Origin of the sequence: Mesorhizobium sophorae (genome assembly GCF_002270415.1) — a bacterium.
Lineage (GTDB): Bacteria > Pseudomonadota > Alphaproteobacteria > Rhizobiales > Rhizobiaceae > Mesorhizobium > Mesorhizobium sophorae.
Map to the genome: position 1 here is coordinate 398160 of NZ_NNRI01000021.1, position 189465 is coordinate 587624.

Annotated in this window: 137 protein-coding genes and 40 pseudogenes (1 of these 177 cut by a window edge); 78 read left to right on the top strand and 99 right to left on the bottom strand. The window is 60.0% G+C overall.

Annotation, left to right across the window (positions count from 1 at the left end):
* Positions 1-440, bottom strand: partial view of a tyrosine-type recombinase/integrase gene (locus tag CGZ66_RS30155; protein WP_095090404.1) — the 5' portion only. 430 nt of this gene lie to the left of the window's left edge; the window shows 440 of its 870 coding nt (coding positions 1-440); it begins with the start codon at positions 438-440; the stop codon falls past the left edge of the window.
* Positions 441-672: 232 nt separating this feature from the next.
* Between CGZ66_RS30155 and CGZ66_RS30160 the strand changes: the two are divergent.
* The 3 genes and pseudogenes from CGZ66_RS30160 to CGZ66_RS30170 all read left to right on the top strand — a co-directional run.
* Positions 673-926: pseudogene (locus CGZ66_RS30160) on the top strand (transposase); the annotation flags it as partial.
* 236 nt (positions 927-1162) lie between these two features.
* Positions 1163-2530 (top strand): IS110 family RNA-guided transposase, encoded by a 1368-nt coding sequence (locus tag CGZ66_RS30165; protein ID WP_095090405.1) that lies wholly within the window; start codon positions 1163-1165, stop codon positions 2528-2530.
* Positions 2531-3151: pseudogene (locus CGZ66_RS30170) on the top strand (IS3 family transposase); the annotation flags it as partial.
* A gap of 7 nt (positions 3152-3158) precedes the next feature.
* Here the strand turns inward: CGZ66_RS30170 and CGZ66_RS30175 are convergent.
* The gene (locus CGZ66_RS30175) at positions 3159-4565 is read right to left on the bottom strand and encodes an IS30 family transposase (protein WP_167392302.1); all 1407 of its coding nucleotides are present in this window, start codon (positions 4563-4565) and stop codon (positions 3159-3161) included.
* 77 nt (positions 4566-4642) lie between these two features.
* Between CGZ66_RS30175 and CGZ66_RS30180 the strand changes: the two are divergent.
* Positions 4643-4786 (top strand): annotated as a pseudogene (locus CGZ66_RS30180) (IS3 family transposase); the annotation flags it as partial.
* A gap of 515 nt (positions 4787-5301) precedes the next feature.
* Here CGZ66_RS30180 and CGZ66_RS30185 read toward each other — a convergent pair.
* The 3 genes from CGZ66_RS30185 to CGZ66_RS30195 all read right to left on the bottom strand — a co-directional run bounded on the left by CGZ66_RS30185 (position 5302) and on the right by CGZ66_RS30195 (position 9501).
* Positions 5302-6489 (bottom strand): ATP-grasp domain-containing protein, encoded by a 1188-nt coding sequence (locus tag CGZ66_RS30185; RefSeq protein ID WP_342586886.1) that lies wholly within the window; start codon positions 6487-6489, stop codon positions 5302-5304.
* 752 nt (positions 6490-7241) lie between these two features.
* Complete coding sequence (locus tag CGZ66_RS30190) at positions 7242-9314, bottom strand: recombinase family protein (RefSeq protein WP_095090407.1); 2073 nt, start codon at positions 9312-9314, stop codon at positions 7242-7244.
* Positions 9304-9501, bottom strand: coding sequence for a hypothetical protein (locus CGZ66_RS30195; protein WP_095090542.1), 198 nt, complete (start codon positions 9499-9501; stop codon positions 9304-9306). The genes CGZ66_RS30190 and CGZ66_RS30195 overlap by 11 nt, the downstream gene beginning before the upstream one ends.
* Before the next feature lie 537 nt (positions 9502-10038).
* Here CGZ66_RS30195 and CGZ66_RS30200 point away from each other — a divergent pair.
* Positions 10039-10370, top strand: a pseudogene (locus tag CGZ66_RS30200) (DDE-type integrase/transposase/recombinase); the annotation flags it as partial.
* Positions 10371-10925: 555 nt separating this feature from the next.
* Here the strand turns inward: CGZ66_RS30200 and CGZ66_RS30205 are convergent.
* From CGZ66_RS30205 to CGZ66_RS30235, 4 genes and pseudogenes are all read right to left on the bottom strand, one after another.
* On the bottom strand, positions 10926-11978 hold the full coding sequence (locus CGZ66_RS30205) for a KamA family radical SAM protein (RefSeq protein ID WP_206073808.1): 1053 nt from the start codon (positions 11976-11978) through the stop codon (positions 10926-10928).
* Positions 11979-12232: 254 nt separating this feature from the next.
* Complete coding sequence (locus tag CGZ66_RS30215; RefSeq protein ID WP_095090410.1) at positions 12233-13405, bottom strand: condensation domain-containing protein; 1173 nt, start codon at positions 13403-13405, stop codon at positions 12233-12235.
* A 764-nt stretch (positions 13406-14169) separates the two neighbouring features.
* Positions 14170-15629: pseudogene (locus CGZ66_RS41085) on the bottom strand (ISL3 family transposase); the annotation flags it as partial.
* A gap of 28 nt (positions 15630-15657) precedes the next feature.
* Positions 15658-16580, bottom strand: a protein-coding gene (locus CGZ66_RS30235) for an IS630 family transposase (protein WP_245331317.1) whose coding sequence is annotated in 2 segments (ribosomal slippage) — positions 15658-16244 and positions 16244-16580 — 924 coding nt in all. Because the reading frame shifts where the segments join, the coding sequence is not laid out codon by codon here.
* A 133-nt stretch (positions 16581-16713) separates the two neighbouring features.
* On the opposite strand from CGZ66_RS30235, the gene CGZ66_RS30240 reads away from it, so the two are divergent.
* On the top strand, positions 16714-17739 hold the full coding sequence (locus CGZ66_RS30240; protein ID WP_095090413.1) for an IS110 family RNA-guided transposase: 1026 nt from the start codon (positions 16714-16716) through the stop codon (positions 17737-17739).
* Positions 17740-18227: 488 nt separating this feature from the next.
* On the top strand, positions 18228-19391 hold the full coding sequence (locus CGZ66_RS30245; protein ID WP_095090393.1) for an IS110 family RNA-guided transposase: 1164 nt from the start codon (positions 18228-18230) through the stop codon (positions 19389-19391).
* A gap of 708 nt (positions 19392-20099) precedes the next feature.
* Here CGZ66_RS30245 and CGZ66_RS30250 read toward each other — a convergent pair.
* Positions 20100-21288, bottom strand: a pseudogene (locus CGZ66_RS30250) (IS91 family transposase).
* 11 nt (positions 21289-21299) lie between these two features.
* Complete coding sequence (locus CGZ66_RS30255; RefSeq protein ID WP_095090392.1) at positions 21300-22160, bottom strand: tyrosine-type recombinase/integrase; 861 nt, start codon at positions 22158-22160, stop codon at positions 21300-21302.
* A gap of 721 nt (positions 22161-22881) precedes the next feature.
* Between CGZ66_RS30255 and ltrA (CGZ66_RS30260) the strand changes: the two genes are divergently transcribed.
* Positions 22882-24120, top strand: coding sequence for a group II intron reverse transcriptase/maturase (gene ltrA, locus CGZ66_RS30260; protein WP_095090414.1), 1239 nt, complete (start codon positions 22882-22884; stop codon positions 24118-24120).
* 618 nt (positions 24121-24738) lie between these two features.
* Here ltrA (CGZ66_RS30260) and CGZ66_RS30265 read toward each other — a convergent pair.
* Positions 24739-25808: pseudogene (locus CGZ66_RS30265) on the bottom strand (IS110 family RNA-guided transposase); the annotation flags it as partial.
* A gap of 423 nt (positions 25809-26231) precedes the next feature.
* Between CGZ66_RS30265 and CGZ66_RS30270 the strand changes: the two are divergent.
* Positions 26232-27560, top strand: coding sequence for an ATP-grasp domain-containing protein (locus CGZ66_RS30270; protein ID WP_095090415.1), 1329 nt, complete (start codon positions 26232-26234; stop codon positions 27558-27560).
* A 215-nt stretch (positions 27561-27775) separates the two neighbouring features.
* Here the strand turns inward: CGZ66_RS30270 and CGZ66_RS30275 are convergent.
* Positions 27776-28003, bottom strand: a pseudogene (locus CGZ66_RS30275) (IS256 family transposase); the annotation flags it as partial.
* 264 nt (positions 28004-28267) lie between these two features.
* Between CGZ66_RS30275 and CGZ66_RS30285 the strand changes: the two are divergent.
* Positions 28268-29485 (top strand): IS110 family RNA-guided transposase, encoded by a 1218-nt coding sequence (locus CGZ66_RS30285; RefSeq protein WP_167392324.1) that lies wholly within the window; start codon positions 28268-28270, stop codon positions 29483-29485.
* A 385-nt stretch (positions 29486-29870) separates the two neighbouring features.
* Here the strand turns inward: CGZ66_RS30285 and CGZ66_RS30290 are convergent.
* Both CGZ66_RS30290 and CGZ66_RS41405 read right to left on the bottom strand, forming a co-directional pair.
* A pseudogene (locus CGZ66_RS30290) lies at positions 29871-30169 on the bottom strand (IS256 family transposase); the annotation flags it as partial.
* Between the two features lie 826 nt (positions 30170-30995).
* Positions 30996-31724: pseudogene (locus CGZ66_RS41405) on the bottom strand (recombinase family protein); the annotation flags it as partial.
* 39 nt (positions 31725-31763) lie between these two features.
* Between CGZ66_RS41405 and CGZ66_RS30300 the strand changes: the two are divergent.
* A pseudogene (locus tag CGZ66_RS30300) lies at positions 31764-32773 on the top strand (IS3 family transposase); the annotation flags it as partial.
* A gap of 51 nt (positions 32774-32824) precedes the next feature.
* Here CGZ66_RS30300 and CGZ66_RS30305 read toward each other — a convergent pair.
* From CGZ66_RS30305 to CGZ66_RS30315, 3 genes are all read right to left on the bottom strand, one after another.
* Positions 32825-34456, bottom strand: a complete 1632-nt coding sequence (locus CGZ66_RS30305) for an IS66 family transposase (RefSeq protein ID WP_167392304.1) — start codon at positions 34454-34456, stop codon at positions 32825-32827.
* Positions 34457-34536: 80 nt separating this feature from the next.
* Entirely contained in the window at positions 34537-36609 is a 2073-nt protein-coding gene (locus CGZ66_RS30310) for a recombinase family protein (protein ID WP_095090407.1), read from the bottom strand.
* The gene (locus tag CGZ66_RS30315; protein WP_095090542.1) at positions 36599-36796 is read right to left on the bottom strand and encodes a hypothetical protein; all 198 of its coding nucleotides are present in this window, start codon (positions 36794-36796) and stop codon (positions 36599-36601) included. Before CGZ66_RS30315 ends, CGZ66_RS30310 begins: the two co-directional genes overlap by 11 nt.
* Positions 36797-37144: 348 nt before the next feature.
* Between CGZ66_RS30315 and CGZ66_RS41095 the strand changes: the two are divergent.
* A pseudogene (locus CGZ66_RS41095) lies at positions 37145-37321 on the top strand (IS3 family transposase); the annotation flags it as partial.
* Between the two features lie 420 nt (positions 37322-37741).
* On the top strand, positions 37742-38569 hold the full coding sequence (locus CGZ66_RS30320) for a helix-turn-helix transcriptional regulator (RefSeq protein WP_095090419.1): 828 nt from the start codon (positions 37742-37744) through the stop codon (positions 38567-38569).
* Positions 38570-38812: 243 nt separating this feature from the next.
* Here CGZ66_RS30320 and CGZ66_RS30325 read toward each other — a convergent pair.
* Positions 38813-39540 (bottom strand): annotated as a pseudogene (locus CGZ66_RS30325) (IS6 family transposase).
* Positions 39541-39747: 207 nt separating this feature from the next.
* Here CGZ66_RS30325 and CGZ66_RS30330 point away from each other — a divergent pair.
* The 10 genes and pseudogenes from CGZ66_RS30330 to CGZ66_RS30385 all read left to right on the top strand — a co-directional run bounded on the left by CGZ66_RS30330 (position 39748) and on the right by CGZ66_RS30385 (position 50417).
* On the top strand, positions 39748-41091 hold the full coding sequence (locus CGZ66_RS30330; protein ID WP_095090420.1) for an IS1380 family transposase: 1344 nt from the start codon (positions 39748-39750) through the stop codon (positions 41089-41091).
* 432 nt (positions 41092-41523) lie between these two features.
* Positions 41524-42222, top strand: a pseudogene (locus CGZ66_RS30335) (IS5 family transposase); the annotation flags it as partial.
* A 380-nt stretch (positions 42223-42602) separates the two neighbouring features.
* Positions 42603-44087 carry a recombinase family protein gene (locus CGZ66_RS30350; RefSeq protein WP_245331301.1) on the top strand — a complete coding sequence of 495 codons (1485 nt, stop codon included), beginning with the start codon at positions 42603-42605 and terminating at the stop codon, positions 44085-44087.
* A 51-nt stretch (positions 44088-44138) separates the two neighbouring features.
* On the top strand, positions 44139-44525 hold the full coding sequence (locus CGZ66_RS30355) for a transposase (protein WP_095090381.1): 387 nt from the start codon (positions 44139-44141) through the stop codon (positions 44523-44525).
* Positions 44522-44866, top strand: a complete 345-nt coding sequence (gene tnpB / locus CGZ66_RS30360) for an IS66 family insertion sequence element accessory protein TnpB (protein ID WP_023693549.1) — start codon at positions 44522-44524, stop codon at positions 44864-44866. The genes CGZ66_RS30355 and tnpB overlap by 4 nt, the downstream gene beginning before the upstream one ends.
* A 76-nt stretch (positions 44867-44942) precedes the next feature.
* Positions 44943-46583 carry an IS66 family transposase gene (gene tnpC, locus CGZ66_RS30365; RefSeq protein ID WP_095090422.1) on the top strand — a complete coding sequence of 547 codons (1641 nt, stop codon included), beginning with the start codon at positions 44943-44945 and terminating at the stop codon, positions 46581-46583.
* Between the two features lie 214 nt (positions 46584-46797).
* Positions 46798-46935: pseudogene (locus CGZ66_RS41865) on the top strand (IS5/IS1182 family transposase); the annotation flags it as partial.
* A gap of 498 nt (positions 46936-47433) precedes the next feature.
* Positions 47434-48762: an aspartate aminotransferase family protein gene (locus tag CGZ66_RS30375; protein WP_167392305.1), complete on the top strand. Its 1329-nt coding sequence runs from the start codon at positions 47434-47436 to the stop codon at positions 48760-48762.
* 14 nt (positions 48763-48776) lie between these two features.
* The gene (locus CGZ66_RS30380; protein WP_095090423.1) at positions 48777-49835 is read left to right on the top strand and encodes a phosphotransferase; all 1059 of its coding nucleotides are present in this window, start codon (positions 48777-48779) and stop codon (positions 49833-49835) included.
* A 156-nt stretch (positions 49836-49991) separates the two neighbouring features.
* A complete protein-coding gene (locus CGZ66_RS30385) occupies positions 49992-50417 on the top strand; it encodes a transposase (protein WP_095090424.1) in 426 nt (141 codons plus the stop codon).
* A 112-nt stretch (positions 50418-50529) separates the two neighbouring features.
* Here CGZ66_RS30385 and CGZ66_RS30390 read toward each other — a convergent pair.
* A pseudogene (locus tag CGZ66_RS30390) lies at positions 50530-50715 on the bottom strand (phage integrase N-terminal SAM-like domain-containing protein); the annotation flags it as partial.
* Positions 50716-51979: 1264 nt separating this feature from the next.
* On the opposite strand from CGZ66_RS30390, the gene istA (CGZ66_RS30400) reads away from it, so the two are divergent.
* From istA (CGZ66_RS30400) to CGZ66_RS41870, 8 genes and pseudogenes are all read left to right on the top strand, one after another.
* Positions 51980-53479 carry an IS21 family transposase gene (istA, locus tag CGZ66_RS30400; RefSeq protein ID WP_095090534.1) on the top strand — a complete coding sequence of 500 codons (1500 nt, stop codon included), beginning with the start codon at positions 51980-51982 and terminating at the stop codon, positions 53477-53479.
* Positions 53472-54245 (top strand): IS21-like element helper ATPase IstB, encoded by a 774-nt coding sequence (gene istB / locus CGZ66_RS30405; RefSeq protein ID WP_095090368.1) that lies wholly within the window; start codon positions 53472-53474, stop codon positions 54243-54245. Before istA (CGZ66_RS30400) ends, istB (CGZ66_RS30405) begins: the two co-directional genes overlap by 8 nt.
* Entirely contained in the window at positions 54242-54490 is a 249-nt protein-coding gene (locus CGZ66_RS30410) for a hypothetical protein (protein WP_095090367.1), read from the top strand. The genes istB (CGZ66_RS30405) and CGZ66_RS30410 overlap by 4 nt, the downstream gene beginning before the upstream one ends.
* A 262-nt stretch (positions 54491-54752) precedes the next feature.
* Positions 54753-54851 (top strand): annotated as a pseudogene (locus CGZ66_RS30415) (ATP-binding protein); the annotation flags it as partial.
* Positions 54852-54985: 134 nt separating this feature from the next.
* Positions 54986-55720, top strand: a complete 735-nt coding sequence (locus CGZ66_RS30420; protein ID WP_245331302.1) for a site-specific integrase — start codon at positions 54986-54988, stop codon at positions 55718-55720.
* On the top strand, positions 55717-56649 hold the full coding sequence (locus CGZ66_RS30425) for a tyrosine-type recombinase/integrase (protein ID WP_095090425.1): 933 nt from the start codon (positions 55717-55719) through the stop codon (positions 56647-56649). Before CGZ66_RS30420 ends, CGZ66_RS30425 begins: the two co-directional genes overlap by 4 nt.
* Positions 56646-57734 (top strand): tyrosine-type recombinase/integrase, encoded by a 1089-nt coding sequence (locus CGZ66_RS30430; protein WP_095090426.1) that lies wholly within the window; start codon positions 56646-56648, stop codon positions 57732-57734. The genes CGZ66_RS30425 and CGZ66_RS30430 overlap by 4 nt, the downstream gene beginning before the upstream one ends.
* A 325-nt stretch (positions 57735-58059) precedes the next feature.
* The gene (locus tag CGZ66_RS41870; RefSeq protein ID WP_143748906.1) at positions 58060-58311 is read left to right on the top strand and encodes a hypothetical protein; all 252 of its coding nucleotides are present in this window, start codon (positions 58060-58062) and stop codon (positions 58309-58311) included.
* Between the two features lie 113 nt (positions 58312-58424).
* Here the strand turns inward: CGZ66_RS41870 and CGZ66_RS40105 are convergent, their stop codons facing one another.
* The 10 genes from CGZ66_RS40105 to CGZ66_RS30485 all read right to left on the bottom strand — a co-directional run bounded on the left by CGZ66_RS40105 (position 58425) and on the right by CGZ66_RS30485 (position 70342).
* Complete coding sequence (locus CGZ66_RS40105; RefSeq protein ID WP_167392307.1) at positions 58425-59138, bottom strand: aspartate/glutamate racemase family protein; 714 nt, start codon at positions 59136-59138, stop codon at positions 58425-58427.
* A gap of 16 nt (positions 59139-59154) precedes the next feature.
* Positions 59155-60342: a M24 family metallopeptidase gene (locus CGZ66_RS30445; RefSeq protein WP_245331303.1), complete on the bottom strand. Its 1188-nt coding sequence runs from the start codon at positions 60340-60342 to the stop codon at positions 59155-59157.
* A gap of 54 nt (positions 60343-60396) precedes the next feature.
* On the bottom strand, positions 60397-61821 hold the full coding sequence (locus CGZ66_RS30450; RefSeq protein WP_095090427.1) for a dipeptidase: 1425 nt from the start codon (positions 61819-61821) through the stop codon (positions 60397-60399).
* A gap of 115 nt (positions 61822-61936) precedes the next feature.
* Positions 61937-62677 carry an amino acid ABC transporter ATP-binding protein gene (locus CGZ66_RS30455; RefSeq protein WP_095090428.1) on the bottom strand — a complete coding sequence of 247 codons (741 nt, stop codon included), beginning with the start codon at positions 62675-62677 and terminating at the stop codon, positions 61937-61939.
* Between the two features lie 125 nt (positions 62678-62802).
* Positions 62803-63777, bottom strand: coding sequence for an amino acid ABC transporter permease (locus CGZ66_RS30460; protein WP_095090429.1), 975 nt, complete (start codon positions 63775-63777; stop codon positions 62803-62805).
* A 63-nt stretch (positions 63778-63840) separates the two neighbouring features.
* Positions 63841-64671, bottom strand: coding sequence for a transporter substrate-binding domain-containing protein (locus CGZ66_RS30465; protein ID WP_095090430.1), 831 nt, complete (start codon positions 64669-64671; stop codon positions 63841-63843).
* 357 nt (positions 64672-65028) lie between these two features.
* Positions 65029-66372 (bottom strand): aspartate aminotransferase family protein, encoded by a 1344-nt coding sequence (locus CGZ66_RS30470; protein ID WP_095090431.1) that lies wholly within the window; start codon positions 66370-66372, stop codon positions 65029-65031.
* A 184-nt stretch (positions 66373-66556) separates the two neighbouring features.
* Complete coding sequence (locus CGZ66_RS30475) at positions 66557-67372, bottom strand: enoyl-CoA hydratase-related protein (protein WP_095090432.1); 816 nt, start codon at positions 67370-67372, stop codon at positions 66557-66559.
* A complete protein-coding gene (locus CGZ66_RS30480; RefSeq protein WP_095090433.1) occupies positions 67369-69561 on the bottom strand; it encodes an acetate--CoA ligase family protein in 2193 nt (730 codons plus the stop codon). Before CGZ66_RS30480 ends, CGZ66_RS30475 begins: the two co-directional genes overlap by 4 nt.
* Before the next feature lies 1 nt (position 69562).
* Positions 69563-70342, bottom strand: a complete 780-nt coding sequence (locus CGZ66_RS30485) for an enoyl-CoA hydratase/isomerase family protein (protein ID WP_206073809.1) — start codon at positions 70340-70342, stop codon at positions 69563-69565.
* Between the two features lie 203 nt (positions 70343-70545).
* Between CGZ66_RS30485 and CGZ66_RS30490 the strand changes: the two genes are divergently transcribed.
* From CGZ66_RS30490 to CGZ66_RS40110, 3 genes are all read left to right on the top strand, one after another.
* Positions 70546-71376 (top strand): beta-keto acid cleavage family enzyme, encoded by an 831-nt coding sequence (locus CGZ66_RS30490; RefSeq protein ID WP_095090435.1) that lies wholly within the window; start codon positions 70546-70548, stop codon positions 71374-71376.
* Between the two features lie 163 nt (positions 71377-71539).
* Complete coding sequence (locus CGZ66_RS30495; protein ID WP_095090436.1) at positions 71540-72499, top strand: SIS domain-containing protein; 960 nt, start codon at positions 71540-71542, stop codon at positions 72497-72499.
* 344 nt (positions 72500-72843) lie between these two features.
* On the top strand, positions 72844-72990 hold the full coding sequence (locus CGZ66_RS40110; RefSeq protein ID WP_167392308.1) for a hypothetical protein: 147 nt from the start codon (positions 72844-72846) through the stop codon (positions 72988-72990).
* A gap of 79 nt (positions 72991-73069) precedes the next feature.
* On the opposite strand, the gene CGZ66_RS30500 is transcribed toward CGZ66_RS40110, so the two are convergent.
* From CGZ66_RS30500 to istA (CGZ66_RS30510), 3 genes are read right to left on the bottom strand one after another with little or no spacing between them, the layout of a single operon-like run.
* Positions 73070-73291: a hypothetical protein gene (locus CGZ66_RS30500; protein ID WP_095085189.1), complete on the bottom strand. Its 222-nt coding sequence runs from the start codon at positions 73289-73291 to the stop codon at positions 73070-73072.
* Positions 73288-74064: an IS21-like element helper ATPase IstB gene (istB, locus tag CGZ66_RS30505; RefSeq protein WP_206073656.1), complete on the bottom strand. Its 777-nt coding sequence runs from the start codon at positions 74062-74064 to the stop codon at positions 73288-73290. The genes CGZ66_RS30500 and istB (CGZ66_RS30505) overlap by 4 nt, the downstream gene beginning before the upstream one ends.
* Entirely contained in the window at positions 74054-75553 is a 1500-nt protein-coding gene (gene istA / locus CGZ66_RS30510) for an IS21 family transposase (RefSeq protein WP_095085188.1), read from the bottom strand. The genes istB (CGZ66_RS30505) and istA (CGZ66_RS30510) overlap by 11 nt, the downstream gene beginning before the upstream one ends.
* A 978-nt stretch (positions 75554-76531) precedes the next feature.
* On the opposite strand from istA (CGZ66_RS30510), the pseudogene CGZ66_RS30515 reads away from it, so the two are divergent.
* The 7 genes and pseudogenes from CGZ66_RS30515 to CGZ66_RS30540 form a co-directional block, all read left to right on the top strand.
* Positions 76532-76771: pseudogene (locus CGZ66_RS30515) on the top strand (IS6 family transposase); the annotation flags it as partial.
* Positions 76772-76836: 65 nt separating this feature from the next.
* Positions 76837-77277, top strand: a pseudogene (locus CGZ66_RS41105) (IS110 family transposase); the annotation flags it as partial.
* A gap of 51 nt (positions 77278-77328) precedes the next feature.
* Positions 77329-77505 (top strand): annotated as a pseudogene (locus CGZ66_RS41110) (IS6 family transposase); the annotation flags it as partial.
* 75 nt (positions 77506-77580) lie between these two features.
* Positions 77581-77850 carry an ABC transporter permease gene (locus CGZ66_RS30525; RefSeq protein WP_206073810.1) on the top strand — a complete coding sequence of 90 codons (270 nt, stop codon included), beginning with the start codon at positions 77581-77583 and terminating at the stop codon, positions 77848-77850.
* A gap of 30 nt (positions 77851-77880) precedes the next feature.
* On the top strand, positions 77881-79314 hold the full coding sequence (locus CGZ66_RS30530; RefSeq protein ID WP_378976512.1) for an IS701 family transposase: 1434 nt from the start codon (positions 77881-77883) through the stop codon (positions 79312-79314).
* Between the two features lie 81 nt (positions 79315-79395).
* Positions 79396-80514: an IS5 family transposase gene (locus CGZ66_RS30535; protein ID WP_095090438.1), complete on the top strand. Its 1119-nt coding sequence runs from the start codon at positions 79396-79398 to the stop codon at positions 80512-80514.
* Entirely contained in the window at positions 80511-80855 is a 345-nt protein-coding gene (locus CGZ66_RS30540; RefSeq protein ID WP_095090439.1) for a hypothetical protein, read from the top strand. Before CGZ66_RS30535 ends, CGZ66_RS30540 begins: the two co-directional genes overlap by 4 nt.
* Positions 80856-80857: 2 nt before the next feature.
* Here CGZ66_RS30540 and CGZ66_RS30545 read toward each other — a convergent pair whose 3' ends face one another.
* The 4 genes from CGZ66_RS30545 to CGZ66_RS30565 all read right to left on the bottom strand — a co-directional run bounded on the left by CGZ66_RS30545 (position 80858) and on the right by CGZ66_RS30565 (position 86404).
* Positions 80858-82291 carry an IS701 family transposase gene (locus CGZ66_RS30545; RefSeq protein WP_378976512.1) on the bottom strand — a complete coding sequence of 478 codons (1434 nt, stop codon included), beginning with the start codon at positions 82289-82291 and terminating at the stop codon, positions 80858-80860.
* Positions 82292-82678: 387 nt separating this feature from the next.
* Positions 82679-83155: an Lrp/AsnC family transcriptional regulator gene (locus tag CGZ66_RS30555; protein WP_095090441.1), complete on the bottom strand. Its 477-nt coding sequence runs from the start codon at positions 83153-83155 to the stop codon at positions 82679-82681.
* A gap of 173 nt (positions 83156-83328) precedes the next feature.
* Positions 83329-84666, bottom strand: a complete 1338-nt coding sequence (locus tag CGZ66_RS30560) for an IS1380 family transposase (protein WP_095085205.1) — start codon at positions 84664-84666, stop codon at positions 83329-83331.
* A gap of 394 nt (positions 84667-85060) precedes the next feature.
* Positions 85061-86404 (bottom strand): IS1380 family transposase, encoded by a 1344-nt coding sequence (locus CGZ66_RS30565; protein WP_095090420.1) that lies wholly within the window; start codon positions 86402-86404, stop codon positions 85061-85063.
* A gap of 313 nt (positions 86405-86717) precedes the next feature.
* Here CGZ66_RS30565 and CGZ66_RS30570 point away from each other — a divergent pair, with 313 nt between their 5' ends.
* Complete coding sequence (locus CGZ66_RS30570; protein ID WP_095090442.1) at positions 86718-89213, top strand: GcvT family protein; 2496 nt, start codon at positions 86718-86720, stop codon at positions 89211-89213.
* 63 nt (positions 89214-89276) lie between these two features.
* The gene (locus CGZ66_RS30575) at positions 89277-89663 is read left to right on the top strand and encodes an ACT domain-containing protein (RefSeq protein ID WP_095090443.1); all 387 of its coding nucleotides are present in this window, start codon (positions 89277-89279) and stop codon (positions 89661-89663) included.
* Here the strand turns inward: CGZ66_RS30575 and CGZ66_RS30580 are convergent.
* Positions 89647-89772: pseudogene (locus CGZ66_RS30580) on the bottom strand (S1 domain-containing protein); the annotation flags it as partial. The gene CGZ66_RS30575 and the pseudogene CGZ66_RS30580 overlap by 17 nt on opposite strands.
* 896 nt (positions 89773-90668) lie before the next feature.
* Here CGZ66_RS30580 and CGZ66_RS30590 point away from each other — a divergent pair.
* The 7 genes and pseudogenes from CGZ66_RS30590 to CGZ66_RS30625 form a co-directional block, all read left to right on the top strand.
* A pseudogene (locus CGZ66_RS30590) lies at positions 90669-91354 on the top strand (IS1380 family transposase); the annotation flags it as partial.
* A gap of 154 nt (positions 91355-91508) precedes the next feature.
* On the top strand, positions 91509-92615 hold the full coding sequence (locus CGZ66_RS30595; RefSeq protein ID WP_206073811.1) for a fatty acid desaturase: 1107 nt from the start codon (positions 91509-91511) through the stop codon (positions 92613-92615).
* Positions 92616-92632: 17 nt separating this feature from the next.
* Positions 92633-92953: a MocE family 2Fe-2S type ferredoxin gene (locus tag CGZ66_RS30600; RefSeq protein ID WP_095090444.1), complete on the top strand. Its 321-nt coding sequence runs from the start codon at positions 92633-92635 to the stop codon at positions 92951-92953.
* 285 nt (positions 92954-93238) lie between these two features.
* Positions 93239-93502, top strand: a complete 264-nt coding sequence (locus CGZ66_RS41875) for a Rieske 2Fe-2S domain-containing protein (protein WP_425352329.1) — start codon at positions 93239-93241, stop codon at positions 93500-93502.
* Positions 93503-93697: 195 nt separating this feature from the next.
* A pseudogene (locus CGZ66_RS30615) lies at positions 93698-94366 on the top strand (IS1380 family transposase); the annotation flags it as partial.
* The gene (locus CGZ66_RS30620) at positions 94359-95534 is read left to right on the top strand and encodes an NAD(P)/FAD-dependent oxidoreductase (RefSeq protein WP_095090447.1); all 1176 of its coding nucleotides are present in this window, start codon (positions 94359-94361) and stop codon (positions 95532-95534) included. The pseudogene CGZ66_RS30615 and the gene CGZ66_RS30620, both read left to right, overlap by 8 nt.
* 224 nt (positions 95535-95758) lie before the next feature.
* Positions 95759-96580, top strand: coding sequence for a helix-turn-helix transcriptional regulator (locus CGZ66_RS30625; protein WP_095090448.1), 822 nt, complete (start codon positions 95759-95761; stop codon positions 96578-96580).
* Positions 96581-96650: 70 nt separating this feature from the next.
* Here the strand turns inward: CGZ66_RS30625 and CGZ66_RS41880 are convergent, their stop codons facing one another.
* The 9 genes from CGZ66_RS41880 to CGZ66_RS30675 form a co-directional block, all read right to left on the bottom strand.
* On the bottom strand, positions 96651-97064 hold the full coding sequence (locus CGZ66_RS41880; protein ID WP_425352330.1) for a hypothetical protein: 414 nt from the start codon (positions 97062-97064) through the stop codon (positions 96651-96653).
* A 318-nt stretch (positions 97065-97382) separates the two neighbouring features.
* A complete protein-coding gene (locus CGZ66_RS30640) occupies positions 97383-98444 on the bottom strand; it encodes an ABC transporter ATP-binding protein (RefSeq protein ID WP_095090450.1) in 1062 nt (353 codons plus the stop codon).
* Positions 98441-99430, bottom strand: coding sequence for an ABC transporter ATP-binding protein (locus CGZ66_RS30645; protein ID WP_245331305.1), 990 nt, complete (start codon positions 99428-99430; stop codon positions 98441-98443). The genes CGZ66_RS30640 and CGZ66_RS30645 overlap by 4 nt, the downstream gene beginning before the upstream one ends.
* Before the next feature lie 23 nt (positions 99431-99453).
* A complete protein-coding gene (locus CGZ66_RS30650) occupies positions 99454-100347 on the bottom strand; it encodes an ABC transporter permease (RefSeq protein WP_095090452.1) in 894 nt (297 codons plus the stop codon).
* A gap of 2 nt (positions 100348-100349) precedes the next feature.
* Positions 100350-101288 (bottom strand): ABC transporter permease, encoded by a 939-nt coding sequence (locus CGZ66_RS30655; protein ID WP_095090453.1) that lies wholly within the window; start codon positions 101286-101288, stop codon positions 100350-100352.
* A 21-nt stretch (positions 101289-101309) separates the two neighbouring features.
* On the bottom strand, positions 101310-102893 hold the full coding sequence (locus CGZ66_RS30660) for an ABC transporter substrate-binding protein (protein WP_095090454.1): 1584 nt from the start codon (positions 102891-102893) through the stop codon (positions 101310-101312).
* A 233-nt stretch (positions 102894-103126) separates the two neighbouring features.
* On the bottom strand, positions 103127-104278 hold the full coding sequence (locus CGZ66_RS30665) for a serine hydrolase domain-containing protein (protein ID WP_095090455.1): 1152 nt from the start codon (positions 104276-104278) through the stop codon (positions 103127-103129).
* Between the two features lie 195 nt (positions 104279-104473).
* Positions 104474-105646 carry a M24 family metallopeptidase gene (locus tag CGZ66_RS30670; protein ID WP_167392310.1) on the bottom strand — a complete coding sequence of 391 codons (1173 nt, stop codon included), beginning with the start codon at positions 105644-105646 and terminating at the stop codon, positions 104474-104476.
* Between the two features lie 459 nt (positions 105647-106105).
* Positions 106106-106657, bottom strand: coding sequence for an NAD(P)/FAD-dependent oxidoreductase (locus CGZ66_RS30675; RefSeq protein WP_095090457.1), 552 nt, complete (start codon positions 106655-106657; stop codon positions 106106-106108).
* 70 nt (positions 106658-106727) lie between these two features.
* On the opposite strand from CGZ66_RS30675, the pseudogene CGZ66_RS30680 reads away from it, so the two are divergent.
* From CGZ66_RS30680 to CGZ66_RS30690, 5 genes and pseudogenes are all read left to right on the top strand, one after another.
* Positions 106728-108167 (top strand): annotated as a pseudogene (locus CGZ66_RS30680) (ISKra4 family transposase).
* 23 nt (positions 108168-108190) lie between these two features.
* Positions 108191-108489, top strand: a pseudogene (locus CGZ66_RS30685) (ATP-binding protein); the annotation flags it as partial.
* Between the two features lie 22 nt (positions 108490-108511).
* Positions 108512-108685: pseudogene (locus CGZ66_RS41885) on the top strand (DUF5372 family protein); the annotation flags it as partial.
* A gap of 109 nt (positions 108686-108794) precedes the next feature.
* Positions 108795-109004, top strand: coding sequence for a hypothetical protein (locus tag CGZ66_RS40430; protein WP_095083306.1), 210 nt, complete (start codon positions 108795-108797; stop codon positions 109002-109004).
* 13 nt (positions 109005-109017) lie between these two features.
* The gene (locus CGZ66_RS30690) at positions 109018-111090 is read left to right on the top strand and encodes a recombinase family protein (protein ID WP_245331040.1); all 2073 of its coding nucleotides are present in this window, start codon (positions 109018-109020) and stop codon (positions 111088-111090) included.
* A gap of 174 nt (positions 111091-111264) precedes the next feature.
* On the opposite strand, the gene CGZ66_RS30695 is transcribed toward CGZ66_RS30690, so the two are convergent.
* The 10 genes and pseudogenes from CGZ66_RS30695 to CGZ66_RS30735 all read right to left on the bottom strand — a co-directional run.
* Complete coding sequence (locus CGZ66_RS30695) at positions 111265-112023, bottom strand: amino acid ABC transporter ATP-binding protein (RefSeq protein ID WP_095090458.1); 759 nt, start codon at positions 112021-112023, stop codon at positions 111265-111267.
* Positions 112010-113122: an amino acid ABC transporter permease gene (locus CGZ66_RS30700; protein WP_095090459.1), complete on the bottom strand. Its 1113-nt coding sequence runs from the start codon at positions 113120-113122 to the stop codon at positions 112010-112012. Before CGZ66_RS30700 ends, CGZ66_RS30695 begins: the two co-directional genes overlap by 14 nt.
* Positions 113119-114291, bottom strand: coding sequence for an ABC transporter permease subunit (locus tag CGZ66_RS30705; RefSeq protein ID WP_143748902.1), 1173 nt, complete (start codon positions 114289-114291; stop codon positions 113119-113121). Before CGZ66_RS30705 ends, CGZ66_RS30700 begins: the two co-directional genes overlap by 4 nt.
* 67 nt (positions 114292-114358) lie before the next feature.
* Positions 114359-115306: a transporter substrate-binding domain-containing protein gene (locus tag CGZ66_RS30710; protein WP_167392311.1), complete on the bottom strand. Its 948-nt coding sequence runs from the start codon at positions 115304-115306 to the stop codon at positions 114359-114361.
* 322 nt (positions 115307-115628) lie between these two features.
* Positions 115629-116963 carry a D-serine ammonia-lyase gene (locus tag CGZ66_RS30715; protein WP_095090462.1) on the bottom strand — a complete coding sequence of 445 codons (1335 nt, stop codon included), beginning with the start codon at positions 116961-116963 and terminating at the stop codon, positions 115629-115631.
* Positions 116964-117066: 103 nt separating this feature from the next.
* Positions 117067-118545 (bottom strand): aldehyde dehydrogenase, encoded by a 1479-nt coding sequence (locus CGZ66_RS30720; protein WP_095090463.1) that lies wholly within the window; start codon positions 118543-118545, stop codon positions 117067-117069.
* Positions 118546-118569: 24 nt separating this feature from the next.
* The gene (locus CGZ66_RS30725) at positions 118570-119526 is read right to left on the bottom strand and encodes a dihydrodipicolinate synthase family protein (RefSeq protein ID WP_206073812.1); all 957 of its coding nucleotides are present in this window, start codon (positions 119524-119526) and stop codon (positions 118570-118572) included.
* Between the two features lie 160 nt (positions 119527-119686).
* Positions 119687-120025, bottom strand: coding sequence for a hypothetical protein (locus tag CGZ66_RS39540; RefSeq protein WP_143748903.1), 339 nt, complete (start codon positions 120023-120025; stop codon positions 119687-119689).
* A 332-nt stretch (positions 120026-120357) separates the two neighbouring features.
* On the bottom strand, positions 120358-121392 hold the full coding sequence (locus CGZ66_RS30730) for a proline racemase family protein (RefSeq protein WP_095090549.1): 1035 nt from the start codon (positions 121390-121392) through the stop codon (positions 120358-120360).
* Positions 121393-121823: 431 nt separating this feature from the next.
* Positions 121824-122601: pseudogene (locus tag CGZ66_RS30735) on the bottom strand (IS1380 family transposase); the annotation flags it as partial.
* A gap of 83 nt (positions 122602-122684) precedes the next feature.
* Here CGZ66_RS30735 and CGZ66_RS41115 point away from each other — a divergent pair.
* From CGZ66_RS41115 to CGZ66_RS30750, 3 genes and pseudogenes are all read left to right on the top strand, one after another.
* Positions 122685-122941, top strand: a pseudogene (locus CGZ66_RS41115) (IS110 family transposase); the annotation flags it as partial.
* A 192-nt stretch (positions 122942-123133) separates the two neighbouring features.
* On the top strand, positions 123134-124015 hold the full coding sequence (locus CGZ66_RS30745) for a tyrosine-type recombinase/integrase (RefSeq protein WP_095090465.1): 882 nt from the start codon (positions 123134-123136) through the stop codon (positions 124013-124015).
* A 10-nt stretch (positions 124016-124025) separates the two neighbouring features.
* Positions 124026-125225, top strand: a complete 1200-nt coding sequence (locus CGZ66_RS30750) for an IS91 family transposase (protein WP_095090387.1) — start codon at positions 124026-124028, stop codon at positions 125223-125225.
* Between the two features lie 453 nt (positions 125226-125678).
* Here the strand turns inward: CGZ66_RS30750 and CGZ66_RS30755 are convergent, their stop codons facing one another.
* Genes CGZ66_RS30755 through CGZ66_RS30765 form a run of 3 tightly spaced genes read right to left on the bottom strand, consistent with a single transcriptional unit; the run spans position 125679 to position 129126 of the window.
* A complete protein-coding gene (locus CGZ66_RS30755; RefSeq protein WP_095090466.1) occupies positions 125679-126683 on the bottom strand; it encodes a site-specific integrase in 1005 nt (334 codons plus the stop codon).
* Positions 126680-128047: a tyrosine-type recombinase/integrase gene (locus CGZ66_RS30760; RefSeq protein ID WP_095090467.1), complete on the bottom strand. Its 1368-nt coding sequence runs from the start codon at positions 128045-128047 to the stop codon at positions 126680-126682. Before CGZ66_RS30760 ends, CGZ66_RS30755 begins: the two co-directional genes overlap by 4 nt.
* Positions 128044-129126, bottom strand: a complete 1083-nt coding sequence (locus tag CGZ66_RS30765; protein WP_280952837.1) for a site-specific integrase — start codon at positions 129124-129126, stop codon at positions 128044-128046. Before CGZ66_RS30765 ends, CGZ66_RS30760 begins: the two co-directional genes overlap by 4 nt.
* 349 nt (positions 129127-129475) lie before the next feature.
* Here CGZ66_RS30765 and CGZ66_RS30770 point away from each other — a divergent pair.
* Both CGZ66_RS30770 and CGZ66_RS30775 read left to right on the top strand, forming a co-directional pair.
* A pseudogene (locus CGZ66_RS30770) lies at positions 129476-130146 on the top strand (IS110 family RNA-guided transposase).
* 286 nt (positions 130147-130432) lie between these two features.
* Positions 130433-131160 (top strand): annotated as a pseudogene (locus tag CGZ66_RS30775) (IS110 family RNA-guided transposase); the annotation flags it as partial.
* Positions 131161-131441: 281 nt separating this feature from the next.
* On the opposite strand, the pseudogene CGZ66_RS30780 reads toward CGZ66_RS30775, so the two are convergent.
* The 5 genes and pseudogenes from CGZ66_RS30780 to CGZ66_RS30800 all read right to left on the bottom strand — a co-directional run.
* Positions 131442-131934, bottom strand: a pseudogene (locus CGZ66_RS30780) (transposase); the annotation flags it as partial.
* A 207-nt stretch (positions 131935-132141) separates the two neighbouring features.
* Positions 132142-133347: a group II intron reverse transcriptase/maturase gene (ltrA, locus tag CGZ66_RS30785; protein ID WP_245331306.1), complete on the bottom strand. Its 1206-nt coding sequence runs from the start codon at positions 133345-133347 to the stop codon at positions 132142-132144.
* A gap of 767 nt (positions 133348-134114) precedes the next feature.
* Entirely contained in the window at positions 134115-135377 is a 1263-nt protein-coding gene (locus tag CGZ66_RS30790) for an NAD(P)/FAD-dependent oxidoreductase (protein WP_095090470.1), read from the bottom strand.
* A 107-nt stretch (positions 135378-135484) separates the two neighbouring features.
* Positions 135485-136222, bottom strand: a complete 738-nt coding sequence (locus CGZ66_RS30795; RefSeq protein WP_095090471.1) for a GntR family transcriptional regulator — start codon at positions 136220-136222, stop codon at positions 135485-135487.
* 286 nt (positions 136223-136508) lie between these two features.
* Positions 136509-137236: pseudogene (locus CGZ66_RS30800) on the bottom strand (IS6 family transposase).
* A 188-nt stretch (positions 137237-137424) separates the two neighbouring features.
* On the opposite strand from CGZ66_RS30800, the gene CGZ66_RS39545 reads away from it, so the two are divergent.
* Both CGZ66_RS39545 and CGZ66_RS30810 read left to right on the top strand, forming a co-directional pair.
* Positions 137425-137721: a hypothetical protein gene (locus CGZ66_RS39545; RefSeq protein ID WP_143748904.1), complete on the top strand. Its 297-nt coding sequence runs from the start codon at positions 137425-137427 to the stop codon at positions 137719-137721.
* Between the two features lie 135 nt (positions 137722-137856).
* Complete coding sequence (locus CGZ66_RS30810; protein ID WP_206073814.1) at positions 137857-139101, top strand: ATP-grasp domain-containing protein; 1245 nt, start codon at positions 137857-137859, stop codon at positions 139099-139101.
* Positions 139102-139274: 173 nt separating this feature from the next.
* On the opposite strand, the pseudogene CGZ66_RS30815 reads toward CGZ66_RS30810, so the two are convergent.
* Positions 139275-140615: pseudogene (locus CGZ66_RS30815) on the bottom strand (IS1380 family transposase).
* 207 nt (positions 140616-140822) lie between these two features.
* A complete protein-coding gene (gene ltrA / locus CGZ66_RS30820; protein WP_245331306.1) occupies positions 140823-142028 on the bottom strand; it encodes a group II intron reverse transcriptase/maturase in 1206 nt (401 codons plus the stop codon).
* An 893-nt stretch (positions 142029-142921) separates the two neighbouring features.
* On the opposite strand from ltrA (CGZ66_RS30820), the gene CGZ66_RS30825 reads away from it, so the two are divergent.
* The 7 genes and pseudogenes from CGZ66_RS30825 to CGZ66_RS30850 all read left to right on the top strand — a co-directional run.
* On the top strand, positions 142922-143698 hold the full coding sequence (locus tag CGZ66_RS30825) for an SDR family oxidoreductase (RefSeq protein ID WP_245331307.1): 777 nt from the start codon (positions 142922-142924) through the stop codon (positions 143696-143698).
* 27 nt (positions 143699-143725) lie between these two features.
* The gene (locus CGZ66_RS39550) at positions 143726-144097 is read left to right on the top strand and encodes a hypothetical protein (protein WP_143748905.1); all 372 of its coding nucleotides are present in this window, start codon (positions 143726-143728) and stop codon (positions 144095-144097) included.
* Between the two features lie 35 nt (positions 144098-144132).
* Positions 144133-144939, top strand: a complete 807-nt coding sequence (locus CGZ66_RS30830; protein ID WP_167392312.1) for an SDR family NAD(P)-dependent oxidoreductase — start codon at positions 144133-144135, stop codon at positions 144937-144939.
* 46 nt (positions 144940-144985) lie between these two features.
* Positions 144986-146008, top strand: coding sequence for a beta/alpha barrel domain-containing protein (locus CGZ66_RS30835; protein ID WP_095090473.1), 1023 nt, complete (start codon positions 144986-144988; stop codon positions 146006-146008).
* A 225-nt stretch (positions 146009-146233) separates the two neighbouring features.
* Positions 146234-148291, top strand: a complete 2058-nt coding sequence (locus CGZ66_RS40435) for an HAD-IA family hydrolase (RefSeq protein WP_206073815.1) — start codon at positions 146234-146236, stop codon at positions 148289-148291.
* 598 nt (positions 148292-148889) lie between these two features.
* Positions 148890-149636 (top strand): GntR family transcriptional regulator, encoded by a 747-nt coding sequence (locus CGZ66_RS30845; RefSeq protein ID WP_245331308.1) that lies wholly within the window; start codon positions 148890-148892, stop codon positions 149634-149636.
* Positions 149637-149712: 76 nt separating this feature from the next.
* Positions 149713-149997, top strand: a pseudogene (locus CGZ66_RS30850) (IS6 family transposase); the annotation flags it as partial.
* A 328-nt stretch (positions 149998-150325) separates the two neighbouring features.
* On the opposite strand, the gene istB (CGZ66_RS30860) reads toward CGZ66_RS30850, so the two are convergent.
* Both istB (CGZ66_RS30860) and istA (CGZ66_RS30865) read right to left on the bottom strand, forming a co-directional pair.
* Complete coding sequence (gene istB, locus CGZ66_RS30860; protein ID WP_095090368.1) at positions 150326-151099, bottom strand: IS21-like element helper ATPase IstB; 774 nt, start codon at positions 151097-151099, stop codon at positions 150326-150328.
* A complete protein-coding gene (gene istA / locus CGZ66_RS30865; RefSeq protein WP_095090534.1) occupies positions 151092-152591 on the bottom strand; it encodes an IS21 family transposase in 1500 nt (499 codons plus the stop codon). Before istA (CGZ66_RS30865) ends, istB (CGZ66_RS30860) begins: the two co-directional genes overlap by 8 nt.
* 825 nt (positions 152592-153416) lie before the next feature.
* Here istA (CGZ66_RS30865) and CGZ66_RS30875 point away from each other — a divergent pair.
* Positions 153417-153871, top strand: a pseudogene (locus tag CGZ66_RS30875) (IS6 family transposase); the annotation flags it as partial.
* A gap of 284 nt (positions 153872-154155) precedes the next feature.
* On the opposite strand, the gene CGZ66_RS30880 reads toward CGZ66_RS30875, so the two are convergent.
* Both CGZ66_RS30880 and ectB read right to left on the bottom strand, forming a co-directional pair.
* On the bottom strand, positions 154156-154998 hold the full coding sequence (locus CGZ66_RS30880) for a 2OG-Fe(II)-dependent halogenase WelO5 family protein (protein ID WP_095090474.1): 843 nt from the start codon (positions 154996-154998) through the stop codon (positions 154156-154158).
* Positions 154988-156247: a diaminobutyrate--2-oxoglutarate transaminase gene (gene ectB / locus CGZ66_RS30885; protein WP_095090475.1), complete on the bottom strand. Its 1260-nt coding sequence runs from the start codon at positions 156245-156247 to the stop codon at positions 154988-154990. The genes CGZ66_RS30880 and ectB overlap by 11 nt, the downstream gene beginning before the upstream one ends.
* Positions 156248-156698: 451 nt before the next feature.
* Here ectB and CGZ66_RS30890 point away from each other — a divergent pair.
* Positions 156699-157010, top strand: a pseudogene (locus CGZ66_RS30890) (transposase); the annotation flags it as partial.
* A 267-nt stretch (positions 157011-157277) separates the two neighbouring features.
* On the opposite strand, the gene CGZ66_RS30895 reads toward CGZ66_RS30890, so the two are convergent.
* From CGZ66_RS30895 to nifH, 14 genes and pseudogenes are all read right to left on the bottom strand, one after another.
* Positions 157278-158288, bottom strand: coding sequence for a 1-aminocyclopropane-1-carboxylate deaminase (locus CGZ66_RS30895; protein WP_095090476.1), 1011 nt, complete (start codon positions 158286-158288; stop codon positions 157278-157280).
* A 458-nt stretch (positions 158289-158746) separates the two neighbouring features.
* Positions 158747-159010 carry an exopolysaccharide production repressor protein gene (locus CGZ66_RS40440; RefSeq protein WP_095090477.1) on the bottom strand — a complete coding sequence of 88 codons (264 nt, stop codon included), beginning with the start codon at positions 159008-159010 and terminating at the stop codon, positions 158747-158749.
* Positions 158982-159298 (bottom strand): annotated as a pseudogene (fdxB, locus tag CGZ66_RS30905) (ferredoxin III, nif-specific). Before fdxB ends, CGZ66_RS40440 begins: the two are co-directional and overlap by 29 nt.
* Complete coding sequence (locus tag CGZ66_RS30910) at positions 159295-159498, bottom strand: CCE_0567 family metalloprotein (protein ID WP_095090478.1); 204 nt, start codon at positions 159496-159498, stop codon at positions 159295-159297. Before CGZ66_RS30910 ends, fdxB begins: the two are co-directional and overlap by 4 nt.
* A 276-nt stretch (positions 159499-159774) precedes the next feature.
* Positions 159775-160380, bottom strand: coding sequence for a phasin family protein (locus tag CGZ66_RS30915; protein ID WP_167392313.1), 606 nt, complete (start codon positions 160378-160380; stop codon positions 159775-159777).
* Positions 160381-160931: 551 nt separating this feature from the next.
* Positions 160932-161819: a universal stress protein gene (locus CGZ66_RS30925; RefSeq protein WP_095090481.1), complete on the bottom strand. Its 888-nt coding sequence runs from the start codon at positions 161817-161819 to the stop codon at positions 160932-160934.
* 104 nt (positions 161820-161923) lie between these two features.
* Entirely contained in the window at positions 161924-162709 is a 786-nt protein-coding gene (locus tag CGZ66_RS30930) for a response regulator transcription factor (protein WP_095090482.1), read from the bottom strand.
* Positions 162710-162736: 27 nt separating this feature from the next.
* Positions 162737-163216, bottom strand: coding sequence for a NifX-associated nitrogen fixation protein (locus CGZ66_RS30935; RefSeq protein ID WP_095090483.1), 480 nt, complete (start codon positions 163214-163216; stop codon positions 162737-162739).
* Between the two features lie 16 nt (positions 163217-163232).
* The gene (gene nifX / locus CGZ66_RS30940; protein WP_095090484.1) at positions 163233-163730 is read right to left on the bottom strand and encodes a nitrogen fixation protein NifX; all 498 of its coding nucleotides are present in this window, start codon (positions 163728-163730) and stop codon (positions 163233-163235) included.
* Positions 163696-165078, bottom strand: coding sequence for a nitrogenase iron-molybdenum cofactor biosynthesis protein NifN (gene nifN / locus CGZ66_RS30945; RefSeq protein ID WP_095090485.1), 1383 nt, complete (start codon positions 165076-165078; stop codon positions 163696-163698). Before nifN ends, nifX begins: the two co-directional genes overlap by 35 nt.
* A gap of 9 nt (positions 165079-165087) precedes the next feature.
* Positions 165088-166578, bottom strand: coding sequence for a nitrogenase iron-molybdenum cofactor biosynthesis protein NifE (gene nifE, locus CGZ66_RS30950; RefSeq protein ID WP_095090554.1), 1491 nt, complete (start codon positions 166576-166578; stop codon positions 165088-165090).
* 63 nt (positions 166579-166641) lie between these two features.
* Positions 166642-168183 carry a nitrogenase molybdenum-iron protein subunit beta gene (gene nifK / locus CGZ66_RS30955; RefSeq protein ID WP_095090486.1) on the bottom strand — a complete coding sequence of 514 codons (1542 nt, stop codon included), beginning with the start codon at positions 168181-168183 and terminating at the stop codon, positions 166642-166644.
* Between the two features lie 132 nt (positions 168184-168315).
* Positions 168316-169818, bottom strand: a complete 1503-nt coding sequence (gene nifD, locus CGZ66_RS30960) for a nitrogenase molybdenum-iron protein alpha chain (protein WP_095090487.1) — start codon at positions 169816-169818, stop codon at positions 168316-168318.
* A gap of 101 nt (positions 169819-169919) precedes the next feature.
* The gene (gene nifH, locus CGZ66_RS30965; RefSeq protein ID WP_095090555.1) at positions 169920-170813 is read right to left on the bottom strand and encodes a nitrogenase iron protein; all 894 of its coding nucleotides are present in this window, start codon (positions 170811-170813) and stop codon (positions 169920-169922) included.
* Between the two features lie 1047 nt (positions 170814-171860).
* Between nifH and CGZ66_RS41890 the strand changes: the two genes are divergently transcribed.
* Positions 171861-172076 (top strand): DUF6538 domain-containing protein, encoded by a 216-nt coding sequence (locus tag CGZ66_RS41890; RefSeq protein ID WP_425352332.1) that lies wholly within the window; start codon positions 171861-171863, stop codon positions 172074-172076.
* Positions 172077-172097: 21 nt separating this feature from the next.
* Here the strand turns inward: CGZ66_RS41890 and CGZ66_RS41895 are convergent.
* The 3 genes and pseudogenes from CGZ66_RS41895 to CGZ66_RS30995 all read right to left on the bottom strand — a co-directional run.
* Positions 172098-172235 (bottom strand): annotated as a pseudogene (locus CGZ66_RS41895) (IS5/IS1182 family transposase); the annotation flags it as partial.
* On the bottom strand, positions 172228-173892 hold the full coding sequence (locus tag CGZ66_RS30980) for a recombinase family protein (RefSeq protein ID WP_245331310.1): 1665 nt from the start codon (positions 173890-173892) through the stop codon (positions 172228-172230). The pseudogene CGZ66_RS41895 and the gene CGZ66_RS30980, both read right to left, overlap by 8 nt.
* Before the next feature lie 380 nt (positions 173893-174272).
* A pseudogene (locus CGZ66_RS30995) lies at positions 174273-174971 on the bottom strand (IS5 family transposase); the annotation flags it as partial.
* 125 nt (positions 174972-175096) lie between these two features.
* On the opposite strand from CGZ66_RS30995, the gene CGZ66_RS40445 reads away from it, so the two are divergent.
* The 6 genes from CGZ66_RS40445 to CGZ66_RS31015 all read left to right on the top strand — a co-directional run bounded on the left by CGZ66_RS40445 (position 175097) and on the right by CGZ66_RS31015 (position 179724).
* Complete coding sequence (locus CGZ66_RS40445) at positions 175097-175480, top strand: hypothetical protein (RefSeq protein WP_206073817.1); 384 nt, start codon at positions 175097-175099, stop codon at positions 175478-175480.
* A 48-nt stretch (positions 175481-175528) separates the two neighbouring features.
* Entirely contained in the window at positions 175529-175927 is a 399-nt protein-coding gene (locus CGZ66_RS31000) for a hypothetical protein (RefSeq protein ID WP_095090489.1), read from the top strand.
* Positions 175928-176039: 112 nt separating this feature from the next.
* Entirely contained in the window at positions 176040-177077 is a 1038-nt protein-coding gene (locus CGZ66_RS31005; RefSeq protein ID WP_095090490.1) for an SIR2 family protein, read from the top strand.
* Positions 177074-178822, top strand: a complete 1749-nt coding sequence (locus tag CGZ66_RS31010) for an ATP-binding protein (protein ID WP_095090491.1) — start codon at positions 177074-177076, stop codon at positions 178820-178822. The genes CGZ66_RS31005 and CGZ66_RS31010 overlap by 4 nt, the downstream gene beginning before the upstream one ends.
* A gap of 291 nt (positions 178823-179113) precedes the next feature.
* A complete protein-coding gene (locus CGZ66_RS40130; protein WP_167392314.1) occupies positions 179114-179275 on the top strand; it encodes a hypothetical protein in 162 nt (53 codons plus the stop codon).
* Between the two features lie 158 nt (positions 179276-179433).
* A complete protein-coding gene (locus CGZ66_RS31015) occupies positions 179434-179724 on the top strand; it encodes a hypothetical protein (RefSeq protein WP_095090492.1) in 291 nt (96 codons plus the stop codon).
* 265 nt (positions 179725-179989) lie between these two features.
* On the opposite strand, the gene ubiM is transcribed toward CGZ66_RS31015, so the two are convergent.
* From ubiM to queC, 11 genes and pseudogenes are all read right to left on the bottom strand, one after another.
* Positions 179990-181171, bottom strand: a complete 1182-nt coding sequence (ubiM, locus tag CGZ66_RS31020; protein ID WP_206073820.1) for a 5-demethoxyubiquinol-8 5-hydroxylase UbiM — start codon at positions 181169-181171, stop codon at positions 179990-179992.
* A gap of 106 nt (positions 181172-181277) precedes the next feature.
* The gene (locus tag CGZ66_RS31025; RefSeq protein WP_095090494.1) at positions 181278-181988 is read right to left on the bottom strand and encodes a DsbA family protein; all 711 of its coding nucleotides are present in this window, start codon (positions 181986-181988) and stop codon (positions 181278-181280) included.
* A 267-nt stretch (positions 181989-182255) separates the two neighbouring features.
* Positions 182256-182483, bottom strand: a pseudogene (locus CGZ66_RS41130) (cation:dicarboxylate symporter family transporter); the annotation flags it as partial.
* Between the two features lie 626 nt (positions 182484-183109).
* Positions 183110-183250, bottom strand: a complete 141-nt coding sequence (locus CGZ66_RS40135; RefSeq protein ID WP_167392315.1) for a hypothetical protein — start codon at positions 183248-183250, stop codon at positions 183110-183112.
* Positions 183251-183294: 44 nt separating this feature from the next.
* A complete protein-coding gene (locus CGZ66_RS31030; RefSeq protein WP_095090495.1) occupies positions 183295-184428 on the bottom strand; it encodes a M24 family metallopeptidase in 1134 nt (377 codons plus the stop codon).
* 195 nt (positions 184429-184623) lie between these two features.
* Positions 184624-184791 carry a hypothetical protein gene (locus CGZ66_RS40140; RefSeq protein WP_167392316.1) on the bottom strand — a complete coding sequence of 56 codons (168 nt, stop codon included), beginning with the start codon at positions 184789-184791 and terminating at the stop codon, positions 184624-184626.
* 267 nt (positions 184792-185058) lie between these two features.
* Positions 185059-186552, bottom strand: a complete 1494-nt coding sequence (locus tag CGZ66_RS31040) for an efflux transporter outer membrane subunit (protein WP_095090497.1) — start codon at positions 186550-186552, stop codon at positions 185059-185061.
* A gap of 510 nt (positions 186553-187062) precedes the next feature.
* Complete coding sequence (locus CGZ66_RS41410) at positions 187063-187185, bottom strand: hypothetical protein (protein WP_280952838.1); 123 nt, start codon at positions 187183-187185, stop codon at positions 187063-187065.
* Positions 187186-187667: 482 nt separating this feature from the next.
* On the bottom strand, positions 187668-188405 hold the full coding sequence (queE, locus tag CGZ66_RS31045) for a 7-carboxy-7-deazaguanine synthase QueE (RefSeq protein ID WP_245331311.1): 738 nt from the start codon (positions 188403-188405) through the stop codon (positions 187668-187670).
* Positions 188393-188749 (bottom strand): 6-carboxytetrahydropterin synthase QueD, encoded by a 357-nt coding sequence (gene queD, locus CGZ66_RS31050; RefSeq protein WP_095090498.1) that lies wholly within the window; start codon positions 188747-188749, stop codon positions 188393-188395. The genes queE and queD overlap by 13 nt, the downstream gene beginning before the upstream one ends.
* Complete coding sequence (queC, locus tag CGZ66_RS31055) at positions 188749-189447, bottom strand: 7-cyano-7-deazaguanine synthase QueC (RefSeq protein ID WP_095090499.1); 699 nt, start codon at positions 189445-189447, stop codon at positions 188749-188751. Before queC ends, queD begins: the two co-directional genes overlap by 1 nt.
* Positions 189448-189465: the final 18 nt, after the last annotated feature.

The window sequence follows — 189465 nt, forward strand, 5'->3', positions numbered from 1 at the left end:
TTGAGGCTCACCGCCTCCGAGGCGCGCAACCCCGCGGCATAGGCGGTGGTCAGTGCAGTGCGCGCCTTCAACGATGGCACTGCTTCCAGAAAGCGCACCACCTCGTCGGCGCTCAGGATCGCCGGCAACTTGCGCGGCGTGCGCGCATAGACGATGCGCTCCGGGATCTCCGCCCGGTCCAGCGTCACGCCGTAGAAGAAACGCAACGCACAGACCGTCTGGTTCAGCGCCGGCCAGGAAATGCCCTGCGACACCAGATAAACCTGGAACGCACGGACGTCCTCCAGCCCCAACCGATCCGGCGACCGGCCGAAATAACGGCTGAACTTCGCCACCGCATGCAGATAGGATCGTTGCGTCGCGGGCGACAGGTTGCGCAAGCTCATGTCGTCGATCATACGACGGCGCAGCGGGCTTACCGCTGCCGTGGCTTCAGCCATGGGATGGTCTCCTGGTCAGGGGTTGGTCTCAGCAACCAAACCTTCCCATCAGGAGGCCATTCCAGCCAATGCACACGCCAATCCCGCGTCAGCGGGTTCGTTCAATCCTGAATCTCAACAAGCCTTAGGTACGCGTCAGTACGCGGCCTTTAGCGTATGCGTACTCTTGATTGGCCTGCTGCCGGTTTCGTGGACACCGAGATAAGGTGTTTAACGGAACTGGAGAGTTGGAATGCAAAGAAGGAAGTTCAGCCGCGAGTTCAAGCTTGAGGCGGTGAGATTGATCAAGGATCGGGGCGTTGCGGTGGCCCAGGCTGCCCGCGACCTCGATCTCCACGAGAATGTGCTGCGCAAATGGGTGCGCGAGCTGTCGACCGATCCGCAGCATGCGTTTCCCGGTCATGGGCAGATGAAGCCGGAGCAGCAGGAGATTGACCGGCGCGCAAGGAAGTGGCGAAGCTGAAGGCGGAGCGCGACATCCTAAAAAACTGTCACGGGCCATGGCCCGCCTGTGCGCGGTAGAAACAGCCCATGCTATTCTCGGACCTCGGAGGGTAGCGGCCGTCAGCTTATTGGAGGCACAGTCCCCGTTAAAAAACGTGGTCCATGGGTGCATGCGAACTTGAGATTGGTGACGCCGTTCCTGCGGTGATCCCGATTAGGAAGATGAAGATTTAGCATAGCCCAGACCCTCCTGCCGACAATCGTATGGAGGATTTGCTATGCCCAAAAGGAAGACCGGTGACCGCCCGGAATTGAAGCCGGTCAATGTTGGTGCCGCTGGCATCGACATCGGATCAAAAATGCACATGGCAGCGGTCGACCCGGGCTGCACTGATACGCCAGTGCGAGCGTTTGGCACATTCACGCAAGACCTGCATGATCTGGCGGACTGGTTCAAAGCGTGCGGCGTGACCAGTGTCGCGATGGAACCCACCGGGGTCTATTGGATCCCGGCCGATGAGATTCTTGAGCAGCACGGGTTCGAGGTCATTCTGGTCAATGCGCGTTACGCCAAGAATGTGCCTGGGCGCAAAACAGATGTCAGCGATGCCGCGTGGCTCCGCCAGCTTCATTCCTACGGATTGTTACGCGGGAGTTTCCGTCCTGATGCCGAGATCGCAACTCTGCGCGCCTATCTGCGTCAGCGGGAGCGGCTAGTGGAATACGCAGCCGCCCATATCCAGCACATGCAGAAGGCCCTGATGGAGATGAATCTGCAACTTCACCACGTTGTCTCCGACATCACCGGCGCGACCGGTATGCGGATCATCCGGGCGATTGTGGCGGGCGAGCCCAATCCCGATGTATTGGCGACCTACCGCGATGTGCGCTGCCATTCCTCTATCGAGACGATCCGCGCTGCACTGGTGGGCAACGACCGGGACGAACATGTCTTCGCCCTGACCCAGTCGCTGGAGCTCTACGACACCTACCAGGCCAAGATGCTCGACTGCGACCGGAAGCTGGAATCCTTGATAGCGGCGCTGAGTGACAAAGGGGCAAAGCCGATCGGCAAGCTGTTAAGGCCACGGGTGAAGACCAAGCAGGTCAACACACCGTCGTTCGATGTTAGGGCCGCGCTATATCGCGTCCTCGGTGTCGATCTGACCGAGATCCATGGGTTGGGTCCGTCACTTGCGTTGAAGCTCATCGGCGAGTGCGGCACGGATCTGAGGGCATGGCCGAGCGCCAAGCACTTCACCTCCTGGCTGTGTCTCGCGCCGGGTAACAAAATCTCCGGCGGCAAGGTGCTCTCTTCGCGCACGCGGAGATCGTCAAGCCGGGCAGCAGCGCTATTGCGGTTGGCGGCCACAACTATCGGGCGGAGCGATACGGCGCTCGGAGCATTCTATCGTCGGCTGTCCTCTCGTGCAGGCAAGGCGAAGGCCGTGACGGCGACCGCCCGCAAAATTGCGGTCCTGTTCTACAACACCCTCAGCCACGGCATGACCTACAGGGATCCGGGTGCCGACCACTATGAGGAACAATATCGCAGCCGTGTCCTCGCCAATCTGAAGCGGCGCGCAAAATCGCTGGGCTTCGTTTTGCAGACCGTTCCCTGCGACATCGAGGTTGCTGTTTCTTAGGAAGGCCGCAGCCTACTTCGCGAGGGAAGTGACATGAGGTTCGCTTTCATCGCGAGGCACCGGAATATCTGGCCGGTGGCATGGCTGTGCAGCGCGCTGGATGTGTCCCGCTCAGGCTTCCATGCCTGGCTCAACCGCAGCCCCAGCGCTCGCTCCCGGCACGACGAGATCCTCGTTTCCAGGATCGACCGCAGCTTCAAGAGCAGCGACCGCACCTATGGTTCTCGTCGCGTATGGCATGACGTGCTGGCCGAGGGGCTTTCCTGCGGTCTGCATCGCATCGAGCGGCTCATGCGGGAGAACGGTTTGCGGGCCCGGCCTCGATGCCGCGGACTGCCGAAGGATGTGGGCGAGCGAGCCGCTGTGTCGGACAACCTCCTTGACCGCGCCTTCGAGGCATCGGCACCGAACCAGAAATGGATCGCCGACTTCACCTACATCTGGACCGCAGAAGGTTGGCTCTACGTTGCAGCCGTGGTCGACCTCTTCTCCCGGCGGGTCGTCAGCTGGGCGATGAAGGCCGAGATGACAGCCCAACTCGTCACCGATGCGCTCATCATGGCGATCTGGCGCCGGGGCAAGCCCGACAGCCTGCTGCATCATTCCGACCAGGGATCGCAAGGCGGATTCAATCGGTCGTCGCAACAGTCTCGATCTTACCATTTGCCAGGACTTGGTCGAGCGCTTCTGCGGGAGTTTTCCATCCGAGCGTCTTGCGGGGTCTGGTGTTGAGCGCATGCGCGACCGCATCGAGTTCGTCGGCACCGTGCTGGCTGAGATCGGTGCCCTTAGGGAAGTACTGTCCCAGCAAGCCGTTCGTGTTCTCATTCGTGCCGCGCTGCCAAGGGCTTTGAGGATTACAGAAATAGATCTGCAGGCCCGTTTCGATCTTTAGCCGGGCATGCTGGGCCATTTCCGCGCCCTGATCCCATGTGAGCGACTGGCGCAGATAGTCGGGAAGACTGGTAATCGATCGTGTGATGGCGTCCCGCACCGCTTCTGCTCCGTGGCCTGCCAAGGCCGGGCCGTTCCTTATGGTCTTACCCTGTCCATGGCCTTTCATTCGCGGCAGGTACAGCAACAGAGTGAAGCGCGTCGTACGTTCGACAAGCGTGCCGATCGCGGAACTGCCGAGGCCGAGGATTAGATCGCCCTCCCAGTGCCCCGGCACGGCGCGGTCGCTGATCTCCGGCGGCCGCTCGCTGATCATGATCGCCTCGTCTAGGAAGGCCTTGCCACGACGTCGGGCCCGCTCTCGTGGCATCCGCAGCGCCCGGCCTGATCGCAGACAGGCGGTGAGTTCCCGTCGCAGGGCTCCACGCCCCTGGATATAGAGTGCCTGATAGATCGCCTCGTGACTGATGCGCATGGTCAGGTCCTCGGGGAAGTCGAGCCGAAGCCGGTTCGCGATCTGCTCCGGGCTCCAGGAGGTCGCCCAGCGCCGGCTTTGGCGATGAATGGCGCGGCGTCCCTTCCATAGCACATCCGGACCGCTGAAGCCGACACCGTCAGCTGTGCTGATCTTGCCGACGAGCCGCTCCTGGACGTAGTCGCGCAGCACCGGGTTGTTAACGAGCTTGCCCCGCCTCGGTCGCTTGGCCGCCCGATCGGCATGCCACTGCGCGGTGCTGGCACGGTAGTCCAGGTTGCCGCTCCGCGTCGCCGCGTTACGTCGCAGTTCACGGGAGATGGTCGACGCGGATCGGCCAAGTCGGCGTCCGATCTCGCGTCTCGAAAGGCCCTGAACGCGCAGAAGTGCGATCTCCTCGCGTTCGGCAAATGAGAGGTACCGCTCTGATGGCGGCTTGGTTGAAGATCTGAACATCACTGGTGCCATGCCGCCCGCCTGTCGGAACAATCTGGTTCCGACAGGCTGCGACATACCAGCCGCCAATGCAGCATCCTCGCGGGTCATTCCCTGCGCGACCCCCAACCAGAACCGGTGGAGCTCAGACCGCCCCGCTAATGGCGGCCGCCCCGGTGACGGCAACGGTGCTCGTCCAGAAAGGTGTGATCGTCGCTTTTGAATGCCCATCGCAACCTCCTTTGTACAGGTGTTGCGACGACCGATTGAATCCGCCCAATACACGAGCGAGCAGTTCCAGCGCCTCAGCCCGCAAGGTCTACAGGACGAGAGATGCAGCCAGGGCAGATGTGTTCGACTACATTGGGCGCTTCTACAACCCTCGGCGGAGGCACTCGACACTGGGCTATCTGAGCCCCGTGGAGTTCGAGGAACAAGCCATGCTAGCTTAACCTCGTGTCCGAAAAACCGGCAGCAGGCCAGATGTACTAACCCTTAGCAATAAGCGGGATGCGCCGAAACGCAGCCTCCCAGGCCTTGGAGCCAGGAACGCATCCCACGTTGTCGAGGTCGAACCGGCGGCTTACCCTGTGGATTCCTCCTTCGCGTTAGCCGCACACAATAGGCGTGGCGGCCGGTACCGTATCCGCGATCAGATGGGCCCCTCCCAGTCGCGGCCAGAAAAACAGCTTGCGGCCTCGACGGGCTCACCCCAGTCCACAAAGGGAATTACAATGTGAACCGAACAGGACGCGGACAAAGCGGGGAGCACGCCAGAACCGCCTTCTAATCCGGATTTGGATTGAGAAAGCATCAGGCGGATGCGCTCGACGAAAATGTCTCGGCGGCCGGTCTTGGACCTTCTTTAGGCTGATGAAGTGCGCAGGCGCCCGTGCACGGCCGCGGCCAACTCCCTATTGATCTCAGCATCGTCAGATAAGCCTGGAATCATACTTGCCAGTCACTTTCAACTATCGCCTCTCAATGGTATGATCGACCAACCGATCAAGTCGACGGCACGCTGAAGTATCGCCTCGGCGCGAGGAAGACTGGATGAAGCCGCGACGACATGTCCCAAACAGTCTCGATAATCGCCTTTTCTGACAATCGGCGTTTTGGGTTGAACGTAAAATTTGACCTCGGCGACACCTGATACAGCAGCCGCCTCGCTGTCCCCACCGATCCAATCGAGCAACCCATCGCGATCAGCAACCAGGAATCGCGCGACCGCTGTCTGCGCATGCCTTTTGCGCAAATCCGATTCTTCGCCGATGACAAGCTGGATATGCGCGGTGATAAGATCAACACCGTGCGCCAACTGAACCATTTGGGGGGTTGGTGAGCCATGAAGGCGCGGATTGACCTCAATAACAACAGGGCCACGCTTGGTCCACCGAAATTCAATGCCCGTTGGCCCCCAGCCAAGGCCGAGGGCGCGCAAACAGCTCAGCGAAATATCGACGATACGCTCATACTCGTCATCAATCAGTGCTGCCGGGAAAGTCGACCCACGATAGACGAAATGTGGTGGAGGGCCGAAGTCACCGATGCCAACCGCAACGACCTCTTTGCCCATTATGTTAGCTCCATAAGCCGGGCCTTCTGCGAATTCTTCAACCAGTATCCTCGGCGCAGACCGCCATATGTGCTTAGCACCCAAAAGATAGTTCGTATGTTCGGCTAGCTCGTCGGCAGTGCGGCACAATCGGACACCGACGCTGCCGCTGCCCACCGCAGGCTTAACTATCACCGGCAGCCCGATCTCTGCGGCCGAATTCTCTACGTCCGCTGCATTGGCCGCCAAGCGATAAGCAGGTATCGGAACGCCTGAGGCCGCGAGAAGTTGACGCTGAGTGTACTTATCGCAGCATTGTTCAAGAGCGTCCGGGTCCGGTCCCGGAAGATCGAAATGACGGCAGAGCTTGCCAACTGTCGCATACACTGAGTCCCGCGCAGCCGTAATGCCAGCGATTTCATAGGCCTCTCGGAGCCGAGAACATTCGGGGATCAGCGCATCCAGATCGTCTGTATCAACACGGATTGTCTCAACGTCTTTCGCTCCAAAATTGTCATAGCGACTTGGATCGTCCGAAAGGGTAATTGGCTGGAGGCCAAGACGCTGAGCAGCCTGGACGTAGAGCAGGCCAGAGCCCATTACCGTGCCCCCAACTAGGATTAGCGCTCTTGCCATTTGCTGTGCTCCCTTCTGCGCGCGCCGTGCGGCGGTCTGAAGGATTGGCGGCATCTATTCAGCCGCGCGTGACCTCAGACCTAGCCCCAAGGCTACCGTCGTCAACGATTTTTCGGTGTTAAGTGTCTGCTAATTTTATTTCGAGTTTTGTTGCAACGGCTGCCGAGCGTTTTAAATTAAGGCTTGTTGAGAGTCATCGCGAGTTGATGACGGTGGCGGCGAGATGAATGATGGCGGCGAAGCTCTGGTCGGTTTTGTCGGCGCGCATGGCGAGACCGGTAATTTCTTCTGTGGTTGCCGCCTGTGATGCAAGAAGTTTCTGATCCTATGGGTGGTGATCGAGTGCGGTCTTCTGTCAGGCCTTTAAATGCGGCGCTTTCAGAAGCCGCTGGCCGGTATGGTGATCTGCGGATCAGGTCCAAATCTTTCAAACGAGCTCAGATGCTCAAGAGACTGCACTGGTTTTCCTGATCCAGATCTGTTCGATCATTTTGCCCATTCGGGACGTCGCCTTCTTGTCTCCCCGTTGCCGGCGTCAGCCTTGCGCAGCCTGTTGATCAAGCTACTGTGGCTGCTGCCGGAACCCGGTAATCCTCCTGCTTTGTCAGCATGGCCCAAATTGTCCGGGCCATCTTGTTAGCAAGCGCGATCGACGCGGCCGAAAAGTTGGAGGATTGGCGCAGATACTAGAATCCTGTTTCATAACACCCATCTGTCTATGTCGTTGAAGGGAATAGGTTTTGCTGATCGGGGTGCGATCCCGCGGGGTACTTCGGGTTCTGTCGCGCACGATGAACAATCTGCTGGGCTCGCGGCTTTCCGAGTTCTGATCGGCTGAAGATCCACGGCCCATCCGGTAGAGGATGAATGCCTTCGATCTCGCCTGCTTCGGCGGCGAGTCTGAGGGTCTTCGGTGCAACGCCGAGGAGGCGCGCCGCCTTGTTCAGGTTGAGCCATGGCTCGGCCCCATCCGGTGCCGGCCGGAAGACCGGGATCTTGTGATGCGATCTGTGTGCGGTGACCCGCTCCCGTGTCCAGCGATTGCCATGCCCGGTCACCAGGCCGTTGCGGTTGAGAATGCCGGCGATCAGATCATCGCTGGCGATCAGCACCAGTTGCCGGATGGCTGCGATGATATCACCAGAGGTGCTGTTGCGCTGTCCACGCCGGCGCTTCGGCAGGCGCAGCTCGGTATGGGCGCCGCCAATCCAGTGGATCAGCAGCACGATCTCGGAGGCTTTATCGTCGATATCGGCGACCACCTCCTGAATGACGGTGCGCACGATGCGCTTCTTGAGCCTGGCGTCCGTCGTTGGCGCCGACCAGACAGCCTGAAGGTCTGTGGCCAGCGCCGTGATGCCCGTTGCCAACACAGGTGATGGCCTCGGCGTCGCGGCATCATGCGCGGCGATCTTGCTCTCGATCTCACCGACACGGATGAGTGCCTGGTTCCAACGCGCTTCCAGTTCCGCCGCGACCAGCCGGTTCTCGGGATCGGCCGCGTCGTATTGCCGGAAGGCCCGGTCGGCAGCGTAGCGGGCAGCCTCAAGATCCCGACTGAGGGCGTCCCGGACCTGGTCACGACGATTGGCAGCTTGCGCCTCAGCTTCGGCAGCGGCAGCAATCGCTCCCGGCTCCACGACTCGCAGGAGCGCTTCCTCAATCGCATCATCGACGCGCAGTCCGCCAAAAGCGATGCATCGCGGCTCGCCATTGTCGAGCAGACCCCGCCAGCAGGAATAGCGCGGAATGTTGTGCTTGATGCCCGTGTACCGCACCGTGAGCTTGCGGCCGCAGCGCCGGCAGCGGACAAGCCCGGCGAGCAGAGCGTCGCCATGCTTGGGCGCCCCGTGATGCCGGCTCGTGGGCACGTTGTCGCTCACCATCTTGCGGATCGCCTCTGCCCTTTCCCAACTGACATAGCCCTCATGGCTGTCCGGGATCAGCGCCAGCCATTCCTCGCGCGTCCTGCGTCGGATACCTGCTCGAACGGCGGATCGCCCAAATCCCGGCGCGACACGAGTCTTACCATAGGCGTAGGCGCCGCCGTAGATCGGGTTCTCGATCATCCGGTGGATGGTCGCATAGCTCGGCCTGCGCCAGACCACTTCGCCATTGTTGCGCTTGGCGGGCAAATCCAGCCCATGTTCGAGGAACCACATCAAGGCCTGACGGGCGCTGCCGAGCTCAGCAACCTTGTCGAACACCAGGGTAATGGATTCCTGCACACGCCGATCAGGTTCCTTCTCAAGCCGATCGCCGACCTTCACGAAGCCGACAGGGGCTGCGACGACGAGTTCGCCGCGGCGGGCCTTCTCGTAGCGGGCCGACAGCGAACGCTGGCGCAGAAGATCGAGTTCATACTCGTTGAGACTGCCCTTCAATCCCAGCAGCAGCCGATCATTGCCCTGACGCGGCGCATAGACCGTCTCCTGGTCGATCAGCACGGTATCGACGACACGACACATCTCGATAAGCTGCTGCCAGTCGCGGCTGTTGCGGGCAAACCGCGACACCTCCCGTGCCGCAACCGCCCCGACCTTGCCGAGACAGACCTCAGCGACCATCCGATCGAAGCCGGCGCGTACGACGCCGCCGGCGGCGGAACGGCCGAGATCGTCATCGATCGTCTCTACGCGAGACCAGCCAAGGGCCGTCAGGCGGTCGCGCATCGCATATTGAAGCATGCTGCTCTCACGATTGTGCAGGACCTGATGGGCTGACGACTGCCGCACATACAGGATCGCTTTGCGCTCCAGATGATGCGGCCCAATCTTCTCATGCATCATGATCCGCGCCCTCCCGTTTTGCGGCACCCTCGCCGTCGACGTGCCCGAGGATCAGGCTGACCATCAGCTTCGTCACTGATCGGCGCGCCTCGGCCGGCAGCGCCTGCCATTGCGGCGTCTGCACCGTGTCGGCGTCGTTCGGCTTCGAGAACAGATCGAACTGGTATGTCGTGGGCTGGCGCGGCATGGACATCTCCCCGATTCGCGTGACAGCCCAATGCTGCGCCCATCTCCGGCGATTGCGATGGGGCGCCCGTGTCGTGGAGCAGTTTCGCCAGGGTGCCCAGCGCGGCAAGGTAGACGTGCGGAGCAGTCGTTATGCGCCAGCTCGCGCTGAGACTCCGATCGAACATCCACCCAGGAACCTCCAGCCAGCGATCCGATACCCGGCCAGAAAGACTGCAGCGGAAAACCTCTGCTTCGTTCTTGTCGATCACTTCATGAATATGGACCTGGCGACCCGCCCAAGGATGCCATGGATAGAGAAACTCGCGCTCCGGGCCGGTCCCGTGGGTGTTCCGTCGCCGAGTTGTACAACGAGGTGCGCCCACATGGCGCAATCGGGCACAAGGTTCCGATCTCGTTGATCAATCCCGATGGCGCCGTCGGCCCGCCATCGTGAAACAGCCGGAAAACTCCACCTTCCGGCGGTCCAAAGAATGGTATCGGATCAAAAACGGTCGAGGCTCTAATCGCAGCTGGATGACAGTTCAGTGGCAGGTCAAAAGGGCAAGGCATCACGCCGCGCGTCATGATCCCCGACAAGCTCAGATCCTACGATGCGGCCAAAGGGAAATCATGCCAGGTGTCGAGCATCGATCGCATAAGGGGCTGAATAACCGAGCGGAGAATTCTCATCTGGCAGTTCGGCGGCGAGAACGAGGTATGATCCGGTTCAAGTCGGCACGACAATGCCAGCGCTTCGTTTCCATCCATGGCCCGATCGCCAACCTCTTCAATCTTCACCGGAAACATCTGATAGCCGCCGATCACCGCGACATTCGAGCCGCCGCTATGGCGGTCTGGAGGCAAATCGCTTTGTCGACAGCCGCGTGAAGAGGCCACATCGGGGCATCCCGTGCCCAACCCAAGTTAAGGCGACGCCACCGTCGGTATGGCGATGGTGCAATGGATAGCTTTCTTCCGCAAACGCGGATAGCAGGCGCCATCGCGCCATAGCGCTTTTGCGGCTGAGCATGCCGTATTTCCTGAGCGCGCGGCCAGCGTCGCGGAAGTCGGTGGAATCCTGAGGGCGCGACGCACGCGCCGCTGCTCACGGCTTTGGTTGTGTCGAGCGAAGCGACTGCGGGCGGACGGGAATGTCCATAGACGCGCTGCGCTCGATTATCTGCGATACGGCCGAGCCCCGATGCACTAACCCCGCACACGCAAAGAGTCCGAGCCGCAGTCACAGCCGCGTTAATCGCATTCCCGCCGGCACGCAAGTTGTGCAGCTTGGCTCCGGTGCCGAGCGAGAAGCGGTGCCGAGCGAGAAGCGGTGCCGAGCGAGAAGCCCTCACCACCCCCTTGTGGTGCTGCCGTATAGAAGCGAGGGGAGCTTTGTGCTTCAATCCCTCTGTGCCGGCAATCTGCATTGCGCGCTTTTCTGCCTCATCCTTCGGGTAGATCGTCCAACCAGCAGGCGCCCTCGAGGTGCGGCCGGGAAAAAATTCTTCCAATCTTTTCTGGAACCTTATTTTGATGATATCGCATATACACGCGGCCATCAGCTCCGAGGTCAAGGATTTCGATCTTTCCTGTATAATGGGACATGATGTATTTGAATGTCTTTTGGATGCCGCTGAGACGTTGGTTAATGCCATGCGCAATCTCTAGTCCGCGGCGCAGTGAAACCTGAAAATGCGATGCGCCTTTCACCGGCCTGGCCTGAAAGAGATAATAGGGGCGGACACCCATTTGGTGACACTTGGCGAAGGTTGCAGCCAAGATCTCGGGGTCATCGTTGACTTTCGCGAGAAGCACGGACTGGTTGAAAAACTGCACGCCCTGTGTACGCAAGGAGAGAATGTTGCGCTCCGCATCTCCCGAGATTTCGCCAATGTGGTCGAAATGTGTGACGATAACTGCGGCTTTGCCCGCCTCATGGACCCGTTGGAAAAGGGCCGGTAGAGCGGGATCTTCGAACCGCTTAGGCTCAAAGGCGAGTGCTTTTGTGCCGAATCGAATTGACGCCAAATGTGGAATCGGCAGCAGATAGTCAAGAATTTTGTCGAGCTTGGCGGTGCTGAGCACGAAGGGGTCGCCTCCCGACAGCAACACGTTTGAGATCTCAGGATGGTTGACAATATATCGCGCAATCTGGCCGAAATCAAGTGCAATTTCATCGGAGGCCCTGCCAACAAAGCGTTTGCGAAAGCAAAAACGGCAATATGAAACGCAGGAGTCCGTTGCCAGCAACAATCCTGTCTGGGCGTACTTGTGCTGAAGTCCAAGCACGACAGTGTTGTCGTGCTCACCGCTCGTATCCAGATTGCCTGGACTCTCGAATTCCCCGAATGATGGCTCCACAATATACTTAAGCTGGTCGTAGTAACCACTGTTTTTGATCTGATCATGGTAAAATTTTGTGGCATGATAGCGCGTAATGCTGTTTGTTTGAAGCTCACTCTCGGCAACCACGCGCGTACCCTCAATGAATTTCATGGCCACTAGTCCGTTTTCATGGGCGATGATTGAGGCGAGAACCCCGAGGCGCCGCCGAGGTCGCCTTTAGTTCAGGCGCGGGCTCTGGCCCTCGCAGACGGCCGCGATCCCCTCCGGATCCCGCTCTGCCTGCGCCCCAATCGGCTCGTGAATGCAGCGAAGACGGTGGCGTTCCTCAGCCAACAGAAGTGGCGTCGACCAAGCGCGCTGCCCGAGGTGAGCCGCCATCTGGCTCGGCGTCTTCTGTAGATAGCTCACAACCGCTCCACCGTACTTCGCTCAAATAGCGACGTCGCATAGATCAGCCTTCCTTGAACCGCCTCGCCGACCTCAGCAAGCTCACGCACAAGATCACGTTGCGCAACACGTTCGCCAATGCCGACGTACTCAAGGTTCAGCCCAGGTAGCTCTGCCGGCGCCGCAACATTGTTTTGCCACGCAACTATAACTTGGAAGATAGGGGTATGTGCCAGCTTGCAGAGCGGATTGGCGCGTTCCACCACCTTCTCAAATGGCAGCTTCGGGTACGTCTGTGCCCCAAGTGCGGCGGCATTCACCCGCTCCAGCAATGTCTCCAGTGTCGGATTGTCCGACAGATCGATCCGTAGCGCCAGGGTGTTGACGAAGTGCCCGATCAGCCCCGCGCTCTCGGAGCGCCTTCGGTTGGCAGTCGGCGTGCCGATGACCGGTTCGTCCTGACCCGACAACCGCGCCAGCACGAGCGCCCAGCCGGCCAGCAGTGTCACGAACAGCGTCGTCCCATTACATCGGCTTAGCGCCTTGAGCTGCGCGGTCAGCGGCTGGTGCAACACGAACTCGACGAAATTGCCGCTGAAGTCCTGCTGCGCCGGACGCGGCCGGTCGGTCGGCAGTTTCAGCACCGTTGGCGCGCTCGCCAGCATCCGGAACCAGTATTCCGAGTAACGCTCCAACATCTTGCCAACCAGCCAACGGTGCTGGCAAGCCGCGTCGTCCGCATACTGAATCGGCAACGGCGTCAGCCGATCTGCGCGGCCCTCCCGGGCCGCGGTGTAGAGCTCGCTGAGCTCGCGTGTGAAGATCTTCCGCGACCGGTCGTCCCAGACCATTTGGTGCATTGTGATTAGCAGCACATGATCGACCCTCGCCAGGCGCACCAGCCGTCCACGGATCAGCCGCCCGGCTTCCAGCTCGAACGCCGCGTGCGCTTCGTGGCTCATTAGCTCCGCGAGCGTCGCCTCCACATCCGCTGCTGTAGACAGATCGTCTCGCTTAAGCGGAAGAGTGACGTTCGCCAGCCCGACCCGCTGAAACGGCTCGTCGTCCTCGACCCCGAGGGCGGTGCGCAGCACCTCATGACGCGCCACCAGACCATCCGACGCCGGCGGGACCGCACTCAACAATGCAGCGTCTATCGCATTGAGTTGGATCGTTCCAGCAAGTTTCATGTAGACCCCCCTCGGCTGGAGACTGCGAGACCGATATGGTCGTGACCGATGCTTCACCCTGTCCCAAGCAATCGGCGTGCCACCGAAAAAGGTTGTGCGGACAAGAGGCGTAAAACCATGCGTTTCGCGGCCTCAACGGCGGAATACTTGGCCTCAGTGTGTCAGGTTCCGAACACAGACGTTTTCAACCGGACACGGCTGAACAATGGCAACACGGACCTCGAATGACGACCGTCGCCTGTTGAAGAGATGGCGAACGCAGGCCCCCGATGGTTGGGCTCCCCGCGCAGGCCGGTCGAGTAGGCGAGCCGGAGAAAGATGGCGATCATGGTACTTTAGGCGGGCGGAGCGCTCATGGATGGAAACGAACAGCGCGCTGTTCAAGCTTCCGAGCCGGCGGCGTGCCACCAAATAGCGGTCTAAGCGTTCCATGTCGTGGCGTGGAGCCGCAGCAAGCGGCTCTTGTGGAACTTCGTTTGCCGGATGATCGGACGGTCGGCGGTCAGGTCAGGAAGCTTAAGAACGAGGGCCTCGCAAATGCGCATGCCGGTCGGCCAACACGGTTATGTTGCGAAAGTTTGTAGCAGAACCTCGATGAGGCAACCTCTCCGACGATGTCGCAGCAAAGATCTCCGATCGGCCGTCAATCTCGCCCAGCGTCGTTTTCGAGCTTGAAGGAGCGCTGCAGCCGATTGAGCGCTTCGGCTTGGCGCTGGTCCTTGGGGTCAGTTATCGGGTCTGACGCACTCTCGATGAATTTTGGGTCATGCCGCCCCGATCAATCTGGCTTGCAGGAGGTCGATCTTTCCCCGTCCATACATTTGGCGCTTGACGAGCTTGAGCTTGGTGATCTGACCCTCTGTCTGGCCGTTTGACCATGGCTCTATAATGGCCGCACGGACAGCGGCGTGGTCACGAACGATGCCGTTGGCGAAAGATGCGACGAGACTTCTGCTGGCGGCCGCGATCCAGGTCTCGAGATCATCGGCAAGCTTCTTGCGGATCATGGAATGGAAACAGGCAACGAGGTTACGTGCCTCCACCAGCATGGGCCCGCCCGCCTCGACGGCGGCTATCATCACAGTGTCGGCTTTACTCAGATGATCATGTGCAGTGGTCATCAACCGTGCGATCGTTCTGGCTGACGGCACCTTATGGAGCTGCTGATCGGATGCCTGCTCGGAGCGTCTTCGTCGCCTGCCCACTCGCTGACGACGCCCGGCCGTCCCTTGAAGCCCTTAGTCTTCAGCCGCCGCCAGAGCTCGCTTGCATTGCGGCAGCCCGAGACCCATTGCCCGTCCAAGAAGGGGAGCCAGGCTTCGAGGTAAACTCTGCCGGACGCGGAAGATATCGGTCCGCTGGCCACGGATTACTTGGCGAACCAGTTTGCGACTATGACCGGTGCGGCGCACGATTTCTTTGATGGGAATGCCTTCGCCAGCAAGTTTCATGATTGCCGCGTTCGTTTCCTCGCGCCGTAGATAGCCTTCGTATTGCAGCTTTTCGACATAGGTGAGTAAGTCTGGGTTGATCGTCGTGGAGCCGATGGCTGCTCGGATAGTCCGCATCGATTTGCGAACGGCGTCGAGGAATGCCGCGCTGGCATTTTCCATAACGTGCCATCTGTCAGAGACCTGAACCGCGTTTGGCAAGGCCCTTGCCGTCGCCTCTCCATATCCGCCGCCACGGTCGCGCGAGACGATTTCGATCTGTGGATGATCAGCCAACCACGCCTCGACAGTCGCAATCTCCCGATCTGGCAATAGTGTCACGACTCGCTGCCGCTCAAGGTCGCAGACGATGGTGCCGTAGCGATGGTTCCTGCGCCAAGCCCAATCGTCAACACCGACAATTTTGAGAAGGTCCGTTCGTAAACAAGCCCGGCGCCGAACAACTCGCAGCAATGTGTCATTGCTGACCGGGACCATCAGCCGCTTTGTAAAACTGGCCGCCGGCCTGCCGCCAAGCGACAGCCCAAGGTGATGGACGATGCATTCCAATCGGGACGTGCGTCTCGACCGCTCAGCGACAACCCCATCTTCGAACCGTTCAGCGAAAATACGCCGTCGGCAGAACGGCGCGCCACGAGCTGAAGCTCTACCCTCGTCCCGGTACAAGGAAGATCCGACACTCGTCGAACATAGCGGCTGTGGACCCGGCGCGACACTCTACGGCAGAGAGGGCAAGGTCGCGCTGGCGCCCCTGCGCGGACGGTCACAACGATCACTCCTTCGCTCTAGAGCACGTCCGGTTTAATCTGGGTCATAACCTGCGGCCTTGAAGTAGTTCTGGCATTCGGCTGGGGTGAAGAGGTCGACGAGCGATCCGACGGCGGTCCACAGGGCTGTGATTGTCCTCTCGGCTTTGGCGCGCATAAGAGCCTTGAGTTTTGAGAAGGCGTTTTCGATCGGCGGCAGGAACATGAGCCTCGCGCCGGTCGTCTCGATTGCATCGCGAACGCCGGCGGCCTTGTGGGCGGGAAGGTTGTCCATCACGACGATGTCGCCCTCCGACAGGGTCGGGCCCAGCACCTGCTCGACATAGGCCAGGAATACGTTGCCGTTCATGGCGCCGTCATAGACGAACGGGGCGGTCATGCACGTCAGCCGCAGTGCGCCGGTGAAGGTGGTGGTTTTCCAATGGCCGTGCGGCACGCCCGCCCGGCAACGCTCACCGCATGGCGCACGGCCCCGCAGCCGGGCCATCTTGGTCGATAGTCCAGTTTCATCGATGAACACCAGCTTTGCCGGATCGAGGTCGAGTTGGCCGTCGAACCACGCACGACGGCGCTTCAGGATGTCGGGACGATCCTGCTCCAGTGCATGTGCGGACTTTTTTTGAACGTCCAGCCGTGCCGGCCAAGCCAGGCGCTTAAGGCGCTGCGACTGATCCGAGCCGATCGCTCGACCGCCAGCCGCTCTACCATCTCGTTCAGCGTGATGTCCTTGCGCTCATCGATCAACCCCACGATGAAGGCTTTATGCGCATCGAGGCTGGACGCGCGTCGACGGCCTTGCGGCCGCGGCGTCCGCTCGCCGATCTTCGCCCGTGCGATCCACCGGATTGCACTCGATATGCCGACGCCGAACCGCGCCGCCGCCTGCCGGGCAGACATGCCCGCGTCCGAAGCCTTCAAGACCCGCGATCGAAGATCGTCGCTCAGTGCTCTTCCCATCATCCACATGGGGTGATCGCCGGAGCGGCGGCCCTGAGAACCAAATCATGTTCCTGAAGGGTGGCTGTTCCCCGATAATATGAAATACGGGCTCACGACTAGACGCCAGGCCCAGCATCAACGGAGAACAGCCATGACAGAATATATCGGTCTCGACGTGTCGATGAAAGAGACGGCAGTATCGATCCGCCGTGGAGGCGAACGGATCTGGCGCGGAAAGTGCGCATCTGATCCCAACATCATTGCCGAGCTTGTCCGCAAGCGGGCGCCGGCCGCAAAGCGCGTCGTGTTCGAAACCGGCCCGCTGTCGGTGTGGTTCTATCATGCGCTGCGCGCCGAGGGATTGCCAGCCATCTGCATCGATGCGCGCCATGCCAAAGCCGCTCTCGATATGGCGGCGAACAAGACGGATGCGAATGACGCCGATGGTTTGGCGCATCTTGCTGAAGCAGGGTTCTTTCGCGAGGTGCGCGTGAAAGGCTTCGACAGTATGTTGACCCGCACGCTCGTGGCAGCACGCACGCGACTGGTCAGGATCACCGTCGAGCTTTCCAACCAGATCCGCGGGATCATGAAAACGTTCGGCCTCGTCGTCCCAGCAGGCAAGGGAACCACATTCGAAAAGAATGTCCGGAGTCTTCTCATCGATCAGAACGAGCTTGTTCCTATCGTGATACCAATGTTGGAGGCCTGGCGCAGCATTCGCATTCGCGCGGCCGAGCTCGGGCGCCAACTGGTTGCGGATGCTCGTCAAAGCCAAGCCTGCCGCACCCTCATGTCGATCCCCGGCATCGGCGTGATCACCGCGACCTCTTTCGTCAGCGCCATTGAGGATCCAAACAACTTCAAGAAGTCCCCCTCTGTCGCCGCTTGGATCGGCCTGACAACCCGCCGCTACCAATCGGGAGAAGTCGATTATGACGGCCATATATCCCGACGCGGTGATCGACATCTGCGGGGACTTCTCTACGAAGCTGCGGCGGTCATCCTGACACGCTGTTCGACCGAGAGCAGCCTACGTACATGGGGTCTTAAGCTCCGGGAGAGGATCGGCTTCAAACGAGCCGCCGTGGCCGTGGCGCGCAAATTGGCGGTGATCATGCACACGATGCTCAAGACTGGCGAGCTCTTCAATCCGAGCGCAGGAGCCATAGCGTAAATCCAGATAGCGTTCAGAATCCGAGCGCCTGAGGCGTCCCTGCCGGGACGTGAGCCGAGCCATTCCGCTGATGGGGTTGCACCGCTGTCTCACCGAAGTGCGTCGTCCACATTGAAGGCTCGTCCCGCGAAGCTCCATCATGCGGCGACCGATGTCGACCGCGAAGACAACCATGCACCCGGCAGCGCCATATCAACGCGATAGATGCTTGACGCTCCGCGAAGCCCGACGTCACATCACAATCGATTCATTGATCGCGGGACGTGCTCTAGGCAATGGTCTCGACCACCAATCCCGCCGGGATCAAGGACGAAAATCGCAAATTCTCACCATGGTGCTGATTCCCCCGGAAAACAGCCCCAAGCCAGCATCCAAAATCATCGAATGTGAGTCAGGCCCCCGTTTGGACGAAAAATCTGGAGAAGCTATGGAGTGAGCGGCGACGGCATGGCACCATCGTCGTTTGATAGAAGCGATAGAGGTGTCCCATGACCCAGGTTGACGATCTGAGCCGTTCGCTCGTCCCGTTTGATCAAAATAGCAGCGTAATCGTCGTTGTTGAAATGAGTGAATCGAGTTGGTTGGCGGCGGGACAGGTTCCCGGCATTGAACGCTTGCCTCTGAAAAAGTTGGAGCCTGATCCTATTGCTTTGCTGCGGCTGGTGGAGCGGTGGCGTGACGAGGCGGTCAAGGTGGGCAATGCAATCGAACGGATTGCGCTGGCCTTCGAGGCCGGGCGCGATGGGTTCTGGCTGGCGCGGTGGCTGGAGAGGCGCGGCATCGAGGTGCACGTCGTCCATTCGACTAGCGTCGCGGTGTCGCGCGAGCATCGTCGGGCGAAGACCGATCGGTTGGACACGGCGATGCTGATGCGCGTCTTCCTGGGCTGGCTACGCGGCGAGCGTGGGCATTGCGGGATGGTCGCAGTTCCGACGCTCGAGGAAGAGGATGCCAGGCGTCCAAGCCGTGAGCGGGAAAGTCTGGTCAGCGAGCGCACACGGATCATCAACCGCATGAAGGCGATCCTGGCGTGGCTCGGGATCCGCAGCTTCAATCCCAAATTGCGAAAGGCAGTACAGCGCCTTGACGGGCTGCGGACACCGGACGGTCTGCCACTGCTACCCAATACGATCGATGAGCTCCGGCGCGACATGGCCCGGCTCGCCATGGTCTGCGAGCAAATCAAAGCGATCGAGAAGGCCCGCCTTGCGCGTCTCGAACAGGAGCCGGCGGCGGGGCCGCACGCGATGGTGCGTCTCATCGCCAGCATTATCGGCATCGGCATCGAGACAGCAGACATGCTGGCTCAGGAGGTGCTCTCCCGCAATCTTCGCGACCGGCGGGCTGTGGCGCGCTATGCCGGCCTGACCGGCGCGCCCGACGAAAGTGGCTCTAAGCGGCGCCAGAAGGGACTGGCGAAGGCAGGTAACGCCCGCGTCCGTCGCGGCCTGATCCAGCTTGCTTGGCGCTTTCTGCGGTTCCAGAAGGATAGCGCTCTGGCCCAATGGTACCGGGCGCGAACGGAAGGTCCGACCGCCGCACGCAAAACGAAGATGATCGTAGCGCTCGCCCGCAAGTTGCTCATAGCCTTGTGGCGTCTGAGCACGGTGGGTGAGATACCGGATGGGGTCATGCTTCGGCAGCCAGCGTGAACAGGACTGCGAGAAAACCGAACAAGCAACTCGGCGTCCGGTCGGATTTTGCTGACAGGCCGTCGATGATCCGAGGTGGTGGTGACCCGAACAGAAACCTGGCTCCGATGGCCGTCTGGAGAATGGGCCCGCCGCCTCGGAGCCTTGCCGCCGAAGCGAATGACTGCTTCATGGTCCGGATCCAGTATGGATCCAACCGAATACAAGGTCGCGGCGCATGTGTTGCGCGCGAGGCGGGTTCCCCTCGGATCATCTCAACTATGCGGCCCTACAACAGGCCGCCTCAATCAACTGGTTGAAACGGAAGAAATAACGAAATGGGCAGTCGCGATGGCTTGACAAACAAATCCCCATACAAGGCTTCTGTGAGGTCCGTGGGCACAGGCGAGGCCTGCGGGCTCGAGTCGGACCTCACTGTAAGCCGGATTGAACGAAGCCGCGGGCAGGACTGGCGCTATGGGGATTGTGGCCTGTAGAGGCGGTCGCGATTGTCTTCGCCAGGCTGATGAAGGGGGTTTGCGGTTCGACCCCAGCGAAGAATGGTACGGTGGAAGGCGGAGCTTGATGGCGATTGCCGCGAAAGGTGGCTGCGGCGCTCCCCATCGCCGACTTGGACGCTCGCGACCTTGTGCGGCAGATCAAAGGTCGACGTGCCGGCGCGCATGGCGACGGATGTCGAACCGGGTGATTTGGACGTGCTCGGCATGATCATGAGGTGTCTCTCCAGAAGGGGCTCGGCGGCGCTTGTCCGCACCGCCAGATGGCGAGCGTGACCATTGGCCCTCCGCAGCATGGGCAGCGATGCGTTGCCGCAAGGCGCTCGGCGGCGACAGCGGCGCTTTCGGCCTCCGGTTCGAGATCGTCCTGCCGCGGGCTGGCCAGCAGCCTGCGGCACAGGTCGAGCCTGGCGGCGCGATGGCCGTTGGCGAGGAAGCCGTAGTGGCGGATGCGATGGAAGCCGTCCGGCAGCGTATGCAGAAGGAAGCGGCGGATGAACTCGTCGTGCGCGTGGAGCGTCATGACCTTCGTCTTGCCGCGGTGACGATAATCCCTCCAGTGGAACGCGACCTGATCGTCGGTCATGCTGATCAGCCGAGAATTGGCGATGGCGACGGGTGTAGCGGCCGAGATAGGCCAACACCTGCTCTGGCCCGCCGAACGGCGGCTTGGCGTAGACCACCCAGTCGAGGCGGCGCACCCTGGCCAACAAGCGGGTGAAAGCGGCTGGCTCGGCCAAGCCGGCGAGATCGCCGAAGAACTTGAGGATGCCCGCGTCGAAGGCCGCCCGCAACTCCTGCAGAAAGAGGCGGCGGAACAGACGCGACAGCACGCGCACGGGCAGAAAGAAGCCGGTCCGGCAGGCGACCCAGTGCGTTCCATCGAGAGAGATGCCGCCGCCCGGCACGATGCAATGGAGGTGGGGATGATAGTGCAGGTTCTGACCCCAGCTATGCAGCACCGCGATGAGGCCGATCTCGGCGCCGAGGTGTTTGGGATCGGCAGCGATCGTGCGCAGCGTCTCGGCCGCCGCCTTGAACAGGATCGTGTAGGCCGCCGCCTTGTTCTGGAAGGCGATGGCGGCGAGCTCCGCCGGCAGCGTGAAGACGACATGGAAGTAGGGAACCGGCAGAAGCTCGTCCTGCCGGGCGGCAAGCCAGTCCCGGCAGGCTTGCCCCTGGCATTTGGGGCAATGCCGGTTGCGGCAGGAATTGTAGGCCACGCGGATCGCCCCGCAGGACGAACAACCTTCGACATGGCCGCCCAGTTCGGCGGTCCGGCACAGTCCGATCGCGCTCATCGTGCGACGCTCGACGCGCCCGAGATGGCCGTCATGGACCCGCCGATACACCTCGCCATGGCGGCGGAAGATATCCGCCACCTCCAGTCTCGCCGACATGGGCGGACCGGTCAGCCCGTCGGCACGACCTCGATGTTCAGCCGGTCGAGCGGGCTCGTCGTGCGCCGGATGAGACCGTTCGAGACCCTGGTGTAGCGCGCCGTGCTCGACAGATTGTTGTGGCCGAGCAGAACCTGGATGATGCGAATGTCGGTGCCGTTCTCCAGGAGATGGGTGGCGAAGCTGTGCCGGAGCGTGTGCACCGTCACGCGCTTGTCGATGCCGGCGGCGGCACGCGCCGAGCGGCAGGCCGAATACAGCACCTGCACGTCAATGGGACGATTTGCGTCCCGGCCGGGAAACAGCCAGACCTGCGGCTTCGCCAGCCGCCAGTAGACCCGCAGGATGCGCAGGAGCTGCGTCGACAGCATCACGGTGCGGTCCTTGCCACCCTTGCCGTGCTCGACCCGGATGACGCCGCGTTCGCTGTCAATGTCGCCGACCTTCAGCCCGACGGTCTCCGAGGCACGAAGGCCAGCAGCGTAGGCTGTCGTCAGCGCCGTGCGCGTCTTCAGGCTCGGCACCGCCTCAAGGAAGCGGACAACCTCGTCGGCGCTGAGAACCACCGGCAGCGTGCGTGGCGAGCGGGCATACGTGATCCGCTCCGGGATCTCGGCATGGCCCAACATCACGCCGTAGAAGAACCGCAGCGCACACACCGTCTGGTTCAACGCCGGCCACGAAATCCCGCTCGCCACCAGATGCACCTGGAAGGCGCGAACATCCTCCAGGCCAAGCCGGTCGGGGGAGCGGCCAAAGTAGCGCGAAAACTTCGCTACCGCATGCACGTAGGATCGTTGCGTGGCCTGCGACAGATTGCGGATCGTCATGTCCTCGATCATGCGCCGGCGAAGAGGGCTCAGTTCGGCCATCTCTCATCTCCTGTTCTCAAGATTGCGCTTCAACAGCCGCAATCCTTCAAAACAGAAGCCTCATCCGCAAACCGAACCACCAAATGCCGCGCCAGCGGCTTCGTTGTGTGCCCAGCATGTTCGACCGCCTGAGGGTGAAAGTCCCTTAGCCAACCTGATGGAGGTGAAGGCTTAGTGAAGCGCAAGGGCATCATCGCGAGGTGGTGTCTGAAGGAAGCGTGGAGCAAACCGCGACCTGACGAACAGAAACCGGATATGAGGCATCCCTGGCCGGACGAGCGGGCAACGAGCCGCGAAGTCCATATCCATCAAGGGACAGGGCTGTAGATCCGGCAGGGGTGCGGGGAAGGCGATCGAGCTTACCTGGGGAGGCCTGCGTCATGTTCCGATCTCGGAACTGAGGGAATCGCAAGATGACCTGACCGTGACGCAGGAGTCAGCAGAGGGCGTATTAGGTGATGCTGTCGGCAAGGCTAGTGAGGCACTCCAAAGCCGAAAGGCGGAGCAACGGATAGGCCGAGCCGGGAACGATGACCGAAGGCCCGAACGATTGGAAGTGGCAAGTAGGACCGGCAACTCATGAGTGGAAAGCGGCAGAAGACCCAGTACGTACTGGCCCTGGAACCGATGGGCAGGGTGAACCTCCTGTCAGCGGCTACGCAGGGCCGAACCATCCGTGGCGAAGTCGGCACCCGAAAGCCCGGCCTGGACAGAACAACTAATGGAGAAGGTGTGTAACCGGGAGAATCTGGAAACAGCGTGGAAACGCGTTCGAAGGAACAAGGGCGGTCCTGGCGTGGATGGGATGACCATCGACGATGCCCAGGACTACCTGCGTAAGCATTGGCCAAACATCCGGTCCCAATTGCTCAAGGGAACCTACCAGCCGCAGCCGGTCAAGCGGGTCGAAATCCCCAAGCCGGAGGGCGGGGTCAGAAAACTCGGCGTGCCTTGCGTCGTCGACAGACTGATCCAGCAAGCTCTGCTGCAGGTTCTCCAAGAGCAATGGGACCCGACGTTCTCCGAGCACAGCTACGGCTTCCGCCCGGGACGCTCCGCCCATCAGGCGGTAGCCCAAGCGCAATGCTACATTGCCGAGGGTTACAGCTACGTGGTTGACATCGATCTCGAAAAGTTTTTCGACCGAGTCAATCACGACAGCCTGATGGCGCGCGTCGCCGTGAGGGTGTCCGATAAGCGCGTGCTCAAACTCATCCGAGCATTCCTCAATGCCGGGGTGATGGAGGACGTCTTGGTCCGTTCGGTGGACGAGGGGACCCCGCAAGGTGGCCCGCTCTCGCCCCTCCTAAGCAATCTCCTGCTCGACGACCTCGACAAGGAACTGACCCGAAGGGGTCTCCGCTTCTGCCGATACGCGGACGACTGCAACATCTATGTTCGCAGCCGACGCGCCGGCGAACGGGTCATGGCCTCCGTCAGCCGGTTCCTGACCAAGAAGCTGCTGCTGAAGGTCAACGAGGCGAAGAGCGCGGTGGCGCGACCGGAGGAGCGGAAGTTCCTTGGATTCAGCATCTCGAATGACGGGGGCGAGCGGCGCATTGCGCCGAAAGCCCTCGACAAGTTCAAGGCGCTGATCCGGGACATGACACGCCGGACACGGGGAATCAGTCTGGCGCAGCTGATCAAAGAGCTGAAGCCATACCTCATGGGATGGCGCGGCTACTTCGGCTTCTGCCAGACCCCACGGGTGCTTACGAACTTGGAGGCGTGGATTCGCCGAAGATTACGCTTGTATCTTTGGCGGCAATGGGGGAACGGGCACAACCGCTACAAGGAACTGCGCCGTCGTGGCGTACCAAAGCTCCGTGCCGCGGTTGCCGCCGGTTCGCCGACGGGATTCTGGCGCATGTCAGGACACCCGGCGGTCCAACAGGCCCTGCGCAACCACCACTTCGAGTCGCTCGGTCTCCCCCGTCTCTATGTCTCTGCCCAAGCTTAATCCGGTCGAACCGCCGTGGTACGTGACCCGTATGCCCGGTGGTGTGGGAGGGGCGGCGCCGTGAGGCGTCCCCCTATCCCGATCAATCACCCCTCAAACAGGGTCCTCATTCCATGAAAAATCACAATAAAGCCCTAGCAGCATGCGATTCGCGGTGACGACAAAAGTCGTGAAGCGATGGGTGGAGCGGTGTATCATCACGCATGCACCAAACTCGCACGCCACACTGCAAAAGGGAATCCCAAAAGCGGACTCTTTAGATCCGGTCAATCCACTCTCATGATTGCTGACAATAGCCTTTGGCATAGGTTGCAGTCCGCCGAATCCGATCGGCGGCCGAGGTACTTGTACGGCGGATATGAGGTGCAAGAGGCGGGACTTGAACGTCGGTCAACAATCTCTCATCCGCGGGTCGGGCCGCATGACCTTGTTTCGTTTGGGGCTGCCTCTGTCTAGGTGGCGAGCGTCAAGGCTCATAGTGGAGACGAGGGCTCCCCGGCATTGTCCCGCCTCCAGCACCGTATATCGCGCCGAGGCTGATCTTGGGTTTTGCGATCTCCTCTCCTGGCTGCCTGTCAAGTTGATGTCATGCCGCCTTTGGATTGATTGAACCGTGCAAGCGATCGACCAGATGAAGCCCACCATCTCGCGTGCGATGGCGACATTGACGACGTTGGCGTTCTTGCCGCGCGCGCTGAGCCGACGATATCGGGTGCACAGTCGAACCTGCGCTTTCCATCCGATGTCGCGAACGACTTTTGGCAGCGCCTCGATTCGATCGACCTTGTGACGGCCGATGCGCGGCCTCATCCGGTAAGCCCAGGCGCCTTCGACCAGCGCGCGCCGGGCATGGGTGTTGCCGGTCTTGGCGATGCCGCCGCGCCAGACGCTCTCGCCACTCGATAGCTCACCAGGCACCAGGCCGAAATAGGCCATGAGCTGACGTGGGTTTGAGAAGCGTGTGAAGTCACCGACCTCCGCCACCAGCACCACCGCATTAATGAGCGCGATCCCGCGCATCGCCTGCAAGGCGTCAACGACCGGGCGCTGGTCCCATTCCGGGAGAAGGCTGAGCATCTGTTCCTCGACCTGCCGCAGGCGCCGTTCCGCATCCATGACGGCATCGACGTAGTCCTGAAATGCGATCTGCTGAGCGGGATGTTCGAAAGCCAAAGTCGAAAGCCATCGCCGGAAAGCCATTCGCCAGGCCGTCCCACGCTCATGCTTGCGCCCGTGTCGCAACAGAAATCCTTGAAGATGTTGGCGCGCTCGCGTCACGACTTGTCGAACCACGCTGCGCAGCCGGATCATGTCGCGCATGGCTTCATGATCGGCATCGGGCACCCAGACTGGCGTCAGCTCTCCGGCCCGGTGGAGGCGGGCGAGCATGGTCGCATCGCGACGGTTCGTCTTCACGCGATCACCGGGCTTCTTCGGAATCAGTGACGGCGCCACTACGTCGCACCGGTGGCCAAGGCGATAAACGCCATAGCCGCACGGTCCGGCCTCATAGCAAAACACCAGGGTTTACCGGACTTCACGAGACGATCGCACAGCTTGCTGATGGCATCAGGGTCATTCGCAATCTCGCCAAGATACTCCACCGCGCCGGAGCGCCCGTTCTCCGCCACCGCGATTGAAATCCGTTCTTTGTGAATATCCAAACCGACAAATCGGGTATGTTCCATGTGGCCCGTCTCCTATGCATGAGGCTCTGTGCCGGCCCAGCCGGCGTAACCCTCGTACCGTTGCATATCGGATGACGGGCCGCCCTCAGGCCCAGCAATCATAGGGACTAATGCGAGAGCGCTTCTTCACGTTCCAGCTTCGCTTTGCCTATGATGCCGTGTAAGAGTCAGTTTAAGTTTACAGATCAGACCAGCATCCCCTGAAAACCGAAATTTCGAGGAACTGTTCCAAGAGTTCTGCGCCACAAGGCGGGATAGCCAAAAGATTGCAACAGATCGTTCAAAAAACTTAACAAAATCTTTGCAACCACAGATCGCTGACATTGATATCTTCACCGCAGGGTCTGAGGTTAGGCACGAAGAAAAAGCCGACGCGTGTCTAGGCTCAGGCCGCCCCACAGCATACAACGGAGGCCGACGCCAATGGCAAGAAGAGCGCTCATCTTGGTTGAAGGCCACAGGAGTATCGGGCTGCTATACGTGAAAGCGGCTCAGCGTCTTGGCCTGCATCCAATTACCCTGTCGACTGATCCAGTTCAGTACGACTACCTTGCAGCGGAAAGCCTAGCGGCCATCCGTGTCGATACAGATGATTTCGATGCGCTGATCCGCGAATGTGCGCGGCTACGTGCAACCTATCACATTGCTGGCATTACTGGCTTTTCGGGCCTCGATGAGTCGATCTATGCGACAGTTGGCAAGCTCTGCCGGCATTTTGATCTGCCAGGACCGGACCCGGTATCCATCGAACGATGCTGCGACAAATTCACTCAACGTCAATTCCTCGCGGCGGCCGGCATTCCCATGCCTGCTTATCGCCTGGCAGAGGACGCGACGGAAGTGGATAGCTCTGCAATGGAGATCGGCCTACCGGTGATTGTTAAGCCAGCCGTCGGTAGCGGCAGTTGCGGTGTCCGATTGTGTCGCAACGTCGACGAGTTGGCCGAACATACGGCGTATCTGTTGGCCGGGGAGCGGACACGGGAGTCTTCGCCGAGGATACTTGTCGAAGAATTCGCACAGGGCCCTCAGTATAGTGCTGACACTATGGGAAATGAGGTCATCGCAGTAGGTGCCGCTGACTTCGACTGCCCACCCAATTTCGTTGTTCGAGGCAGCATCTTTCCAGCCCTGCTGACTGATTGCGAACATAAACGTATAGCCGCTGTCTCGCTGAGTTGTTTGAGCGCTCTCGGCCTTGGCTGGGGACCAGCGAACATTGAATTCCGGTGGACGGAGCGTGGCCCAGTAGTCATTGAAGTCAATCCGCGTCTTCCGGGTTGGACCACTCCCCGACTGATTCAGCTGGCTTACGGCATTGATCCCATTGGCGAGCACCTCAAGCTGGTAATTGGCGAGGAATGGGATTTGCGCAGAAGGCATTGGCAGACTGCGGCCGCGCGGTTCCTCGTTCCTGAGGGCGACGGCGTCCTCGACTGGATCGATGGCGACACTCGCGCGGCTACCATACCAGGTGTCGCCGAAGTCAAGTTGTATGTTGAACCCAAGACGCGGATCGTTAGGAAAGGCGATTTCCGGGACACCATGGGACATGTCATCGCCGCCTCACCCAGCCGTGCTGAGACCGAGGCGATACTGCAGCGCGCTGTCGACTTAATCGGTTGGTCGATCACACCTTTCCACCCCTTGGCGAACAGAAGCAATCTCCGGTTCCCTCACCTGCTGGCCACCAGAGCAGGGTGGCAGCTAACGGGCAATCGAGGCGCTGGCGATCAATCGACGGAACGGTGAGCGATATACCTGTGAGCATGCGCCAGACCCGCATGCTCACGCGCGAAAGGGAATCCCAAGCCAGACTCTTATGTGGCGACACCCAATAGGAATTTGGGCCGATGAGGCTGACGACCGAACGTCTGATATTGCGTCCCTGGCAGGATAAAGACCGGAACCCAATGGCAGCATTTACGGTGATGCGAGCTATGACGGAATTTGGGTGACTGGGTTGATCAAGCGGCGCTTTGCGGCTTCGTTTCGATGACCTCGATGCCGTCCTGGAACCTGGCACCTGCGAGCAGTTTGGGCAACTGATTTTGTCCCTTCAATCTTCGCCAGGATTTGGCTGCGGCCATGACCAGCTTGAAGACCATCAGCCTGGCGGTTTTCGAGGACAGCGAGCCCTTGGTACGCACCGTGCGGTGGCGAACGGTCGCAAAGACGCTTTCGATGGGATTGGTAACCGGTATGAAGATGGCGGTGCCGATGTCCGGCTGCGGTTTTCGTGATCGCGGCGTATGGTGCGACCATCCGGGACAGAGGCACCGGGAGCACGAAGGTGCGGGCAGGCCGATCTTGTACGTTGAGCTGCGAGCTCGTGTTAGTAGATGGCCGCCTCTGCGACTCGCCCGGTTGCGCTGAGAGCGCGGATCCGTAGTTGTCGTGTCGCCCGCCGCTCCCCTCTGACTGATCGAGAGGAGGTAGGAATGCGACGTGTAATTGGAATCGACACCCACCGCACCTTTGGCGAGGTGGTGATCTGGGAAGATGGTCGACTGCGGCATGTGGGCCGGGTCGATATGACGCGAACCGCGCTGGAAGGCTTCGGCAAGAGCCTTTTGGCGACGGACGAGGTGGTGATCGAGGCGACCGGCAACTGCATGGCGGTCTCTCGGGTGCTGTCGCCATTCGTGAAGCGGGTGGTGATCGCCAACCCGCTGCAGGTCAAAGCGATCGCGCACGCTCACGTGAAGACCGACAAGATCGACGCCGGCACGGCCAGCTTGTACGCAGCCGGCTACCTGCCGGAGATCTGGACACCGGATGCCGCCACCGAGCGGATGCGCAGGCTGGTCGCGCGGCGCTACCAGGTCGTGCGGCATCGGACCCGGATCAAGAACGAGGTGCATTCGATCCTCTACGCCCATCTGATTCCGCGGTGCCCCCATGCCGACCTGTTCGGGCGCCTCGGTCGTGCCTGGCTCACCCGTCAGCCGGTGCCAGATGACGAGCGCGCCGCAATCGAGCGCCATATCCGGGAACTGGACAGGCTGGGTGACGATCTCCGCGTACTTGACCGGGAGATTGCCGAGAGCGCGCTCGATGATGCGGTGATCAAACGGCTGCTCACAATCACTGGCGTCAATCTCGCAGTGGCCGGCGGGCTAGTGGCGGCTGTCGGTGACATCGGCCGTTTTTCCAGCCCGCAAAAACTGGTGAGCTATTTCGGCCTGAACCCACGCGTGCGCCAGTCGGGGCTCGGTGCTGCCCATCACGGGCGGATCAGCAAGGTCGGACGCAGCCATGCCCGCGCGATGCTGGTGGAAGCCGCCTGGGCGGCCGCCAAGACGCCGGGGCCGCTCCATGCGTTCTTTGTCCGCATCCGGGCCCGGCGCGGCCATCAGGTTGCCGCCGTCGCCGTGGCGCGCAAGCTGACGGTGCTCGTCTGGCATATGTTGACGAAGGAGGCGGACTACCTCTGGGCGCGACCCAGTCTGGTTGCACACAAGATGCGCAGCATGGAACTGCAGGCCGGCAAGCCGCAGAAGAAGGGCAACAGCCGCGGTCCGACCTATGCCTACAATGTCAAGGAGCTGCGGAACCAGGAGATGCGCGTCGCCGAGCAGGCCCAGAAAGGATACGAACACTTCGTTGAGGCTTGGCGCCCGCGCCTGCCAAAGGAAAAGGCGCGCGGGCGCCTCAGTCCGGCAAGGCTCGAATAAGGCGGCCCGGCGGCGCTTTCAGCCGGTGCACCACGCTTCGCCACGAGGTCGCCCGCGCTGGACGACAATAGCTGACTGCGGCGGGTATTTCCAGTTGCGCTAGCCCTCGGGGGCGCCTTGCACCCCGATCCGATCGGGAGCATGCCGCCGTGCTCGGGTCGATCAAGGCCCAAGCCTTGCGGTGGCCGCGTAAAACGCGGCCAGCCTTGACTGCCCCTGCGCGCGGCGGCTGTGAAATGGGGCGGTCGGGACGGAAGAACACCAGCGATGCGGTCGAACCAAAGAACATACTCGGGGAGGTTCCAGGGCTCGTCACAAAATAGCGCTTGTCGATCTCATCCGACGTACGCAGATGATCCCAGTGTTCGGCGGGGAAGTCGTAGAACGCCAGGTTCGGCGCGTCCTTGCCCACAAGCGCGCTCAGCGCTTCCTGAAAACCGTCGAAACACCGCGCAGGTAGAGAACAGGAAGCAGCGCATCCAGACTTTGCGTCCGACGCGCCCATTTCGGCAGGATCGATGAGGAGAACCGGACCCGATCAACCTCGCCATTCGCGCCGCGATCCCGGATCTTTACCCGGCTGACTGGCACTGGCCCGATCGCCGTCTGGATGCTCCGCTCCGAGCCGTGACCATGCCGCACAATCCTGGCACGGCCGTCGGCGAGCTTGAGATCCCGCATCTCGGCAAGCCCGCTTGATGCACGGCGATCGGCTTTCGGCGGCCAGCATCGGCGATCTGGCCGCCCTCGGAGTGCATTTGACAAGCCTCGTCGGGCGCCGGCGATGATCCGTCGTGATGGAAGGCGAGCCTTTCGTGAGCTGACGCCCCGTGACCCATCCGCGGGCGAGATAGTCGAAGATAACCTGCGGTGTGATGCCCAAGGCGGCTGCTGCCCCTTGAACGGAGTAGGTTCCATCCGGCCACCGAGCTGGATTGGCGCCAATCCCGTTGATCTTGACGGTGGGAATGCTCCAGCGTGTCCGCAGAAGCCAGACATTCTCACCTTTGAACGCGCAGCCGCGTGCTGCGACAAAGCCTTCCGCGTTCAGCGTCGCCGCAATCTCCTTGTCCATCTTGCCGTCGGCATTCAGCTCCGTCACGCGCTCGCGCAATCTCTCGATATCGATGTAGTTGGCGTAGGTGTGGACACGCCTTTGAAGAGAATGCTCGCTTGTTGCCCCGGTCTGCCACAGGATCTTGAACCAGACCTGGCCCCGCAACCGCCACCGTTCGTAATCCTGCTCGACGGCTTCGGCGGCGCGCAGCTTCTCTTCCCAGCCGCGCTCCAGAGAACGCGCCACCAGACGGTTCTCGGGCTCCACCGCGTCGTATTGGCGCCGTGCCCGTTCCGTCTCATAGCGGGCCCGCTCGCGCCTCAGAGCCCACTGTCGCTCGAGCTGACGTGTCTCTTCTTCAATCTGGCCCAGCGCGGCAATGGCGATGGCAATCCTGTCCGGCTTCAAAGCGTCGAGCAGGATGCTTTCAACATGTGCGTCGACGGGCAGCGCGCGCCCTTCCTGGCATAGCGGTCCGCCGTCCTGATCGCGGTCGGCACGACACGTGTAGACGGGATAGTTACCTGCAGGACCGCTATAGCGTAGGCTGATCCGGCGACCGCACCGGCCACAAACGGCAATACCCTGCAACAGTGCCGCTCCCTTGCGCGGCACGCCGGAATGGCCAGCCTTATAGCGGTTGATGTTGTTTGCCAGTAGTCTCTGATTCTCCATAAATTCCTCCCAGTCGATGTATCCGGAATGGGCAGACTGAAGACAAACCTCCCAGTCCGCGATGGGGACCTTCACCGTCTTCGGGCGATAGACATCATGGCGAACCCGCCCGCCCTCCGCCCGGCATCGTCCATAAACATACGCCCCGGCATAGGCAGGATTTTGGAGAATGCTGAGGACCCGTGAACTGTCGGCCTCGCGCCACATGATATCGTGCGGAGCGGGACCCATAAGTGGACGCACAGGCAGTGGCAGATCGTTCTTTCGCAAGTATCGCATCACGGCCCGTGCACTGTGAAGCTCGCGGAATTTGGCGAAGACAAGGATGAGCCTTGCCTGCACCTGCTCATCGGGATTGAGAACAATCCCGCCTGCGCGATCATGGGCCAGTCCGGCGGGAACGGGAAGCCGCAGCTCGCCACGCGCCGCCTTCTGACGTTCGCCCTGATGGAGGCGCTGCCTGATCTGGTGAAGCTCCGCTGACCTGCCACTGAGAATTTCCTCCATCTGAGCTTAGAGTCCGGGCCTTGATTGAAGGACGGACTGATGAAGAGAAAGCGTTTTACGGAAGAGCAGATCATCGCGGTTCTGCGCGAGCATGAGGCGGGTGCGAAGGCGGGCGATCTGGCCCGCAAGCACGGGGTCTCGGAGGCGACGCTGTATAACTGGAAGGCCAAGTATGGCGGGATGGACGTCTCTGACGCCAAGCGCCTGAAGGCTCTGGAAGACGAGAACGCCAAGCTGAAGAAGCTGCTCGCCGACCAGATGCTCGAAGCCTCGGCGCTGCGTGAGCTTCTGTCAAAAAAATGGTAGGGCCCGCCGCCAAGCGCGAAGCCGTCGCGCATTTGCAGGCCGTCATGGGCCTGTCGGAGCGTCGGGCCTGTTCCTTCGTCTGCGCCGATCGCAAGATGATCCGCTACCAGTCTCGCCGACCGCCAGAGACGGAGCTGCGTGGTCGGCTGCGTGACCTCGCGAACGAGCGCCGACGCTTCGGCTACCGGCGGCTGTTCATCCTGCTCAGGCGCGAGGGCGAGGCATCTGGGGTCAACCGTATCTACCGTCTCTATCGCGAGGAAGGTCTGACGGTGCGCAAGCGCCGGGCAAGACGGCGAGCAGTCGGCACGCGGGCGCCGATCCTGGTCGAGGCAAAGCCGAATGCGCGCTGGTCGCTGGATTTCGTCCATGACCAGTTCGCCTGCGGCCGGCGCTTCCGTGTGCTCAACATCGTCGACGACGTGACACGCGAATGTCTGGCCGCGATTCCGGACACCTCGATCTCCGGCCGTCGGGTTGCTCGCGAGCTGACGGAACTGATCGCCCAGCGCGGCAAGCCAGGCATGATCGTCTCCGACCACGGCACGGAGTTCACGTCGAACGCCATCCTTGCATGGTCGAAGGATCACGGGATCGGATGGCACTACATCGCGCCGGGCAAGCCGATGCAGAACGGTTATGTCGAATCCTTCAACGGTCGCATGCGCGATGAGCTTTTGAACGAGAGCCTGTTCTTCGGCCTCGACCACGCCCGCAGCGCCATCGCCGAATGGCGGGAGGACTAGAATCCTGTTTCATAACACCCATCGTAACCGGGGCAGATTTCCGGGCGATCAGGCTGGAGCGGCTTGGCTGACGAGATCGGGAAGCGGCAGAACGGCGGTTTGTGTGGGGATACCAAGGCGGTCGCCGAGGTAGGCGAAGAAGGAGACGCCGAGCTTGGTGCAGGTCTTCATCAGGCCGAGCAGGACATCGCGGGCATCTCTGCCTGCGTCACTGACGGTTCCGCCGGAGATCTTGCGTTTGATAACGACGGCGCGAATGTCGTTTTCCGAACCGTTGGTGTGGAGTGGGATCTCGGGGCGATCGAGAACGCGCAGGAGTTCATGCTTGCGGCGGTGAAGCCGGGTGAGCAGCCTGTCGAGCATGACGTAGCCGGTTCGTCGTTTGAACAGGCGGTCGAAGCGGGCACGCAAGGCCGCCGCGCGGCGCGGACAAGGTGACCGCTGATAGCTCTTCAGGTCGTGATAGAACCACCAGATCAACTGGCGCATGACGTCAACGGCCTGGCGCTGGTCTGGCGTCATCGGCACCAATTTGTGGACGAGCCGCTCGGCGTGGACCCAACACAGAGCATGGTCGGCGATGCGGAACTGGCCGGCGTCATCGGAGACGATAACGGCGTCGGCAAGAAAGCCATGATGGCGGATCGCCCCCCACATCGCCCCCTCGGTGGCAATCTTGACCGGGTTCGGCTCAACCGCAAGCTGGTCGAGGCCCAGCGCTGCCAGATGCGCCTGCCAGGCGGCGCTGTCGGCAAACACCTTTTGCGGGAAAGCCGCCAGCCGGTCGATCACCGGACCAGCGAGGTTGCGGCCGCGCATATAGGCCAACGCCTCGTCATTGATGACGTAATCGCCGTGCCCGGCGCGCAGCGTTGCCAGGAACGCCCCCCGTGACTTCGATCGCCCGGTGCGGAACGCGGTGAAGCGGTCATCGCCGATCTGAGCGGTGTAGCCGTCCTGGTTGGCGTGGCGCGCCGACCTATCATCGACCGTGATCCAGCGCGCCGTGGCAAGTCCGGTGCGCAACACGTCACGATCCTCTGCAACGAAGACCTCGAGGCCCTCCGAAATCAGCCGCACCACCTGACGCTTCGAGATGTCGACGCCAATGCCCGTCAAGAGTGCGGTTAATCGCTCCGTCGTCACTTGGCCCTGAATATGGCAGGCCAGGATGAAGCGGCGCAGGTTCGCGCCCCAGCCGCCGACAATCCCCGACGGCAGTGGCGCCACGATCGTCTCGCCGCTCGGGGTCACCCAGCGTTCGCGCCGGTAGCGCACCACCTCGGCCGACAACACCAGATCGCGCACCAGGATCGTCTCATACCCCTTGAAGCGGGAGCCCGCAGGGGAGCTCACCGCAACCGTCACCTCGCGGCTCACACGAGCGCTGTCGCGCTTGGCGCCGCGCCGCCGACGCTTGCCCTTGGCCGCTTTCGCCCCCGTCGCCTTCTCCATCCCCGACGGTTTGGACGGCTTGATTGGCGGCCGCGGAGGCAGGTCCTTCAGACGCTTAATCTCGTCCTTCAGGCTCTGGTTGTCGGCGCGCAGCGCCTGGTTCTCCATCTGCAGGCTCTCGACCTGTCCGTGAAGACCCCGCACTTCGCCGAGCAGCGTCCCAACCAGCCCGCGGAGTTCCGCCAGCGACAGGCCTTCAAGCGAATCATTCGGCGGCAGAGTCACGCAAAGGGTGAATCACAAACCCGCCCCCCTGCAAACCCCACCTCCGCCCGGAAATCTGCCCCGGTTACACACCCATCTGTCTATGTCGTTGAAGGGAATAGGTTTTGCTGATCGGGGTGCGATCCCGCGGGGTACTTCGGGTTCTGTCGCGCACGATGAACAATCTGCTGGGCTCGCGGCTTTCCGAGTTCTGATCGGCTGAAGATCCACGGCCCATCCGGTAGAGGATGAATGCCTTCGATCTCGCCTGCTTCGGCGGCGAGTCTGAGGGTCTTCGGTGCAACGCCGAGGAGGCGCGCCGCCTTGTTCAGGTTGAGCCATGGCTCGGCCCCATCCGGTGCCGGCCGGAAGACCGGGATCTTGTGATGCGATCTGTGTGCGGTGACCCGCTCCCGTGTCCAGCGATTGCCATGCCCGGTCACCAGGCCGTTGCGGTTGAGAATGCCGGCGATCAGATCATCGCTGGCGATCAGCACCAGTTGCCGGATGGCTGCGATGATATCACCAGAGGTGCTGTTGCGCTGTCCACGCCGGCGCTTCGGCAGGCGCAGCTCGGTATGGGCGCCGCCAATCCAGTGGATCAGCAGCACGATCTCGGAGGCTTTATCGTCGATATCGGCGACCACCTCCTGAATGACGGTGCGCACGATGCGCTTCTTGAGCCTGGCGTCCGTCGTTGGCGCCGACCAGACAGCCTGAAGGTCTGTGGCCAGCGCCGTGATGCCCGTTGCCAACACAGGTGATGGCCTCGGCGTCGCGGCATCATGCGCGGCGATCTTGCTCTCGATCTCACCGACACGGATGAGTGCCTGGTTCCAACGCGCTTCCAGTTCCGCCGCGACCAGCCGGTTCTCGGGATCGGCCGCGTCGTATTGCCGGAAGGCCCGGTCGGCAGCGTAGCGGGCAGCCTCAAGATCCCGACTGAGGGCGTCCCGGACCTGGTCACGACGATTGGCAGCTTGCGCCTCAGCTTCGGCAGCGGCAGCAATCGCTCCCGGCTCCACGACTCGCAGGAGCGCTTCCTCAATCGCATCATCGACGCGCAGTCCGCCAAAAGCGATGCATCGCGGCTCGCCATTGTCGAGCAGACCCCGCCAGCAGGAATAGCGCGGAATGTTGTGCTTGATGCCCGTGTACCGCACCGTGAGCTTGCGGCCGCAGCGCCGGCAGCGGACAAGCCCGGCGAGCAGAGCGTCGCCATGCTTGGGCGCCCCGTGATGCCGGCTCGTGGGCACGTTGTCGCTCACCATCTTGCGGATCGCCTCTGCCCTTTCCCAACTGACATAGCCCTCATGGCTGTCCGGGATCAGCGCCAGCCATTCCTCGCGCGTCCTGCGTCGGATACCTGCTCGAACGGCGGATCGCCCAAATCCCGGCGCGACACGAGTCTTACCATAGGCGTAGGCGCCGCCGTAGATCGGGTTCTCGATCATCCGGTGGATGGTCGCATAGCTCGGCCTGCGCCAGACCACTTCGCCATTGTTGCGCTTGGCGGGCAAATCCAGCCCATGTTCGAGGAACCACATCAAGGCCTGACGGGCGCTGCCGAGCTCAGCAACCTTGTCGAACACCAGGGTAATGGATTCCTGCACACGCCGATCAGGTTCCTTCTCAAGCCGATCGCCGACCTTCACGAAGCCGACAGGGGCTGCGACGACGAGTTCGCCGCGGCGGGCCTTCTCGTAGCGGGCCGACAGCGAACGCTGGCGCAGAAGATCGAGTTCATACTCGTTGAGACTGCCCTTCAATCCCAGCAGCAGCCGATCATTGCCCTGACGCGGCGCATAGACCGTCTCCTGGTCGATCAGCACGGTATCGACGACACGACACATCTCGATAAGCTGCTGCCAGTCGCGGCTGTTGCGGGCAAACCGCGACACCTCCCGTGCCGCAACCGCCCCGACCTTGCCGAGACAGACCTCAGCGACCATCCGATCGAAGCCGGCGCGTACGACGCCGCCGGCGGCGGAACGGCCGAGATCGTCATCGATCGTCTCTACGCGAGACCAGCCAAGGGCCGTCAGGCGGTCGCGCATCGCATATTGAAGCATGCTGCTCTCACGATTGTGCAGGACCTGATGGGCTGACGACTGCCGCACATACAGGATCGCTTTGCGCTCCAGATGATGCGGCCCAATCTTCTCATGCATCATGATCCGCGCCCTCCCGTTTTGCGGCACCCTCGCCGTCGACGTGCCCGAGGATCAGGCTGACCATCAGCTTCGTCACTGATCGGCGCGCCTCGGCCGGCAGCGCCTGCCATTGCGGCGTCTGCACCGTGTCGGCGTCGTTCGGCTTCGAGAACAGATCGAACTGGTATGTCGTGGGCTGGCGCGGCATGGACATCTCCCCGATTCGCGTGACAGCCCAATGCTGCGCCCATCTCCGGCGATTGCGATGGGGCGCCCGTGTCGTGGAGCAGTTTCGCCAGGGTGCCCAGCGCGGCAAGGTAGACGTGCGGAGCAGTCGTTATGCGCCAGCTCGCGCTGAGACTCCGATCGAACATCCACCCAGGAACCTCCAGCCAGCGATCCGATACCCGGCCAGAAAGACTGCAGCGGAAAACCTCTGCTTCGTTCTTGTCGATCACTTCATGAATATGGACCTGGCGACCCGCCCAAGGATGCCATGGATAGAGAAACTCGCGCTCCGGGCCGGTCCCGTGGGTGTTCCGTCGCCGAGTTGTTCAACACCGCGAGGCCTCATTCCTCGCTCGGCTACCAGACCCCGGCGGCATACGCCGAGGACATCACCGCAACCGGCTCCGACGCTGTGCTGATGGAAGGCTCTGCGCCTCCGCCGGTTGCTCAACCCGCGCCAAGAGGCGTAACAGAAACGGCCAAGGCTCTAATCGCCGCTGGATGAATGTTCAGTGGCAGGTCAGACGGGCTAGTGGCCCGTTACCCCATCTAGCCCGTCGGACATTCAAGGGCGTCGCCGTTCCGCTCGCCTACAAGATCGCGAAGATCATCTAGGCCCGGCTGACAAGGGCTGGACCTATTGGAACCTCGGTGTAATAGAGGCTAAGGAAATCGCCTGAACCAAGAGATCGTCTGCGCAGATCTGTTCTTCGACTTTACATTTTGAAATCAACTTTTAGCAAAGTTAAACATTATACAACGGTGCACATACAACTTTTAACATATAATAATTTTACGAGTTGCCGGAATTTGATATAGATTTGACGATGTCGACCACGCCGCAAAGAGCTTGGCATCAGACTGCTTTGGGCATTGTTGGTGCCTGTGACAACATCCAGCGTAAAATTGCTGTGGAGAAGAGACTATGGAACGCCCGCGGACGACTACAGTCTCTCAATTTCGAGGGCGATCAACCAAAGCCCGACCAACTTTGCATTTTCCTCAGGCTACCGAGGAGAAGTTTGCCGTCGAGTTCGGCCGATTTCTGGACCGCACCAACGGTGTTGCTCAATCCGAGCAGTTGTTTGATTTGTTGTCTGCTTTTGCTCTGAATTTTGATTGCCGATGGGTCGCCTATGGCTCAATTACATCCAACCAAAAAGGTTTAAAGCCGGTCCGATGCGATCCGGCCGTCTTGCTGAACTTTCCTGAGGAATGGCAGGAGCGCTCTTTCGAAATGGGTTACGACCGGATAGACCCCATCGTCAAGACATGTCGAACGCGACCAGACGCCTTTCGATGGAGCGAGGTTTACAATGATGTAAGCACGACGGAAGACGAACGGCGAGTTTTCGACGAGGCTGCGACGTTCGGCTTAAGGTCAGGCATTAGCGTCCCGTTGCACGGCCCCGACCGCAGTTTTTCGATCATGAGCTTCGCTCAAGTCTGGAATGGAGAGCTCCACAATAGAACAATCACTTACTTGCAACTTGCGGCGTTACATTTCCATCTCAAAGTCACTGAGTCCGCCATTTCGAGCGACACGGAAAGCGAACCCGACCTCTCTCCGAGAGAAAAGGAGTGTATCTTATGGATAGCCAGAGGAAAATCCTCCTGGGAAATAGGGCGGATTGTAGGAATATCGATTGACACAGTGAATTTCCACGTCAAAAATGTATTGCGAAAAATGGATACCCCGAATAGGACGGCGGCGGCTATAAAGGCCATAAACTTAGGAATTATAGACTTTTAAGACACAATACACGACTCATAGGTTTTTGAAGGGTTTTGGGAAATACCTCAGATTGACCGTATAGCCCCGAACCAGGCCGACGATCAGAACCCCCAACGTCTATAGTCGCGAATTGCGCCGCACGAAATGACGCTTTAGGATTTCGATTTGGGGGGTGTGAATCGGCGTGGCTGGATCCTTTTGGCGAAGACGGTGGCGTCGCCTTAACTTGGGTTGGGCACGGGATGCCCCGATGTGGCCTCTTCACGCGGCTGTCGACAAAGCGATTTGCCTCCAGACCGCCATAGCGGCGGCTCGAATGTCGCGGTGATCGGCGGCTATCAGATGTTTCCGGTGAAGATTGAAGAGGTTGGCGATCGGGCCATGGATGGAAACGAAGCGCTGGCATTGTCGTGCCGACTTGAACCGGATCATACCTCGTTCTCGCCGCCGAACTGCCAGATGAGAATTCTCCGCTCGGTTATTCAGCCCCTTATGCGATCGATGCTCGACACCTGGCATGATTTCCCTTTGGCCGCATCGTAGGATCTGAGCTTGTCGGGGATCATGACGCGCGGCGTGATGCCTTGCCCTTTCAGCAGCTTTCGCATCAGCTTCAAGGCCGCCTTCTTATTCCGGCGGCTCTGGATCAAGGCATCGAGAACATAGCTATCGGCATCGACGACCCGCCACAGCCAGAATTTCTTGCCCTTGATAGCAACGACCATTTCGTCGAGATGCCACTTGTCGGCAAAACTGCCCCTGGACCGCCGCCGGATGGAGCGGGCATATCCGCGGCCGAACTTGGCAGCCCATTCCGCGACAGTCTGGAACGAGACTTCGATGCCGCGCTCGGCCAGAATATCTTCCACATGACGCAGGCTCAGTGGAAATCGGAAGTCGAGCCACGCCGCATGCGCTATGATCTCGGCAGGAAAACGATGACGCTTGTATCGGAGCGTCATAATATCGGTGGGCGGGTGCGGGCTCATGCCCGTAAAGTCCGCCGAAAATGTTAAGGCGACGCTACCCCATACTCTCCGTTTGACCTTCTCACACTTTGGCAGCCCGCTCTAGCCCGTCTTATGCACGACGACCCGTCTGAGGGGCTGGCGGATGTAGCTTAAGCGATTGATGTGGCGTAGGATTTTGGTGCTGAAGCCATTCCTGTCGCCCACATCTTGCGAGCCACACCCGCCATGACCGACGATACGTTGCTGCCGTTCTCGTTTCCAGCCGTTGGACGCAAGAAGATCACAGCTGCGTTTGACGGCGGACGCATCACCTCGGATGGCGGCGTGATGCTGCTGGCCGCGGCCGAGCGGCGGCTGCACCTGGCTGACAGGCTTGCCGCTGCGATCCAGGATCCGCGCGATCCAGCGCGCGTGACGCACGCCATGGCTGACATCCTGCGCGCCCGCATCTTCGCCATCGCCTGCGGTTATGAGGACGCCAACGATCTCGATCGGCTGCGCACCGATCCGGCCTTCAAGCTCGCCTGTGGTCAGCTGCCCGACAGTGGGAATGACCTGTGCTCGCAGCCGACGTGTTCGCGGCTGGAGAACCTGCCGGACCTGCGCACTGTCATCCGGCTGGGCCGGGTACTGGTGGATCTGTGGCTGTCGAGCTATGTCGCGCCGCCCAAAAGCGTGACGCTCGACATCGATGACACGCTCGATGCCGTTCACGGCCATCAGCAGCTGTCGCTCTTCAATGCTCATTACGACGAGCGCTGCTTCTTGCCGATCCACATTTACGACGCCGCGACAGGGCGGCCGGTCGCCATGATCCTGCGTCCGGGAAAGACGCCGACGGGCAAAGAGATCCGCGGTCATCTGCGCCGGCTTGTCCGGATGATCCGCGCCCGCTGGCCGAGAACCCGCATTCTGATCCGCGGTGACAGCCCCTATGGGCGGGCGCAGGTCATGGCCTGGTGCGAGGATAATGCGGTCGACTACGTCTTCGGTCTGCCCGGCAACAAGGTTCTCCAGCGTCTCGTCGATGAAGTCGCCGATGATATCCGTACCCGCCGAGCGCTCGAGCACAAGCCGGCGCTGCGCGGCTACACCGAGACCCGATACAAAGCGAAATCCTGGAAGATGCATCGCCGCGCCTGCGCCCGCATCGAGGCGACCAAGCTCGGCCTCGACATCCGCTTCGTCGTCACCAACCTCGCCAACGGCTCGGCCCAGCACATCTACGACGTGGTCTATTGCCCCCGCGGCCAGGCCGAGAATCTGATCAAGATGCACAAGAGCCAGCTTGCCTCGGACCGCACCTCCTGCCGCTCACCAATTGCCAATCAGGTGCGCCTCGTCCTGCACACTGCCGCATACTGGCTGATGCTCACGCTGCGTGACGCGGTGCCCAAAACCCACCAGCTCAGCAAAGCCGAGTTCGCCACTTTGCGGCTCAGGCTCCTTAAGCTCGGCGCCCGCGTCACCGAAACCGTCTCGCGCATCCGCCTGGCCTTCGCCGCAGCCTGTCCCGAAGACAGCTTGTTCCGCGCGATCGCCATCACGCTGCAGCCGGCAGCACCATGAGCGCCGGGGCATATCGAATGCCCCCGCCGAACCCCACATCTCTACCCTCCAGCGCGTTCAACAAGTCCAGCCCAAGCCGCGGTGAAAAAGACGCCTCAACCATCCGCGCCGGCTCGCTGGCGGCAAACGCGCAATCGCGCTCATGAATAAGACGGGCTAGCGACGCGAGGTACCAATCACTATGCGGCCTTAATCGTACGGATCCGTAGTGTCAGTGGCCCCGAGTACATCATCCGCCGAAGCGGTCGAAACCTGGTAGCCGGAATTCGATGCCCAGGAGGGCGGTCAGCGTCGCGTCATTGAAGGTCTTGAACGACCGCCAGAAGCAGAGGTCGGAGCCGCACTGAAGTCTAAGTGTCCGTTCCAAAAAGAGGTGAGTGATTTCAGCGGGTTGTGATTCTGTCGGATTGCTGAGATACGACGGAGATCACGATGCCCTGGACCGAAACCACTCGCCCTCACTATGAACGGCGCTGCCCGCGCTACGCAAGCGACCTGACGGACGCGGAGTGGGCGCTGATCGAGCCGCTGATGCCGGCGCCGAACCGGATCGGCCGGCCCCGCAAGACGGACCTGCGCGAGGTTGTGAACGCGCTGCTTTACATGGCGTCGTCGGGCGGAGCATGGCGGCTTCTGCCCAAGGACTTCCCCCCGTTCTCGACGGTGCAGAAATACTTCTGGCACTGGCGCGACGAAGGATTGCTGCGCGCCATCAACAACGAACTCGTCATGGCGGCGCGCGAACGGGAAGGCCGGGAGGCGAGCCCGTCCGCCGGCGTCATCGACAGTCAGAGCGTGAAAACCACCGAAAGCGGCGGCGTTCGTGGCTTCGACGCCGGCAAGAAGATCATGGGCCGCAAGCGGCACATCGTCGTCGACACGCTGGGCCTGCTGGTCGGCGTCGTCGTTCACGCCGCCGACATCCAGGACCGCGACGGCGCCCCGGCCGTCCTGAAATCCATCCTCAAGCGCTGGCCGTGGCTGCGCCATGTCTTTGCCGATGGCGGCTATGCGGGGCCGAAACTGCGCGGCGCCCTGCAAAAGATCGGCACGTTCACGATGGAGATCGTCAAGCGGTCGGACAGCGCCAAAGGCTTCGAGGTCCTGCCGCGCCGATGGGTCGTAGTCCGCTGTACAATGTTGCCAAGTTTGGTTTCGAGTGGTCGGTGCGCATTGAGCGTCCACGCCGTATGCGGTCGCTTGTTGAGGTTCGCCGCGGTTGGGATGCGAGTCGATTTGTCGCGGCCGAATCAGAGCCAACTGCGGATTTAATGCGCCATCGACGGCCGAGCTACGAGCCGGCCGATGGAGGCGCACATGGTCCGGCGCATGGATCGCCCTGTGCTGCGCATACACGTGTCGTTCGAAGCGACAAGAACCGGCCCCCAACATCTGCTCGAGGCCTACGCCCATCTTGTGCCGACGGTACGGCGCACGAAGCAACGGCAGAAGCGTCGAGCGGACCCCTCATCGAAGGTGACGAAAGCGATGACGAGATCGGGAGGTGAGCAATGACCGAGACGCAATGTGCGCTCTATGCGCGGGTGTCGAGCGAGGCGCAGGCGCGCGATAACACGATTGCAAGTCAGGTGATTGCGTTGCAGGAACGCATTGCCACCGACGGCTTCATGCTTGAGCCAGGTTACAGCTACGTGGATGACGGCTACAGTGGTTCGACATTGCTTCGACCGGCGCTGGAACGGCTGAGGGATGCGGTTGCCGGTGGCCAAGTCGACCGTCTCTATGTCCACGCCCCCGATCGGCTCGCCCGCCGCTATGCCCATCAGGCGCTGCTGATCGACGAGTTTCGTCGTGCCGGTGTGGAGATCGTGTTCCTCAACCGCCCCATTGGTGGCACGGCCGAGGATGATCTATTGCTTCAGGTTCAGGGTGTGATCGCCGAATATGAACGGGCCAAAATCCTCGAGCGGAGCCGGCGTGGTCGCCGTCACGCGGCACGCTCCGGCTCCGTCAGCGCGCTGACGGGTGCTCCCTTCGGCTACCGTTATGTGAGCCGCGACCAGAGTGGCGGCCTGGCACGCTTTGAGGTCGTGGAGGAGGAGGCACACATTGTTCGTCTGATCTTCGCATGGGTCGGCCTGGATCGCATGAGCTTGCGAGGGGTATGCCGCCGGCTCGAGCGGATCGGCTGCCGGACGCGGACAGGAACGACGCATTGGTACGCCTCCACGATCCGCGGCATGCTCGCCAATCCCGCCTATATCGGACGGGCCGCTTTCGGGCGAGCCCGCTACGTGCCGACACGACCGCGGTTGCGGCCGATCCGCGGCCACTCACAACCCTCGCCGCACGCCACTTCGCGCGTTCCCGTACCGCCTGAAGAGTGGATCGAAATTCCTGTTCCCCCGCTCGTCGATCCGACCGAATTCGAGGCGGTCCATGCTCAGCTTGAGGAGAACCGGAAGCGCAAGCGCCAACGCACGCCGAGCTCGGACTGGCTGCTGCAGGGCCTCGCGGTGTGCCGGCGTTGCGGCTACGCCTATTATGGCAAGCGCGCACCTCGCGCCCGTAAGTACGACCCGACGGACACGCTGCGCTACTATCGCTGTATCGGCACGGACGGTTATCGCTTCAGCGGCCACCCCGTTTGCGACAACCCGCAGGTGCGCGGCGATCACCTGGAAGAAGCGGTGTGGGATCAAGTCAAAGGTCTCCTGGAGGACCCGCGCCGCATGGCCGAGGAATACCGTCGCCGCCTCCTTGCGGCCCGTGACGCAGTCCGTGAGCCGGAGGAGATCGCCCGCCTCGAACTACAAATGGCCACCTTGCGTCGTGGCATCGGTCGGCTGATCGACAGCTATGCCGAGGGCATCATCGACAAGGCGGAATTCGAACCGCGGATCGCGGGTCTGAAACAACGCCTTTCTCAGCTTCAGGTGCGGCACCAGGCAGCGGTCGACGTGGCCGAGAACGAACACGAGCTCTCACTCCTGATCAACCGTCTGGAAGGTAAGCGCGTAGGCATCCCCACGTAGCGTGCAGGCGGTTGATCGCTCATTTTCAGCATGAATCATGCGGAGAATCCTGTGAGCGACAGTATGAGCCATCATCGAACATTCGAGATTTTGACGGCGGAGCCTGTGCCGTCCCGACGCAAGCCGCGCCATCGGTCGGAAGACGAGAAGGCACGGCTTGTCGCCGAAGCGTTCTCGCCAGGGGGCAATGTGTCGGCGGTTGCGCGTTCCGAGGGGCTGGATCCCTCGCAGCTCTATGCGTGGCGCCGCAAGGCGCTTTCGTCGGGCATGGTTGCGCCACTGACGGAGGCAGCGAGCAAGCCGGCGAAGTTCACGCGCTTTGAAGCGGTGGGCAGCGGCACGGTGGAAATCGTCATTGGCGATGCCGTGGTGCGCGCCGGCGGCGATGTTGATCCCGATCGCCTGGCGAGGATCATCCGCGCGGTTCGCAAGGCATGATCGCTTCCGGTGTGGTGGTTTACGTGTCGTGCCAGCCGGTCGACTTCCGCAAGGGCGCGGCATCTTTGATGGCGCTGGTCAGGGACGGCGGCCTGGACCCGTTCTCGGGGGCGCTTCACGTATTCCGTTCGAAGCGTGCGGACCGGGTTCGCATCGTGTGGTGGGACGGCAGCGGGGTGTGTCTTTATTCGAAGACTCTGGAAGATCACAGCTTCTGCTGGTCTGCGATATCGGCCGCGCGCATGCGTCTCGACCACGCCCAGTTGATGGCGCTTCTGGCCGGGCTAGACTGGAAAAAGATCCGTCCGGCCAGGGTCAGGCGGCCGTTATCGACGGGCTGAAACCGGCCTGCGGCAAGATGAATCATGGGGCTGTAACGGTTGGGAAAGCGGCTGTTTTTGTGCTCTGTTGCTTGCCATGGTTCTACCGGATCTTGCCCTTCCCGACGACGTTGATGCGCTGAAGGCGATGATCCTTTCCATGGCTCGCGAGCAGGCTGCGAGCGAGGCCCGGATCGCAGTCGCCGAAGCTCGGATCGCAGCATCTGAGGCGGAGGTCGCCCGGCTGAAAGCCGTCGAGAAAAGCGCCAACGAGCGTATTGCCAACCTCACGTCGATCCTGAAAGTTTTGCAGCGCACGCAACATGGCACGCGTTCCGAGCGGCTACGCCTGGCCATCGACGACGAGCAGGCCTCCTTTGTCTTCGAGGAGGTCGAGACCGGCCTTTCGGCGATCCGGAGCGAACTTGCTCACGCGGCCGGGGAAAAGCCGAAGCGTGCCCCGCGCCCGCGCAAGGGTTTTGCCGCCCACCTCGAACGCATCGAGGAAGTTATCGAGCCGGAAATCCCGGCCGACTGCGAGGAGTTGGAAAAGGTTCTGATCGGCGAGGATCGATCCGAGCGGCTGGACGTCGTGCCGCCGAAGTTCCGAGTCATCGTGACGCGCCGTCCCAAATACGCTTTCCGGGGCCGTGACGGCGTGGTCCAGGCTCTGGCGCCGGCGCACATCGTTGAAAGCGGCCTGCCGACGGAGCGGTTGCTCGCCTATATCGCTGTCTCGAAATACGCCGACGGCCTTCCGCTTTACCGGCAGGAGGCAATCTATCTGCGCGACGGTGTCGAGATCAGCCGGTCGCTGATGGCGCAGTGGATGGGACATCTGGGCTTTGAATTGCAGATGCTCGCCGATTATATCCTGGAGCGTGTGAAGGAGGGCGAAAGGGTCTTCGCCGACGAGACGACCTTGCCCACCCTTGCCCCTGGGTCCGGGAAAACCACGAAAGCCTGGTTGTGGGCCTACGCGCGTGATGATCGACCGTTCGGCGGGACCAGCCCACCGATGGTTGCTTATCGCTTTGAAGATAGCAGAGGCGCCGATTGCGTGGCGCGTCACCTCGCTGGATTCGGGGGCATCCTGCAAGTGGACGGCTACTCGGCCTATACTAACCTGGTCAAGGCACGGGCCAAGGCCGGCGGCAATGAAACAATCCGGCTCGCAGGGTGCTGGGCGCATCTGCGGCGCAAGTTTTACGATCTGCACATCAGCGGGATCTCACAGGCCGCGACGGTAACGATCACCGCCATGACCGAATTGTGGAAGGTCGAGGACGAGGTTCGCGGCAAGGATGCTGGGAGCCGCGCCGCGCTGCGTCAGGAAAAGTCCGCGGCCATTGTCGCGAGCCTCTTCGACCTGTGGGAAAAAGAACTGCACAAGGTCTCCGGAAAATCCAAGACTGCCGAGGCGATCCGCTACGCGCTCACCCGGCGGGAGGCGCTGGAACGCTTTCTGATGGACGGTCGTATCGAGATCGACTCCAATATCGTCGAGCGTGCAATCAGGCCCCAGACAATTACGAGAAAAAATAGTCTCTTCGCTGGAAGCGAGGGCGGTGGACGCACCTGGGCGACCGTCGCGACACTTCTGCAAACCTGTAAAATGAATGGCGTCGACCCACTCGCCTGGCTCTCCCAGACCTTGACCCGCATCGCTCAGCGCTGGCCCGCAGCCAAAATCGAACTGCTCATGCCCTGGAACTTCAAACCAGACGCCGTCAGCTAACCGCTTACTCTGGAAGATTTCTCAGCCAAGGTGAAAGTAGGGCTCGCCGGCCTTGACAGGATCGGCACGCAGCAGATCATCCGTACCGTGGTCCGCCGGGTCGAAATCGACAACACGCAGGTAGAGATCGTCTTTAGGGTTCCGCCACTCGATGGCCCAGCCGGCCAGAAACCGCCAAGCCGGACAACCAGTTCCACGCAACATTGTACAGCGGATCGTCGAGCGAACCTTCGCATGGCTGGGCAGATGCCGAAGGCTGGCAAAGGACTTCGAGCGGTCCATCGAATCCGCACAGGCGTGGGTCTTCATCGCAAACATCCGCATGCTCCCCCGAAGGCTCGCAAGGGCATGAAAACACGACGGTCATTCTGATTCAGACACTAAGGATTCGCCTGTCTTGTGATGGTGTGCTTGAAACCGCAACTAAACCTCGCGCCGCCTTGCGCTGGCGTGATAGATCCGATCGTCGGATATGACAGCATCGAGCTGGCGAACAACGGGCGCATCGCGGCTTACTCGCGCTGCGCCCGACGGCAGCGCGCGCGGCTCCGACCGCCGCCTCGCATGTTGTCATCTCGTCGCGAGAAGACAACAATCTGCAAACTGAATTGGACAGCCGCGACCGCCGGCTGTCTATTGTTGATCAAAGCCATGGCTTTGATAGCAGCCGCTAGGGCACTCCTAATGAACGAATGCTTTTTTTTTGTAGCAGTGAGCGTAACGATTGCAACATGTCGCGCCCAGATTAAACCTGCAATTCTTATGCAGAGCGTTGCTCCTATTCGCCAGAAACAAGGTGGCCCGACGGAACGTCCGGTGGGGTTCTTTGATCGCTTACTGGCAGGCTGAGATGACCGCGCGCCACCCCAGCCTGATCGACGCGAGTGGTATAAGCCACCTGCCTGACCGCCTTCAGGACATCATCCGACGCCGGAGCGCGGTGCTCGGTCCCGGCTACCAGTTTTCCGAAACGATTCCGGTGGAGTTTGTCTCAAGTTTTGGTGCCCACCTAATAGACGCCGACGGCAATGACTATCTCGACGCGTATAACAACGTTCCGGGCGTTGGTCATGCCCACAGGCATGTTGCGGACGCCGTTTCTCGCCAGATTGCCTCAGTGAATAACGATACACGTTACCCCCAGGAGCCATTGGTTGCCTATGCAGAGCGGCTACTTGCGACATTCCCGGCTGATCTGTCGAAGTTAAGCTTGCCCTGCACCGGATCCGAAGCAAATGATCTGGCAATTCGGGTCGCCAGGTTCCATACCGGCGGTGAGGGTATTATAGCTACTCGTTGGGCGTTTCACGGTCGCACTCGTGAAGTCGCGAGTTTTTCCCCAATGCTAGGCGTTGGATCCCCGCTGGGACCGAACGTCCGACTCATTGGCGCTCCGGACCGACGGCTTTGCGAAGCTGGAGGATCTCTTGAGGGTTATATGCGGGATCAAGTGCGTTCCGCAATTATTGATCTCGAACGGCATGGATACAGGCTGGCAGCCTTGATTGCCGATTCCGCCTTTACCTCCGACGGCATTTTTACTCACCCAGTGGGCTTTATGCAGGCAATGGTGGACGAGGTTCACGCCGCTGGTGGCCTCTACATTGCAGACGAGGTTCAATCGGGGTTCGCTCAGTTCGGAGATTCGATGTGGGGATTCAGTCGCCACGCGGTCATTCCTGATATCGTCACGATGGGTAAAGCGATGGGCAACGGTTTCCCCATCTCTGGCGTCGTCTTTCGCCCGGAGGTATCTGACGAATTTGGGCAGCAGGTCAGTTACTTCAACACACTGGGTGGCCGATCAATCTCTGTGGCTGCGGCGTCAGCAGTGCTCGATGTGTTCGAGCAAGAGAACGTGCGTGAACGCGTTGTCATGAATGGCGCGACCTTGCTGGCAGGACTTGAAACGCTGACAAAGGATTCTCCATATGTTGCGGAAATCCGAGGCGGTGGCCTGTATCTTGGGATCGAGATTGTAGAGGACAGAGTGACGCTCGAGCCCGATCCCTTTCGTTGCGAAAGCATCATCAAACAGCTCCGCGACCGTCGAGTTCTGATCAGCCGGACGGGCCCTGCGGGCAACGTGTTGAAAGTTCGACCTCCAGTAGCTTTCACCGCTGCCGATGTGTCTCGATTCCTTGGGACCTTTGCCATCGTAGCGAAGCAGCTTCTTTAGAAGGCTCTAATAACATGAACAAATCACCTGGCGTGGTTTTGCAGCGGCTCCTAGAGGAGAGCTGCCTGCTCTCATCTAGCGAATCTATCGATGCCTTGCTGTTGAAAAACATACTTGAGAGCAATTATGGGCTCAGCGGAAACTTTGAGCGATGGGGCAGCGAAAAAGGCCATACGTTCAGCCTTAAGGCCGATGCGAATGAATACCTTGTAAAGGTGTCACCTTCTGACGAGCCCCAACCAGTTACGGCCCTGCAGATTGCTGCTATGCGTTATCTTGATGATACCGCTCACGCCTTGCCGATCCAGCGGATCACGTCTACCCTTGACCATAGGGATAGCGTTCCAATCGACTTAGGAGATGGCACCTGTCGAACACTCAGCGTCTTCTGGTTTGTCGAAGGCCTGCTATGGGAGCAATTGGATGCCAACGTTGAGCAGTTGACAAAGGCGGGAGATGTGCTCGGGCGAGTAAACGTTGCGCTGCGATCATTTAGGCATCCAGCTGCCGGGCGCAGCTTAGTTTACGACATTAGGCACTTTCTCGATTGGGCGGGACTTGTTGAGTACGCGCCAGACCCTAAGCACCGACTGCTGGCTCAGCGGGTCTTCAATCTCTTCGAAGAAGTCGTGCTACCGAGGCTGCCCAGCCTCGAAATGCAAGTGATACACGGTGACTACGCTCCCAACAATGTCGTGGTAGATCCGCACAGCGATGGCTTCGTGAAGACCATCCTTGACTTTGGTGACACTGTCCATAGCGCGGTGATCTTTGACCCTGCCAACACGGTCGCGCACCTGATCGGCCGCTCGCAGGATCACCCTTGGCAGGATGCCGTTGCCTTTGTCGCCGGGTACGAGCAGAGCCGGCCGATAAATAATTCAGAACTTCCACTTTTGCCAGTTTCGGCTCTCGCCCGGCTTACCATGCTCGCGCTGATCAGATACTGGAAGGCGGAGTGCACGCCTGCCCAGAGCGAGGAGCTACTCGCTAGTGCCGAGTATTACTGGGGCAACCTAGAGCGGGCCATGGCAGTACCGGTGGATAGCGTCATTGCACGTTTCCGTTGCTGAGCCAATGATCTTGGTACATGAGAGTGCATCGACCGGCAGTGGTGGGGCCTGCCAACACCGTTCGAGATAATCGAAGGCAGGCCAGCAAAACGGGTTGCAGCTGTGGAGCGAAATCCAGCGTCGCTGCTTTGCAGGCAGTAAGGCGACGGTCTACAGGTGGATCGCCGCCCGCAAGGAGCGGTCATCGACCGCTCCACCAAACTCGCAGTGGCGGCCGCCATCGCGCCGCAACTGTGCATGGCTGCTGAGCGAAGACCCGACAGGACGGTTCTTGCGCCATCTCTACGAAACCGCGCCGAGCTTTCGATCGCGGGCGACCTCGCCCGACGCTTCGCCGCACTGATCCGTGGCGACGATGATACCGGCCTCGATCAATGGATCGAAGATGCCACGGACAGCGAACGGGCTTCGCTTGCTGCAGGCATCGGCCGCGACATCGAGGCCGTCCGCGCGGCGATCACCCAGCCCTGGAGCACGAGCCCGGTCGAAGGACAGATCAACCGGCTCAAGACGATCAAGCGCCAGATGTATGGGCGCTCCGGCTATCCACTGCTGAGAAACAGGCTGTTGGCAGCCGCCTGAACCACCCCCGGCAAAGGGCCAGACGAGAAGTTCTCCGCCCTTGCACCAAATGTGCGGAAGAACCCAATCTGGATGAGAAGCCGTCCCCAGGTTTTATCGACGCGCCGTAGCCGGCCACCAGATGCACCTGAAAGGCCCGGACGTCCCGTCCTCCAGACCCAAGCCGCTCCAGGGAGCGGCCGAAATACCGGGAAAACTTCGCCACCGCGTGGATGTAGGATCGCTGCGTTGCCGGCGACAGATTGCGGATCGTCATGTCCTCGATCATGCGCCGGCGAAGAGGGCTTAATTCGGCCATCTCTCATCTCCTGTTCTCAAGATTGCGCTTCAACAGCCGCAATCCTTCAAAACAGAAGCCTCATCCGCAAACCACAGCACCAAAGCCGCGTCAGCGGCTTCGTTGTGTGCCCAGCATGTTCGACCGCCTGAGGGTGAAAGTCCCTTAGCCAACCTGATGGAGGTGAAGGCTTAGTGAAGCGCAAGGGCATCATCGCGAGGTGGTGTCTGAAGGAAGCGTGGAGCAAACCGCGACCTGACGAACAGAAACCGGATATGAGGCATCCCTGGCCGGACGAGCGGACAACGAGCCGCGAAGTCCATATCCATCAAGGGACAGGGCTGTAGATCCGGCAGGGGTGCGGGGAAGGCGATCGAGCTTACCTGGGGAGGCCTGCGTCATGTTCCGATCTCGGAACTGAGGGAATCGCAAGATGACCTGACCGTGACGCAGGTGTCGATGGCGGTTGAGAACCGCGTATAGATGGCGCCGAGAGGGAATTGATGCGGAATTCGGCTCGGAGTGGTGCTGAATGACGCTGATGATCTGATTTGGTTGGGGATGAGAGCGCGGGATGCGCCGACAGGAGCCCGGAGGGCGACTGAGGCGCATCCCGCGCTGCGTCCGCGCATGCTACATGTGCGGAGCGCCGCAATCAGACATCGACCCACTACCACGTAAACTCGATGTCCTATCCCAACGGCCCGTGTGAGGGGACTTGCAGGTCCCCGGGCACTGATGCCGACTGGTTCACGGTATGCGCCAGCATAATGGCATTGGCGCATTCCGTCGAGCTTTTCCCCGCAATCCCGACGGCGTTCCGAGAGGTTCGCCGCCGCAATGCAAACCGGTCGTTTCTTTCTCTGCGCACGGTGCCGCTCACAGGTCTTGCTTTGCCGGCATTGCGATCGGGGTCAGCGCTTCTGTGGTTCTGACTGCGCCCATGAAGCCCGCCGTGACAGTCTGCGTGCGGCGGGGCTGCGCTACCAGAACACCCGCCGGGGCCGCTTTGCCCACGCCGACCGCTCCCGCCGATATCGCCAGCGCTGCAAAAACAACGTGACGCATCAGTCTGCACCTTGTCTGCCGGATGGTTCACGACTGAACGCGCCCCTGATCGACGGCACCGTCGCACTGGACGACGTCACCGCTGAAGCGGTGCCATCGATCCCTCCGGCTCCGTGCTGCCGGCGCTGCAGTTGTCGGCTGCCGCCGTTCTTTCGCGGCGGCTTCGTGCGTCGCCGAGGGGCCTATGTCCGTCAACACGACTATGGAGACCCAACCGATGACCATATCCGCCGAGAAGGAAGCGATGATCCTGCGCCTGTACCACGTTGAGAGGTGGCGCTGTGGAACGATCGCAACGCAATTGCATTGCCACCATACGACGGTCTTCCGGGTTCTGAAGGAGGCCGGTCTGCCCCGCCACAGGCCGGTGATACGTCCCGCCGAGGTCGACCAGTATCTGCCGTTCGTCCAGCGGACGCTTGAGACATATCCAGACCTGACCGCCAGCCGCCTGTACGGGATGGTGCAGGAGCGCGGCTACAAGGGCTCGTCCTCCCACTTCCGGCATATGATCGCGCTCCACCGTCCGCGCAAGGCTGCGGAAGCGTTCCTGCGTCTGCGCACCCTGCCGGGCGAGCAAGGCCAGGTCGACTGGGCGCATTTTGGTCACATCGAAATCGGCAAGGCTCGCCGCCCGCTGATGGCCTTCGTCATGGTGTTGTCCTACTCGCGCGACATCTATCTGCGCTTCTTTCTTGATGCCCGCATGGAAAACTTCCTGCGCGGCCACGCCGGTGCGTTCAACGCCTGGAATGGTTTGCCCAGGGTGCTGCTCTATGACAACCTTAAGAGCGCTGTGCTTGAGCGTCACGGCGATGCCATCCGGTTCCATCCGACACTTCTGGCCTTCGCGGGCCATTATCGCTTCGAGCCCCGTCCCGTCGCCGTGGCGCGGGGCAACGAAAAGGGCCGCGTCGAGCGCGCCATTCGCCACATCCGGGAAGCCTTCTTCATCGCCCGCAAGTTCAAGGACCTCGACGATCTGAATGCCCAGGCCGAACAATGGTGCCGCAACCAGGCCGCCGACCGGCCATGCCCCGAGGACCGGACGATGACGGTTCGTCAGGTGTTTGCGCAGGAGCAGCCCATGCTTCTGCCATTGCCCACCAACCCGTACCCCATCGAGGAGCAGATCGCCGCGAAGGTCGGAAAGACACCCTATGTCCGCTTCGACCTGAACGATTACTCGGTTCCCCATACTCATGTCCGGCGCACGCTCACCGTGCGCGCCGATCTCGCCCAGGTCCGGATATTCGATGCCGCCACGATGATCGCCAGCCACCGCCGCAGCTACGACCGGGGCCAGCAGATCGAAGACCCCCGGCACCTCAAGGCGCTCGTCGCCGTCAAGCGCGAAGCGCGCCAGCATCGGGGCCTCAACAGTTTGACGCGCGCCGTGCCGGCCTGCCAGAAACTGATGATCCACGCCGCCGAGCGCGGCGCCAATATCGGCGCGATCACCAATGCCATGCTCAAACTGCTCGACCTCTACGGCGCCACCGAACTCCAGGCCGCCGTCGAAGATGCCTTGCAGGCCGGGGCCTCTCATTCGAGATCGGTTCACGTCGCGCTCGAACGCCGCCGGATCGCGCGTGGCGCTCCACCGCCGGTCGAAACAAGGCTGCCGGAGCATGTCCGCAAAAAGGATACGGTCGTACAGCCCCACAAGCTCGACCGTTACGATCAACTCACTTCCGCAGGCAACGACGATGAATAATCCCGGCATCCTGTTCAACCGCGCCAGGGCGCTGCGCCTCAATGGCCTGATCGCCCACTGGGACGAAATCGCCGACGCGCCGTGGCTGGCCGCCGTGCTTCAATGGGAGGAAGAAGAGCGCTCCGACCGCTCATTGCGGCGACGCATGCGCGCCGCCAGGCTTGGCCACTTCAGGCAACTGGCCGATTACGACTGGAAATGGCCGCGTCGTATCGATCGCGCCGCCATCGAGGAACTGATGACGCTGTCCTTCGTCAAGGAGGCCGCCAACATCGTCCTTATCGGCCCTAACGGCGTCGGCAAGTCCACGCTCGCTCTTAACGTCGCCTACCAGGCGCTGGTCGCCGGCCATTCGGTCCTCTTCCGCACCGCCAGCGAAATGCTCGGCGAGCTCGCCGCCATCGACAGCGATTCCATGCTCCGCCGAAAGCTGCAGTACTATGCGGCGCCCGATATCCTGGTCATCGACGAGGTCGGATATCTCTCCTATTCCAACCGTCATGCCGATCTGCTGTTCGATCTCATCAGCCGCCGATACGAGAAACGCTCGACCATCGTCACCACCAACAAGCCCTTCGCGCAATGGTCGGAGGTCTTCCCCAATGCCGCCTGCGTCGTCAGTCTGGTCGATCGCCTTTTGCACCATTGTGAGGTCATTCCCATCGAAGGCGATTCTTACCGCTTCAAGGAAGCCTCCGAGCGCTCGAAGGCGCAGCGTCAACAACGCACCAGCCACGCCGCTGACGAAAAGGAGCCTGCAGCATGACCGGAAATCCTCATCAGCCGTCCGGTCTCGGGCGTGGAATCCAGTTCATCGTCAATGCCGAATGGACACCCGAGCAAGCAGCCGCCGTCTTCGAACTCCTCGACGATCTGCGAGACTGCATCTGGAGCCGTTACGCTCCCCACATCCAGCAGTTTGTCCGTCACCAACAAGCCCCTGACCATCAGCACCCTTCCAGCGACGAGCAGACAGGGCAAAAGCCCCATCCTCTCGATCCCTCCTGGTAAAAAATACAAAGCGGCCCCATCGGGCCGCTTTCTCCTCCACAATCCTCGGCACCATTTGTCCGCGCTTTCTCGCAGCCGTTAACACGCAGGAGTCAGCAGAGGGCGTATTAGCCCGCTTGATGCACGGCGATCGGCTTAGGGCGGCCTGCATCGGCGATCTGGCCGCCCTCGGAGTGCATTTTGACAAGCCTCGTCGGCCGCCTTTGCTCTTCCAGCGCTTCAGATCTTGTCGTCGTTTATCAGCGGGTTTCGACCGTCTTCGACATATGCCGACGCAATCCTGGACCGCCTCATTCATAACGCCCACCGCATCGATCTGACGGGCGAAAGCCTGCGTCGCAAACAAGCGCAAAAAGCTTGACACACGGCACGTACGAAATGACAACAATCACAGCCAGCAAGCCCTAGCCCCAGGGGGCGAGATCATCTCAGAATCCGGGGGCGCAATCATGTCGGAACAAAGGGGCGGCTTCGTCGGAATCGGCACTCGGCCTCGTGCAACACCTCCTGTCGCTGTCGGCTAACGATTACACCCGGTCCTCGACAACCTCATATGCCCGTACATTTCTGCGCTTCCTGCGATGGGCCGGCCTCAACGACCGGGATCTTGCCCGGTTCGTTCCTCGAACCCCTTGCTGGCGGCTGGCGCACCTGCCACCGCGGCTTCCATGGGAAGACATTCAGCGCACCATCGACGCGATCGACGTGACGATGCCTTCAGGCGTGCGGGACCGCGCGCTTCTGCTCGTTCTCGCCACAACCGGTCTGCGCAACAAAGAGATACGGATGCTCGAACTCCAGGATATCCGCTGGCGCACCGCCGAAGTACTTGTGCGGCGGACCAAGGGGAAGCGCGATCGGGTCGTGCCGCTCCTGCATGAAGCAGGCGCGGCGCTCGCCGATTATGTGCTGCATGCCAGGCCGAAGATCGACAGTCAGCGGGTTTTTCTGTCCTACGTTCCGCCAGTAAGGCCGTTCAAGTACCCCGCCTCTATTTCGAGGATCGTCCGTTCCCGATTGGAACGAAGCGGGATTGAGCTCTCCGGCGCCGCCGGCGCCCATCTGTTGCGCCATAGCCTGGCGACGCAGCTCGTCAGGCAACGGCGCCCGATCAACGAGGTCGCCGACCTGCTGGGCCATCGCAGCATCGACACAACCGCCATCTACGTGAAGGTGGCACTGCCGCAGCTATCTGACGTTGCACTGCCATTTCCGGGAGGCGCGCTATGAGCGCCTTCTTCAAGATGCTGGCCGAGAAGGTCGAGAGCTACATCGAGCTTCGTCGCTCGCTCGGCTACTCGTTCAAGAAGCAAGCCGCCACATTGCGTGCTTTGGCGCGGTTTGTGGAGACGGAGCATCTGGACGGCCCGCTCACCCAAAGCATGGCGCTTAACTTCGTCCTATCGATTGAGGGCGCAGCCAACGGCCGGGCCATTCGTCATGGAGTGCTCCGCCGCTTTTGCGAGTATCTCGCCGTCTACGACGCGAGAACTGAAGCGCTCGATCCTCGCGCGTTTCCCAGATCCCGCGCCATTCCGCCACCGCGTATCTTGAGTGATGAGGAACTTGCATCGCTCATGTTGGCGTGCAGGCGTATTTCGCCGCAGTATCCCGAGCGGAGCGTGATGTTGACAATGCTGGTCGGATTGCTGGCGAGCACGGGCTTACGTTCCGGCGAAGGGCTCCGCCTCGATCGCGCCGACGTCGACCTCGTCAGCGGAGTTCTTCACATCAGGAGGACCAAGTTTCGCAAGGATCGCCTGGTCCCGGTTCATGCCACAACACTGGCGGCACTGCGCCAGTACGCACGGCTTCGTGATATGGCATTTCCGACGCCAAAGGATTCCGCGTTTTTTCTCAGCTCGCGCGGCAACCGGCTGTCGAAGACAGGGCTCGCTCTGGCTTTCGGCGCAGCCTGCAAGCTGGCCGGTCTCACCTGTGACAAGGCCTTAAGACCGCATGATCTGCGGCATCGTTTCGCCGTCACACGGCTCGCCGCATGGCATCGAGAGAACGCCGACGTGCAGGCGCTGCTGCCCTTGTTGGCGACCTATCTTGGCCACGCCCACTACACCGATACTGCCTACTATGTGACGGGCACGGCGGATTTGCTTGGCATGGCGGCCGACCGCGCGTTGGCCTATGGAGGCGCCTCATGAGCGTACATCTCTCGCTCGCGTCGCTGCTGGAGTCGTTCTTCCGCAACCGGCTGACCAAGCAAAGGAACGCAAGTCCCTCAACCATCGCCAGCTACCGCGACGCCTTGCGTATGTTGGTGCTCTTTGCCGCCGAACGCACCGGGCGCAAGCCGTACGCATTGGCCGTCGAGGATTTCGATCGAGACCTTATTCTCGCTTTTCTGGATGAGCTTGAAGAGAAGCGGAAGAACACGATCCAGACACGCAATGCGCGCCTGACAGCGATCCGGTCGTTCTTCCATCATGTGGCGGCGAACGACCCCGCATCATTGGGCATCGCCCAACGCATCCTCGCTATCCCGGTTAAGAGATCGCACATTGAGGTGATGCATCACCTCTCGCGACGAGAAGTCGATGCTCTTATCGATGCGCCGGATCAGCAAACGCCGCGCGGCCGGCGCGACCGGGCGCTGTTGCTTTTCCTGGCGCGCACCGGCGCTCGCGTTTCGGAGGCACTCGGCGCCAATGCCTGCGATCTTCAACTGGATCGCCCGCGACCACAGGTGCTCCTGCGCGGCAAGGGCCGCAAGGAACGGGTCGTGCCGATCCCGGACGACCTCGTCAAAGCATTGAGGGCGTTGATGACCGAGCGTGGAGTCAATCGCCAGGAAGCGCGTCCGCTCTTCGTCGGTACCCATGAGAATCTGGAAACAGCGTGGAAACGCGTTCGAAGGAACAAGGGCGGTCCTGGCGTGGATGGGATGACCATCGACGATGCCCAGGACTACCTGCGTAAGCATTGGCCAAACATCCGGTCCCAATTGCTCAAGGGAACCTACCAGCCGCAGCCGGTCAAGCGGGTCGAAATCCCCAAGCCGGAGGGCGGGGTCAGAAAACTCGGCGTACCTTGCGTCGTCGACAGACTGATCCAGCAAGCTCTGCTGCAGGTTCTCCAAGAGCAATGGGACCCGACGTTCTCCGAGCACAGCTACGGCTTCCGCCCGGGACGCTCCGCCCATCAGGCGGTAGCCCAATCGCAATGCTACATTGCCGAGGGTTACAGCTACGTAAGCGGTGCACCAAGGCACCTTGCAATAGGCCGATGAACATGGAGTTTTCGCGCCATGACATTGGAACATGCAGGGGGCGATCTGGTCGCCGAGCTCAGCGGCGCCGCGCCGGCCGAAGACCGTGCAACAGTGATTGGACGCGCGCGGCAACGAAGGCTGTGGAGCTGCACCGAGAAGCTGCTGCTGAAGGTCAACGAGGCGAAGAGCGCGGTGGCGCGACCGGAGGAGCGGAAATTCCTTGGGTTCAGCATCTCAAATGACGGGAGCGAACGGCGCATCGCGTCAAAGGCCCTCGACAAATTCAAGGCGCTGATCCGGGACATGACCCGCCGGACACTTTGGCTTCTGCCAGACCCCACGGGTGCTTACGAACTTGGAAGCGTGGACCCGCCGAAGACTACGCTCGTATCTTTGGCGGCAATGGGGGAACGGGCACAACCGCTACAAGGAACTGCGCCGTCGTGGCGTACCAAAGCTCCGTGCCGCGGTTGCCGCCGGTTCGCCGACGGGATTCTGGCGCATGTCAGGACGCCCTGCGGTCCAACAGGCCCTGCGAAACCACTACTTCGAGTCGCTCGGTCTCCCCCGTCTCTATGTCTCTGCCCAAGCTTAATCCGGTCGAACCGCCGTGGTACGTGACCCGTATGCCCGGTGGTGTGGGAGGGCGGCGCCGTGAGGCGTCCCCCTATCCCGATCAATCCCGAATCCCTTAAAACGCGACACGCTTTAGTTGCAGGCAACCGACCCTAGCGTCAGCTTGCATAGGTCTGTAATGTCGTAAATGGGTAACTGTGTACTACTGCGCAGGGCATTTGCAACGACTGGAAGCCCCGTGCATTCGAATAGCAGCATCCCGATCTCGGGATGCGTAGCGCGAAGTTGCGCGATGCATTCGGCAACTTCTCGCTCGATCGTGTCAATGCTGGTTCGTACTAACGGACGTGCGACCGCGTTGCGTACGTATTCGCCGCATTCGATCCCCCCGACGACTACCCTCGCTCGATTTGCAGGATCCTCGATACCGAACATGTCTTCAGTGCAATATACTGAGTTAGCCGTTATGACCGCGAGCTTTTGAGCAGGCGCTAGCTGACGCAGCAATGCCGGAATAAGGAGCAGGCTAGACATCGCCACGGGTATATTGACTGCCGCGGACACCGCCGCCTGATGCCTGATCAAGAAACCACAGTCCCCCACAATCACGCCAGCGCCGCGTTCGACCAATCGCCGGGCTGCTCGAATACAAGCGTCCTGTAGCGATGGGTCACCGGCGATCACCGTTTCAGCGAATGCACCTTCCACTATCTCGGTAACAATTGGTCGGTCGAAGGTGGCCGGGTTCAGGAGGGAATGGTCCCTAGGAGCACGTAAGCTCTCCCCTAGTTCATGCCCTTCGTCAAGCTCTAGAATTCCAATAGCGGCGCGTGTTTGCAACATCATCACTTAATCTCCCTAACTATTTGACGACTAGCTTGCGGGGCGTCGTCGTTAAAGGCTCAAACCCACGATCAGTAACAGCGAAGCTTTGGGTGATCGTGATTCCGGCATTGTCGAGCCAGAGGCCAGGCATCATGTGAAATACCATACCTGGTTGAAGAACGGTTCTGTCGTCCTTTCGGATACTAGCCGTGCGCTCGCCGCCCGCTGGCGGAAATCCAATGCCTGTAGGATAACCGATCCTGGCTTCTTTTTCGATTCCATGACGAGCGAGCGCTTCATGAAATGCGATGAACACCTCTGAACAGGTTCGCCCGGGACGGACACTTTCAAGGCAGACGTTCAGACCTTCGACGGCGATCTCTGACAGGTCCAGAAAAGCGGCGGAGGGCGCACCAAGAACAATCGTGCGGGCGAGGAAGACATGGTAGCGATGTCGGCATCCAGAGAGTTCAAGATTAATCACGGTTGAATTCTGCACCGGTTCATCTGTCCAGACGGCATGTGGAGCAACAGAGCGCTCACCTATACACAGATTTGGGGGGTAACATGGGTAACTACCTCCGAACTCAACCGTGCCAGATATTTGTTGCTGATAGACAGCGGCAGCGATATCGCACTCGCGCACACCCACCTCAACCATATCATTCACACGCTGCATTGCCGCATCGGCAATCTGGCCAGCTTGACGCATGATCGCCAGTTCAGCCGGGCTCTTTACGAGCCTGATCCACCCAACGAGCAGATCGGCATCCACAAACTCGGCGAGCGGAAGCGCCCGGACAAGATCTGCGTGTGCGCGAGCGGAGTAGTAGTATCCGCCCATCTCTACGCCGATGCGGGCCTTTTCCCCGCCAATTTCCTTAACAATGTCGGCCATAATGTCGTACGCCGAAAGTACGGGAGAATGCACATGCGACTCGGGATAGGCTCTAATGTTGTCATCACCAAGGTAGGTAGTCATTACCGCCGAGATTCGGTCCATTAATCGACCCACCCAAATAGGTTCCTTGCGGTCGAGCGCCACAATCACCATTTGCGGAGTATAGTATGAATCCGAATTGTAACCGGTGAGGTAATTCTGGTTCGGAGGTTCAGATAAAAGTAGGACATCGATCCCCCGTTTTGCCATTTCCTGTTTGACTTCCGCCAGACGAGCCTGGAACTCAGGAACCGAAAAATGTAGTTCTTTCATCACGTCGATCATCCATTCAATGTTGGTAGCAAAGCAGCGCAATTTACTTTCGCTACGCCAACTGCACTAAGGGCGCGCTTTGTTGTCCTTTGTGGCTATCAATCGAAACCCATCGGCGCTGAGCTCACCGACCTTCTCTAGCAACCTTGGCCATGCAGAAAGGCCTTCCGCCAACGAGGCCAAACGGAAGAATTCGTTGGGCGCATGGATATCCTCGTCCGGGAGGGCAAAGCCGAACATCAGCGTTTGAACCCCGAGCAACTCTTGAAAGATTACGGTGATGGGGATGGTCGCGCCCAGTCGCACGAGTACTGGCTCTTGTCCGGTCGCCTCAAACAAGACTTTCTTAGCGGCAAGCACGAGGGGGTGCCCAGTGGGCAGGTCGAAGGCGCGACACCCAGTTCCCGGGTCGTCGATCGAGAGTTCAACATCCGGGGGGCAAACAGCACGCAGATGAGCCTCAAGCGCGTTTAACACTTCATCGGGGTCTTGTCCCGGCACGGTTCTCAACGACAGTTTGGCGTGGGCCGTACTTGGGATCACTGTTTTGTAACCGACCCCGGTGTGACCTCCCCACATTCCATTTACGTCCAAGGCCGGTCGAAGCGTTAGCTGCTCACGCATCGAAAAGCCATGTTCGCCGTGGGCGTGCGCCCCGACGTCCTTGACGAAAGCGACCGCGTCGAAGAGAAATCTGGCCGTCTCAGCTCGGGCGTTCAAAGAGACGGGAGGGAGGGCCGCCAGCAATCCGGGGATAGCGATCGCGCCATCCTCGTCATGCAACGAAGCGATGATCCTCGCCATCTCATGTACGGCGTTCCGGACCGCGCCGCCGTATCGACCAGAATGAACGTCCTTTTCGGCCGTCCGAAGCGATATCTCAAACTCTACAATTCCGCGCGAGCCGACATTAATCGTCGGAATTTCGGGATGCGCTCGGGCGCCGTCAGCGGATATCATTCCATCGGCCTGCAGCAAGTCGCCGTACTGTTCCACAATCGCCCGCAAACTAGGACTGTTGGTTTCCTCCTCTCCCTCCAAAAAAACTTTGACGTTCACGGGGCAGGCGCCCCGGACTTTCAGAAAGGCAGCGATGGTTTCTAGCGCAATTACAGTCGAGCCCTTGACGTCAGATGCACCGCGCGCGTAGAGCCGTCCGTCGCGAACGGTTGGTTCGAAGGGTGGAGTTACCCAAGCTTCTAGAGGGTCTGGGGGCTGAACATCATAATGTCCATAGATGAGCAAGGTAGGTTTTCCGGGCGCACCGTTCCAAGCTCCGTAAATGGCTGGGTGACCGCCGCCATCGAGAAGCTGGACATCGCTCAAGCCCATGCGCTCGAGCCAGTTCACTAGAAACGTTTGCGCGTCGCGCATCCCTCCTATGAACGCCGGGTCCGTGCTTACACTTGGTATCCGTAAGAAGTCGCAAAGGTTATCCACAATCTCGTCCTGCCTGCGGAGCAGATTGTGAACGATTGTATCTACGTGCATGGTATTCTCCACGTATTTTCGCGCAGCAAACACTAACTACTGCGACAATGTGAATTACTAACGCTTCCCGTTAAAGCGCAGATCCTAAACTACTCGTCACCGAGCGACAAAACCGTCAGTGCTTCAAGATCTGGCTGAGGAATAGCGTTGTTCTTGGGTGCTGAGGATTGGTGAAGAAGTCGTTTGGGGCGCCCTCTTCGACGATCAGGCCGGCGTCCATGAAGATGACGCGGTCGGCAACGGATCGTGCGAAGCCCATCTCGTGGGTGACGCAAACCATTGTCATGCCGTCGCGCGCGAGACTGGTCATGGTTTCGAGCACTTCCGACACCATTTCCGGATCGAGCGAAGAGGTGGGTTCATCGAAGAGCATGACGGCAGGCTCCATGCAGAGGGAGCGGGCAATTGCGACGCGCTGCTGCTGTCCTCCGGAGAGCTGACCCGGATATTTGTTCGCCTGCTCCGGTATGCGCACGCGCTCGAGGAATTTGAGCGCGAGCCTCTTTGCCTCGGTCTCTGGCACGCCCTTGATCCACATCGGAGCGGCCATGCAGTTCATCAGCACTGTCATGTGCGGGAAAAGATTGAAATGCTGGAACACCATGCCGACATTCTTGCGAACTGCAGCCAGGTCGCGCATCTTGCCGTGCAACCTGATCCCGTTGACGGTGATCTCGCCCTCCTGGTGTGCCTCAAGCCGGTTGAAACAGCGGATCAGCGTCGACTTTCCCGATCCGGAGGGGCCGCAGATAACGACGCGTTCACCCTTTCGGACTGTGAGGCTGACGTCCGTCAATGCCCTGAAGGCGCCATACCATTTTGAGACGTTTCTGGCTTCGATGACTGTGTCGTTCAATTCGCCCTGCCTCCGGCTCGATGATTTTCCATCAGGACTTGACCCTGGAAGCGGCCTCTCGAGGGGCACTTTTAGAGAGTTTTGCCAGTTCTGGCCGCGCTTTACTTGATGTATGCTGTCGACGGTCATCGTACTTTGCTCCTGGCAAAATAGCGCTCGATCCTGGATTGGATCAGCTCAAGGCAGACCGACAGTATCCAATAGATAATTGCAGCAGCTATCAGCATCTCCATGTGATGGAAGGTTGCCTGGCCAAGTGTGCGAGCAAGGAACGTCAGCTCCCACACGCCGAGAACCGAGACTAGCGAGCTATCCTTCAGCATCCCGATGAAAGTGTTTCCCATGGGCGGGATGATCACAGGAAGCGCCTGGGGCATGATGATCTTGCGCATCGTAAGCGCAAAGCCAAACCCTAATGATCGCGATGCCTCCCATTGGCCGCGGTCGATGCTTTGGATGCCGGCGCGGAAGATTTCCGTCATGTATGCGCCAACGCACAGCGAAAGCGCTAAAATGCCTGAGGGCACAGCATTTAGTATAATCCCCAACTGCGGTAGCCCGAGATAGATTAGATAAATCTGCATCAGAAGAGGCAGGCCTCGAAAAAACGAAGTGTAAAAGGTAGCGATCCCGTAGGCAAAGCCATTGCTTGACAGTTTCGCTATGGCAGCCATTATTCCAATGGCCGACGCAAAGACGAGCGAAATGGCTGAAATATAGAGAGTTGTCACCACACCTTGTGTGATAAGGAATGGAAGATTCTGCCAAATGAAAGGCAGACTCAATTTGAAAACCGCGAAGAAGGCAAGGAACAGAAGCAGAAGCTCTAACCACACGATGGCGATTTGCGCTTTCAGATGAGCAAAGCCGATCAGTGCAATGTTCAGACAGAAAATTATCGCGATCACAAACGCGACTGCGAAACGGCCGTAAAGGCCGCTGTCCAGCGGATCGCCGATGACTGGCCGCATAAGCTCGCCTATGGTGGTGCCAGTGAGATTGACCATAAAACAAATCGAAAGCACAAGTACAAACACCGTGGCGATGAACAACGGCTTGTGGACGAGTACCTCTGATTCAACTGTATCCGCATAGAGCATCGGCAACCCTTTCTAAAAGAAAGCGGTCCGGGCCAAGCCCGAACCGCTCCAGCTAAGCGGCCTTTACTTGGCGGAGCGATCCACCCCGAACCACTTGATTGACAGCTTGGAGAGCGAGCCATCGCCCTTCATGCTCTGGATGATGGCCGCAATCTTGTCGCTAAATTCCTTGTCGCCCGGTGCAATTGCAATAGCTGCCGGCGTGTCGAATGCGACGCCGACCTCCTTAAGTGGGTAACCAGCCTTGATCGCATCCTGCACAAGCGAACCGTCACCAAGGACTGCATCAAGACGAACACCATCCCCAAGCCGAAGATCATCGAACGCTACATTGCTGCTCGCGTAGGTCTTCACCTGACCCGGCGTGAACTGGTATTCAATTGGCTTAGCGCCAATCCAATCCGGAGCTAGTTTGTGATTGGCATATGACTCCGCCGCCGTGCCTGAAGCAACGCCGACCACCTTGCCTTCCAGTTCGGAAAGCTTGGTTACCTTGCTGTCCTTGTGAACGGCAGCGAGTACCTCGTCGTTAATGTAAACGGCCGGGAAGTTCATTTTTTCAGTCCGGGCCTGGGTCGGCGTCATCCACGTGGTCATGTCCCAGCGACCCTCCCACTTGCCTGCTGCAATGACGTCCCAACTCGGCGTCACGAATTTTGCTTGCACACCCAAGCCCTTGGCAATGCTCTTCACCACCTCGATGTCATATCCATCGAGCTCATGCTTGTCGTTCAAGAACGACATCTTCCCCCAGTCAGTCCCGACCGCCGCGGTCAGCGTCTTGGTTTGGAGTACTTTATCGAGTACGGCCCCAGCATTGGCCGTAGCCGGAAGAGCCACGGAGGCAACTGCGAGCGAGGCGGTCGCCGCTAAAATCGTTATCAGCTTGTTCATTTGACGTTCCCCTGCGTTGTTGGGCCTGGCTGGCGCGAGCCCATTCCCGCACCCGAAATGTGGATAGAATGACCAGTCTGATCCATAGCAAAGTGTACCTCACTTTGACCTGATATGCAACAGATGTTTTCCAACTGACATATGTGACGCAAATGGATCATTGCAATATGTCTTGACGGATGCATGGTCTCGGGGTGCTGCCCGAGGGGCAAGGCATTATGCGGCAAAAAGATTCGTTTCAAATAGGAAGTAGTAACGCTCTACCCGTTGAATCGAGCGAGACGACGCGTTGAACAACGAGTTGCGTCATCTCAAGGTCTGTCGCAGGGCTTCTGGCCTTCGCTTGGTTCGCGCAGCCTATCTCGATCCATCAACGCTATAGTCAAGTGCAGCATCCAGGGCATCGCCGAGACGCTCCACAATCGTATGAATCTGGCCCGCATTCACGATGAATGGGGGCGCCAGAAGGATATGGTCACCTTGCGCGCCGTCAATCGTACCGCCCATCGGATACACCATCAATCCACGGGCCATGGCCTCTCGTTTCACGGCTGCGTGCACTTTACGGGAAGGGTCTAACGGCGATTTGTCCCCACGATCAGCAACGATTTCTATGCCACGGAAAAGGCCGCGCCCGCGGATGTCGCCGACATGTTGATGATTGTGGAAGCGCTCTCGAAGCTGACGGTTGAGCAATTCCCCCATCTGAACAACATTGTCGAGAAGTTGATGCTCCCGGATCACGTCCTGCACGGCGAGCGCGGCCGCCGCGGCCATGGGGTGCCCCATATAGGTGTGGCCATGCTGGAATAAGCCTGATCCCGTAGCGAAAGCGTCATAGACATGACGTCCGAAGAGCACGGCACCGATCGGCTGATAGCCACCGCCCAGGCCCTTCGCAATTGCGACAATGTCCGGCACTATGCCTTCGTGCTCAAAGGCATGAAGAAATCCGGTCCGACCCATGCCGCACATGACCTCGTCTAGGATCAACAGAACGCCGTAGCGGTCACAAATTTCGCGGATCTTTTTGAAATAACCCTCTACCGGCGGGACTGCGCCGGCCGTCGCGCCAACGATTGTCTCCGCGACAAATGCGATCACTTGATCTGGTCCGAGCTCGAGAATTTTTGCCTCGAGTTCGCCGGCGACGCGCTCTCCGTACTCAAATTCGCTTTCAGCCGCCAAGCGACCACGATAGGCATAGCACGGTGCAATGTGGTGGGTTTCGATAAGCAGCGGTCTAAACTGGCCCCTGCGCCGTTCATTGCCACCGGCCGCCAGTGCACCCAGAGTGTTGCCATGATAGCTTTGGCGGCGCGCGATGATGTGCCTTCGCCGACCTTCCCCTCTCTCTACGAAGTACTGGCGCGCCATTTTCAGTGCCGCCTCCATAGCTTCAGATCCCCCGCTGACAAGATAGACGAAGTCGATGCCATCTGGCGAATCGGCGATGAGGCGATCCGCCAGCCGTTCGGCGATTTCAGAGGTGAAAAAACCCGTGTGAGCGTAGGTGAGCTTGTCGAGTTGGGCGTGCAACGCCGCTAGCACCCCTGGATGGCTATGACCCAAGCATGACACTGCAGCGCCACCGGACGCGTCGATGTATGCCTTGCCATCGGAGTCGAACAACTCGATTCCACGCCCGCCGATAGCCACCGGCAGGTCTGCATCAATCGAGCGGTGCAAAATTCTGCTCATAGGTTTCTCGTTTCTAAGAGGATAGTGGGAACTCAGGGGGGCCTGCAAAAACCGGTTAAGAACCTAGCCCAACGCTGTCGGTGACAATAGCAAAATCTGGGCATTTTGCAACGTATGTTTCATTTGCAATTCATATGATCCGGGCAGATTCGAGTTGACACATGACGCTTTTGGACGACGGAAGTCACCGCCCTTGAAATTGAGCGGGGCGCTTTTCAAGGAAGGCTTCGACTGCATCGAGATGATCCGAAGTGTTGTGGCAAATTCCTTGAAATACCGCGCAGAGATCGAGGAAATCTGGCAAGTCCAGCCGCCGCGTCGCCTTTAGCAACCGTTTTGCGAGCCGAAGTGCCTGAGGGGGTTTCTCGGCAATGCTTCCCGCAAGCTGAAGCGTCTGTGCCTGTAATTCGGGCGCTGCCGCGATTTCGAGCACGAGTCCCAGACGTAAAGCCTCTTCGGCGCGTACGAGGCGTCCGGTGAAAATCAACTCAGCCGCCCTCTGTGGGCCGAGCAAGTCCTGCAAGAACCAGGCACCGCCATCTCCCGGAACGATGCCGAGATTGATGAATGTCGAGCCGAATACCGCGTTGTCAGCCGCAATCCGGAGATCGCACATTGCCGCAAGATCGAAACCAGCACCGATCGCAGCACCGTTCACGGCCGCAATGGCGGGGACCTCCAGACGGTGCATGGCTAAGGCGATCCGTTGGATTCCACGGCGATAACGATCCTGTACTTCATACACATTGCCAGCAAAGCTTCCCTTACGGTCGCGCATGTCCTTGACGTTGCCGCCGGCGGAAAACGCCTTGCCAGCCCCGGTGATGACCAAAACCGAGATGGCCGCCCCACCATTGATCCAGTCAACCGTTTGCACGATGTCGTCGATCAGTGCCGTCCCGGTCAGTTCGTTGCGGACGTCATCCCGGTCAAGCACGAGCAAGGCGACGCGGTCGCTGACTTCGAGTTTCGAGTCGATCAGCTTCGGCAGATCCGTCATGCTTCGATCCTTTGTTTCTCTACCGACCGCGCTGGGGAAGACGCGGTGAGAAGAATGCGCACATCGAGCACGGTCAAACCGTTGGGATATGCAAGGATGGGATTGAGGTCGAGTTCGTCGATCTCCGGGCAGACTTCAACGAAATCCGAAATACTAACCATAAAATCTGCGAGCGCGTCTCGATCAACCGGCGCTCCCCCGCGCACGCCATCCAGAACCGCTTGCGCCTTGATTTCGCCCAACATCGCAAAGGCATCATTGCGTGAGATCGGAAGCGCGCGGAACACCACATCCCCAAGAACTTCGACGAGTACTCCGCCCAGTCCGAACATCATGATGGGACCGTATGAGGCATCGCGCACGACGCCGACGATGATCTCGACGCCCTCCTTTGCTGCCATCGGAGCGACGAGGACGCCTGCAATTTTCGGATTGGTTACCGCAGCATTAGCATTGGCGACGATCTCAAGGAAGCCGCTGCGCACCGATGCGACGTCTACGACATTGAGTTTGACGCCGCCCGCCTCCGTCTTGTGCAGGATATCGCGAGATACGATTTTCATTGCCACCGGCTGTGCGCCCAGACGGAGAAAAGCCTCTTCGGCTTCTTTTTCATCGAGAGCCAACAAAGCCGGGGCGAGATCCAGGCCGAAGTCGCGCAGGCTGGCTCGCCCTTCGTGTTCCAAAACTACGCGCCTGCCCTCGGCTCTGCATCTCGCAAGAACCTGCTCAAAGATTCCGCCGTGTTGCGCTCGCTTTGGCGGCGACAATGCAAAGGTGCGGTCCACCTCACCGCGCTCCGCCAAAGCCTGCATACATCGCACGGCCGTTTCCAGGGAGCTGTGCACCGGGATGCCTGCGCGGTGCATCTCGAGGAGTGGCAACGGCCGCTGATCTGCCTGAAGTGCACCGTACAGGCTATGAACGACTACGGGCTTGCCGAACCGGCGTGGCATTGCGCCGATGAGGTTCGTGGCATCGATTTCTCCTGCGAGCAGGTCTTGTGAGAAACGGACCGCGTAACCGCCGTAGAGACCTGATATTAGAAGTCCGTCCACCATCGGATCCTGCAAGAGAATCTCGGCGCAAGCGGCGAACACCGACGGATCCGTGTCCGTGCCCCCAGCCACGTCGACAGGATTGATGACCGACGCGGCCGGAGGAAGTTCCGCGCTAAGCCGCCGCCGCGTGTCTTCGCTCAGAGCAGCGAGCGCCAGTCCGCGTTCAGATAAGGCGTCGGCGGCAATTGTCGCGTGGCCTCCGCCGTCCGCAAGGATGGCGAGGCGGCGCGAACGCAGGGGAGGTAGTAACGATAGCGCCTCCGCCATCGGCAGGATCTCGTCGGACCGATGTGCAAGGATTGCGCCGGCTTGCCTCAGCACGCCTTCGCTGACGGCATATTCGCCAGCCAAAGCGCCGGTATGAGACTTCGCGGAAATTCGTCCGGCACTTGTCCGACCCGATTTGTAAATGACAACTGGTTTCTCCAGCGAGATCCGCCTCAAGGCGTTTAAAAAGCGGCGGCCGTCTTTCAGTCCTTCAACGTAGGCGATCACCACGTTGGTTTTGGGATCGGCCGCAAAGTAGTCGAGGTACTCGTCGAAGCGAATATCGGCCTCGTTACCTACACCCACATAAGTGCTCAAGCCTACCTGCCCGTTGGCTTGAGCTTCCGTGACGAGCGACAGAGCCATGTTGCCCGACTGGGACAAAAGGCCAATGCTACCCTTCCGCAAGTCCGAAAAGCCGACGAGATTGCAGGCCTTGTGAGTATTGAACATGCCCGAGGTGTTTGGCCCGATGATCCTCACCCCGCCAGCGCGCGCAGCGGCTAGCACTGCATGCTGGAGCCGCTTGCCGCCGTCTCCAGCCTCTCCAAAGCCACCAGCCAGAACCACGGCACCCCGCACTCCTTTTGCGGCGCATTCTGTGATGACTGAAGCAACCGTCGCCGCGGGAGTGCAGACCAGCGCAAGGTCGACGGGCCCGGGCAGGCTGCTCAGATCGGGCAGACACCTAATGCCGCAGATTTCACTCTCATTTGGATTAATCGGGTAGATCGCCCCTGCATAGCCATCATCCAGGAGTTTTCTTAGCGACCGATATCCCCTCTTTGCCGGGTTCTTTGATGCGCCGATGATCGCAATGGAGTCGGGGGACAGAATGTTGAGGAGGTCATTCGACGCCATGTTATTCCCCCCGAAAGATCGGCGAACGCTTTTCCGCGAAGGCGTCGACGCCCTCCTGCCAATCGCGCGTCGTCGAACAAAACATCATGCCTTCGAGCTCAGCAGTAAGAGCAGAGTCAAACGTCCCAGGAGCAGCTGACGCCAACTGTTCTTTGGCAAGCTGCATCGAGAATGGGGCCTTCTTTGACAGTTCACTTGCCAAAGTGCGGATGCTCGCTGCGAATTCCTTGTCAGGGATACAGCGTAAGGCCAGTCCGATCCTGACTGCTTCCGCTCCGTCAATCTGCCGACCGAGGAAGATCAGCTCACGCGCTTTTGCGAGACCTACAAGCCGTGGAAGGATGTTTGTAACCCCACCCCCGAGGAATGCGCCAAGGCCAATTTCGGGAAATCCGATCCGCGCCGACGCGGCCATGACCATAAAATCGCAAGCGAGAGCCATCTCGGCACCGGCGCCAAGCGCAAAGCCGTTCACGCCCGCAATGATCGGTTTTGGATGTGAGACCAGACGTCTACACACCTTTTGTTCGCTCATCAGATATTGTCGCCTATCGAAGGCCGTGCGACCCGCCTTGTGCTCCTTGAAATCGGCGCCGACACAAAACGCCCGTCCTTCTCCCGTCAGGACAATGACGAGCACGGTCTTGTCGCGTTCCGCCTCATCAAGAGCCGCCAGGACATCATCGTATAATTTCTGCACCACTGCGTTGAGGCGGTGTGGGCGGTTCAGACGAATTTCGGCGACGCCATCCTGGATTTCGTAGGCAACCGTTTCAAACATCATGTCCTTCCTGTAACCCTCTGGACGGGGTGGTCATGGTTGCGGGCACGATAACAGAGGCGATTTGATTTGCAACACATGTTTCAAAGTTGCATAAGTGAGTGGCATGGATCATATTGGATTACAGAGGGGTGGGGACCGGCGGGGAGCGTCTTTGGCGCCAACTCGGGCGAAGAGCCACAATTGGCTCGGACGGGTGAAGAATGATCGAAATTGAACGGCCGACCGCAATCTGCGTTGCGCCCAATGGCGGCCGACTAACCAAGGTTGACCATCCTACGCTGCCGCTTGGACCGGCCGATCTGGCGCGGACGGCCCAAGAGTGCCTTGATGCGGGAGCATCCCTTATTCATGTCCATGTGCGCGATCAAGACGGCCGTCATGTCCTCGATGCGTCTGCATATCGAGATGTCATTGACGCCATCGGCCGGGCGGTTGGCGATAAAATGATCGTTCAGGTTACGAGCGAATCGCTTGGTCGCTACGCGCCGCAGGAACAGATTGCGGTCATAAAGGAAACTCGGCCGGAGGCCGTTTCTCTGGCGCTGCGCGAACTAGTGCCAACGGAAGCTCATGAGACCGAGTTCGCGTCGTTCTTGTCTTGGCTCCAGGCCGAATCGATTGTCCCGCAGATAATCCTCTATGAGGCAGACGAGACATTGCGCCTGGACGAGTATCACCGCCGTGGCCTTGTTCCATGGAACCAGGTTCCGGTTCTTTTTGTGCTCGGACGTTACACCCCTGGCCAGAAATCGTCTCCCACCGATCTGTTGCCGTTCATCGACGCGGGCAAGCCCCGTTTCGCTCATTGGAGCGTTTGCGCCTTTGGCGCGCGCGAAGCCGCCTGCGTGACCGCGGGTGCTCTTCTCGGCGGGCATGTTCGCGTCGGTTTTGAGAACAATCGCCAGCTCGCCGACGGGGCAATGGCCAAGTCCAACGCCGAGTTGGTGCAAGGAGTATCGAAGAACCTCCTGGGACTCGGCCTCCGCAGAGCTAACGCAACCGAGTTGCGTCGAGCTTGGCAGGAATTGTGATCTTCTCGTCTCCTAATTTTCGCCGGCCGATTGTCTTTTTATCGTCGTCCGGGAGCGGATTACCAGAAGCCAACGGAGGAAAGCGGCACTCACGTGCTTCGAGAAAGATGTGAGGTAATGCAACATATGTTGCGCGTGCTGAAACGCTGCGCTACGTAGGGTTATGGCTGACGGACCTCTATCAGAGCGATTGATCACCGGCTTCGACGCAATGTCGGAGCAGTTCCAATTGGCGGCGGGCTATATCATCGACCAACCACATGACGTCGCGCTGCTGTCCATGCGTGATCAGGCGCGTCTTGCCGGAGTCCAGCCTGCCACCATGACGCGACTCGCCAAGTATCTTGGCCTCGACGGTTATGATGAGCTTCGTCAGATTTACGCCGAGGCCGTTCGCAGTGGCGATGTAGGGTTCGCCGGGAAGGCTGACGCGCAAGCGGTTGCTCAGAAGCGCAAAGGCGACCATGGCTTTGCTCGCGAAATTCTTCGAGCGCAAGCGGCCCAGATTGTCCAACTTGCCGATTCGCCTCAACTCGATGCAATCGTATCAACCGCCCGCCGCCTTGCATCTGCCAAGCGTGTCTTTTGCATCGGGTTGAGGTCCAGCCACGCGATTGCTTGGCATCTGCACTACATCCTGTCGATGATCACAGACAAGTCGGTCATGCTCGACGCGATCGGCGGGGCCGGTTCGGACGCGTTGGCCCATGCCACTCACAACGATGTGCTTTTCGCGACAAGTGTGCTTCCGTACACACGTGTCACCGTTGAGATCGCGGAATATGCGCAACAGCATCTCATTCCGATAGTCGCCATCACCGACAGCGAGGTCGCGCCGCTCGCCCGAGTTGCCGACGATGTCGTTCTCGTCCAGACGAAAAGTTCCTCGTTCTTTCACACGATGACACCGGCCTTCGCGGTCGCTGAAGTGCTTGGGGCGTTGATCGCCGGACAGAGGGGGGATGCCGCGCGCGAGGCTCTACTCCGGTTCGATGGTCATCTTGCGGACTTCAACACACACTTGAAACAGAGAGCTTGGACGCAAAAAATCCGCTCATTGCCGTCAGCCTCTTCTAAAATAAAGAAAATAGCCGACGGCGGGCGCAGTCCGAATCAGGATTGATGTCCAAACCACCTGACGATTGGTAACTCGACTACAGCGGGCGCGTATGCTGCGATCCCCCTCTCCTGCTTGGTTTGTTCGAATGGCATCCTCCTCGCCGAGTTTGCCGCGCCGGCCACTGAAAACCATTTCTTTTTTGGTGACGCCGCAGTGGCGGCCTTTTGCCTGTTAGGGTGACGGCGCCTGGCTGAGGCAGGCTGATGGCTGCGAGAGCCTCTGCTCGGTCGCTAGGAAACGACCTTGCGCGGACTTGCCCGCAAGCGGCTGCGCAAGTTCGCATCACGCCCCGGTCTCGATTTCGCCATCGCCATCGCCATCGGCGGATCGGCGAGGCCATCGGAACGATGGCACAGACGCTCAACCAACTCATCTTTGCCGGCTTCACGCAAGATCCGGCCGAGCAACTGGCATCCGTGCTCACCGATATGCAATTCGACTCACGGCTCGATGATCGGCAGGTCGTGTTGATGGCTTTTCAAAAGCGCGTCTAAACGACGACAAGCGTTTGGTGCTTGTGGACGGAACAAAAAGGCGGCCTTTGCAGGCCGCCGAGTGTGGAGGATGTGTGCTTTAGAGCGAGGACGGGGCTTTTTCGATATCGCTGTGATCGGTCGGTGTTCGTTGCTGCTCCTGGATAAGTTCCTGGAGTTGGACGCCGTAGTGAGACCAGATGCTATCGGCGAGATCGTTGAGGAGCTCGAAGACAGCGAGCGCCTGTTCGGGTGTCCATTCGGGATTGATGAGGAAGTGGATACCACGACTGAGGCCGGACGGTTGAGGATCTGGTTTCATGCTGCGGGCACCTTTTCGCCGGAGGAGCGGCTGGTGCGTTTTTCGCGCTGTGCCTTTGATCGCTCGGCCGCTTCCTTGAAGCGGTAGGAATCGCCTTCGATGGAGATCACCTCGGATCGGTGCATGAGGCGGTCGACGAGGCTGACGACGCAGGCGGCATTGGGAAAGACCTCCGACCAATCAGCGAAGGGTCTGTTGGTGGTGATGATGGTTGAGCGTTTTTCGTAGCGCCGGCTGATGAGTTCGAACAGCAGGTCCGCATGACGGTTCGAGTAGGACAGATACCCGACCTCGTCGATCGCAAGAACGTCGGCGGCGGCGTAGTGGTGAAGGCGTCGGCGCAAGGCTGCGTCGCTGTCGAGGGCGGCGAGTTCGCCGAGCATCTCGCTGGCGGTTCGGAAGACGACGGTGTGACCGCAGATGAGCGCCTGGTGAGCGACATTGCGAGCAAGTGTCGATTTCCCGACGCCGTTGGGGCCGATAAAGACGATGTTGGCGGCATCGTTCATGAAGGACAGGGTCATCAGATCCTCGACGGCGGCGCGGTCGATGCGGCGAGGCCAGTGCCAGTCATAATCGGACAGTTGCTTGAAGTGGCCGAGCCTGGCGGCACGCGTGCGTCGCCGCATCGAACGGTCGGAGCGCTCCTCTTCTTCCCATTGAAGGACGGCGGCCAGCCAGTCCGCGTCAGCGATTTCGTCCCAATGGGTGATCAGGCCATTGAGGCGCAACGCCTTGGCCCGGTTGAGCAGGATGTCGGGATTATTCATCATCTTTGCCTCCAAGGGTCAGTTGGTCGTAGCTGTCGAGGCGATGCGGCCGTACCGTCGTATCCTTGCGCCGCACGTGTTCGGGCAGGCTCGTTTCGACCGGCGGCGGAGCACCGCGGGCGACCCGGCGGCGTTCCAGTACGTCGCGAACCGACCTCGAATGGGAGGCGCCGGCATGCAAAGCTTCCTCGACGGCGGCCTGCAGTTCCTGCGCGCCGTACAGGTCAAGCAGTTTCAGCAACGCGTTTGTGATCGCACCGATATTGGAGCCACGCTCGGCGGCCCGGATCATCAGGGTCTGGCAGGCCGGCACGGCGCGGGTCAGGCTGTTGAGGCCGCGATGCTGGCGCGCCTCGCGCTTGATTGCGACGAGTGCCTTGAGGTGCTGAGGGTCCTCGATCTGCTGGTCGCGATCATAGCTGCGACGGTGACTGGCGATCATCTTTGCGCCGTCGAAGACGCGGACCAGGCCGAGATCGGCGCGCACGCTGAGCGTGCGCCGGACATGAGCATGCGGTACCGAGTAATCGTTGAGGTCGAAGCGCACATAGGGCGTTTTGCCAACCTTGGCGGCGACCTGCTCCTCGACGGGGTATGGGTTGGCGGGCAGCGGCAGAAGCAGTGGCTGCTCTTGCGCAAACGCCTGGCGGACCGTCATCGTCCGGTCCTCGGGGCATGGCCGGTCGGCTGCCTGGTTGCGGCACCACTGTTCGGCCTGGGCGTTCAGATCGTCGAGATCGGTGAACTTGCGGGCGATGAAGAATGCTTCCCTTATATGCCGTATGGCGCGCTCGACGCGGCCTTTTTCGTTGCCCCGGGCAACCGCGACAGGACGTGGCTCGAACCGATAGAAGCCGGCGAAGGCAAGCAGCGTCGGATGGAAGCGGATCGCATCGCCCTGGCGCTCGAGCACCGCACTCTTGAGATTGTCGTAGAGCAGGACCCTGGGCAGCCCGCACCATGTGTTGAACGCGCCGACGTGACCGCGCAGGAAGTTTTCCATGCGCGCGTCGAGGAAGAAGCGCAGGTAGATGTCGCGTGAGTAAGAAAGCACCATCACGAACGCCATGAGCGGCCGGCGGGCGTTGCCGATCTCGATGTGACCGAAGTGGGCCCAGTCGACCTGTCCCTGCTCGCCCGGCAATGTGCGCAGCCGCAGGAACGCCTCGGCCGGCTTGCGGGGACGGTGCAGGGCGACCAGGTGCCGAAAGTGCGTCGGCAAGCCCCGGTAGCCGCGCTCGCGCACCATCGCATAAAGGCGGCTGGCGGTCAGCGAGGGGAACTTTTCCAGCGTCTGCTCAATGAATGGAAGATACGGGTCAATGATTGAGGCTCTCTGCAGCGGCTTGTGCCGGGGCAATCCCGCCTGGGCCAGAACGCGATGCACCGTCGTGTGATGGACATGCAATTGCCTGGCGATGGTGCCGCAGCGCCACTTCTCGGCGTGATACAGGCGCAGGATCTGCGCTTCCAGTTCGGGGCTGATGGTCATGATACGGGCTCTCCGTCTGCGTAGTCAGCTTCACGGGCATAACGAGGCCCCCGGCGACGCACGAAGCCGGTGCGAACGAACGGCGACAGTCGACAGTCGCAGCGCCGACAGCACGGCGTGGGCATGACCGATGTCGTCGCCCGCCCGGCGACGTCAGCAAAAGCAGCGACGACATCGTTCGAGGGACTGACCAGTAGTGAACCGGCAGGAGATGCAGGTGGAGAATGATGCGTCACTTTATTGTGCCGAGCCCGATATCGTCGGGCCCGGACCGCATGAGCCAGGCGTCCCCGGCGGCTGCGCTGATAACGTCGCCCCGCCTCGCGCACACTCTCGCGGCGGGCAGCACGGGCGCAGTCCTGGCCGCAGTAGCGCTGTCCCCGGTCGCAGCTGCGGCAGATCGTTACCTGCGAACGGCAGCGGCCGCACAGAAAGAAGCGGCCCGTGAGCATCCGCGACGATCCTTTCGGAGCGCCGCTGGGAGTTCGGGGAAAAGGTCGACGGAATGCGCTGACAATGCGATAATGCAGTCGCGCACCGTCAGTGGAGCGTGACACCGAGCCCGGACTTGCCAGTTGAGATCGGTGTTACGCCGGATTGTTTCTGCGGCGCTGATTACCCGCAGATCTACCACAAGGCACGCGCATGGCGGGGTACGTCGAAAGCCGCCTCAGGGCGGCTGGAGACGTGCCCCGCGTCTATCCCTTCAACCTCCCATGATCAGCACCGCGCCGCAAAGGCGGCCGCCCGCTACAGCGCTAGTTGAAGAGCGCGCGGGCGGCCGCCTTTGCTCTTCCAGCGCTTCAGATCTTGTCGTCGTTTATCAGCGGGTTTCGACCGTCTTCGACACACGTTCGCCCGAAGAAGGCGTTGGGTACTCCACCAGGAAAGTAGAGGTCCTCATACGGATCGTAGTCAGCAAGGATCTGTTGCACAGCGCTGTGGCAAGGAGCCTTCGATCATTTTCGGAGGGTTGCAATGTTTAAAGGCCGTCAGTTCGACCAGTCCGTGATCCTGCTTTGCGTGCGCTGGTACCTGGCCTACAACTGGCCTACAATTTGAGCCTGCGTGAATCTTGAGGAGATGATGGCTGAGCGCGGCATCAGGGTCGATCACACGACCATCCACCGCTGGACCGTTCGTTTCTCGCCCTTGTTACTCGAGCGCTTCAACCAGCGCAAGCGTAGCGTGGCCGGCAAATGGTATGTCGACGAGACTCTGAGTAATTGATCGTCAGCGCTCTCTGGCGGCTACTATGGCCGCGTTGAAAAAAGGAGAGGGGAATGGAACAGCTTTTTGTTGGTCTGGACGTGTCAAAGGACGAGACGGCGATTTGTGTTCGAACGCAATGCGGGATCATCAAGGCAGCGTTCAAGAAGCCGACCGACCCTGACGTCATTTATCGTGCCTTGATTTGTGAACGGCAGTATATCCGCTGCGTCGTTCTGGAGACCGGCCGGATGGCGAACTGGCTTTACAACGAGCTCAGCCAGCGCGGCTTACCGGTGGTCTGCATCGATGCACGTCAGGCGCATGCCGTGCTCAGCCAGATGCACAATAAAACCGATGAGAATGATGCCGCCATGCTGGCGGAACTTGCTCGCACAGGATTCTACAAACGCATCGAAGTCAAAGGCCGTGTTGCCCAGGAACGCAGAGCCTTGCTGCGGGCGCGCGAGGTTGCGATCAAGTCCCGGATGAATTTGGAGAACACGATCCGAGGCCTGCTGGCCAGCTTCGGCATCCGTCTTCCCAAACACCTGAAGACGGCGCTCGACGATCGGCGCATCAAGCGCCGAGTCCGGCCGATGCTCGGCTTCAAATCGACGGCCACCGCCTCCGCCATCCTTTCCGGCATCGAAATGATTCATATGATGCGCAAGCGACCGGCGAGGTATGCCTTCAATCCGAATCCGTCCCTAGCCGAGCAATTCGAAATCCTCGCCGCCTGATTGACACCGCATCAGGCCTCTCTGCACCCTCTATTCACCCGTTGCAACAAAACCCTCGCGCCCGCTATGCCCGGAATGGGCACCTATCTTGTTGGCATCCTGAAGGACACACCAATGCTCTCGGTCATAGGTGTTGCAGAACTAATGCATGCGGCGAGCGCAATGGGCTCCGAAAACTACCACTACCTCGAGCCATTCACGCTTGTGGGACTGATCTTCCTGTTGATCTCGCTTCCGACGGCCGGACTGCTCCGGCTGTTCGAACGCCGGCTGCGGCTGGCACTAGTCTTACTGAGTCAGAAAGTCGCGGATGCGGGGGATTCGCGCTGGTCGCGGATTTGTTAGCGTGCTGATTCGTGATCAGGGAAGCGCGCCATGCCCGACTGGACAGCCGAGAGTGAAGCCGAATTTGACGCCTATGTCGATGCTTTGATCGGGGTGATCGGCCACGCCGACCGGGCTGAGCCGCTGAAGGATTATTGCCTCGGACTTCTGATGCCGATGGAACGCAAGAGCGTGGAGCCGTTGGCGGCCGTCACGGCGCCGTCGCGGGTGGCGGCCAAGCATCAGTCTCTGCTGCATTTCGTGGGACAGGCGCCGTGGTCGGACGCGGCCTTGCTGGCACGGGTTCGCGACTGGGTTCTTCCACAGATCGAGCAGCGCGGACCGATCCGGGCGTGGATCGTCGACGACACGGGCTTTCCCAAGAAGGGCAAGCACTCGGTGGGCGTAGCGCGCCAGTATTGCGGCCAGTTGGGCAAGCAGGACAATTGTCAGATTGCGGTTAGCCTATCGATCGCCAATGATGCAGCCTCGCTTCCGATCGCCTACCAATTATATCTCCCGCACATCTGGGCGGAGAATCCGGAACAACGCAAGAAGGCCAAGATTCCGGCAGAGATCACGTTCCAGACCAAGCCGCAGATCGCGCTCGAGCAGATCAAGACGGCCAAGGCCGATGGCGTCGCGCCCGGCGTGGTTCTGGCCGACGCCGGATATGGCGCCGACGGCGGTTTCCGCGCCGGCCTGTCCGAGCTCGATCTGACCTATGTGGTGGGCGTTCAGCCCACGCTCAGCGTCTGGCGTCCAGGCGAGAGCCCCCTGCCGCCCAAGCCTTGGAGCGGAAGAGGCCGGCCGCCGTCCCGGGTCGGCCGAACCGACAATCACAAGCCGGTCTCGGCCAAGGCCCTGGCCGAGGAGTTCGACGCCGAGGCTTGGCGCACGATCGCCTGGCGTGAAGGAACCAACACCGAGCTCAAGTCCCGCTTCGCCGCCGTGCGCTTGCGGCCGGCATCCAGGGACTACAATCGGCCCGAGGCTCACGCCGAAGAGTGGCTCCTGATCGAGTGGCCTGAAGGCGAGGTCGAGCCGAGCAAATATTGGCTCTCCACCTTGCCGGCCGGCGCTACAATCACCCAGCTGGTCGACGCCGCCAAGCTGCGTTGGCGGATCGAGCGAGACTATCAGGAGCTCAAGCAGGAGCTGGGACTGGGCCACTACGAAGGCCGAGGTTGGCGGGGCTTCCACCACCACGCCAGTCTCTGTATCGCCGCCTATGGCTTCCTGATCTCTCTGAGGGAGACGATTCCCCCCTCAGCTCCGGCTCGCGCCCAGAGCCGCCAAACATCTGGTCTTCCCGACGGTTATCGACCCCGCGGATCCTCCGATCCGACCAGAGCGGCACGTCCCGACCTCGATCCCCACCATCCGGCGACGCCTGACCGTGGCCCTGGCCAACCGCCTGCAACGATGTCCATGCTGCACAAGGGCCATGGAAAGTCCGCGTCAGGCCAATTTATGACGCAGTAAGACTAGCAGGCTGTTGAAAAAGGGCTCGCGACGGTCCCAGGTTCGTGATTCACTCTGACCACGACGAGGTGGGAGTGAATCGTGCGGGGCGACGACGGACAGACGGGCGAACTGTTCAGCTACGTGGACCTTGAAGCGCGGGTTCGGCGCAATCATCCGTTGCGGGCGATCCGGACGATCGTGAATGAAGCCCTGTCGGCTCTGGAGCGGGACTTCGCGGCGCTGTACTCGCCGATCGGGAGGCCGTCGATCCCGCCTGAGAAGCTGCTTCGCGCGATGCTGCTGCAGGCGTTCTACTCGATCCGCTCGGAGCGGCTGTTGATGGAACGGCTGGAATACGACCTTCTGTTCCGCTGGTTCGTCGGGATTGGCGTCGATGACGCGGCCTGGGATCATTCTGTGTTCTCCAAGAACCGCGACCGGTTGCTGGAGGGTGACATCGCCGCAAAGTTCCTGAGCGCGGTGCTGGCGCAGCCCAAGGTGAAGAAGCTGCTGTCCACGGATCACTTCTCGGTCGACGGCACGCTGGTCGAGGCCTGGGCGTCGATGAAGAGCGTCAAGCCGAAGAACCCGTCGTCGGACGCCGACCCGGGGAACGGCTCGGGCGAGCCGCCGGCAGAGGGCGGCGGGCGCAACGCGGAAGCGGACTTCCACGGCCAGAAGCGGTCGAATGATACGCATGCCTCGACCACCGATCCGGACGCCAGGCTCTACCGCAAGGGTAAAGGCAAGGAGACGAAGCTGTGCTTCATGGGACATGGGCTGATGGAGAACCGCCACGGCCTGCTGGTTGACGCCTGCCTGACGCTGGCCGACGGACATGCCGAGCGGGTGGCGGCATTGCACATGATCGAGCTCCGCGCCGACCGGCCGCAAGCAATCACGCTCGGCGCCGACAAGGCCTACGACGCAGAAGACTTCATCAATGAGCTGCGCACGATGACGGTGACACCGCACGTGGCGCAGAACACCAACGGCCGCCGTTCGGCGATCGACGGGCGCACGACCCGGCATGGCGGCTATGCCGTCAGCCAGCGCATTCGCAAGCGCATTGAGGAGGCGTTCGGATGGATCAAGATGGTCGCCGGACAGGCGAAGACGAAGTTGCGTGGCCGCGACCGCGTCGGATGGGCCTTCACCCTCAGCGCTGCCGCTTACAATCTGGTGCGGCTGCCGAAGCTGCTGGCGGTGCCGGCATGACCGAGCCCGCGGGCTGCCAACTGATCGGCCGCTGGCGGATCGTCGAAGCCGATCTGTGGGATCGTGGCTATCTCAACCTCGGCGGGCCCGCCATGATCTCCATCGGCGCCGACAACCACGGCCAGATAGCTTTTGGCGCCCTGCAAGCCGGCCTCGACCTCGGTTATAGCCCTTCGATGGTCTTCTTCACATGGGCCGGATTCGATGAGATGGACGAAGTCACTGGCGATGGCTCCGCCGAACTACTCGACGACGGCTCGATAGAGATCACATTCGCCTATCACAACGGCGACGAAGCCATTCTCAAGGCCAAGCGTGATCCTTCTTCAACAGCCTGCTAGTCTTACTGCGTCATAAATTGGCCTGACGCGGACTTTCCATGGCCCTTGTGCAGCATGGACATCGTTGCAGGCGGTTGGCCAGGGCCACGGTCAGGCGTCGCCGGATGGTGGGGATCGAGGTCGGGACGTGCCGCTCTGGTCGGATCGGAGGATCCGCGGGGTCGATAACCGTCGGGAAGACCAGATGTTTGGCGGCTCTGGGCGCGAGCCGGAGCTGAGGGGGGAATCGTCTCCCTCAGAGAGATCAGGAAGCCATAGGCGGCGATACAGAGACTGGCGTGGTGGTGGAAGCCCCGCCAACCTCGGCCTTCGTAGTGGCCCAGTCCCAGCTCCTGCTTGAGCTCCTGATAGTCTCGCTCGATCCGCCAACGCAGCTTGGCGGCGTCGACCAGCTGGGTGATTGTAGCGCCGGCCGGCAAGGTGGAGAGCCAATATTTGCTCGGCTCGACCTCGCCTTCAGGCCACTCGATCAGGAGCCACTCTTCGGCGTGAGCCTCGGGCCGATTGTAGTCCCTGGATGCCGGCCGCAAGCGCACGGCGGCGAAGCGGGACTTGAGCTCGGTGTTGGTTCCTTCACGCCAGGCGATCGTGCGCCAAGCCTCGGCGTCGAACTCCTCGGCCAGGGCCTTGGCCGAGACCGGCTTGTGATTGTCGGTTCGGCCGACCCGGGACGGCGGCCGGCCTCTTCCGCTCCAAGGCTTGGGCGGCAGGGGGCTCTCGCCTGGACGCCAGACGCTGAGCGTGGGCTGAACGCCCACCACATAGGTCAGATCGAGCTCGGACAGGCCGGCGCGGAAACCGCCGTCGGCGCCATATCCGGCGTCGGCCAGAACCACGCCGGGCGCGACGCCATCGGCCTTGGCCGTCTTGATCTGCTCGAGCGCGATCTGCGGCTTGGTCTGGAACGTGATCTCTGCCGGAATCTTGGCCTTCTTGCGTTGTTCCGGATTCTCCGCCCAGATGTGCGGGAGATATAATTGGTAGGCGATCGGAAGCGAGGCTGCATCATTGGCGATCGATAGGCTAACCGCAATCTGACAATTGTCCTGCTTGCCCAACTGGCCGCAATACTGGCGCGCTACGCCCACCGAGTGCTTGCCCTTCTTGGGAAAGCCCGTGTCGTCGACGATCCACGCCCGGATCGGTCCGCGCTGCTCGATCTGTGGAAGAACCCAGTCGCGAACCCGTGCCAGCAAGGCCGCGTCCGACCACGGCGCCTGTCCCACGAAATGCAGCAGAGACTGATGCTTGGCCGCCACCCGCGACGGCGCCGTGACGGCCGCCAACGGCTCCACGCTCTTGCGTTCCATCGGCATCAGAAGTCCGAGGCAATAATCCTTCAGCGGCTCAGCCCGGTCGGCGTGGCCGATCACCCCGATCAAAGCATCGACATAGGCGTCAAATTCGGCTTCACTCTCGGCTGTCCAGTCGGGCATGGCGCGCTTCCCTGATCACGAATCAGCACGCTAACAAATCCGCGACCAGCGCGAATCCCCCGCATCCGCGACTTTCTGACTCAGTAAGACTAGGACTGCAATGATGACAAATACCGACTACCCCCTTGAACTGTGTCAGAGAATGACTGGCCGATGGTCCTCCAGGCCATGGCGGCGTGGAAGACCATGACCGGAACGCTCGCCTGAATTCCGCAGCAGCGGCCTTAATCCGATCTATCTCAGGTGACGTGACAAGCCCGCCCGTAATCCTGGCTGTCGACGCGGCCGGCCAGTCTATCCATGCCTCAGGCCCCGCCGAATGGCGCAAGCGGAGGGCAGCTGACAGCATTGCCCGTAGCATCGGGGTTTTACGGCGCAGCGCTCCGATTAAGTGTCTTCCGACACCTCAACGGGAACACTGAATGTTGCCTTGACCCGATCAACGACCACTAGGGTCTTTACCGTTTTTATGTCCGCGTTCTGATAAAAGAACCTGCGCGTGAAGAGTTCGTAATCCTCCATGCTCCGCGCGGTGATGTAGAGAACGAAATCGGCCTCACCAGTTATGTAGAAGCCCGTCGCAATCTCGGGTGAGGATTTGATTTCGCGCTTGAACTTGTCGATGATGTCGGCGCGCTCTCGCTCGAGGGTCACCATTACAATCATCTGAATAGGTCGGCCGACGGCCTTCGCCGATATGATAGAGACATCCGCTTCTATTATCCCCTCGGCCCTAAGTCTCTTAAGTCGACGCTGGCACGCGGTAGCGGAAAGGCCGACCTTGTCGGCGATTACGTCAGAAGTTAAGCGGTTATTCCTTTGAACCAGTTCCAGGATGCGCGCATCGATCCGATCGTATCTCATCTAGCCCGCTTGATGCACGGCGATCGGCTTTCGGCGGCCTGCATGGCCATCTGGCCGCCCTTGGGGTGCATTTTGACAAGCCTCGTCGGGCGCCGGCGATCATCCGTCGTGATGGAAGGGGGTTTGCGGGTTGAGGTCGGCGGGTTTGTTTCGGGACGTCTGCGCCCCGTCGGCTATGTCACGAGCCGCGCAATGCGATTGAGGACGATGCGCAGGATGCGCTGGTCGGGGCAGGATGTCGGCAGGTGCAGGCGGATCTGGGTTTTCATCTCGACTACGCGGGCGGCGATCTTGATGAGGCGCAATCGCAGCGTGTCGAATTGGGCGACGGCAAAGCTCGAGCGTTTCGGCATCGCGGCGCGCAGGCCCCACATCAGCCAGTAGGCGCCGGCATGCAGGAACAGCCGGAACTGGTTGGCCGTCGCTCTTGTGCAGGAGGTGCGGTCGGCGGCGAGATGCGTCTTCCACGACTTGATGTGGTTCTCGGCAGCGCCGCGCCGGCAGTAGACATCCTCGTAGAGCGCCTTGGCCTTGCCACTTGCAAGGTTGGTGACGATGAAGCGGGTATCGGCACCTTGGGCGCCGACCTCGACGCGGGCGATGATGCGCTCTACGCGGCTCCAACTGGCGGCGCCGTCAAAAAACTCCTTGAAGCGGCGGACCTTGTTCGTCTTCGATGCTTCAAGGCGCGCCATCGTGCTGCTCTCCAGGTCCGCGACATGCTTGCGCAGGGTCGTGGTGGGCGCCACGCCGAGGATGAAGTCGACATCGTTGGCGCGGCACCAGTCGATGACCTGCGGACTACAATAGTGGCTGTCGGCCCGGATCAGGATGCGGATGTTCGGCCAATTGCTCCGGATCGCCCGCACCAGGCGGCGCAGGTGGGGGCGGATTTCTGCCCCGCTCGGCCGCTTCGCTGGTCGCAGGACCGCACCGACGAACCGGCCGTCGCCATCGAACACAACAATCGGCTGGAAGCCGTATTCGTCGTGATGGGCATTGAACAGCCGCAATTGCTGGCCGCCATGCACGGCGTCAAAAGTGTCGTCAATGTCGAGCACGATCCGCTTCGGAACCTGGCGGAAGGAAGAGCAATAGAGGTCGACCATCGCACGGCCCATAACGACCAGTTCCCGCACGCCAGGCAGGTTCTCAAGCCGGCACATCGTCGATTGAGAGGCCAGATCCCGACCCGAAGGCAGCGCATCCTGGGCCATCTTGAAGATCGGATCGCAGCGCAGCCGGTTGGCGTCGTTGCCATCCTCGTAGCCGGCGGCAATCATCTTCATGCGAAAGCCGATCATATCGGCCACGCTATGGATGACCTGGTCCGGGCGGCGCGGATCATCGATGCAGCGCGCCAGACGCTCGGCGACACGCAGCCGCTTTTCCACCTCGGCCAGAGCCAGAACCCCACTGTTGGACGACAGCATGCCGCCGTCAAAACGGGCGACGACGGACTTGCCGCCGACTGATGACAAACCGCTCAACGGCAGCATAAGATCATTCATCGCGGGTGTGGTCTCCGGGAAATGGTTCGGATCGGCTTAAGCAACCAAATCCTACGTCATTTCAACGGCTTGCACCACATCCGCCAACCCCCATGAATTTTCCGGGCTAGGGTGATCTCAGCTGTGGTCTTTCGCCAACGTCGCTGCGCTGGATTAACACAGGTGACGGGAGAATTTCAGCGCCTTATAGACGCTGCACTGCGGGCAGTGCAACGCGTTGCCGCTCCCCGCTGCTTAGCCCGTCTTATTCATGAGCGCGATTGCGCGTTTGCCGCCAGCGAGCCGGCGCGGATGGTTGAGGCGTCTTTTTCACCGCGGCTTGGGCTGGACTTGTTGAACGCGCTGGAGGGTAGAGATGTGGGGTTCGGCGGGGGCATTCGATATGCCCCGGCGCTCATGGTGCTGCCGGCTGCAGCGTGATGGCGATCGCGCGGAACAAGCTGTCTTCGGGACAGGCTGCGGCGAAGGCCAGGCGGATGCGCGAGACGGTTTCGGTGACGCGGGCGCCGAGCTTAAGGAGCCTGAGCCGCAAAGTGGCGAACTCGGCTTTGCTGAGCTGGTGGGTTTTGGGCACCGCGTCACGCAGCGTGAGCATCAGCCAGTATGCGGCAGTGTGCAGGACGAGGCGCACCTGATTGGCAATTGGTGAGCGGCAGGAGGTGCGGTCCGAGGCAAGCTGGCTCTTGTGCATCTTGATCAGATTCTCGGCCTGGCCGCGGGGGCAATAGACCACGTCGTAGATGTGCTGGGCCGAGCCGTTGGCGAGGTTGGTGACGACGAAGCGGATGTCGAGGCCGAGCTTGGTCGCCTCGATGCGGGCGCAGGCGCGGCGATGCATCTTCCAGGATTTCGCTTTGTATCGGGTCTCGGTGTAGCCGCGCAGCGCCGGCTTGTGCTCGAGCGCTCGGCGGGTACGGATATCATCGGCGACTTCATCGACGAGACGCTGGAGAACCTTGTTGCCGGGCAGACCGAAGACGTAGTCGACCGCATTATCCTCGCACCAGGCCATGACCTGCGCCCGCCCATAGGGGCTGTCACCGCGGATCAGAATGCGGGTTCTCGGCCAGCGGGCGCGGATCATCCGGACAAGCCGGCGCAGATGACCGCGGATCTCTTTGCCCGTCGGCGTCTTTCCCGGACGCAGGATCATGGCGACCGGCCGCCCTGTCGCGGCGTCGTAAATGTGGATCGGCAAGAAGCAGCGCTCGTCGTAATGAGCATTGAAGAGCGACAGCTGCTGATGGCCGTGAACGGCATCGAGCGTGTCATCGATGTCGAGCGTCACGCTTTTGGGCGGCGCGACATAGCTCGACAGCCACAGATCCACCAGTACCCGGCCCAGCCGGATGACAGTGCGCAGGTCCGGCAGGTTCTCCAGCCGCGAACACGTCGGCTGCGAGCACAGGTCATTCCCACTGTCGGGCAGCTGACCACAGGCGAGCTTGAAGGCCGGATCGGTGCGCAGCCGATCGAGATCGTTGGCGTCCTCATAACCGCAGGCGATGGCGAAGATGCGGGCGCGCAGGATGTCAGCCATGGCGTGCGTCACGCGCGCTGGATCGCGCGGATCCTGGATCGCAGCGGCAAGCCTGTCAGCCAGGTGCAGCCGCCGCTCGGCCGCGGCCAGCAGCATCACGCCGCCATCCGAGGTGATGCGTCCGCCGTCAAACGCAGCTGTGATCTTCTTGCGTCCAACGGCTGGAAACGAGAACGGCAGCAACGTATCGTCGGTCATGGCGGGTGTGGCGCGGAAGATGTGGGCGACAGGAATGGCTTCAGCACCAAAATCCTACGCCACATCAATCGCTTAAGCTACATCCGCCAGCCTCTCAGACGGGTCGTCGTGCATAAGACGGGTTAGCTTCGGGAAAATCGCCGCTGTGCATTGCGGTTGAGTAACGCTGCATGAGAAGGCCGCAGGGCGCAGGAATGCTGCTGTCACGCCCCGCAGATCGGTGAAAATCAGTGCACGTCTGATTGTAGTTTGTTGGTCCCAATCAACCCGCCTTGCTCGCGCGTTCGCGACAGGGCTACAGCAGGGGTTTTAAATGGCCAGCAAATTACCGTCTCATGCCGAATACGTCATCATCGGAGGTGGTATTATCGGCCTCTCTATAGCCTACCACCTGACCCGTTTGGGCCACCGAGACGTTCTGCTCCTGGAGCGCGACCAGCTGACATGCGGCACTACCTGGCATGCTGCAGGTCTCGTGACGCAACTCCGCGCCAATGAAACCATGGCCAAGCTCGCGCAATATTCTGCTGAGCTGTTCAGGGATCTGGAAAATCTGACCGGCCAAGCCACGGGCTTCCGTCAAACTGGTTCCATCACCGTCGCCGCGACCCAAGACCGGCTTGAAGAGCTTAAGCGCGGGTCTTCGATGGGCCGCTCGTTTGGCCTGGACGTGGAGATGATCAGCGCTGCGGAAGCGCAGCTCCGCGTTCCATTGCTCGATGTCAGCGATGTGTTAGGAGCGGCATGGATCGCTTCCGATGGGATGACCAACCCTATCGATACAGCCCGCGCTTTTGCAGCCGGGGCTCGGCAGGAAGGAGCAACGATACTTGAGCGTACCCCCGTCACACGCATCCTCGTCGAGAAGGGCCGCTTTGCCGGGGTGGAAACAAGTCAGGGAACGGTCCGTGCTGAGAATGCTGTCATCTGCACCGGGCTGTGGACGCGCAATCTGGCTGCGGAACTCAACTGGTCGGTACCGTTGCAGGCTGCTGAACATTTCTATGTCGTCACGGAGGCCATTCCCGACCTGCCTCACGACCTGCCGACGATCCGCGATATGGACGCGCGTGTTTACGCAAAGGCCGACGCTGGTAAGTTGCTCGTGGGCTTCTTCGAGCCCAATGGTAAACCTTGGGGCATGAATGGCATACCTCACGATTTCAGTTTCGATTCGCTGCCCGAGGATTTGGACCACATCGAACATTATCTCTCTGCGGCCATCGAGCGCATGCCAGTCCTGGCCAACGTCGGGCTGCAATTGAATTTCAACGGACCTGAAAGCTTCACGCCGGACAACCGGTTCCACCTCGGACCATCCCCCGATATCCAGGGCCTCTATGTCGCTTCTGGGTTCAATTCTTGTGGCATCGAGTCCTCCGGTGGTGCGGGCAAGGTCATGGCAGAATGGATGTCGACAGGCTTGCCAGCGGGGGATTGCTGGGAAATGGACGTCCGGCGGTCAATGCCCTTTCAGCGCAACAGACGGTATCTATACGACCGCACAGTCGAGGCGGTCGGCAACCTATGGACGCTTCATCTGCCGCATAAGTCACCGAAGACCGCACGCAATGTCCGCGTTTCCCCTCTGCACGATCGCTTGTCGGCCGTCGGGGCGAATTTCGGCGAAAGCGCCGGTTGGGAGCGAGTTCAATGGTTTGGCGCTCCCGGATCGCCGAATGAAAACCATGCGACGTTCGGCCGGGATGAATGGTTTGAGCGAAGTGGCGCAGAGCATACGGCCACGCGCTCTGGCGTCACCCTGTTTGATCAGACCTCTTTCGCGCACATCCTGGTGCAGGGGCCGGACGCCCTTGCGCTCCTCCAGCGCTTGTCCACCAACAACGTGAACGTTGCCGTCGGCCGCATTGTGTATACGCCTTGGCTGAACCAACGCGGCGGCATGGAGTCCGACGTGACGATCGCGCGCACCAGTGAAGAGGAATTTCTTGTCGTGACAGCGGCCGTCCAACGCACCCGGGATCTCGCCTGGCTGCGCTTCCATGCCAAGGGAGCCGGCCATGTCACGGTCGCCGATGTCTCATCCGGATATACGACCCTGTCAATCATGGGTCCGCAATCGCGCGAACTTTTACAGCGTGTCAGTCCAGCGGATTTCTCCAATGAGGCATTTCCCTTCGCGACAGCTCGTGAAATAGAGGTCGGATACAGTCTCGCGCTCGCATTCCGGATGACCTTCGTCGGCGAATTGGGCTGGGAGCTTCACATTCCGACGGAACAGACATTGGGCGCCTATGACGCTCTTGTGGCCGCCGGTGCGGATTTCGACCTGGGCCACGCCGGATACGTCGCCCTCAACACGCTGCGCCTGGAAGCGGGCTACCGTGACTGGGGTTCGGATGTCGGTGATGAGGATACTCCCTTGGAATCGGGATTGGGGTTCACGATCGCTTGGGATAAGGCTGACGATTTCATCGGACGCGCGGCGTTGGAGGCCCAGCGAGGCAAGCCCTTGCGCCGGCGGCTGGTCCAGCTCGCTGCCCCCGATGCTAAGACGTTGATGTTCGGCACCGAGCCTGTCTGGCGCAATGGCAACCTGGTCGGATACCTACGCTCGGCCGGATTTGGCCATACTGTAGGCTGTGGCATTGGTATGGGATATCTCACCTCAGAAAGCGGGGTCACCGCTGAATGGCTGTCCGAAGGGTCATTCGAGATTGAGATCGCTGGCGAGCGCTACGCAGCCATAGCTTCTCTACGACCATTCTATGACGCCGGACGCAGCCGCGTGAAAGGCGAGTGGCGCGGGGTGGACGAGTTGATCGCACCGGAGCTCCACAAGGCCTAAACGCTTCGCTGGTTGTCGCCAACAAATCATACGGAGCCTTCTACCATATCGTTCGACCAGTCTATGGTCCTTACGCTGTCATGCCGGGACCAGCCCGGCATCGTGTCCGCAGTTGCGGGACCGCTTTACGCAGCGGGATGCAACATTATCGAAGCCCAACAATACAGTGACCCCGAAACAGGTCTGTTCTTCATGCGGGTGGTCGTGGAACGCCTCGGCGATGCGTCGTCCGGCAACGGACCGATAGGAGGGATTGCAGAGCTCGCCGGGCGCCTTGGTATGACATACACCCTGCGGCCGTTTTCATTGCCCAAGAAAGTGATGCTGCTGGTCTCGAAGTTCGATCATTGCCTTGCCGACCTTCTCAATCAGCTCAATTCTGTCTCAGTGGCGCTGACGCCGGACATCCGGCTTGCGCCGGGACACGGGAGAGTCAGCCTGCTTTGCTGAGATTGCCGGCCGACGATTTGCCGGTGCGCCGGTCCTGCTCAATTTCATAATTGATCTTCTGACCATCGGGGAGGGTCGAAAGACCCGCACGCTCGACAGCGGAGCAGTGCGATATCGGTCGCGATTGAATCGAGACCTTTTCAGCCATGCAGTTGACACGCCTCGAGCTTTATAAACGGGTTGCGACAGGCCGCTTAGCAAAGTCGCCCCGGAGCTCGGAATTTCCGGCACGGTTCTGGCCTCCATCTGCAAGCGATATCAGGTCCCCCACCCCGGATCCGGATACTGGACCCACAGGTCCCTGGGGCCCGCGGCAGAGCTGCCAGCACTACCCGAGGCATCGGATGAAACCACCCTTGAAGCCCGGATCGGCGCCTTCGTCGAGCACTACAACCACCGGCGCCATCACGAGAGCCTCGACAACGTGATTATCGCTGAGGAGATGGTCGAGCGCTGTGGCCACTGAGAGTGGCGCATCAAAGATGATCCGCTCGATTTCGTCGCGCGGTCCCGGCGACGTTCCAGTGGCGGGGTGAGCGGCATTCTATGATCGACGCCTACGTCCCGTCTGTCTGCTATCGCATTGACTTGCCCGAAAGCAGACCATCAGGGCTGTTCAACATTCTGATCGCCACGCCCAAAACCCGTCTTTCGATCGACTGGGTCGGTTTCGTATTGTCCCACCTTGCTAAGCGCATATTGAGGCTGTCTCACGCACCGGTTGTTCGCCCGTGCGGTTATAATCGTGGGCCAGAGCTGGAGGAGAGCTACGATGGATAACGTCACGACGATTGGTCTGGATATCGCGAAGTCGGTCGCACGGCGGAGCTTCCGGCTGACGATTGGAGTCCCTTCGACGTCAGCGCTTGGATCTGAAAAACTTGCTTGGCCAAATCCAGCCCGATAGTGGTAATATGCTTCACGGAACGGCTCTATTTTGTGGCGTTGAATAAACGACCACGTTTTAGCACTTTGATGCTGCGGTAGCGGGCCGTTCCACCTCATCATTACGACGAATATGGCTTCCAGCCGATCGTGGTGTTCGATGGCGATGGCCGCTTCGGCGGTGCGGTGCTGCGGCCGACCAGGCGGCCGAGCGGGGCAGAAATCCGCCCCCACCTGCGCCGCCTGGTGCGGGCGATCCGCAGCAACTAGCCGAACACCTCGATCCTGATCCGGGCCGACGGCCATTATTGTAGTCCGCAGGTCATCGACTGGTGCCGCGCCAATGATGTCGACTTCATCTTCGGTCTGGCGCCCACCACCACATTGCGCGAGCATGTCGCGGACCTGGAGAGCAGCACAATGACGCGTTTTGAAGTGTCATCGAAGACGAACAAGGTCCGCCGCTTCAAGGAGTTTTTGGAAGGCGCAGCCAGTTGGAGCCGCGTCGAGCGCATTATCGCCCGCGTCGAGGTCGGCGCCCAAGGTGCCGACACCCGCTTCATCGTCACCAACCTTGCCGGTAGCTAGGCCAAGGCTCTCATCTCTACTGCCGGCGCGGAGCGGCCGAGAACCACATCAAGTCGTGGAAGACGCATCTCGCCGCCGACCGCACCTCCTGCACAAGAGCGACGGCCAACCAGTGCCGGCTATTCCTGCATGCCGGTGCTTACTGGCTGATGTGGGGCTTGCGGGCCACGATGCCGAAACGGTCCTCCTTTGCAGTCGCCCAATTCGACACGCTGCGATAGCGCCTCATCAAAATCGCCGCGCGGGTGGTAATCTGCCATGCCGGCTTCTCTCCGAGAAGAAAGTGTCTGATCCTATTCAATAACATCCGGGAAGCCGGCCCTCTTACTTTCTTGTAAGCTTATTCCAAGCCATTAAGTGGGAGAGATCGTGGTGAGCGCAGCCGAAAAACGAGATTACAGTATTCTTGGACCGGAACAGGAAAAAGCGGTCACGCAGGGACTCGTATCGGCGGTATGGTATCAGTGTCCCGTCCCGCGCAAACGTCTGAAGGAACTCACCAAGCGCAGGAACTTGCCCGCTTTTCGCGATACTGTCTTATGGTTAGCGCTTCTCGGTGCGTCAGGATATGTCGCCTGGTTGTCTTGGGGAACATGGTGGTCGATTTTAGCCTTCGCCGTCTACGGGACGCTTTACGCAGTGCCAGCCGGCTCTAAATGGCACGAGTTTGGTCACGGGACGCCTTTTCGGACGGCTTGGCTGAACGAAGCCATGGCCCAATTTTGTGCCTTTCTTAGTCTCTCTCCAGCGTCGACTTACCGCTGGACGCACGTACGGCATCATACGGATACGATAATCGTGGGTAGCGATCCGGAAATTGTCGCGCCCCGTCCGCCCCATTGGGGGCGCCTATTAGCGCGGTATCTCCACCCTACTGTTACTGTTAGAGGATTGTTGTCATATGCGGCCGGCCGAATGAGCGAGGAACTAAAGGCGCTCATCCCTGCGGCCGCGCAGAAAAAGCTGTTTTGGGAAGCGCGGATTACCATAGCGATATACTTGAGCTTGATCGCCATCTGTTTCTATTTGGGCACGATAGCGCCTTTGATGTTCATCGGGTTGCCCGCGTTTTACGGAGTGTGGTTGAATTACCCCTTGGGCTGGACGCAACATCTTGGGCTGTATGAGGATACTCTGGACCATCGCCTTTGTACGCGCACCTTCAAGACGAATGCAATCATTCGGTTCCTATATACGAACATGAATTATCACGTGGAGCATCATATGTTCCCGATGGTTCCCTACTATAATTTGCCGGCTCTTCACGAAGAGATCAAAGAGGATTGCCCTGAGCCTGCGCCGAGTTTTCGGGCTGCCGTCCGCGAAACGATCGATGCCCTTAGGAAACAACGGCACGATCCGAACTACGTCGTTCCCCGTGTTCGCTCTTTCGCTGAACGAGTTGGACGAGCAGTTATGATCGACTCGATAGGATTGAAACAGCAGGTTGACGGAGGTCGACCTACGACAGCGGTGTGAAATGAGGAAGACATCCAGTGGACAGTAACCGGTGGATTGAAGCTGGCAATGCCGAAGAGATGGATTTGGAGGACGTCGCTCGTTTTGACTATGATGGCCGAACCTTCGCCGTGTATCGGACGGCGAAAAATGAATACTACGCGTCGGATGGATATTGTACTCATGAAAGAACTCATCTGGCCGACGGTCTGGTGATGGGGAACCTCATTGAGTGCCCGAAGCATAACGGCCGTTTCGACGTGACCACTGGAGAGGCAAAGCGGGCACCTGCCTGCGTGAAGCTAAAGACGTATTCCGTAAAAGTCGCGATGGGCAAACTATTTATCAAAATTGACTGATTTTGTGGCTGTATTAGGGGAGGAGCCGGAGATTGAGGAAGTCCGAGTATGAGCTTTTGTACATCACCAAGGCGGCGGCGATCGCCGAAGGACCGATTATTCCAGGAACCTCCGCTGTGTCGATGGCCTCCAGCCTGCGGACCAACAACGGGGCTCGCCACGCGCACCAAACCATCCCGGCACCTGCTCTGCGCGGGCGCAGGTCGTGCCGCCCTCGATGAAACCGATGAACCCGGAGAATGACCATGACTGACTCGGTCAAAACCAGCCGCTTCGATGACATTGATGCCGAGGACGATCACGGGTGGGGAGCCTCTGCGGTGGTCCACGCACCCCGCCCCAATCTATGTCATTGACGGGCTCTGTACCGATGATCGTATGCAGCTGGCCGGTGAGGTGATGGACTGTGTCCTCGCATGCCCGAAGCACAAGGGCCGTTTCGGTTGCCACACCGGAAAGTGCCTGAAGGCGCCGATCTGCGTCGACCTCGCAATTTACGAAGCCAGTGTGGAGGACGGTCGTGTCTTCTTGCGGCCGAGCCGGACCTGAGCCATGGAGATCGGGCGCCCCATCGTCATTGCGGGGGTGGGCGAATGCGGCATGTCGATAGCGGTGGGGCTAGCCCGTCTTATGCACGACGACCCGTCTGAGGGGCTGGCGGATGTAGCTTAAGCGATTGATGTGGCGTAGGATTTTGGTGCTGAAGCCATTCCTGTCGCCCACATCTTGCGAGCCACACCCGCCATGACCGACGATACGTTGCTGCCGTTCTCGTTTCCAGCCGTTGGACGCAAGAAGATCACAGCTGCGTTTGACGGCGGACGCATCACCTCGGATGGCGGCGTGATGCTGCTGGCCGCGGCCGAGCGGCGGCTGCACCTGGCTGACAGGCTTGCCGCTGCGATCCAGGATCCGCGCGATCCAGCGCGCGTGACGCACGCCATGGCTGACATCCTGCGCGCCCGCATCTTCGCCATCGCCTGCGGTTATGAGGACGCCAACGATCTCGATCGGCTGCGCACCGATCCGGCCTTCAAGCTCGCCTGTGGTCAGCTGCCCGACAGCGGGAATGACCTGTGCTCGCAGCCGACGTGTTCGCGGCTGGAGAACCTGCCGGACCTGCGCACTGTCATCCGGCTCGGCCGGGTGCTGGTGGATCTGTGGCTGTCGAGCTATGTCGCGCCGCCCAAAAGCGTGACGCTCGACATCGATGACACGCTCGATGCCGTTCACGGCCATCAGCAGCTGTCGCTCTTCAATGCTCATTACGACGAGCGCTGCTTCTTGCCGATCCACATTTACGACGCCGCGACAGGGCGGCCGGTCGCCATGATCCTGCGTCCGGGAAAGACGCCGACGGGCAAAGAGATCCGCGGTCATCTGCGCCGGCTTATAAGACGGGCTAGTGCGCGGAGGATATGCCGGGCCGATTCACCTAGTCGGCGAGGAGACGGTCCAGCCGTATGAGCGGCCACCGCTTTCAAAGGCCCATCTGGAGCCGGGCGGCGAGGTGGCGCCCGTGCCGATTGATGGGCAAGGCCTGCTCCAAACGTCCGGGATCATCCACTATCCGGGGCTTGAAGGCAGCTGTGATCGACCGGGACGGGACGGGGCAGAGCTTATTCTGTCCAACGGCTTGCGGCTCGCCTATGGCCGACTGGTGCTGGCAACCGGCGCTTCGCCCCGGCGTCTGCCCATGGCGGAAGGCCTCTCGGGCGTTCACTACCTGCGCTCGCTGGCGGATGCGGCAGCGCTTCGCGCGGCTCTTGCTCGCGGCGGCGATATTGCCGTGATCGGTGCGGGATTCATCGGCCTTGAAGTCGCCGCCGCCGCACGGGCGCATGGCTGCTCGGTCACCGTCATCGAGCCCCGGGATCGCATTCTCGCACGCGGCGCCGATCCATATATTTCCGGGGCCGTTGCCCGCCTGCATCGCGCGAGGGGCGTGACCATACTTGTCTCAACGGGCCTTTCGGCACTCCGCAACGAGGGCGCTCTGGTGGTGCTCTCGCTGTCGGACGGACGGGAGATGCGGGTGGATGCGGTCATTGTCGGTATTGGCGCCGTGCCCAACACCGCGCCTGCCGCAGCTGCGGGCCTTGCGATCGACGATGGCATCGCCGTGGATAAAGCACTTTCCACATCCGATCCGCAGATCCTTGCCGCCGGCGATTGCTGCTCCTTTCCGCTCGCCGTCTATGGCAACCGGCGGGTGCGGCTGGAATCTTGGCGAAATGCCCGTGACCAGGCGGTGCAGGCGGTGGCAATCCTCTCTTGTGCCAGCCCAGCGCCCCCGCCCGTGCCGTGGTTCTGGTCTGATCAGTACGATCATACCCTGCAGGTTGCGGGACTGGTCGATGAAGGCAAGACCCACGTGTGCCGCGATCTTGGGAAGGGCGCCTTCATCAATTTTCACCTGTCGGCAGGAGGCGTTCTCGTTGCCGCCTGCGGCTTTGGTCCCGGCCAATACGTAGCCCGCGACATCCGTCTTGCCGAAATGCTGATCGCGCGCCGTGCTACGCCCGAGCCGGATGCGCTGGCCTCTGCAGGCGTCAAGCTCAAGTCCATGCTCGTAACTTGAGAACCACTTTGAGGGTTGACCATGCCGAGAAAGAGACCGACCATTGCCGATTTGAAGCGATGAAGGGTGCTCCACATATGATAGCCGCCTTCAATATGATTATCATTCGTGTCTGATCTCATTCGCGCCTTCTATGAACCGTGGTTGTGCGAGTGTCGAGCGAACATCGGAACCGTTCGTAGACTAAGACTAGTGCTTATTCGTAATTCGGACAGACCTACTCCATGTTGGTAAGTTGGACCTTTCCCCCGAACAAGCAAGCAGCCAATGCGGCGCCGGCGCCGGCGTCTTGCATTCCGGAGCTGTATCAGTTCGGTTTTCACGAAGATTCGAAAGCTGTTCCGCTCTCTTTGCACTTGCACGACCGGGCCTATGAATTCGTCTACGTGGAACGTGGTAGCGTTACGTGGGAAATCGCCGGCGTGTCTTATCCGACCAACGCCGGACAATGGTTTCTAACCTATCCGGGCGAGGCCCATACAGCGCGGTTCAACCACATGGAGCCGAGCCGGCTTTGGTGGCTGATTATCAAGGACCCCGAACACAACACGTCGTGGTTGGGGCTGACGCGGTCCGAACGCAATTTGGTGGTCGCATTCGTTAAGCAACTCCCTCGAGTGTTTCGCTCGGTCAACCGCGCCCGTGAGCAGCTAAGCCGGCTGCGAGCGACGCTCGCAACCGCCAATGCATCGACCGCGCTCTTCGCGAGACATCAACTTCTTGACGTCCTGCTCGCTATGTTCCAGCCCATGCCGATCAGTACGATCGACCCCTACCTGAAGGGGGCCGTAGCTTTTTCCATTCAGAAGATCATGGAAAGCCCGGACAAACGGCCGACCGTGGGGGAGATGGCAGAAGCCGTTCAGTTGAGTGAATCCCATTATTTCAAAGTGTTTCGTGAAGTTTACGGGCAATCGCCAATTGCGTATCTGAATCGCGTTCGAATGGAACGGGCTTGTGATTTGCTTTTGATGAATATGTCCATAACTGACGTGGCGTTCGAACTCGGGTACAAGACGAGCCAGCATTTCACGACCCTGTTCTAAAAGCAATTTGGCAGCTCTCCGAGCCGATGGAAGAGCAAGCTTCAATCCCTTAAAAGGAATCGCCCTGAATTCAACTGATCTCTGGGTGCCGAGAAGACCGCATGCCTCTGAAAATGCCAATCCTCCTTAAGACCTGCGAGGTCGGAACCTCGCGGCCCAAGGCCGAATGGACCACTGGACAGATCGATTTACCGCGGTTTTTGAACGGCAAGGCGGACAAACGGGTGCGGTTGGCCGAATCTGACACTATGACAAGGTTTTCGTCCCTTGCCTGGGTGGATGGCTGATTGATTTCGGCGTTGCGTCGGCGGTTTTCGCCGCACTCGCCGTTATGCGGACGCAGTTCGCCCCTCGTGCCTGACGAAGCGGGTGAGATTGTAGGCAAGGTGGCCATGCCGATCTTCGTCCTGGCGCAGGCGATGCCGATGGTGCCCACGAACAGGCCCATCCTGGATTTCTGCTGCGCGAAGACGTGTTCGACCAATGCGCGGGTTTTCGATATCCGCCCATTGGCCCGCGACGCTTCATTCCGCGGCCTTCAGCGTACGCAACCACTGTTGCACGGTCTTCGGCCGCCGCCGCACCGCTTAACGCGGCGACCAAATCGCCCTCTGCATGTTCCAATGTCAAGGCGCAAGAACTCCATGTTCATCGGCCTATTGCAAGGTGCCTTGGTGCATCGCTTACCCTGGAAATTGCTGATCCGGGCATCGACGGGCTGCCGGCTGTTTCAGTCAGCGGCGAGATAAGGCCGCGGCCCGCGAGAAACACGACAGCGGAGAGGGTCAGTCCAATTAGAGCTTTACTCGGGGCCGTCGCCCGACACTGCGTTAATCGAGTCGGGAATCCGCGGCCGCGGCTCTAACGCTACCTTGGTTTCGCAGGTGAGCGGGAAATGACATTTGAACCGATGCTCCACGTCGTCCGGGTTGGCTGCAGGTTCAGGGAAAATCCGGCTGCAGATTTCCTGCGCGTACCGGCATCGCGTGTGGAACTCGCAGCCGGACGGCCGTCTCAGCATGCTCGGCACCTCGCCTTTGATCTCGATGCGGTTGAGAACGGCATCCGGATCGGGCACTGGGTTGGCCGAAAGCAAAGCTTGCGTATAAGGGTGACGCGGATAATCGAAAATGCCTTCGGTCGAGCCAATCTCGACAATGCGGCCGAGATACATGATCGCCATACGATCGGCCATGTGGCGCACAACATTGAGGTTGTGGGTGATGATGAGGATCGCGATCCCGAGTTCATCCTGGAGGCGAGCAAGCAGATTGAGCACCTCGCCCTGGACCGATACGTCGAGGCCTGCTGTGGGCTCGTCGGCGATGATCAGGTCTGGGTTGAGTGCAAGGGCACGAGCGACGCCGACGCGCCGGGCCTGTCCGCCAGAGAGCTGGTGGGGATAGCGGCGCCCAAAGTCACCCGGCAAGCCGACCATGCGCAACAGGCGCTCCGCTTCGGCACCGCGATCGCGAGTGCTCACGCCATGGATACGGGATGGCTCGGTGAGGAGCGACTGCACGGTCAGCCGCGGCGAGAGGGAGCCCACGGGGTCCTGGAACATCATCGTCATGCGGCGCAGGTAAGACTTTCGTTCGGCCGCCTTGAGGCCGATCAGTTCCTCCCCGTCGAAACGAATGCTGCCGCTAACAGCCGGCTGGAGGCCGATGATCGTGCGCGCGATGGTGGATTTGCCAGATCCGCTTTCGCCGACGAGGGCAAGCGTCTCGCCCTTGCGGATTTCGAAGGAGACGCCGCACACAGCGTCAATGAAAGGATCTGCCGTGCCCGTGGTGAGCGCCTTCAGTGACCCCATGGTGCGGAAGCGTACGCGCAGGTCCTGGACGCTCAGCAGCGCACTCATGCCGCAACCATCCCAGCTCGATCAAGCAGATGGCATCGCGCGACCTGATCCGCAGCGACACGGTATTCGCCAGGCGTCTCATGCACGCAACGATCGAAGGCGTGAGGACATCGCGGGCGGAAGATACATCCCTTTTTGGTCCCGAGCAGGCTGGGGACCTCTCCCGGAATGGTCGGCAAATTGCGCGTCCGTTGTTTGATCCGTCCTGGGTCGCACTCAAGCAGTGCCCGAGTGTAGGGATGGCCCGGTCTGTGAAAGATGTCCCTCGCCCCCCCCTGCTCCACCACTTCGCCCGCATACATGACGGCAACTCGGTCGCACAATTCAGCGACGACGCCGAGATGATGGGAGACAAACAGGATGGAGCAACCGATCTCCCTTTGCAGATCCTTGAGAAGGTGGATGATTTGAACTTCCAATGTAGCATCAAGTGCCGTGGTAGGTTCGTCGGCGATAAGGAGCGCCGGTCTCACCAGAAGTGCCATGGCAATGCAGATGCGCTGGCGCATGCCGCCAGAGAACTGATGCGGATAATTCCCGATGCGGCTTTGCGGATCGGGAATCCCGACGCGCTTGAGCATGTCGACCGCATGAGAACGTTTGGCACTGCGGCTACTATATTCGTGGTGTTGGATATCGATCATCTGGCTTTCGATTGTCCGCACCGGATTGAGCGCGGTCATTGGGTCCTGGAAGATCATGGAGAGGCGATCTCCCATCAGACTACGCCGTGCTTGGGCAGTCAGTGTGAGCAGGTTGCGTCGCTCAAAGACAATACTGCCGGCTGTAACCTGAGCGTTTTCTGGAAGCAGCCCCATCACCGTATAGGCCAGTGTGGATTTGCCGGATCCGCTCTCGCCGACGATGCCCACTACCTGTCCGGGTGGCACGTCAAGCGAGACGTTGCGCAGGGCGCGAACACGTCCGCGTGGCGATCCGAAGTCGAGGCTGAGGTTCCGAACCTCGAGAAGCGGATGGGCGGACATTGGAAGTGTCGGATCCTCTCGTCTCATAGGTCTTTCCGCAGCTTGGGATCGAATATGTCGCGCAATGCTTCGCCAAGGAATGTGAAGCCCAGCGTGGCGACGACGATTGGAATACCGCCGGCAATGACGAGCCAAGGCGTCTGATTGATATAGCTGTAGCCATCGTTCAAGATCGCTCCCCAGTCGGGCGTCGGAGGGCGCACACCCATGCCGAGAAAGCCCAGCCCAGCTTCAACGGCAATCACCGCCGGCACGTCCATGCTCACAAGGATGAGAAGCGGACCAACCACGTTTGGCAGCATGTGGACGGCAAGAATACGCATCGTGCTGGCGCCCATGCTTCGCTCTGCGTCAATGTAATCACTGTTGCGCAACGCTTGCGTTTGGGTGCGCACGACACGCGCATAGATGGGCATGGATGTTATTGCGATGACCAGGATCACGCTGGACATACTAGGCCCCAAAAGGGCGATAATGGCCAAAGCAAATATGATGCCGGGGAACGAGCGGATCGTGTCGAAAAATAACAGCAAAAGACTGTCGAGCCAGCCCGGCCCGAACCCTGCTATCAGCCCAAGCACGAGGCCAACGACAAGGGCACTGCCGAGCGATGCAAAGGCGACGAGAAGCGGGATGCGGCCGCCCATGATGGTGCGCGAAAAGGTATCGCGGCCGAGTTGATCCGTGCCAAGAAGAAAATCTGCTGAAGGGCCTGCCAAACGAGGCCCGACCATGATGCGGATGGGGTCATGTGTGATGAAGAGCGGACCAAAGATTGCGCTCGCCACCACGACCAACACAAGCACCGCGCCAAGCATGCCCAGACGGTTCTTAAGCAATTGCCGCAGGAAAGCTCCAAGGGCACCAGGATTGTGCCTTGCGGTAGCTTCTGTACCAATCGTGTCAATGCTCGTCATGGTCAGAGCTTTTCCCGAGCCCGCGGATCAAGGCTTGCATTGACCAGATCGGAGACCGTTGTTGAAATGACGATAAGGAAGGTGGTGACCACGACGACCCCCATTACGATTGGGTAGTTGCGCGCATTTACCGCCTGCACGATCAGCGCGCCGATCCCCGGTCTTGCGAACACCACCTCGACAAACACCGCGGCCGACAGCAGCCATGCGACCCCTACGCCCAGGACGGTTATCGTCGGCAAGATCGCAAGCGGCAGAGCATAGCGGTAAACGATGCGCCATTCCGAAATCCCGAACGAGCGAGCCATGCGGATATGGTTCTCACCCAGCGTCTCGAGCATGGACGCGCGCACCAGTCGAGAGATGTAGCCTACCCACCCAATCCCCATAGCGAAGCTAGGCAGGACCAGGTGGACGAGTCCATCCACGAAGCCCTCGCCCGGCCCAATCGCCGGGAGCCAGCGGAGGGCAACGGCGAAGATCAGCAGCGCGTAGACGGCCATGACAAAGGAAGGAATGGCGATGGTGGCAACCGCGACGACCCCAACCGACTCATCGAGCAAGGAATTGCGCCGCATCGCAGAGTAGCACCCTAGCGGCACGGCGATAGCAGCGGCCCAGAAGATGGAGACCAGGATTAGCTCAATCGTGTAGGGCAATTGCGCAAACACGATGTCGGCAACCGGTCTCTGGCTGAACACGTCATAGCCGAGATCGCCGCGCAGCAGTCCGCGGAAGAAGGTGACGATCTGCACGACTAACGGCCTGTCGAGGCCCATCTGCTGATGCAGATGCGCCTTCATTTCGGGCGTGGCGCGCGGGCCGAGCAGAATAGCCGCTGGATCCCCCGGCACTGCATGAATCATCAGGAACAGAAGTGTCACCGCGGTCACGATGATCGTGACCGCGAGGACCAACCTCTTGCAAAGATAAAACAGCATAACTCGGCCCTTCGCCGCCGCTTAAGCCGGTGTGAAGTCGAGATACAAAGGGACGCCGTCCGGACGGGTCGCAGCTTTTATCTTAGTCGTGCGATACACGATAGGAGTAGCACCATTTGTGAGGAAACGGTAGGCGCCCGACTCCTCCAAGAGGTCCTGCATCTCGTAATAGAGCTTTGCGCGTTCGTTCGGATCCTCGATCGCGACTGCCTTGGCGCTGAGCTCGTCAAAGCGGTCACTACCGAAACGCTCCCAATTCCAAATGCCCACTTGGGCTTTCACGAAGTTGCCCATGTAGTAGTCAGGATCAGGCAGACTGTTGTCGTTTCTGATAAAGAGCTGCATGCCCTTCCAGCGATCGCCTTCCGATTCTTGACCGATTGTCCCAAAGGAACCGGGATCCTGGGCATTGACTTGCACAGCAATACCGATCTGCGACAACTGCGCCTGGATTGTCTGAGCAATTATCCCAGGAATGCCACTGTTGTCGCAATCAAGGGTTAGCTGCAGGTCGCTGACACCGGCCTTGTCCAGAAACTCCTTGGCTTTGGCGAGGTCGCCTTCCGGTGGAACGAGCGCCTTTTCGCGGTGGCCGACAATACCTGGCGCAATTGACCCGGTTGCGACGTTGGCCTGCCCACCATAGGCCGTGCCAACGACCTGCGGCACATTGATGGCCCATTGAATGGCCTTGCGGACATTGATGTCCTTGAGCGCCGGGTTATCCATATTCATGCCAAGCCAGATGGTACGGAGCGAGGGATGCTCCTCAACTTTTGTATCGGGCGGCGGATTGCTTTTGAAGGTCGTCAGTGAATCGAGACTGATCGTTGCGAAATCGACATCGCCGGCCTGATAGGCTCGCTCCGCCGTCTTGATGTCGGTGATCGGTACGATGCGGATCTCGTCAAATCCAGGCTTCGGGCCAGACCACTCCGGATTGCGGGTCAACAGCGTGTATTGATTTTGCTTCCACTCCGCGAGCACATAAGGCCCCGAGAACGCCGGCGGTTTCATGCCGAAATTGCCGCCGTCCTTGGTCGCCTTTATCACCGCTTGCTCGGAAACGATATGACCACTGGCATAAGGGAAGGTGATGGTCCAGACCGGCACGTACGGCGTCTTGAACACGATAACGCCAGTATGTTCGTCCTCGATCTCGACATGATCGAATGAGCCTAGTTCCCCCATGCTCCCCGACTTGTGGTTGATGATGCGTTCCAATGAGAACTTGACGTCCTTGGCAGTCACCTCGCCATAGCCGCCGGTGAATTTGATGCCTTTCTTCAGGCGGAAGCGAATATGGGTGGGATCCACCTGCTCGACTTTTTCCGCCGCCTCCAGATCCCAGCCCCATTCAGAGCCTGGCTTGAAATGCGTCAGCTTTGAATAGAGGCAGTTCATCACGTTAACTTCGTAACTCGAAGTGTAAAAGCCAGGGTCCAAACTCACAAGCTCAAACTGAAGAGCGACCTTGAGCACTTTACCTTCGGCCGCCCATATGACCTGCGAGAGGGGCATGCCGCTAGCGATGACACCACCGCCCAATGCGGCTCCTCCCTTTAGAAGAGTGCGGCGGTCAATATTCTTGACAATTCCGTCCATGGTTTTCCTCCATTCCCTTAGTCGACTAGTTGCTGCATCGTTTAGCTGATAGATAGTTTGAGTTCTTTTCTCCCGTTATTGTAGTTGCTTCCGATGACAGATCACCTGGGGTAGGCCGGCGTGCCGATAGCAATAATGCCAACGCCCAAGGCGGATCCTTCCATGACAAGAAAATGCGGTGGTCGGTGGTTCTCTTGACACTGGCTTTCACGGCCTGCTCTGGTGTGCCCCACCTAAGTTCCCATGAGGGCGGATCGGGGGTCGTTTGACTCAGCCTCTGCGACTTCGGCCATCATCTTGATTAGGGGCTGCCAAAAGTCCGGGCTGTCACCGCTCTGGTTTTCAAACACGGACATATAGACCACTGCGATGCCGGTGTCGGGGTTGGCGAGCAGGTACTGTCCCCCATATCCTCCATGGCCGATCCAGGTGCCGTTGGTCGTCGTCTGCCGGCTGTAATACAGCCCTTCGCGCGGTTTTGGCCAACAGGGCCCGGGATTGCGGCGTGTATCTTCAATGAAGGCGGCATCGGCGACACGGCGCCCGTCAATACCAACTCCTTTACGCGCGAAGATTAGGCCGTAGCGCGCAAGATCACGGGCGGAAAGCGAAGCGAGCCCACCAAGCGACGGTACCCCCTCGCGATCGCAGGCGATATGGAAGGAACCCTCAAGGCCTGCTCCCTCGACGATCTCGATGAGCCAGCTAGCAAGCGACCGCTTACTCACACGTTCGACGATCCAGCCAAGCAGTTCGGGGCTAGCCGAGTTGTAGATCAGGTAGCCCGTCCGATTAACCAAATCGTCGCCGGTGATGCCGCCGACGAATGATCGAATCGTCAACTCGCTCCCGTCACCCGGCGGCGAACGCAAGCCTGCCGCGATCGCTAGGGCAGAATAGTCGTCGCTATCGCTATAGTTGTTGGCGACATTCATGTCGGCCACTGCTCTGATGGTCGCTTCTCCATAGCCGGTCCCGATCTCAGGCAGATAGTCCTTGACCCGTCGGTCCAAATCGAGAAGACCCTCTGCGACGCAGCGACCGAGCATGATATTGGTGAGCGTTTTCGTGATCGACTGGAGGGATTGTGGCCTGTCCGGGCCGAAATCCGAAGCATAGGCCTCGTAGAGGAGTCGATCATCACGTGCGACAACGAAACCTGAGAAATGCGGTACCGAAAGGAACCAGGCAACGTCTGGTCGTTGGCCGATATTCCAATCAATATCTTTCCTGAACGGAAGCACCCGTGATGAACGCAGCGAGGTGACGTACCGAGCGATCTTATGCATGTTCTGAAAGCCCAGCCGGCGGTTATTCGCCAGATTCCAGTGCACGCCAGCGGGCGAGACGACCAGAGCGGGGTTGGGTATCGAAGAAGGTGTCATAGGACATGTATCCTGATGGGTTTTTGATCGTGAATTTGATGATCTGTCTCAGATTGTCATTCGTCTGCTTCAAAGCTCGCTTCCATTTGCCCTGCGAAGCCCAGCCTTTACAGGGTGCTCGTCAGAAGCATTCGCAAGCTACAGAGCCACGGAGGCGGCAGCTCGGCAATTTTGCTGCGCGAGTTTGCCGGCGTTTCACACGGGACGCTCGAAAAGGTCGCGGGGCACTGTACTCAGCAGCTCCCCACCAAGATCGGTTACCCGAACAGTGTCACTCAGCAAGTACGTTTCGCCATGATCGATGAAAGTCGACTCGAAGTGGAAAGTCATATTCGCGAGGATTTCGGTGTCGTTGTTCAGTGCCAAACTAGGGCCATCGATGAAACCGAGACCAACGGAGTATCCGAACCGCCCCTCATCCTTTATGAACCCGTACGGTCGAATTGCCGCTTGGTATGCACGCGCAACGTCCGCGCAGGTTGCGCCCGGTCGCATCGCATCGACTGCGGCGTGGAATCCCGCCATCGCACCCTCATGTCGACGCTTTCGATCGGTTGTTACAGGCCCAACATGGGCGATTCGCGCCAATGGGGCCGGGTACTGCAGCCGGTTTGCGCAACATATCATGTAATACTGTTGCCCGGCCGCAAATACGTCGTCCATCCACGCCTGGTGTGGTGCTTTGGCGACCTCGCCGCCCCGGATATAAGGCGCAAACGGCGGTCCGCCGTGAATGCTTTCAGTCCCGGCGCATAGTGCCGACATGATCGCAGCGGCTGCGTCGCAATGCCTGACGCCCACAGCGATCTTCCCCAGGCCCGCGAGTATCGCCCGGTCTCCGATCGCGGCCGCCTCCCGCATATAAGAAAGTTCGCGCTCGGACTTGATCGCCCTGCACGATCTCACCAGGTCGCTACCGTCCAACGGCTCCTGGCCTCCCAATGCGGCGACAAACTTCGGATAGCTGAATACACCCAGCCCGGATACTTCGACGCCGATACGTGCGGATGCCTTCACCTTGCTCTTGACGAATTGACCGATGAACTCCCACACGCTTTCTTCGCCAGTGCCACCCACGTAGCTCTCGGCATACGCAATAACCCGGTCATTCGAAAGCCAGCATCCGGCTTCCCTCGTAGCGTCAGCATCCATCTTACGCAGGATGAAATACGGGTCGTCATCAAGCGTGACCAGCACAGCGTGGTCACTGGCATCTCGGGCGTCATATCCGAGGAGATAGTACTGATCGGCCTTCGAGAATATCACCAAAGCGTCCATACCAGCTTCGGACATCAAGGCACGCACCTTATCGAGCCGAGCGCAATACTCCGACGTCTCAAACGCCCTCACAAAGCTCCTGTCGTTCATGCAGATCTCCTCGCTAATTTTCGGTAACTCGTCACGAGCTCGAGGCAGATTCAGAACCACCATTTTCGATATCACCCGGTGACGCAGATCACTGTCGACATATTGTCGTGAGTTGTCAATCAATTTGTTGGGGTCAGAACTGGCGAAGTTTGCCTTGCTGCGATCGCATGGATACCGCGGTCGAGAGGCGCATGAATGTCTCGCGGTGAGGGTTTATTGGATGTGCAGTTTCAACCCGAGCGTATTAGCGGAGAGGTTTGTGCGTCAGCGCCTGATGTCGGTGTTCGGCCGGAAATATGGGCTTCTCGGCCATGCTGACGTTGGGCAGGATTGAGTGAACCGGTGGCGACGCCCAGCGGGTTACGGCAATTTGAGTTCAAGCAAAAAATGCGTCTGCGCTCGGCAGCTTGGCGACCGAGCTGATCCTGCGGCAGCCCTAAGCGGGATGCGGATTCATGCTCAGGTTCCAGCTCGGGAAAAGCGGCTGGCTGCCAATGGAGCGAGGTCGATCGGCGCATTCCGGCCAGCAATCAGATCGGCACCCAGACGACCGGTGGTCGGACCGAGCGTCAGTCCAACATGGCTGTGACCAAAGGCATGGATAACGTCGGGGCGATCGGGTGAGGGTCCGATGACTGGTAGACTGTCGGGCGTGGTGGGACGATGCCCCATCCACCGAGTGCCACCCACGGTTTTGAGCCCTGGCAAATAAAGATGGGCTAAGGAGGCCAGTGCATCGCTGCGGGCGTAATTTGCCGGAGCATCGAGGCCGGCGAATTCCGCCGCCCCGCCGCTTCGTAGGCCTACGTCCATCGGGGTGGCCACAAACTTGCGTTCAGCAAAGATTACTTCCCGGCTAAGAGAGACGCCGGAATTCGGAATGGTGATATTGTAGCCCCGCTCGCTTTCCAACAGCACCCGGTCGCCGATCGTCGACGCCAGCCGCGCAGACCAGGCGCCGGCAGCGATGACCAGCCGGTCGAAGGAAATGTTCTTTCCGAGACCGGTAATTTCTCTGGGGTCGAATACGGGTTATTAGGCCCAAGCAGTCCATCACCGTCGCTTCTTCAAGGAGGCAGCGATGGCAGTGGAACGGACGATCACGATTGAGGGCAGGAACGAATTTGGCGACACCTGCCGGAAGGAGATCCGCATCGACAAGAGCAGGAAGCTTGTCCGACGGCGATATCGGCTTCTCGATCGACGATGGAAAGAAAATCATGGCGGCCCTGCAGAGCGCGGTCGTCAGCCACGAGGCGGAGACCTACTCGCTCTTTCGCCGCGTATTCCCGGATTGCCATACGTTCCGGCCGGTCAAGGACTATACGAAACGCCGAATCCGAACTGTCTTCGGCACGGTGGAGGTCCGCAATCCCCGTTGGATGCTCTGCCGGGATTGCCATCCTGGCATGGTCGCTGCCTTCGCACCACTGAACGAGATTTGCCCTGATCGAGCCACGCCTGAACTGATTGAACTGACAGCGCGATTGGGAAGCATCATGCCGTATCGGCAGGCAGCGAAGGTGCTTGGCGAATTTCTGCCGATTGAACCCACCGAGACGTACGTGACCGTGCGCAAGCGGACCATCAGGATCGGTGAACGGCTCGATGAACAGATCGCGAAGGAAGAAAGGCGCGCGCGAGCTCAAAGGCACGATCGAAGCCAGCTTGAAATGCAGCTTCCCGGCGACCGACGCAAAGAGTTCGTCATCAGCATCGATAGGGCACATGTTCGCAGCGCCGATCCCAATTCCGCGCGAAACTTCGAGCTCGTTGTAGCTCGATGCGGCCGCGGCGGTCGGGGTGATGTCGGTGGCCGCTACCTCGTAACCAGCAACACCGACCAGGCTGCAATCGGGGATCGAGCCCTCCACGCACTTCAGCAAGAAGGATATTGCGGCTTTGGCAATGTCACCGTGATCTCGGACGGCGCCGAAATCCTGAAGCGGCTGCCCCGCGCCATGCCGAAGCCGACAGCCCACATCATCGACTGGTTCCACATTGCCATGAAGATCCAGCCCATGCAGCAGATCGCCGATCACATCGTGCGATCCCAGTCCGACCCTTTTGAAGTGCTTCCAACCATCGACAGGGACATCAGAGCCGTGAAGTGGCGTCTCTGGCACGGGCGGGTCGATGGCGCGATCCGCGACCTGGAGCAACTCCTGGCGAGACTGAAAGACTCGCAAAGGGACGGCGAGTTCTCGATTGCACGGCTTTATAGCCTCGCCTCGCAGCTCCTGATCGCGGCGCGATCGTCAACTATGGAAAGCGCTATCGGGCTGGGCTTCGCGTTGCCTCCGCTCTGGCCGAGTCGGCGGTGAATTCACTCGTCGGCAAGCGGATGGTCAAAAAGCAGCAGATGCGCAGGTCCTCCTACGGGGCCCACATGCTCATGCCGGTCCGGACGGCGGAGATCAATGGCGAACTTCGCGATCGGCTGCGGGCACCCTTGCGACAGCCAGAGCCAAACGTGCCCCCATTATTCAAGCCCAAACCACCCCTTCTGCGCGCCGCGTAACCCCAGAGAAATTACCGGTCTCCTCGGCAATCGGCCTCGCCCTTATCGAGAACGGTTGGCGGGTTCTCTTCACTCGCACCACCGATCTCGTCCAGAAGCTTCAGGTCGCGCGCCGCGAACTCGGCCTCGAAGCCGCCCTCAACCGGCTCGATCGCTTCCACCTGCTGATCCTCGACGACCTCGCCTATGTCACCAAGGACCAGGCGAGACGAGCGTGCTGTTCGAACTCATCAGCGCCCGCTACGAGCGGCGCGCGATGCTGATCACCGCCAATCAGCCCTTCGGCGAATGGGGGAAGGTCTTCCCCGAACCCAACATTACAGGGTGCCGCCATTCTGGACGGGGTGGTATCTCATTTAACCGTCACGGATCCGCGCCACGGCCTTGCGGGTCAGCGTCTTCAGCTTTTGTCATCCCATTCGGCCCGAGGTCCAGACTTCGTCGTCGTACGGCTGCCTGACGGGCGCCGGCGTTCTATTCGGCGCTCGGTAACCGACCTCGCAGCGCCGTCTCCGAAAGAACAAGGCGCGTCGAAGTCGTTGGGGCGGATCAACGCCCGGACGTTGCTCACATTGATGCACCATTTGAACAGCACATTCGCCTCTCGTATCGAGGAGGTGATTCGCGATGAACATCCAGTCGAATCTGCACCGCGTAGCGTCCCAGACCTTCACCGAACTTCCGAACCCGGGCATGACAACACTCCCGGGACCTTGGCTCAACTTGCCAGCGGAAACGCAAAAGCAGATCGCACAGAACCTTGCTCCCCTGCTGATGCGGATGCGACCAACGCGCGCGCTGCTCGAGGCGGACGGGCATGTTGAGAGCGTCGAATAGGCCGGACGAATGTGTGACAGCCGCGCATCGCGGCAAGCTCGCTTATATTTACGTTCGCCAGTCTTCCGTGAACCAGGTGCGGCATCATCAAGAAAGCACGGAGTTGCAGTACCGCCTCGTCGATCGTGCCGTCGCCCTCGGCTGGCCGCATGAACGTGTGCACGTCATCGATGAGGATCTTGGCAAATCGGGGTCCGGGACAGTTGAGCGGGTGGGGTTCAAGAAGCTGATCGCCGAGATCGGGTTGGGCAATGCCGGCCTTGTTATCAGCCTCGACGCTTCGCGGCTTGCCCGCAACAATCGCGACTGGCATCAGCTCCTTGATTTGTGCTCGCTCTTCAGCGTCATCATTGCCGACGGCGAACGTCTTTATGATCCCTGCGCTTACCACGATCGCCTGCTGCTCGGCCTGTCCGGCATCATGAGCGAGGCGGAGCTTCACCAGATCAGGCAGCGCCTCCATCAGGGCGAACGTCAGAAGGCGGCGCGTGGCGAGCTGCGGCTTCCCGTTCCCGCCGGACTGGCCCATGATCGCGCAGGCGGGATTGCTCTCAATCCCGATGAGCAGGTGCAGGCAAGGCTCATCCTTGTCTTCGCCAAATTCCGCGAGCTTCACAGTGCACGGGCCGTGATGCGATACTTGCGAAAGAACGATCTGCCACTGCCTGTGCGTCCACTTATGGGTCCCGCTCCGCACGATATCATGTGGCGCGAGGCCGACAGTTCACGGGTTCTCAGCATTCTCCAAAATCCTGCCTATGCCGGGGCGTATGTTTATGGACGATACCGGGCGGAGGGCGGGCGGGTTCGCCATGATGTCTATCGCCCGAAGACGGTGAAGGTCCCCATCGCGGACTGGGAGGTTTGTCTTCAGTCTGCCCATCCCGGATACATCGACTGGGAGGAATTTATGGAGAATCAGAGACTACTGGCAAACAACATCAACCGCTATAAGGCTGGCCATTCCGGCGTGCCGCGCAAGGGAGCGGCACTGTTGCAGGGTATTGCCGTTTGTGGCCGGTGCGGTCGCCGGATGAGCCTACGCTATAGCGGTCCTGCAGGTAACTATCCCGTCTACACGTGTCGTGCCGACCGCGATCAGGACGGCGGACCGCTATGCCAGGAAGTGCGCGCGCTGCCCGTCGACGCACATGTTGAAAGCATCCTGCTCGACGCTTTGAAGCCGGACAGGATTGCCATCGCCATTGCCGCGCTGGGCCAGATTGAAGAAGAGACACGTCAGCTCGAGCGACAGTGGGCTCTGAGGCGCGAGCGGGCCCGCTATGAGACGGAACGGGCACGGCGCCAATACGACGCGGTGGAGCCCGAGAACCGTCTGGTGGCGCGTTCTCTGGAGCGCGGCTGGGAAGAGAAGCTGCGCGCCGCCGAAGCCGTCGAGCAGGATTACGAACGGTGGCGGTCCGACGAGCCCCTGGTCTTGAGTGAGTCCGACCGCGAGTGTCTTCAAAAGCTGGGCGAAGACCTGCCTGGCATCTGGTATGCCCCTTCAACGACGTCGGCCGAGCGAAAGGGCATCCTGCGTCTCATCATTGACGAGGTCGTCCTCGATCAGAAGCGGTTGCGGGGCCAGGTCTGGTTCAAGATCCTGTGGCAGACCGGGGCAACAAGCGAGCATTCTCTTCAAAGGCGTGTCCACACCTACGCCAACTACATCGATATCGAGAGATTGCGCGAGCGCGTGACGGAGCTGAATGCCGACGGCAAGATGGACAAGGAGATTGCGGCGACGCTGAACGCGGAAGGCTTTGTCGCAGCACGCGGCTGCGCGTTCAAAGGTGAGAATGTCTGGCTTCTGCGGACACGCTGGAGCATTCCCACCGTCAAGATCAACGGGATTGGCGCCAATCCAGCTCGGTGGCCGGATGGAACCTACTCCGTTCAAGGGGCAGCAGCCGCCTTGGGTATCACACCGCAGGTTATCTTCGACTATCTCGCCCGCGGATGGGTCACGGGGCGTCAGCTCACGAAAGGCCAGCCATGGCAAATCGAACTCTCGGACAACCAGATCAGCACGCTGCGGGCGCGCATCGCACGCAACAGGCGATCAAGGAAGGAGGCATCATGACAACTTCGGTGATCCCGCCATGACGCTCGCCGCGGTCGATCGCCTCGTCCATCACGCGACAATGACTGGTCGAAATGGCGGCCCTTGAATATCTGAAGGTCTCCGGCGAAACAAAACCGAAGCCAATGCCATGCTGCGGGGTTACCAAAACTTTGCACACATCCGTTCATGCAACTAATGCCCGGAGATCTGCCGGACGAACAATTGCGCACGTGGATGTTGTGGCGCGGCGAAAAATTCCTGCGGCTTTGAAACTTCCACAATCTTGCCGTCGGCCATGAACACGACGAGGTCGGCAACTCGCTTGGCGAATCCCATTTCGTGCGTGACGCAGATCATTGTCACGCCCTCCTCGGCCAGGGAGACCATCGTGTCCAGGACCTCGGAAACCATTTCCGGGTCGAGGGCCGAGGTCGGCTCGTCGAACAAGAGCACTGTCGGGTTCATGCACAGCGCCCGCGCGATTGCGGCGCGCTGCTGCTGTCCGCCCGACAGTTGCGGCGGATAGCAGGTCGCCTTTTCGCCGATCTTAACCTTTTCCAGGTGCTTGATCGCGATCGCTTCCGCATCCTGCTCGCTGAGCTTCTTCACCAGACGCGGCGCAAGCGTGCAGTTCTCCAGCACCGTCAGATGCGGAAACAGGTTGAAGTGCTGGAACACCATTCCGACCTGGCCGTTAAGCCGCTCGCTCGCGGCCTTGCCGGACTGCCTTTCCTTGTCGACTACGAAGAGTGTTCCCTCCTGATGGTCCTCGAGACGGGCGATGCAACGGATCAAGGTCGACTTTCCAGAGCCCGACGGACCGCACAGCACAATCTTCTGGCCTTTACTGACATCCAGGCTGACATCGACCAACGCCGGAAAATCGCCATACCACTTGCCAAGATGGCTCACGGATATGATGGGGGTCGAGTTGATGTCATATTCTGGCATTTTTCGTCCTTCGCTCCAGATAAGCACCATACCTCGATAGGCTGAATACAGTAATGAAATATATCATGCCGATGAAAATATATACTTCCTTGAAATAGGGATACCATTCGCCGGCTCCGTATGCTGCTTGACCGGATGCCAATATATCGAAGAAACCGACGATCGTGATGATTGAGGTTTCCTTGAACGCAATCGCGAACTGGCTGACCGTCGCCGGCAATGCTTTGTGAAAGGCCTGCGGTAGTGAAATGTAGAACAAGCTCTGCCATTTCCCCAGGCCGAGCACGCGGGCGGCCTCAGCCTGCCCCTCGGAAACGCCCTGCATGCCGCCTCTGATGATTTCAGCCTGGTAGGCCGCGAAGAACAGCGCGTAGCCGATCACCACCCTGGTCAGCTTGTCGCCTTGGAGCATCTCGGGGAGCGCCAACGGCGCCACCACTGCCGCCGTGAACAGAATGGCCAGCAGCGGGATCGCCCTAAGGAGATCGATCAGCCCGGCCGAGAGCTTGGCGATGACGAAGATATGCGAGCGACGCCCAATCATGAGCAATATTGCCAAAGGCATGCCGATAACGGTTTGGGCCGAGAAGACAAACAGCGTGAGCGACAATCCGCCCCAGCGGTCGGTTGTCACTTTCGCCAGACCGAAGACGCCGCCATACATGAGCAGCAGATACGCGGCGAAGCCGGCGACCCAGCAGACGATGACCCTCCTCGCTGTCCAGCATGCCGGCAGGCAGGACAAAAAGGCGACGACCACGATGACTAACGATGCGAGCGCCGACCTCCACTGGTCATCATAGGGATAGAGGCCGAAAAGGATGATCCTGAAGCGCGCGGCGATGACCGACCAGCATGCGCCGACTGCGACCTTGCATTGTTCGACGTCATCAGCGCGCCAGACGCTTTCCAGGAAGGTCCAGTCGAGCACCCACCACACGAGATAAGCAATCGGGACGGCAAAGATGGCCGTCCCGATGATCCTGGGCCAGCTTCCGAAAAGCTCCGTGCCGATCACCGACAAGGCTGACGGCGCTTCGGGCGGACGCCTTTCCTGCACTGGGACTGTGGACGGGTGGGCGACAAAAGTGGCGCTCATCGTACGGAAGCTCCGCTCTTGTTTACTACTCTGTTGAGGACGTTCATCCCGACGGAGATGACGCCGTTGAGGACGAGGAACCCGATGAGGAGAATGACGATCAGCTCGATGGTGTGGGCGGTCTGATTGATCGACGTCGATACGACCATGAAGAAGTCAGTGAACCCGACCGCAATGCCGAGCGTCGTCGCCTTCATCAGCCAGACATACTGGTTGGACAGCATGGGGATCATGATCCGCACCGCTTGTGGCAAATGGACGTAGAAGAAACTTTGCCAGGGCGACAGGCCGAGCACCTTGGCCGCCTCAAGCGTGCCGCGGGGAACGGCGTTCAGTCCTCCCCTCACCACCTCGCCGATGAAGGCTCCCCCATAGACCGCTATTCCCAAGAACATCGACATCAGTTCGGGAGCTATCGTCAGGCCGCCGACGAAGTTCAGCCCCTGCCGCTCGGGAATACTCAGCCATTCGGCCGCAGGCCGGCCGGCGAGGTTAAAGGCCAGGAGAAACACAATCACTGCCGCCACAGCCATTAGCCCGACAAGATACCTTCGGCGATCGGAACCCGGCTTGACGGCGCACATGGCCGCCAGGATGAAGCAAAGTGTCAACCCCAATGCGACACACACATTACCGAGGATGCCGATATTGATGATCGGGACGAACACACCGCGCGAAGACAGGAAGAAAAGGTCCCCGAAGTTGATGGCGCGCGACGTCACGGGGGCGTTGATGAGCAGCAGGTATATGAAGATGATCTGCAGGATCAGCGGGATGTTTCGCGTGGCCTCGACATAGAAGGTTCCCGACCATCGCAGCAAAGGGTGGTTCGATGCACGCGCGGCTCCCACGACAAGCCCGAAAAAGCTCGCCGTTATCAAACACGCCAAGCCGAGAAGGATCGTGTTTAGATAGCCCAGGAAGAGAACCCTGACATACGAATCGTTGATCGTATAGGGCAGCGGAGAAAAGGCGATGTCCCAGCCGGTAGAGCGAAACAGGAAATCGTATCCGGCGGTCAGGCCCTGCGCCGTGAGGTTGCTGTGGATTTGCCACAGAATCGATACGAAGGCAAAAAAAACTGCCGCGAATACGAAGAACTGAACGACGACATTCGATGTGCTGCGCCGGCCATCCATCAATGAAAACTCCGGGACTTCATCGGTCAAACTTCACCCAAGAACCGGACCCGAATAGTCGGGCCCGGCAGGTCCGCCGCTGCGGCCTTGGGAGATCTTAGTCGAGGATCCATGGGAAGAAGACGCCGCCATCCTTCCACTCGCGGTTGATGCCGCGCGGGATCTTGTAAGGCGAACCGTCGCCGAGGTTGTGATCATAGACCTCGCCGATATTACCGACCTGCTTGATTACGTTATACACCCAGTCATCCGAAAGACCGACGCGGGCGCCAATGCCGGGCGTGGCGCCGAGCAACTTGGCGATCGTGGCATCCGTCGGCTTGGCCTTCGCCTCATCGACGTTCTTGGAGGTGATGCCGTAGTCTTCGGCAAGCCTCATCGAGGAGAACATCCAGTTGATCAGGTTCAGCCAGTCATCGTCGCCACGGCGAACTGCAGCCGCCAGCGGCTCGAGGGTGATGACATCCGGGAGGATGGTATAGTCGTTCGGATGGCTCGACGACCGCGCCGCCACGGCGAGGACCGGCGCCGCGTCGACGAGGCTGTCACAGCGGCCGGCGAAGAACGCAGCGGACACTTCTTCCGACTTCTCGAACGTGACCAACTTCACGTTGATGTTGTGGCCCTTGAAGAAGTTGGCGGCCAAAGCCTCCGTCGAAGTGCCGGCCGGAACGCAGAGCGTGCCGCCGTCCAGCCCCTTCGCATCGATGATGTTGAGGCTCTTCCGAACCATGATGCTCGTAGGCGAAACGAAGTAAGGCGTCGAGAAGCTCAGGCCAAGCTCCGTATTGCGGGACATGGTCAGACCAGTGCCCTTGATGATCACGTCGACGTCGCCCGACTGCAGGGACGGAAAGCGCTGAGCCCAACTCAGGGGCACGATCTTCAGGTTCTTGTCCGATCCGAAGATCGCGACGGTGAGCGCACGGCAGAAGTCGATGTCCTGACCCTTCCAGTTGCCCTTGTCGTCGACTTCGGCGAAAGGCGGGTAGCTGCCGTTGTGGCCGGGGCAAAGCAGCTCGCCGCGCGCCTTGATCGCTTTCAAGGTGTCGCCGCCGGCGGCGGATGCAGCCGTCGAACACGACCCCGCGGCTAAAGCCAGAAGGCCCGCTGTAATCAGCCCAAAAAGTCCGGATCCATGCCTCATCAAGTGGTTCCCCTTTGGTTAGCATCCCACTCGAATAATTAACGACATTATGTCGACAGTCAAGCGCGACGCTAGCAAATTTTCGTGACAGATGCGCCTTTCAGGTCTTTTGCGCTTACCAACGATTCGCTATCCGCCTGCGATCATGCGGGCGGATGACGAAAACGAGTCGCCTAGGCCCGTCGTCAACCATCCTTCCCTACAACGCCAAGCCTACTCACTACTTCCAGCCGTTGGCCAGCACGCTCACCTGGCCGCGGAAGGCCTCTGCCCGTTCGTAAAGCAATTGCCATTCGGCGGCCGGTACCAGCGAGCCGCCTGTCGTCCACGAAATGTGCGTCGCGTTCGGCAAAGTCCGTCCAAGCCCCTGCGCCTGGACGTAACGGCGGCCTTCCTCGGTCGCGGTCAGGAAGAGCGGACCGAGGAAGGCAATGGCCGCCGAAGGCTCGACCTGGAGGCCTTCGGAGTCCCGCACGGAGAGCATCATGTCCAGCATGTGGCCGTCGTTTGCGGTGTAGATGCCGGAGACCTTGTCGGCCATCAGCGGCGCGACGAACGGAGACGCGTTGCCCACGGCCAGGCCGTCCGCCTCCGTCACGTTATCGAGACCGACATCGTACACCGACACGCTCCGGTGAACGCCAATCAGCAACTGAAGGAGCATGCAGGGCGAAGCAGAAGGCTCGGCCCAGAAGCAATGTACGTTCTTTCCGAAAAGCGACTTCAGTCCGTAGGTGATCCCGCCGGGCGCGCCGCCCACGCCGCAAGGCACATAGACGAACAGCGGATGATCGTTATCGACGATAATCCGCCGCTCCTCAAGTTGCGAAGCCAGTTCGGCTGCGGCGGCGCCATAGCCGGCAAACAGGTCTATCGAATGCTCGTCGTCGACGAAGTGGCAGTTCGGGTCGGCTTCGGCGGCTTGGCGCCCCTGCTGGACGGCGATCGAATAGTCTCCGGCATGCTCGACGACCTCGACGCCATTGGCGCGCAGGAGCTTCTTCTTCCAGGTCTTGGCGTCGCGCGACATGTGCACGACGGTGCGGAAGCCGAGGCTGGATGCGATCATGCCCACGCTTAGGCCGAGATTGCCCGTGCTGCCGACAACGACCGAATAGCCCAGAAAGACGGAACGCGCGTCCGGGTGCGTATAGTTCGGCCGCTCCGGGGACGTCCGGGCGAGACCGTTCTCAGCCGCCACCCGTTCTGCGAAGGCGAACACCTCGTTGAACCCTCCCCGCGCCTTGATCGATCCGGCAATTGGCAGGGAATGGTCAGCCTTGACGAGCCAGCGTGGGATGTTCCAGCGCTTTGCGAGAGCTTCGGCGGCAAGAAGCGGGGATTCGACGACGCCGGCCAGGCCGCGCGTCATCGGAAAAGCCTGCTGTAGATGGTAGCGGGCATCGCGCAAACGCCGCTGCGCGCTTGCGATATCGTTCCGATACGCATCGCCGTCATGCGATTGCGCCAAGGCCGGGTTGATCCAAAAGACCGGCTTCCGCGCCGAGAGCCGTGCGAGGAGCCTGTCTTTCTCTTGGCTTATCTCGTCGATCATACGGTACCCCTGACGCGAATGCTTCCGATCCCGGTCAGGAATGACTGGCCGGGGCCGGCCCCGACGGCCCTCCTCTGACGTCCATCCGGATTCCTGCGCCCAACTAGCGCAGTTGCATCCAGATGGCCTTTGTTTCGGTATACTGGTCGTGGGCGGCGAAGCCCTTGTCCTTCCCGCCGAAGCCGGATTCCTTGTAGCCGCCGAACGGCACCGCGAAATCGCCTTCGGAATAGCAGTTGACCGAGACGGTGCCGGCACGGATAGAACGTGCGATCAGGTGCGCTCGGTTGAGATCGTTCGTATAGAGCGACGCCGCCAAACCGTAATTGGTATCGTTCGCGATGCGGACGGCTTCGGCGTCGTCACGGACGCTGATGACTGACAGGACGGGACCGAAAATCTCGTCGCGCGCGACCACCATGTCGTTCGTCACGCCTTCGAAGATGGTCGGCTCGATGAAGTAGCCGCCGGTGCCCTGCAATACCTGATTGCCGCCGAGTGTCAGCTTCGCGCCCTCGGATTGGCCCTTCTCGATATAAGAGAGGACCTTCTGCATGTGCGGCTCCTCGATCAGCGCGCCGATCTTGGTAGCGGAATCCAGCGGGTCTCCGACCTTCCAGGTCTTGATAGTTTCCTTAAGCTTCGCAAGCAGAGGTTCGCGGATTTTCTCGGAGACGATCAGGCGCGTGCCGGCGGAGCAGTTCTCCCCTTGGCAAAACAGGAACCCGGTCGCAATCTGCTCGACCACCGGGGTGAAGTCGTTCACGTCATCAAGGACGATGGCCGGGCTCTTGCCGCCACATTCCAAGACAATACGCTTCATGTTCGAATCGGCGGCGTATTTCAGGAAGTAGCGGCCGACCTCGCCGGAACCCGTGAAGCTGATGCAGTCGACATCCATGTGCAGGCCGAGCGCGCGGCCCGCGGTCGGGCCCATGCCCGGCACGACGTTGAGCACGCCTTCCGGAAGACCCGCTTCGGCGCCGATGGCCGCAAGGCGGAGCATCGAAAGCGAGGTCAGTTCCGCCGGCTTGATGACGATGGAATTGCCAGTAGCCAGCGCAGGCGCAATCTTCCACATGGCGACGAACAGCGGGAAGTTCCACGGCAGGACCGCGCCGACGACTCCGACTGGCTCGCGCACGATCATGGAAACGATGTCGAGCGGGGCTGGAGACATCTGGTCGTAGAGTTTGTCCGTCGCCTCAGCATGCCAGCGCAGGGTCTCGATGCTGTCGGGAAGATCGACGTTGCGGGAATCGTTCAGAGGTTTCCCGCAGTCGAGGGTCTCAATCAGGGCAAGCTCTTCGATGTTTTTTTCGATCAGCTCGGCGAAGCGCAGCAGCGTCTTCTTGCGGTAGCGCGGCGTTTGGCGCGACCACGACCCACTTTCGAACGCAGCGCGCGCGGCTGCGACAGCCCTGTCGATGTCGGCTTCATCGCCAGAGGAAACCTGCGCTAGTTCCTTGCCCGTGGCAGGGTTGAAGGTCGCAAACGTTTCGCCGCGTTCGGTGCTGCGATAGTCGCCGTTGATGAACGGGCGGGTCTCGAAGGTCGCTGGGATCTTGATTTTGACGGTCATATTATGTCCTCAACCGGCTCTTATTTAGTTTACCCAGGAGGCGATGTTCTGCGACTTGAGCTCTTCGTAGAGCTTGCGGAACTTGGAGCGCTCGGCATCGGACAGGCCGATCAGCGGCGCGCGGACATCGCCGATCGGAAAGCCAGCAAGCGAAGCACCGTATTTGACGTACTGGTTGAACTTGCCTCCATTCTCCAGCAAATAGATCAAAGGCATCATCGCCTTCATCAGCTTACGCCCCAGCAGGAAGTCTTCCTTCTCCACGCACGCAATATAGAGGGCAACGTGTTCTGCCGGCAGGAAGTTGGAAGCACCGGCGATCCAGGAGCGCGTGCCCCACAGGAATTGATCGAGGACCTGATCATCGAAACCGCAGACGCGTTGCAGTTCGGGATAGAGCACCATATGCTGGTAATAGCGTGAGATCGAACCGCTCGATTCCTTGATGGCAAAGATCTTCTTGATATCGAGGACGCCCTCGAGGAACTCCTTATCCATGTCCACGCCGGTGCGAGCAGGGAAATTATAGAGGATAATCGGCAGTGATGTGCTCTTGGCGATGTTGCGGAAATGCTCAATAAGTTCCGACTTGCCCGGCAGGGAGTAAGGCGGAGCCGCGAGCAATTGCGCCCCGTAGCCTAGACCTTCGGCGTACTTCGTGACCTCAATCGTCTCCTCGGGCCGCATGCTGTTGGCCCCGACGTAAAGCGGGATGCGGCCCCTCACGATCTCGGCCACGCGCGCCAGGACGGCTTTCCGTTCCTCGAGGGTCTGGGAATAGTATTCACCGGTGGAGCCGCCGGGGATGATGGCATGCACGCCGTTGGAGATGAGAAACTCAACCAGCTTGTCCAAAGCCTTAAGATCCAGACGGCCGCTGTCATCATAGGGGGTAGCGAGGGCCGTCAGGATGCCGCTCAGTTGAGGTATCTGCATTTCAAATCTCCATCCATCCATATGAAGGCACAGTGGAATAACCATGCGAGAGGGCGTCTCGCGTGGGCTTAGCTTCGGTCAACTCTGCTTAATGTCGACATATTGTCGTTTATATGTTTTTGTCAACGGGTTTTCGATGGGTCCGCACCTTACAACGTGGAGATTCACCCGTGACCTCAGACTTGCCTACCGGACGGGCGCCTCATCATCGGCACTTCCAAACATAAGCACTCTCATCAAGTACCATCCCTTCGCTGGCCAGCCTGGCAGGCGCGTCGCGTAATCCACGATGTCGTCCTTGAGGGCGGCAGGGCACAGCGAAAAGCGTTCGATTCCCTCGTGGCGCACGTTCCGGAGTAGACGCCTGCGGAGACGTGGAGATCAGGTCGATGAGGTGTCCGCGCTGCCGCGTGAACACGCCGCGCCGCAGATTGCCTATCAGTTGCATCAGCCCTGTGAAGGTCGTCGATACGGCTTTGGCGATCTCGCTGTTAAAGTAAAGGGGCTCGGCCGACACGATCACCCCGGCATCGTAGACCGGCACGCGCTAGCCAATCTCTTTGATCAGGCTGGCCAGCCGGTCACCGTTACGGCAGGCTCCAACGAAGCTCAGCCCCGACACCGCTGAAAGGCGGCAGCTTGCTGCTTCCCTTCGCCCATCGCCGCGCTCGGTTATTCCCATACGACGACCGGAAGAGCTGCCGCTCCTACAAGTGCGTGCCGAGGAAGCCTCCGCCGAGCAACTGGCGCAGAGCACGCCGCCCAGTTCAAGGGGAACTTTCTTCAATTTCTGGAGCGATCCATCACTTCAAAAGTCAAGATCGTGACGTCCTGAACAGGGTCCCGGCCGCATACCAAGGACGAGGCTTCGCGACATTACTTGAGCAGGTCGAAGGCGTCACCCCAGCAATCGGACACCATGTAACCAAGCTGGTAGGGGTCGGTCGGGTCGACGCCGATTTGATGGATGCCGTGAATCCAACCGCGCCCGGAAATCCGAGGCAATATGCCGGGCTTGCCAGCCACCTTGGTCGTTCCGATGATCGAGACCTCGAACTCGCTGTCGATGATCGAGCGCGCGATCCGCTTCTCGCCTTCGGCGAACTGGCCGCGCGCATACATGGCCGCGAGCCGTGCGCTGTTGCCCGTGCCGCATGGCGAACGGTCGACGCGGCCCGGGGGGACGACCGTGACGCCTTTCATCCGGCCCTCGTCGTCGTAGCCGACGAACATCGTGTAGGACAGCCCGCTCAGACTGGCTATCTCGGGATGCCGGACGTCGAGCTGGATGTCGATGGCCCGCTGGACACGGCAGCCGATATCGACCAGCTTCCTGGCATTCTCCGTCGTGAGCTTCAGGCCGAACTGCTCGGGATTTATGAGCCCGTAGAAGATGCCACCATAGGAAATGTCCACCACCACCTTGCCAAGACCTTGGACATCCACCTCGGCGTCCAGCAGCAGCGGAAACGACGGCGGCATGTCGAGGGTGACGCGCTCGCACTTCCCGTTTGAGCATTTGGCAACTGCCTTAACGAGGCCGGCCGCGGTTTCGATTGTGACAACCGTCTCGGGCTCCTTCATCTCGACCATGCCGGTCTCAAGAAGCACCGTGACGAGGCAGATGCTGTTGGAGCCGGACATGGCATGCGCCTTGTCGCCCTGCAGGATAATGAAGGCGACGTCGGCCTCGGGATGCACCGGCGGCAATAGGAGATTCGTGCTCATCTGCGCGCATCCCCTGGGCTCGTTCACCAGGAAGCGGCGCAGCCGGTCGTCAACGTTGTTTATGTATAGCAATTTGTCGAGGATGGTCTTGCCCGGAATCGATAGGACACCGCCGGTGACGACACGACCGACGTCTCCTTCGGCGTGTGCTTCCACCATCGTGAAGGTCTTGTTCCAGTGCATTTGGTTCCTCAGACTGGCGAACACCACAGCTGCGCAGAGGACAAGCGGAGATACCACGTTTGTCTACATAATGACGACAATTCGCTTTCAGCCGTTCAGTTACCAGACCGCGGCGCATATTTCAAGAGGGCGCTTACGGAGCCGCTCTGCGGCAGCACATTCTTCGGACGCCTGGTCGGCGGCAGTATGTGGGCACCGGCCACGGGAAGGCCGGCCGGCTCTGCACCTCAGCTTTTCGAGGTATCGAGATATTGCTAGCCCGCTTGATGCACGGCGCTGACCGTTCGGCGGCCTGAGGCGGCTCTCTGGTTGCCTTTGCGGTGGCTTTTCACAATGTTCATCAGGCGCCGGCGGTGATCCGTCGTGATGGAAGGCGGGGGTTTGCAGGTTGCGGTCGGCGGGTTTGTTTCGGGGCGTCTGCGCCCCGTCGGCTACGTCACGAGCCGCGCAATGCGATCGAGGACGATGCGCAGGATGCGCTGGTGCGGGCAGGAGGTCGGCAGGTGCAGGCGGATTTGCGTCTTCATCTCGACCACCCGAGCGGCGATTTTGATGAGGCGCAAACGCAGCGTGTCGAATTGGGCGACGGCAAAGCTGGAGCGCTTCGGCATCGCGGCCCGCAAGCCCCACATCAACCGGTAAGCACCGGCATGCAGGAAGAGCCGGAACTGGTTGGCCGTCGCTCTTGTGCAGGAGGTGCGGTCGGCGGCGAGATGCGTCTTCCACGACTTGATATGGTTCTCGGCCGCTCCGCGCCGGCAGTAGAGATCCTCGTAGAGCGCCTTGGCCGAGCCACTTGCAAGGTTGGTGACGATGGCGCTCGACGCGGCTCCAACTGGCGGCGCCATCCAGGAACTCCTTGAAGCGGCGGACCTTGCCCGTCTTGGCCGACGCTTCGAAGCGCGCCATCGTGCTGGTTTCCAGGTCCTCGACATGCTTGCGCAAGGTCGTGGTGGGCGCCAGGCCGAGGATGAAGTCGACATCGTTGGCGCGGCACCAGTCGATGACCTGCGGGCTGCAGTAATGCCCGTCGGCCCGGATAAGGATGCCGGTGTTCGGCCAGTTGCTCCGGACCGCCCGCACCAGGCGGCGCAGGTGTGGGCGGATTTCAGCCCCGCTCGGCCGCTTCGCTGGTCGCAGGACCGCACCGACGAACCGGCCGTCGCCATCGAACACAACAATCGGCTGGAAGCCGTATTCGTCGTAATGATGAGGTGGAACGACCCGCTACCGCAGCATCAGAGTGCTAAAACGTGGTCGTTTATTCAACGCCACAAAATAGGAGCCGTTCCGTGAAGCATATTACCACTATCGGGCTGGATTTGGCCAAGCAAGTTTTTCAGATTCAACGCCGCTGACGTCGAGGGGACTCCAATCGTCAGCCTGGAAGCTCCGCCGTGCCGAGGTGTTGCGGTTCTTCGAGAAGCAGCCAACGTGTCTGGTCGGCATCGAGGCCTGCGGGGGTGCGCATTACTGGGCGCGCGAGATCGCGGCACTTGGTCATGAAGTGCGGTTGATCCCGCCGGCCTATGTCAAACCGTTTGTGAAGTTATGCTCACCTCGCCATAACTTCACTAGGACTAACCCGCTCCGCCACGGCGGAGCGGCAAGGGGGTGTACGCCGACGGCGCGGTCTTGATGGCGTCCTCTGTCGTGCCGGTCAGGCGTTCAATAGGAGCTCCAACTGCGCGAGCATGGGGTGGCTGCTTGCAGCCCATTCCATCGGACAAAGGAGCTTGTCATGACCCAACTTCGGCAACGCATGAGCGAGGACATGCAGGTGCGCAACTTCGCGCTCAACACCCAGCTCTCCTATCTGCAACAGGTGTCGCTGTTCGCCCGCCACTTCGGCAAGTCGCCGGACGTGCTCGGGCGCGAGGACATTCGGACCTATCAGGTCTATCTGACCAACGAGAAGAAGCTGGCGTCCGGTTCGATCCACACCGCCATCGCTGCGCTGCGCTTTCTCTACAGTGTGACGCTCGAAAGGGACTGGGCGCCTGAAGAGGTCCTCCCGTTCCCCAAGAAGCCGCAGAAGCTGCCGGTCATCCTCAGCCCCGAGGAAGTTCAGCAATTCCTCGGCTGCGTCCTCAACGTCAAACACCACGCCATCCTGACCACCTGCTATGCCGCCGGCTTGCGCATCTCGGAGGCGGTTCAGCTGAAGACCACGGACATCGACAGCCAGAGAATGGTCATCCGCGTCGAGCAGGGCAAAGGCCAGAAGGACCGCTACGTGATGTTGTCGCCCAAGCTGCTGGAGATCCTGCGCAGCTATTGGAAGGTGCGCCGGCCAGAGGCGTGGCTCTTCCCCGGCGATCGTGCCGGCCAGCCGATCACCAGGGATGCGGTGGGACAAGCCTGCGCGAAAGCGCGCGACCTCTCCCGCTTGCCCAAACCGGTCACGCCGCACAGTCTGCGGCACGCCTTTGCCATCCATCTATTGGAGGCCGGCGCCGACGTGCGCACCATTCAACTGCTGCTCGGTCACCGCAGCCTCGCGACCACCGCCCATTACCTGCGGATTGCCACCAACAAGGTCTGCGCCACGTCGAGCCCGTACGAGCTCTTACCGCGTCCGGCCCCCACCCCGCCGCCGCCGGCCAAGCCTCAGTACTTCTGAGCTCAAGCCGATGGCCCGCTCGGGGCCGGAGGTGGCGGATATATTCCGCCGCTATGGCGAAGCCTATCGCGTGCAGCATGACGCGTCGCTCAGCACCGCGCAGCGTCGCGTCATGACGGCGATCGAACTCTGCCGCACCGCCGCGCTCGGCGGGCATATCGAGCAGTGCGATCAATGCGGCCACCAGCGCATCGCCTTCAACAGCTGCCGCGACAGACATTGTCCCCGCTGCCAATCGCTGGCCCGCGCGCAATGGCTGGAGGACCGTCGCGCCGAGCTTCTCGACACCCAGTACTTCCACGTCGTCTTCACGCTGCCGGGTGACATTGCCGCCATCGCCTATCAGAACAAGGCGCTCGTCTACGGTCTGCTCTTCCGCGCCACCGCCGAGACACTGCGCACCATTGCCGCCGATCCCAAACACCTGGGTGCCGAGATCGGCTTCTTCGCCGTGCTGCACACCTGGGGCCAGAACTTGCTGCACCATCCCCACCTGCACTGCGTCGTCCCAGGCGGTGGCCTTTCTGCCGACGGCACGCGATGGATTGCCTGCAAACCCGGCTTCTTCCTGCCGGTCCGGGTGCTCTCACGCCTGTTCCGACGCTTGTTTCTGGAGCACCTGGAGAAAGCCTTCGCGGCCGGCCAGTTGAAGTTCTTCTCTAGCTTGCAGGCCCTGAGCGAGCGCGACGCCTTCCGGCGCTATCTGGCGCCCCTTCGAAAGGCCGAGTGGGTGATCTACGCCAAGCCGCCCTTCGCCGGACCCGAACAGGTCCTCGACTACGTCGGCCGCTACACCCACCGCGTCGCCATCTCCAACAACCGCCTCGTCGCCATCGAGGATGGCGCCGTTCGTTTCCGCTGGAAGGACTATCGGCACGGCAATCGGCAAAAGGTCATGACCGTCTCGGCCGACGAGTTCATGCGCCGCTTCCTGCTGCATGTCCTGCCCGACGGCTTCCATCGCATCCGCTATTACGGCTTCCTCGGCAATCGCCATCGCGCGCAAAAGCTCGCCCACTGCCGCGACCTGCTCGGCATGCCGGCTCCAGAGGCATCGAACAGCTGCTCGGCGAAGGACTACCGCGACCGCTACGAGGACCTTACCGGGCATTCCCTCCGGCAATGCCCGGCCTGTCATCAGGGGCAGATGATCATCATCGAAACGTTCGACGGCGTCACCGGACCCCCGCCATACCGGGATACATCATGAAAGAAGCGCTCAGCTTTCGTCGTCACCGTATCGCCCGGGCCGTTCGGCCGCGAAACCGAGCCGGTCCCGCGAAGGTGCGCGCCGTCACCCCCGGCAGCCTCTCCCGGCAGGGCGCGGCGCCGGTCCTCACCTTGCCGCAACCGATATCCGTGCCGCTTTCGGCGCACCGACCCCTGCAATCGCCGCGTCCACGACCGCATCCGCGCCCACGCCATGCCGGTTCATGGGCACGGCCTCAATTGAACGCCCATAGCGGCCACCTGTGCCGGCGGCTTAGTCCAACACGTTTTTAGCTCACCGTCGCGATCCACCACAGCGCGCTCTCGCCAGCCGCCTTTCTGCGCGACGCCAAGCTAAAAACGCTCTGCATAATCACGAGGTCCCCGTAATGCGGAGGAGCGCGGCCTGATTGGCGGATTCTCGTTGGTTTTGTCCATGTTCCTCCACATTATTTCAGAGCGTATCCAGCCAGGCGAGCACGCTTGCATCGCGCTTCCAAGAAGGCTGGCCGCCGGGTATGGCTGGAACGGCGACCTTTTCCAGGGCTTTCCGCTTCGTTTCCAGATTGGCCCTGGCATAGTGGTTGGTTGTATCGAGGCTCACATGGCCGAGCCAACTTCGGATGACCGTAACGTCGACGCCCGCCGAGATGAGGTGCACGGCGGTGGCGTGCCGGAAGGCGTGTGGCGTTACGTGCTTGGCGCGCAGCGTCGGCATGGTTTTGGCCGCCGCCTTCACGTAGGCGGCGAGCTTGAACCGGACCCCCGAGGCGCTTAGGGGCTCACCATAGCGGTTGACGAACAGCCGCTGGTCGGGCGCCCGTGGTTGCCGCTCAAGCAGTTTCTTCAGCAACATCACGGTTTCCGGCCAGAGCGGGCAGATACGTTCCTTCCGGCCCTTGCCGATCAGACGCACGCAGTTCGGGCTTTCGAACCGGATTGCTTCGGGGCACAGGTCGAGCGCTTCCTGTATTCGTGCGCCGCTGTTGTAGAGGAGTGAGAGCAGCGCATGATCCCGCATGCCCTCAACGGTCGAACGGTCTGGCTGACCGAGGATCGCCGTCACTTCCGCCGGATCTAAATAGCTCGGTTCCGACACCGGAGCCCGCTTGATCGGTATGTTGAGGATTTCCACGCATTGCGCGATCGATCCGGGATCCCTGGTTGCCACGAAGTGGAAGAAGCTGCGGATCGCGGCAAGCCGGCAATTGCGCGTGCCGATCGTACCGCCGCGTTCATGTTCGGCGTGACTGAGGAACGCAGCGACCTCGCTGGCGGCCAGATCGATCAGCGTGATCATCGCCACCTTCTTCCCAGCGCGCTGGGCGACGAATCGGAGCAACAACCGCCAGGTGTCGCGGTATGATCGAACCGTATGGATGGACGCGTTGCGCTGCTCGACCAGCCATTCGTAGAAGAACGCGCGCATCAGGTCTGGGAACCGATCAGCCCTGCTCATGACCCCACCTCCTGCCCCAGGTTGAGACATGATGCGCCAATTGCCCGGAACCGCTCATTTGCGTAATGCAGCAGGTCTTGCGTCACGGTGATGTAGACCAGGGTGGAGTTGATATCCCGATGGCCGAGGTAGGTCGCGAGGAACGGCAGGCGGTCCTGTGGATTGATGCCCGTCCGGTACCATTCGAGGATCCTGTTCACGACCATCGAGTGGCGCAGGTCATGAACGCGGGGACCCGTTTTTCCTCGCAATGGCTTCAACCCAGCGCGGCGTATGACGTCAGCAAGCAACCAGGTGATCATTTCCGGCGTGTAATGGCCATCGCCTCGCTCGTGCCAGAACAGGCCGGAGCGCGCGTCCTGTGATCCACCGGCACGCCGTCGCGCATCGATGTAGGCCCGGAGCTCGGCTATAACGCTGTCGGGTAGCGGCAGGATCCGGGTCTTGAAGAACTTGGTCTGCCGGATGGTTATCGTACCGGCCCGCAGGTCAACGTCACCAAGATCGAGACGGGCAAGCTCGCCGCGCCGTAAGCCTGCGCAATAAGCCAGCAGCAGCATCGTGTACATGCTCAGCGGCCGAAGCGGCACCCGTGGAGACGGATAGGTACGTGCGACGTCGAGCATCCGTCGCACGTCGGCAGGCGAGTAGATATGGGGCTTTCGCCATTGCTTGGCGGCCTCCTTCCTCGGTCTCGGATCCGGTCGCCGCACAGGCATCGACGGGTCACGGTGACGAAGGATTCTCGCAAAGACGCGCTTGAGCTTTTCGCTTTCCTCCGCGTGGTCCCGCGTGACATTCGTTGCCGCCCATCGATCGATCATGGCGCTCAGAGGTTCGGTTTCCGGTCCCGGATGCAACTGCAGGAACCGGTCGAACCGCAAGAGCAACAGGGGTTGCGAAGTGTATTTGTATCCTCTGCGCCGCATCATCGCGACATGCTCGGCCATCATTTCGCCCAGCACGCTGCAGAACGGCCTGGGCTGGCGCAGTTCGGCAAGAGCCCGTTCCGGATCCCGCGACGCCAATGCCCTCCAGATCGGCATGCACTGCTTGATATTGCACTCATCGCGCAGAGCGACGACGGGATTGTGTTCGATCGCGCCGATTTCCACCAGGCGCTCGAGGAACCGGTCAATGATGCGGGTGCGGTGCAAGAGCGTGGATGTCGCCCGGCGAATGGCTGATTCTCGTAGCCAGGCCAGCAGCACCTCCTGATTGAGCGCCTGGTGACGTTCGGTGACATCCTGGAAGCCATGCAAGACCTGTCGATAACTGGTTCGGCTTTTCATGCTGCGCAGACCAAGGCTCGCGACATATCGGTCAATGGTCGCGCGGTCGGGATCGGGCCAGCGGGCGGTCATGCCGCCACCTCCATTCCCGGCACATCAAGCGCAATGGCCCTGAGGTCCTCGGTGGCGAGCTTGAGATAGGGAGCCGTCGATCCTGTCGAGCGGTGCCCCAGCACGTCGCCGATGATCTTTTGAGGCACCGCGACCCGCAGCATCTCAACCGCGCGCGCATGACGGAAGATATGGGGTCCACACTTACCAGGCGGTTGGACGCCAGCGTCACGGAGCCGCCGGCGAACAACGCTGTAAAGCTTGTCGAGCTTGCGATAGGGCGCGCGCGTGCGGATGAAGATCTCTCTGGCGTCCGTCAGGGGTCGTCCGGAACGCAGATAGGAGAGCACCGCTTCGCCGACCGGCTCCATCAGGGGCAAGGATGTGCTGGCTCGCGTCTTGTGGTGACGAACATGGATGGCTTCCGTCCGCCAGTCGATGTCCTCTATCCGTAGATGGCGGATCTCTCCAGACCGTAGCCCATATGTTGCAAGGAGTTGCAAAATCGCATGGTCTCGCAACCCTGCTGATGTCTTGTCCTTCTTCGCGCTCTCCAGCACGGTCACGATCTGGCTGCGGTCCAGGACCGAAGGTACTCCTTCATATGCGTAAAGCATCGGCGCAATGATGTGCCCTGACAGGTCCGTCGTGACGCGACCTGTGGTGTGGAGATAACGCAGCAGCGAGCGAAGCCGCTCGGCTACAGCCTTCAGCGAGCAGCGCGTCAGTTTCGGCGCGCGCAAATCCATGTAACCGTCAACGTCACTGATGCTGAGGCCCGTCGATCCGTCGATGCCGTGATCGATCTGCCAGGCAAGGAAGTTCCGGGCTTCCCACATTAATGCTGCGACGCTGGAGCAAGCCAACCCGCGTTCCTCACGCAGCCAGAGTTCGTATGCGTCGCAGATTGAAAATCGGACCTCATCGGCCACACAGGTAGGCTTGATAGCTGGCGGCCATTGGCCGTGAACAAGCCGCAGCAGCGCGTGAATTCCGGAACGCGGGACCTCGTGCCAGCGCGCGCTGGGACGTCGACCACGCTGTTTTTCGAACAGTACGATCGCGTGCCGCAGGTATTGCTCCACCTGCAGGTCGATCACGTCAGTGATCGAAATGCCCCGCTGTCCCAGATAATCGAGAAATCCAGATGCGTAGGTGCAGTAGTTCCTCGCCACGACCGGGCTGTATTGCTTACTGATATGATAAGCGAGGAATTGAGTGCGTCGATTAGTTCGTGACGGCTATCCGGCATTGTCGGGTCCTCTGTTGGTCGATTGACCCGCAGAGGTTCGGCACAGAATAATGCAAAGCAAGCCGATCAGAAATCGGCGAAAATCCGCCAATCAGGCCGCGCTCCTCCGCATTACGGGGACCTCGTGATTAGTGAAACGCGGCAAGACAGATGCGGCCGACGCTGAAGCGATCAGCGAGAAGGTGACCCGCAAGACCATGCGCTTCGTTCAGATCAAATCGGCCGAACAGCAGGCTGCCGCGATGGTGTTGAAGGCGCGTGGGCTTCTGGTCCGCCAGCAAACCCAGGCAATCAATGCTCTTCGTGCGCATCTGTCGGAATTGTGCATCGTCGCCGGTATAGGTACGGCGAAGATTGCTGGCCTGATCGAGATCGTGCGCGACGAGACCGACGCCCGCCTGCCGAAGGCGGCTCGCTTGGCCCTGTCGGCCCTCGCCGATCAGATCGAGGCGCTGAAGGAGCAGGTCGACAAGATCGAGCGGGAAATCATTGCCGAGGCGAAACGAGACGAGGATATGCGACGACTGGCTACGATACCGGGTGTTGGCGCCATCACGGCTGCAACCATCAAGGCGCTTGTTTCGGATCCCGGCGGGTTCAAATCCGGGCGTCACTTCGCCGCCTGGTTGGGATTGACGCCGAATCCCATTCCAGCGGAGGCAAAGAGCGGCTGGGAGGAATATCGAAGATGGGCAATCCGGAGCTTCGCTCTCTGCTGGTGCTCGGTGCAACTTCTGTTTTGCGACACGCGCGGGGCAACGTCAAAGCGCCCAAATGGCTGAGCTCGCTTCTGGCGCGCCGGCCTTTTAAGGTCGTGGCCGTCGCGCTCGCCAACAAGATGGCGCGCGGATCATCTGGGCGCTTCTGACCAAAGGAGGGACATACCGGGGTCTTGAAGCGGCAAACAGCACAGCGAACGCTTGAGCCGAAAGACAACCCGAACGAACTGACCGGCGCGGTAGCCGGCAGAGGTGAGGTGCACGAAACAGACGATGATTCCATGGGACGAAATCCCGAGGCGAGAGAGGCCGCGTGACTCAATGCGCTCACAGCGCGTTCGTTGATCAGCCCCTCGTATCGCGGACTTCATCGGGGCCAGCGGTCCTGAACCGCGCTGAAAGGCCGGACATATGACCGCACCGTACCCGTGTGATCGGCCTTCGATGCGCTTTGTGCCGCCGAAATCGACTGATCAGCTGGCGGTCCAGGCCGTTCATCGCATTCGTCGGCGTCTGGTCGCCGATCGAGTTCGGCTTGTGAACCAGATTCGCGGCCTTCTTTCCGAGCACGGGATCGTCATTCCCCGCGATATCTCGCAGCTGCGGCGCGGCCTCGCCGTCATCGTGGGGAATGATGATGACGGACTCAGCGAGATGGTCCGGTCGCTGACGAGGGAGCTGCAGACGGAATTGGCCGAGCTCGACGATCGCATTGCAATTTATGATCGGCGGATACGGGAAATCTTCCGCACCAGCGAGCAGTGCCAACGGCTTGGGAAGATCGAAGGCATCGGCCCCGTGACGGCAACCGCCTTGATCGCTGCCGTAGGCGATAGAACCTGCTTCAAAAATGGCCGTCAGTTCGCGGCCTGGCTTGGCCGGTACCCAAACAACGATCCAGCGGAGGGCGAGCCCGGCTATTCGGCATCAGCAAGCGGGGCGATCGCTATCTGCGCACATTGATGATCCATGGGGCTCGTGCTGCGCTTGGCAAAGCAGCCGGCAAGCAGGATCCACGAAGCCTCTGGCTCAGTAAGCTGCGGCAAAGACGACACCCCAACGTCGCGGCTGTCGCGCTCGCCAACAAGAATGCGAGGGTCGTGTGGGCCATCCTCTCGGGTGGCACATTCTACGAGCCCGCACAGTCGGTGAAAGCAGCTTGAGGGCGAAGCGGCAAACGAAAGGAAAACAACAGAAGGAGGTCTCACCCCGGCAATTGCAGCAAAATGCCAGGAGATGGTGAAACGGTCATCCCGTCGCTTCCCGAACCTGGTGTGTGGACCGGCTTGGCTTCGGCCAATGTCTAGGGGCCGATGAGGTGGAAGCGCGCGAAAATCCATCGGGGCTCGCGGCGAAGACGTTGTCCAGCCGCATGAGGAAGCCGGATATACGTCAGCAGTTGTGACCGACGATCTTGATCCAGCCTACCTGTTGCAATCGGGCGGAGACGAAGCTGCTGGCCGCCGTGCGCGGCGTCAAACGTATCGTCGATGTCAAGCACGATGCCGCAACGAGGCTCAGTAAAGGTCGACCATCGCCCGGCCCATGGCGACCAGTTCCCGCACGCCAGGCAGGTTCTCCAGCCGGCACATCGTCGATTGAGAGGCCAGATCCCGACCCGAAGGCAGCGCATCCTGGGCCATCTTGAAGATCGGATCGCAGCGCAGCCGGTTGGCGTCGTTGCCATCCTCGTAGCCGGCGGCAATCATCTTCATGCGAAAGCCGATCATATCGGCCACGCTATGGATGACCTGGTCCGGGCAGCGCGGATCATCGATGCAGCGCGCCAGACGCTCGGCGACACGCAGCCGCTTTTCCACCTCGGCCAGAGCCAGAACCCCACTGTTGGACGACAGCATGCCGCCGTCGAAACGGGCGATCACGGACTTGCCACCGACAGATGACAAACCGGCCAGCGGCAGCGTAAGATCATTCATGGCGGGTGCGGTCTCCGGGAAATGGTTCGGATCGGCTTCGACAACCAAATCCTACGTCATTTCAACGGCTTGCACCACATCCGCCAACCCCCCCGTAGAGTCGAGGAGGGGCGCGGTGGCTTGGGCCGTGTTGGCCTCGCTCCGTCTCCCTTCCCCGCTCATCAAACCGGACGTGCGGATTTCCCGCATCCGGCTTTCCGACTGGTTTCATCGTGAGGCACGCGGCGGCGGTCCAATGTGCACGCGTCGAAGACGCAGGACACCAAGTTTTCCGAAGACAATGTCGTCGGAGAAACGCTGTGTGCCGCGTCCTTGCACCTTGTGCCGTTTGCGCAGGAAGGCGCGAACACGGTCATAGACGTGGTTGTCGACCGCTCGATAGGCCGGCAAGCGTGTTCCATAGCCAAAGTAGCCTGACCAGCCGCGCAGAAGCCTGTTCAGCTGGGTGCAGACCACGGGCCACGGCTCTTTGTTGCCGTTTACCAAGTGATCGCCAATCTTCGTTTTGATCCGTTGCACGCTCTTCTTGGATGGGCTCGCACCCAGGTACCAATGGCCGTCTTTCCGGTAGCGGTGAGGTCCGAACGTATAGCCAAGGAAGTCGAAAGGCTCCGTGCGGGCATCCTTCAGCGAGGTCTTCGCCTCGTTCAGCGTCAGCCCGAGTTTTGTCATCACCGAACGTGTCCACGCCAGCGCCTCGTCCGCGTGCCCGCGGCTGAGGATGACGAAGTCATCGGCATAGGAGATGACATGCGCACGGAACGCCTCGCCGCGTCCGGTGAGCCGCCAATGTTTCAGGAACCGGTTCATGTAGATGACCGAGAGCAGCGGACTTGCGACCCCACCTTGCGGCGTGCCGCGCGTGCTGCTCTTACCACCGCTCACGTGCCGTTTCCCGTCACCGTCCCGCTCTTCGATCGGCGCTTTCAGCCACAGCTTGATCAGCCGCAGCACGTGCCGGTCGACAATGCGCCGGGCCACCGATGTGAGGAGGTCCGAATGCGGAATCGTGTCGAAGTATTTCGACAAATCGGCGTCTACCACGTCCGTGTAGCCCCGGCAGACAAGCCGGTGCACTTCCTTGATTGCGTCGGTCCCACTGCGTCTGGGCCGATAGCCATAGGCACCATCCTCGAAGTCCGCCTCGAATATCGGTTCCAGCACCAGCTTGGCGGCGGTCTGAACCACCCGGTCCCGAATGGTCGGGATGCCGAGCGGACGTTCGCCGCCCCCCGGCTTCGGGATCATCACCCGTCGCACCGGCTGCGGCCGGTAGGTCTTCGAGACAAGTTCCTCGCGCAGGCCCGCCAGCCACCTCTCCGCGCCTTCCGCCTCGATCTTCGCGAATGTCACGCCGTCCACGCCCGGCGAACCCGCATTGGCGCGGGCCAGCGCATAGGCATGGCGCAGCATGTCCTCACGGCAGATCTTGTCGTAAAGCACGTAGAAGCGGAAAGCGGGCTCCGCCTTCGCCTTACGATACAGCTTCCTCTGCAGGTGCCTGATCTTTTCGGGTGTTTCGAGGCTCATCGCCAATCACCCCCTCCTAACCAACTTCGAAAGCACACCAGAAGTCAGGGCCCTTCCCTCCACCGGCATTACCCGGCTTCAGCGGTATTATGACCCTGTCCGACTCCCACCGGCACCGCCGCCCTGACGGCTGCGTTGAGGCCGCTACCCTCATGCCGAGCGGGTCTCCCCCGTTACCCGCATCACCCTTCCGACGTGCCGTGCCCATTACCCCGGCGGATCGAACGGGTGCACATGTCGATTGCTTCCCCGTTCGCCCGGCCTTCCCCGAAATTCAGGCGGGTCGGCATCCACATCATCACTTTCGAGACCTGCTCAGGCTTCACTCACGTTACGGCCCATCGGATTGCTCAACCGCCCAAGGCGGCCTTTGTCACGAGGCTTCGACCCGGCCAGTTACCCGACCGAGCCGCTCGTCAGCTACCAGACCAATCGACTACTATCTGGGTGGAACCTTCCTCCACTGGTGATACGCGCCATCGGGGCGCACTGAATTTTCCGGGCTAGGACGCGCGCTGCTGATACAGCTCTTCACCCGCTTACTTCGACTTGCAGGCCGGCTGGGCTCAACGTTCCAGCATAGCTTGTGGACGCCGCGTCCTGATCCTGTGGACGCCGGCGTCCTTCGTGGGCCTGGAACAATAGCGGGATCACCCCGGACGTTCGAAGCGATCGATCGCGAACGGCTGGCCAGCTTGTTGATTTCCTCTCAGCAGTTCCAACATGATCTCCGCCGAGGCCGCGGCCAAGCTCAGTCCGCAATGGCCGTGGCCCGCCGAGTAGAATATCCCCTTCGCTCTTGCAGATCGTGAGATAATCGGTACTGAATCCGGTGTCGAAGGGCGAAGGCCTGACCAAGGCTGACCACCATGAGTGCGCAAGCCCGGAAAAGTGCGTATTGCTATTTTTTCGATGCGATCGAAATAGGCTTGTTTCGGCTCGGAATTTAGACCCGCAAACACGGCCCACCCACCCACCCTAAGACCTCTTAAAAGGCTCGTCGCAGCGATTCCTCGGTCAGCGAGGATGAGCGGATGGTTCAGTTCTAGACCAGAGGCCGGGTAGGTGTAGTTGTAACCACCTTCTGCCTCAATTGGAAGGTGGTCGCCAATTTGACGGGCAAGCAAGGGTGTGTGCGCGCCACATGCAATCACAACCTTATCGAAGTTGAACGCCTTCCCCTCGCCCTTAACGGTGATCGTGTGCTCTGCTGGATGTATCGCTTCCACGTTTGCACGCCGATATTCGACGCCGCTGCCAATCGCAGCTTGAAACAGGTCCGTCACCACATCATACGGATCGGTCACTGCACCCCAGTCATCAGACAAGATGGCGCCCGCAAACTCGCGAGAAAGGGATGGCTCAAGTTCGGCGAGATCGCGCCGGTCGGCAATAACTGTGTAGCTGTGGCCCCGTTCGAGTTTCGCGCGCCAGTTCGGGATGGCGTTTTCTAAAGAATGCCTCGACTCATAAAGATAGAGCGCAGGCGCATGCCGAACCATGTTCCCGAGTCCGGCTTCCGCGAGCAACGCTTTGGTGGAAGGCAGTGCCTTGGCGCTAAGCAGCGTCAGCGCTTCGGTCGCCCTTTTGTAGGCCTTTTGCCGACCACTGAGGTAGAAGCGATACAGCCAAGGCGCTAGCCTAGGAGCATAGAATGGATCGATCTTCAACGGAGCATTTGGGGCGGCCAGCATGCGGATTGCGGTTCCTAGAATGCCGGGATTGCTGATCGGAAATATCTCCGATCCCGCAATATGTCCTGCATTCCCGAAGGATGGTCCGGTTCTTCCGGGAGCGTCGCGATCGATAAGTGTTACGACAAAGCCTCGCCTGGACAGCAAAAACGCTAATGCAACCCCGACGATGCCAGCGCCAACGACTCCAACCGCGCGGGCCTCCGTGCTATTTTCCATGAAAGTCCCTCAAGCTCGCCGATCAAAGATCGCGCCGTTGTCGATCGAAGTGGGCATAAATCGACATTCGGTCGACAGTCAAGTGACAAGCTTGAACAGGGCTCCCATTAGGAGGCGATTCTCATTTTCGAGGTGATGCTCCGCTCCATGTATTCCAGGAAGTCTCCCTTGAACTGCCTCGCATGTTCGTGGGCAAGGCGTTCGGCCTCGTCTGCATCTTGAATGAGGATGGCTTCGACCATTTCTCGATGATGCTGGTTCAGGCGCTCTACTGTGGAACCTAGGCTCTTGAAGAGGAATTCACTGTGAAAGTAGAGCATCCGTCGCCCTTCCTCCAGGATTCGCTTATAAAATCCCGCATAATACTGGTTGCGGCCCGCCTGCGCGATCCGGATATGAAAATCGTAGTTACCTTCGATCATAGGCAACCAGTCGCCGGTATCGAAACTGAGCATCGCCTTCCTCTCGTATACCACAAGTGTAGCTTCGATTTCCTCTACGTCCCGCTGAGAGCGACAAATGGCAGCTGACCGATGAGTAGCGCGTTGCAGAAGATCCAAAGCATCCAGGAATTCGGGCACGCTCCGGAAATCGAGAGGAGCTACGATCGTGCTGCGGTTCTGAAGCGTAACGACCAAACCCTCACTGGCAAGGCGCACCAGGGCCTCTCGAATAGGGGACCGCGAAAGTTGGAAGCGTTTTCCCAACCCTACCTCGTCCAATGGGGCGCTGGGCGGCAGCACCATGCTCAGAATATTGTGACGAAGCTCGGCATAGACCCGGGTACTTCCGGTTTCTCGGGGAACCCTGGTCTCTTGCGTCGCTGCTGCTTTTTTTACTGGCATTAGTCGTCCGTATCCTCGCTCCAGATTAGCATGATCGGCCAGACCATCCGAGGTGCCTAAACGGCTTCGCTCAACGGCGGATTAGGCTACTATTAACCCAGAACGGTCAAGGTCGACAACCTGCATACAACATTGTGCAACGCCGACCTAGAGATTGTCTCCATAGCGTTTACGCCGAAGAAGAAAAACGGAGGGCCGTGGCCGTGCCGTCGGCCCTACCTTATTTGCCAAAACGGTGGCGTCGCCTTAACTTGGGTTGGGCACGGGATGCCCCGATGTGGCCTCTTCACGCGGCTGTCGACAAAGCGATTTGCCTCCAGACCGCCATAGCGGCGGCTCGAATGTCGCGGTGATCGGCGGCTATCAGATGTTTCCGGTGAAGATTGAAGAGGTTGGCGATCGGGCCATGGATGGAAACGAAGCGCTGGCATTGTCGTGCCGACTTGAACCGGATCATACCTCGTTCTCGCCGCCGAACTGCCAGATGAGAATTCTCCGCTCGGTTATTCAGCCCCTTATGCGATCGATGCTCGACACCTGGCATGATTTCCCTTTGGCCGCATCGTAGGATCTGAGCTTGTCGGGGATCATGACGCGCGGCGTGATGCCTTGCCCTTTCAGCAGCTTTCGCATCAGCTTCAAGGCCGCCTTCTTATTCCGGCGGCTCTGGATCAAGGCATCGAGAACATAGCTATCGGCATCGACGACCCGCCACAGCCAGAATTTCTTGCCCTTGATAGCAACGACCATTTCGTCGAGATGCCACTTGTCGGCAAAACTGCCCCTGGACCGCCGCCGGATGGAGCGGGCATATCCGCGGCCGAACTTGGCAGCCCATTCCGCGACAGTCTGGAACGAGACTTCGATGCCGCGCTCGGCCAGAATATCTTCCACATGACGCAGGCTCAGTGGAAATCGGAAGTCGAGCCACGCCGCATGCGCTATGATCTCGGCAGGAAAACGATGACGCTTGTATCGGAGCGTCATAATATCGGTGGGCGGGTGCGGGCTCATGCCCGTAAAGTCCGCCGAAAATGTTAAGGCGACGCTACCTCTTCTTGCCATCATCGATCGACAGGCCGAGATCACCGTCGCACAGACGCTCCTCGCTCTTATCGATTCGGACTTCTTGACGACAAACGTCACCGAAGTCGTTCTTCCCCTCGATCGAGATCGTCCATTCTATCGCCTTCAACGCCTCCTTGAACAAAGGCGACGGTGATGGCCAATCGGCGCTAACAAGTCATATCCGCACTGAAGCCAGAGAAATTACCGGTGTCCTCTGCCGCCATTCCGCGGTTTGCCTTCCCGAGCTCACCCACGTCTTTGGCCGGCTCGACCCGGCCAACGCCATGACGAAGTCAGTCCTGAAAACGGTCGAGGACACGATCGGCGATATTCCAGGGCGGCGAGCCGCGGTGTCCCAGTTTACTTTTGCGATTTGCCAAAACGCTCCCGAAAGTTCGAACGGCAATCATTGCAACAAGACTGCGAAATAAATTTCGCAGATCTTAACACCGCAAAGTCGCTGACGATTGTAGCCTCGGGGCAAGGTCCGAGGTCAAGCGACGGCTGCAAAGATGCCGAGAATCCGCCGGACCGCCGCAGGCACGCATTGAAGGAGTCCACAGCCAATGGCAAAAGCGCTGATCCTGATTGGAGGCACGGTAATGGGCACGGGTCTGCTCTACGTCCAGACTGCTCAGCGTCTCGGCCTTCAGCCAATTACCCTTTCGGCCGATCCAAGTCGGTATGACCATTTCGCGGCGAAAGGGGTTGAGACAATCCGTGTCGATACAGACGATCTGGATGGGCTGATCCGCGAATGTTCCCGGCTCCGAGGGACCTATGAGATCGCTGGCATCACGAGCGCTGCGGATTCGTTTTATGCGACAGTTGGCAAGCTCTGCCGTCATTTCGATCTGGCGGGGCCGAACCCGGAAGCTATTGAACAATGCTGCGACAAGTACGCTCAGCGTCAACTTCTCGCGGCCTCAGGCGTTCCGATACCTGCTTATCGCTTGGCGGCCAATGCAGCGGACGTAGAGAATTCGGCCGCAGAGATCGGGCTGCCGGTGATAGTTAAGCCTGCGGTGGGCAGCGGCAGCGTCGGTGTCCGATTGTGCCGCACTGCCGACGAGGTAGCCGAACATACGGACTACCTGTTGGGCGGCAAGCACATCTGGCGGTCTTCGCCGCGGATACTGGTCGAAGAATTTGCACAAGGCCCCTATTATTGCGCTGAGGTAATGGGAAATGAGGTCATTGGAATTGGTGCCAGCGTTTTCGGTCCCCCACCGTATTTCGTCGCTCGGGAGAGCATCTTTCCGGCCCCGCTGACTGAGGACGAGCACGAGCGTATCGCCGATATATCGCTGAAATGTTTGCAAGCTCTCAGCCTCGGCTGGGGCCCTAAATGCATTGAATACCGGTGGACGAAGCGCGGTCCAGTCGTCATCGAGGTCAATCCGCGTCTTGCGGGTGGAACCAATCCTCGACGGGTTCACTTGGCGTACGGTGTCGATCTCATCACCGAACACATCAAGCTAGCTATCGGCGAGGAGTGGGACTTGCGGAGAAGGCATTCGCACACTGCAATGGCGCGGATCCTAGTTGCTGATCGCGATGGCATCCTCGATTGGATCGGCGGCGACACTTTGGCGGCTGCCATACCAGGTGTCGCAGAGGTCAAGTGGTATGTTGAACCCAAGATGCCGATCGTCAAGAAAGGCGATTACCGAGACTGCATCGGACATGTCATCGCCGCTTCATCCAGCCGTGTTGATGCCGAGGCGATACTTCAGCGTGCCGTCGATTTAATCGATTGGTCGATCACGCCATTTCCAACCCCTGGCGAGGAACATCCTGCGGGCTGCTAACCCGCTTGATGCACGGCGATCGGCTTTCGGCGGCCTGCATCGGCGATCTGGCCGCCCTCGGAGTGCATTTTGACAAGCCTCGTCGGGCGCCGGCGATGATCCGTCGTGATGGAAGGCGGGGGTTTGCGGGTTGAGGTCGGCGGGTTTGTTTCGGGACGTCTGCGTCCCATCGTTTATGTCGCGAGTTGCGGGATGCGACTGAGGACGATGCGCAGGATGCGCTGGTCGGGGCAGGACGTCGGCAGGTGCAGGCGGATCTGGGTTTTCATCTCGACCACGCGGGCGGCGATCTTGATGAGGCGCAATCGCAGCGTGTCGAATTGGGCGACGGCAAGCTCGAGCGTTTCGGCATCGCGGCGCGCAAGCCCCACATCAACCAGTAGGCGCCGGCATGCAGGAATAGCCGGAACTGGTTGGCCGTCGCTCTTGTGCAGGAGGTGCGGTCGGCGGCGAGATGCGTCTTCCACGACTTGATGTGGTTCTCGGCAGCGCCGCGCCGGCAGTAGACATCCTCGTAGAGCGCCTTGGCCTTGCCACTTGCAAGGTTGGTGACGATGAAGCGGGTATCGGCACCTTGGGCGCCGACCTCGACGCGGGCGATGATGCGCTCTACGCGGCTCCAACTGGCGGCGCCATCCAGGAACTCCTTGAAGCGGCGGACCTTGTTCGTCTTCGATGACACTTCAAAACGCGCCATCGTGCTGCTCTCCAGGTCCGCGACATGCTTGCGCAGGGTCGTGGTGGGCGCCACGCCGAGGATGAAGTCGACATCGTTGGCGCGGCACCAGTCGATGACCTGCGGGCTGCAGTAATGCCCGTCGGCCCGGATAAGGATGCCGGTGTTCGGCCAGTTGCTCCGGATCGCCCGCACCAGGCGGCGCAGGTGGGGGCGGATTTCAGCCCCGCTCGGCCGCTTCGCTGGTCGCAGGACCGCACCGACGAACCGGCCGTCGCCATCGAACACAACAATCGGCTGGAAGCCGTATTCGTCGTAATGGGCATTGAACAGCCGCAATTGCTGGCCGCCATGCACGGCGTCAAAAGTGTCGTCAATGTCGAGCACGATCCGCTTCGGAACCTGGCGGAAGGAAGAGCAATAGAGGTCGACCATCGCACGGGCCCATAACGACCAGTTCCCGCACGCCAGGCAGGTTCTCCAGCCGGCACATCGTCGATTGAGAGGCCAGATCCCGACCCGAAGGCAGCGCATCCTGGGCCATCTTGAAGATCGGATCGCAGCGCAGCCGGTTGGCGTCGTTGCCATCCTCGTAGCCGGCGGCAATCATCTTCATGCGAAAGCCGATCATATCGGCCACGCTATGGATGACCTGGTCCGGGCAGCGCGGATCATCGATGCAGCGCGCCAGACGCTCGGCGACACGCAGCCGCTTTTCCACCTCGGCCAGAGCCAGAACCCCACTGTTGGACGACAGCATGCCGCCGTCGAAACGGGCGATCACGGACTTGCCACCGACAGATGACAAACCGGCCAGCGGCAGCGTAAGATCATTCATGGCGGGTGCGGTCTCCGGGAAATGGTTCGGATCGGCTTCGACAACCAAATCCTACGTCATTTCAACGGCTTGCACCACATCCGCCAACCCCCCCGTAGAGTCGAGGAGGGGCGCGGTGGCTTGGGCCGTGTTGGCCTCGCTCCGTCTCCCTTCCCCGCTCATCAAACCGGACGTGCGGATTTCCCGCATCCGGCTTTCCGACTGGTTTCATCGTGAGGCACGCGGCGGCGGTCCAATGTGCACGCGTCGAAGACGCAGGACACCAAGTTTTCCGAAGACAATGTCGTCGGAGAAACGCTGTGTGCCGCGTCCTTGCACCTTGTGCCGTTTGCGCAGGAAGGCGCGAACACGGTCATAGACGTGGTTGTCGACCGCTCGATAGGCCGGCAAGCGTGTTCCATAGCCAAAGTAGCCTGACCAGCCGCGCAGAAGCCTGTTCAGCTGGGTGCAGACCACGGGCCACGGCTCTTTGTTGCCGTTTACCAAGTGATCGCCAATCTTCGTTTTGATCCGTTGCACGCTCTTCTTGGATGGGCTCGCACCCAGGTACCAATGGCCGTCTTTCCGGTAGCGGTGAGGTCCGAACGTATAGCCAAGGAAGTCGAAAGGCTCCGTGCGGGCATCCTTCAGCGAGGTCTTCGCCTCGTTCAGCGTCAGCCCGAGTTTTGTCATCACCGAACGTGTCCACGCCAGCGCCTCGTCCGCGTGCCCGCGGCTGAGGATGACGAAGTCATCGGCATAGGAGATGACATGCGCACGGAACGCCTCGCCGCGTCCGGTGAGCCGCCAATGTTTCAGGAACCGGTTCATGTAGATGACCGAGAGCAGCGGACTTGCGACCCCACCTTGCGGCGTGCCGCGCGTGCTGCTCTTACCACCGCTCACGTGCCGTTTCCCGTCACCGTCCCGCTCTTCGATCGGCGCTTTCAGCCACAGCTTGATCAGCCGCAGCACGTGCCGGTCGACAATGCGCCGGGCCACCGATGTGAGGAGGTCCGAATGCGGAATCGTGTCGAAGTATTTCGACAAATCGGCGTCTACCACGTCCGTGTAGCCCCGGCAGACAAGCCGGTGCACTTCCTTGATTGCGTCGGTCCCACTGCGTCTGGGCCGATAGCCATAGGCACCATCCTCGAAGTCCGCCTCGAATATCGGTTCCAGCACCAGCTTGGCGGCGGTCTGAACCACCCGGTCCCGAATGGTCGGGATGCCGAGCGGACGTTCGCCGCCCCCCGGCTTCGGGATCATCACCCGTCGCACCGGCTGCGGCCGGTAGGTCTTCGAGACAAGTTCCTCGCGCAGGCCCGCCAGCCACCTCTCCGCGCCTTCCGCCTCGATCTTCGCGAATGTCACGCCGTCCACGCCCGGCGAACCCGCATTGGCGCGGGCCAGCGCATAGGCATGGCGCAGCATGTCCTCACGGCAGATCTTGTCGTAAAGCACGTAGAAGCGGAAAGCGGGCTCCGCCTTCGCCTTACGATACAGCTTCCTCTGCAGGTGCCTGATCTTTTCGGGTGTTTCGAGGCTCATCGCCAATCACCCCCTCCTAACCAACTTCGAAAGCACACCAGAAGTCAGGGCCCTTCCCTCCACCGGCATTACCCGGCTTCAGCGGTATTATGACCCTGTCCGACTCCCACCGGCACCGCCGCCCTGACGGCTGCGTTGAGGCCGCTACCCTCATGCCGAGCGGGTCTCCCCCGTTACCCGCATCACCCTTCCGACGTGCCGTGCCCATTACCCCGGCGGATCGAACGGGTGCACATGTCGATTGCTTCCCCGTTCGCCCGGCCTTCCCCGAAATTCAGGCGGGTCGGCATCCACATCATCACTTTCGAGACCTGCTCAGGCTTCACTCACGTTACGGCCCATCGGATTGCTCAACCGCCCAAGGCGGCCTTTGTCACGAGGCTTCGACCCGGCCAGTTACCCGACCGAGCCGCTCGTCAGCTACCAGACCAATCGACTACTATCTGGGTGGAACCTTCCTCCACTGGTGATACGCGCCATCGGGGCGCACTGAATTTTCCGGGCTAATTGTCGCCTGACATAAGAGTCCTCTTTGATTGCGGTCGTTTTGGTCAAGATGCGGCACACCGCTGCGGTAAGAATTCTAATTATTTACCCAAGGCTGCCTTCGGAACCGATCGGCCTGCATGATGACGACACAAATGTCGTGAATTCGACATTAGAGCAAAACCGACGTTTTATTAGCCGGGGTATCATATTGTTTTAAAAGGGCCTTTCGCTTGGCACGGCACATGCTTTCTTCTCTGCAGCGGTGTCAAGAAGCTTGGCGATGTTAATTGGGTGTAAAAATGGATTTAGGGCTTGACGGCAAGGTGGCAATGGTCGCGGCCGCCTCCAGCGGCTTAGGGTTGGCCACAGCTGAGGAGTTGGCCAACGAAGGCTGCCGCCTGTCGATCTGTGGGCGGAATCCGGAGCGGCTCGAAAGAGCAGTGGATCGGTTGCGAAAGAAGGGCACCCAAGTGCTGGCGCGCGTGACCGATGTGACCGACTGCACTGATGCAGCAGCTTGGGTTGCCGAAACAGCGGAGCGTTTTCGGTGTATCGACATCTTGGTAACGAATTGCGGCGGCGTCTCTGCCGGACCTCCCTCGGCCATGACGCCTAAGGATTTTCACGACGCATTTGACCGAGTGCTTTTACCTTCGATAAATCTAGTTACGGCGGCCCTGCCATATCTGCGGCGCTCGCCGGCGGGGCGAATCTTAATGCTCGCTTCCGAGGCTATTGTACGGACCCCAGTGCATTTCGCGCTGTCGGGCGTCGCGCGAGCGGGGCTCGTGCCATACTGCCACACGCTCGTACAAGAATTGTCGGGGGAGAGCATCACCGTAAACGTGCTCGCTCCTGGAGCACACAGTACGGCCATTCATGAAGTCAATCGCCTCGGCGACCACGCTGCAGCCATCCATGCGCTCGAGGATAGGACCCCTGCCCGACGCCTTGGCGATCCCTCGGAATTCGCAGCAGTTGCTACATTCTTGGCCAGCGCTCGCGCGGCCTATGTCAGCGGTGCCCTGATCGTCATCGATGGAGGGCTGAGTGCAACCGTCTGAACAATTCGTCGGACTAGGAGCCGTCGCATGTACGAAGCCAACGCAAACAGAGCCGTCATTGCTCTTGGCCCTTCAATCCCAATGCATGTATTCGCGATCGTGCTGAGCAGGGATCCGCAAACCGGCCGACGCCCCCGCCTGACAGTGGGGGTCGATCTCTCACAGCTCGATCCGGGTTATTGGCATGAAGTGAATCCGGAAGAGCTAGCTGATGCAGCTGAGCGAGGCGAAGCAGCTCCTTTCGACGCGCCATTTATTATTCCGAAACAGTCGATCTCAATCCCACACACGCCTGGATTGGAGCGCATGAGGCGATGTTCCGCAATACGAGAACCCGCCCCTCTTGGGATTTGCATCACGCTGTCTTGCCCGCTGAACGATGAGCTTGACTTGGACTAAACCAAAAAATCATGGCTGGGAGTAGGTAATCTATTATGCCTCATATAACTCGCGATTCTTCAATTGGCGCAGACGGATACCAGGAAATCTTCGGAATTGATGGCAAGGTAGTCTGCATTTCAGGCTCGAGCCGCGGTCTGGGGAAGTCACTCGCCACCTGCTTTGGACGATTGGGGACGAAGGTAGTCCTTTCCTCGCATAATAACGAAGAGCTGGCTGGAGCAGAGGCCGAACTTGCGGGTCAAGGAATCGAGGTGACGGCTATCCGCGCTGATGTGCGGTCGCACGAGGATTGCAAGGCACTGATCAGTGGCACGGTCGACCGGTTTGGGCAGATCGATGTGATGGTCTGCAACGCAGGCACAGACATCATCAAGCCAGCGCATTCCTATGAAGAGCAGGAATGGGACGAAATCGTCGATACCAATCTGCGTGGCTACTACTATTGTGCGAAGTTTGCCGCCCAAGCAATGCTGGATCAAGGCGGCGGCAGCATCATCATGACTTCTTCGGTCGCCAGTTCGCTTGGCATACCGGGCCTAGCTGTCTATGCTGCGAGCAAGGGAGGCGTCAATCAACTGACGCGCACCATGGCGGTAGAATGGGCCGATAAGGGTATTCGTGTAAACGCCGTTGCGCCCGGCTTCATCAACAACTTCATGGATGGGGTGCATCCTGATCTCGATACCCCTTATCAGCGCCGCGCAATAGAACTCACTCCGATGCGACGCCGGGGCAATTTGCCCGAGTATTTCGGACCTTACATCTTCCTCGCGAGCCCAGCTGCATCGTTCGTGACAGGCGAAATTCTCTATGTCGATGGTGGCTACTCCGCGAGCTGATGCAGGATGCTTCGATGTTGTAGCGGTATTTTTAGGAGGCTGGGCAATGCTAAACACAATACCAGATGACGTAAACATCATAGACTGCACCTTGCGCGACGGTGGCTACTACACAAATTGGGATTTCGCGCCGGAACTGGTGTCGGACTATGTCGCCACTATCAACACTCTCCCGGTGCGGATGGTCGAGCTGGGGCTCGTTGGGAAGCCGGAGAGCCACGGTTATTTCGCCAGTGTGACGAGCTCTAAGGCTGAACGGGTGGCAGCTAATCTCCTCGTCACGGCATGCGTGATGATCGATGCCAAGGATGTGCTTGCGAGCGAAATGCCTATAAGCCTTGCCGTGATCCGCCTGATAGAAGGACTAGTACCCGGGCATATCACGACCGTCCGCGTCGCGGCGCATTACAGCAAGTTGGCTGCCTGCTCGAACATTTGCGCCGAGTTATCTCACAAGGGCTTCCGTGTGTTTTTGAATCTCATGCAGATCGATTCGGCAAATGCTGCGGAAGTTGAGATGTGCCTGAAGGAGGTAAAGCAGATCGACACCATCGACGTGCTTTATATTGCCGATTCCTTTGGCTCTATGAAGCCGACCCGCGTTCAGGAATTAATCAGCCGGTTTGCGGACCGAATTGAACCCGACATTGGATTCCACGGCCATGACAACCGCGGATATGCGCTGGTCAACTCAGTTGCCGCCGCGATGGCCGGAGCGAACTGGATTGACTGCACCATGGGGGGCATGGGCCGGGGCGCAGGAAATACGGCCAGTGAGCAGCTCTTACCGCTTCTCACTCACCTCGAAACATCCAAGGAACGGGCACTCCTCGAGCACGTCTTGCGTCACTTCGATCCGCTTCGCAAACGGTATGGCTGGGGCAGCAGCGCGACATATCAATTCGCGGGCTCAAACTTCATCCATCCGTCCTATGTTCAAAAGCTTTGTGAAGGTGGGGCTTTGTCTGACGCCGGAATTATCAGGCGCCTTTCGGACCTTCGCGCCGATGAACGGATGAGTTTTGCTGATGAAAAGCTGTCGGCTCTGATAGCCCAGGACATCGGCTAATCGCAGATATCTCTGTCGAAGAGCCCTTTTCCCAACTTAGAGGAAGCCATGACTCTGCCAAATGCGGTAGTGAAACCATCGGTCCTCCCGTCCGATCCGCGGTTTTCATCAGGCCCTTGCCGTAAACACCCCGGTTGGAGCGTGCACCCAACTATGCTGCGCTATGTTGGACGAAGTCACCGGAGCTCCGAGGGAGCAGGAAGGTTGGGAGAGGTAATCAGTCGCATGGCCTCCATGCTAGAGCTGCCTGATAACTGGCTCTGCGGAATCGTGCCCGGTTCAGGCACTGGCGCCTGCAGCATGGCCTTACAAAATCTACTCGGCCCGTTACCAGTCGAGACATTCTTGTCAGACAGCTTCTCGCAGTATTGGGCAAATGAGATCGATACGTTGGCGCTTGCCCCCCAACGGCGGCACATCAGTGCTTACGGAGATTTTCCGAACACGAGCAGGATTGATCCCAATCACGACATCGTTCTGGTGCTAAACGGCACCAGCAGCGGCGTTTGCCCACCGGATCTTGACTGGATTCTTTCTGACCGTGCCGGGCTTGTGATCGCAGATGCCGTCTCGGCAGTTTTTACGAGGCCCATCGACTACGATCGGATCGATGTTCTGTGCTGGTCATGGCAGAAGGCGCTTGGGGGTGAGGGCGGCCATGGCATGATCGCGCTCTCGCCTCGGGCCCAGGCACGGCTAAATGTCGGCGGACCCAAGCCTATATCCAGGCTCATGAGACTGCACAACGCCGACGGATCTGTGAACAAAGCGTTCTTTGGCGGCCGCACGATCTCGACCCCGAGCATGTTCGCCGTCGAGGATATCCACTCTGCACTCGACTGGGCCGAAGCGTGCGGTGGACTATCCGGGCTTCTGAACAGGGTTGCCAAGAATTATGCTGTCATGGACGACTGGGTGAACTCTATTCCTTGGATCGATTGGACCTGCACCAATCCGGCAGCTCGCTCCGCCTGTTCAATCACTCTTCGCCTTGTACGTGAGCAGCTCACCGCCGGCGAGACAGATCACGGCGGCAAAATCGTTGCTGAGATGATCCGTCTACTCGAAGCCGAAGGCGCGGCTTTTGACATCTGGAGCTACGGTGACGCGCCACCAGGATTTCGGATATGGGCGGGGCCTACGGTCGAGGCAGATGACTTGGCGATTTTATGTGATTGGCTGGCCTGGGCTTATAGCGAGACGTGCGAGGGCAGCATACCACCCGAACCGATAGTCGTGCGTCACGGCAACTTTCCGCCCTCAACCGCGCGCGCGGTTCAGCCAAGGGAGGAGTCGGCTTGTCCTCCACCCGCCGCCGCCGAAGCCCCACCTTCCCAAACACTGGCAGATTGCTATGACGCGATACTTTTCGACGCGACGGGGGTCCTGGTCAGCGAAAATGACGCCCTCCCCGGCGCTGCTGATATCTTGGCCCGACTTAATATGTCCGGTAAGCCATACTACATCGTGACGAATATCAGTAGCGGATCGGATGAAACGATATTCGCACGTCTCCGCAGCGCCGGACTTCCGATTCCCGCTGTGGACCGAATTGTGTCGGCGGGAGGTGTTGCCCGACAGCCCGTACGCGAAGAGCTGGCAGCCGGTCGGCTTGTTTCGTGCCTGGGGAGTTCACACGCTGCGCATGACATTTTCGGCAAGCATCCAAATCTTCGTTGCGCTGATACGGCAGAGACATTCGACACACTCGTGGTGCTCGACGACGAAGGTTTCGACTTTAAGCGGGCTGCCGATAACATCCTGTCAACCTTTCAACGCAGACTGATCGAGACGGGCGAAATGCCCCGTATAATAGCGGCAAACACGGACATCATTTATCCTAGCAAAAACGGCACACTCGTCTTTGGACCGGGCATAATAGGGCCAATGCTTCAAGCTGGACTAGCGCCCTTCGGTGCTCCTCCAATCTCAGTAGAGATTATGGGCAAACCAGGAAAAGCGATTTTCGAAAAGTGCATCGCTCGGGCCGGTACCGACCGTCTTTTGATGGTCGGCGATCAGGTTGATACGGATATCAAGGGCGCAAAGGCTGCCGGGCTCGACGCACTTCTTGTAACCACTGGCCTCAACAGCCGCGGCGAGTTGCGTCAAGGCGATAACGGCGCTCCCGACTATGTCGCAAAGAACCTTGGTCAGGTCTTCGACGGAAGTTTGTTTCGACACCTTCGATCGGCGAAGCATTCCAGGACAACAAATCAAGCCTGGGCAGCTTGGAACGAGAATTGTGGAGGGGATAAGGCGCATATTGGGGAGAGCGGTTGAACTGCAGCATGGTTGGAGGGAGATGGCGATAATCGTTTGGACTATTGGCCCTCCGAGATTTGTCGCTGATTTGCAAAGAGCACTGGCGGATGTAGTGGGACGACAGTGATGTCAGGCAACAAGACAGGCACGAAGATGATCATTATCGCCGCGTGGAAGTGATTACGGGCCGTCGATGCGGCGCGACTGGAGAGATGAGGCAGATCGTTGCGGAAAGTGCGCTGCCGGGCGCTAATATCATCGCACGGCGTCAGCCGCGGCTTGATTTAAGTCTGGCCGCGGCAGTCAAGGGCTAGTGAACCCAGACCTGACGACGGAGACGACAGCTCTGCAATTTGTGTTGATTACGATTGCCAACCAGGCGCGGCGGGTTGAGCGCAGCGGCGGCGCTTAGTTGCGCTGGACGCGGCCGCTGTTGCGGCCGATCCTGTTGCGGCTACGTCTTTATCTTCCGGCCCAAGCGCACTGATGGGCTGCGGCTCATATCCTGGGATGGCACACGCGCGCTCTAATGAGGACGCGTGTTTGCCGTCCCAGCGAGGAGGAGGTGCAGGATCTGGGGGCAACCGAAGGTTCCATGTCGTATGAAAGGAAAGTGATGACTAAGAAAAAGACCGTTCGCAATAACGCGAGCATGGCGGTCATCGGCAAGGAAACCGGAAGCGCAAGGGTTTATTCCGAGCTCCGCCGCAATATCCTCAGCATGTCTTTGCCGCCGAGTTATCCGTTGGACGAGGTCAGCCTCAGTCAGCATTTCAATCTTTCGAGATCGCCGATACGCGAAGCGCTGGTCAGGCTGGCGAGCGAAGGGCTCGTTCTAACGCTTCCGAACAGAAGCACCATCGTCGCCCCGCTCGATTTCCGCAGCGTACCCGAATATTTGGACGCCCTCGACCTCCTGCAACGCGCCACGCACCGGTCGGCGGCTGTGTGCAGGTCGGACGAAGAACTTAAGGAAGTCGAGGAGGCCGACCGGTCCTGTAGCTTGGCCGCACAAGAAAGCTATGAGAGCGGAGAGTGGCTGGCGATCATCGAGGGAAACTATAATTTCCACATGACGATCGCGAGAGCGGGCCGGAACCAATATTTATCTAGCTTTTACAAACGCGTTCTTGATGAAGGCAGACGTATGCTTTATTTCCACAACGAATTCCTTTCCAAAAGCCTCGGAACGACCGCGGATCGGCTTAATCTCGGTCACGCCGAGATCGTGGAGGCCATTCGCGACCGGAACGCCGACCGAGCCGAGCAGTTGGCGTACGAGCACGCTAGCCAGTTTAAGGGGACCTTTCTCGAGTATCTGGAGCAGTCAGTCACGTCAAAAGTGAAGATCGTGATGGCTTAAGCCGCGTCAGCCGCGAGATTATTTGAGCAGGTCGAGGGGTAGCGTCGCCTTAACGTTTTCGGCGGACTTTACGGGCATGAGCCCGCACCCGCCCACCGATATTATGACGCTCCGATACAAGCGTCATCGTTTTCCTGCCGAGATCATAGCGCATGCGGCGTGGCTCGACTTCCGATTTCCACTGAGCCTGCGTCATGTGGAAGATATTCTGGCCGAGCGCGGCATCGAAGTCTCGTTCCAGACTGTCGCGGAATGGGCTGCCAAGTTCGGCCGCGGATATGCCCGCTCCATCCGGCGGCGGTCCAGGGGCAGTTTTGCCGACAAGTGGCATCTCGACGAAATGGTCGTTGCTATCAAGGGTGTTAACGGCTGCGAGAAAGCGCGGACAAATGGTGCCGAGGATTGTGGAGGAGAAAGCGGCCCGATGGGGCCGCTTTGTATTTTTTACCAGGAGGGATCGAGAGGATGGGGCTTTTGCCCTGTCTGCTCGTCGCTGGAAGGGTGCTGATGGTCAGGGGCTTGTTGGTGACGGACAAACTGCTGGATGTGGGGAGCGTAACGGCTCCAGATGCAGTCTCGCAGATCGTCGAGGAGTTCGAAGACGGCGGCTGCTTGCTCGGGTGTCCATTCGGCATTGACGATGAACTGGATTCCACGCCCGAGACCGGACGGCTGATGAGGATTTCCGGTCATGCTGCAGGCTCCTTTTCGTCAGCGGCGTGGCTGGTGCGTTGTTGACGCTGCGCCTTCGAGCGCTCGGAGGCTTCCTTGAAGCGGTAAGAATCGCCTTCGATGGGAATGACCTCACAATGGTGCAAAAGGCGATCGACCAGACTGACGACGCAGGCGGCATTGGGGAAGACCTCCGACCATTGCGCGAAGGGCTTGTTGGTGGTGACGATGGTCGAGCGTTTCTCGTATCGGCGGCTGATGAGATCGAACAGCAGATCGGCATGACGGTTGGAATAGGAGAGATATCCGACCTCGTCGATGACCAGGATATCGGGCGCCGCATAGTACTGCAGCTTTCGGCGGAGCATGGAATCGCTGTCGATGGCGGCGAGCTCGCCGAGCATTTCGCTGGCGGTGCGGAAGAGGACCGAATGGCCGGCGACCAGCGCCTGGTAGGCGACGTTAAGAGCGAGCGTGGACTTGCCGACGCCGTTAGGGCCGATAAGGACGATGTTGGCGGCCTCCTTGACGAAGGACAGCGTCATCAGTTCCTCGATGGCGGCGCGATCGATACGACGCGGCCATTTCCAGTCGTAATCGGCCAGTTGCCTGAAGTGGCCAAGCCTGGCGGCGCGCATGCGTCGCCGCAATGAGCGGTCGGAGCGCTCTTCTTCCTCCCATTGAAGCACGGCGGCCAGCCACGGCGCGTCGGCGATTTCGTCCCAGTGGGCGATCAGGCCATTGAGGCGCAGCGCCCTGGCGCGGTTGAACAGGATGCCGGGATTATTCATCGTCGTTGCCTGCGGAAGTGAGTTGATCGTAACGGTCGAGCTTGTGGGGCTGTACGACCGTATCCTTTTTGCGGACATGCTCCGGCAGCCTTGTTTCGACCGGCGGTGGAGCGCCACGCGCGATCCGGCGGCGTTCGAGCGCGACGTGAACCGATCTCGAATGAGAGGCCCCGGCCTGCAAGGCATCTTCGACGGCGGCCTGGAGTTCGGTGGCGCCGTAGAGGTCGAGCAGTTTGAGCATGGCATTGGTGATCGCGCCGATATTGGCGCCGCGCTCGGCGGCGTGGATCATCAGTTTCTGGCAGGCCGGCACGGCGCGCGTCAAACTGTTGAGGCCCCGATGCTGGCGCGCTTCGCGCTTGACGGCGACGAGCGCCTTGAGGTGCCGGGGGTCTTCGATCTGCTGGCCCCGGTCGTAGCTGCGGCGGTGGCTGGCGATCATCGTGGCGGCATCGAATATCCGGACCTGGGCGAGATCGGCGCGCACGGTGAGCGTGCGCCGGACATGAGTATGGGGAACCGAGTAATCGTTCAGGTCGAAGCGGACATAGGGTGTCTTTCCGACCTTCGCGGCGATCTGCTCCTCGATGGGGTACGGGTTGGTGGGCAATGGCAGAAGCATGGGCTGCTCCTGCGCAAACACCTGACGAACCGTCATCGTCCGGTCCTCGGGGCATGGCCGGTCGGCGGCCTGGTTGCGGCACCATTGTTCGGCCTGGGCATTCAGATCGTCGAGGTCCTTGAACTTGCGGGCGATGAAGAAGGCTTCCCGGATGTGGCGAATGGCGCGCTCGACGCGGCCCTTTTCGTTGCCCCGCGCCACGGCGACGGGACGGGGCTCGAAGCGATAATGGCCCGCGAAGGCCAGAAGTGTCGGATGGAACCGGATGGCATCGCCGTGACGCTCAAGCACAGCGCTCTTAAGGTTGTCATAGAGCAGCACCCTGGGCAAACCATTCCAGGCGTTGAACGCACCGGCGTGGCCGCGCAGGAAGTTTTCCATGCGGGCATCAAGAAAGAAGCGCAGATAGATGTCGCGCGAGTAGGACAACACCATGACGAAGGCCATCAGCGGGCGGCGAGCCTTGCCGATTTCGATGTGACCAAAATGCGCCCAGTCGACCTGGCCTTGCTCGCCCGGCAGGGTGCGCAGACGCAGGAACGCTTCCGCAGCCTTGCGCGGACGGTGGAGCGCGATCATATGCCGGAAGTGGGAGGACGAGCCCTTGTAGCCGCGCTCCTGCACCATCCCGTACAGGCGGCTGGCGGTCAGGTCTGGATATGTCTCAAGCGTCCGCTGGACGAACGGCAGATACTGGTCGACCTCGGCGGGACGTATCACCGGCCTGTGGCGGGGCAGACCGGCCTCCTTCAGAACCCGGAAGACCGTCGTATGGTGGCAATGCAATTGCGTTGCGATCGTTCCACAGCGCCACCTCTCAACGTGGTACAGGCGCAGGATCATCGCTTCCTTCTCGGCGGATATGGTCATCGGTTGGGTCTCCATAGTCGTGTTGACGGACATAGGCCCCTCGGCGACGCACGAAGCCGCCGCGAAAGAACGGCGGCAGCCGACAACTGCAGCGCCGGCAGCACGGAGCCGGAGGGATCGATGGCACCGCTTCAGCGGTGACGTCGTCCAGTGCGACGGTGCCGTCGATCAGGGGCGCGTTCAGTCGTGAACCATCCGGCAGACAAGGTGCAGACTGATGCGTCACGTTGTTTTTGCAGCGCTGGCGATATCGGCGGGAGCGGTCGGCGTGGGCAAAGCGGCCCCGGCGGGTGTTCTGGTAGCGCAGCCCCGCCGCACGCAGACTGTCACGGCGGGCTTCATGGGCGCAGTCAGAACCACAGAAGCGCTGACCCCGATCGCAATGCCGGCAAAGCAAGACCTGTGAGCGGCACCGTGCGCAGAGAAAGAAACGACCGGTTTGCATTGCGGCGGCGAACCTCTCGGAACGCCGTCGGGATTGCGGGGAAAAGCTCGACGGAATGCGCCAATGCCATTATGCTGGCGCATACCGTGAACCAGTCGGCATCAGTGCCCGGGGACCTGCAAGTCCCCTCACACGGGCCGTTGGGATAGGACATCGAGTTTACGTGGTAGTGGGTCGATGTCTGATTGCGGCGCTCCGCACATGTAGCATGCGCGGACGCAGCGCGGGATGCGCCTCAGTCGCCCTCCGGGCTCCTGTCGGCGCATCCCGCGCTCTCATCCCCAACCAAATCAGATCATCAGCGTCATTCAGCACCACTCCGAGCCGAATTCCGCATCAATTCCCTCTCGGCGCCATCTATACGCGGTTCTCAACCGCCATCGACAAAGGGCAAGAAATTCTGGCTGTGGCGGGTCGTCGATGCCGATAGCTATGTTCTCGATGCCTTGATCCAGAGCCGCCGGAATAAGAAGGCGGCCTTGAAGCTGATGCGAAAGCTGCTGAAAGGGCAAGGCATCACGCCGCGCGTCATGATCCCCGACAAGCTCAGATCCTACGATGCGGCCAAAGGGAAATCATGCCAGGTGTCGAGCATCGATCGCATAAGGGGCTGAATAACCGAGCGGAGAATTCTCATCTGGCAGTTCGGCGGCGAGAACGAGGTATGATCCGGTTCAAGTCGGCACGACAATGCCAGCGCTTCGTTTCCATCCATGGCCCGATCGCCAACCTCTTCAATCTTCACCGGAAACATCTGATAGCCGCCGATCACCGCGACATTCGAGCCGCCGCTATGGCGGTCTGGAGGCAAATCGCTTTGTCGACAGCCGCGTGAAGAGGCCACATCGGGGCATCCCGTGCCCAACCCAAGTTAAGGCGACGCCACCCTCCTCGGAGCTTCTTGATTGCTGGCCAGTCGCCCGCCTTTGCCCCCAGACCTCGTGTTCTCAAAACCGCGATGACGTGCTCCCGCAAATCGCTTTTCCTTATCGGTCTGTCCTTCAAACGAGGCCGGGGTCTAATCCCAACTGCAGGAAGGTACTCTTGGACGCTACCTGTCAGGAAAGATGTTGAGGCTTAACTGCCGGCGGAAGCCGGTGTGTCGCTGCGACGTCCGCTTCAGGTCCACCAGAGAATAAGATCCGGCCGCGCAAACCCGAAAAAGCTATTCAGCACAAGACGACGCTTTCCGTTGCCTGATTGACCTGTAACCCCGTGGACGAATCCGCCGTCGATAAGGCCGATGTCCCCGGCCTTAAGCTGGAAGTCGCGAAAAGGAACGGTTTCGAGATAAGCTGCCGAATAGGGATAGCCTGTAGTCTCCACACCCTGCGACTTTCGGTCGGTGCCGGTCGGCTTATGGCTCCAAAGCCGCAGATTTCCACCCTCCTCGGCCATGCTGGGATAGAAGTTGAGCGCTGCTACGATGTTGTTCGCCACCGCAGGGAGCTCGTAATCATTCCCGGCATATAGGACTTGAGCGACATCATCGTGAGGCTCCAGGGAATACGTGCCCCCGCCAGACCAGCTAAGAGCGCGACAAATATTAGCCTGCCCGTCCTCCGATCGTGCCAGTCGCAGTTCAACGCCCTGGTCGTGCAGTTCGCGCTTCAACGCGTTGAACACACCGCGGACCGGATCAACCAAATTGCCGAAAAGCCCGTCGACATACGGTCGCGCATTTCTTGCCTCTGCAAAATAGTTGGCTGCATCCTTCCTGTAGTGAGATGCGCCGACATATTCTCCTGGAACGCCATCTTTGCGCTCCTTGCGGCCAGGATTGCGAATAAAGTTGGCGGTGATCTCCTCGGCTACTTGCGTGCTGAATGCTTGCTTGATGTGCAGACCGGTGATCTCACCTTTCAAGACTGAGATGATCTCCGCAGTGCTGATCGAGCCGGTTCGTTCTCTGACCGTAAGAGGTGAAATAGCTGGCGCTTGAGATACCTGGTTAGTGTCCATTGGCTTGCTCCTGTAATGCGTGATCAAGGATCGCGATGCCACGATCAAGTTCGTCATCGGTGATGGTTATCGGCGGGAGGACTTTGATGACGTCGCGGTTTGGCCCCGAAGATTCGATCAGCAATCCGTTTTCGAACGCGACATCGTGCACACGACCCACAACCGACTGCGAACGGCACTTGAGGCCGGCCATCAGGCCCCGGCCGCGCTTCTGTTCAATGCACTTGGGAAATTTCGCAATAAGGCTGTCAAGGTGCGTTTGCAGCTTGACGGCTGTCCGCTCGACGCGTGCCGTAAACTGCTTGTCGGACCACATCTTGCACATGGCTCCTGCTGTCACGAAGGCGAGATTGTTGCCTCTGAAGGTGCCGCTATGTTCTCCGGGTTTCCATATGTCTATTTCGGGGCGGATCAAAACGATGGAAAACGGACTGCCGGAACCACTTAAGGACTTTGACAGGCACACGATATCAGGCTCGAGTTTCGCGAACTCAAATGAGAAAAACTCGCCCGTGCGCCCCGCACCTGCCTGAATGTCGTCGACGATCAAAAGGATGCCGTGCGTACGGCAAACGCGCTGAATTTCTGTGAGCCAGGCTGCAGATGCGGTGTTGAGGCCGCCTTCTGCCTGGATAGTCTCCAGAATGATTGCGGCTGGCTTTTCTATGCCGCTCCCCGAGTCACTCAAAACATAGTCTATGTAGCTAGCCGAATCGAAAGCCTGGTTCGGATAGCCGTCATAGGGAACACGGATCACGTCGTGGCGAGCAACGCCGCCCAGTTCCCTGGTTGACGCCGAACCCGATACGGCCAGAGCGCCGAGTGACATGCCGTGGAACGCGTTCGTGAATGCCATGACGCTCGAGCGGCCAGTATATTTTCGCGCCAGCGCCAGTGCCGCTTCATTAGCGTTTGTGCCGGTCGGCCCTGTAAACTGTATCTTGTAAGAAAGCCATCTTGGCTTCAGAATGGAATCCACAAACACTTCAATGAATTCACGCTTTGCTGCTGTATTCATATCCAGCGATAGAAGGATGTTCTCGCCGACGAGATATTCGATTGCTGGCGCAATAATGGTCGGATTGTTGTGCCCGTAGTTGAGTGCGCCGGACCCTACAAGAAAATCGATAAACGGCTTGCCGGCCTCGTCCCAGATTGTCGCACCAAGAGCCTTCGTAAAGACTGCAGGGAACGACCGCCCGTAGCGACGAACGTTAGATTCATGAGCCGTAAAAGCGTCGATGTTCATCCTAATATCCTTGTATGAGCGTCGAGTTCAACGACAGAGGGATTAAATCCATTTGGTTGGTCACTTTGTGTTTCCTGGACATTAGACGAGTCCGGACGAAACGCTGGACGGTCGGTGACTTCCAGCAAATCTACTTGTGATGCGAACATGCTCCTCAAAAATTCTTTCACACAATAGCGACCGGACCTGTGCGGCAGCTCAGCTGCTGTCAGACGCACTTCGAAACCTACCTTCGTCGCGTTGCTCTGCATTCGATATCTCTCGGTCAATGCGTTGGAACGAACTCCGTTTTAGAGTTTTCGGGCAGGCGTCTATACTACGGCATCTGGTAGTTGACGCACCTGCTTGTGGCCCACCAAGCGCCTGCCAGTCAGTGTCTGCTCCAAAAAGAAGTGAGTGATTTCAGCGGGTTGTGATTCTGTCGGATTGCTGAGATTCGACGGAGATCATGATGCCCTGGACCGAAACCACCCGCCCTCACTATGAACGGCGCTGCCCTCGCTACGCAAGCGACCTGACGGACGCGGAGTGGGCGCTGATCGAGCCGCTGATGCCGGCGCCGAACCGGATCGGCCGGCCGCGGAAGACGGACCTGCGCGAAGTCGTGAACTCGCTGCTTTACATGGCTTCGTCGGGCGGAGCATGGCGGCTTCTGCCCAAGGACTTCCCACCGTTCTCGACGGTGCAGAAATACTTCTGGCACTGGCGCGACGAAGGATTGCTGCGCGCCATCAACAACGAACTCGTCATGGCGGCGCGCGAACGTCGTTGCGTTGTGTCGTAGATTTATATTTTACGCAAGTTGTTTATATATTGTCGATATATTAAAGTTTTGGCTTTAGTATTTATATTAATCCATTTCTATGACCTCCTTGAAAGTATATAATATAAGGCGCTTGCGAACGAACTCGATCATCTTCGTGTTGAGGCAATCAACCGCTGACTCCCTCGGTTTGCCGGACGGCCCTCGAACGAACTTGGCGGCGTATCGCCGTCACGGCAGCGCGGCGTAATCGCAATCTGTCGAGCATCAGCCGTCGCGGAAGGTGTAGCCATAACCGTTGATAGCCGGTGCGCCGCCGAGATGCGCGTAGAGGATCCTCGATCCTTCCGGAAAGAAGCCTTTCTGGACGAGGTCGATCATCCCTTGCATCGATTTGCCTTCATAAATGGGATCGGTAATCATGCCCTCGAGCCGCGCGCATAGACGGATCGCCTCCTTGGTTTCCTGGGACGGGATGCCATAACGCGGGTGGGCGTAGTCTTCCAGCAACACCACGTCATCCTCGACAGGTTCCGTTCCGAGCTCGACGAGCGTTGCTGTGTGTTGGGCAATGCTGAGCACTTGCGCCCTGGTCATTTCGGGCATGGCAGAGGCATCGATACCGATCACTGTGCGCTGTCGGTTATCTTCTGCGAACCCGACGAGCATGTTGGCATACGTTGAACCGGTGACCGTGCAAACGACAATGTAGTCGAAAGCAAACCCAAGCTGTTTCTCCTGGGCGCGAACCTCTTCTGCGAAGCCCACATAGCCCAGACCGTCATTGGGGTGGACAGAGGCGCCGGCGGATATCGCATACGGTCTGCCACCCCTCGCCTTGACCTCATAGAGCGCCTTTTTCCCAACTGTGACGGATGCCAATGTCGAAGCCGCGTCGACCGGGCGCACCTCTGCTCCCATGATGCGGCTCAAGAGAATATTGCCGACCCGGTCATAGACGGCATCCTCATGGGGAACCCAGATCTCCTGAACCAGGAGGCATTTCATGCCGGTCTTGGCGGCAACCGCGGCGACCATGCGGGTATGGCTTGACTGCACGCCGCCGATGGTGACGAGCGTGTCGGCATCCGACGCGATCGCATCGGGGACGATGTATTCGAGCTTGCGCAGCTTGTTTCCGCCGAATGCGAGACCTGAGTTGCAGTCCTCCCCGGCGTAGATTTCCACCTTGCCCCCGAGATGCTTGCCGAGTCGTTCGAGCTTCTCGATGGGCGTGGGTCCAAAGGTGAGCGGGTAGCGTTCGAACTTTTCCAGCATGTCTTCTCCAGCTACGGTGATCGAGCTGAGACCAGCTCCGATCGGTCATTCGAAGGCGCCGTTTTATTGAGGCCGGCCGGACTCTCGGACGTTGCAGAAAAGCTCATCATAGTTTCCAGCGCGCGTCGTAGTAATCGAGACGAAGCAACTCGCATGCCGGTGTTCTGTGACGGCTATTGTGTGTCCGCGGTACCAAACAGCTGCATCTCTCGCCGTTGGACGACCCAGGATGCGGTCACATCGTCACATCTGCCATTTCAAGCGCACCTATTTTGAACAATCAGCTTAATGCCCTGATTGACCCAAAGTGGCGTGAGATTGACGTCTGAGCTAGTCACTGCGCAACAGAGCAGCGATGTGCCGCCCATCGAAACGAGCTGAGGCACATTCGAAAGTTCATCCCTCATCTCGTCATGGTCTGACGACTGGTTTCGAACTTCCTTCCCCTGTCGAAATGCTCAGTCCTTTTTCACCCGCTCTCTACAAGCGCAGTTGGACCGCCAGACCAGAAAGAGCAAGCTTGCAAAATAGACCATCTGAAGCAGCAGCGAGCAGGCCAGCGTCGTGACGATTGCCAGTCGGACAGAATGCGAGGCGAAGTAGACAGTCACAGCGTTGCTGCAGAGAACCAGCACCAGGACGCGAAAAAAAGTTCTAAAAGGCAACGCCATTCTCCTCGTTTGTCTCGTCATGTCATGCCGCGACCTGGTCGGCCGCGACATGGTCTGACAGTTCTTCGGGCAGACGCGGGCGCAGGCTCCGCAGCCAATGCAGCGGCCGGCATGGTCGACCACCATGATCATGCGATTGAGCTCGCCATCGAAGTCATCGTCCTTGCCGTCGCACGCACCGAGGATTTCACCGGCGTCATCGACGCCGTAAAGATGCATGACCCGGCGCGAGCAGACTTTAAAACAGCGGCCGCAGCCGATGCAGGTCGCGCCGTCGATAGCGGTCAGATATTGCGGCATCCCATAGGAGCCATCGCGGGTGACGAAAGTGCTACTCATGGTGAACTCTCCAACGCGGCGAGATCTCTCTTGGCAGCATCCAGCTCGGCAAACACGTCGAACGTTTTCTCGGCGACTACCTTGATTTCGGTCCAGTTAACCGGGAGGTCTTCAGCTAGGTCGTGCAATTCCATCTTCGCATTTTCCGCGCGCGATTGCAGTTTGCGGACCTTTCTCTGCAACTCATCAAGCCCTGACATGATCCCATTCCTCGAAAATCATTCATCGCGCTGATGCCGCGTCGGGAACAGCGGCGGTCGCATAGGACCAGTTTCGTGCCGGCCTCGGCGCGCTCCGATCCGGCGGCAAGGCGGACCCCCACTACACTTGGCGAAGGGTTTTGAACCGAACGACCAACCGCCGGCCATCAAAAACATGCGCGCCGATGCGCCCACGGCTCATCTCCATCATCGGCGGTGCCATTAGATCCGGTGCACTACGGAGTCGAAAAGGATGACCTTTCAGTGCCGCCACCATCAGGCTGCCTCGACGTCCGTCAGCGCTTTCTCCAAGATATCGTTGATCGGCCTGGAGAGGTCCGCTGCCGCCATGATGGTGAGTGCTTGGAATTCCCTGGCCTGCTCCACACACATCTCAGCACTCTGGCGCAAGAAGTTCGACTGCAGCTCGATAGCCTCCGACGGCGCCTTCGCGCCAACCAACGCCTGCAGATGCGAGAAGGCGGCCTCGGCGTTGGTCCGCAATAGAGCGACCGTCTCCAGCGACAGTTCGTTGCGGACGGCTCTTGCGCTTTGGAAGATGGTTTTGAGCATTCTCCCGGCGTCTTCAGCATCCGACGCAAATTTGACAAGAGCTCCTGTCGACCGCTCGGTCGTTTCTTCGGCGACTGCATGGAGATGACCGGAGGTTTTGGCAGGGTCTAATGCCAGGACGCAGGCAGTTCGATCCTTCTCGCCAGCTTTGTCTTCGGTCCTGGCCATTTCGTTCTCCTTCTGCTCGACCATTGCCTTGGCGGCCAAGCTCTTTGCATTGCCCTGTGGCTCCGTCCGGTTGAGCTGGCCGGAGCCGATCTTTCGTATGTCCACGCGTTTTTGACTATATCGGCGCACGGGGAACGGCATAAAACCAGTCTTACGGACACGACGCATTGAACCTTAGCATATAAGGTAAGCGCGATAATTAATTGTTGTGTTAAATTATTTAAGCAATAATTGCATTTGTTATTTATATTTTAAATCGTTTCAGTTGCATATCATTTGTAACGCACCCGTTATTTTTGTTACAGCGAAGGCGATACGAACATGCCGTTGCCGCCAAACCCTTGACCAGATGCCCCAGCACAAGAAAAAGGGAATGATCCCGCACATTCAGCCGTCCGGCTTCTGGGGCGAACATTCCGGATGTAAAGACGCCAAGGTGCAAGGCTGATTTCAACGCACTTCTAAGCCGCCGATATGGAGTGGATCTCCCTGGTGAACTGCCCTGATGACACCTCGGAGAAAGTCGCGGCGAACCTGTGCGCACGAAGCCTCGCGAATTGCAGCACATGGACGTTGCCCGGCCAGGCCGCGTCACATTGATCCTCCCGGTCGAAAGGCCTCACTGGCTTCTTCAAACGGACCTGCGGCATCAGGCGCACAAGGAACGGTCCCGATGAGCAGTCCGAACCCGGTCAGCGAGCCAGAAACAGCGGCAAGGCCGGCTTCCCAACGATCCATCTCGTGACGCCGCCAAAGAGCCGCTCGCGCAGCCGGCGGCTTCCGTAAGCGCCCATGACGATCATGTCGGCAGACGTGTCGATTGCGTGCTGCGCAAGCACCGCGGTCGCAGGTTTGCCGGCGCTCGGCAGCCGGTCGACCGCCACCCGAGCACCGTGCCGGGTGAGATAGGCTGCAATGTCGGCTCCGGGCTCCGCGCCGTTTGCGTTGCAGGTTGGCTCCGGATCGACGAGTGTGACACGAACTTCCTCAGCCCGGGACAAGATATCCAGCGCTTCCCGAACCGCACGGGACGCCTCTGCTCGCGAATCCCAGCAGACCACCACGCGCCGTGGCGATAGTGTCGCCTCAGCGCCCTTCGGCACAACAAGCACCGGCTTTCCCGTATCGAACAAGCTGCCGTTGACGACAGAAGGTCCAAGATGATCATCGTTGAGAAGTGCGGGTCCGACGATCGTGAGGTCGGCGCAGAGCGCCCGCTGTCGCACCGCGTCACCGACGCTGGCCTGATCGCAGTAGTCGGTATCGACGTCATAGCAAAGCCACATTGCTCTTAGCAGCGTCCGAATTTCCCTGGCTGTTTTTTCCAGTGTGGCCATGTCCTGTGAGAATCTCTCGATCTGCCTATACCGTTTTTCCAGTCTGGCGATAGCCTGTGCGCGTTGTCCAGGCCACTCGTGGATGCCATCGCCGAGTGGCGGAGACGCCATAACGAGCGGCGGAGGCGACATCACCAGAACCGAAAGATACGCCCCAACTTCGGCACACAAGGTGGCAGCTATTCTGACGTCCTGATCGCCATGGTCTGACCCCGTCACATTGAGTACGCTTCTGAAAGTCATTTGACTGCTTCTTTCTGAACATGTCCTTTAGGCGCGTTTTCAGAGCCGCGAAACTTGCCCTAAGCACGATGGAGATGGGGGGAATGGCAGCAGCCGTTATCCATTCAGCCGTCCAGCTCCTCGAGTGAGTAGCCGGCCGATCTGACGGTACGGATGGCGATGCCAGGCGAGGCCTCCTTCAGCGCCTTTCTGAGCCGGCTCATATGGACATCGACGGTGCGTACACCGACATGGATGTTGGCCGGCCAGGCCGCGCCGATCAGTTCGTCCCGTGTGAAGACCTTGCCGGGTGCCTCAAGCAAAAGCCGCAGCAGGTTGAACTCGATCGGCCCGAGATGGATCTCGTGGCCATTGCCACGAACCCGGTGGGCGTCGAGCTTCATCTCAAGCTTGCCACAGGAGAGCCAGCCGCCGTTTTCAAACCCGTTCGAACCCCGCTTCGTCAACGCCAGCTTCGCGCGTAGACAGTCGAGCAGCTTGGCTGGGGCGATCGGCCGCACAAAGCTCTCGTCAATGCCTGCCTTCAGGAGATCGAGGTGCTGGTTTTCGGCGCCGGGGGCAATCAGGGCAATAATGGGCAGGCTGCCGGTCCGAGGCTCCCGCTTGAGCCGGGCGCAGATTGCGGACCCGGTTATGCTCGCTGGCCCGCAGTCCAGCACCACGGCCTGGAATTCCCGTTCGTCGGCCCTTGCAAGTGCTTCCTTCGCGCCGCCTGCCGGCTCACTGGTAAATCCATCCACCTCCAATATGTGGCTGAGGAACAGATAGAACTCGGCATCTTGCGAACAGATCAGGACGAGTGGCTTCATCAGCGCTACCCCAACAACCGCATCGGCCTGGACCGCGTCGCCTGCGTGGGCTGGCCATAGCGGCTGCTCAAGACCTGACATGAACCCCCTGCTCGACAACCGGTTTCCTCACGCCCGTGCCACCTCGGGATAGGCCTCGATGGTTGCGATCGCATCGCCGGCCAGTTTCGTGCCGGCCGCTGCGAGCTTCCACAGCGTCTCGAAGCCGAACCGGTGGACGTCGCGCAGGGTCTTCGACAAAACGACCAGCCGCCCGGCCGTGAAAATGACGCGCCCAAAGCCTTCATGACTCATCTCCATCACCGGAGATGCCATCAGCCCGGAGCGCTCCTCGATCGCAAGCCCGACGGCGGCGTAGAACTTATCGAGCCTCCACAGCACGTCCGGATCCGGATCGCCGACGATTGGGATCGCACGGCGCTGTTCCTTGGTGAGGATAAAGTCTCCCAGCAGCTCGGCATCCGGTTTGCCTTCCCATGACCCGTAGGAATCCTGCGCACGGATCAGCCGCACAAGGCATTTGACGAATGGAGTGGCAAGGGCCGCCTCGTCGTCGGCGATCGCAGGGCCAACTGCGGCATCAAACATTTCGCTTCTCCTCATCTCAGTCCTCGTCCTCGAAGGACGGCTTCTTGTTGGTGGCGCCTGCCTCCGCCAGCACCTTGCGCAGCCAGGGGGGAGGACACGTCCTGAGCATCACCTGCGTGCGCAACAGCACCTCCTGAATGCTTTCCGGCTGAGGCACCTTGATCGGATGGATTTTCGCCGAAACAAGCTTCGCTGCCGAAGGCCCGCCGATCGCCAGGCAAAACAGGAGATGACATCCCTTCAAGGCCTCCACCTTCGGCGTGATACGATCATCGCCCTCGGCCAGATGCTTCCCGCTCTGGTCGGAAACGTCGTCGAAGGCCACGGCTTCCACGAGACTCCATTCCTCGCGCGTCACGTCGTAGACGGCAAAGCGCCTGGCGGACCCGAAATGCGCATTGAGATCCTTCATGTCTTGCGTAGCGATTGCCACGCGCAATGCGCCTGCTGGTCGCTCACGCACGGGACCGTGGACTTCGTCAGGGACGAGTGAGAGGCGGCGGACGGGGCCCATCTGGCGTTTCTCGCTTACCGAGTGGATAGAGTTCGTCATGCGTCGGCGCCTGCCGATTAGCCTGGAAAATGTTGGCAACCTCGAAAACCAGGTCGCGGGTGCCCTGATAGAGGATTGTGGGCTTGTGCTGGCTGCCGAGCCGGTCGAAGACGGGGAAGCCGACGCGCATGAGGGGAATGCCGAGGCGCTCTGCCGCCTGGCGTCCGTGCGAATGGGTGACGAGGAGATCGGCATTGGCGCCAAGAGTTTCCAGATCGCCGAGATCACCGATCTGGACCGACTGCGCCGGTACTTTTTCCAGAATTTTCGACATATCGGTCGTGGTGACCGCTGCGGCGATTTCGCAGCCCATTCCGATGAAGAAAGTTGCGAGTTGGTAGAGTTGGTCTGGTTCAGCTGCGATCGCAATTTTCTTGCCTCCGAAATGGAAATGTCCGTCGAGCAACGCATCCTGCAATTGTGCCCGGCGGCGGCGCACACCTGCCGGCACAGGCTCACCCGATATCGCGGACAAGAGCGAGGCGAACCGGTCGGTGCTCTTCAATCCGGTCAGCGACTGAAACAGCACGTAAGGGACGCCCGTCACCTTCCGCAGCACCTCCGCCGAGCGACGCATGTGCTCGCCGATGGCGATGCAGTACTGGGCCGTGCCAAGTTCGCGGATACCCTCCACGCTGGTGCCGCCATAGGTGGTCGCGACCCAGCGCTCAGGCACGGTGCCGTCGAGCGAGCCGGAGACGTCCGGCAGGATCACCGGCTCGAGTCCGAAGTTTTCAATCATGTCACGCAAATGCTCGATGTCAGCCACGGTGAGGTTCCAGCCGGGCAGGATCGCGATCTTCTTTGACTGCCGCACCTGCTCGCCAGGGCGTGTAAGCCGTTCGATCATCGCGGTGACAGCCTTGGCCCAGCCCTCCTCGATTGCGCCTTCGAAATCCGGCGTATTGGCCAGCACGATCTCGGTGCCTGGGAGGTCTTGCGCGCGTTTCAGCCTGATGTCGGCGACGTCTCCTGCTGTATCTTCGCCGCGGGTTTCGACCAGCGCCGTCGTGCAGACCCCGATCAGCTTCGGCTTCGTGCGAGCCTTGATGTTGAGGATCGCCTCTTCAAGATTGTCCGCCCCGCCGAGGATCGTCGTCACCTCGTCCATCGCGGTGGTCTGCAGCGGGATGGCTTCCTTGAAATGCCGTACCAAGAGCACGAGCGCGAAGCTGGTGCAGCCCTGGCTGCCGTGGAACAGCGGCATCGCGCCTTCGACCCCAAGAAAGGCCAAGGCGGCACCCAGCGGCTGCGACGACTTCAGCGGATTGACCGCGGCTGATTTGGTCTGGGAAAGGATGCGGGACATCGGCTTTCCTCAACACTCGCCGAAATCGCCGGCCGTCGGGCCGGCGAATTCTTCGGCAGCGTGCAAGGTCGCGGCCTCGCTCTCGGTACCTTGCAGTTCGTCCTTCACATCAGCCTGGCAATCCCACGGGGCCGGTTCGCGCACCTGGTGCCATATCGGGTTATGAATGGCGAGATCGATCTGGCGTACGAGTTCCACCATGCCGTCATAGCCGGCATAAGGATGCTGGCGCTCCTGGTTGATATCGAGCCAGGGCGTCTTGGCCTTGAGCGCAATGAATTGCGTGCGCCCGCCCGAAAGCATGATATCGGCCTTCTGTTCTGAGAGCATGGCGTAAAGGTCGCGCGCTGGCATCTGCTCGAACATGTGGTTGTCGTCCTTGAGGATCTGTTTGATGCGCTCCTTGTCTTCGAGCGTGGATTTTTTTACCGAGGTGCCGACGATCTCGATGCCGATCTCCGTCAGCGCGTGGACGACTGACCATGACTTGACACCACCTGTGTTGAGCAACACGCGCTTGCCTTGCAGCCGCGGCCGGAAAGCCTCGAGCTTCTTCCACGCAATCGCCTCCTCCTGTGCAATCAGCGTCTCTGTGCGATCGAGGATCTGTCGATCGGCGCCTTTCCTCACCAGCAGTTCAGCAATGTTGCGAAGTGCTTCGGAGGTATCGGTGATGCCGTAGAAGGAGCCCTCGAAGAACGGGATGTCCCAGCGCTCCTCCATCTTGCGGGCTAGGTTGATAAGTGCGGTCGAGCACACCACCATAGCCGCCCGGGCGCGGTGAGCCGACGCAACGTCGATGTATCGCGCGTCCCCCGGAATGCAGGCGCGCACCCGGATGCCAAGCCGATCAAGCAGCGGCTTCACCAGCCAGAACTCACCCGATAGGTTGAATTCGCCAAGGATGTTGATGTCGTGGGGCCCCGCGTCGTCGGGTTCCACGGTGCCGATGACGTGTTCGAGCAAAGCCTCGCCGGCGAGCTTGTTGCCGAGGTTCTTCGACCCGGCCAGGCCCGGCGCATTGACCGGCACCACGGCCAAGCCGAATTTTTCCCCCGCGCGCTTGCAGACGGCCTCGATGTCGTCGCCGATCAGCGCCGTTACGCAAGTCGAGTAGACGAAGATTGCTGGCGGCGCATGTGCCTGCTTGATCTGGCGGATCGCTTTGAAAAGTTTACGCTCGCCCTGCCCCATCACGATGTCGAGTGCGGCGAGATCGGTGGTGAAGCTAGTGCGCCACAGCGTTGGCCCGGACGAAGCCGAGCCGCGGTTGTCCCAGGAATTGCCCTCGCATGCGAGCGGCCCATGGACCAGGTGCGCAACGTCGGTGATCGGCTGCAGCACGATCTTGGCGCCATCGAAGGCGCAGCCGCCGGCTGCCGCTCCCGGCGTCAGCGGCTTTGCGCAGCCCTGTTTGCGCGCCTTGGCATCCTTGCCACGGTTCTTATCGCAGGCGGGCTCGTTGAAGACATCCTGAATCTTGGCGCTGAGCGAGGACATTTGATCGGTCTCCAAAAGGCCCGTGGAAGGTGGCCGGCTTCGACGAAAAGCCGGTCGTAGCGCTCAGCGGGTGAGATCATAGGAATAGTCCGTCACGCCCGTCTGGCTCGTCTCGCGATCGAGCTTGTCGAAGATCTTGTCGAGGATCGCCGTCAGCACGCGTAGCCCGCCCTGGTAGCCCATGAGTGCAAAGCGATGGTGATGGTGCCGGTCGAAGATCGGAAACGTCAGCCGGATCAGCGGCGTGCCTGTATCGCGCTCCAGATACTTGCCGTGGGAATTGCCTATCAGCAGGTCCACCGGCTCGGTGAAGAGCAGTGAGCGCATCGCCCACAGGTCCTTGCCTGCCCACACTTGAGCATCCTTGCCGTACGGTGAGGAAGCAAGCAGTTCCTTCAACTCGGCTTGCCATGCCGATGTGCCGTTCGTGGCGAGGCAATGTGTCGGCTCGCCGCCGGTTTCCATGACAAAGCGGGCCATGGCGTAGACGAAGTCCGGATCGCCGTAGATCGCGTATTTCTTGCCGTGCAGCCAGGACTGGCTGTCCGCCATGGCATCAATCAGTCGGCCGCGCTCCAGGCGGATTGTCTCGGGGATCTCCTTGCCGGAAATCGCCGAGACCTTCATCAGCAATTCGTCGGTCGCCTGGACGCCGAGCGGATAATGGAACGGGGCCGTCGCCTGCCCGACTTCCTCGCAATACTCAAGCGTTTTTCGGGTGTTGTAACGCTGTAGTGAAACTGTCGCCTCGGCGTTAAGTGCCTTCTTCACGTCTTCAATCTTCGTGCCGCCGTCGTACATGCGGTATTCGCCGTCCGACGGCGTGTCGAACTGGTCAGAGGCGTCCTGGATGAAGGTGTAGGACACGCCCATCAGATCGAGCAGGCGCTTGAGTTCACGGTTGTTGCCGACGCAGAAGCCGTCGAAGCCCGGGATTATGTTGATGGTTCCCTTGACTTGACTGCGCTCCTGGCCTTTCCAGAAGTGCTCCAGAATGCCCTTGACCATGCCGTCATAGCCATCCACATGGCTGCCGACGAAAGCCGGCGTGTGGGCAAAGGGCACGTCGAAATCGCGCGGGACGGAGTTTTCGTCCTTGGCATTCTCGATGAAGCTGTGCAGGTCGTCGCCAATGACCTCGGCCATACAAGTCGTGGAGACGGCGATCATCTTCGGGTCATAGAGTTGGTAGGTGTTGGCTAGCCCATCGACCATGTTCTTCAGGCCGCCGAAAACCGCCGCATCTTCCGTCATCGAGGAGGAAACCGCCGAAGCAGGCTCCTTGAAATGGCGCGACAAGTGCGAGCGGTAGTAGGCCACGCAGCCCTGGCTGCCATGGACGAAGGACATCGTTCGCTCGAAGCCCGCGGCCGCGAACACCGCGCCGAGCGGCTGGCAGGCCTTGGCGGGGTTCACCACAAGCGCTTCGCGGGCGAGATTCCTTTCGCGGTATTCCCAGGTCTTGGTGAATTCACATTGATCGGTGACGATCTGATCGGGGTGCGGACATTCGAAATTCAGCTTCTTCTCGGCGAGCATGTGCCTATATTCCGGCTCGCGGAACAGAGGAGCGTGGTCGAGAATTTTTTCAGCCGACTGCGGCATTGGTGGTTACCTCTTTTTCATCTGGCCTCGCCATATGGCGGCTCAGGGACGTCGAGCGTTTCAGGTCTCCCGCGGATCGCGGGCGCAGGCGTTCATCGTCTCCTTTGGGGAGACCAAGCTGAGCACAGGTGGTTATTCGGCAGCCAACGCTTCCCCACGGCTCGGGCTCTTTTTCCAGGGGGCCTGGAATAGGTCCCAGACCGGGTTGTTGATGGCAAGATCCACGTCGCGGGCGAAAATGGCAAAGCCGTCATAGCCGTGATATGGTCCTGAATAATCCCACGAGTGCATTTGCCGGAACGGTATGCCCATCTTCTGCACCGGGTACTTTTCCTTGATGCCCGAGCCGACCAGATTAGGGCGAACCCCCTCGATGAACTTCTCCAGCTCGTAACCGGTCACGTCGTCATAGATCAGCGTGCCGTTCTTCACGTAATGGCTGGTGCGCTGATAGTCGTCATTGTGGGCGAACTCATAGCCCGTGCCGACGATCACCATGCCGAGATCTTCGTAGGCCGTAATGACGTGACGGGGTCGCAGGCCGCCGACATAGAGCATGACGGTATTGCCTTCGAGGCGCGGCCGGTACTTGGCAATGACCGCATCGACAAGCGGCCTGTACTTGGCGATGACCTTCTCGGTCTTCTCCTCGATTTCAGGCCCAAAATGCTTGGCTATCTTGCGCAGAGAGGATTCGATCTGAGAGGGGCCGAAGAAATTGTATTCCATCCAGGGGATGCCGTATTTTTCCTCCATGTGCCGGCAGATATAGTTCATCGACCGGTAGCAATGGATGAGATTGAGCTTGGCCTTCGGCGCGCGCTCGATTTCGGCGAGCGTAGCATCGCCCGACCAGTTGCCGACCACGCGCAGCCCTATCTCCTCAAGCAGGATGCGAGAGACCCAGGCGTCGCCACCGATATTGTAGTCGCCGATGACGTTGACGTCATAAGGACCGGCTTCGAATTCGACTTCCTTCTTCTCGAAGACCCAATCGCGGATCGAATCGTTGGCGATGTGGTGGCCAAGCGATTGCGAGACGCCGCGGAAGCCCTCGCAGCGTACCGGCACGATCGTCTTTTCGAGCTGCTTGGCCTTGTTGCGGGACACAGCTTCGGTGTCGTCGCCAATCAGGCCGATCGGGCATTCCGATTGCACGGTCATGCCGTTGTTGAGGGGAAACAGTTCCTCGATCTCGTCGATGATCTGTTCCAGCTTCTTGTCGCCGCCGAAAACAATGTCCTTCTCCTGGAAGTCGGAGGTGAACTGCATTGTCCCGAACGTGTCGATGCCCGTCGTACCGACATAGTAGTTGCGGCGCTGCGACCAGGAGTATTGCCCGCAGCCGACCGGTCCGTGCGAGATATGGACCATATCCTTGACTGGACCCCACACCACGCCTTTAGAGCCGGCATAGGCGCAGCCGCGAACCGTCATCACGCCCGGAATGGACTTGATGTTCGACTTGACGTCGCATTCGGAGACGACCTCGCCTTCCTCGCCAGCCTCTTCTCCGCTCTTTGCAACGCTAAGGTGCTTTTTGCGGCGCTTGGCCGCCTTGTCGGGATATTGCGACAGCACCTCCTCGACAAGCTTCGCATGGAGAGCGCCGTCATTCTCGTATTCCAGGCTCATGGGATCCCTTTTAATGGTTCGGGTGACGCCTCATTGAGGAGGCGCCGTTCTTTGAAAAGGCGCGCCAGCTCCAGGTCCGCGCCTCGCGGCGGCAGGAGCGGTTATTGGGCGACCGCCTTGACGGTTTCCTTGGCCTGAAGCTCGGCAAGCATTTGCTCGTCGGTCTTCATGATGCCGAAGTCGAGCAGCATGTCCTCGAGCTCCTCCATGGTGATCGGGGTCGGGACGGTGCCCTGGCCGGAATTGCCATGAATCTTCTCGGCCAGCGCGCGGTATTCCCCCGCCTGCTTGGAGTTCGGCGCATACTGGATGACTGACATCTTCCTGAGCTCAGCGTGCTGAACGATGTTGTCGCGCGGCACAAAATGGATGAGCTTGGAATTGAGCCTGGCGGCCAGTGCTTCGGCAAGGTCGAGCTCGCGGTCGGTTTGGCGTTCGTTGCAGATCAGGCCGCCGAGCCGCACGCCGCCCGAATGGGCATATTTCAGGATGCCCTTGGCGATGTTGTTGGCGGCATAAAGCGCCATCATCTCGCCGGACATGACGATGTAGATTTCCTGCGCCTTGTTCTCGCGGATCGGCATCGCGAAGCCGCCGCACACGACATCGCCGAGCACGTCGTAGGATACATAGTCCATACCGTCATAGGCGCCGTTCTCCTCAAGGAAGTTGATCGAGGTGATGACGCCGCGGCCGGCACAGCCGACACCCGGCTCGGGGCCGCCGGACTCCACGCACTTGATGCCTTTGTAGCCGACCTTGAGCACATCCTCGAGTTCGAGGTCTTCGACCGAGCCTTCCTGCGCCGCGAGATGTAGGACCGTATCCTGCGCCTTTGCGTTCAGGATCAGGCGGGTGGAGTCGGCTTTGGGGTCACAGCCGACGATAAGGATCTTCTGCCCGAGGTCGACAAGTGCGGCGAGTGTATTCTGGGAGGTGGTGGATTTGCCGATCCCCCCTTTGCCGTAGAATGCGATCTGACGCAGACCTGACATGTAGCGTTCCTTCCTTCTTTTCACCCATCGCGGCTGCCCGCGACATGAATGCCGGTCGGCAGCTCTCGCCGCCTCGTACTCAAGGTTTCAAGACTCGTGCCAACTTGCCTAATAGGGTCGAAGAAGAATTTCGTGTTTGCTTTTCAGCTATTTAGCCTAAGGACAAAACAAGAGATTGGCCAAACACGCCTGTGTCGTGGACCCGACAAAGGCGACAGAAGGTGGCAGATGGCGTAAAAGAGACGAGATCGTAAATCGTCGCGCGTCGGGCATATTGATGACAATGGGGTCGCGAATTCAGGCAGCAGCGAGGTGAGCAATCTGACGCTGTGGCCAGGGCGAGGAGGCGGGGAACGGTAGCGGCGATAAGCGGATTGGGGCCATCCTGTATATGCACGCTTCATCGTACAAATTCGTCAGCCCTCTGTTAATTTTACGATGTCCAACGGCGTGCCCGACGTCGTGCCGGTGCGGTGACAGAAGGTCGAGCATGCCTTCGGCGAGGACTGGATGGAGCTATGTCGTCTGCTCACTTGCCAGCTACCAACATCAAAACCACATCCTCGCCTAAAACGGGTAACCGCCATCCTTGGCGCGCCGATCTCGATGAGCGGTCTGAACCCTCAAATCATGTGGGCGCCAAGAGGAAAACGCTGCCGTACCGGTTTCACAGATCTTGACTGCGATAGGTCACCCGCGGCGGGTTCGAAAATGGAAATAGAAGGCTACGCCTACCACCAAGACGGTGCCGACAGTCGCGATGATCTGACCGATGGCGGATAGACTTCCGCCGCCTCCGCTGCCGTCATTGGGAAATAGATTTGTTGTGAAAGCGCATAGAACCGCAACGATTGCGGCGGGCACGCTATAGACGAGAACGAGCCGGGCCAACTTTATAAGTGACGACGCTACATGTCTGTGGTCAGGATTGTCAGAGTTCAATCCTCTCTCGCAGCACCATTCCAAGCCATTGAAATCGCTCAACGTCTTGCGTTGTAAGGACTTTTCAGCCGCTCCACTACAGGAGCGGTACACATGGTCCTTCGCATGAATCATCCTTGGCCACATCCGGACTCCGGTATCTACTGGTATCGCAAGCGCGTTCCCGAGCGGCTGAAGCCGCTGGTCGGAAAGACGGAGGAGAGGATTTCCCTCCGAACGCGCGACCCTGAACAGGCCAGGATCGAGTTCGCCCGCGTTTGTCTTGAAGTGCAGCAGCGTTGGCGGGAGCTTTCCGCAGGCCCCCGCAGCCTTAGTGTCTGAATCGGAATGACCGCCGTGTTTTCAGGCCCTTGCGAGCCGTCGGGTAAGCATGCGGATGTTTGCGATGAGGACCCAGGCCTGTGCGGATTCGATGGACCGCTCGAAGTCCTTTGCCAGCCTACGGCACCTACCCAGCCATGCAAAGGTCCGCTCAACGATCCGCTGTACAATGTTGCGTGGAACTGGTTGTCCGGCTTGGCGGTTTCTGGCCGGCTGAGCCATCGAGTGGCGGAACCCTGAAGACGATCTCTACCTGCGTGTTGTCGATTTCGACCCGGCGGACCACGGTACGGATGATCTGCTGCATGCCGATCCTGTGAAGACCGTCGAGCCCTGCTTTCACCTTGGCGGAGAAGTCTTCCAGACGGCTGACGAGGAGTGACAGCTCGTGTTCGTTCTCGGCCACGTCGACCGCTGCCTGGTGCCGCACCTGAAGCTGAGAAAGGCGTTGTTTCAGACCCGCGATCCGCGGTTCGAATTCCGCCTTGTCGATGATGCCCTCGGCATAGCTGTCGATCAGCCGACCGATGCCGCGACGCAAGGTGGCCATTTGTCGTTCGAGGCGGGCGATCTCCTCCGGCTCACGGACTTCGTCACGGGCCGCAAGGAGGCGGCGACGGTATTCCTCGGCCATGCGGCGCGGATCCTCCAGGAGACCTTTGACTTGATCCCACACCGCTTCTTCCAGGTGATCGCCGCGCACCTGCGGGTTGTCGCAAACGGGGTGGCCGCTGAAGCGATAACCGTCCGTACCGATACAGCGATAGTAGCGCAGCGTGTCCGTCGGGTCGTATTTGCGGGCGCGAGGTGCGCGCTTGCCATAATAGGCGTAGCCGCAACGCCGGCACACCGCGAGGCCCTGCAGCAGCCAGTCCGAGCTCGGCGTGCGTTGGCGCTTGCGCTTCCGGTTCTCCTCAAGCTGAGCATGGACCGCCTCGAATTCGGTCGGATCGACGAGCGGGGGAACAGGAATTTCGATCCACTCTTCAGGCGGTACGGGAACGCGCGAAGTGGCGTGCGGCGAGGGTTGTGAGTGGCCGCGGATCGGCCGCAACCGCGGTCGTGGCGGCACGTAGCGGGCTCGCCCGAAAGCGGCCCGTCCGATATAGGCGGGATTGGCGAGCATGCCGCGGATCGTGGAGGCGTACCAATGCGTCGTTCCTGTCCGCGTCCGGCAGCCGATCTGCTCGAGCCGGCGGCATACCCCTCGCAAGCTCATGCGATCCAGGCCGACCCATGCGAAAATCAGTCGAACAATGTGTGCCTCCTCCTCCACGACCTCAAAGCGTGCCAGGCCGCCACTCTGGTCGCGGCTCACATAACGGTAGCCGAAGGGAGCACCCGTCAGCGCGCTGACGGAGCCGGAGCGTGCCGCGTGACGGCGACCACGCCGGCTCCGCTCGAGGATTTTGGCCCGTTCATATTCGGCGATCACACCCTGAACCTGAAGCAATAGATCATCCTCGGCCGTGCCACCAATGGGGCGGTTGAGGAACACGATCTCCACACCGGCACGACGAAACTCGTCGATCAGCAGCGCCTGATGGGCATAGCGGCGGGCGAGCCGATCGGGGGCGTGGACATAGAGACGGTCGACTTGGCCACCGGCAACCGCATCCCTCAGCCGTTCCAGCGCCGGTCGAAGCAATGTCGAACCACTGTAGCCGTCATCCACGTAGCTGTAACCTGGCTCAAGCATGAAGCCGTCGGTGGCAATGCGTTCCTGCAACGCAATCACCTGACTTGCAATCGTGTTATCGCGCGCCTGCGCCTCGCTCGACACCCGCGCATAGAGCGCACATTGCGTCTCGGTCATTGCTCACCTCCCGATCTCGTCATCGCTTTCGTCACCTTCGATGAGGGGTCCGCTCGACGCTTCTGCCGTTGCTTCGTGCGCCGTATCGTCGGCACAAGATGGGCGTAGGCCTCGAGCAGATGTTGGGGGCCGGTTCTTGTCGCTTCGAACGACACCTGCATGCGCAGCACAGGGCGATCCTTGCGCCGGACCATGTGCGCCTCCATCGGCCGGCTCGCAGCTCGGCCGTCGATGGCGCATTAAATCCCCAGTTGGCTCTGATTCGGCCGCGACAAATCGACTCGCATCCCAACCGCGGCGAACCTCAACAAGCGACCGCATACGGCGTGGACGCTCAATGCGCACCGACCACTCGAAACCAAACTTGGCAACATTGTACAGCGGACCACGACCCATCGGCGTGGCAGGACTTCGAAGCCCTTGGCGCTGTCCGATCGCTTGATGATCTCCATCGTGAACGTTCCGAGCTTTTGCAGGGCGCCGCGCAGTTTCGGCCCCGCATAGCCGCCATCGGCAAAGACATGGCGCAGCCACGGCCAGCGCTTGAGGATGGATTTCAGGACGGCCGGGGCGCCGTCGCGGTCCTGGATGTCGGCGGCGTGAACGACGACGCCGACCAGCAGGCCCAGCGTGTCGACGACGATGTGCCGCTTGCGGCCCATGATCTTCTTGCCGGCGTCGAAGCCACGAACGCCGCCGCTTTCGGTGGTTTTCACGCTCTGACTGTCGATGACGCCGGCGGACGGGCTCGCCTCCCGGCCTTCCCGTTCGCGCGCCGCCATGACGAGTTCGTTGTTGATGGCGCGCAGCAATCCTTCGTCGCGCCAGTGCCAGAAGTATTTCTGCACCGTCGAGAACGGGGGGAAGTCCTTGGGCAGAAGCCGCCATGCTCCGCCCGACGACGCCATGTAAAGCAGCGCGTTCACAACCTCGCGCAGGTCCGTCTTGCGGGGCCGGCCGATCCGGTTCGGCGCCGGCATCAGCGGCTCGATCAGCGCCCACTCCGCGTCCGTCAGGTCGCTTGCGTAGCGCGGGCAGCGCCGTTCATAGTGAGGGCGAGTGGTTTCGGTCCAGGGCATCATGATCTCCGTCGAATCTCAGCAATCCGACAGAATCACAACCCGCTGAAATCACTCACTTCTTTTTGGAGCAGACACTTAGCGAAAGGCAGGCTGCTGGCCTCGCGGGAGAAATCTACGATGCCATGGTCAAGGAGCATGGGGACAACCCATCGCGCATGCCCGGCCGCAGCTTGGCGCTCATGCTGGACCAAGCCGCGTTGCGACGGGGCTCAGTGCGGACGATTCCCTTACCGGATAAACGGCCAAAAGTGATGCAGGGACGGTTTAGCGTTTTGTCGGCCCGATTGGCTTGTCGTCGTCAGGGTCCGTCGAGGTCGCGACAACAGGTTCGTCCGGAGCGGGCGGCATCAACAACTCGTCGCCTCGCCTCGTCCATTCCGGAGTCAGCTTCAGGATTTTCCGTTGGCGAAGCGACGCAGGAATTTCCTTACCGCTTGTTGTTACCGGAGGAGGAAGCGCGTCAGAAATTTCCTTTCCAAATCGCCCGCGCCAGTTCCAACTTCTGAGAAAGATCATCGGCCATATCGTCCCTCCGGTTTTTGAATCCTCCGGTTTTGCCGATCATTCCATGGCAGAGATTTCAGCTCCCCGTCATCATTCTCGCGCGGGCTGCTGTCGGCTCCGAGGGAATGCTGCCGTTCCCGCCGCCACCTGCTGATATTGAGTATGCGGCTGCATTCACTGCGATAGTCCAACAGCATCATGCGGAGGATTTGGAAGCTCCAATTGAAATAGTCGTAGACGAGATCGATGCCATTGTTGGACCTGCCCTCGGTCTGTCGTTTGAAGATGTCGCGTCAATCCGTCGTGAGCTGATCGAAGATCCATTTTTAAAAAACATAAAGCCTCGTTATCCTGCTTCAGCCGCACGTATTCATGGTTATAGGACAGGCCTTGATATTTCCGAGCGTCCCATTTGCTCGGCAAAAATCGTTGGATTTCTCAAGAAATAAAGTATCGGACAGTACCCAATTTACCCTTGGAAAAGCTGGCTATGGCGTTTCCTTATCGATGAGGGGGGTGTAGAGCCCAAGTCAAGTTTAACAAGTATCTCGGGGGGAGATCTTGAATCTGCACGACCTAAAGTCGCTGTTGCAGCGGCATTTCAGCGATGGGCTTGTGACCATCGTCGGGTCAGGCTTGTCTTGCGCTGAGGGTCTGCCAGGCATGGCCGAAATCGCGCAACATCTTCAGGCTGTAATAGTAAACGATCTCACCCCCTTCGATGCAGAACAATGGGCGGTTCTTAGCCCACTCATCGCTGACAAGGGACTGGAGGCCGCTTTATTGGAAGTGGCCCCAACTCCAGCACTGGAAACGGCAATCGTTGCGCGGACGGGGCAGTTTATCGCAAATCGGGAGCGCGAAATCGTCGAGGAGGTTTTTGCAAAGACCAGAACGCTGCGGTTCACGCGACTATTGGCGCATCTCCTTAAGCCGGATAGCGGCGCACCAATCATAACCACGAATTACGACCGATTGATCGAGATTGCCGCCGAAGAAGCAGGACTTGGCGTGGATACGATGTTTGTCGGCCAGTTTGCAGGCATCCTCAATGAACATGAAAGTCGTCTCGGCTTTTGTCGCGAAGTGACCCTCCGCGGAAAGCAGGTTCAATGGAGATACCGCCAGCGGGTGAATGTGTTTAAGCCGCATGGCAGTCTCGATTGGTACCATCGAGACGGTCGGCCAGTGCGCTATGCTGGCGATTTGACATCGCCACGTCTGATCATAACTCCTGGATTGAATAAGTTCCGCAATGGCTACGAGAGCCCTTTTGATCGGCATCGAGAGAGGGCGAATTCTGCAATCGATCGCGCGAGCCGCTTTCTGGTCATTGGCTACGGGTTCAACGACGATCACCTCGAAACTCACCTCACGCCTCGTATTCGCAGCGGTGTTCCGACGCTGTTGCTGACGCGCGGGTTGTCTCCCAACGCGATGAAACTCGTTGAAGAGTGTCCGAACGTAGTAGCGATTCAGCACGCCGTCGTCGGAGGCAGTCAAGGTTCATCGGTGTTTGTGGATAGGGCGGAAATGCAGGTACCGGACCTCGCCCTTTGGGAACTGAACTCCTTCATTTCTGAGGTGCTTGAACCATGACCGAAGTCGCATTGCAGTTTTCCGATGGCGACCGAATTGGGCGTGTCGCCTCCGTCGATACCAGCCGTGTTGCAGTCGATGTCACCAATTCGGTCCTGCTCACCCGCATTGGCATAGGCCAACTCGTTGCCATTCGGGGGGCGACTGAGAGGGAGTACCTGATCGCGATGACAGAGCGGGTTACGCGCAGCATGCGCGAGGAACTGCCTGCGCAGGGCAGTGACGACGAGACTGGCGCACTTCTCGCCGCAGTGCCGACCGACATTCTGCAAGGTGTCCTTATAGGCACATTCCGAACTGTCGAAGGGGCGAAGATAAATACATTCAAACGAGGTGCCGACAGCTTCCCGCAGATTGATCGTGAATGCTACGTGATCGAAAGCCTAAACCTACAAAGGTTTATGGGAATCTTGGGTGCGGGATTCTCCGAAGACGAACGGCTAAAGCTAGGTGTCTTCGTTGCTGATCGTTCGGCCGATGCCATTGCCAGCGGCGATAAGTTTTTCCAGCGCCATGCCGCAATCCTCGGCAGTACAGGGTCAGGAAAGAGTTGGGCCGTCGCACTGATCCTTGAACGCGCAGCCAAGCTCAAATTCCCAAATATCATCGTATTCGACATGCATGGGGAATACGCACCTTTAGCGGACAAAGCGGCTGGCGGATTCGCCGAGCGTTTCCGCATCGCTGGTCCAGGCGATCTTGAGAAACCCGGGGATGATGTCCTGTTTCTTCCGTACTGGCTGCTCAACCGCGACGAAATGTTGTCGATGATCCTCGATCGCAGCGATCAGAATGCGCCAAATCAGGCTTCACGGTTCACGCTACACGTTCGCAATCTGAAAGGGCGAACGTTGGATAACGAGGGCAAAGCCAGCGTGAAGAAAACTTTCACCGTGGATTCGCCTATCCCATACAACGTAAGAGAATTGTTCGGATTATTAGATGCTGACAACAGCACCAAGGGAATGGGGAAGACGGGTCCTATTAAGGGTGAATGGGAGGATAAGCTGACCCGCTTCCTTTCACGTCTGGAAGCCAAATTAGATGATCGACGCTACGGATTCATGTTCGCGCCCTCAGAAGCAGCCTCTAGTTACGACTGGCTTGCAAAACAGGCGCTGAAGCTTCTGAGTGCCGGAGATGGATCTGGAATCAAGATCATCGACTTTTCGGAGGTACCTGCGGATGTGCTACCTGTCGTAACTGGCACGCTCGCTCGGCTCCTGTATGATGTCCAGTTCTGGATGGGTGGGAAAGCGCGCACGCCAGTCACCCTGCTTTGCGACGAGGCGCATCTGTACCTTCCTGTTCGCGACGATGCCGATGCCGTGCAACGGCAGGCGCTGGGTTCTTTCGAGCGCATCGCAAAGGAGGGACGAAAGTACGGCTTCTCTCTGCTGGTGGTGAGCCAGCGACCCTCGGACGTAAGTCGAACGATCCTCAGTCAGTGCAACAATTTTCTTGCGTTGCGGCTTACCAATGAGACTGACCAAGGTGTGATCAAGCGTCTCATGCCGGATTCGTTAGCTGGCCTCACGAGCATCCTTCCCTTGCTTGACGTAGGGGAGGCGCTTTTGCTCGGGGACGCAGTACTGTTACCCACCCGAATTCGGCTTGATGTTCCAAAGATCAGGCCGGACAGCGCGACGCGCGATTTCTGGACCGAATGGGGCTCGGTTAGGCCAGATGTCGCTGCGATAACAGCAGCGGTGGAATGCCTACGTAGCCAATCACGCAGAGAATGAACTTGGGGTAACACTCCCACCTCCGCGTCCGGCAACCATAGAGGCGCAGGTAGTGAACGCAATCGCACCGCCATGTAAGGACCCCCAATTTCCGCGTGTCCATTTACCGTTCTTGAAGGGCATCATGCATAGGGATACGAGAAGGAGAACATTGCATCGATGGACCAGACCAAGCAGACAGACGAATTCGCCGCCGCTCTGAAACGATTGAGCGACAGGGCCAGCGAACTTTAGTTCGCGTCCTTTTTCCCGGCCGCAACCTTCACGCCGAAGAAGCAGGAAGCCGAGGCGATGAAGGTTGGCTATGAGCTCATCCAGCTTGTCGAAGCTGCCGACGCGGCCGGACGGCCCGAGATTTCCGCCAAGGCCCTCAAGTCCGCGAAGGTGGTGCGCGACATGTCCTTGAAAGCGAGAGCGCAGATGCCGAAGCGCAAGCGGAAGACATCTGCCTAGTCATCAATGAAGGGGCAAACCAGAGCTGGCGCTCGCGCCGCCTAGTTGCCGTAGGCAAGCGAACCAAGGACGGGCTCGGCATTTTTGCCGAGAATGCCGCCCTTTCTCCCGCAGCCGAGACCTGGTCCATAAGGCGGGCAAACAACCGGAGAACGGGAATGAGGAAACTTGCAGCGCCGATCAAAGACCTGCCCAGAACCCTCAAGCGCCTGCAGGAGAGGGGGGCTTCTCTTGCCACGGTGGCCTTACTCGTCCCCGATCCTGCTTGGACTCTGTATGAGTTGGAGGCCGCCGGGGCGGAGGTCGGTCGTAAGCTGATGGAAGTGATGGCCGCTGCGGAGGGTGTGGGAAGGTTCGACATCGCGAAGGAGGCCAGGGACTCCGCCGACCTGATGCAAGCCATGATTGATCGGGTGCAACCGCGGCTAACGGCTTTCCGACCCTTGTGAATGACCCACAACACTGGTACAGAGAGCGCCTTCAGCGGCGGCTGAAACCCTTGATTCCCAAGGCTCGCAGGGGCGTTTGAGCGGAGTTCCGCCGTTTATCCGGCAGAACGGGACTGTCGAGCCTTCATCCTTTCTTGGTCGTGGTTTGGCCAGCGAAACGACCCTCGTAACCGCGAACGGGGGTACCAAGGGTCTGCTCGAAAATGAGCGCTCACTGGCAGCCATCACCGGCAGTTGCGAATGCTTTACGAATTTCGGTGTGATCTTACCGCGTGAGCATGGCGGAAATGCCATGGCGGACGAAGGGGAGATATTGGGCAAAGCGAAGCCCGACATGTCTTGCAACCCGTGCCGCTGGGTACTCGCCTGAGTATAGTCCGATAAGGATATTCGTGGCATGATAGATCGGTGCCGCCGATAGGCGCAGGCAGCTTTCGTATTTGTGAAGCAAATCGGGATCGGCAATGTCGCGACGGTCGCGACATGCTGTCAGGATTCCATTTGCGAGTTGCTTCTGCCCGCTGAGGCCGATGTTGAAGCCATGCGCGGTCACTGGGTGCATGCCGATGGCGGCATCGCCAACAAGTGCGGCGCTTGGAGCGCAGAACTTGTGCGCCCACGTCGTGACCAGCGCATAGCTGTGGCGGGTGCTTGCCAGGCTCATTTTTCCGAGGCGCCCTCGACACCGGTCCGTCAATTCTTTCAGGAATAAATCGTCGTCGAAAGCAATCAGTCTGTCGGCCTGGTTTGAGGGCAAGGTGAGAAGCAGCGACGACACGCCTTGGGTGAGCGGCAACATCGCTATCGTCTGATGGTGATCGAACCATTCGACTGCGATCTGGTGATGGAGGCGCTCGTGCCTCACCCGGCAAATCAGCATCGATTTGCCGAGCTGGTTGATATCGGCGCCGATGCCGAGCAGGTCGCGCATGGCGGACAAACGCGAATCCGCTGCAACGAGAAGCCGAGCGGTCAATTGCCTGCCGTCAGACAGCGTTATGACCGCACCTTCGTGGCTGTTTGTTGCATGGACGACCGCGTGGCCGCACAGCAGTTGGGCATGATCCTGCAAGCGTATGATCTTGAACAGGGCGTCGCGGATCCGACAATTTGGCACCAGAATCCCGAGCGGCTGGCGAGATCGGCTGGGCGAATCGAAGCGCAGCGTGAAGGGGCTCGAACCATTGAGCACGCGCGCGCCTTGAAGGGGTGATTTGTCCGAAGCGGGGATGGCATCCCAGGCGCCGAGCTCGCGAAGGATTGCAATCGAAGCGTTGGTCAGCGCGATCTCGCGACCGTCGAAAGCCGGATTGGCCAGCCTTTCCAGGGGCTGCTGTTCGACGACGGCCACCTTGAGTTGGCTCCGGGCAAGCGATGCGGTGAAGGAAAGCCCGACCGGCCCGGCTCCGATGACAACGATGTCAAACGTCTCGTGGGAGCCAGCCATCAGCATGCCGCGATCGCGTCGGCCGTCCCGGCGAGATGCTGCCTGGGGAGAGCCGCAAGCGCGGCTCGATTGAGCTGCTTTTCCAATGCCCGCCCCAGCCATTTGGTCAAAATGCCAAGTCTGCGGATGTGGTAGGCTGAGCCTTGGCCGTCGCGCGCGCATCTGCAATGGCGCGTTGCAGTCTGACAAGGTCGACCACCCCGGGGATCACTTCGTCGCCGACCACCAACGCCGGCGTGCCGGTGATATGCAGACCGCTGGCGAGCGCGCGATTGCGCGCGATGGCGTCTGCGGTCGCCGGATCCTCCATGTCCCGCTTGAGCTGCTCAACGTCTAGGCCCACACGGCCTGCGATGGTCAAGGTGGTTCTTTTGTTGACCACGCCGGGAAAATTCATAAGGGCGAGGTGGAACGCCTCATACTTTCGCTGTTGGCGGGAGGCGAGCGCCGCCCCCGCGGCGAATTCGGAATTCGATCCCAGGACCGGGAACTCCTTGAACACAAGCTTCACATTGGCATCGTCCCTGATGGCTTGCTGGATATTGAGGCCTGCCGCCCGACAAGGCAGACAGTTGTAGTCGAAGAAAGAGACCAGAGCGACATCGGCTTCGGGATTGCCGGCGATTGGCGAAGCGAGGTCGTTGAGGAGGGCGTCGCGCCGCTTGAGAATGAGGATGCGCAGCTCCGCTGCGAGCTGGCGATGGTCTCTCAGCAGGCGCAGGTCATCTGGATACTGCTTTAGCGCCGCCAGCGCCGAAAGAAGCAGCGCGACCAGAATAGCGATCGCGGCGACGAGGGTGGTACTTTGCTTAAACATGAGGCGGGCTCCAATCAGCGGTGAACGGTCGGGCAGCAACGGCTGGCCTTTTGGCGCAAAGCGGTCATCGCTTTGGATCGGCGGCCGAGCGGGTCGCGCAGCACGGGAAGCTACTGGAACCCGTAGCCATCGAGCCGGTGCCATCTGGCGGTGCGTCCATGACGGCTTCGTGCCAACGAGCCGACCCCAATATCTGGGAAGCGTTCGCGCGAGCTGGCCAGATGCAAGTGCCGTTCGCCACGCCGGCCGACCTTCTGGAGTCGTTCCCTTCTGGAGATCGTTCATAGCGGCGATGCCGGTCGAATTGTCAGAAAGATGACAGGCGCGATGACCATCTTGACGAACTTGATGAAGGCATCGTCCAGCCGCTTCATGCTCTCGCCGACCTGGCGGATAGAAGCAAACATGGGTGACGCCATGGGCGATGGCGGCAAGCACCTGCGCGTAAAGCCGGGCGTAGCAAAGCTTGCGGGGCGCGGGACGTGGGCTGCGAATTGGCCGGTTTCAAGATAGTTGTCTCCCTGCGCGGATCGAGGTGGGTTCCTCCCTTTGGGGGCTTCTCCCATCACGGCGTTCCGGTCGAACGCCACACCAATGACGTAGCAAGCTTCGTGCCGACTAGCGGCCGCGCGAAACGCGCGGGATCTCTCATAGCGATCCTGGGCACATTTGTGCACTCGCCGCTGGCGCCTGCCCTGCACCGAAAGGCCGACTGCGGGAATTGAACTTCGCGGAGCGGCTGGAAGGCCGTCGACGCGACGTCTTTGCCTTAAGGGCTGCGATCGGCGTGGTCGATATCGTGGTACGGCTATGCCCCGGGCCCGTAGCCCGGCGGTCTGATCATACCGGGTGATCGAATATCAAACGCCGCGGTTAGCACCGATTGTCTCTGCAGCCACCCTATGGTCGGGTGCTGAGCAGGCGGCGGGGTCGACCACCGCGTTACGACATAGCGCAAGTGCGCACCTGGCGCGCAATCGTTGCACTGGCCACACCGCCCGGACGGCTACGTCGGATGCGCAGTCGGTGCCGGTGCGGACTTCGGAATGAACAGCGAGGCGATCCTGCGATCGACCGGGTGCGGCCTTGACCTCAGACGCATCGCCCGATGGCTGCAAGTCTCAAACCTCGCCGCCATTCAATGCCTCGACGGTTTGGGCAAGGCGAGCATCAGCAATACCGTGGATGGGGTTGGCGGCTTGCCCGTTGACAAGTTGAACATAACCACGCTGCGCCCAGTGTCGTGCTTGCAGCGAACCCATCAGGGGGCGTTTGTCGCCCTCCGGCTGACTGACAACGGGTCCGCTCAAACAAGAGTCATCGAATCCAGGTCAGATGGGAAATCGGTCAGCTTCCGATAGCCGTCCGCAGTGATCAGAACTGTATCGGAATGGCGGTAGCCACCTTGGCCGTGCCAGTAGATGCCCGGTTCGACACTGATCAACATGTTCTCCTGCAGGATGTCGTCGCTCCCCTCGGCAAGCCACGGTCCTTCGTGTCCGGCCATGCCGATACCGTGACCGGTCCGGTGCAGCAGATTTCCGCCGAATCCTTCAGAACGCAGGAACGACATGACCTTATGATCGACTTCGTGGGCGCTGACACCGGGCCGAAGCATGTCATATGCGATGTTGCGGGCCGCGAGCATCGTCGCGAAGACCGCGGCTTGGTCGCCCGAGGTGCGGTGCAGGAAGAAGGTACGCTCGGTCTCCGCCGAATAGCCGTTCACCCGAAGAAACGACAAGCCGACATTGGGACCTTCGCCGAATATGTCCGTCGGTTCGGGAAAGCGATGCGGCTGGGCGCTGAAGGGGGCAGCCCAGACACCGAGCCAGATCGAGCTGGTGTGCTGGTCGAATTTTCCTTCGCCCTCGACGATGGCATTGCGAAGCTCCGGGATGCGGTCATACCCGCCTTGGATGGAGGTACCGATACGCGCTGCATCCATCACCATCCGCAGGCCGAGGTCACAAAAGCGCGCGGCCCGTTCGATCCGACTGATCTCGTAGGGCGACTTGACCAGTCGCAAGCGCTCCACCAGTGGCTCCACCATCGGGAAAAAGTGCTCAAGTGCTCGCATGAGTTCGGCAGGCATGGACGGCTCCACTGCGATCACATCATGCTCCCCGATCACCTGGGCAAGCGCGTCGAGAAATGTTTCGCCTTTGGGCGCCGGGTACTCGGTGTATTCCAAGATGCGATGCAGCAGCGGGATCGCCGCGACGTTCTCGGCCTCCAGCCGCGGTGTCACAAAGACGAGATCGCCCTCGGGGCGTACGACGAGGAAAAACGGGCGCTCGAATGGCTGATAGCGGAAGCCGGTCAGATAAAAGATGCTGTCTGTAGAGGTTATCAGCGCAGCATCCAGCTCCTTGTTCTCGATCAAGCGTCTTAATTTATTAAGCCGAAGTTCGTATTCGTCCAGTATTCCTGTCTCCATGACAAGCCGTCTCCTTGTTGTTCCAGGTTAATCGGCCCCGCCGAACACGACATCGAAATTCATCCAACCCGCGGCAGCACATTTCGAAAAAGCCGAGGCACTAAGTCGTTGCACAGTCACGAACGGAGTGAAGTGAGCACAGTTGGCGCGGTTACGACCTGCGGCTGTCGCCGATGAACGCCAGTCCCTGTCGATCTAGAGGCGATCCATGCCAGAGACGCGGAGGCTGGCCAGCTGTTGACGTCCCGCCTTGCCGAACAAGTCAACCGGCGGCACGGTCTGCTCCGGGTAACGGTCGAACGCCGCTGCGATCCCGTCTTCATCATAGTGCACAACCGGACGTGAACAGCAGCTGGCGGACATGGAAACGTTCCCTTTTGCGGCATGATGTGGTGGAAGCGCGCCACCTGCTGAGCTGCACCGAAACCGCGTCGTCGCGGATAATTGCCGGGGCGGCGGTGACTGCGACCGCGTTGGAAGGTCGATCGCAGGATCCAGGACGGCCGGCGCGTCGATGCGCTTTTCGTAGAAGCGCCGGACCGAATCCGATGCAAGGTCGACGATGTGGGAAGATCTCATTGCCTTGAGACCCTGCGAAACGGAACATGTGAAGTTCGGCTTGCGCGTTTGTCATTGGGTTGCCTTCGACGCCGGCTGTGGCCTGGTTTTGGCGTCGACGCCCTCCGGCTTGGCGCTGTCGATGGCCCCGTCCCAGCCGCCGCCGAGCGCCTTGTTGAGCGCGATGTAGTCGATGGCGATCGAGACGCGACTTTGCAGGAGAGTGTCCTCGGCCGTATCGAGCGAGCGCTCCGCGTCCAGCACGTCGAGCAGGCTCGCCGCACCGGATTGGTAGAGTATCCGCACCTGGCGTGCGGCATCGCGGGCCGATTTCGCCGACGAGGAAAGCTTGCCGTTCCTGATGCGCTCCTGTGTCAGCGAGACGCTGGCGTTTTCCACATCTTGGAGCGCCGTCAGCACGGATGCCTTGTAGGCGATGAAATGTTGGTCGCGCTCGGCCTTGGCGACGTCGACGGCGGCCTGCAGCTTTCCGGCGTTGAACAGCGGCACGCTGAGCTTCGGCCCAAAAGAGAAGCCGATGGTGGAGTTCTTGCCGAGGTCGCCAAGCTCGAGGGCCGACGTGTCGATATTTCCAGTCAGGTTGACGCTTGGATAGCGCGCTGCCTCGGCCTGGCCGATCCTGGCGGTGTACTGAGCATATTGCCGCTCCGCCATGCGTATGTCGGGGCGGGCGAGCAGGATGTCGGCGGGAATGCCGGTCGGCACCGGCAGGTGTGGTGCCGGGATGGGCGCGCCGCGCTTCAGCCTGTCGTTGAGCGCGTCCGGCGACCGTCCGGTGACCACGGCAAGACGGTGCACCGTCTCCGCATAGCTAGCCTCCAGCGTCGGCACCTCGGCCTCCGTGCTGCTTGCCTGTGCCTTGGCTTTTGCCACGTCGGCCGCTGTCACCAGGCCGGCCTTGGCCCTTGTGCGGGTGATGGCGACGGTCTGCTCTTGGGAGGCGACTGAGCGGCGCGCGAGTTGAATGCGCGCCTGATAGCCGCGCGCCTGAGCGTAGTTGGCGGCGACATCGCCGATCAGGGTCAGCAGCCTGGAGCGTAGTTCTTCCTCGGCGGCGTCCAGTCCATAGCGGGCCGCCTCGACGCTCCGGTGGTTGGCGCCGAACAGATCCAGCTCCCATGTGGCGTCGAAACCGGACCGGAACGCGCCAGAGGAATCGCCGCCAGATCCCGACGTGATCGCGGCAGTCGTGCCGCGGTTGGCCGATAGGGAGCCGTCGGCGGACGGGAACAAGGTCGCTGCGCTCTGGCGATAACTCGCGTGAGCCTCGCGTATCTTGGCTCTGGCGGAGGCGACCTCGAGATTGCCGGCAACCGCTTCCTCGACAAGCGCGTTCAGCTCGGGGTCGCGCAGCCGCTGCCACCATTTCGACAATTGAGCCGGTAAGGCGGTCTTTGTTGGGTTTTGGCCGTTCCAGTGTGCCGGCGTGGGCAAAATTGGCGTCCGATAATCCGGGCCGACGATACATCCCGCCAGCAGGACAACGGTGGAAATAGGCACGATGAGCCGCCCCGCGGCAATCGAGCCGCGTTCGAAACCTTGCATATAAAAAGCCCTTATTGCTCATTGACTGTCGCTGGCGTCTTGCCCGTGTTCCTGTCTGGCCGCCTTGCCATTGAAAAGTTGCGCCGCACCCGAACAGCGGCACACTGCGATCTCGCCCACCCTGACAGGTGATAATCACATGGTGGGTTTTGTCTTTCCTTATTGGGTTCTTCCAATCAAAATAATGCCGCTGGAAGACAGAAGATGTGACGGTCCTGTGACCATCATCAGCTCGGCAATTGGTCCTTCCTCCGGCGGGCGCGACCTGTCTCATGCCACCTCCTTCTTTGGTTTTCGTCGAGCAATTTCAAACTCGGCATCGTCGACAGGGCACTTCCTGGGGCCGTGCGATGAAAGCCCGCAAGAAGCGCGCCAGCTGCAGGAGGCGTCGACGGATCGCACCCGTTCAAATAATCGCACGCGTTCAAATAATTGTGTTGCGTCAGCCTTTTGGTTGGGCGAAGGGCCGTCTCGAGTTCTGTCAATTGCGGATGGCGAGACAATTGCGGCTCACGCCATCAGGCGCCGACCAACATGCAGTCTTTCCAGGTTCGATAGCAGAATGTTTTCGACGGCGGCGCTGCGTTCATGCTTGCGGTCATGAGCATGGTGGCGTTCGGTGACATTGAACATTGCCATGGCCGCCCCCTTTTTGCTGAACTTGACTTACACAACCCTCAACAGCCGCAATCCTTAAGGAGCCTCAAAGCAAATGGGCACCGCTGCCGCGTCAGCCTCCATACGTCCGAGCCGCAGCCGCAAGCCTTGAGCGCCCCTGTGGTGGGGTTCCACTGTTAGACGCCTTCGCTCGGCCGCGGCTGGACAGGGTCCAAATGGACGTCCATTTTGCCGTCGGTCTCGATGCAGACACCTCCCTCCAAAACGGAGACTTCTTCGCATGATCCGCCCAGGCTGGGCAGGAGGGAATTCGGGTGAGCGCTTACCGACCAACAAGGCCGACACTCGTCGATATCGCCAGCAATCCGAATCGGGGAAAGGTCATCGTTGCGGCGTGGTCAGCCCTTGGCGCTGATACCCGAAACAACAGCGCCGTCAAATGTGGGCCAACGCGAACCTAAGACCCACAGGCGCAGTTCCAGTGAAAGGCGGGCAGGCTAGACGCCTCTCTTGTTACCCCAGAGCATAACGTGCAACTGCGGCAGCACGCGGGCTTCGAACCACCTGTCGCGGGTCACGCTTTCAACCAACCACTCCATGCGTTTCGTTATTCCGTCAAGGTCGACGGCGGAGTCTGCATTTCCGGGGCGCGGCGGCGTGTGATTGCCGGGTTGCAGATAGATCGGCAATCGTGGAAATCTCGCGGCGGCGTCCTTCGCGTAGGCGTAGTCGCTTTCGTCGAACACAACGAGCTTGAGCACGACTTGCGGCTTCTCGTTTGCCGCCTGGACGCATGCCTCGATAGCGGCCCAATCGGTCGTCATTTCGCTTGACGGCGGCTTTGGGCTCAGAACCAGTACGTCAAGCTCGGCAAACCAGTCCCTGACCACCGAACCTTGGGTTTCCAGCGCAAAACGGTATCCTTCCCGGTGGCCCCGTTCGATAAGCGCACCGAGCGGCTGGATGGCCGGATTGCCGCCCGACAGCGACACCATAACCGGGCGGCCACCGGAAAGCCCAACCACGCTTTGCCAGACCGCGTCAACGGACATCATTTCCCATTCATGGCGGTATTGATTGTCCACCGCATGCAGGCTGTCGCACCAGGCACAGCGATAGTCACACCCGCCGGTTCTGACGAAGACCGTAGGCAAACCGATGAGCACGCCTTCGCCCTGGATCGTCGGCCCGAAAATCTCACTGACGCGGATTGCGGGATGCGTCATGGCCGCCATTCCGCCCATGTTTTCGGTGTTTCGCTCACCCGCACGGCCGAAGTCTCCGGCAGGCGTGCCTTGCACCATTCATAAAAATGTCTTGCCAGGTATTCCGCCGTGACTTGCTCATGTCCCAGCGCATCGTTGAGATGTCGGTGGTCGAAACTCTGGTCGATATAGCGTTTGAGCGATGCCAAATCGTGATAGTCGCGTACGAACCCGTGCTCGTTCAGTTCCTTCGCCGAAAGCTCTACTTCGACGATGTAATTATGTCCGTGCAGGCGCGCGCACTGGTGGTCGGGAGGCAAGGAGGTCAGCTGATGCGAGGCTGAGAAGTGGAATTCCTTGGTGATGCGGAACATTACACGTTCCTCCTATGCAGCGCCTCGAGCCAGAAGTCGGCATCCTCGTAGTTGGTAGGGTCAGGGTGCTGCGCGAGATGGAACGCTTCGCGTCGCTCGACGCAGGTCCCGCACCGCCCGCAGTGACGCTCACCGCCCTTGTAGCAAGACCAGGTCTCCGCAAATTGCGTGCCGTATCGTGCTCCATCCTCAACGATGTCCGCCTTGGTGAGATTCACGTAAGGCGCATGAAGGCGAATGTTCGCGTAGCCGTCGAGGGCGCGGTCTTGCATCATCTGGAAGGCATCAATGAAGGCCGGACGGCAATCTGGATAGATGAAATGATCCCCTCCATGCACGGCCGTCGCCACCGCTTCGGCCCCCTGCGCGGCCGCGAATCCAAAGGCGGTAGCTAACATGATGGCGTTCCGGTTCGGCACCACCGTGACCTTCATCCTGTCTTCGGCGTAGTGCCCGTCCGGCACGTCCACACTATCGGTTAGGGCGGAGCCGGAAAGGCCGCGGCCGATTTCGCGGATATCGATGATCCGATGCAGCACGTTTAGTCGCTCCGCGCAAAGGGCGGCGAAGCCCAATTCCTTCCTGTGCCGTTGGCCATAATCGAAAGATAGCAGGCTGGCGAGTTGGTGCTCCGCTGCCACCTTGTGAGCAAGCGAAACGGAATCCAATCCGCCGGAGCAGATGACGAGAGTCTTCATCGTTGGGTTCCTTGTTTT

Coding starts and splice junctions, on each gene's coding strand:
- CGZ66_RS40430 (WP_095083306.1), top strand. CDS start 108,795: ATGAACATCCAGTCGAATCTGCACCGCGTAGCGTCCCAGACCTTCACC.
- istA (WP_095090534.1), bottom strand. CDS start 152,591: ATGACCATATCCGCCGAGAAGGAAGCGATGATCCTGCGCCTGTACCAC.
- CGZ66_RS30540 (WP_095090439.1), top strand. CDS start 80,511: ATGACCGAGCCCGCGGGCTGCCAACTGATCGGCCGCTGGCGGATCGTC.
- CGZ66_RS30625 (WP_095090448.1), top strand. CDS start 95,759: ATGTTGGTAAGTTGGACCTTTCCCCCGAACAAGCAAGCAGCCAATGCG.
- CGZ66_RS30645 (WP_245331305.1), bottom strand. CDS start 99,430: ATGTCCGCCCATCCGCTTCTCGAGGTTCGGAACCTCAGCCTCGACTTC.
- CGZ66_RS30555 (WP_095090441.1), bottom strand. CDS start 83,155: ATGAGATACGATCGGATCGATGCGCGCATCCTGGAACTGGTTCAAAGG.
- CGZ66_RS30470 (WP_095090431.1), bottom strand. CDS start 66,372: ATGAGCAGAATTTTGCACCGCTCGATTGATGCAGACCTGCCGGTGGCT.
- ltrA (WP_095090414.1), top strand. CDS start 22,882: ATGGAGAAGGTGTGTAACCGGGAGAATCTGGAAACAGCGTGGAAACGC.
- CGZ66_RS41410 (WP_280952838.1), bottom strand. CDS start 187,185: ATGTTCAATGTCACCGAACGCCACCATGCTCATGACCGCAAGCATGAA.
- CGZ66_RS30790 (WP_095090470.1), bottom strand. CDS start 135,377: ATGGAAAATAGCACGGAGGCCCGCGCGGTTGGAGTCGTTGGCGCTGGC.
- CGZ66_RS31040 (WP_095090497.1), bottom strand. CDS start 186,552: ATGCAAGGTTTCGAACGCGGCTCGATTGCCGCGGGGCGGCTCATCGTG.
- CGZ66_RS30240 (WP_095090413.1), top strand. CDS start 16,714: ATGACAGAATATATCGGTCTCGACGTGTCGATGAAAGAGACGGCAGTA.
- queD (WP_095090498.1), bottom strand. CDS start 188,749: ATGTTCCGCATCACCAAGGAATTCCACTTCTCAGCCTCGCATCAGCTG.
- CGZ66_RS40110 (WP_167392308.1), top strand. CDS start 72,844: ATGGCACAGACGCTCAACCAACTCATCTTTGCCGGCTTCACGCAAGAT.
- CGZ66_RS30475 (WP_095090432.1), bottom strand. CDS start 67,372: ATGACGGATCTGCCGAAGCTGATCGACTCGAAACTCGAAGTCAGCGAC.
- nifH (WP_095090555.1), bottom strand. CDS start 170,813: ATGTCAGGTCTGCGTCAGATCGCATTCTACGGCAAAGGGGGGATCGGC.
- CGZ66_RS30500 (WP_095085189.1), bottom strand. CDS start 73,291: ATGAAACCAGATCCTCAACCGTCCGGCCTCAGTCGTGGTATCCACTTC.
- CGZ66_RS30315 (WP_095090542.1), bottom strand. CDS start 36,796: ATGCCGCGCCAGCCCACGACATACCAGTTCGATCTGTTCTCGAAGCCG.
- CGZ66_RS30925 (WP_095090481.1), bottom strand. CDS start 161,819: ATGACTTTCAGAAGCGTACTCAATGTGACGGGGTCAGACCATGGCGAT.
- CGZ66_RS41890 (WP_425352332.1), top strand. CDS start 171,861: ATGAATCATCCTTGGCCACATCCGGACTCCGGTATCTACTGGTATCGC.
- CGZ66_RS30720 (WP_095090463.1), bottom strand. CDS start 118,545: ATGACCGTCAAAATCAAGATCCCAGCGACCTTCGAGACCCGCCCGTTC.
- CGZ66_RS30830 (WP_167392312.1), top strand. CDS start 144,133: ATGCCTCATATAACTCGCGATTCTTCAATTGGCGCAGACGGATACCAG.
- CGZ66_RS40135 (WP_167392315.1), bottom strand. CDS start 183,250: ATGGGTTCGCTGCAAGCACGACACTGGGCGCAGCGTGGTTATGTTCAA.
- CGZ66_RS30245 (WP_095090393.1), top strand. CDS start 18,228: ATGACCCAGGTTGACGATCTGAGCCGTTCGCTCGTCCCGTTTGATCAA.
- istA (WP_095090534.1), top strand. CDS start 51,980: ATGACCATATCCGCCGAGAAGGAAGCGATGATCCTGCGCCTGTACCAC.
- CGZ66_RS30880 (WP_095090474.1), bottom strand. CDS start 154,998: ATGGACACTAACCAGGTATCTCAAGCGCCAGCTATTTCACCTCTTACG.
- CGZ66_RS30320 (WP_095090419.1), top strand. CDS start 37,742: ATGGAACGCCCGCGGACGACTACAGTCTCTCAATTTCGAGGGCGATCA.
- CGZ66_RS30195 (WP_095090542.1), bottom strand. CDS start 9,501: ATGCCGCGCCAGCCCACGACATACCAGTTCGATCTGTTCTCGAAGCCG.
- CGZ66_RS30330 (WP_095090420.1), top strand. CDS start 39,748: ATGACCGACGATACGTTGCTGCCGTTCTCGTTTCCAGCCGTTGGACGC.
- ltrA (WP_245331306.1), bottom strand. CDS start 142,028: ATGCTGCGCCATGCCTATGCGCTGGCCCGCGCCAATGCGGGTTCGCCG.
- CGZ66_RS30835 (WP_095090473.1), top strand. CDS start 144,986: ATGCTAAACACAATACCAGATGACGTAAACATCATAGACTGCACCTTG.
- CGZ66_RS30655 (WP_095090453.1), bottom strand. CDS start 101,288: ATGCTGTTTTATCTTTGCAAGAGGTTGGTCCTCGCGGTCACGATCATC.
- CGZ66_RS30525 (WP_206073810.1), top strand. CDS start 77,581: ATGGGCACCTATCTTGTTGGCATCCTGAAGGACACACCAATGCTCTCG.
- CGZ66_RS30185 (WP_342586886.1), bottom strand. CDS start 6,489: ATGGGCTCTGGCCTGCTCTACGTCCAGGCTGCTCAGCGTCTTGGCCTC.
- CGZ66_RS30560 (WP_095085205.1), bottom strand. CDS start 84,666: ATGAATGATCTTATGCTGCCGTTGAGCGGTTTGTCATCAGTCGGCGGC.
- CGZ66_RS30490 (WP_095090435.1), top strand. CDS start 70,546: ATGATCGAAATTGAACGGCCGACCGCAATCTGCGTTGCGCCCAATGGC.
- CGZ66_RS30910 (WP_095090478.1), bottom strand. CDS start 159,498: ATGTCAGGGCTTGATGAGTTGCAGAGAAAGGTCCGCAAACTGCAATCG.
- CGZ66_RS30980 (WP_245331310.1), bottom strand. CDS start 173,892: ATGACCGAGACGCAATGTGCGCTCTATGCGCGGGTGTCGAGCGAGGCG.
- CGZ66_RS30410 (WP_095090367.1), top strand. CDS start 54,242: ATGACCGGAAATCCTCATCAGCCGTCCGGTCTCGGGCGTGGAATCCAG.
- CGZ66_RS30485 (WP_206073809.1), bottom strand. CDS start 70,342: ATGTTTGAAACGGTTGCCTACGAAATCCAGGATGGCGTCGCCGAAATT.
- CGZ66_RS40140 (WP_167392316.1), bottom strand. CDS start 184,791: ATGTCCGCCAGCTGCTGTTCACGTCCGGTTGTGCACTATGATGAAGAC.
- CGZ66_RS30545 (WP_378976512.1), bottom strand. CDS start 82,291: ATGCCCGACTGGACAGCCGAGAGTGAAGCCGAATTTGACGCCTATGTC.
- CGZ66_RS30380 (WP_095090423.1), top strand. CDS start 48,777: ATGAACAAATCACCTGGCGTGGTTTTGCAGCGGCTCCTAGAGGAGAGC.
- nifK (WP_095090486.1), bottom strand. CDS start 168,183: ATGCCGCAGTCGGCTGAAAAAATTCTCGACCACGCTCCTCTGTTCCGC.
- CGZ66_RS30480 (WP_095090433.1), bottom strand. CDS start 69,561: ATGGCGTCGAATGACCTCCTCAACATTCTGTCCCCCGACTCCATTGCG.
- CGZ66_RS31015 (WP_095090492.1), top strand. CDS start 179,434: ATGAGGAAACTTGCAGCGCCGATCAAAGACCTGCCCAGAACCCTCAAG.
- CGZ66_RS30660 (WP_095090454.1), bottom strand. CDS start 102,893: ATGGACGGAATTGTCAAGAATATTGACCGCCGCACTCTTCTAAAGGGA.
- CGZ66_RS31025 (WP_095090494.1), bottom strand. CDS start 181,988: ATGTTTAAGCAAAGTACCACCCTCGTCGCCGCGATCGCTATTCTGGTC.
- CGZ66_RS30670 (WP_167392310.1), bottom strand. CDS start 105,646: ATGAACGACAGGAGCTTTGTGAGGGCGTTTGAGACGTCGGAGTATTGC.
- CGZ66_RS30445 (WP_245331303.1), bottom strand. CDS start 60,342: ATGATCGACGTGATGAAAGAACTACATTTTTCGGTTCCTGAGTTCCAG.
- CGZ66_RS40105 (WP_167392307.1), bottom strand. CDS start 59,138: ATGATGTTGCAAACACGCGCCGCTATTGGAATTCTAGAGCTTGACGAA.
- CGZ66_RS39550 (WP_143748905.1), top strand. CDS start 143,726: ATGTACGAAGCCAACGCAAACAGAGCCGTCATTGCTCTTGGCCCTTCA.
- CGZ66_RS31010 (WP_095090491.1), top strand. CDS start 177,074: ATGACCGAAGTCGCATTGCAGTTTTCCGATGGCGACCGAATTGGGCGT.
- CGZ66_RS30495 (WP_095090436.1), top strand. CDS start 71,540: ATGGCTGACGGACCTCTATCAGAGCGATTGATCACCGGCTTCGACGCA.
- CGZ66_RS30175 (WP_167392302.1), bottom strand. CDS start 4,565: ATGGGCATTCAAAAGCGACGATCACACCTTTCTGGACGAGCACCGTTG.
- CGZ66_RS30895 (WP_095090476.1), bottom strand. CDS start 158,288: ATGCTGGAAAAGTTCGAACGCTACCCGCTCACCTTTGGACCCACGCCC.
- CGZ66_RS30530 (WP_378976512.1), top strand. CDS start 77,881: ATGCCCGACTGGACAGCCGAGAGTGAAGCCGAATTTGACGCCTATGTC.
- CGZ66_RS30465 (WP_095090430.1), bottom strand. CDS start 64,671: ATGAACAAGCTGATAACGATTTTAGCGGCGACCGCCTCGCTCGCAGTT.
- istA (WP_095085188.1), bottom strand. CDS start 75,553: ATGACCATCAGCCCCGAACTGGAAGCGCAGATCCTGCGCCTGTATCAC.
- CGZ66_RS30795 (WP_095090471.1), bottom strand. CDS start 136,222: ATGCCAGTAAAAAAAGCAGCAGCGACGCAAGAGACCAGGGTTCCCCGA.
- CGZ66_RS30930 (WP_095090482.1), bottom strand. CDS start 162,709: ATGTCAGGTCTTGAGCAGCCGCTATGGCCAGCCCACGCAGGCGACGCG.
- CGZ66_RS30745 (WP_095090465.1), top strand. CDS start 123,134: ATGACCCAACTTCGGCAACGCATGAGCGAGGACATGCAGGTGCGCAAC.
- CGZ66_RS31030 (WP_095090495.1), bottom strand. CDS start 184,428: ATGGAGACAGGAATACTGGACGAATACGAACTTCGGCTTAATAAATTA.
- CGZ66_RS30570 (WP_095090442.1), top strand. CDS start 86,718: ATGGCCAGCAAATTACCGTCTCATGCCGAATACGTCATCATCGGAGGT.
- ectB (WP_095090475.1), bottom strand. CDS start 156,247: ATGAACATCGACGCTTTTACGGCTCATGAATCTAACGTTCGTCGCTAC.
- CGZ66_RS40130 (WP_167392314.1), top strand. CDS start 179,114: ATGAAGGTTGGCTATGAGCTCATCCAGCTTGTCGAAGCTGCCGACGCG.
- CGZ66_RS30270 (WP_095090415.1), top strand. CDS start 26,232: ATGGCAAGAAGAGCGCTCATCTTGGTTGAAGGCCACAGGAGTATCGGG.
- CGZ66_RS30915 (WP_167392313.1), bottom strand. CDS start 160,380: ATGCCGTTCCCCGTGCGCCGATATAGTCAAAAACGCGTGGACATACGA.
- CGZ66_RS30375 (WP_167392305.1), top strand. CDS start 47,434: ATGACCGCGCGCCACCCCAGCCTGATCGACGCGAGTGGTATAAGCCAC.
- CGZ66_RS30310 (WP_095090407.1), bottom strand. CDS start 36,609: ATGATGCATGAGAAGATTGGGCCGCATCATCTGGAGCGCAAAGCGATC.
- CGZ66_RS30665 (WP_095090455.1), bottom strand. CDS start 104,278: ATGACACCTTCTTCGATACCCAACCCCGCTCTGGTCGTCTCGCCCGCT.
- tnpC (WP_095090422.1), top strand. CDS start 44,943: ATGGTTCTACCGGATCTTGCCCTTCCCGACGACGTTGATGCGCTGAAG.
- ubiM (WP_206073820.1), bottom strand. CDS start 181,171: ATGGCTGGCTCCCACGAGACGTTTGACATCGTTGTCATCGGAGCCGGG.
- CGZ66_RS30700 (WP_095090459.1), bottom strand. CDS start 113,122: ATGAGCGCCACTTTTGTCGCCCACCCGTCCACAGTCCCAGTGCAGGAA.
- CGZ66_RS30750 (WP_095090387.1), top strand. CDS start 124,026: ATGGCCCGCTCGGGGCCGGAGGTGGCGGATATATTCCGCCGCTATGGC.
- CGZ66_RS40435 (WP_206073815.1), top strand. CDS start 146,234: ATGGCCTCCATGCTAGAGCTGCCTGATAACTGGCTCTGCGGAATCGTG.
- CGZ66_RS30425 (WP_095090425.1), top strand. CDS start 55,717: ATGAGCGCCTTCTTCAAGATGCTGGCCGAGAAGGTCGAGAGCTACATC.
- CGZ66_RS30640 (WP_095090450.1), bottom strand. CDS start 98,444: ATGAGTGCGCTGCTGAGCGTCCAGGACCTGCGCGTACGCTTCCGCACC.
- CGZ66_RS30255 (WP_095090392.1), bottom strand. CDS start 22,160: ATGGCCGAACTGAGCCCTCTTCGCCGGCGCATGATCGAGGACATGACG.
- CGZ66_RS41875 (WP_425352329.1), top strand. CDS start 93,239: ATGCCGAGGACGATCACGGGTGGGGAGCCTCTGCGGTGGTCCACGCAC.
- istB (WP_095090368.1), top strand. CDS start 53,472: ATGAATAATCCCGGCATCCTGTTCAACCGCGCCAGGGCGCTGCGCCTC.
- CGZ66_RS30565 (WP_095090420.1), bottom strand. CDS start 86,404: ATGACCGACGATACGTTGCTGCCGTTCTCGTTTCCAGCCGTTGGACGC.
- ltrA (WP_245331306.1), bottom strand. CDS start 133,347: ATGCTGCGCCATGCCTATGCGCTGGCCCGCGCCAATGCGGGTTCGCCG.
- CGZ66_RS30350 (WP_245331301.1), top strand. CDS start 42,603: ATGACCGAGACGCAATGTGCGCTCTATGCGCGGGTGTCGAGCGAGGCG.
- CGZ66_RS30755 (WP_095090466.1), bottom strand. CDS start 126,683: ATGAGCAGGGCTGATCGGTTCCCAGACCTGATGCGCGCGTTCTTCTAC.
- CGZ66_RS30935 (WP_095090483.1), bottom strand. CDS start 163,216: ATGTTTGATGCCGCAGTTGGCCCTGCGATCGCCGACGACGAGGCGGCC.
- CGZ66_RS30205 (WP_206073808.1), bottom strand. CDS start 11,978: ATGAAATTCATTGAGGGTACGCGCGTGGTTGCCGAGAGTGAGCTTCAA.
- CGZ66_RS40445 (WP_206073817.1), top strand. CDS start 175,097: ATGGTCAAGGAGCATGGGGACAACCCATCGCGCATGCCCGGCCGCAGC.
- CGZ66_RS30695 (WP_095090458.1), bottom strand. CDS start 112,023: ATGCCAGAATATGACATCAACTCGACCCCCATCATATCCGTGAGCCAT.
- nifN (WP_095090485.1), bottom strand. CDS start 165,078: ATGTCCCGCATCCTTTCCCAGACCAAATCAGCCGCGGTCAATCCGCTG.
- CGZ66_RS30810 (WP_206073814.1), top strand. CDS start 137,857: ATGGCAAAAGCGCTGATCCTGATTGGAGGCACGGTAATGGGCACGGGT.
- tnpB (WP_023693549.1), top strand. CDS start 44,522: ATGATCGCTTCCGGTGTGGTGGTTTACGTGTCGTGCCAGCCGGTCGAC.
- istB (WP_206073656.1), bottom strand. CDS start 74,064: ATGATGAATAATCCCGACATCCTGCTCAACCGGGCCAAGGCGTTGCGC.
- CGZ66_RS30715 (WP_095090462.1), bottom strand. CDS start 116,963: ATGATCGACGAGATAAGCCAAGAGAAAGACAGGCTCCTCGCACGGCTC.
- CGZ66_RS30190 (WP_095090407.1), bottom strand. CDS start 9,314: ATGATGCATGAGAAGATTGGGCCGCATCATCTGGAGCGCAAAGCGATC.
- CGZ66_RS30575 (WP_095090443.1), top strand. CDS start 89,277: ATGGTCCTTACGCTGTCATGCCGGGACCAGCCCGGCATCGTGTCCGCA.
- CGZ66_RS40440 (WP_095090477.1), bottom strand. CDS start 159,010: ATGTCGCGGCCGACCAGGTCGCGGCATGACATGACGAGACAAACGAGG.
- nifD (WP_095090487.1), bottom strand. CDS start 169,818: ATGAGCCTGGAATACGAGAATGACGGCGCTCTCCATGCGAAGCTTGTC.
- CGZ66_RS30165 (WP_095090405.1), top strand. CDS start 1,163: ATGCCCAAAAGGAAGACCGGTGACCGCCCGGAATTGAAGCCGGTCAAT.
- CGZ66_RS30730 (WP_095090549.1), bottom strand. CDS start 121,392: ATGCACTGGAACAAGACCTTCACGATGGTGGAAGCACACGCCGAAGGA.
- nifE (WP_095090554.1), bottom strand. CDS start 166,578: ATGTCCTCGCTCAGCGCCAAGATTCAGGATGTCTTCAACGAGCCCGCC.
- queC (WP_095090499.1), bottom strand. CDS start 189,447: ATGAAGACTCTCGTCATCTGCTCCGGCGGATTGGATTCCGTTTCGCTT.
- CGZ66_RS30845 (WP_245331308.1), top strand. CDS start 148,890: ATGACTAAGAAAAAGACCGTTCGCAATAACGCGAGCATGGCGGTCATC.
- CGZ66_RS30650 (WP_095090452.1), bottom strand. CDS start 100,347: ATGACGAGCATTGACACGATTGGTACAGAAGCTACCGCAAGGCACAAT.
- CGZ66_RS30430 (WP_095090426.1), top strand. CDS start 56,646: ATGAGCGTACATCTCTCGCTCGCGTCGCTGCTGGAGTCGTTCTTCCGC.
- CGZ66_RS30460 (WP_095090429.1), bottom strand. CDS start 63,777: ATGCTCTATGCGGATACAGTTGAATCAGAGGTACTCGTCCACAAGCCG.
- istB (WP_095090368.1), bottom strand. CDS start 151,099: ATGAATAATCCCGGCATCCTGTTCAACCGCGCCAGGGCGCTGCGCCTC.
- queE (WP_245331311.1), bottom strand. CDS start 188,405: ATGGCGGCCATGACGCATCCCGCAATCCGCGTCAGTGAGATTTTCGGG.
- CGZ66_RS30215 (WP_095090410.1), bottom strand. CDS start 13,405: ATGAAACTTGCTGGAACGATCCAACTCAATGCGATAGACGCTGCATTG.
- nifX (WP_095090484.1), bottom strand. CDS start 163,730: ATGGGCCCCGTCCGCCGCCTCTCACTCGTCCCTGACGAAGTCCACGGT.
- CGZ66_RS30725 (WP_206073812.1), bottom strand. CDS start 119,526: ATGGTTATTCCACTGTGCCTTCATATGGATGGATGGAGATTTGAAATG.
- CGZ66_RS30760 (WP_095090467.1), bottom strand. CDS start 128,047: ATGACCGCCCGCTGGCCCGATCCCGACCGCGCGACCATTGACCGATAT.
- CGZ66_RS30450 (WP_095090427.1), bottom strand. CDS start 61,821: ATGCACGTAGATACAATCGTTCACAATCTGCTCCGCAGGCAGGACGAG.